The sequence below is a fragment of the Alistipes finegoldii DSM 17242 genome, assembly GCF_000265365.1.
Taxonomy (GTDB): Bacteria; Bacteroidota; Bacteroidia; order Bacteroidales; family Rikenellaceae; genus Alistipes; species Alistipes finegoldii.
The window spans coordinates 804957-1035642 of sequence record NC_018011.1; the positions used below are offsets into that span (position 1 = coordinate 804957).

Annotated in this window: 220 protein-coding genes, 6 tRNA genes and 3 pseudogenes (2 of these 229 only partly in view); 60 read left to right on the plus strand and 169 right to left on the minus strand. The window is 54.1% G+C overall.

Translation table 11 applies throughout. The features are described from left to right. The 7 genes from ALFI_RS03545 to ALFI_RS03575 form a co-directional block, all read right to left on the minus strand. On the minus strand, positions 1–187 hold the 5' portion of the coding sequence (locus ALFI_RS03545) for a hypothetical protein (protein ID WP_009596284.1). Its footprint begins 179 nt before the window's first position; 187 of the gene's 366 nt are visible here — the first part of the coding sequence; it begins with the start codon at positions 185–187; its stop codon lies beyond the left edge, outside the window. A gap of 195 nt (positions 188–382) precedes the next feature. Continuing rightward, positions 383–925: a hypothetical protein gene (locus ALFI_RS03550; RefSeq protein ID WP_014774788.1), complete on the minus strand. Its 543-nt coding sequence runs from the start codon at positions 923–925 to the stop codon at positions 383–385. A gap of 69 nt (positions 926–994) precedes the next feature. After that, on the minus strand, positions 995–2038 hold the full coding sequence (locus ALFI_RS03555) for a hypothetical protein (protein WP_244265001.1): 1044 nt from the start codon (positions 2036–2038) through the stop codon (positions 995–997). Between the two features lie 17 nt (positions 2039–2055). Further along, positions 2056–2886 (minus strand): DUF4121 family protein, encoded by an 831-nt coding sequence (locus tag ALFI_RS03560; RefSeq protein ID WP_014774790.1) that lies wholly within the window; start codon positions 2884–2886, stop codon positions 2056–2058. Between the two features lie 68 nt (positions 2887–2954). After that, positions 2955–3944: an ArdC family protein gene (locus ALFI_RS03565; RefSeq protein ID WP_014774791.1), complete on the minus strand. Its 990-nt coding sequence runs from the start codon at positions 3942–3944 to the stop codon at positions 2955–2957. Positions 3945–3960: 16 nt separating this feature from the next. Beyond that, entirely contained in the window at positions 3961–4392 is a 432-nt protein-coding gene (locus ALFI_RS03570; RefSeq protein ID WP_015545965.1) for a hypothetical protein, read from the minus strand. A 71-nt stretch (positions 4393–4463) separates the two neighbouring features. Beyond that, a complete protein-coding gene (locus ALFI_RS03575; protein WP_014774793.1) occupies positions 4464–6536 on the minus strand; it encodes a ParB/RepB/Spo0J family partition protein in 2073 nt (690 codons plus the stop codon). A gap of 423 nt (positions 6537–6959) precedes the next feature. Between ALFI_RS03575 and ALFI_RS03580 the strand changes: the two genes are divergently transcribed. Together ALFI_RS03580 and ALFI_RS03585 are read left to right on the plus strand one after the other, a co-directional pair. Continuing rightward, positions 6960–8063 carry an AAA family ATPase gene (locus ALFI_RS03580; protein ID WP_014774794.1) on the plus strand — a complete coding sequence of 368 codons (1104 nt, stop codon included), beginning with the start codon at positions 6960–6962 and terminating at the stop codon, positions 8061–8063. After that, a complete protein-coding gene (locus ALFI_RS03585) occupies positions 8060–8821 on the plus strand; it encodes a hypothetical protein (RefSeq protein WP_014774795.1) in 762 nt (253 codons plus the stop codon). Before ALFI_RS03580 ends, ALFI_RS03585 begins: the two co-directional genes overlap by 4 nt. A gap of 119 nt (positions 8822–8940) precedes the next feature. On the opposite strand, the gene ALFI_RS17330 is transcribed toward ALFI_RS03585, so the two are convergent. From ALFI_RS17330 to ALFI_RS16855, 15 genes are all read right to left on the minus strand, one after another. Beyond that, positions 8941–9642, minus strand: coding sequence for a hypothetical protein (locus ALFI_RS17330; RefSeq protein ID WP_014774796.1), 702 nt, complete (start codon positions 9640–9642; stop codon positions 8941–8943). A gap of 12 nt (positions 9643–9654) precedes the next feature. Continuing rightward, positions 9655–9957 (minus strand): hypothetical protein, encoded by a 303-nt coding sequence (locus tag ALFI_RS17335; RefSeq protein WP_014774797.1) that lies wholly within the window; start codon positions 9955–9957, stop codon positions 9655–9657. A gap of 13 nt (positions 9958–9970) precedes the next feature. Further along, the gene (locus ALFI_RS03600; RefSeq protein WP_014774798.1) at positions 9971–10267 is read right to left on the minus strand and encodes a hypothetical protein; all 297 of its coding nucleotides are present in this window, start codon (positions 10265–10267) and stop codon (positions 9971–9973) included. A gap of 117 nt (positions 10268–10384) precedes the next feature. Next, entirely contained in the window at positions 10385–10786 is a 402-nt protein-coding gene (locus ALFI_RS03605) for a hypothetical protein (protein ID WP_014774799.1), read from the minus strand. 17 nt (positions 10787–10803) lie between these two features. Next, positions 10804–10953: a hypothetical protein gene (locus ALFI_RS03610; protein ID WP_014774800.1), complete on the minus strand. Its 150-nt coding sequence runs from the start codon at positions 10951–10953 to the stop codon at positions 10804–10806. A 64-nt stretch (positions 10954–11017) separates the two neighbouring features. Next, positions 11018–11341 carry an LPD28 domain-containing protein gene (locus tag ALFI_RS03615; protein ID WP_014774801.1) on the minus strand — a complete coding sequence of 108 codons (324 nt, stop codon included), beginning with the start codon at positions 11339–11341 and terminating at the stop codon, positions 11018–11020. A 48-nt stretch (positions 11342–11389) separates the two neighbouring features. Beyond that, a complete protein-coding gene (locus ALFI_RS03620; RefSeq protein ID WP_014774802.1) occupies positions 11390–11689 on the minus strand; it encodes a hypothetical protein in 300 nt (99 codons plus the stop codon). Between the two features lie 12 nt (positions 11690–11701). Continuing rightward, positions 11702–11914 (minus strand): hypothetical protein, encoded by a 213-nt coding sequence (locus tag ALFI_RS03625; protein WP_014774803.1) that lies wholly within the window; start codon positions 11912–11914, stop codon positions 11702–11704. A gap of 6 nt (positions 11915–11920) precedes the next feature. Further along, on the minus strand, positions 11921–12574 hold the full coding sequence (locus tag ALFI_RS03630; RefSeq protein ID WP_014774804.1) for a hypothetical protein: 654 nt from the start codon (positions 12572–12574) through the stop codon (positions 11921–11923). After that, a complete protein-coding gene (locus ALFI_RS03635) occupies positions 12571–12771 on the minus strand; it encodes a hypothetical protein (protein ID WP_014774805.1) in 201 nt (66 codons plus the stop codon). Before ALFI_RS03635 ends, ALFI_RS03630 begins: the two co-directional genes overlap by 4 nt. A gap of 290 nt (positions 12772–13061) precedes the next feature. Next, positions 13062–13391, minus strand: a complete 330-nt coding sequence (locus tag ALFI_RS03640) for a hypothetical protein (RefSeq protein WP_014774806.1) — start codon at positions 13389–13391, stop codon at positions 13062–13064. An 11-nt stretch (positions 13392–13402) separates the two neighbouring features. Further along, entirely contained in the window at positions 13403–13702 is a 300-nt protein-coding gene (locus tag ALFI_RS03645; RefSeq protein WP_014774807.1) for a helix-turn-helix domain-containing protein, read from the minus strand. A 100-nt stretch (positions 13703–13802) separates the two neighbouring features. Further along, positions 13803–15026, minus strand: coding sequence for a site-specific integrase (locus ALFI_RS03650; RefSeq protein WP_014774808.1), 1224 nt, complete (start codon positions 15024–15026; stop codon positions 13803–13805). An 879-nt stretch (positions 15027–15905) separates the two neighbouring features. Next, positions 15906–16346 (minus strand): hypothetical protein, encoded by a 441-nt coding sequence (locus tag ALFI_RS03655; RefSeq protein WP_042493213.1) that lies wholly within the window; start codon positions 16344–16346, stop codon positions 15906–15908. A gap of 647 nt (positions 16347–16993) precedes the next feature. After that, entirely contained in the window at positions 16994–18565 is a 1572-nt protein-coding gene (locus ALFI_RS16855) for a hypothetical protein (RefSeq protein WP_014774811.1), read from the minus strand. 419 nt (positions 18566–18984) lie between these two features. On the opposite strand from ALFI_RS16855, the gene ALFI_RS03680 reads away from it, so the two are divergent. The 3 genes from ALFI_RS03680 (at position 18985) to ALFI_RS03690 (ending at position 20469) form a co-directional block, all read left to right on the plus strand. Continuing rightward, positions 18985–19608, plus strand: coding sequence for a hypothetical protein (locus ALFI_RS03680; protein ID WP_244265002.1), 624 nt, complete (start codon positions 18985–18987; stop codon positions 19606–19608). A 368-nt stretch (positions 19609–19976) separates the two neighbouring features. Continuing rightward, entirely contained in the window at positions 19977–20180 is a 204-nt protein-coding gene (locus ALFI_RS03685; protein WP_042493219.1) for a hypothetical protein, read from the plus strand. Beyond that, positions 20173–20469 (plus strand): hypothetical protein, encoded by a 297-nt coding sequence (locus tag ALFI_RS03690; RefSeq protein WP_014774814.1) that lies wholly within the window; start codon positions 20173–20175, stop codon positions 20467–20469. The genes ALFI_RS03685 and ALFI_RS03690 overlap by 8 nt, the downstream gene beginning before the upstream one ends. 104 nt (positions 20470–20573) lie before the next feature. Here ALFI_RS03690 and ALFI_RS03695 read toward each other — a convergent pair whose 3' ends face one another. From ALFI_RS03695 to ALFI_RS03835, 27 genes are all read right to left on the minus strand, one after another. Further along, positions 20574–22511, minus strand: a complete 1938-nt coding sequence (locus ALFI_RS03695) for a DUF4906 domain-containing protein (RefSeq protein ID WP_014774815.1) — start codon at positions 22509–22511, stop codon at positions 20574–20576. A gap of 48 nt (positions 22512–22559) precedes the next feature. After that, positions 22560–23147, minus strand: coding sequence for an ORF6N domain-containing protein (locus ALFI_RS03700; protein WP_014774816.1), 588 nt, complete (start codon positions 23145–23147; stop codon positions 22560–22562). A gap of 13 nt (positions 23148–23160) precedes the next feature. Beyond that, positions 23161–23817 carry a DUF4238 domain-containing protein gene (locus ALFI_RS03705; protein ID WP_042493221.1) on the minus strand — a complete coding sequence of 219 codons (657 nt, stop codon included), beginning with the start codon at positions 23815–23817 and terminating at the stop codon, positions 23161–23163. A gap of 198 nt (positions 23818–24015) precedes the next feature. Then, a complete protein-coding gene (locus ALFI_RS03710) occupies positions 24016–24774 on the minus strand; it encodes a Mom family adenine methylcarbamoylation protein (protein WP_014774818.1) in 759 nt (252 codons plus the stop codon). A 164-nt stretch (positions 24775–24938) separates the two neighbouring features. Beyond that, positions 24939–25394, minus strand: a complete 456-nt coding sequence (locus tag ALFI_RS17740) for a gp53-like domain-containing protein (RefSeq protein WP_416987727.1) — start codon at positions 25392–25394, stop codon at positions 24939–24941. Positions 25395–25524: 130 nt separating this feature from the next. Beyond that, positions 25525–25854, minus strand: coding sequence for a hypothetical protein (locus ALFI_RS03725; protein WP_014774820.1), 330 nt, complete (start codon positions 25852–25854; stop codon positions 25525–25527). Between the two features lie 14 nt (positions 25855–25868). Further along, positions 25869–26780 carry a gp53-like domain-containing protein gene (locus tag ALFI_RS03730; protein WP_014774821.1) on the minus strand — a complete coding sequence of 304 codons (912 nt, stop codon included), beginning with the start codon at positions 26778–26780 and terminating at the stop codon, positions 25869–25871. Positions 26781–26795: 15 nt separating this feature from the next. Continuing rightward, positions 26796–27722 carry a hypothetical protein gene (locus tag ALFI_RS17340; protein ID WP_014774822.1) on the minus strand — a complete coding sequence of 309 codons (927 nt, stop codon included), beginning with the start codon at positions 27720–27722 and terminating at the stop codon, positions 26796–26798. A gap of 12 nt (positions 27723–27734) precedes the next feature. Continuing rightward, positions 27735–28109: a hypothetical protein gene (locus ALFI_RS03740; protein WP_014774823.1), complete on the minus strand. Its 375-nt coding sequence runs from the start codon at positions 28107–28109 to the stop codon at positions 27735–27737. Positions 28110–28120: 11 nt separating this feature from the next. Next, the gene (locus ALFI_RS03745) at positions 28121–29044 is read right to left on the minus strand and encodes a tail fiber protein (RefSeq protein WP_014774824.1); all 924 of its coding nucleotides are present in this window, start codon (positions 29042–29044) and stop codon (positions 28121–28123) included. A gap of 1 nt (position 29045) precedes the next feature. Beyond that, positions 29046–29537, minus strand: a complete 492-nt coding sequence (locus tag ALFI_RS03750) for a hypothetical protein (RefSeq protein WP_014774825.1) — start codon at positions 29535–29537, stop codon at positions 29046–29048. Continuing rightward, entirely contained in the window at positions 29530–30369 is an 840-nt protein-coding gene (locus ALFI_RS03755) for a hypothetical protein (RefSeq protein WP_014774826.1), read from the minus strand. Before ALFI_RS03755 ends, ALFI_RS03750 begins: the two co-directional genes overlap by 8 nt. Then, positions 30366–30659: a hypothetical protein gene (locus ALFI_RS03760; RefSeq protein ID WP_014774827.1), complete on the minus strand. Its 294-nt coding sequence runs from the start codon at positions 30657–30659 to the stop codon at positions 30366–30368. Before ALFI_RS03760 ends, ALFI_RS03755 begins: the two co-directional genes overlap by 4 nt. After that, complete coding sequence (locus tag ALFI_RS03765; protein WP_014774828.1) at positions 30634–30936, minus strand: hypothetical protein; 303 nt, start codon at positions 30934–30936, stop codon at positions 30634–30636. The genes ALFI_RS03760 and ALFI_RS03765 overlap by 26 nt, the downstream gene beginning before the upstream one ends. Before the next feature lie 5 nt (positions 30937–30941). Further along, positions 30942–31490: a hypothetical protein gene (locus ALFI_RS03770; RefSeq protein WP_014774829.1), complete on the minus strand. Its 549-nt coding sequence runs from the start codon at positions 31488–31490 to the stop codon at positions 30942–30944. Further along, positions 31487–32446: a hypothetical protein gene (locus ALFI_RS03775; RefSeq protein WP_014774830.1), complete on the minus strand. Its 960-nt coding sequence runs from the start codon at positions 32444–32446 to the stop codon at positions 31487–31489. Before ALFI_RS03775 ends, ALFI_RS03770 begins: the two co-directional genes overlap by 4 nt. A gap of 25 nt (positions 32447–32471) precedes the next feature. Continuing rightward, complete coding sequence (locus tag ALFI_RS03780; RefSeq protein WP_014774831.1) at positions 32472–33086, minus strand: DUF6046 domain-containing protein; 615 nt, start codon at positions 33084–33086, stop codon at positions 32472–32474. Continuing rightward, positions 33086–35218 (minus strand): phage tail tape measure protein, encoded by a 2133-nt coding sequence (locus tag ALFI_RS03785; protein ID WP_014774832.1) that lies wholly within the window; start codon positions 35216–35218, stop codon positions 33086–33088. Before ALFI_RS03785 ends, ALFI_RS03780 begins: the two co-directional genes overlap by 1 nt. A gap of 212 nt (positions 35219–35430) precedes the next feature. Beyond that, on the minus strand, positions 35431–35814 hold the full coding sequence (locus ALFI_RS03790) for a hypothetical protein (protein ID WP_014774833.1): 384 nt from the start codon (positions 35812–35814) through the stop codon (positions 35431–35433). An 18-nt stretch (positions 35815–35832) separates the two neighbouring features. Further along, positions 35833–36276 (minus strand): hypothetical protein, encoded by a 444-nt coding sequence (locus tag ALFI_RS03795; protein ID WP_014774834.1) that lies wholly within the window; start codon positions 36274–36276, stop codon positions 35833–35835. Positions 36277–36294: 18 nt separating this feature from the next. After that, positions 36295–37461, minus strand: coding sequence for a DUF2586 family protein (locus tag ALFI_RS03800; RefSeq protein ID WP_014774835.1), 1167 nt, complete (start codon positions 37459–37461; stop codon positions 36295–36297). After that, positions 37461–37931, minus strand: coding sequence for a hypothetical protein (locus ALFI_RS03805; RefSeq protein WP_014774836.1), 471 nt, complete (start codon positions 37929–37931; stop codon positions 37461–37463). The genes ALFI_RS03800 and ALFI_RS03805 overlap by 1 nt, the downstream gene beginning before the upstream one ends. Positions 37932–37941: 10 nt before the next feature. Beyond that, the gene (locus tag ALFI_RS03810) at positions 37942–38544 is read right to left on the minus strand and encodes a hypothetical protein (protein ID WP_208854101.1); all 603 of its coding nucleotides are present in this window, start codon (positions 38542–38544) and stop codon (positions 37942–37944) included. Positions 38545–38769: 225 nt separating this feature from the next. After that, positions 38770–39252, minus strand: a complete 483-nt coding sequence (locus ALFI_RS03820) for an N-acetylmuramoyl-L-alanine amidase (RefSeq protein ID WP_014774838.1) — start codon at positions 39250–39252, stop codon at positions 38770–38772. Positions 39253–39256: 4 nt separating this feature from the next. Continuing rightward, positions 39257–40348: a hypothetical protein gene (locus ALFI_RS03825; protein ID WP_042493225.1), complete on the minus strand. Its 1092-nt coding sequence runs from the start codon at positions 40346–40348 to the stop codon at positions 39257–39259. A 29-nt stretch (positions 40349–40377) separates the two neighbouring features. Continuing rightward, complete coding sequence (locus tag ALFI_RS03830; RefSeq protein ID WP_014774840.1) at positions 40378–41310, minus strand: HK97 family phage prohead protease; 933 nt, start codon at positions 41308–41310, stop codon at positions 40378–40380. A 76-nt stretch (positions 41311–41386) separates the two neighbouring features. Next, positions 41387–41459: transfer RNA gene (locus tag ALFI_RS03835), tRNA-Met, on the minus strand. A 141-nt stretch (positions 41460–41600) separates the two neighbouring features. Here ALFI_RS03835 and ALFI_RS03840 point away from each other — a divergent pair. From ALFI_RS03840 to ALFI_RS03865, 6 genes are all read left to right on the plus strand, one after another. Further along, positions 41601–42074, plus strand: a complete 474-nt coding sequence (locus tag ALFI_RS03840) for a terminase gpP N-terminus-related DNA-binding protein (protein WP_042493226.1) — start codon at positions 41601–41603, stop codon at positions 42072–42074. A 2-nt stretch (positions 42075–42076) separates the two neighbouring features. Further along, entirely contained in the window at positions 42077–43609 is a 1533-nt protein-coding gene (locus tag ALFI_RS03845; RefSeq protein ID WP_014774842.1) for a hypothetical protein, read from the plus strand. Further along, the gene (locus tag ALFI_RS03850; protein WP_014774843.1) at positions 43603–43833 is read left to right on the plus strand and encodes a hypothetical protein; all 231 of its coding nucleotides are present in this window, start codon (positions 43603–43605) and stop codon (positions 43831–43833) included. Before ALFI_RS03845 ends, ALFI_RS03850 begins: the two co-directional genes overlap by 7 nt. A 3-nt stretch (positions 43834–43836) precedes the next feature. After that, positions 43837–44256: a phage protein Gp36 family protein gene (locus ALFI_RS03855; RefSeq protein ID WP_014774844.1), complete on the plus strand. Its 420-nt coding sequence runs from the start codon at positions 43837–43839 to the stop codon at positions 44254–44256. Between the two features lie 33 nt (positions 44257–44289). After that, the gene (locus ALFI_RS03860; RefSeq protein WP_014774845.1) at positions 44290–45528 is read left to right on the plus strand and encodes a phage portal protein family protein; all 1239 of its coding nucleotides are present in this window, start codon (positions 44290–44292) and stop codon (positions 45526–45528) included. A 92-nt stretch (positions 45529–45620) separates the two neighbouring features. Then, positions 45621–47108 (plus strand): phage head morphogenesis protein, encoded by a 1488-nt coding sequence (locus ALFI_RS03865; RefSeq protein WP_014774846.1) that lies wholly within the window; start codon positions 45621–45623, stop codon positions 47106–47108. Here ALFI_RS03865 and ALFI_RS03870 read toward each other — a convergent pair. Then, the gene (locus ALFI_RS03870; protein WP_014774847.1) at positions 47098–47364 is read right to left on the minus strand and encodes a hypothetical protein; all 267 of its coding nucleotides are present in this window, start codon (positions 47362–47364) and stop codon (positions 47098–47100) included. The two genes, ALFI_RS03865 and ALFI_RS03870, sit on opposite strands and share 11 nt — an antisense overlap. A gap of 56 nt (positions 47365–47420) precedes the next feature. Here ALFI_RS03870 and ALFI_RS03875 point away from each other — a divergent pair, with 56 nt between their 5' ends. Beyond that, positions 47421–47882 (plus strand): phage virion morphogenesis family protein, encoded by a 462-nt coding sequence (locus tag ALFI_RS03875; protein ID WP_014774848.1) that lies wholly within the window; start codon positions 47421–47423, stop codon positions 47880–47882. Continuing rightward, positions 47879–48439, plus strand: coding sequence for a hypothetical protein (locus ALFI_RS03880; protein WP_014774849.1), 561 nt, complete (start codon positions 47879–47881; stop codon positions 48437–48439). The genes ALFI_RS03875 and ALFI_RS03880 overlap by 4 nt, the downstream gene beginning before the upstream one ends. A 35-nt stretch (positions 48440–48474) precedes the next feature. On the opposite strand, the gene ALFI_RS03885 is transcribed toward ALFI_RS03880, so the two are convergent. The 16 genes from ALFI_RS03885 to ALFI_RS16865 all read right to left on the minus strand — a co-directional run bounded on the left by ALFI_RS03885 (position 48475) and on the right by ALFI_RS16865 (position 57238). Beyond that, on the minus strand, positions 48475–48720 hold the full coding sequence (locus ALFI_RS03885; protein WP_014774850.1) for a hypothetical protein: 246 nt from the start codon (positions 48718–48720) through the stop codon (positions 48475–48477). Positions 48721–49024: 304 nt separating this feature from the next. After that, positions 49025–49543 (minus strand): host-nuclease inhibitor Gam family protein, encoded by a 519-nt coding sequence (locus ALFI_RS03890; protein WP_014774852.1) that lies wholly within the window; start codon positions 49541–49543, stop codon positions 49025–49027. Positions 49544–49603: 60 nt separating this feature from the next. After that, positions 49604–50014, minus strand: coding sequence for a hypothetical protein (locus ALFI_RS17745; RefSeq protein WP_014774853.1), 411 nt, complete (start codon positions 50012–50014; stop codon positions 49604–49606). A 172-nt stretch (positions 50015–50186) separates the two neighbouring features. Then, complete coding sequence (locus ALFI_RS03900; RefSeq protein ID WP_014774854.1) at positions 50187–50864, minus strand: hypothetical protein; 678 nt, start codon at positions 50862–50864, stop codon at positions 50187–50189. 13 nt (positions 50865–50877) lie between these two features. Then, on the minus strand, positions 50878–51078 hold the full coding sequence (locus ALFI_RS16860) for a hypothetical protein (protein ID WP_155835631.1): 201 nt from the start codon (positions 51076–51078) through the stop codon (positions 50878–50880). An 11-nt stretch (positions 51079–51089) separates the two neighbouring features. Beyond that, positions 51090–51416 carry a hypothetical protein gene (locus ALFI_RS03905; RefSeq protein ID WP_014774855.1) on the minus strand — a complete coding sequence of 109 codons (327 nt, stop codon included), beginning with the start codon at positions 51414–51416 and terminating at the stop codon, positions 51090–51092. 1 nt (position 51417) lies between these two features. Continuing rightward, entirely contained in the window at positions 51418–51879 is a 462-nt protein-coding gene (locus tag ALFI_RS03910) for a hypothetical protein (RefSeq protein ID WP_014774856.1), read from the minus strand. A gap of 9 nt (positions 51880–51888) precedes the next feature. Further along, positions 51889–52533 (minus strand): ATP-binding protein, encoded by a 645-nt coding sequence (locus ALFI_RS03915; protein ID WP_014774857.1) that lies wholly within the window; start codon positions 52531–52533, stop codon positions 51889–51891. A gap of 11 nt (positions 52534–52544) precedes the next feature. Next, complete coding sequence (locus tag ALFI_RS03920) at positions 52545–53402, minus strand: AAA family ATPase (RefSeq protein ID WP_014774858.1); 858 nt, start codon at positions 53400–53402, stop codon at positions 52545–52547. 1 nt (position 53403) lies between these two features. Continuing rightward, the gene (locus ALFI_RS03925; RefSeq protein WP_244265003.1) at positions 53404–55257 is read right to left on the minus strand and encodes a hypothetical protein; all 1854 of its coding nucleotides are present in this window, start codon (positions 55255–55257) and stop codon (positions 53404–53406) included. A gap of 179 nt (positions 55258–55436) precedes the next feature. After that, a tRNA-Val gene (locus ALFI_RS03930) sits at positions 55437–55510 on the minus strand. A 95-nt stretch (positions 55511–55605) separates the two neighbouring features. Continuing rightward, positions 55606–56061 (minus strand): hypothetical protein, encoded by a 456-nt coding sequence (locus ALFI_RS03935; protein WP_042493233.1) that lies wholly within the window; start codon positions 56059–56061, stop codon positions 55606–55608. A gap of 6 nt (positions 56062–56067) precedes the next feature. After that, entirely contained in the window at positions 56068–56283 is a 216-nt protein-coding gene (locus tag ALFI_RS03940) for a hypothetical protein (RefSeq protein ID WP_014774860.1), read from the minus strand. Between the two features lie 10 nt (positions 56284–56293). Beyond that, the gene (locus tag ALFI_RS03945) at positions 56294–56524 is read right to left on the minus strand and encodes a hypothetical protein (RefSeq protein ID WP_014774861.1); all 231 of its coding nucleotides are present in this window, start codon (positions 56522–56524) and stop codon (positions 56294–56296) included. A 2-nt stretch (positions 56525–56526) separates the two neighbouring features. After that, the gene (locus ALFI_RS03950) at positions 56527–57066 is read right to left on the minus strand and encodes a hypothetical protein (RefSeq protein ID WP_014774862.1); all 540 of its coding nucleotides are present in this window, start codon (positions 57064–57066) and stop codon (positions 56527–56529) included. 1 nt (position 57067) lies between these two features. Further along, entirely contained in the window at positions 57068–57238 is a 171-nt protein-coding gene (locus tag ALFI_RS16865) for a hypothetical protein (protein WP_014774863.1), read from the minus strand. Positions 57239–57342: 104 nt separating this feature from the next. On the opposite strand from ALFI_RS16865, the gene ALFI_RS03960 reads away from it, so the two are divergent. Next, positions 57343–58035: a S24 family peptidase gene (locus ALFI_RS03960; RefSeq protein WP_014774864.1), complete on the plus strand. Its 693-nt coding sequence runs from the start codon at positions 57343–57345 to the stop codon at positions 58033–58035. Positions 58036–58569: 534 nt separating this feature from the next. Here ALFI_RS03960 and ALFI_RS03970 read toward each other — a convergent pair. The 45 genes from ALFI_RS03970 to ALFI_RS17755 all read right to left on the minus strand — a co-directional run bounded on the left by ALFI_RS03970 (position 58570) and on the right by ALFI_RS17755 (position 105148). Continuing rightward, positions 58570–59043, minus strand: a complete 474-nt coding sequence (locus ALFI_RS03970) for a DUF4238 domain-containing protein (protein WP_042493238.1) — start codon at positions 59041–59043, stop codon at positions 58570–58572. Positions 59044–59264: 221 nt separating this feature from the next. Beyond that, on the minus strand, positions 59265–59621 hold the full coding sequence (locus ALFI_RS03975; protein WP_014774865.1) for a hypothetical protein: 357 nt from the start codon (positions 59619–59621) through the stop codon (positions 59265–59267). Positions 59622–59664: 43 nt separating this feature from the next. Continuing rightward, on the minus strand, positions 59665–59988 hold the full coding sequence (locus ALFI_RS03980; RefSeq protein ID WP_014774866.1) for a hypothetical protein: 324 nt from the start codon (positions 59986–59988) through the stop codon (positions 59665–59667). Further along, complete coding sequence (locus tag ALFI_RS03985) at positions 59978–60181, minus strand: hypothetical protein (protein WP_042493943.1); 204 nt, start codon at positions 60179–60181, stop codon at positions 59978–59980. Before ALFI_RS03985 ends, ALFI_RS03980 begins: the two co-directional genes overlap by 11 nt. Before the next feature lie 113 nt (positions 60182–60294). Continuing rightward, complete coding sequence (locus ALFI_RS03990; protein ID WP_014774868.1) at positions 60295–60828, minus strand: hypothetical protein; 534 nt, start codon at positions 60826–60828, stop codon at positions 60295–60297. Positions 60829–60981: 153 nt separating this feature from the next. Next, positions 60982–61842, minus strand: coding sequence for a DUF4138 domain-containing protein (locus ALFI_RS03995; RefSeq protein ID WP_014774869.1), 861 nt, complete (start codon positions 61840–61842; stop codon positions 60982–60984). Then, positions 61839–62861 carry a conjugative transposon protein TraM gene (gene traM, locus ALFI_RS04000; RefSeq protein WP_014774870.1) on the minus strand — a complete coding sequence of 341 codons (1023 nt, stop codon included), beginning with the start codon at positions 62859–62861 and terminating at the stop codon, positions 61839–61841. Before traM ends, ALFI_RS03995 begins: the two co-directional genes overlap by 4 nt. Continuing rightward, complete coding sequence (locus ALFI_RS04005; RefSeq protein WP_014774871.1) at positions 62842–63474, minus strand: hypothetical protein; 633 nt, start codon at positions 63472–63474, stop codon at positions 62842–62844. Before ALFI_RS04005 ends, traM begins: the two co-directional genes overlap by 20 nt. A gap of 2 nt (positions 63475–63476) precedes the next feature. Next, positions 63477–64232 carry a hypothetical protein gene (locus tag ALFI_RS04010; RefSeq protein WP_014774872.1) on the minus strand — a complete coding sequence of 252 codons (756 nt, stop codon included), beginning with the start codon at positions 64230–64232 and terminating at the stop codon, positions 63477–63479. 5 nt (positions 64233–64237) lie between these two features. Beyond that, the gene (locus ALFI_RS04015) at positions 64238–64792 is read right to left on the minus strand and encodes a hypothetical protein (protein ID WP_014774873.1); all 555 of its coding nucleotides are present in this window, start codon (positions 64790–64792) and stop codon (positions 64238–64240) included. Between the two features lie 20 nt (positions 64793–64812). Then, positions 64813–67311 (minus strand): TraG/VirB4 family ATPase, encoded by a 2499-nt coding sequence (locus tag ALFI_RS04020; protein WP_014774874.1) that lies wholly within the window; start codon positions 67309–67311, stop codon positions 64813–64815. Between the two features lie 246 nt (positions 67312–67557). Next, positions 67558–67845, minus strand: a complete 288-nt coding sequence (locus ALFI_RS04030; protein ID WP_014774876.1) for a hypothetical protein — start codon at positions 67843–67845, stop codon at positions 67558–67560. 21 nt (positions 67846–67866) lie between these two features. Then, a complete protein-coding gene (locus ALFI_RS04035) occupies positions 67867–69129 on the minus strand; it encodes a type IV secretory system conjugative DNA transfer family protein (RefSeq protein WP_014774877.1) in 1263 nt (420 codons plus the stop codon). A 69-nt stretch (positions 69130–69198) separates the two neighbouring features. Then, positions 69199–69495: a hypothetical protein gene (locus tag ALFI_RS04040; protein WP_014774878.1), complete on the minus strand. Its 297-nt coding sequence runs from the start codon at positions 69493–69495 to the stop codon at positions 69199–69201. Continuing rightward, positions 69492–69746, minus strand: coding sequence for a hypothetical protein (locus tag ALFI_RS04045; RefSeq protein WP_014774879.1), 255 nt, complete (start codon positions 69744–69746; stop codon positions 69492–69494). Before ALFI_RS04045 ends, ALFI_RS04040 begins: the two co-directional genes overlap by 4 nt. 41 nt (positions 69747–69787) lie before the next feature. After that, on the minus strand, positions 69788–72598 hold the full coding sequence (mobB, locus tag ALFI_RS04050; protein WP_014774880.1) for a MobB family relaxase: 2811 nt from the start codon (positions 72596–72598) through the stop codon (positions 69788–69790). Continuing rightward, positions 72577–73107, minus strand: a complete 531-nt coding sequence (locus ALFI_RS04055; protein WP_014774881.1) for a hypothetical protein — start codon at positions 73105–73107, stop codon at positions 72577–72579. The genes mobB and ALFI_RS04055 overlap by 22 nt, the downstream gene beginning before the upstream one ends. Before the next feature lie 1261 nt (positions 73108–74368). Further along, the gene (locus ALFI_RS04065) at positions 74369–75256 is read right to left on the minus strand and encodes an IS3 family transposase (protein ID WP_117615371.1); all 888 of its coding nucleotides are present in this window, start codon (positions 75254–75256) and stop codon (positions 74369–74371) included. Continuing rightward, positions 75187–75711 carry a helix-turn-helix domain-containing protein gene (locus tag ALFI_RS04070; protein ID WP_032558195.1) on the minus strand — a complete coding sequence of 175 codons (525 nt, stop codon included), beginning with the start codon at positions 75709–75711 and terminating at the stop codon, positions 75187–75189. Before ALFI_RS04070 ends, ALFI_RS04065 begins: the two co-directional genes overlap by 70 nt. 675 nt (positions 75712–76386) lie before the next feature. Continuing rightward, positions 76387–78135, minus strand: coding sequence for a DNA cytosine methyltransferase (locus ALFI_RS04075; protein WP_014774884.1), 1749 nt, complete (start codon positions 78133–78135; stop codon positions 76387–76389). Between the two features lie 94 nt (positions 78136–78229). Then, complete coding sequence (locus tag ALFI_RS04080) at positions 78230–78517, minus strand: hypothetical protein (RefSeq protein ID WP_229100573.1); 288 nt, start codon at positions 78515–78517, stop codon at positions 78230–78232. Then, positions 78495–78716 (minus strand): hypothetical protein, encoded by a 222-nt coding sequence (locus ALFI_RS04085; protein ID WP_009597012.1) that lies wholly within the window; start codon positions 78714–78716, stop codon positions 78495–78497. The genes ALFI_RS04080 and ALFI_RS04085 overlap by 23 nt, the downstream gene beginning before the upstream one ends. Further along, complete coding sequence (locus ALFI_RS04090; RefSeq protein ID WP_014774885.1) at positions 78703–79230, minus strand: hypothetical protein; 528 nt, start codon at positions 79228–79230, stop codon at positions 78703–78705. Before ALFI_RS04090 ends, ALFI_RS04085 begins: the two co-directional genes overlap by 14 nt. 16 nt (positions 79231–79246) lie before the next feature. After that, positions 79247–79744, minus strand: a complete 498-nt coding sequence (locus ALFI_RS04095; protein ID WP_244265004.1) for a hypothetical protein — start codon at positions 79742–79744, stop codon at positions 79247–79249. A 127-nt stretch (positions 79745–79871) separates the two neighbouring features. Continuing rightward, entirely contained in the window at positions 79872–80417 is a 546-nt protein-coding gene (locus ALFI_RS04100; RefSeq protein WP_014774407.1) for an LPD29 domain-containing protein, read from the minus strand. Between the two features lie 37 nt (positions 80418–80454). Continuing rightward, positions 80455–80787, minus strand: a complete 333-nt coding sequence (locus tag ALFI_RS04105) for a hypothetical protein (RefSeq protein ID WP_014774406.1) — start codon at positions 80785–80787, stop codon at positions 80455–80457. 786 nt (positions 80788–81573) lie between these two features. Next, positions 81574–82563: an ArdC family protein gene (locus ALFI_RS04115; RefSeq protein WP_014774887.1), complete on the minus strand. Its 990-nt coding sequence runs from the start codon at positions 82561–82563 to the stop codon at positions 81574–81576. Between the two features lie 499 nt (positions 82564–83062). Continuing rightward, positions 83063–83491 (minus strand): hypothetical protein, encoded by a 429-nt coding sequence (locus tag ALFI_RS04125; protein ID WP_052312777.1) that lies wholly within the window; start codon positions 83489–83491, stop codon positions 83063–83065. Between the two features lie 687 nt (positions 83492–84178). Continuing rightward, positions 84179–84379 (minus strand): DUF6722 family protein, encoded by a 201-nt coding sequence (locus ALFI_RS04130; RefSeq protein ID WP_014774889.1) that lies wholly within the window; start codon positions 84377–84379, stop codon positions 84179–84181. Between the two features lie 83 nt (positions 84380–84462). Then, positions 84463–84792, minus strand: coding sequence for a single-stranded DNA-binding protein (locus ALFI_RS04135; RefSeq protein ID WP_081488078.1), 330 nt, complete (start codon positions 84790–84792; stop codon positions 84463–84465). Positions 84793–84865: 73 nt separating this feature from the next. Next, positions 84866–85312: a hypothetical protein gene (locus ALFI_RS04140; protein ID WP_014774890.1), complete on the minus strand. Its 447-nt coding sequence runs from the start codon at positions 85310–85312 to the stop codon at positions 84866–84868. Positions 85313–85556: 244 nt separating this feature from the next. Beyond that, a complete protein-coding gene (locus ALFI_RS04145; RefSeq protein ID WP_130066107.1) occupies positions 85557–85757 on the minus strand; it encodes a hypothetical protein in 201 nt (66 codons plus the stop codon). Positions 85758–86112: 355 nt separating this feature from the next. Next, entirely contained in the window at positions 86113–86541 is a 429-nt protein-coding gene (locus ALFI_RS04150; protein WP_130063065.1) for a hypothetical protein, read from the minus strand. 511 nt (positions 86542–87052) lie between these two features. Then, positions 87053–87418 carry an SH3 beta-barrel fold-containing protein gene (locus ALFI_RS04155; RefSeq protein WP_014774893.1) on the minus strand — a complete coding sequence of 122 codons (366 nt, stop codon included), beginning with the start codon at positions 87416–87418 and terminating at the stop codon, positions 87053–87055. 1559 nt (positions 87419–88977) lie between these two features. After that, positions 88978–90369: a tyrosine-type recombinase/integrase gene (locus ALFI_RS04165; protein WP_014774895.1), complete on the minus strand. Its 1392-nt coding sequence runs from the start codon at positions 90367–90369 to the stop codon at positions 88978–88980. 148 nt (positions 90370–90517) lie between these two features. Then, a tRNA-Val gene (locus tag ALFI_RS04170) sits at positions 90518–90592 on the minus strand. Positions 90593–91549: 957 nt separating this feature from the next. Beyond that, on the minus strand, positions 91550–94651 hold the full coding sequence (locus ALFI_RS16425; protein WP_081488079.1) for a PL29 family lyase N-terminal domain-containing protein: 3102 nt from the start codon (positions 94649–94651) through the stop codon (positions 91550–91552). Between the two features lie 39 nt (positions 94652–94690). Further along, positions 94691–96667, minus strand: a complete 1977-nt coding sequence (locus ALFI_RS16430) for a leucine-rich repeat protein (protein ID WP_014774898.1) — start codon at positions 96665–96667, stop codon at positions 94691–94693. Between the two features lie 17 nt (positions 96668–96684). Then, positions 96685–96906: a hypothetical protein gene (locus ALFI_RS16870; protein ID WP_155835632.1), complete on the minus strand. Its 222-nt coding sequence runs from the start codon at positions 96904–96906 to the stop codon at positions 96685–96687. Between the two features lie 771 nt (positions 96907–97677). Then, on the minus strand, positions 97678–99300 hold the full coding sequence (locus ALFI_RS16435) for a DUF262 domain-containing protein (RefSeq protein WP_014774899.1): 1623 nt from the start codon (positions 99298–99300) through the stop codon (positions 97678–97680). Positions 99301–99382: 82 nt separating this feature from the next. Continuing rightward, positions 99383–100456, minus strand: a complete 1074-nt coding sequence (locus ALFI_RS04190) for a DUF3871 family protein (protein WP_014774900.1) — start codon at positions 100454–100456, stop codon at positions 99383–99385. Further along, positions 100434–101162: an AAA family ATPase gene (locus tag ALFI_RS04195; protein WP_014774901.1), complete on the minus strand. Its 729-nt coding sequence runs from the start codon at positions 101160–101162 to the stop codon at positions 100434–100436. The genes ALFI_RS04190 and ALFI_RS04195 overlap by 23 nt, the downstream gene beginning before the upstream one ends. 217 nt (positions 101163–101379) lie before the next feature. Beyond that, a complete protein-coding gene (locus tag ALFI_RS04200) occupies positions 101380–104262 on the minus strand; it encodes a TrlF family AAA-like ATPase (RefSeq protein WP_014774902.1) in 2883 nt (960 codons plus the stop codon). Positions 104263–104389: 127 nt separating this feature from the next. After that, positions 104390–104812 (minus strand): hypothetical protein, encoded by a 423-nt coding sequence (locus tag ALFI_RS17750; RefSeq protein WP_368028336.1) that lies wholly within the window; start codon positions 104810–104812, stop codon positions 104390–104392. Positions 104813–104824: 12 nt separating this feature from the next. Further along, positions 104825–105148, minus strand: coding sequence for a hypothetical protein (locus tag ALFI_RS17755; protein WP_417189962.1), 324 nt, complete (start codon positions 105146–105148; stop codon positions 104825–104827). A 645-nt stretch (positions 105149–105793) separates the two neighbouring features. On the opposite strand from ALFI_RS17755, the gene ALFI_RS04215 reads away from it, so the two are divergent. Then, entirely contained in the window at positions 105794–106246 is a 453-nt protein-coding gene (locus ALFI_RS04215; protein WP_042493281.1) for a hypothetical protein, read from the plus strand. A gap of 42 nt (positions 106247–106288) precedes the next feature. Here the strand turns inward: ALFI_RS04215 and ALFI_RS04220 are convergent, their stop codons facing one another. The 3 genes from ALFI_RS04220 to ALFI_RS04230 all read right to left on the minus strand — a co-directional run bounded on the left by ALFI_RS04220 (position 106289) and on the right by ALFI_RS04230 (position 107910). Beyond that, positions 106289–107506 carry a site-specific integrase gene (locus ALFI_RS04220; RefSeq protein ID WP_014774904.1) on the minus strand — a complete coding sequence of 406 codons (1218 nt, stop codon included), beginning with the start codon at positions 107504–107506 and terminating at the stop codon, positions 106289–106291. 119 nt (positions 107507–107625) lie between these two features. Then, positions 107626–107700, minus strand: a tRNA-Val gene (locus ALFI_RS04225). Between the two features lie 136 nt (positions 107701–107836). Continuing rightward, positions 107837–107910: transfer RNA gene (locus tag ALFI_RS04230), tRNA-Asn, on the minus strand. Between the two features lie 124 nt (positions 107911–108034). Between ALFI_RS04230 and ALFI_RS04235 the strand changes: the two genes are divergently transcribed. The 5 genes from ALFI_RS04235 to ALFI_RS04255 all read left to right on the plus strand — a co-directional run bounded on the left by ALFI_RS04235 (position 108035) and on the right by ALFI_RS04255 (position 113069). Further along, positions 108035–109111 carry a DUF1573 domain-containing protein gene (locus tag ALFI_RS04235; RefSeq protein ID WP_014774905.1) on the plus strand — a complete coding sequence of 359 codons (1077 nt, stop codon included), beginning with the start codon at positions 108035–108037 and terminating at the stop codon, positions 109109–109111. 58 nt (positions 109112–109169) lie between these two features. Continuing rightward, positions 109170–110054 carry a sulfide/dihydroorotate dehydrogenase-like FAD/NAD-binding protein gene (locus ALFI_RS04240; RefSeq protein ID WP_009599061.1) on the plus strand — a complete coding sequence of 295 codons (885 nt, stop codon included), beginning with the start codon at positions 109170–109172 and terminating at the stop codon, positions 110052–110054. Between the two features lie 57 nt (positions 110055–110111). Beyond that, positions 110112–111497, plus strand: coding sequence for an NADPH-dependent glutamate synthase (gene gltA / locus ALFI_RS04245; protein WP_009599034.1), 1386 nt, complete (start codon positions 110112–110114; stop codon positions 111495–111497). Between the two features lie 20 nt (positions 111498–111517). Beyond that, entirely contained in the window at positions 111518–112084 is a 567-nt protein-coding gene (locus tag ALFI_RS04250) for a lipocalin family protein (RefSeq protein WP_014774906.1), read from the plus strand. A gap of 136 nt (positions 112085–112220) precedes the next feature. Next, positions 112221–113069 carry a phosphodiester glycosidase family protein gene (locus ALFI_RS04255; RefSeq protein WP_014774907.1) on the plus strand — a complete coding sequence of 283 codons (849 nt, stop codon included), beginning with the start codon at positions 112221–112223 and terminating at the stop codon, positions 113067–113069. Positions 113070–113415: 346 nt separating this feature from the next. Here ALFI_RS04255 and ALFI_RS04260 read toward each other — a convergent pair whose 3' ends face one another. Next, positions 113416–114441, minus strand: coding sequence for a glycosyltransferase family 9 protein (locus ALFI_RS04260; protein ID WP_009599065.1), 1026 nt, complete (start codon positions 114439–114441; stop codon positions 113416–113418). Beyond that, entirely contained in the window at positions 114425–115030 is a 606-nt protein-coding gene (locus tag ALFI_RS04265; protein ID WP_009599048.1) for a DUF4254 domain-containing protein, read from the minus strand. Before ALFI_RS04265 ends, ALFI_RS04260 begins: the two co-directional genes overlap by 17 nt. 75 nt (positions 115031–115105) lie before the next feature. Here ALFI_RS04265 and ALFI_RS04270 point away from each other — a divergent pair, with 75 nt between their 5' ends. The 4 genes from ALFI_RS04270 to ALFI_RS04285 are packed head-to-tail and all read left to right on the plus strand — an operon-like array spanning position 115106 to position 119473. Then, positions 115106–116113 carry a glucosaminidase domain-containing protein gene (locus ALFI_RS04270; protein ID WP_014774908.1) on the plus strand — a complete coding sequence of 336 codons (1008 nt, stop codon included), beginning with the start codon at positions 115106–115108 and terminating at the stop codon, positions 116111–116113. 15 nt (positions 116114–116128) lie between these two features. Beyond that, positions 116129–116815 (plus strand): hypothetical protein, encoded by a 687-nt coding sequence (locus ALFI_RS04275; protein WP_009599067.1) that lies wholly within the window; start codon positions 116129–116131, stop codon positions 116813–116815. 13 nt (positions 116816–116828) lie between these two features. Further along, on the plus strand, positions 116829–118964 hold the full coding sequence (locus ALFI_RS04280) for a S9 family peptidase (protein WP_014774909.1): 2136 nt from the start codon (positions 116829–116831) through the stop codon (positions 118962–118964). A gap of 11 nt (positions 118965–118975) precedes the next feature. After that, positions 118976–119473 (plus strand): methylated-DNA--[protein]-cysteine S-methyltransferase, encoded by a 498-nt coding sequence (locus ALFI_RS04285; protein ID WP_014774910.1) that lies wholly within the window; start codon positions 118976–118978, stop codon positions 119471–119473. 176 nt (positions 119474–119649) lie between these two features. Here ALFI_RS04285 and ALFI_RS04290 read toward each other — a convergent pair whose 3' ends face one another. The 21 genes from ALFI_RS04290 to rd form a co-directional block, all read right to left on the minus strand. Beyond that, entirely contained in the window at positions 119650–121077 is a 1428-nt protein-coding gene (locus ALFI_RS04290; RefSeq protein ID WP_014774911.1) for an NADH-quinone oxidoreductase subunit N, read from the minus strand. A 6-nt stretch (positions 121078–121083) separates the two neighbouring features. Next, positions 121084–122568: a complex I subunit 4 family protein gene (locus tag ALFI_RS04295; protein WP_014774912.1), complete on the minus strand. Its 1485-nt coding sequence runs from the start codon at positions 122566–122568 to the stop codon at positions 121084–121086. 12 nt (positions 122569–122580) lie between these two features. Then, complete coding sequence (nuoL, locus tag ALFI_RS04300) at positions 122581–124473, minus strand: NADH-quinone oxidoreductase subunit L (protein ID WP_014774913.1); 1893 nt, start codon at positions 124471–124473, stop codon at positions 122581–122583. A 22-nt stretch (positions 124474–124495) separates the two neighbouring features. Next, positions 124496–124804, minus strand: coding sequence for an NADH-quinone oxidoreductase subunit NuoK (gene nuoK / locus ALFI_RS04305; protein ID WP_009599068.1), 309 nt, complete (start codon positions 124802–124804; stop codon positions 124496–124498). 12 nt (positions 124805–124816) lie between these two features. Further along, entirely contained in the window at positions 124817–125326 is a 510-nt protein-coding gene (locus ALFI_RS04310) for an NADH-quinone oxidoreductase subunit J family protein (RefSeq protein ID WP_014774914.1), read from the minus strand. Positions 125327–125329: 3 nt separating this feature from the next. Beyond that, positions 125330–125770, minus strand: coding sequence for a NuoI/complex I 23 kDa subunit family protein (locus tag ALFI_RS04315; protein WP_014774915.1), 441 nt, complete (start codon positions 125768–125770; stop codon positions 125330–125332). 2 nt (positions 125771–125772) lie between these two features. Beyond that, positions 125773–126849 carry an NADH-quinone oxidoreductase subunit NuoH gene (gene nuoH / locus ALFI_RS04320; RefSeq protein WP_009599064.1) on the minus strand — a complete coding sequence of 359 codons (1077 nt, stop codon included), beginning with the start codon at positions 126847–126849 and terminating at the stop codon, positions 125773–125775. Positions 126850–127028: 179 nt separating this feature from the next. Continuing rightward, a complete protein-coding gene (locus ALFI_RS04325; RefSeq protein ID WP_193559103.1) occupies positions 127029–128576 on the minus strand; it encodes an NADH-quinone oxidoreductase subunit D-related protein in 1548 nt (515 codons plus the stop codon). A gap of 68 nt (positions 128577–128644) precedes the next feature. After that, a complete protein-coding gene (locus tag ALFI_RS04330; RefSeq protein WP_009599052.1) occupies positions 128645–129301 on the minus strand; it encodes an NADH-quinone oxidoreductase subunit B in 657 nt (218 codons plus the stop codon). Continuing rightward, a complete protein-coding gene (locus tag ALFI_RS04335; RefSeq protein ID WP_009599057.1) occupies positions 129292–129642 on the minus strand; it encodes an NADH-quinone oxidoreductase subunit A in 351 nt (116 codons plus the stop codon). The genes ALFI_RS04330 and ALFI_RS04335 overlap by 10 nt, the downstream gene beginning before the upstream one ends. 110 nt (positions 129643–129752) lie before the next feature. Next, positions 129753–130118 carry a hypothetical protein gene (locus ALFI_RS04340; protein ID WP_014774917.1) on the minus strand — a complete coding sequence of 122 codons (366 nt, stop codon included), beginning with the start codon at positions 130116–130118 and terminating at the stop codon, positions 129753–129755. A 218-nt stretch (positions 130119–130336) separates the two neighbouring features. Further along, the gene (locus ALFI_RS04345; RefSeq protein WP_014774918.1) at positions 130337–131698 is read right to left on the minus strand and encodes a DUF4989 domain-containing protein; all 1362 of its coding nucleotides are present in this window, start codon (positions 131696–131698) and stop codon (positions 130337–130339) included. Between the two features lie 67 nt (positions 131699–131765). Continuing rightward, positions 131766–133283 (minus strand): BT_3987 domain-containing protein, encoded by a 1518-nt coding sequence (locus ALFI_RS04350; protein WP_014774919.1) that lies wholly within the window; start codon positions 133281–133283, stop codon positions 131766–131768. A gap of 19 nt (positions 133284–133302) precedes the next feature. Continuing rightward, positions 133303–134478: a DUF1735 and LamG domain-containing protein gene (locus ALFI_RS04355; RefSeq protein WP_014774920.1), complete on the minus strand. Its 1176-nt coding sequence runs from the start codon at positions 134476–134478 to the stop codon at positions 133303–133305. Positions 134479–134490: 12 nt separating this feature from the next. Continuing rightward, positions 134491–135540, minus strand: coding sequence for a glycoside hydrolase family 18 (locus ALFI_RS04360; protein ID WP_014774921.1), 1050 nt, complete (start codon positions 135538–135540; stop codon positions 134491–134493). A gap of 19 nt (positions 135541–135559) precedes the next feature. After that, complete coding sequence (locus ALFI_RS04365) at positions 135560–137149, minus strand: SusD/RagB family nutrient-binding outer membrane lipoprotein (RefSeq protein WP_009599076.1); 1590 nt, start codon at positions 137147–137149, stop codon at positions 135560–135562. A 15-nt stretch (positions 137150–137164) separates the two neighbouring features. Further along, entirely contained in the window at positions 137165–140572 is a 3408-nt protein-coding gene (locus ALFI_RS04370) for a SusC/RagA family TonB-linked outer membrane protein (protein WP_009599043.1), read from the minus strand. 164 nt (positions 140573–140736) lie between these two features. Continuing rightward, entirely contained in the window at positions 140737–141678 is a 942-nt protein-coding gene (locus tag ALFI_RS04375; protein WP_014774922.1) for a FecR family protein, read from the minus strand. 102 nt (positions 141679–141780) lie between these two features. After that, complete coding sequence (locus tag ALFI_RS04380; RefSeq protein ID WP_155835633.1) at positions 141781–142317, minus strand: RNA polymerase sigma-70 factor; 537 nt, start codon at positions 142315–142317, stop codon at positions 141781–141783. 270 nt (positions 142318–142587) lie between these two features. Next, positions 142588–143235: a superoxide dismutase gene (locus tag ALFI_RS04385; RefSeq protein ID WP_014774924.1), complete on the minus strand. Its 648-nt coding sequence runs from the start codon at positions 143233–143235 to the stop codon at positions 142588–142590. A 15-nt stretch (positions 143236–143250) separates the two neighbouring features. Further along, positions 143251–143418: a rubredoxin gene (gene rd / locus ALFI_RS04390; protein ID WP_009598686.1), complete on the minus strand. Its 168-nt coding sequence runs from the start codon at positions 143416–143418 to the stop codon at positions 143251–143253. Positions 143419–143542: 124 nt separating this feature from the next. On the opposite strand from rd, the gene ALFI_RS04395 reads away from it, so the two are divergent. Beyond that, positions 143543–144919, plus strand: coding sequence for a tryptophanase TnaA (locus ALFI_RS04395; RefSeq protein ID WP_009598671.1), 1377 nt, complete (start codon positions 143543–143545; stop codon positions 144917–144919). Positions 144920–145469: 550 nt separating this feature from the next. Continuing rightward, complete coding sequence (locus ALFI_RS04400) at positions 145470–146369, plus strand: dihydrodipicolinate synthase family protein (RefSeq protein ID WP_014774925.1); 900 nt, start codon at positions 145470–145472, stop codon at positions 146367–146369. Positions 146370–146906: 537 nt separating this feature from the next. On the opposite strand, the gene ALFI_RS04405 is transcribed toward ALFI_RS04400, so the two are convergent. The 8 genes from ALFI_RS04405 to ALFI_RS04440 form a co-directional block, all read right to left on the minus strand. After that, the gene (locus tag ALFI_RS04405; RefSeq protein WP_014774926.1) at positions 146907–147416 is read right to left on the minus strand and encodes a hypothetical protein; all 510 of its coding nucleotides are present in this window, start codon (positions 147414–147416) and stop codon (positions 146907–146909) included. A gap of 284 nt (positions 147417–147700) precedes the next feature. Next, positions 147701–148684 (minus strand): glycoside hydrolase family 18 protein, encoded by a 984-nt coding sequence (locus tag ALFI_RS04410; RefSeq protein ID WP_042493287.1) that lies wholly within the window; start codon positions 148682–148684, stop codon positions 147701–147703. A gap of 96 nt (positions 148685–148780) precedes the next feature. Next, complete coding sequence (locus ALFI_RS04415) at positions 148781–150403, minus strand: glycoside hydrolase family 18 protein (RefSeq protein ID WP_014774928.1); 1623 nt, start codon at positions 150401–150403, stop codon at positions 148781–148783. Between the two features lie 3 nt (positions 150404–150406). Continuing rightward, entirely contained in the window at positions 150407–151762 is a 1356-nt protein-coding gene (locus ALFI_RS04420; protein WP_014774929.1) for a BT_3987 domain-containing protein, read from the minus strand. Between the two features lie 8 nt (positions 151763–151770). Beyond that, the gene (locus tag ALFI_RS04425) at positions 151771–152700 is read right to left on the minus strand and encodes a glycoside hydrolase family 18 (RefSeq protein ID WP_042493291.1); all 930 of its coding nucleotides are present in this window, start codon (positions 152698–152700) and stop codon (positions 151771–151773) included. A gap of 5 nt (positions 152701–152705) precedes the next feature. Then, positions 152706–154295: a SusD/RagB family nutrient-binding outer membrane lipoprotein gene (locus tag ALFI_RS04430; protein WP_014774931.1), complete on the minus strand. Its 1590-nt coding sequence runs from the start codon at positions 154293–154295 to the stop codon at positions 152706–152708. A 12-nt stretch (positions 154296–154307) separates the two neighbouring features. Further along, on the minus strand, positions 154308–157640 hold the full coding sequence (locus ALFI_RS04435) for a TonB-dependent receptor (protein WP_014774932.1): 3333 nt from the start codon (positions 157638–157640) through the stop codon (positions 154308–154310). Between the two features lie 186 nt (positions 157641–157826). Continuing rightward, positions 157827–158783 carry a FecR family protein gene (locus ALFI_RS04440; RefSeq protein WP_014774933.1) on the minus strand — a complete coding sequence of 319 codons (957 nt, stop codon included), beginning with the start codon at positions 158781–158783 and terminating at the stop codon, positions 157827–157829. A 520-nt stretch (positions 158784–159303) separates the two neighbouring features. Here ALFI_RS04440 and ALFI_RS04445 point away from each other — a divergent pair. Beyond that, positions 159304–159888 carry an RNA polymerase sigma-70 factor gene (locus ALFI_RS04445; protein ID WP_009598665.1) on the plus strand — a complete coding sequence of 195 codons (585 nt, stop codon included), beginning with the start codon at positions 159304–159306 and terminating at the stop codon, positions 159886–159888. A 185-nt stretch (positions 159889–160073) separates the two neighbouring features. Here the strand turns inward: ALFI_RS04445 and ALFI_RS04450 are convergent, their stop codons facing one another. The 4 genes from ALFI_RS04450 to ALFI_RS04465 all read right to left on the minus strand — a co-directional run bounded on the left by ALFI_RS04450 (position 160074) and on the right by ALFI_RS04465 (position 166962). Then, positions 160074–161066 carry an aspartate-semialdehyde dehydrogenase gene (locus ALFI_RS04450; RefSeq protein ID WP_009598670.1) on the minus strand — a complete coding sequence of 331 codons (993 nt, stop codon included), beginning with the start codon at positions 161064–161066 and terminating at the stop codon, positions 160074–160076. A 129-nt stretch (positions 161067–161195) separates the two neighbouring features. Next, positions 161196–163601 carry a transglycosylase domain-containing protein gene (locus ALFI_RS04455; protein ID WP_014774934.1) on the minus strand — a complete coding sequence of 802 codons (2406 nt, stop codon included), beginning with the start codon at positions 163599–163601 and terminating at the stop codon, positions 161196–161198. Between the two features lie 40 nt (positions 163602–163641). Continuing rightward, the gene (locus ALFI_RS04460) at positions 163642–166614 is read right to left on the minus strand and encodes a BamA/TamA family outer membrane protein (RefSeq protein WP_014774935.1); all 2973 of its coding nucleotides are present in this window, start codon (positions 166612–166614) and stop codon (positions 163642–163644) included. After that, the gene (locus ALFI_RS04465) at positions 166615–166962 is read right to left on the minus strand and encodes a translation initiation factor (RefSeq protein WP_014774936.1); all 348 of its coding nucleotides are present in this window, start codon (positions 166960–166962) and stop codon (positions 166615–166617) included. It lies immediately after the preceding gene. A 405-nt stretch (positions 166963–167367) separates the two neighbouring features. On the opposite strand from ALFI_RS04465, the gene ALFI_RS04470 reads away from it, so the two are divergent. After that, positions 167368–168459 (plus strand): DUF4435 domain-containing protein, encoded by a 1092-nt coding sequence (locus ALFI_RS04470; protein ID WP_009598685.1) that lies wholly within the window; start codon positions 167368–167370, stop codon positions 168457–168459. A 185-nt stretch (positions 168460–168644) separates the two neighbouring features. Here the strand turns inward: ALFI_RS04470 and ALFI_RS04475 are convergent, their stop codons facing one another. Both ALFI_RS04475 and ALFI_RS04480 read right to left on the minus strand, forming a co-directional pair. Beyond that, positions 168645–169898: an aspartate kinase gene (locus ALFI_RS04475; RefSeq protein ID WP_009598666.1), complete on the minus strand. Its 1254-nt coding sequence runs from the start codon at positions 169896–169898 to the stop codon at positions 168645–168647. 151 nt (positions 169899–170049) lie between these two features. Beyond that, positions 170050–172191 (minus strand): prolyl oligopeptidase family serine peptidase, encoded by a 2142-nt coding sequence (locus ALFI_RS04480; protein ID WP_014774938.1) that lies wholly within the window; start codon positions 172189–172191, stop codon positions 170050–170052. A 111-nt stretch (positions 172192–172302) separates the two neighbouring features. Between ALFI_RS04480 and ALFI_RS04485 the strand changes: the two genes are divergently transcribed. Genes ALFI_RS04485 through ALFI_RS04495 form a run of 3 tightly spaced genes read left to right on the plus strand, consistent with a single transcriptional unit; the run spans position 172303 to position 175177 of the window. Beyond that, the gene (locus tag ALFI_RS04485) at positions 172303–173130 is read left to right on the plus strand and encodes a 2,3,4,5-tetrahydropyridine-2,6-dicarboxylate N-succinyltransferase (RefSeq protein WP_014774939.1); all 828 of its coding nucleotides are present in this window, start codon (positions 172303–172305) and stop codon (positions 173128–173130) included. Positions 173131–173177: 47 nt separating this feature from the next. Continuing rightward, the gene (locus ALFI_RS04490; RefSeq protein WP_014774940.1) at positions 173178–173930 is read left to right on the plus strand and encodes a biotin--[acetyl-CoA-carboxylase] ligase; all 753 of its coding nucleotides are present in this window, start codon (positions 173178–173180) and stop codon (positions 173928–173930) included. 38 nt (positions 173931–173968) lie between these two features. Continuing rightward, positions 173969–175177: a glycosyltransferase gene (locus ALFI_RS04495; RefSeq protein WP_014774941.1), complete on the plus strand. Its 1209-nt coding sequence runs from the start codon at positions 173969–173971 to the stop codon at positions 175175–175177. Between the two features lie 115 nt (positions 175178–175292). Here the strand turns inward: ALFI_RS04495 and ALFI_RS04500 are convergent, their stop codons facing one another. The 3 genes and pseudogenes from ALFI_RS04500 to ALFI_RS04510 all read right to left on the minus strand — a co-directional run. Further along, positions 175293–176807 (minus strand): oligosaccharide flippase family protein, encoded by a 1515-nt coding sequence (locus tag ALFI_RS04500; RefSeq protein ID WP_014774942.1) that lies wholly within the window; start codon positions 176805–176807, stop codon positions 175293–175295. A 30-nt stretch (positions 176808–176837) separates the two neighbouring features. Further along, complete coding sequence (locus tag ALFI_RS04505) at positions 176838–178103, minus strand: nucleotide sugar dehydrogenase (protein ID WP_014774943.1); 1266 nt, start codon at positions 178101–178103, stop codon at positions 176838–176840. Next, positions 178084–178562: pseudogene (locus ALFI_RS04510) on the minus strand (acyltransferase); the annotation flags it as partial. The pseudogene ALFI_RS04510 and the gene ALFI_RS04505, both read right to left, overlap by 20 nt. 263 nt (positions 178563–178825) lie before the next feature. On the opposite strand from ALFI_RS04510, the gene ALFI_RS04515 reads away from it, so the two are divergent. Together ALFI_RS04515 and ALFI_RS04520 are read left to right on the plus strand one after the other, a co-directional pair. After that, on the plus strand, positions 178826–180055 hold the full coding sequence (locus ALFI_RS04515; RefSeq protein WP_014774944.1) for a site-specific integrase: 1230 nt from the start codon (positions 178826–178828) through the stop codon (positions 180053–180055). A gap of 380 nt (positions 180056–180435) precedes the next feature. After that, positions 180436–181443, plus strand: a complete 1008-nt coding sequence (locus ALFI_RS04520; RefSeq protein WP_014774945.1) for an IS110 family RNA-guided transposase — start codon at positions 180436–180438, stop codon at positions 181441–181443. A gap of 404 nt (positions 181444–181847) precedes the next feature. Here ALFI_RS04520 and ALFI_RS04525 read toward each other — a convergent pair whose 3' ends face one another. Beyond that, entirely contained in the window at positions 181848–182345 is a 498-nt protein-coding gene (locus ALFI_RS04525) for a DUF3408 domain-containing protein (RefSeq protein WP_014774946.1), read from the minus strand. Positions 182346–182801: 456 nt separating this feature from the next. Here ALFI_RS04525 and ALFI_RS17345 point away from each other — a divergent pair. The 12 genes and pseudogenes from ALFI_RS17345 to ALFI_RS04585 form a co-directional block, all read left to right on the plus strand. Next, positions 182802–182996: pseudogene (locus ALFI_RS17345) on the plus strand (plasmid mobilization protein); the annotation flags it as partial. Positions 182997–183395: 399 nt separating this feature from the next. Then, positions 183396–183944, plus strand: a complete 549-nt coding sequence (locus ALFI_RS16440) for a transposase (protein ID WP_227042898.1) — start codon at positions 183396–183398, stop codon at positions 183942–183944. Between the two features lie 204 nt (positions 183945–184148). Then, on the plus strand, positions 184149–188396 hold the full coding sequence (locus tag ALFI_RS04540) for a hybrid sensor histidine kinase/response regulator transcription factor (RefSeq protein WP_208854103.1): 4248 nt from the start codon (positions 184149–184151) through the stop codon (positions 188394–188396). Positions 188397–188774: 378 nt separating this feature from the next. Then, positions 188775–190049 (plus strand): PKD domain-containing protein, encoded by a 1275-nt coding sequence (locus ALFI_RS04545; protein ID WP_014774949.1) that lies wholly within the window; start codon positions 188775–188777, stop codon positions 190047–190049. A gap of 19 nt (positions 190050–190068) precedes the next feature. Further along, entirely contained in the window at positions 190069–193200 is a 3132-nt protein-coding gene (locus tag ALFI_RS04550) for a SusC/RagA family TonB-linked outer membrane protein (protein WP_009598391.1), read from the plus strand. A 13-nt stretch (positions 193201–193213) separates the two neighbouring features. After that, a complete protein-coding gene (locus tag ALFI_RS04555) occupies positions 193214–194797 on the plus strand; it encodes a RagB/SusD family nutrient uptake outer membrane protein (RefSeq protein WP_009598411.1) in 1584 nt (527 codons plus the stop codon). Positions 194798–194827: 30 nt separating this feature from the next. After that, complete coding sequence (locus ALFI_RS04560) at positions 194828–195973, plus strand: hypothetical protein (RefSeq protein WP_014774950.1); 1146 nt, start codon at positions 194828–194830, stop codon at positions 195971–195973. Between the two features lie 8 nt (positions 195974–195981). After that, positions 195982–197838: an alpha-1,3-galactosidase-related protein gene (locus ALFI_RS04565; RefSeq protein WP_039940530.1), complete on the plus strand. Its 1857-nt coding sequence runs from the start codon at positions 195982–195984 to the stop codon at positions 197836–197838. Further along, complete coding sequence (locus tag ALFI_RS04570) at positions 197828–199651, plus strand: glycoside hydrolase family protein (RefSeq protein WP_014774952.1); 1824 nt, start codon at positions 197828–197830, stop codon at positions 199649–199651. Before ALFI_RS04565 ends, ALFI_RS04570 begins: the two co-directional genes overlap by 11 nt. Continuing rightward, on the plus strand, positions 199635–200600 hold the full coding sequence (locus ALFI_RS04575) for an alpha/beta hydrolase (protein ID WP_009598405.1): 966 nt from the start codon (positions 199635–199637) through the stop codon (positions 200598–200600). Before ALFI_RS04570 ends, ALFI_RS04575 begins: the two co-directional genes overlap by 17 nt. Positions 200601–200607: 7 nt before the next feature. Next, entirely contained in the window at positions 200608–202656 is a 2049-nt protein-coding gene (locus tag ALFI_RS04580; protein WP_014774953.1) for a glucosidase family protein, read from the plus strand. Between the two features lie 14 nt (positions 202657–202670). Beyond that, positions 202671–204422: an alpha-1,3-galactosidase-related protein gene (locus tag ALFI_RS04585; RefSeq protein WP_009598410.1), complete on the plus strand. Its 1752-nt coding sequence runs from the start codon at positions 202671–202673 to the stop codon at positions 204420–204422. 1371 nt (positions 204423–205793) lie between these two features. Here the strand turns inward: ALFI_RS04585 and ALFI_RS04595 are convergent. Together ALFI_RS04595 and ALFI_RS17350 are read right to left on the minus strand one after the other, a co-directional pair. Further along, positions 205794–206936, minus strand: coding sequence for a DegT/DnrJ/EryC1/StrS family aminotransferase (locus ALFI_RS04595; RefSeq protein WP_014774954.1), 1143 nt, complete (start codon positions 206934–206936; stop codon positions 205794–205796). A 21-nt stretch (positions 206937–206957) separates the two neighbouring features. Further along, positions 206958–207179 carry a hypothetical protein gene (locus ALFI_RS17350; RefSeq protein WP_244265005.1) on the minus strand — a complete coding sequence of 74 codons (222 nt, stop codon included), beginning with the start codon at positions 207177–207179 and terminating at the stop codon, positions 206958–206960. Between ALFI_RS17350 and ALFI_RS17670 the strand changes: the two genes are divergently transcribed. Further along, positions 207178–207432, plus strand: a complete 255-nt coding sequence (locus ALFI_RS17670; RefSeq protein WP_338141099.1) for a hypothetical protein — start codon at positions 207178–207180, stop codon at positions 207430–207432. The two genes, ALFI_RS17350 and ALFI_RS17670, sit on opposite strands and share 2 nt — an antisense overlap. Here ALFI_RS17670 and ALFI_RS17675 read toward each other — a convergent pair. Both ALFI_RS17675 and ALFI_RS17360 read right to left on the minus strand, forming a co-directional pair. Then, positions 207339–207530, minus strand: a pseudogene (locus tag ALFI_RS17675) (hypothetical protein); the annotation flags it as partial. The gene ALFI_RS17670 and the pseudogene ALFI_RS17675 overlap by 94 nt on opposite strands. Next, complete coding sequence (locus tag ALFI_RS17360; protein ID WP_244265006.1) at positions 207440–207826, minus strand: Gfo/Idh/MocA family protein; 387 nt, start codon at positions 207824–207826, stop codon at positions 207440–207442. The gene ALFI_RS17360 and the pseudogene ALFI_RS17675, both read right to left, overlap by 91 nt. 277 nt (positions 207827–208103) lie before the next feature. On the opposite strand from ALFI_RS17360, the gene gcvH reads away from it, so the two are divergent. Together gcvH and mdh are read left to right on the plus strand one after the other, a co-directional pair. Then, a complete protein-coding gene (gene gcvH, locus ALFI_RS04605; RefSeq protein WP_009598413.1) occupies positions 208104–208481 on the plus strand; it encodes a glycine cleavage system protein GcvH in 378 nt (125 codons plus the stop codon). A gap of 113 nt (positions 208482–208594) precedes the next feature. Further along, positions 208595–209536, plus strand: a complete 942-nt coding sequence (gene mdh / locus ALFI_RS04610) for a malate dehydrogenase (RefSeq protein WP_014774955.1) — start codon at positions 208595–208597, stop codon at positions 209534–209536. Positions 209537–209821: 285 nt separating this feature from the next. Here mdh and ALFI_RS04615 read toward each other — a convergent pair whose 3' ends face one another. The 3 genes from ALFI_RS04615 to greA form a co-directional block, all read right to left on the minus strand. Beyond that, positions 209822–212125 (minus strand): TonB-dependent receptor, encoded by a 2304-nt coding sequence (locus ALFI_RS04615; protein WP_014774956.1) that lies wholly within the window; start codon positions 212123–212125, stop codon positions 209822–209824. A gap of 84 nt (positions 212126–212209) precedes the next feature. Then, positions 212210–212542 (minus strand): hypothetical protein, encoded by a 333-nt coding sequence (locus tag ALFI_RS04620; RefSeq protein WP_009598378.1) that lies wholly within the window; start codon positions 212540–212542, stop codon positions 212210–212212. 141 nt (positions 212543–212683) lie between these two features. Then, positions 212684–213160, minus strand: coding sequence for a transcription elongation factor GreA (gene greA / locus ALFI_RS04625; RefSeq protein ID WP_039940532.1), 477 nt, complete (start codon positions 213158–213160; stop codon positions 212684–212686). A 295-nt stretch (positions 213161–213455) separates the two neighbouring features. On the opposite strand from greA, the gene cls reads away from it, so the two are divergent. The 8 genes from cls to ALFI_RS04660 all read left to right on the plus strand — a co-directional run bounded on the left by cls (position 213456) and on the right by ALFI_RS04660 (position 220265). Further along, the gene (cls, locus tag ALFI_RS04630) at positions 213456–214790 is read left to right on the plus strand and encodes a cardiolipin synthase (RefSeq protein ID WP_014774957.1); all 1335 of its coding nucleotides are present in this window, start codon (positions 213456–213458) and stop codon (positions 214788–214790) included. Positions 214791–214949: 159 nt separating this feature from the next. Further along, positions 214950–215225 (plus strand): hypothetical protein, encoded by a 276-nt coding sequence (locus ALFI_RS17365; protein WP_244265007.1) that lies wholly within the window; start codon positions 214950–214952, stop codon positions 215223–215225. A gap of 2 nt (positions 215226–215227) precedes the next feature. Then, positions 215228–215419 carry a hypothetical protein gene (locus ALFI_RS17370; RefSeq protein ID WP_244265008.1) on the plus strand — a complete coding sequence of 64 codons (192 nt, stop codon included), beginning with the start codon at positions 215228–215230 and terminating at the stop codon, positions 215417–215419. A 110-nt stretch (positions 215420–215529) separates the two neighbouring features. After that, entirely contained in the window at positions 215530–216351 is an 822-nt protein-coding gene (locus ALFI_RS04640) for an outer membrane protein assembly factor BamD (protein ID WP_009598389.1), read from the plus strand. 2 nt (positions 216352–216353) lie between these two features. Next, a complete protein-coding gene (locus tag ALFI_RS04645) occupies positions 216354–216680 on the plus strand; it encodes a DNA-directed RNA polymerase subunit omega (RefSeq protein ID WP_014774959.1) in 327 nt (108 codons plus the stop codon). 12 nt (positions 216681–216692) lie between these two features. Further along, a complete protein-coding gene (coaBC, locus tag ALFI_RS04650; protein ID WP_014774960.1) occupies positions 216693–217952 on the plus strand; it encodes a bifunctional phosphopantothenoylcysteine decarboxylase/phosphopantothenate--cysteine ligase CoaBC in 1260 nt (419 codons plus the stop codon). A 6-nt stretch (positions 217953–217958) separates the two neighbouring features. Then, positions 217959–219602 (plus strand): DNA repair protein RecN, encoded by a 1644-nt coding sequence (gene recN / locus ALFI_RS04655; RefSeq protein ID WP_009598384.1) that lies wholly within the window; start codon positions 217959–217961, stop codon positions 219600–219602. A 75-nt stretch (positions 219603–219677) separates the two neighbouring features. After that, complete coding sequence (locus ALFI_RS04660) at positions 219678–220265, plus strand: histidine phosphatase family protein (protein WP_014774961.1); 588 nt, start codon at positions 219678–219680, stop codon at positions 220263–220265. Between the two features lie 115 nt (positions 220266–220380). Here ALFI_RS04660 and groL read toward each other — a convergent pair whose 3' ends face one another. Together groL and ALFI_RS04670 are read right to left on the minus strand one after the other, a co-directional pair. After that, positions 220381–222012: a chaperonin GroEL gene (gene groL / locus ALFI_RS04665; RefSeq protein ID WP_014774962.1), complete on the minus strand. Its 1632-nt coding sequence runs from the start codon at positions 222010–222012 to the stop codon at positions 220381–220383. Between the two features lie 15 nt (positions 222013–222027). Further along, positions 222028–222297, minus strand: a complete 270-nt coding sequence (locus ALFI_RS04670) for a co-chaperone GroES (RefSeq protein ID WP_009598415.1) — start codon at positions 222295–222297, stop codon at positions 222028–222030. Positions 222298–222517: 220 nt separating this feature from the next. Here ALFI_RS04670 and ALFI_RS04675 point away from each other — a divergent pair. The 4 genes from ALFI_RS04675 (at position 222518) to ALFI_RS04685 (ending at position 224773) form a co-directional block, all read left to right on the plus strand. Continuing rightward, positions 222518–222593: transfer RNA gene (locus tag ALFI_RS04675), tRNA-His, on the plus strand. A gap of 249 nt (positions 222594–222842) precedes the next feature. Beyond that, complete coding sequence (locus ALFI_RS04680; protein ID WP_014774963.1) at positions 222843–224060, plus strand: site-specific integrase; 1218 nt, start codon at positions 222843–222845, stop codon at positions 224058–224060. 127 nt (positions 224061–224187) lie between these two features. Next, on the plus strand, positions 224188–224472 hold the full coding sequence (locus ALFI_RS16450) for a helix-turn-helix domain-containing protein (RefSeq protein ID WP_014774964.1): 285 nt from the start codon (positions 224188–224190) through the stop codon (positions 224470–224472). Positions 224473–224476: 4 nt separating this feature from the next. Continuing rightward, positions 224477–224773, plus strand: coding sequence for a helix-turn-helix domain-containing protein (locus tag ALFI_RS04685; protein WP_014774965.1), 297 nt, complete (start codon positions 224477–224479; stop codon positions 224771–224773). A 198-nt stretch (positions 224774–224971) separates the two neighbouring features. Here the strand turns inward: ALFI_RS04685 and ALFI_RS04690 are convergent, their stop codons facing one another. The 5 genes from ALFI_RS04690 to ALFI_RS04710 all read right to left on the minus strand — a co-directional run. After that, complete coding sequence (locus ALFI_RS04690; RefSeq protein ID WP_014774966.1) at positions 224972–226126, minus strand: AAA family ATPase; 1155 nt, start codon at positions 226124–226126, stop codon at positions 224972–224974. A gap of 264 nt (positions 226127–226390) precedes the next feature. Next, positions 226391–226669 carry a hypothetical protein gene (locus ALFI_RS16455; RefSeq protein ID WP_014774968.1) on the minus strand — a complete coding sequence of 93 codons (279 nt, stop codon included), beginning with the start codon at positions 226667–226669 and terminating at the stop codon, positions 226391–226393. 4 nt (positions 226670–226673) lie between these two features. Then, positions 226674–228332 carry an OmpA family protein gene (locus tag ALFI_RS04700; RefSeq protein ID WP_014774969.1) on the minus strand — a complete coding sequence of 553 codons (1659 nt, stop codon included), beginning with the start codon at positions 228330–228332 and terminating at the stop codon, positions 226674–226676. 2 nt (positions 228333–228334) lie between these two features. Further along, positions 228335–228889 (minus strand): DUF3575 domain-containing protein, encoded by a 555-nt coding sequence (locus ALFI_RS04705; RefSeq protein WP_014774970.1) that lies wholly within the window; start codon positions 228887–228889, stop codon positions 228335–228337. Between the two features lie 14 nt (positions 228890–228903). Next, positions 228904–230686, minus strand: partial view of a DUF4906 domain-containing protein gene (locus ALFI_RS04710; protein ID WP_042493299.1) — the 3' portion only. The gene runs 776 nt beyond the window's last position; only the last 1783 of its 2559 coding nucleotides appear in the window; the start codon falls outside the window, past its right edge; the stop codon is at positions 228904–228906.

The window sequence follows — 230686 nt, forward strand, 5'->3', positions numbered from 1 at the left end:
GCCGCAGGTCTACCGCGCTGCCGCGGATCGCTATGACCTGATAGAAGTCGATATTGGTCTGCTCCCAGCCCCACGACGAGTAGAGGATGTCGCCGACGCGCAGCGAACGTCGGAACTCCTCACTCGACCGCGCTACGGCTTCGTCATGGCGCCGGAAGCGCTCGGCCTCCTGCCGGATACGCTCCATAGCCTTATCGTATTCTTCCGGGGTGTGGGCCTTGTAGACATACCGGGGGGGGGCGCTTCATCCCCGGTGTCCATGCCGCGATACAGCGGCCGTTACGGCCCTGAAACCGGACAAGCGAGATGTTATAGATCAATTCGGGAGCGAAGCCCGTCCCCTGCGCGAGACGCGCGGCGTTCTTGTTGATGCGATAGGTTTTCATTGTATTTCGGATTTAGGGTTCGTTTCTTCTTCGACGATTTGGAACTTGTCGGGATTCCAGCCCTTTGCGAACAGCGCGGCCTGCGCGTCGAGGACGCTCGGAAAGATGCGGCGCCTCTGCCGCGAAAAAGAGATGTATCCGACATAAATACGCCGCACAGGGCTTCTTTGATATTCGAGGTGGCAGCGGCACGGAACGGGCCGATAGTGCAGGAAGCCCCGCATGCGCAGCAGCAGGCCACGTTCGTACTCCTTGTCCTCGCGGCAGCGTTCCCACGCCTCGTATTTGTCGATGCCGTCGGTCAGCAGCGTGTAACCGACAGCCCGGTCATAGCGGGTTCGGCCCTGCCAAAGGCCCTTGAAAAAAAGCGACAGCAGTTCCAGTTCGAGCGTCGGACGGCCTTTCGTGCGCAGCGTTTCTGTCAGGGATACGACCTCGTCGTAACGGAAGTCGAGCGGGCGGATGTTGTTCGCCGCCATGCGCACCATCACCCGCAGGTCGGGGGTAATAGTGATACGTGTTATAATCTGATAGCTCATAATGATATGCAATTAAAAGACCGCAGCTTTAGGGCTGCGGCCTGATTTGACAATACGTGAAATGTCGTGTTATTTCGGATTGGTCGTGTCCCGGAGCTTCAATCCGAAATCGCCGCAGGCCGTACGCAGATCTTCGCTGAACTTGCTGCTCTCGCAATAATAATCACCCATCCGTCCGGCCAACTCCTGCAGATCGCCGTCCGTAATCGTCGCAGTATCGTATCCGTGTCTTTCGAGTGCCGCACGGTTCAGAAAGGCGATGTCGAACTCCGCATTCGGATCGTCCTTACTCGGAATGCTTCGCAGCTTCTCGGCGGTGAACCGGTAAATCTCGTCGGGGTACTCCTTCTCCGTCCGGTCCGTATCCCCGTGCTGCCGGGAGAACTCGTCGCCCCAGGCAATGAGCGTCGCGGCCGTATCGCGGGAGTTGTCCGAGGGCCGGAACTTCCTGCGCCCGGCTTCATAGGCGATATCGACCAGCACCTCGGCATAGTCGCGCAGGGACACATTGCCCGGAAGCGCTGCGGGCTGCCTTTTCATAAAGGCGGTGATGGCCTCGGCATAGATCCGGAGTTGCAGACGGTCGCGCTCCTCTGCGGCTTCGTCGCGATCCAGCCCGAATTCCGGGGATTCATGTCCGTCGAGGAAGTTCTGCAACTCGCCCAGCCGGAAAACGTCGTAGCGCGTAGGATATTCCGGCAGGCAGCGTTCCACGAAATCTTCCGTAAGATCGCTTGTCGTCTGCGGCGCAGCTTCGGCGGACGGGATGAAATCGTATTCTTCCAGCCATTCGACGATGCCTTGCAGGGTATCGCAGGAGAGATTTTCAAGCGGAAGCGGGAAACCATCCCCGCCGTCCATCAGGCAGACGGGAGTCAGCCCGTCCTCACAAAATTCGAGGGAGATTACATTGCGATAAAGACCGTCGTATCTGATTGTAAGGGGCGACTCGTAATACTCCTCGTAGGCGAGGCCGTCCGTATCTGCCAGCCGCTCGCGGTCTGTCGCATCGGCCAGATAGGTTCCCAGGCGCCCTTGCCGGCTGGCGATGACCGAACGGATGACACCGATCTGATAAGTACGCAGTTTTTCGAGTGTTTCTTTGTTTTTCATAGTCATAGAGAATCAAGTTATTTATAAGAAAATTCCGGTCTGACGAAATAGCAGACCGCAGTATGCCGCCCGTGGTCCTTGACGAGTTTCACGGGTTGGAGCGTGTTGTAGATGCGCCGCTCTGTAACGGGAACGTCGAGCGCCTTCCACTCCGTCCGGGGCAGGGCGACCTGCTCGTCCCGGTAGCCCCAGACGATGACCGACTTCGGATTGGGAGCCGCGAATACCGTTCCTTCGCAATCGGAGAGAAACCGTCGGAACTCCTCCTCCGTCCGGAACGAAATACAGTCGCCGCGGTAAAGGTTACCATGCAGGTTCTCCGTATCTTTGTAAAGGCTGATCTTGCGCCATTTCTCGGTGGAGAAATCACCGTAGAGCGGATCGCCTTCCCGGAATTCCCACAGCGGCACCTCGGCGCAGAACCGGACGACTCCGTTGCCGCAGGCGCCGCAATGGCCCCAAGCACAGAAATCCCCCGGCATAGCACCGGAAGGCTTCAGTTCTTGCGGCATCACGGCTGTAAAAGGCCCTCCGCTGACCGAGCAGCCGATACCGTCGGCTGTCGCCCACACGAAAGGCACGTAAGGGCACAGGCAGATCGAGCGCATTCCGTCTTCACGGACCGCCTCGATCAAGGCGTTGCCATGGAAGTCGCCGTGGCGCGTGGTATAGCGCACCCGGTCGCCGACCTGCGGGACAAGCGGGTTGCGGGTACGTTCGATATGACGCACCAAAGCATTGGCGGCATCTACGTCCTCTTGCGTCAGGCAATGTTCATGGTCGTAAAGCGTATTCATCGGCAGCAGTGTTTCGCGGCTGTACCGATCTTCGGTTTTATCTTGTTGCATATTGCTGATAATAAAAACGCCGCGACCTTTCGGCCGCAGCGCAGATTAAACGATTTGTTTATCAAGGTTTAGGCAGCTTCGGACGGAATCGCATCCGGGGTTTCCGGCTCCTGCTCTACAGCCAGCCGTTCGGAAATCATGCGTGCCGACCGGTTCACGTCCGTGAGGATGTCGAACAGGTAGGTCGGCTCTTTATGGAACTCCGCCAGCCAGTCCTTGATATAGGCAGCGCTCTCCTCGCGGGGCGTCGTGGCGAAGCCCAGCATCGCGCCGCACAGGGCCGCCGTAAGTTCGGCGACCAGTTCCTCCCGGATATAATCGGCATCGCCATAGCAAGCGCCAAAAGAACGGTTCAGACGCTCCGCATGCCCCGTGCTGTGCGTGACTTCGTGGAGAAGTGTCGTGTAGAATGCCGCGCCCTCCGGAAACTGCCGTTTTTCGGGACAGACGATCCGGTCGAGCGTCGGTGAATAAGAAGCCCTGTCACCGGATTTGAGCAGGATGGGACAGAGCCACGACTGCTCCATCAGCATCCGGTCCAGCGGCTCGCAAGCCAAACCGTCCGAGTAGTCTTTCGGCCCGGTCGGTGTCGTAAGCGAGGAATATCGCTCCGGATGCCGCTCCTGCATATCCGTCTGGTCGATGTTGAAGACCGGGTAATAGCGCATCACGGGCAGCACGTCGTATTGCCGCCGCTGCTCCTGCGGCAGGCGGTAGTATTCCGCCAGTTCGATCTTTTTGCGGGTCTCCTTATGGCGGATGTACAGTTTCCAGAAGAAGACCGGAAACGACCCGGAGCCTTTGAGGATATTCAACCCCTCTTCCTTGGCTTGTTTGAAGGTCATAAAGAGCGGCGTACGATAGCCAGCGATCTCCGAGAGGAACAGCAGCATCAGGATATTCCCGCCCCGGTAGGGCGTGCCGCGCAGATTGCGCGGAAGACCGTGCGCAAGGTCGGCGATCCACGGCTTGCGCCACTCCTCGGTGAGCGTCTCCATTTTCTTTATCATCAGCTCCGTCAACTGCGGAGCGATCTTTTCAATCAGATTCTTATTCATGGCTCTTATCTTTACGTTATTCTTCCTCCGGAGCGGTAGCTTGCCGCCAAAGACGGATCTTTTCGTCGTTCGTCCTGCCGTTCCACCACATGTCGCAGGCGTCGCGGAAAGCCTTGCGATCATCCTTCGGGCTGAAATTTTCCGGATTCAGTCCGGTGATAATTTCCCGGTCTTCTTCTGTCGTTCCGTCATTCCACCACGGCTCGACCGTATCGGACATCAATTCGCTCTCGCGTACCTGACGGGTGTGTTCTGCACAGTCGTCGCACCATAAGTCATCTTTGTCTTCCGCCATAGACTGTACTTCGTACGTGTTGCTGTCCACCCAGACTTGGCAGGATACCCGCAGCGAACCGCACGCCCCGCAGCGCCACGGATCGGCGGGCATCTCTACTGTCGGTTTTTCTGCAATAGGTGTCTGTTCCGGAATCTCTGAAATCTTATTCATAACAGTAGTAATGCAAAGACGGAGCAGGCATAACCTGCTCCGTCGGTTTGGACATTTAGTTCATGTTGTTACTATGCCGCCGTTTTCATCTCCTCAGGCATCCGGATATCGGGTTCGATATCCGGGTCCATAGGAATAATCAGCGGCTCCGGGGTGGGTTCTATAGCGGGCGTCTCGTCCGGCAGCAGCTCGGGCATCTCCGGTTCGGCATCCGGTGCCTCCTGCATCGAAACCGCCATCTCCTCGGCCTCGGCTTTTGCCTGCAAGGCGTCGATCTGTTCCTGAAGACGGGCTTTGCGACGCTCGTAGACTTTCAGATACTCCTGCTGCACCTTCTGGCTCTGCTCCGAGAAGTTCATATCCGCGAAGCGGCACATCATTCCCGTCAGAAGCGTTTCGTCCGTACAGCGGTACTCCGGAGCCGCCGAGCGGAAGTAGTCCACCAGATAAGCGCGAACCAGCGCCGCCTGTTGCTTGGCCGTGATACGACCCGCCGCAGCGAACTGCTCCCGGTCGGTCAGGCAAGAGCCCTCCTTAGGCCGGAAACCGCACTGGCGGAGTTTCGAGTCGCTCATTACGCGCTGCATCACGGCGTAGTAGAACATCTGCTGCTCCTCTTTCTGCAAGGGCTTGTTCGCAACTTTCACATCGAGGAAGACACGCTTCATATCGGTCGTGATATGCTCGTAGCAGATTTCCCGGTAACGACGCTCCTGTTGCAACAGCCCCTCCAGCGGCGAAGGCGGAACGACGGTGACGAAGACCTTATGCTCATCGTCCTGCCCCTCGTTTACCGTCATTTCCCGCTCCTCATCCTCGATCTCTTCGTAGCGGAACTCGATATCGAGGTTACCGATGACGGCGTACTTGCGCACGCGCCCTTCCGAGATGTCGAACTCCAACTGCTGTGTCTCTTCGGCGAATGCCGCCATTTCGGCTTCGTACTCCTCCTGAGCCTCGGAGAACTCCTCTTCCGATTCGAACTCTTCGGCCTGCGGAGCGTCGGGCATCTGAGGGCCTTTATCGTAGTGATAAACGCTGTATTCCAGCTCTTCGACGTGATAGCCCTCTTTCTCAAGAGCTTCGAGTACTGCGGCAGGCGTTTCGCCGTCCGTAGCCAGCGTCGTACGCGGATCGTCTTTGAGGAGTTTCACAGCCTTCTGTACCAAAAACTCGTTGTTCTTGCGGATCATGCACTCGCGGTTTTGACAGCCCGCGCAGCCACCCGCGCATTCGTCCTTGAACAACACCTGATTGGCCGTGTTGTGCTGGCAGGAAAGGCACTCCGTCTTATCGAAGTTGTAGCTTTCCAGCTTGGTCATATAACGCTCGTAGAGCCGCCGGGCGATCTCCTTGATCCGCGCGGTCTTCCACGAGCTGTAACACCCCTCGGCGAAATGATCGTCGTAGACCTCCTGCTGGATGTCGGCGGGATATTTGGCGATCTCCGTAGCGACGCCCACCGAAATCTCCTCCTTGTCGAGCATCCCGGCCAGGGCATCGATCAGCTCGCAGAGTTTCAGTCGCGAGCGGATGTAGGCTTCCGACTTGCCGAACTTGCCCACGAGACTCTCGATCGTATGCCGCCCCGACTGCAAGGCCCGCTTGTAGGCAGCGGCCTCCTCGCGCGGCCGTACGTCCTCGCGTTGCAGGTTCTCCGTGATGGCGGCATCCTCGGCCTCGGCGTCCGACAACTCCCGGATAAGGGCCGGGATGAATTTCAGGCCCGCCATTGCAGCCGCCCAATAGCGGCGCTCGCCGTAGACGATCTCGAAGCCCTCGTCCCTCGGACGCACGCAGATAGGTTGAAGAACGCCCGACTGTTTGATGCTCTCGGCAAGTTCCAGCAGCGTATCCTCGCGGAAATTCTTGCGGGGATTGTAGGTCGAATTGACGATCTTGTTCAGATCCAGCAGCCGGACATCCGTCTCGGGATGGGCTGCCGGTTGTTCGGCAGGACTGGTTTCTGCGACAGGATTCACAGCTCCGATATCCGTTGCCTGCGGTTCGGCGGGTTTCATGTCGGGACTCCCGGCTGCAACCGGGTCTTGCGCTTGCGCCGCAACGGCCTCGGAAACGGCCGGCGTCCGAACTGCGGTCTTGCCGCCCTTCTTCGATTTCGAATTTGCTTTTGCAGTCTGCATAACATGTAACAGTTTTTACCGTGTGTCTCACGTGTTTATCCGCTCGCACGAATTTTATTGTTTTTATCGCGCAAGCAATGAATAATATGTTATGAGGCTTTATATCCCGAACGGATCGGTTGCCTCGGGAAGATTCATAAGCCCGCGGCGCAGGTGCAGGGGCGGAAAAATACCGCAGCCCCGGCGAGGATGATTTTTCCGCCCCGGAGCCGGAGAGGGAGGCCCGGCCGACCGGCCCGGGATTATCTTTCCCGGGGCAACCGACAAGGAGATAATTTTTATGATTTCTCGGTATATATTCCGGGATATTAATAGCGTATCTGATTGAATAATGGCTTGATTAATGTAGAGTTTGCAATATAACCGTAAAAAAATTACGGCATAACAAAAATAATATATTATATTTGCAAAAATTCACCTATCATGATGCTTGCAAAGTTTTCAGTCAAAAACTATCGCGGTTTTTCCGAACGTATAGAGTGGGATTTAGCCACACCTAACAATTATGAATTCAACACCGAAGTTATCAAGGACGGCATCATTAAAAATGGGATCATCTATGGCCCTAATGGTTCTGGTAAAACAAACTTTGGGTTAGCACTCTTTGATATTGTAAACCATCTTGGTCAGAAATGGAGAAAATTGGATTACTACGCCAATTTTGTATATGTAGGAAAACTAAATGTCCCGGTGGAATTTGAATATGTATTCAAGGATGCTGACAGAATAATCAATTATTGCTACTCAAAAAATAATATCGGGCAGCTTTTGACGGAAAAACTATCCGTCGATAATATATTAGTATTCGAACGAACCGCTCGTACATTCAACATAGATACCAATGAATTTCCGATGGAGAATACGACCAAACGAAATTTGAAAGATAATGCCAACAACGTATCCATTATCAACTTTTTACTCACATCATATCCGTTGGCAAAAAATCATTACCTGCTAACAGTGTTGCAATTCGTTGATTCAATGCTATGGTTCCGGTGTCTCGACACACGAGAATTTATCGGATTGGATCTTGCACCAACCAATCTTGATGAATATATCATCCAGAATAATTTAGTAAAAGATTTCAGCGAGTTTTTACACCAAGTCAGTGACCAAAAGTATCAATTCGCGAATCCTCGACCTAATGACAAACTGCTCGTTTGTAAAATAGGCGGCAGAGATGTTATCTTTGATAAGATTATCTCAACAGGCACGAATGCACTGATGCTTCTGTATTTCTGGATACAAAAAATGAGAAGCGCATCATTTGTTTTCATAGACGAGTTCGATGCCTTTTACCATTTTAAATTGGCATTCGAGGTGTGCAAGAGGTTGTTTGCTCTGGACTGTCAGGTTTTCACCTCTTCGCATAATACTTATCTGATGACGAACGACCTGCTACGGCCGGATTGCAACTTCATCGTAAACAACAATAAAATCAAGCCTCTTAGCGCATGTACTCAAAAGGAACTTCGGTTTGGGCATAATATCGAAAAGTTATTCAGAGGTAATGCCTTTCAATTATGATTTTGTTTGTTTTTGAAGGAGCCCGAAGAGAGCCGATGCTTTTTGAGAGCATAAAATATCTGTTTTTTGAAAAGGAAACGGATACGATAGTTTATTCTTTTGGAAACAACATTTATAATCTTTACAAGCAGATTATGGAGTTGGGAACTGGAGACATTGTATCCTTATTACGGGAAATACACCGAGGCAATGAAGAAAACCCGTTCAAAGATATTGCCAGTTCCTCGGATTTCGCCGAAATTTACCTATTTTTCGACTATGACCTTCAACATAAATTCCTTTCTCTGGAAGAGATTAATAGTAGATTGAAGGATATGTTGGAATTATTCGACGACGAGACTTCAAACGGAAAACTTTACATAAACTATCCGATGATCGAATCGATCCGATATACGAAAGAACTTCCTGATAGAAACTATTATCAGTATACAGTCAAATGTGCCGAATGTCATGATTTTAAGCGATTATCTTGTGAATTTAGCCATTATGACAATTTGGATTATATCTTGATAGATCGCCATCGGACGCCTAAAATATGTTTGAATGCAAAAGATTGCTGGGAGCATCTGAAAACCATGAATGTATCGAAGGCTAATTATATATGTACAGGAGAAAATGTCATGCCTGCTGTAAAAAACGCCATAGCTCAAGATAAAATTTTTGAAGCACAACTTCAAAATTATATCAATAAGCCAGTGCCAAGCGTTGCAATATTAAATGCCTTTCCTTTATTTATATATGATTATTTCAAGGTATAATCGAGGGTGGGGCGGAAGCCAAAGAAATGCAAAACATTTCCGATAAGACATAATACGTTCAGATTTACGACCATTTTATAAAGAAAGGCGATAGATTATATTATCGTCTTTCTTTATTTCTACGCCCGTTCCACTACGACGATCTCCGCACGGCAATTCGTACGTGCGAACGGCTCCTGCATGGGTGTCCGGTGGCGGACGATAAAGTGCCGCATCGTCTCCTGCACGGATTTCGGACACGGCTTGTCGATAAAGCCGTACGGCAGAAGCAGCACGGCCCGATCGCCCGAGTGTTGCGTGCAGGAGAGCCATTGCAGGAAGGAGACACACTCCGCAATCTCGAACGGCGGATTTGCGATGACGTTCTCGCAGCGGAAATCGATCTCTCGAAACTGCATCCGCAGTGCGGCAGCTTCGGAATAAAAACGTGCATAAAGATCAACCAGTTCCGCATCGGTATCAAAGCCGAGGATCGCCGACGGGTGCACGCCTTCGAGGATCAGGGCGCGTGTAAGCTGCCCCGTGCCGCAGCAGGCGTCCACGACACGGCTATCATTGTCGAAATAACGCACGGCCAGCGCCGCCATCTGGCGGGCCGTACGGTCGGGTGTCAGGTATTGCGAGGCATAGACACCCTTGCGGCGCTGTCGTTCGCACATCGCGTCATAGGGCCAGTTATCGCCGCCGTAGAGGAACGGCAGTTCATTGTGTTGCTGCCAGTAGTCGAGCACCTCCGGCAGCGTGTCCGGCCAGTAAAAGCTACGCCGCAGGTAGTAGTTCAGAAGTGCCGGGCGTTTTGTGATTCTTTCAAAGATTTTCATACGATCAGGTTTTTACTCTTTATTCTTTCGCTGCGCCGCAATCCAATCGGGATCGCCGCGGCGGTAAGCGAGGAGCTGGGCGGCGTAATCGTGGGCTTCACGGGCATTCTGCGCCCGGTAGTGGAACATCCATTTTTGCCCGCATCGGGGACATTCCCAGACGACCATCGTGCCGGCAGGGGTTTCGGCAAGACCCAGCATACAGGGCACTACGTTGTAGTGCGGCGGTTCGAAACCACATTCATAACAGGTGTAGATACCGCGGTTATAGCGTCCCTGCGGCGGAACGCGCAGGGACAAAGGAATATCGATCATATAAGTATATGGTTTAGGTGTTCGTATCTTCGGGCGAAGCCGCGACTCCGTCGTCTTGGCAATAGTCGAATTTCATCAGCTTGGCGACACGGGCGTACTCCTCGTCGTAGTACGTGTCGTATTCTTTCTGAAACTCCTCCTTGTAATGGGTTCCGCCGTCGGGATCGTCGGGGTCATCGGCTTCGACGAATGTTTCGAAAGGTGCATCGTGTGCGCTCAGCAGCCGTCCGACGGCCAGATCGCAGGCAATTTCCATAATCGACGTGTTGATCGCCTCCTTATGGCTACGGTAATATTCGTGTAAATTCATGTTTTTGTATTTTAGCGTGTTTTTAGTTCGAAGAGCTGTATTCCTGCCGAGATTCCGCAGGGATATTTCGGAGGTGTTCGCAGATATTTATGTCCGCATAACCACCGTCCGGTAGAATTATTCCGGGCCACAGCCTGTTTCATGCGTCATATTCTTTCCAGAGTCGGATTTGTTCTTCCTCGGATTGTCCGTTCCACCACGCCTCGCAGGCGTCGGCAAGCACTTGGCACTTCGCTTCGGAAGGTTGTCCGTGATACAGGCTCCGTCTGCCGCCGAGTAAATCATAACCGTAGGATCTCCGTTATTGTTTTCTATATCCAGCGGATATTCCGTTCCGGGAATCTGATAGGCTGCATCTTCTTGGTAGGTCGGATCGTTCGACAGTTCGTCGAGTTGGCCGTCAGCACACAGCTCCTTGACCTTCCGGGCTGCCGTTTCGAGACTCGCGGTTTCAATACTGAAATACCGGCAATCTATGACAGTTATTTTTTGATTCCGATAAAATTCATAGCGTTTCATTACACGATTATTTGAGGTTAATACTTCGATACTTCCAGTCCCTTTTTCGTCATGCTCATCGAAAAGCCCGCCTCGTGGAGCTGTTTCAGTACCGAAGCATTGCTTTCGTGGATAAGAATCGGATAGACGTGGGAGTAGTTGTCGGCAATCGGTGTGTTGAACGACACCGTGATCCGGTTGTTCCGTGGAAGGTATAACAGACCTTCAGTTTGAATTTTCGTCGCATAGTGTTTAAGAGTTAGCGTTGTCGTTTTCAGACCATTCGTCGACTGTCGTCGCATCGTAGATGCCGTACCGGCGTATTTCGGCGTATGCCTGTCCTTCCCGGAGCAGGGGCTGCCGGGAGACGAACGTTCCGGAGAAGTTTGCCAAAGCCAGCGGAACGAGCCACTGGAAATCGCTGCCCCGACCGCCCATGACCTCGCACGAATGAAAATCGGCGGGAAGGGTTTCGGAATCGAGGCGACACATAGTGAAAAGAGCAGAGATGCCGTTGATCTCGGCCTCGCGGAAATCCCTGATATCCGCGAAAGGAATGGATGATTCGTATGCCATGATATGGAAATGACGCCGCCCGCTCGTTGCGGAGCAGGCGGCAGGTTATTAAAGAAAGATTCGGTGCCACGCTCCGCGCAGATAGACGTTACCTTCCACATAGAGCGTATATAAGTCCGCAGAGACAATCCGCAGGAACAGAGTCCTGTCGCCGCGCAGTTTCCCGATCTGACGCCGGAGCGCTTCGGCGGGAAAGGGTTTGCGCGAGATGAACCGTCCGCGGATCTCTGCCTCCGAGGGGATGTATTCGTACAAGCGGTAGTTGAGCGCCAGCCAGCGAAGGATTTTACGGCGGGTTTTCGCATCGTCCGTCCGCAGTGTGAAACGGTTGAAACAAAGATTGTTCATCGTAAATCGGAGTTAGTTCAGTGACAAGGCCTGACAGAAATAGTCCGTATAATCGAAGTCCAGTCCCAGCCCAGAACAGGCCGTTTCAAGATCGCCGTAGCACAGAGCCCCGGCATCCCGCAGTTCCCGCAGATTGCGAAGTTCCGCAGCCAGATATTCTTCGGCACGACGTTCGCCGCAGCGGCACGCAGTGCAGATATTTTCGATAATAATGTTTCGTTCCATAGTCGTTTAAGGTTTAGGTGTGAATTTATTGTCGGAGAGTGCAAGGAAATCGTCGAGCGTGCGGCACCGATAGTCCAAAGAGATCTTTTCGCTGTAATCCGTCTGCCGGATATCGAAAGTATAGGTCAGGCCGTTACGAATGATCTGGCCGTGACTTTTGTCATGAACCCAAACCACATCGGACAGAGCCTCCAACCGGTTGCGGTACCCGATTATTTTGCGTTCGTTCTCCGCATTGATCCGTTCGAGGTTCCGGAAACCCTGCGTGAGGTATTCCACCCAATCGTCAATCTTCTTTTTGGTGAAGACCCCGATACGATTCGGTTCGGATTGCTTGTCGAAGGCCTTGCCGTAGGAGTAGTTGTCCGCATACCGGAGGAACGTCCAATCGAATCGGAAGTCGTAATAAGGTTTCGGATAGAAGTATTGGCGGACGAGAAACAGGATGCCGTTTCTCCAGAAGCCGGTGCAGGCTTCCTCGAAATAGTTCTTCAGGCTGTCTGCGGCGTGTGTAACACGGTAGAACAAGGCTGCCTCCGGAACGAACTCCTGCACCGCTTCCAATACGGCCGATGCGCTTCGAATAGCCCGCTCTATGTTATCCTCGGCATTGGCGAGCAGCAGCTCGTCGAAGGTCGACTGATCGATCCACTTTCTCATCGCTGAGCAACCTGCCTGCGGCAGGATTCCGTTTCCCGCAGGTAATCGTTCAACGCAGGCACAAGGATCGTACACTCGGCATCGGGCTTTCCGAGAAAACATTTCACCTTTACCGATGCCTCCACGCCGTCCCGGGCGTAGGTCTTGAAGCGGTAGTCGTAACCCGCCACCGCAATCTCGAATTTTTGATGTTTCATCTTCGAAATGGATTTTGATTTGACATACGGCCGGCAGATCCCCGCTATGAAAGTGAGAAGCCGGCTTCGGGGCGGGATTATCAGCGACGGCACGGACAAGGCAAATTTTTGAGGGGCGATACGACCCGAAGGGTGGAGATCGTGCGAAAAAGCCGAAAAGGGCGTAAGCCCCTGACGCTATCTTGCCCCGCAGACGGCGTTCACAAAGGGATTTTTAATTATTATTCGTGCTGTCTCAAAACAAAAAGAGACTGCTGCGGATGCAGTCAGTCCCTTTCAGCACGAACGGATCAGCGCACCTCGAACTGCGGTATCCGGGAGAGGGTCTTCCGCAGCTTCCGGCGGTAGAAAAGTTCAGTAAGCGCAAGCAACTCGTAGGCATCGTACAGCATCTGTCCGTTGACGGTACGGGCGCGGATCATCCGCTTTTTGCGGCATTGTTCGAGCTGGTGACGGTCCAGACCCAGCACCTCGCAGACCTTGCGGGCCGAGAGGAACATCGGGCGGTCGCTGTGGCTCAACAGGTGTTCGAAAAGCAGTGTGGATTGTGTCAGCATGAAATGCGTGCGGAGCAGTTTCTCCAAAGCTCCGGACTCCACCAAATAATACTTGTCAGGCATAGGGTTATGAATTAAAGGTTCCTGATCCGGTTTTTAAGTTCTTTTCGCTGCCGGCACTCCGTGTCGATCCGCTCGACAAAACGGTTTATCTCGGCAGCGGAGAACATAAGACGGCGCCCGAAGTGGAAGCCGGTGAGCTGACCGCTGACGCAGTAACGGCGCAACTGACGGTCGCTGATCTTCAGCAGGTCGCAGACCTCGCTCACTTCAAGGACCGGGGTGCCGCAAAGCATATTCCGGTGCCGTTTCATATAGGCGATATCCTCGCGGATCTCGCGGACGATTTCCAAAATCTCATCGGATCGTTCCATAGTCGGATTGCAGTGGGTTTGCGCTGCAAAGATGCGACGTCCGAATGATGAATTCACATAAGGCAGATAAATACCTAATATGTTATTTTATTGCCGGGATTTATGCCTCTGCGGAGAATTTCGCGGCCAGTTTGTCCCGCAGCATCGTAACCTCACGGTCGATCATCGGCGGGGTGACTTTCGCATAGATTTGAGTGGTGGTGATATTTTTATGTCCCAGCATCTTCGAAAGCGTCTCCAGACTCACGCCGTTCGACAGGCAGATCGTCGTGGCGTACGTATGCCGGGCAAGGTGGAACGAGAGTTGTTTGTCAATGCCGCACTCCCGGGCGATGTTTTTCAGGCTGTCGTCGATCGAATCGAGTGTAGACATGGCAAAAACACGTCCGTCGCCGGTCAGACCCCGGTACTTGTTCAGGATGAACAACGCATACGGCAGAAGTTTGACAACGTATCTGGTTTCGGTCTTCTGGCGGTTGCCGCTGATCCACCACTCGCCCTGCGCATCCTGCTCGATCCGGTCATAGGTCAGCGAGGCCATATCCGCATAGCAGATGCCCGTAAAGCAGGAGAACAGGAACATATCGCGGTTATAGTCCTGACGCTTATACCGCAGCTCGGTAGTCATCATACGCCGGAGTTCATCTTCCGTTAAAAAACTACGTTCCGGATTCGGAGCCGTATATTGATAGAGGGAAAAGGGGTTGCGAGGCATCCAGCCGTTGTTGAACGCGATTTTGACAACGTATTTCAGGCATTTGAGATAACCGCTGACGGTCGTAGGCTTGAGCCCCAGATCGGATTTAAGGTAGACGTGGTATTGCTCGATGAACGACTGCTCCAATTCTGCCAAGGGCATATCGCTCACGTTATACTCCTTACGCATGAAAGTCCGCAGATGGTCGATGGATTTATAGTAGCGGTTCCATGTACCGTGGCAGCGGTCGATGCCGACACGTTTCTTGAGGTCGCCGGTGAATTTCTCGAACGCTTCGAGAAGCAGCCGGTATTTCTCGCCGAAGCCGAGATAGGCATTCTTGACCTTTTCGGCCGTAACGTATGACTCCCGGTCGCAGATATCCTGATAGTGCTTGCCGATCTGGGTGCGGATGTTGTCCAGATGACGGTTGATGCGATCCGCTTCGAGACTGCGGCCTTTGGCGCGGCCGCCGCTGACCTCCCAAAGCATCTCCGGAACGGAGAGCTTCGCGCTGAACTGCGCGATGCTGCCGTTGACCGTGATGCGACCCATGACAGGGACGACTTTCTGATCTTTGTCTTTGTTCCTTTTAAGGTAGAACAGAACCTTGAACGTGCTGCGCATAAACTCTGCTTTTTAGGGTTGCAAAAATAATTTCAGCAGAGTCGTATGTCAAGATGAATAACGATGCAAGAAACTGAAAATCACGTTTCTATGAATAATAGAGCGAAAGAAACGAGGTAACGATTTGGAAACCGAAACCTCGTTTAACATTACCTTATTCTACTTTTTCTCTAAAACAAAGGCACTGAAGAAAAGTGTATAATTATTTGATTATCTTTTGCTTTACACTTTTTTATACCTCTGTTTTTTATCCCCGGAAATTCTCTGGAATATCAAGGATTTTCCATCAGTCGGGGTGACTGGATTCGAACCAGCGACCACACGCCCCCCAGACAAGCATTCGCTATCGCTACGACCGACTCAACATATATCGACGGGTTTGTCTCGACTAAAAAATAATTCTCGGTTCATTTTTTTACCTCTTTATTTGCTTTTTAATACAGTTCGTTATATTTGCACAGAGACGTTTAATATTAGACCGTTATAACATACATAACCATCAAAATCGACGAGGTGACGCCTGAGATTCAGAAGACATTGGATTATCTGACGTCTTTGTCCGGCGTGACGATTTCCTCGACTCCGGGTACTTCGAGAAACTGTCAAATTGTTAGCGATTAATCATTTGACAGCTTTATTTTATCTGCCATGTCCGCAATTTGTCCGCGTTTTCCGCAATACTGTTTTTATATTCCGAAAGCGGTATTGAGGCGAATTCGAGAACTACACAAGAAACCCTTTGACAGAGGCTAAAAGTACAAGAAAGAACGGTAGCATCTTTCATGCTACCGCTTGATTTGTTCTCAGATAATTAAATCTGTTATTTTATCAGGCAATGATAAATCACTATGTTCATCCACATATTGCCTTATTTTATTGTTATATTTTTGTTTTATCTGCATGCTTTTTGGCATATTCGTAGTCTTCGTCCGTAAATACGAAGATATATTCCACACTCCTTTTTCCCTGCATTTTTTTTTCGAAAGCTGTTGCGGAACAGAAATTATGGTAGGTATCGCCATCCTCCGAGTGGTGAGTTATTGTGGTTCCATCGTCGAATTTAATCTGTGCATCAACTGGATTCGGTAAACCATATCCACCATCGATACTGTGCTTTGTTGTGAAAGTTGTGCCGCTTTTTAGCGCAACCGAGCCGGTTAAAAATTCGCTACTCGGTTTCTCTACAATTATTTCGATATCGTGCTGGCTGGCATTCTCAATGCGGATCTCCGTATTATATAGATAATCTGTGTCACAACTGAAAAGCATAGAGAAGAAGCCAAGCAGTAGCAAGGTAAAAATCGTTCTGTTAGTTTTCATAGACAGCGAATAATTGGTTGATTGTTTCCGGGGTTAAGTTATACAATTGCGCAGCATACTTATTTTTCGCTGCATAATCCAGCAGCAGTCGCTTGACATCAGCAAATGTCTTCGATCGGAAAACGATATCCTCTCCATTTGGCACTTTCCATAAGTACTCTGTTATTGGTATAATAAGCAGCATTTAAGGCTGCCGCCTTTTATCCGGCAGCAGCCTCGCAATGATAAATCACTTTATCAGGTCGGCAAGATTGTCGTCGGTGAAAACGTAAGTAAACCGGAAATAGTTTGTAGCCAATTTCTCTACCTGATAATTGCTCCTATTCCGAATCGCCTTATTCGGTTCTAATAGAATCGTTTTGGAATCATCTATTGTCATACGACACTCGATCTGCGGAAGATATTCGAAAGGAAACCCGATCGCATCCGGTGTAATGTCTTTCACTCCGTCCGACCAAAAATCAATGCAATAAGTTTGGGTCGGAGCCATTATAAACGTAGTAGTTTCAAGTATCGTCCAGGATATAATAGCTCCTTTTATTTCGATCTTGTGAGAAGATTCATTTCGATAGACCCATTCTCCATGATGCACATATTCGGTGTGAGAAGTATCGCAACCCGATAACAGCCAGCAAAACATTACAATGCTACCAAGACGCAAAGAGTTCATCCACATATTGCTTTGTATTATTGTTATACTTCCGTTTAATATTATCTCGCCATTTATTCCATGTATCGCAGCCTATGAGAGCGCTCTCGATTTGTGACATTGTATAACCTTCGACTTTGTCACCTTGCGCATAGGTCTTACCGTTATTTTGCCAGTCATCAATTTGTGAATCTACAAGATCAATGACTACATTTGTATAATTAGGCGTCCCTTGCGGTCGTCCTCTGTATTTGGAATAGACCATTCTTGTTAAATACCATTGTACTCCTGTTGCCCAACTCTCGACCATCTTATCTTCAGCATCATGATAATCCCGATAACGATTCGTGCCAGGCTCCTTAACAATCATTCTCCAGTGAGCAGCATGTGCTAACTCATGTATTGTAGTTGCATAAATAGCATCCGTTGTGTTTTGTGGATTATATAATTTGATTGCACTACCCAAACCTAAAAATCGTCTGGCGGACTTAAAATTACCATTGCTGCTGTTATTTTGTTGATTGATGGCTTTTAATCTCATTTTAGTTCGCCAGAAACTATTTTGAGGCGGTCTGCGTAAACCGCCAATATCTTTGTAATAATAATGGTAGGCTGCACGAAAAACTGTTGCTCCAAAAAATTCTGATTGTGATTTTGAGCGTGCAAAATGATAATCCCAATTTCCCTTCCTTTTAGGCCCATCATAGAAAACACGAACTCCGTCGCCATTTACTTGAAATTCATACCGATCAAGTCCGAAAGAGTAATTTGCAGGCCGCTTAAAACGTCCATTACAACTATAATATCCGTCTGCATTGACAAAGCCTGTATGGGTTGTAAACCATCTACGGGCTTTGACTTTTACTCCTTCAACACCTATCGTTTTCCCAAGTACTTCATCATAATAGCTAATTCTGCCCGCCGGCCTCCATTTACTGCGGCCTCGTGTTTGCGGCCCGGATTCATAGTCTTCGTTATCGTTTCCTGTCAAACGCAAAGATTCTTCGACCAGCGCATCAGCCAATGCTTCATTCCATTTTGTACCGGAACGGGTCATAATCCCGTCATCGTCTTCATCCTTGTCTTCATCGGGAATAAACAAGTCGGAAAGAATTTCATAATCAACGCCTATGGTACTCACCGCAGGCCATTTTGCGACTTCGATGGAGGCGTATTGATAAGTGGGCAAGCTATCCGGAATTGTAGGATCATGGTAATAGCTGCCATATTCCTCGATTTCATAATCCAGTGGAATATCATACCAGATAATCGTAGAATCCTGCAGGATTAAATCCAATTCCTCGGATGAGCGGGGATGAAACTTCACGTAATAATGCGTAGGCTGAATATCCATGTCTGTAATTCCGGCTCTGGTTTTCGGTGAGAGGTTTGCCAGAGCTTTACGCATATTCCCCACTGAATAGGGATTTTCAAGTTGCTGCCCCAGTACAGTCATTCCATCAGTAATAATTTGAGATGAAGTCGGGGGTAACTCAGACGGCAAACTAACAAAATCTTTCTGGCAGCTAAACAGAAGCCCACAACACAAAAAAAGTAAGGTCTGTTTCATAAAGCTTAAATTTAGTTAATAATATATTTTATCCACTTATTATGGTAATTTCCTAAGAGCGAATATATATAAAAAAACGACATTCGAGAATATATTAGAGACATATTGAACATAAAAATATTTGCATTTTACGCATTTTAATTCTAAAACATCTTGAATTCTCCAAATCAGAGTGTCCGATTTTATTACGCATCATCATAAAATTGACCTAGGAATTTTAATTCATATCAGATACTAATTAAATATGACATTTTGAACAACAACGCACTCTATTGTAATACTTCATACTCATTAAAAGCATGAAATGGAGTCATAAACACAAACTCAAGTAAGAATTACAATACTACTTTTCAATATAAGCCGGTCGGATTTGAGGTTTTATATGCTCAAATCTGACTGACTTATACATATTTTGCTGATTGAAGAATATCGTCGTGACAAGCAGCGTCGAAGGGTGTTTCACCATCGACGGGGCCGGGGAACACAACGTCGAGGACGAAACCGTAACGCTCGCACTCGTAAACGAAGATCTCTTCAACTTCGAGGTCGCAGGATGGTACGACACCTCCGGGCAGCTTTTGTCCGGCGAGGCGACCTATGCGCTCACACTCGCGCGCGACTGCATCACCGGCATCGAGGTCAGGCTCAAGCCCCGGACTGTGACCATAACCCGGCAGGGAATCGCCCGGATAGAATTTCAGTATCTCGTCATGGAAGGCGGACGTCCCGTACCGAAGGTAGCCTACGATTACCGCACGCAGTATTCGGCCGACTACAAGGCTTCCGAGCCGATAAAGTTCTATTATGAGGAATACCGACTCGATAGGTCGAAGATCCCGCCCGTCGGACAGCGATCGACAGCAATGCCGACGATCACCAAAGGAGCGAGAAACTCGACCTACCTCTGGCGCTGCGACGAAAAATTCTCCGTCTCGATACACCCCGGCGACAATCCGGGTTTCAAATTCCACTATAACGACAGATACATAGAGTCGCAAACGACGAAATACTACCTGCCTTCAGACATAACAATGACCAGATAACCACAGATCGGCGTAGTTCAAAAAAAACAGAACGACGCATTCAGTCCATGACAGGGACGTGACTATGGGATTGTGCGGAACGGATGCGCAATGCGGGTGAAAGGCTCGCCGCCGATTAATTTATAACAGCAACACTATGGAACATTTTGCAAATATCGTCTTAACCTCGCTCCTGCTAACAGAATACAAGCAATATTTAGACATTGCACAAATGTTATTTATATAACATTTTAAAGGTAGCGGGCTGTTTTTTGCGGCTCCACACAAGAAATAAGTTGAAGGCTTACCTAAAACTATTTTTACACGAGAATACTTTCGCGGCAAGAATTTCGTTATATTTGCAAAAGACAATTTAATCTACAACAACTATGACGCACATTATGATCGAGGATAGTAGCCCTGAAGCGAAAAAACTGCTGGCTTACGTTCGCACATTGCCGTATGTAACGGTCATAGATGCAAAGAAAAAGGGATTCGCCGAAGAGGCTGCGGCTTGTAATGCCGTTCCGGTAAGTGTTTTCACGCAAAAATTACACAGCCAAATTGACGAATACTTCGACAAGAATGCGTAAGGTTGCAATTTCGGAAACGGTTTTGGATAAAGTTTCTGAGCTAAGAGCATTTCTCACCGACGAGTTAAAATTGTCGCGCGAGGCAGCACATAGCCGGACTGCAAGGATCGACGCTTTTCTCGTGTCTTTAGCCGGAGCAGCCAATTATCCCTTGTGCCGCTTCAAAAAATGGCACCGGCTCGGATATCGGTGTGCAGTATTCGAGAAAGATTGGGTTTTCGCCTACGAAGTATTTGACGAAGGCATCATCATTCAGGACATGTGTCATACCGCCTTCCTGAAAGAATAAATCATCGACAAAACGCAGAACCAGCTCAACAAAATAAAACGGTAGTCCCCGGAAACAGTACGCTTCCGGGGACTACCGTTTTATTTAAATACTTGTAAATATTCCTATTGGACTTTTGCACAGCGAACCTGACATGCCCAACTCCTCTTTGTATCAATATTCCATATAGTTTCGGTTCGATCTGTCAATTCCCATCGTTCCCCCATTCCTTGAGTAGCTCCGGGATGGCTTACCCAAAGAGGACTATTTGTTGCATATCTTCTTATCTCACCAGACCACCAGATAGCACGAGCACCTTGAGTATACCAAGCCCCAACAGTATCACCTTCGTATTTCGGACAATGCCAACCATATATCCAACTGCCAATTACCAACAAATCGTGCAATGAATTAGGCTTAATAAAACCAGTCCAAGTTTTATTATTCGGAACCCGATAACCTTCGGGACAAGGATCATATACGCTCTTTTCGCCAGACCAACCATAAGTTGTCAACTCTCTACCGTTGGGATCTCCCCATAGAGCATCATCATTACCAAACCAATCGTCCGCTTCAATAAATTGTGTGGGATTTTTTATCGCATCTTCGAAAGTGACGGCATCTTTCTGCATTCCCCTGAATGTACTGAAGAAAAGGCCAGTTTTCCCATCACCATACCTGTAGTCGTTGTTTGGCCACAAGGGGTCTTTACGGCCCCATTGGTATATCGCGCCACCATATCCCACAGATGCCGCGTTATCACTTCTAGCACCTAAATTGCAGTGCATAATCTGGAATTTTTCACCTGAAGCATTTGTATATTCTTCATCCTTGATAGTACTTTGAGGATGCCAGATATGCCAACTCCAAAGAATTTCACCACTAACATCCACAATGGCCACCCCAATATTTCCCCCGGTGTTAGGATACCATTCATCAACCCTTACGGTCAATTTATTATTATCGAGTGTCAATACAGGGTCAGATTTTGCATCAGAATAAAGAAGCTTTGCCGATATGCCTTTATACTCGTCCCCGGCATAAATCCCTGTATAGGCATAATTTAATTCTTTAGATGTTCTATAAGGGGTGACGTCAAATGTCACCGGAGTATCAATATATACGATACAATTTGCTGTCCCATAATACAATCCGTCATACACCCTGACCCGATTGTCAATTTCATTTTCCCCTTTGATAACAAGGTTCATCGTATGCTTCGTATTTCTCCGCACATCGAAGTTCGAAGTACTGTTTTCACCGAGATAGACAGTATACTCCAATACCTTATCCGCACCTTCAGCCACAATACGCATATACGTCGCACACACGGGAGCATTCTCTGGCGATTTGTCTCTGGGATCTGTTATACTCTCCACCTCACCCTGACAATTCTCAAGCATATAAAACACCTCGGAATATGTCTTATCATTGTCGATATTGACTACATCGGCGTCGTAGTATTCCCCCTTATCAGTCGAAGAGGGATTCGCTCCGAACAACACTGTTGAACGCGGCACATTACAGAATTGAACTGAACGCAACTTAATATTTTCCGACACTGCGGCATCGACGGAGATCGTGTAGGCGATCTTTGCCGCGGCCCGAGTCACCTCCAGCGTTGGAAGCGTCATGGCCCCAAGAATACTGACATTCATACTTGCCGTCATGGGAATATCATCGACCATGCCGTCAACAGAATATTTATATCGTATAAGTTCTGATTCTGTCATTCCTCCCATATCCTTGTGAACATTCGTCACAACGCAAAGGGTATAGGTTCCGGGGAGGATTTCGAATACGAACGACGGGGCGTATTCCGGATAGTAAAAGTGGTAATTGATATTATTGCCGAAAAAATAGATATTAATGTCATTAATCGCATCTTCATCGATGGCACGGGTATCCATTTGTTCAGATTTAAGTTTCAGCTCTACCTGAACAGGAGTGTCTTCCGTTGCAGGCGGTGTGGGGGAAGCCGGAAGATCTCCCTCGGTACATGATGCAAGCATCACGGCTGCACTTACAGAGGCCGTAAGCATCAGTTTCAGCATCTTTTTCATAATAGTGGAAATGAGTTTTTACGCAAGTTTTTATTTGGTTAACAACAATTAATCTTCTTTATTGCCGGTTACAAAGCCAATCGGCTGACGCGACTTCTTGGCTTCCGGTAGTTTCACAGACAAGGCCCCAATGGCCTCATAAATCGCATCGATGTCTTTTCGCATGTCCTCACTCAGATCATTCACAGCCTCCAGATTCTCCCGGCAGTCATGCTCCACCAGCTGCAACCGGCTACGCAACTCCAGCAACTCGGCCGAAACTTGGGTAGATTGCAAAATATAGTTGCGCATTGCTACAAAAGCTCGCATAATGGTAATGCTCGTTTGGATTGCAACTGAACTCCTTAATACGGCCGATAACATGGATACACCTTGCTCTGTAAACGCAAAAGGCATATACCGAATACCACCCTTGTTTGAGGTCACAGATTGTGACCTCAAACTGATTTTTAATACGTTATACTCGGATTCTGTAATTTCAAACATAAAATCCGAAGGGAATCTTTCGCTGTTGCGGCGTACAGCTTGTTTCAATACTTTTGTCGGAACTTGGTAAAGTTCCGCTAAGTCGAAATCCAGCATTACCCTCTGGCCGCGAATCTCGTAAATTTTATTCTGTATGATCTGAATATCCATTTTCATTAATATTTCACCAATTTCCCTGATTGGTATATTTTACCAATATTTTTGCATCTGAAGCTATCAGAATATCACTTGAATTTTTTATCATATTATTATACTCGTGGGCTTTATTACTATCAATAGTAACCTTGATAATGCCTTTTCTCCGCCTTTCTTCCTTTTTTAAGAGTATAGCGTATTTTGCTGTAATAGGATAATATAAATTGTAAGCCCCTTGTTTATTTGGTCTGGCATCTACTATGGGTTGTATTCCTGTTATGAATGGAACATCAGAATCATTTATCAATAATGTAATGTGGTAATCGTCTGGCTTGGTTACCATATCATCGACTATCTGCATCGACATAATCATCATCAAAGGATAAATCACATTTTCAGACAAGCCGACGTTTTTAGGAGAGGTTAGTTGGTTGGCTTTTTTCAATATACCCGGAGTTCGAAAATATTGAGTTCCAAAAAACAACAAAAAATTGACTTTTGATCGTTCTGCCTCCCACCAATCAATTTCCCCAGAACCTATTTTTCGTAAAATATCCGCAGCAGTAGCTTCTATCTCTGCATACAATTCTTCTATTAAATTGTTCGCAAGCGTATCTACTATTTTATACGGGGTCTCGGCATCTCCAGATGTTTGCGGCCATGTATAGTCTGATACTATTTGCATCAGACTATAATCGCGCAAACGAATTGTACACTTTTCACAAACGAAACGTACAAAAAAACTTTTTTTCGGAGCATTTAAAAAGCGTTTAAGTGGTTTTTAAACATAACTTAAACGCTTGATTTTTATACGAAAAAACCCTGCTTTTTTCTTTGTATTTCAGAATATTATTTGTATATCGAAATATGTTGAATAAAAGTGTCATGCTGCGACCTTGTCGAGCAGTTCAACGATATTCTGTTTTATCTTCATTGTGTCGCGCTTCCATTCGGTCAGAGTAAAACCTTTCTCGTATTGCGGATATGGTTTTTCTTTTCCACAATACCGGAAATGCTTGCAGAGAGGATAAATATAGCGATACGTCTTTACGACCAGCACTTCAAAATCACCCAGCAGATAGGCCATGTTTGCACGTAAATATGCCGATGCCGATGTTGTGTTCGTCAATATCTGCTCATGCGTAATCTCTCCCGTCCTGCGGTTCCGCAGGAACTTCGTGTAATGAAATCCGAAATATCGGAAGTTTGCGGCTTTGTAGATCGTTCCGCACCCTAATCGACCATCGGCGAACGATTGAATCGCCACGACATCGGAGTCAATCTTGCGCAGCAGTTTGATAGATGCGGCAATAAGCACGCTTTCGGCGTTGTGTCCAAGCGTGTCGTCAATCCACATTCGGTTAAGTTCGCACATCCAAGCCCGCGGATTCGGATGCGTGAATATCTTCGCTCGCGGGTTTTTCATATACCCGTAAACAGCGACGCCCAAACATTTATCCGGTTCTTCGGCCCGAAATATCCCGAAGTTATATTTGCCGAACCCGCCCTCGTTCCACTTATGGGAGTAGTGGTTCTTCACAATCAGGTCCTTTGCTTCGGCCTTCGGCACTAATTTGATAATCAAACTTCCCAACGCGGAAGTATTTTTGAGGACTTGCAGCTCCTCGGTGTTGCTATTCATTCAACGATTTTATACCTTTGTGACCTCACCACGTACTAAAAACGCCGTAGCACATCCGAAGGCTTTAGCCCTCGGTGGATGTGTTACGGCGCATTCGTTCTGCTGTACGTGGTGAGATACTACAACAGACCGGGGGCTTTTTCATGCCCCTATTTTTCATGTTTCTATTTCCATCGGCCTATTGCGAACCAGTATATGGGTTCTCCTGCCGGATGTGCTCCTGCGCTCTCGGCATAACTTTTTCGGGCTATGAAATATGATGCGGTTTTGCTGTTTACGGAAGCGGATGCAACGCCCGTTTTTGCACCGAAAGCCACCGTCGTGATTACACAATAAGGCACTGCGTAAAAGGTTATCGGGAAATAAACGGTTATGGTTCCCGTTGAGTCGCCCCCGGTGTTATACCCCCATTGCAGCAGTATCCCGTCGGGTGCTTTGTAATAACCATTGGTTGAAAACGACTTTTCCAGCGAAACGTTCGCAAGGTCCTTCGCAGCCTTATTATTCCACATTGATTTTTCGGTGTCGGACACGAATAGGTGCCCGCCGTCCTGCTCTACTCGTTCGGCGGGAATATTGCCCTCAAAATCCCCCCCCCGGCATACGGGAGGGCATTCCATGCCTTCACGCCGTCCCCGATCTTATGACGGCTTGTATCGGACTCGTAGACGACTTCTCCGGCGAATAGTACAGGATTCGTCGCAGCCAGCGCGGCTGCCGTGTACATCGGGTGTTGTATACGTCCTTTCATTATCCTATCAGTTTTTTCACCTGCAATTTGCATTGCTCGGCGTATTCAAAATATGCAGCGAACTCGTCCGGCTTCGTGTCCCGCTGGCGAAGTATCGCCAGCTCGTCGGCGATTGAGTACCGCTCCCAGATCAGCGATTGCACCTGCTGTTCGTAAGTCGGTGCCGGAGTATCATCGACGCACTCCGTCAGGATGGGGACCCCCTGCTCATTCTCGGTAATCATCATGCCCGCGGCCTGCCCGTCGAGTAGTTCATGCCACCGTTCCTCGGTGATCTCCACGGCCCCGTCGATGGGGGCGTCATAAAATCCTTGCTTCCAGTATTTCATAATCTTTCGTGTTTCTATTTCCAGCGGCCGATTGCCAAATATTGAAAGGTACAACCCGAATTACCATATTCGGCTTGGCCATTCGATAGCCGTTTGATGTACCTCGGTCGCATTGTAAAATAGGATGCCGATACCGGGTCGGCCGCAGCTACTTCAACGGCTGCGTCTCCGAAGGCAGTAGGCGTGGTAATGATAGCGTAGGGTCTCGCGTAAAACGATGCCGGAAAATACACGGTAATAGAGGTTGTCTGATTGCAGCGGGTTCCCCATGCAAACATCATCCCGTCAGGAGCTTTATAATAGCCTTCTGCATTGAGTGATTTTAACAGACTGACATTATCCAGATTGCTGTTCGCCTTTGCGTTCCACGTCGTCTTTTCGCTATAACTCGCAAACTGATATAACGTATTGGTGGAAATATACGAAGCCGGAATCGCCGTTAAACTTATAAAGCTGCAGGCGTATGAAACAACCGCGGCAATCTCCTCATCTGTACTTTCGAATATTCCGGCCGGAAACTCCGAATCATCCACCGAGCCGAAAGCGATGGCATTATTTTCTGCTACAAACCCGAAAACCCCAACGGTCGTGGTGCCCTCTATGTACCACACCATACATTGCAGCCCTCCGAAGCGCACCATGCGGACCTTGCCGATAGCCGTTGCCGCAATGACCTTTTGAAGCACATCGTTAATCGGGGCACTCGTTCCTAAGAAATCTGCCACAGAATCAGCCCCGGCAACGGGAGTCATTTTCGGCAGATCACCGCCCGCATCGTATGCGAGATCATTCCATTTACTTATCCCGTCGCCGACCTTGCGCTTTCGAGTGTCGGATTCGTACACAACCTCACCTTTGAGCAGGAGAGGATTTGCGGCGGCCAACGCCGCCGCGGTGTACATCGGGAGTTGCAATCTTCCTTTCATCGTGGTTGTTTACGGTTAGGACATTCCGGGAATGGTGCATTGAATAACGAGCGTGCTGGCCTTGAATTCGTCCAGCGCGGATTTCGCGGCGGCGGTTCCGGCCCCCTTCGCATCGTAAACAGCGTCAAAGTCGGTTTTCAGCCGATTTTTCAGCGCGTCGTATTTGAGCTGAATGACATTCGACGCCGACACCTCGATATAAGTGCCGTCGCCCTTGTAGACATCCACGAGGTCCTGCACGGGCAGATATTGCGGGGTGTTGTTGTTTTGGAACAGGAACTCGACGTACTTGTCGCCGACCTTCGCCCCGGTATAGGGTGTGTTCGCCGTCGTAACGGTCTTGATCGACGAACCGCGCAGCACTTGATCGAGCGGGATGTTAATCGACACGCCGACCTTGTTCCCGCCCTTCTTCAAATGATAGGTCGATGCGAAACCGCTCTCGGTGGCCACCTTCTCGATGGTGTATTCGAGGTTCCACTTGGCCTTTTCCGCGTCCGTTGCGAAACGGTGCGTGGCATCCTCGGCAATCATCGAAGCTGCATGGGTTGCCGGATGCTGGTAGTTGTTCGCACCTGCGGCGATGCCATCGAGCTTTGTCTTGTCGGCCGCCGACATCAGACCGTCGGCCGCATGCGTGGCGGGCGTTTTCTCGGCTTTGTTGTTCCAGCCCGCGATTTGGGTATCCGTGACAAGGCGGTGTGTGGCGTCGGCCGCGAGCTGCGCAAGCGTGGTCGGCTGTCCCCAACTGAGCGCCGACCAAGTTTTCGTGCCGTCGCCGACCTTGAATTTCACGGGGGACGTGCCCTCCACAAATCCGACTTCACCTTTGAGAAGAACGGGGTTCGCCGTGGTCCATTCGGCCTCGGTTCCGGTTGTGTGTGCGATGCGAGCCGCCAGCAGAACTTGCTCCAACGCCGCCAATGCTTGATTGTCTTCCATTGTATTTTGTATTTATTTGTTGCCTATCAAATCCGCCGGGGACCCTCCTTGAAGGGTTACGCGGGTAGTTCGCTGCACGCAGTCGTTCTCAACGACCGACCGCAGGTTATCCAGTTGTTCGCGGAGTTGATCGATGGCCTCGTCCGACTCCTTTTTGTGTTGCGCGAGGTCGCTCGCGGTCTGTTCGACGGTTTCTTTGAGTTTCTGACCATCGGCCGCGGATAATTTGCTGTTGAGTTGATCGGCAAGGCCATCGACGCCATTAATGGCGATCTTGTCCTCGTTCTTGTGCCAAAAGCTATCCCAAGCGTCCGAGAACTGTGCGGCCGTGGGATATTTCCCTTTTCCGAACCATTTGCGGAGTTGTGCCCGTGTGATAATTGCCATTGCTCCTTGTGTTATTTCGTTCGCATGATGTACGCCAGCGCATAATACGGCGGGCGGTTCTCGTGGGGCTTGTTCCCGCCCGTCATATAAGTGCGGCCGTCGCCCTCGTTGAGCGCATTCGCCGAGCCGCCGCCCGTGAAACGTTTTCCCGCGTGTTGCAGGAACAGCCCGTGATCGTGCGCGGGGAGTTCCTCCACGGTGAGCTGGTGGGTTTTCTTGCCGCCGACCGCACCGAGGGTTTTGTAGTCCTCGTCGCTGCCGTAATGGCCGACCACAAAGCGCCCCCGGAGATCAGGTAGACGAAAGAAGCCCGCCGAGGTCGTGAGCTGGCGGCCGTTGCAGTCGTAGCCGTTGTTGAACGCCGCACCGATGGCGGCGAACAGTTCCGGGTACTCCGTCTGCCGGAGCTGCTGCCCCTCGCAGAGCAGATACCCGTCGGGAACCCCGCGCCCGGCCCACATTTCGACCATGCCCAGCGGCGACGGCTTCATGTCGGCGAGAGCCTTGCGCAGGGCGGCCAGCTCCGCGTCGAGCGCGGGCAGCGATTGGGCCTCGCGGAAATCTTCCCAGCGGTAGTTTTCCTCGCCGACGCCGGGCGCGAGCGACCGCCTCACGTATGCCTGCGGATAGTCGTAGCCCTGCGCCTGCACGGAGATCACCTCCTGCTTGAGGTACATGCCGCTGCCGATTGCGCCGCCTTCCCAATACAGCACCTCCCCTTCGGGGTGCTCTCGCGTGTGCAGGAATACGTAACCTTCGGCCCGGCGGGCTCCGTTATCCATTGGGTCGCATCCGAGCAGCACGGCCTTGTTTCCGGCGATGTTGCCGATAATCGACACGACGTGCGCGTTGGTTTGCAGGTAGTCGAGCATTTCGCAGTCGGCGGGAAAGTCCTTGTTCGGCTGCAAGAGGTATCTTCCGTGTATCTGTTTCATTTCAAATGAAGTTTATCGAAAATCGTTTTGATGCCAATTTGTAGGTGTTCACAACCCCCGTCACTTGGGCGAGGTCTACTTTGCCGTACAACGCGACGGGCAGGTTCACCCAGAAGTCGTAGCCGTTCACGCCGCCATAACCTCGGCGGTTCAGTATCACGGCCCGGCCGGAACCGCGGGCCGGAAGCCGAACGCTTTGGTCGGTGTCCCGGTGGTGCAGGATGATATATCCGACGTTCTCGGCATTGTCCGTGATCGTGATACGGCGGTCGATGGGGTCGAACATATCGTTCAGCACAGCCCGCAGATGACACACCTGACCGTTTTCCTGAACCCGGTACTCGGCATCGTGTTTCCACAACACGAATTGCGTGTGCAGCCATTGCAGGGGCGACACCGCGGCATAGGCCAGCGCCGCGAATCCCGGCTTGCGCCAAAAGGTCGGCAGCAGGAGCAGAGCCAGCCGTTTCACGTTGATGTCGTACTTACCCATTGTAGACCTTCATGTTCAGTTTGATATCGCCCATCTCGAAATATCCCGCCGCCGGAACACACCGGGCGTCAATCGCAGTAACCACGCTTTCACCTGCGGCAACGGTGGTTGCACTCCGGAGTTCGGGTATTCTCACGCCGTCGATCTTCTGCAACTGATCCACGAGTGCCATGTTGGTATATTCGCCGTTGAAGGGCAGGTTTTCGATGTAGTTCTGTATCGCCTCGCGGCAGGTACTCTCGACCGCCGAGGCGAGCAGTATCGGGTCGAAATAAATGTCCAGCTCGCAGTTGAAGCGGTCGGGGGCGATGTTTACCAGCGCCGTCCGCACCCCGGCGTCCTTGATCTCGGCGATGTAGGCTTTGAGTTGGCTCTCGGTCTCCGCGTCGAGCGGACAACGGCGGCCGCCCTTTTCGCCCGCAACCTTAATCGTCAACAGCGAGGCGTCGTCGCTCTCGTCGGCGACGGCATGCTTGACGACCCGCGCGGCCGTGATCTCCTCGTCGGTCATGTCCGCCGTGTCGTACTCGTCCGTGTCGGGGATCAGCGTCCGGTCCTTCATATAGGCCAGCACCATATCCCGGTACCACTTCGGGCGGTGCGGTTTCATTTTGTCGATACTGGCGTTCACCTCGCTGCGGAACGCTTCGAATATGTTCTCCAACGTCCACGCTGCGACTGCAAAGAGGTAGAACAGCACGCTCTCGACGGAGAGTTTCCCGAAGAAGGCCGCGAAGCTGTCCCCGGCCGTAAAGCCGTATAGTTTCGCCGCCGTTTCGTTGCGCATGAAGTCCGCCTCGATGGACTCCTTTATTTCCGCTATTGTTCTCATCGCACCATAAAATCAACTTCAATTCCCATGTAACCGATGCCGCCGAAGGGAGCGGCTTCGATTTCTTCGTCCGACAATTCCGTCGCCGGGCGTATCTGCCGGGCCGTATATCTTTCCAGCACCATCTTGTCGGCCACGGGTGCAGTTTCGAGCTGCGCTCCTGCTTCCAGCGGTTCCGAGACACTCACGTCGTTTGCCGCCGCGAGGTCGAAGGCCGCCTCGACGCCGCCGCTGGTCTGTACCGCGATGTCCAAGAGGCTCTGCCTATCCGATGGTGCTATTTTCGCCATTGTACTCAATCGTTATCTGTCCGTCCTTCATTTCGACGCGCGACACGGACAATCCGCACGCCTGTAACATGGTCTTTGCATCCGCTTTCCACATCGGATTCGGGGACCCGCCGAGCATCTTCAATATTTCGGCCCCGATAAGCGGGTGCTCTTTGAACTCCCCGCGCACGGCCCGCAGAACGCACTCGGCCGTTTGGGCCGTCGTGTCGCCGACGGCCAGCCGCCCGGCGGTCACCTGCACATCGCCCGTTTCGGGGTCTATCAATATTCCGCGCATCAGTCCTAATGTTTCACGCTGTCGTTTTCCAGCTCCGCAGCGACGGTTTGTGTCAGTTGTCGGCTCGCCCATGCCGTGGCCGCAGTTTTGAGAGCCGCGCCGCCGTCTGTTCCCGCGGGAACCCATGCCGAGAATACCGCTTTCAACTCGTTTATGTCGTTCTCTAAAGCGTTGAGCCTTCCGGCGGTCTTTCCCGATATAACCAAACCGCCCAGACGCCCGCCGTTCAGCGTAATGCCTTCGTCCGTCACCGTCGCCGATGTCCGGCCGATGTCGAGTTGCACCTTGTCGATCTGGTCGCACAGCACGACCACGGCCACGGCCGGGTCGATGAAGGCCACCACAACGTAACTGCCTGCGGCCGGGAACTGCACAACCCCGACCGAGCCGTCTTGCGACGCTTGCAGGTTCACGCCCACGAGCGGGGCGCTCTCGTCGATGGGCGTACAGTCCACCGTCCGGGCCTGCTCGTCCACGGCGTCCACCGTGCATATCTTACAGTACAACTCGGCCCCCGACATGGCGAGAACCCGTATAGCCTCTTTGAGTGTCATTCCGCTACCCTTAATCCGATTGTTATCTCCTGCCGGAACCCGCCCGTCCCGTATTTTATCACGTTCTTATCCGTCTGATATATGCCCCGGCACACACCGTCGATCTTGATTCCGATGTTGTCGAGCTTGTCGATCAGCACGGCCCCGAAGGTGGTGAAGGACCCGGCCAGCCCGTCGCGTTTCAGTCGTTTGAGTTCCTGCTCGGCCCATGCCTTCAACTCCTTTTCATCCTTATTGTAGGTGTGCAGCGTGCGGCGCTGGCCGTCGGCATCCCCGACATCGACGCGAATCCGTTTGTTATTCGGCCGCAGGGATATTGCCCGTATCTTGATCTTCACGTCGGCGGCGTTCTGCACGTCGAGTTGTGCATCGTCGATCAGGTTCACCCCGGTTGCAAACACCTGCTTACACTTCGTGTCCCGCTCGAACAGCACCCCGCAATACAACACGGGTTCACCGTCCTCGATGCGAAAGAACGACCGGATGCCGCCCTGATCTTTCAACTGTCCGAGCAACTCGGTGACGGTGTTCGCCGTGACGCGGAACTGGCCGATGTGCTGTTCGCCGAACACCTTATACTTCACGCCGAGATTCTGATCGCGCAAAACCTGCTCGATGGTGGCCGTTTTGTAGGCGATCTTCTTCGCATCCCGCGATTTGAACAGAAACATGTAATCCTCGCAATGTATCTCGGTGGGATTTTTCAGCCCTATCGTCGTGATAAAACCCCGGAAAGCGAATTGCAGCTCGCCGTCATACCCCAGCCACACCGATACCTCGTCGCCCCGCTTGATGGGCATGGAATTCTCGCCCAGCCAGCGGACTTTTTTCGGCAGCGTCACGACGCACGTATCGGTGAGCGTGTCGATGTCGCGGGTGATCTCCACCCCGGCGACCTTGTCGAACCGCCACGTCTTCGCACTTTTGATCTCAATTTTCGCAGTCAGCCGAAACATTGTTTAAAGGCCCTTTAAACGGTGTTTAATAGTCGGTGTTTTTGATTACGTAGTCCTCGTCGGACAACGCCTTCACGTCGATAGTCTGACGGTTCGAGTGCGTGTCTTGGTTCAGCGCGAATCGCGTCACCACGATACGGCTGATGTCGAACAGCTCGAAGAACACACTCGACACTTCGATGGCCTTGTTCTCGTCGAGGAACTCTCGGACTTCACGGATGCCCTCCTCCGGGTATTCGTCCACGATCACGCCGTCGCGCACGGCCACAATCCCCACCGTTATACTGATGTCATAGTCGCCGTTGGAGATGTACTCCTTGATCGTACCACTCAGCCCGACGAGCGTCGTGCGGACCATGTGCTTCTCGCGTGAGATATTCACGACTGCGTCGTTCACAACGAGCGTGCGGCCATCCTCGCGGCGCAGCGTCAGTTCGGTAAGCACGTAACGGCTCTCCCAATAGCTGCGGTCGGTGATCGGCACAGACAGGTCGTGCCCCGCGATGTCTCCGCCGTGGCCTTCCCATGACGGGGCTTTGGCGTTTTGCTGCGAGGGTTGAAAGCGGCAGAGGGCAAAGCGTGCCTGCTGTGCGACGCCCGCGGCCACAAACCCGAAACTTATCACTCCTAAATTCCCCATCACATTGCAAGGTTTACGTCGTTCACCGCGCTTAAAACGGCCTCGGCGACCAATTCCTTCACCCGGCTCATATCTTCGCGCATATTGGTCGTGTTTACCTCGAAGCGGTCGATCAGCCTCTCGATATTCACGGTGATGTTACGGACCTTGTCGGCCTTTGCGCTTGTGGTCCCGATGCTTTGCAGTCCTCCGGCCAGCGGGTCGGGGTTGGGGGTCGGGGTTGGGTTCGTAGTTTCGACACCTGACGAGGCTTGCTCTTTGGCTGCGGCGTCCGCTTTCGACTTGGCGATCTCCGCGTCGTAAGCCTTCGTGAAGGCTCCGCCGACCTCGGCCCCGAAGTCCGAGAACCCGCCCTTCATTTTCTGAATGGCGGCCCGGATGCCCTTGCCGTCGAACTTGAACGCTGCGACGATCAGGTCGCCCAAACCGCCGAACACGGTTTTTGCCATGTTCCAAATACCCGTAAACACGGCTTTGAACGAGGCCCAAAGCCCTTTCAACGTGGCCCGGAACTTTACGGACGTATTCCAGAAGTAGACGCCCACGGCAACCAGCGCAGCGATGGCGGCCGCAATCCATCCGATGATCGGGATGTTCATAATAGCGACACCCACGGCCCGGCACGCAGTCACGGCCGCCGTCTTGAACGCCGCGAAGCCCGCCGAGGCGATACCCGCGAACGTGACGGACGCGGCACCGCCCGTCACCAGCGAGAGAACATAGGCCCCTATCGCTTTGATGCCGGACCATATCCCGACTGTTGCAAAGCGCAGCGTGGCGACGGTCGCCTGCATGATGTTGCGCATGAATCCCAGCGCTTGCACCTTACCGATGCTCAAATAGCCGTTATACATTTGCAGCGACAAGATGGCCCGGCCCATCACGCCGATCACCCCGTGCCACATCCCGGCGAAATTCAAAGAACGGATGAAGACGATGCCTTTTCCGATGCCCAGCAACAGCGGTGTCATCTGCGCCAGCGGCACAAGCGAACCTACCACGACCTCGACCCAAATCCCCCAGTCGCCCGATGCGTTGAACAGCGAGATTTTCAGATCGTCGAACTTGGCCCGCACGCGGGAGAGTCGTTCGTTGTAGCTTCCCATGATGATCCCCGCCTGCTCGACGGCCGTGTTCGTGCCGGTGATCACCGACTCGTAACGGGTCACTTCGTCGATGCCCTGCACGAGGGCCATTGCCGCGTTGCTGTTTTCCCGGCCGAACAACTTCGTGAACAGCGCCGTGTCGTTGAGTACCTTTTTCAGCGGGGTTAGACGGTCCGTGAGGGACTTCGATTTGTCGGTGAGCGCGTTGATGTTCACGCCCGCCGCCGTCAGTTCCTCCTTCACGTCTTTGGGCAGGAAGCGCCCGGTCGAAAGTATCGCCATGACGTTACGCAGCGCGACACCGCCTTCGGCTCCTTTCTTACCCGCCTTGTCGAGAACCTGAATAGCCGCGTTCGTCTCCTCGAACGACACGCCCGCCGCCTTGGCCGCCATACCGCATTGCTCCAGCGCGACCTTGATCGTCGGCAACTCGGCGGACCCCGCCTGTCCGGCGGCGGCCATGACGTTCATCATCTTCGCCATCTGACGGCTCGCCTCCATCGGGTCGGCCAGCGACACCCCATATTGGTTCATGGCCGTCGTCAGCACCTCGGCCGCAGCCGTGGCGTTGCCGCCCATCGTCTTGCTCAGAACGGCGATATTGTCGCCCATCGCTTTGAGCGCCGAGGGGTACTTCGCCAGTTCGGGCGAGAGCTGCGACAGCAGGAGTTTGTACGACTCGACGGATTGTGCCGCCGAGCCGCCGAACGCCTTCGCCGTATCGCGGGCGTAGCCTTCAATCGTCCGCAGGCTTTCGCCCGTTTCGCCCGATATGGCCGAGAGGTCGGCCAGCGAAGCGTTGAGCGCAGCACCCGGCTGCAGGGTTTCCTGCATCGTGCGGCCCACGCCCTCGATGTACTGCGTGAACTGATTTAGTGCGAGCAGCTTGCCCTCGAAGCTATCCCACAGCCCGACGGACTTGTGGATTTTGTCGTTCAGGTCCTTCACGCCCTGCGTGATGCCCTGCACGACAACATCGCAGTTGCCCGTGATATTGAAGGAATAGTTAAATGCGTAGCTGCTCATTCACTACTTTTTTGGTTCTTCCGCAAAAAGTTTCTCTAACAGTTTTCCGAGCGCGAGGAGGCGCGTTCGTTCCAGCCATACAGCCTGTTCATACAGTCCCGCCCACTCGTCATAGGTCAGCGTGCCGGGGTCGATGTGAAAGTTCGCCCGGATCAGGGCGCACCCCTTCGTAATCGTCTGCTCGTCCTCGATGTCCGAAAGGGTGTGCGCCCCTACAAGTTTTTTATTTCCGTGTGGCAGGTGGCGAACAAACTGCCCAGCGCACCGAGGGCCGACGTTTTGAGAATCGCATCGCTCTGAACGAGCGGGCTGCCGCCGAGCCAGCAGTTCTTAAACATCGTGTCCGCACCTTTCAGTTCGTCCTGCTTGCTCACGGCGTTAACGGCCGACATTACATCCATCGTTGGACGACGGAAATAAGCGACATGGTGTTCCTCGGCCATGTCGTCAAAAACATCTACCGTAACGACGCGGCCGTTGGCCTGTTTCCACGACTGGCGCATTTCGTCCGTGACACCGCCGTCGAGGACGGGATACTTGGCACGTTTGGCAGCCAGTTCCTTGGCTTTCTGTTCCTGTTCCTGTTTATTTTCCATAGTTGATTGATGATTGGGTTATACCTTCGGCTGGCCCCACTCGATGTGCGAGGGGATCAGCGGAAGCTCGACCTGCTGGTTCAGATCGCCTTCCTTCCAGTCTACCTTGTTCTCGTCGAACTGGCAGTTTCGAATCTTGTCGGTCGTGATGATACCGCTTTCGGGCAGGTAGGAGACCGTAATGTCGAAGGGGGCGATGTCCTGCAGGCGGCCGTTCGGGGCCTGCCGCTGCAAAGCCACGATCTCGCTTTTGTAGAGGGTAATCGACGCCGACGGTGTGATGCGTCCCTTCGAACGGGACACGGGATGCCGTCCGGCTCCGTAGTTGTTCTGCACATCCTGCTTGTCACCGTATTTGATTGCGGTGATCCCGACGAACGGCACGCCGTTCGCTGCGGCGACGATGTCGCCCCAAGCAGGTTCCACTCCGTTAATCAGCGGCACTCCGTTTCTGATGTTCATTCTGTGTTGGATTTGAGGTTAGACACTCTCGGCAAAGCCGATTTTCACCTTGAAGCGACGCACGACACCGACGCCGACAGGCCGGATTACGAACTCGATTTCGGACGTAGAAAGCACGTTCTGATCGGGGTCGATTTCGACCACGTAGCCGCTCAGCTCGCCCGCCTTCTCCATATCTTCAAGGGCCTTCTGGGCCGTGGTCTGCAAGAACTCCACGCTGTGAGTCTGCAACTGCCCCGTAGTCTTGTCGATGTAGACATTGCCGCCGAGCTTCGGCAGCAGGTAGGTGCGGATGCCGCGCACGGCCTTGTCCATCGTGCGGACGTTCTCGATGTAGGCGTAGTCGCTCGTCGGGGCGTCCATCGTGTGCGAGTCGTTCATGTACGACCCGGACAGTCCGGAGTAGGTCACGAAGAACAGGTAACGCGATTTGTCGAGCGCCTCGACGACGGCGCGGTCCAGCGTTTTCAGCAGCGTGCCGTCACCGAAGGCCGGGACATCGACGCCCGTCGGGAATTTCTCGATCCACGCGATAGACTCGTGAACAGCGGCCAGCGACACGATGCCGAGGACCACGCCAAGACCCGAAACGGAGGCTTTCTCCGTGTTTTCTGCATCGACATATAACGCTGCGCCCGTTGAACTTCCGGCTTGCCCGATCACCGTCCATACGCGCTCCTTGTCACCCGCGAGATTGCTCGGCAGCGATGCCACGGCCGAGACCTTCGGAGCGTAGATGATGCCCAGCGGCATATCCTGCTCTTCGAGCGTCGCAGCGACCCCTTGCAGGGCCGTGAGGTTGTCGGCCGCGAGGGGTGTGCGTCCGTCCCATACGCCGAGCTGCCGGAGTCGGCCGTCGGCGAAGTTCTGCATCTTCTTGACCTCGGCATAGGTGTTGGCTCCTTCGGGGTTGGTGAAAATGCCGACGTACAGGCTGATGCCCGGATTGACGCGGAAGATTTCGGAAAGCTGGTAGTGCAGGACCCGGATGTCCCAGTTGTCAGCGTCCGCCGTGATACCCAACGCCTCGGCCGTTTCGATGGTCGAAACGGCTTTGATGCGCTCGCTCTCGGAGAAGCCCGAAGGCAGCGCGGCCGAATAGATCACCAGTCCGGAGATATGATCTTCTCCTGCCAGTTTCTTGGGGATGTTCCCGTTGGTGCGGATGAATTTCAAAGACTGCATTAGGCTTTGTAGTTTTCGTTGGTAACTGCGACGACGAGCTTGTCGTCGAGGGTGTGGCCGTGGTTGTCGGCGTCGCACTTCACGAAGAAGGGCGTGCCGTCCGAGGTCACATAGACCGTCTGTTTGTCGGGGTGGCTCCGGAACACCTGCTTTGCCACGGCCTGCGCTGCGGTGTCGCGGATGGTCTTCTTTGCGGCAGACGCCTTGCCCGAACTGCGTGCGGCACTCTTTGCCGGAGCTTCTTTCTCGGACCGGGCCGACGGTTCGGCCGGAACCTGCTCGGAGGCGGGGGCTGTGTCGGGCTGCTCAGTCGAAGCGGAAGCCAGTTCTGGAGCCTCGCTGCCGTCCGGTTCCGGGTCGGCCTGCGGCTGATCGGGTACGATGTCCGCAGGCTGTTCGGCCGGGACCTGTTCGGGGTTCTGTTTCGCTGCGGCCTTGCGGGACGCGGCTTTCGTATTCTTGTTTGCCATTGTGGATGGGTTACTTGTTCTTGAAAAAGCGGTAAAAAATGTATATCAGCGACAGCAGGCCCACGAAACAAAGGGCCTTTTGCCACCATGTAAGACCGCGGCGGCTCTTGGTCGTGGTCGCGGTGTCGGTCGCCGTCTGCTGGTCCGACTCCCTGCGGAGTTGTAGCTGGTCCTGTTCCTGCGTCATGCTCCCGGTCGCCGTGCGGGTGTCGCGTGCCTGCGTCTGCCGCAGGCGGCTCGAATCCTGCACCGAGTCGGAGCGGAGGCGTCGCTGGGTCGTTTCCCGCAGCAGGGGCGGCTTGCCGGTCAGCGTGTCGGCCGGGCGGCTTGTGTCGTACTCCCGTGTGACGGTTTCGACATCCTCGACCGTGGTCCGGTTGCGGGTCCGCTCGATGGCGAGCTGCTCGCGCAGGGCCTCGCACAACTCCCGAAAGAAGATGCTGTCTCGCGTGATCTCCCGATCGGCGGCGAACTGCTCATGCGTGTTATTTGTCCGCTGTTCCTGCGTCTTGGCAAGCCGTTTCTGCGGACTGCAATTCGAGAATAACAGGACACTCAGCAGCGTGAGGGCAGGTAGATACCTTGCCGATAGCCTTTTCCAGTCGTGAAACATTCGTGTTGAGTCGTTTTACTTGGCCTTCGAGCGGTCGCACGATATTCTGCATGATGATCTCGTTCCCCAGCCGGGCGTTTTCCAGTTCCTTGCGGTTGGCGTCGGCCTTCGCCGAGGCAACCTCCGCCCGCAGCTTCGCAATTTCGGTGTCGTACTTCTGCCGGGTAAGCCGGGACGAGAGCCACGCAGCCACAGGGGTCGCGGCTATGCCGATAAGGGCGAGGATTATTTCTGCGGGCATTCGATTCCAATAGATTTAAGCCATGCCGCAACGTCGAACGACGGGCAGGCTTTACGGACGCCCGGCAGGTCGCGGTGGCCGACGATTTTCACATTCGGGTGTTTCTCGTGGAAGTAGATAACGTAGCATTCGAGCGCCTTCCTCTGCGCGTGTGTTCGGGTGTCCTTCGGCGTCTTGCCGTCGGCGGCACAGCCGCCAGCGTAAACAATATGCCGCGCCACACCGTTGTAACCAGCCGCGCCGTTTGTTATTTCCCACGGGTCCACGAATGCGTCCTCGTTGTTCCCGACCAACCGCTCCACCGTGCCGTCCAAGTGGAAAAGGTCTGTATATCCGACCTGACGCCAGCCCCGGCCGCCCTCTGACACGGGGGCCGTGTGCCACCGCCGAATATCGGCGGCGGACACTTCCCGGCCTTCGGGGGTTGCGGTACAATGAATGACCAGATATTGCAGAGCCTTTTTCATTGTATTATGCCGCAGGGGTTTCCGATGCTGCTTTTGCGCTCACGATGGCGCCGAAGCCCTCGTTACGCAGCGGCAGACAGATCGTGTACGTGCGCATCGAGAAGATGTTCTGCTGGTTCTCCGGGTCGAGATCGGCGGGGCGCAGGTAGGACTTCGTCGAGCCGTCGGCACGCATCGCCCGCTTGGTCGTGAAAGCTACCGAACACTGACGGTCGTTGTCGCCGATAACCGCGCCGAACGCCTTCTTTTTGAGCGTCGTGGTGTCGTAGTAGGGACACTCGTCGTACTCGTACACATCGAAGCCGTACATCTTGGCGATCTTGCCCGTGGTGTAGTCGTACATCTGTTTCTCGAAGCGCTGGTCCGTCTCCAGCAGGTCGGCGACATGGTCGGCACACAGTACGAGGATGCGGCCTTCTTTGGGGATTCGCAGTTTGTCGAACTTGTTTTTCAGCGACACGATGTCCGCGCGGATCAGTTTTTTACGACCGTCGGGTGTTACGTCACCCGTGGTTGTGATAACCGGGGTCTTGGCCGTGTTCTCCGCGGGAGCCAGCGAATGGATGGCCCGCGAGTACTTCTTCTCGAAGAACATGTCCTTGTGTTTCTCGATCACGAGGGCCATCTTGTCGTAACCGATGGCATGCAGTTCATCGTCGGTAATAGGAGTCGGGCGCGACTGGAATTTATCGAGCTGCACGGACTTGTCACCGTCGGGGAGTTCCTGTACGGTCAGCGGGTAGGTCGTATTGTTTACCAAAATTTCAGGGTCCGCACCGACATCGACGAAGTGGATGGCGTCGGCTTTCACATACGAGTCGTAGGCGCGAATGGCATTGTACCAGCCGATGCTTTCCGCGGCTGTCCGGAAGGCTTTGATAAGTTCGCCCGTCCATGCTTCGGGATAGATACCCGCGGCCAGCACGCCCGAAGGCATGAAGCCGCCGCACAGCGCAGAGGCCGCCGACATGCCGTTCACGGCCGCGATGCCCGCAATGGGGTTAAAGTCGAATACGCAGGCAATGGTGGCTCCGACTGCGGAATTGACACCGAGCGCTGCGAGCATGCCCAAAAGGGCAAGAAGGAATTTTCTCATTCAGAAAAAGGGAATGTTTAGAGGTGAATCTACTTGAGGGAGTTGGTGAAGTTGGGCGCGAAGCCGTAGTGAGCCTTGTACAGCCGGATGTACTCCGAGCGGTTCTGCTCGCGCAGCTCGATCTTCTGCTCGTCGGACATCTTGTCCCACGAGAGCGTCATGTTGCCGCCCTGCGGTTTGCCGCCGTCGATGAAGTCCATCGGCTTGGATGCGGGCGTCATCATCGCCAGCGTGTCGCGCAGCGTGTCGATGCCGGCCTTCTTGCCCAGTTCGATCATCTTCGGCATCTGCGCCTCGGTGATCTGACGATTGTCCTTCGCCGCCGTCACGGCATCGGTGATGCGGGCCAGCGTGAGTGTCTCGTTCTCGGTTTTCAGCGCCCGGATTGCGGTTGCTGCGTCTGCTTCGGTCGCCGTAGTCGGAAGGCCGAGCAACATCAAAATTTCATTCATCTGAAAAATCTTGTTTTGGGGTTTGTCGTCGTTGTCGGGTTTGAGAAGCGGCAGCAGGTCGTTGTCTTCGCCCTGCGCGAGTGTGAGCAGCTTGCCGCCGCTGTACAGGCGAACCTGTAAGGCGTCGTCGTTCGCGCCCACGTCCACGATTGACACCTCGACGAGTTTCGAGCGCGTGACCGTCGGCCGGGTCTGTCCCTGCACCACATTCTGCGGGTCGTCCGACCATTCGAGGATTTCGATACCTGCGGACAGCATGCGCAGCGTGCCGCGCTCCCATTTGGCTGCGATTACCTTCTCCTCGTCGGTGTCGCCGTCGATCTGCGGCGTGCCGAACAGTCGGTCGTTCTCGACGCGCAGGTCGTTCATCGTGCCGATGGGAATACCTCGCTTGTGCATATACAGCACGATGGGGTTCTTCTCATACTGCGAAATGTCGAGACCTTCGGTCAGGACTCGCGTGCCGTAGGCGTTCACGCTGTTGCTGGTAATGACTGCTTCTCTTGCCATTCAGTTTTTTTTCGGCCTCGGACACCGCCGACAGAACGTCGGCGGGTCGGTCGGCCTCGGATGCAAAAAAGGTTTGTAGCGGGAGCGGGACTCGAACCCGCGGCCTTGAGGGAATGAACCTCACGAGCTGCCAACTGCTCCACCCCGCGATTCGGATGCAAAGATGCAGGGCTAAATCCGGCGTAACAATCGGAGTGTAAAAACCTTACACTTCATTTTACATACTTCTGTTTATGGCGCAACTTTGCCCCGTCGAACGCCCTCGCAGGGCATCATTTTTTTTCGTATGAATGGGTAGGAAAATCGCCGGAGAATTGAAGGAGTTCGCCGAACTTCTGTATATGCAGGGCACGCCGCAGAACATCATCGCCGAGAAGATCGGCGTGTCGAAGAACACCATCGGCGCGTGGGTCGCGGCTGGATGCTGGGCCGAAAAAAAAGTAGCGCAATCGCTGACACGGAAACAAGTCGTGAACAACGTACTGCGCTCTATAAACAAAGTCGCCGAGAACCTCGGCAATTCTTCCGACCCCACGGCGGTCGGGAGTAGCAGCGACCAACTGGCGAAGATGGCCGCCACCATAAAAACCCTCGACAAAGACGTGTCCGTCGTCGATTACATGGAGTGCTTCATGTCCTTCGGGCGCTGGCTCGAACAACGCGCGGAGTTCGACCCCGATGTCACGGCCGAGTTCCGCAAAGTCGTAAACGATCTGCAAAACAAATTCGTCGTCGAGCAGCTCAGTATAGGTAAAGTACAATAACGATGGGCAACAATGTTGTAAAAACCTATGCCGAGTGGCGGCAATGGTGTATTTTCGTAAAAGAGCGGACGACCGTTCGCCCGGAGTCGCCAGCCGAGAAGCAGGCCCGCATCAGGCGTGCCCGGACCGACTACAACTTCTTCGTAAACCATTACTTCCCGCACTACACCGACGACCCGGCGACGGGAAAACATACCGAGTGCGCCCCGTTTCACATCGAGGCCGCGAACCGCGTCCGCAAGGACCCGAACTATAAAGGAGTCGAAAAGTGGGCACGCGGTCACGCCAAGAGTACGCACTTCGACATCTTCATGCCCCTGTGGCTGAAAATACAGGAGCCGCGCGAGATCAACGTAATGGTCCTCGTTGGCAAGTCCGAGGAGAACGCCAAAACGCTGCTCGGAGACCTGCAGGCGGAGCTGCAATACAACCAGCAATATATCGCCGACTTCGGCGTGCAGTATAACGCAGGCGATTGGCAGGACGGCAAGTTTGTGACGGCCGACGGCTGCGCCTTCTTCGCCCGCGGCCGCGGGCAGTCCCCGCGCGGCCTGCGCTACCGAAGCCGCCGCCCCGACTATATCGTCATCGACGACCTCGACGACGACGAACTGTGCGGGAACGAGGCACGTGTGAAGCGGCTCGTGAATTGGGTGAAGGAAGCCCTGTTCGGAACGCTCGACGGCGGCCGCGGACGCTTCATCATGGTCGGCAACCTTATCAGCAAGAACTCTGTGCTGGCAGCGATGGCGAAGGCCAAAGGTATACACGTCTCGCAGGTGAATATCCTCGACAAGAAGGGTAACGTGTCATGGGCCGCGAAGTGGTCGCGCGAGGAGGTGCAGAAGATGGCCGATTTCATGGGCTACCGCTCCTTCCAAAAGGAGTACATGAACAACCCGATCACCGAGGGCGTGGTGTTCCGGCAGGAGTGGGTCCGGTGGAAGAACCCGCTGCCGCTTGACAAGTACGACTATCTCGTGGCCTATTGCGACCCGTCGTTCAAAAGTTCTTCCAAGAACGACTACAAGGCCATCAAACTGTGGGGCAAGGCCGGAACCGAGCTGCATTGCCTCGCGGCGTTCGTCCGGCAATGTTCCGTCTCCGAAATGGTGCGCTGGTGGTACGACCTGCACGAACGGATGCCCGAAAAAGCCGTAGCCGAATACTACATCGAAGCCAACTTTTTGCAGGACATCATCCTCGACGAGTTCACCCGCGAGGGAAACATCCGCGGCTATCAGTTGCCCATCCGGGCCGACCGCCGCAAGAAACCCGACAAGTTCCAGCGCATCGAGGCGATCTCGCCCCTGTGGGAGCGCGGCTTCGTGTACTACAACGCCAAGCAACGGAACGACCCCGATATGCTGGCCGGACTCGATCAGACCTTATGCTTCGAGAAAGGCATGTCGGGCCATGACGACGCCCCCGACGCCGACGAAGGGGCCATTTACAAACTGCAACAGCACACCCGACAACAGGCGTTCACGCCGTCGGTCGGGTACAGGCATATATCAGCTAAAAATTTATGGTAAAATTATTCAGGGCGCTGGTATTCCAGCACCGACTCAAAAAACAGATCCGCATCGCCGACGAACGGAAACGCCGGACCGGAAAGAAACAGTTTGTAATCACCCTCGGCGGCCGTCCGCTGTGTGTGTCCAAAAAGCGCATCCGCACGCTGATCTCCGAGCAGGTCTACCGCCGTGGCGTGAAGGTCGCCGACATCGCGGCCATTGCCATCTATAAAACCAAGTAGCGAATGTTTCTCGAAGATCGGGATTACAAGGTCGTCTGCAACGACGACACCCTCGACATCATCACGCAGAGCGACGAGCAGACCCGCCGCGACGCCGAACGGAGCGCGCAGGAAGAAGTGGAAGGCTATCTGCGCGCCCGTTACGACACGGCGAAGGCTTTTGCACAAACGGGCGACAAGCGAAATGCGATGCTCGTGCGCGTCACGGTGAGTATCGCCCTGTTCTACCTCGGACAGTCGCTACCGCAGTTCATGGGCAACGAGCAACGCGAGACCATGTACAACAATGCGATTGCATGGCTCAAAGACGTACAGAGCGGCAAGGCCATGCCGGACTTGCCGCTGTATGAATCCGAGGACGGCGAGGACCCGCAGAACCCGGTGCGCTTCGGCTCCCTGCCCGCCCGTAAATACACCTATTAAAAACCTTTCAAACACCGTTTAAACACCGATTGAATGGGTAAGAACAAGGCCGCTCGAAAAGCGGCTCCCGATTTCGAATCACGCACATACGAGTCCCTGATGGCTGCCGCCCGCGCGGCCAAAACCATCGAGCAGAAGCGAGGCGTCCTCATCCAGCTCAACGAGGTTGCGGCACGTCTCTCGCAGAAAGATATTGCGACATGGCGGCAGGCATGGCAGATGGCGCTCAATGTCGAGAACCCCAAGCGCGGCCGACTTTACGACTGCTACACCGACGCGCTGATCGACCTGCACCTCACGGGCTGCATCGGCCAGCGGGACGGCAAGACCCTGCAAAAGAAATTCGTGCTGAAAACCGAGGACGGGAAAGAGGACGATACGGCAATGAAGATTTTCGAGCGCCAATGGTTCGCGGACTTCGTGAGCTATGTGCTTGAGTCCCGTTATTGGGGGCACTCGCTCATTCAGTTGGGCGACGTTACGACCGTGAACGGCGTGCGCACCTTCACCGACGTATCGCTTGTGCCGCGCAAGCACGTTATACAGGAGTACGGCGTCATCGTGAAGGATGCGGGCGACGATCCCCAGCAGGGCGTGAGCTACCGCACGGGTGGACTTGAAAAGTGGTGCGTCGAGGTCGGCAAACCCCGTGATCTCGGCCTGCTGCTCAAATGTGTGCCGCAGGCATTCTCGAAGAAGAACATGCTGGCCTACTGGGATGTGTTCGGTGAAATTTTCGGCATGCCCATCCGCATCGCTAAGACCGCCGCGCAGACCGGGTCCGAGCGCAGCCGCATCGAGTCGATGCTGGCGAACATGGGCGCGGCTGCATGGGGACTGTTCCCCGACGGAACCGACATCGACATCAAAGAGTCGAGCCGGGGCGATGCCTTCAATGTTTACGACAAGCGAATCGACCGGGCGAACTCCGAAATGTCGAAGGGCGTACTGAACCAAACGATGACCATCGACAGCGGCTCGTCACTCTCGCAGAGCGAAGTGCATCTCGAAGTGTTCGGCAACGTCTGTGCAGCCGACGCAACGATGGTGAAGAATATCGTAAACGACAAGCTCATTCCCCTGATGATCGAACACGGATTTCCGTTGCAGGGGTTGATTTTCGACTGGGACGAGGCGGCCTCGTTCACGCCGTCCGAGCGCCGGGAAATGGAGCGCGTCGTTTTGCAGTATTACGACGTGGACCCGCAGTATTTCATCGACCGCTACAAGATACCCATTACCGCCAAACGTGCGGACGGTTTTTTCGAGTAGGGACTGACCCCGACGGCGGCAAGGACAGTCCCGAAACGAAAACCGCCACGCATGCCGCGAAATCGGCGCATTATGCTCTCTTGCGCCAGGCGATGGCGGACTTGTACGCTCCGGGAGAACTGACGCTAAAAGCGGTCCAAAAGCCCGATTTCGATCATGGCCGATTCGACACGGCGGCGCGTTATGTTTACAACAGCGGCGGCTTCACCCCGGAGATGCTCGAAAGTAAGCCCGTGCGTGCGCTGATCGACGAGACGAACCGTGTTCTCGGTTCGACGATCACCGTGTCGCACGAAACACCGCCCGAACTGACGGCGGCGCTGCGGAACAACGTGTTCATCTTCTCCGGGCTGAAAACCTATCACTCGCTTTCCGAGGTCGGGCTGTCACTCACCAACAAGGATGGCAGCACCAAATCGTGGCCCGATTTCTACAACGAGGTGAAGGCCATCGACGGACAGTATAACGGCAATTACCTTTATGCCGAATACAATCACGCCGTCCACTCCGCACAGATGGCCGTGAAATGGCACGAGTGGGAAAAGGACGGCGACCAGTACGATCTGCAATACCGCACGGCTGGCGACGAACGTGTCCGCGAGGCGCACCGCCAGCTCGACGGCGTGACCCTGCCGCCGAGCGACAAGTTTTGGGAGCGCTACCTGCCGCCCAACGGCTGGAACTGCCGTTGTAATGTCGTGCAGGTCTTGCGCGACGACTATCCGCGCTCCGACAGCGACAAGGCCACGGCCATAGGCGACGAGTACACCCGGACCCCGAAGGCGCAGATGTTCCGGTTCAACGCGGGCAAGACCCTCGAAATATTCCCCGCGAAGCACCCATACCGAAAAGCCCCGGCGAAGGTGAAGAAGGCCGTCGAGCAGATGGCCGTCGAGCTGCGGACCCCGCAGGAAGTCGTCGATTTCCTGAACGCCTCCGAGGTGCGCCGGGCATGGTTCGAGCGCGGATTCAATTCGTTAATATCGACGACCGAGCGCGGCGTGAACGGATACACGGATATGCGGGGATTGATCGCCATGACGAAGGCACGGCTCGACAACGTGCTGGCCGGACTCACCAAGCTGCGGCAGGGGAAGGAGATCACCTTCGACGAGGCCGATGCGCTGGCGACCTTTTGGCACGAGATCACCCACAACCGGAACAAGCCGGGAAACATGCGCATGACATCTTTACAGACTCAATATATGGAGTTAGCAAACGAGTTCGTAGCGCGCAAGACCCTGCCGGAGTTCTACGAAGGAGTAGGCGGAAAGATGCAACATCCCGAATTTATGGCCGACCGCCAATCGACGGGATATAATAGGTGGGTGCGTAATTATTGTAAAGTCATTGAATTGACGGGGGCGGATGCCGAGGAGGTTCTTTCTGCTGTCCGGGAACATCTGTTCAGCCAACCATACGCCGAGCAGGATGCGGGATTGGTGAATGCGCTGATGCAAAGCGGCGCACTCAAAGCAGACGGGACGAAACTGAAAAGGTCAGAGGTGAAACGGATTGTAAAAGGCTGCTTGATGTTCGGCGAGGATATGTTACAGAAATACGTGGAGTCTATTCGTTGAAGACAGCCCGGTATTCATCGCCGAACTCGGCCTCGATGGCGGCCGCAAGTTGCCTGTCCTCGCAAAATTCAGCGAAAGCCATGAATGTAATGGCCCGATTCTGCTCGGACATAGGAGCGTTATCCGGACTTAACGACTGCATAAAGTCCTCCTTGTCGGCCTTGCTATGCCCGCCGAGAATCTCGTCGAGGACAGCAGGGTCGGTAGTAAAGTCGAGGAACGACTTGCTCCGGAGCTGTAAATTACCGTAGTCCATTGGATAAATGATGCGTTTTCGCAAAAGTAATGGTTTTCAATGTGAAAACAAAATAAATGCCGAGAAATATTGATCTCATGCCCCGCGTGTTGAGCGACATGCGGGTAAAGCTGGCGGAAATGTTCGATCAGAACTTCCGCGAGCAGGGATTCTTCGGGGCCAAATGGCGGCCGAAGAAGGTCTACTCGAAGGGCGGAAGTCCCACGATCTTGATCGTGACCGGGGCGATGCGGCGCGGCATCCGGGCGCAGGTGCGCGGCCGCAGCGTCGTGTTCACCTCCGACAAACCCTATACTGCCCTGCATAACGAAGGCGGCGTGTTCCGGCAGAACGTCCCGGCCCATTACCGCAACGTGCGCGGACGTCGCTCCATCGTGCGGGCGCACTCCCGGATGATGCGCATGCCGCAACGACAGTTCATCGGCGACCACGCGAAGGTGCAGCGGGCCATCGCCGACATTATGACCCGACACCTCGAACGCATCAGCCGCGACCTTACCAAAATCACCAAGATATGAGAAAGACCCTTTATTTGGCCCTCGAAGAAAGGCTAAAACAGATTGTTTTCGTGGATGGCGAGCCGACCTTCGAGCCGGATGCCGATAAACGCAAAGGCAAGCGCCCCGTGTTCCAGCACTTCGACATGTGGAACGAGAACATCCTGCAACTTGTCAAACAGCGACCGTTCGCAACACCTGCGCTGCTGGTCGAATACGACCCCATCCGCTGGAATTACGGCGGGCATAAAGTGCGAGAGGCCGATATTCTGATGCGGTTGCATGTCGTTACCGCGACGGCGGCCACGGCCGAGGCGGGCGGACGTTATCAGGACAAAGCCCTCGAACGCTTCGACATCATCAACGGCGTGACGCAGGCCCTACTCTCGTTCAGTTTCGACGACGGCGTCCGGCAGGCCGGGACGTTCCGGCAGGCCGAATCTGCAACCGACCACAACCACGAACAGGTTTGCGATGACATCGAAAGCTGGGTCGCCTTCTGCCGGGATGCGTCGGGGTGCAAGATTCCCGGAACCGCATCGTCGGTGCAGCGTTTCGAGCTGCGGCCGGGCCAGTAACGAACAACCCCCGGCCGTATGGCTGGGGGTTGTTGTTAAAATAGCGAGAGTTGCCGCTGGCGTTCGGCTTCTTCGGCCTCGTTCAACTCTTTGGGCGGGGTGGAAATGTAATTGAGGAACGTGCGGTAACACATCGGGTACACCGGGTAGACATGCTCCCGCCATACTGCCTTGTAGCACTTTTTCAATACACCAGCTTCGTAATGTTCGTTCACGATGTCGCAAACCAGTTTGATACGTCGCAGCGTGTTGATATTCCTTTTTACACCTTTTTTGCCCATTCTCCGAAAATATCGCTATCTTTGTCAAAACTTCCACCTTTTGACTCGTTGGCTGATATTTCGGTCGGCGAGTTTTTTTATTCCTGCTGTCTGTCTTGGCCCGTGAACGGCTCGATGCGAACCGTTCCTTCGTTCACTTTCCAGACACGGCCGAAGCCCTTGCAAATCGGACAACAGACGGACGAGACTCCTGCGGGGCCGGATGCGGTATATAATACATCATCACTAACTTGCCCCCGGCCGCCACAGTTTCGGCACAGTTCGACGGTTGCCTTGCGGTACTCTCGCGTTTTACACATTCGGCTTAATCCTCCTTCTCTTTTTTGGGTTCGACATAAAATGTTTCGGCTTGGCCTACGATGATGCCACACTTCTCCATCAGCGGAGCGATCTCCTCGTTTTCACGGTCAGCAAGGAGTTTGTCTTTCGCAATCGCTTCTTCGGTGCGGATGTACGACGGCAGGAACTCCCGGACCAGTTCCAGCGCGGCCGCCCATGTGAAGCCCCGGCGGGGTTTGAGTTGCGGGTTGCCTGTGCGGAAGCCGATAACGCCGTGCGTCGTTTCCATGCTCCGGCGCTTCGAGAACAGCACCTCGCGCTGTTCCGTGGCGAATACCTGCATGACCTCGAACGACTCGGCTTTCTGCTGCTCCAGCTCCGCGAGCCGTTCGGCGTTCCGCTCCCGAATGGCGACGAACTCCTTGTCCATTTCCGCGTTGATACTCTGCACATCGGCGTCCGCTGTCGCGTAACGGCCGAAAGCTTCCTCCATCTGTTCGCGCGTGATGCCCGACACGATGATCTTCTTTGCTCTTTTTGCCATAAAATTCGTTGTTTTAATTGTTCGATTGCCTTTTTTGTCCGGGGCCGATTTGACCGTTGGTTATTTCGCTTCCAAAATTGGAAGGTTCGCCTCCGTGGGAATGTATATAACCTTGCTGGGGACGTTGTTCTGCTGGCGTACCCACAGGTATTGAATGTAGGTCGGTGTAATTGACCCGTTCTCGATGCGGATAGCCTCGGCAGCACCTTTCGCCCGCTCGATTTCCGCCTGCGCGTTGAGTTTCTCGGCTTCCAGATTGGCTTTCGCTTCTTCAATCCGGATGCGGCGATTTTGCTCCGCCTTGGCAAACTCGGCTTTTCCGGCCATTTCCTGCTGCCAAACATTGTAGGAGGGACAGCCGACCAAAAGAGCTGCAACCAAACAACAGATGACCAATACAATGGCAATCCACCCGGTTGCGTAATATGTCGTTTTACCGTCGTAGCCGTTCGATGATGCAAATAATTTCATAATGTTTCCTTTTTTGTGGATTAATTTTTCAGTTGTTTGCTATGTCATACTATGGCCAGAATCAATGCTTCTGTGCATATTATCTGCCCCCCGCAAATCGTTTGCTAATTGCTTATCGCTTACAAGAGGCAGCAGGGCCTTCATAATCATCAACTGATTTTTCAAGATAGCGCTATCCATAAAGTTCATTGATTAAATTCCGGCTTACCCTTTGGTAAAGGGCCTTCCGCCGCGCTTTGTCGAGAACGTTAATGACCTTGTCGTTCCGACCTTTCATACCTGCGGCGACAAGACTATCCACGACGTTTTTTTCAGCGCCGCAGATGAACGATACTCCGGTGTGTGCTTTCCCATCGGTGGCTTTGCGCATTGCGAAAATGCCGAGGCCACAATCCTTTTCGAAGTCCGGGTCTGCATCGATCATCGCTTCCAATTCATTGATGATCTCCTTCATCCGCTGGATGAAGTCCGTTGATTTGCCGGGTTTCTTTTCCTTGGCAATGTCAATCGTCGCCACCGGAAGGGGGCGATTCCCGACGAGGATTTCAATGTCGCCCCATTTGTACTCCTTGGGCGGACGGATAAGGTTTGCGGGTGCATACTCAACCGCATAGGTCAGCCCTGTAACCGAGTCGAGGACGTTTACGGCCATCTCCGTATGCAGAACTTTCTTTTTTTCGCCGAATAGCGACAGCGGCACAGGTTCAAGTTCTACAAATTCCCGTTCGTAGGGGTCGGCGATGATTTTGTACTCCACGTCGCCGAGACGGGTTGTGCTGTTCGTTTTAAGGCACACGGCCTTTGCGAAGTTCGGCTTGTAGCCGAAACCGATGATTGATTTGTCGTTCATAGTGGTATGAAATTTAATTTACAGTGGGTTTTTCGTCTTTCAGTCGTATTTCACAGCGGCATAATTTCACTTCACGTCCGCTTTTCAGCATATCTGACCGTATTTTCGTGGTTAAAAAATCTGCCATTATCTTGCGCAATTCTTCTGTTGCAATAAGTTCATCGTCAAAGTCATCTTCAACAATCAATGATTGGGTTATTATCACTCTTGCCATAGTTCTGCGGATTATAGTTGTTTGATGATGATGTCGGCAAAACCTTCCGTTGTATTTCTGACGAGTTGAGCGAGAATTTCATCCGGGCCTCCTTTGTAGTCCATCAGCAACCCGACGGTCACATCATACGGAAGCAAAATAGAGCCGATACGGATTTGAACCTTGACAACTGGCCATGACTTGGGAAGCCACGATACATGCACGTTGCAGTCCATGCCCTCGGATATGGTTATGCGCTTTTCCAGTACAACGGCGCGGCGGAAGTTTACACGTATAAACCCCTTATCGACGAGCCGCAGGGCGAATTGTTCGAGAAATCGTTCTTGTGTGATTGTCATGTCAGTTAGGTATTTGTCGTTGTTCACTCTGCGAGTAGATCGCCATGCTTACCAGCTCGTCGATCATGCGGGAATCTTTCTGCTTATTGAGAAAGGCGTTGTAGACATTGCGCAGCCGTTCGGGAGGAATGCGGTTGAAGTTGTCGGACTTCGTGGCCCGACACGCAATCGCTTTGATGTCGGCGATGTTCTCCGGCTTGCCCTGCATCCGCAGCCAGCCGCCGATGGCCGCGATCACCTGCTTACGCAGGCGGTCGAGTTTCACAGCGTTGCTGTCAAGCCGCTTTTCGAGTGCGCGGCAGATGTTCATCAGATCGTCGTTGTTGATGTCCGCAGAACTCTCGACGCCGTAGCCTTCGATGATCGCGGCCTTCTCCTCGGCAGACAGGCGCAGCCTGCTGCAAAGGGTGTGAAACTGCCGAAGCAGCCACTTCTGTTGTTTTTCCATTACACTTGTTGCCATATTATTCAGTTATTCAATGTTTGCCAAATATTCCGCTGCGCCTTCCTCCCATATCACGAAGTCCTCGCCGCCTTCGCCCTTTTCCCGGTCCTCGAACCGCGTCGTCGTGAAAACCTTGTACCCCTCGACGTGCATCTTGATGTCGGACAACTTGCGGATTTTCTCGGCGATGGCGGGCGACGGTTTGCCCTTGTCGTCCTCGTGCGCGAGGAACACGAACAGCTTGTTCGGGAAATCGTTCACCAGCTTTTGATAATCCGACATCCGAAGCCCGATCAGACACATCACCGAGTCGATGATTACCACGTTCGGGCTCTTGCGCTTCGCCAGCCGCGCCCGCAGTTCCGGGATGCCTTCCTTGTCGAGCAGGATCACCTTCGCCCCGACGGCTTCCATGCCGACCCGGTTCCATGCCTTTTGCAGCGAGAGCGACAACCCCTGTTCGAGGGAGTCGAAGGCCACCTTATCGACGAAGTTCGTGAGGTACTTGGCGAGTTGCAGGGCAAACGTCGTTTTACCTACACCGGAATTGCCGAAAATCAACCACGACCCCTTTAATTCGGGACGGCCGAGGGCCGCCTTGAACGCGCCCTCGAACGGGGCCGGGTTGAATTTCGCATCCGCGACGTTCTTGTTGCTGATCGCCTTTGCCATTTAAAGAGCGTTTAATTGCCGTTTAAAGCCTCTTTTTTCGCTGCGTGAACACGCCGTTTCACGCGCCGCAGATCGCACTCACAGTCGTCGATGATCTCCTCGATGGTCGCCCGGTCCGTGACGCCGTTGGCAATGCACACAGCGGCGACATCTTCGTTGTTCACGACGGGCATCGGGATAAACTTTCGCCCCACACGCGAGTAGATTTCCTTGTAGCCTTTTCGGTTTGCCTTCACGCCGCGCGTGATGCGCTTCTTGAGGTAGTCGGTCGCGCAAATGACGATGCCGCACTGATCTTCGAGTTTGTTGTACAGGCTGATGAAAAAGTACAGAACTTGATCGCTCAACTTGTCGGCCTCGTCCATGACGATAATCGGCGTAGCCTTGCGTTTGAGGTTGTAGACGGCCTCGGAAACCATTTCGGCAACCGTGCTGCCCGTAGCCTCGACGCCCATCACCTGCAACAACTCGGCGAAGAACTGTTTGCGGTTCCAATACTCTGAGCAAGACAGCACGAACACGTCGCGGTGCTGGCGGGCGTATGTCTGTATCGCCTGCGACTTGCCGCACCCGGCATCACCCGTCACGGCCAGCACCAGCGCGTTCTCTTGCGCATCTTGGAGCAGGTCATACATGCGGGTATAACCTTGAGTCTGTATAACTACCCATTTGCGCGGGTCGTAACCGATCTGCGCCGCGATATTACGCCACATCTCCTCGGTGATTAACTCCCAGTTCCCGTTGAAGATTTGCGAGATTGTAGCGGCGCTTACGGCGTTGAGCGATGCGGCGGCCTTGTTTTGGCTGCCCTTCAAATCGCAGTACGCTTTCAGCAGGTCCGCGATGGCTTGTTTTTCGGTGTCTTTCATATCAGTAGAGATTAAATATTGATTCTTTCTTTATGGGTTTCGGGGCGATCTCCTCGACGGTCTTAACCTCGATCTCCTTCACATTCACGGCCGCGAGCCGCCGGGCGTTGCGCTGGTCCTTGTGCTGGCCTCGTGAGTCGCAGAGTACCGCACGGGCAAGGGGGTTGTCGAGTTGCGGGTTGTGGGCGAACAGTTGCTCGACTCGTTTGTCCGCTGTGGCAATGAACCCTTTGGCGTAGTCCTCTAAATGCGTATTGTATTGCTTCACCCGCGCGAGCTCCGCGGCGTCGCCCTCGGTCCGCTCCACCAGCGCCATCGGCTGCACGTATTTGCTTTCGAGCATGAACCGCAGCGCACCGTCGTCGCTCACGGCCAGCACTTGGTCGAGATTGTCCGGGTCGTACTTCACGTTCCAGCGAATGTGTGCGTACTGCCGGAAACGCAGGTCGAAGCAGTCGTAAGACCTGCGGGCGCCGAGCAGTTTCACATTCAGTCCCGAACCTTCGAGGGCGTTCTTGTAGCCCGTTTCCGCGCCGAAGTTGAGCAGGTATTGCTCCGTCGATAGCGGCAGACGGCGGTTTTCGGGAACCTCGGCCCACAGTTTCAGATAGTCGGCACGCTTAGCGGCGCGTTCCGCCTCGATGATATTTTCGATCTGCATCCGGCAGCCCGCCTCGTCGGGGAACTCCTTGCGGTAGGCGTTCAGCGCATCGGCGTTCGGCTGTTTTTTCTTGTCCGAGGTGATACCGAAGCCCGACCAGTTGCGGCACAGTTGGCAGTAGCCCTCGTTTAACGAACGGAAGTAACGCTCGACGGGTTTCGACTTGGCGTTCTTCACGCGGGCGGGCGTCACCTTGTCGCCAGCGACCGCATAGATCGGGAACATGGCCTTCATTGCGTAGTGGTCGCTCTGTATTTGGTTGGCCCGGTAGCGCTGGCCGAACAGCTCGGCTGTATGGTTCACGGCGTTGCGAACAGCCTCTTTTATCAGCGCCGAGTTCTCCTGCTCGCCGATGGCGTAGCCTATCGGGTAGTTCGTACAAGGGTCGAGGACCACAACCACGGTGAGACGGTTCGAGTAGGTCGTGACGGTATAGCCGTTCTTGTCGGTGGCCGTCCGCTGGAAATACAACTCCACATCCCAGCCGTCGAGGCTCCACATGTAGAGCGGCAACGCCGGGCGGCGGCGTTTCACCTGCATCGAGCGGTTATTGTAGAACTCCGAAGCGCCCAAGCGTCCGGCAGCCGTTTCCAGCCCGTATTTTTTGCGCATTTCCTGCACGGGGCGTTCCGTGATCGTCTTCCATCCAAGTTGTTCGGCAACGGCATTGTAGATCATCACGACCTGCTTGTCGTTCAGGTTGCGGGGGTCGGAAATCAATTTGAGTATCGTGGCCTTCTGATCGTCGCTCTCGACTTTCGCGGCGTTCGCATTTTGGAACTTGCCGGAGATCAGCACCTCATAGTTCGCTTTACCGCCCCGGAAGAACTCGTTAAATTTCTCCTGCAAACGGCGCGGATTTTCGGGCAGCGAGTGCGGGAATCGGTCGGCGATACGGGGCAGCGCCTTTGCCGCCTTCGCCCAAAATTCGGACTTCTTGACGCGCGGTTTGCTGACGCGCATGCGCTGCGAGTTGGCCCGGTCGAGCCGTGAGTGGAACGCTTCGAGTATCGCGGCGTTATAGGCGTATTCCTGCTGCTTGGTGAAGTCCAAGCCGCGGGTGCCGTCGATTTTATACTCCGCGTAGAAGTTCATCGCAACACCATCCGGAACGATCTCGTCGATAAACTCCTTGCTCGCGGCCTGCGCTTGCAGATCGGGGTAGCGGCGGTAAACCTCGTTTTTGTATTTCACAGGCAGGCTATCCACGGCGAACAGAGCCTCCGTCCCATTGCAGGCACGGCGGACTTGCTCGATTCTACCACGCTGTACCGACTTTTGTATCGCATCATAACTGATGATTCCGGCAAAGTCGTCATACGTTGCGCATAGCCTATTGTTGTAAACTTCCATTGTTTAACCTTTTGTTGTTGCTCCCGTGACCGGATTCGAACCGGCAACCGTCATCGCCTTGTAATGTGCCGCTCCACCATTGAGCTACACGGGAGTCGCGGTTTCCCGCTGAAATCGCTATATTTGTGCGTTCAACTACAAACTTTGCGATTATGGATAAGAAGATTGCGCCGTGGCGACTAAATTATGTCATAAACTACAATGATATAGGCGCTCTACACGCTTATCGAGAGACAATCCTTGCAATTCTAAAAAACGTCGCACGCCTTCGAGGAATCGAGTGCGCGATACAATCGCCAGCGACATCGCACGATGACGTTTGTTTACCGAATTCTCAATTTCAAGAAGATAGTCTATTTGACCTTGTATATTTCCGGCACGGACAGCCGACAACAATTTCTCGTAGTGAGTTCCGGAAAATGCTTGATCACATATTTGAGCCCTATAAATGCAAGTGTTTTGATCGCGTCGAGGTTTGTGCGCAACTTTTGAGCGCTTTGCCGAAATTCCCTTTCCCGGAACATATACCGGAGCCGCCTTCTGCGCTATCTCGATTTGTTGTGAAAACTTCGAAACTGCCGAGTTAGCAGCCATTTCGATAATTCGCTCCAATTCGTCGCGGGAGATTCTGTAATACTTTTCCATAGAAGTTTATTTTACACATTCAATTTTCCGGAGTGCTACGCAGCTTGCAACGAAATTCCCGACGGTCAGCAGGTGCGACCACAGGGGGTTCGTGTCGGCCCAGCCGCATACAAGCACCAGCGCCAGACACCACCACAGCCCGACCAGCTTGCACGTTTTAGGCAGTGCGACAAACTCACGGCCCAGCAGCCGGATAGTCCAATATTTCAGAAAGCGTTTCATAAGGGTTCGGTTATTCTGTTGCCGAGGTTAGGTTCTCGATGACATCACCCGCGGCCGTCATCGCTTCGTCGAGGTACTCAATCACCGTCTGGGCGCGGTCGCCTTTATCGCCGTCTTGGAAGGCTTCGGGCATGTTGTTGTAATACTCCTCCTCTTCGGTTCTGATCTCTTCGATCTCCGACTTGATACCCTCCGTCTTCTCGATAAGGTCCCGGAGGTGTTTTCTGCGTGTGTTGTTCATAATCAAAATAAGGCTAATTGAGTGAATGTAAGTTCGCGCCGCTTATCATCTATCTGCTTAATCATATTGCGGATGTACGGTGCAATCGCGCTCGGTTTGACAACATCGGAATTGTCGCCGGAATCATAATCACGCTCTTTGATACAGTATGGTAATTCTTGTTCAAAATGGCGGCGGGCTTCTTCCAATGCAGCTAATATTGCCTCGTTCTCCGTCGCATAGCCACCATTTGGCATGTCTATGAAACCTGCTGCACAATGGCTGCCCGATTTACTTGTCGAATAGTCTTTGCCGTAATCCCAGCGTCCATTGGGAGATTGAGCAGTACGGATTTTGACATAGCAATAGCGGTTTGATAAGTACACGGGAGTGTTCGGTGTGACACACACATCAGTGACATTGAAGTTGAAGCCGTGATATTGCAGCACAGATTCTTTTCCGGTATCAATTCCGGCGACCCGCTTTGCGTCCAGATATGAGCACCACTCCTCAAAAGTGAACTGCTGTCCGGTACATCGGCAGATGTGATGGATTTTTTTCATATCATTTATTATTCTTTACTACTCCGCCGCGGTCGATTGCCACTTTGCGGATTTTCTTTGCGAGGTCGGTATTGGTCTGACCACTCAATGCCTCGCTGACGGTTTTTCGGGCTATACCGAACAGCCGCGCCAGTTTTGCGACCTCGCCATGCTCCACGAGTACTTTTGCCATAGATTCAATTATTTTCGTATATTTGTCGCCAAGGTTACATTTGAAACCTCGATGCAAATATAGATAATTATCTTTACTTGGCAAGATAAAAATCATCATTTTTTATGAATGAAAAGGACAAAATAAAACAATACCTTGAATATAAGGGAATTAGCAAAAATAGATTTTACAACCAAACAGGGCTGTCGGTAGGCTTTTTGGATAGTGGGAAATCGCTGGGAGTAGACAAGGCAAAGATAATTATCAACAAATTCCCTGATTTAAGCCTTGAATGGCTGGTTATGGATAAAGGCAATATGCTCAATACTGAGGATACACAATTATCTGGGGTGAATATTGCCGAGCAGTTTCCTTTACGAACGGACCGGACATTGGATTTACAGAGCGTGCCTCTTTACGAACTTGACGCTGCGGCTGGACTGGTGGCGCTCTTTGCTGATACAACACGCCCGACCCCTATCAGTCATTTGCAAATACCTAATCTGCCGCCCTGCGATGGGGCTATATATGTTCGAGGGGATTCCATGTACCCGCTTCTTAAAAGCGGCGATATTGTTCTATACAAGGAGATCAACAACACAAACGGCTGTTTGCTGTGGGGCGAAATGTATCTTTTATCTTTCACGCTTGACGGCGAAGACTACATCACTATCAAATACGTACAGAAGTCAGAGGTTGAAGGATTTGTGCGGCTGGTAAGCCACAATCCCCACCATGCCCCGCAAGAAATTCCGAGGGATTCAATTCGTGCGGTCGCGTTGGTAAAAGCCAGCGTCAGATTCAACACAATGGGGTGAAAAATATTTTTTTTGTGCCATTTTTACCGAAATATCGGCATAAAGAACTGAAAACAAGACTTATAAATAGCAAAAAGCACCGTGATTTACCGGTGTTTTTTTGGTATTATAGGGGGTCGAATCGCTGAAAAATGCCCGTTTTTTGATTGAAATATGGTATTATAGGGGGTTGAATCGGCTTAATTTGTCCATCCAACTGTCCGCCCAACTGTCCGTCCAACTCCGAAAATGCCCGTTTTTTCGACAAAACGAAATGTACAATTTTCGGGGAAAGGTCGAAATATGGCCCGGTTTTCAAAGGCTGTTTAAGGAGCGATTAAACACCGGGCTGCTTTGCCCTTTTTTCGCCGATTTCGCGCCGTCAGGTGGTTCTCGTTAGGAAACGGGCACAAAAAAAGCGTGCAATCCCAATACACGCCTGTAAAATCGAATCTAAATCCAAGTACCGGAGCCGTCCGAGGCCGTCAAATCACGGTATAATCCCAATAAATCACATTTCGTTTTTCGAGCCAAAATTTGACGCTCTGCTGTAAGTTATTGGTTTTCTGTATGCTGTACTGCTTTTCCTGCTATCCTCTTTGTACTTTTCGTTTGTCTGCCCATAAGACCTCCAGTAAGTTCATATATCTTTATAAAATCTATTAAAAAATTAGATATATCAGGACTTTTTACAGTTTTCACGAGCCACAGCAAGAAATCTCTGTCTTTCTCTGTGATCGGTTGAACCCTATAAAAATCTTTGCTTTGGGCAACTTTTTTCAAGTCGCCTCTAACTGGGATTGGCTCGCCACCTTTTATAGACTGATAAAGCGTTTTTTCCGAATTATGCCATAATTCCAAATAGCAACGAGGGACATAATGCTGATTTCGCTTTTTCTCGATAAATTTCGGAGATAAGTTAACGCCGTTTTCTGCGGCCCATTTCTCAATTATCGCATGTGCTTTTTTAGTAGTCTCTACAATTTCATTATATTCCGACTCATCTTGTATTTTGGTATCAACAGCCATGTTTTTTGTGATATTTTGTTAAATATTCATGCCGCCCAATACTCATAAAATTGAGATAGGACTCATGGTAGCGCCTCCACAGATCTTGTGGCAGCACATGCGAATGTGCTTTGATCTCATCATGAGTTAGCGTGTCCGGCAACTCTACTCCTGTAACAACGAAATAAGCTCGTCGCCCGGCCTCTGTACGTGTATATTCTCCCTTCGGCATAAATTTTCAGTTATTTTTTAGGTTCTGGCAGTACGTCATCAGCAATCTCGTCCAGAAGCATTGCACATATCGCCTCCTTCTCTTCATGTTTCAAGGCATAGCTGTTCAGTAATGCCTTCAGATACGGGATCGCCCGCCGGACAAATTCCGTATCGGCTTCCGGCTTTATCATTATGCGACCACCGCCAAACAACCAGCCGAACATCTGGTTGGCTTTCGTATGCCCCATGTAGAACCCGCGGCGCTTCGCCTCCTCAAGCAATGCCGCATCTGCCTTCAGCGTGGAGAATACCTCTTCGACACGTTTGATCTCGGGAAACGGATAGGCCATCAGGCTCAATCTCAATTTATCTTCAGTCTCCGGCATATTTCATCCAATTTGTTGAGTCGTGAAGGGAAGAAATTGTCTGTTATTCATCTACTTGTTCGGTATCGACTTTCCGCAGCCTCCATGCAACAGCATATCCGGTTTCGATATAAGGATAAACCCAGTTACATACATGGTCGCCCACGATCTTCCGGATCGTCCCGTCTGAAAAAAGGACATCAACAAGGCCGGTCGTCGGAACTGACTTCGTTGTAGGCTCCCAGCCAGCCAATAACTGATGCCGTTCATCAGACCGGGCACGGTCAATAGCCAGATAAGCCGTAGACACATCGACCATGTTATCCCCGTTATTCATTTTGATAGCATCGTTGTCGATAATTTGGTATGCCCAATCCTTATTTTCCATCTTTTTCCCATTGTTCTTCTTGGGTCTGCTCCCAGCCGGCTGTTTTCAAATAGTGCCTCATACGCTCTTCAGGAATAGACCTGCCGGCTAAGAACAGGCGTTTGTCCCGCACAGCCTGCTGTCTGATATATTCGCTGTTTTTGTACCAAAGAGGCTGCGTTATCAATAAAGAGAATGCTTCTTTCAGTGTCATAAGATATATCTTTGGCACAAAGATAGTAAGCATTTCGTCAAGAAACAATTTCGTTTCCAATATTTTTCACTCAAAACCCATTTATACCATCGTATAGACTTTATGGACGATGATTAAAAATAGTACTTCAGCCCGATATTGGCCATCATCTTAACATTATCGAACTGAGTCTTTATCAGGTAGGTCATACGGGGCTCCAGAGCAATAGCCCAATGCCGGCCGAGGACATACTCGACGTCACACTGCAACATGAGGCCGTAAACAAACTGGTTACCGTAAGGCAGAATGTTCCCTTGGCGGGATCGCTGATCGCACTGCTCCCCGCCCAGAAGTACGCCGCCTGTCGGCGACACGATAAACCGTCCCAGCGGGATCGCATACCGGTAGTGCAATACCCCAAGCCACTGCGACGTATGGAACGAGTCGCCCTGCGTCGCGTCATAACGGGTTCGGTCAAGGATAATCCCGGCCCCCAAGATCGAACGTTCTGAAAGATAGCTGTCGATCCGCACGGTGCTGACGAACCCTCCGACATTGCTTATTCCACCGCTGACTCCAAGAGCCACCTGCCCCTTATACCCGATCTGCGCCCGAGCGCTCATGGCCGCAAGCAACATGACAGCCACCACCAATGCCTTTTTTATCATTTCTTCTATTTTTAAAGTTATTATACTTGCCGCGAGCGAAAATGCCGACCTCTTCGATCAGCGTTCCGAGTAGCGATAAAATCGCTTTCCCCGTCATATTGCCGAGCTCCGCCCCCGAAGAGAGATACCCCGACAACCCCATCCGAAAAAACCTCATAGCTTGCGGGCTTCGATAATGAACGTTTCTGGGATTCGCAGCCCGATATTTCGATCCCCGCCCTGTTCGAGCACTTCAGCCAGCAGCACCTTATCCTTACCTATGGTAAACTTCTCAAAGCAATAGATCACCTCGGTTATACTCTTCGCCCCTATCGTATGGACATCGACATCGGCCCCGACAGGCAGGATCTGCAACCGCTCCTGAGAAGATGTTTTCCGGGTCTTCCTCGCCGTAACCGAAAAGGCGATATAGTCTACATCAAAAGGCACGTTGCTATTGTTCTGAATGCTGAATTTGAAAAATATATGCGTCCTATCGACATACACGCCCTTGAGCACGAAAATCAGTTTTTGCAGTTTCGCAACATTGTTGGTCACAAGGTATGCCCCTTGTTCGCTCACCTTTGAAAACAGGGATGCGGAATCAGGCAGCACTGCTTCGGCTGCCGCGACCGCATCGACGTCCGGCACGCCCGGTTCCGCCACAGCCGGGGCATCCTGCCTCCCGGCTTCGTCCTGATAAAATGCCATTGCCGGCCGAATAATGTAGTTCACGCATTTCGCGGCATCGTTATACACCAGATTAAAGGCATAGTAGTAACCATCGCTGGTCACGACATTGAGGTTCGTTTCATCCAGCGGCATAACCGGCTGGATGTAGAGCACCTTGCCGTCACTCTGTGTCAAAGCGTCGAAATTATCCGAGGGCCCGGCGATGTAACCAGTCCTGAATTTGACAATATCCGCAGGAAAGATCATTTGCGTCACCTTGTCTTTACGCCACTCGATCGTATTCTGGCCGTACGATGTAGTTGCCAGACACCCGGCCAGCATCAAGAATAATAATCTCTTCATTTTTCTACGATTTTAAGTATTACGGTCTGATTATCTATCAGCTTCACCTCGGTGCTTTTTGCAGAGCGCACCTGATTGCCCACACCGGACACGACAGACCCGACGACACGGCCGATCGTACCTCCATAGGCTGACATCGCCGTGCTCGCCTCCTGCAACATCGACGAGGACGATTCCGAGTTGGTTATTTTCCCCACCTCGTCATAGTCCAGCGGAATGCCGGCGATCCCATCCGATCCATACACTTCCAACGGCAATGCGAAAACGCCGTTGCCGAGGCGTACGGAATTTATATTTATCGTCAGACGGTTCTCGGAGATCTGCGTATATCCGGCCAGAAGCGTATTCTCCGGGATCGTGACAGCACCATAGCGGATCGGCTCCTTTGTCCGGAACAAAGCGGTCTGGCCACTGCGTACTATCTGCGTTCCGTGTATCACGGCCCGGAACATCGCAGGCCGTGCGGAATCGCTCCGGGCAGCCTCGGAAGGGCTGCCCATACCCCAGTTCTGGCGCATGGCCCGCCGACGTCGTTCTTCGGGCGTCTCGGCCGGAGCCGGCGGCACGTCCGCAGCGGGTGTCTGCTGCGTCGCAACTTCCGGCTGCTCCCGTGCCACCGTCCGTGTATCGTCAGGCGCTTCCTCGTATATGCTCCGGACATTCCGGGAGATCTCTTCGTACGCCTGCTCGAACCGGATCTCCTGCGCCTTATTCTCTACGGCCGGAGCTGCGGAAGCCGCGGCCGCAGCCTTTTCAGCCTCGGGTTTCTTACTTACGGCGGGCGGAGGTGCGAAGCTCGCGGCTGAACGCCGGTAGAATTCATCCTTTTCATTGGCGTAGGCCATATACGCTTCTGATTTTGTCGTGAAGGTCTTATCCGCAATCGCTTCGCCGATCGTCTCCACGGAATTCCTCTTGCCGGGCCTATCCTGATCCTTCTTCATCAGATAAAGCGCCAGAACCAGCAGAACCAAGGCTCCAATGACTATCACGCTGATTTTAATTAACTGCTTGTTCATCTTCCTTGACTTGAATTATTTTCCGTTCCAAAAACGGCTCGATCCACAGGCCGTGCGGGTTGTTGGGCCAGCTGCGCTCGATCACCCGGATACTTCCGTCGGCGAACACTCGCCAGAGCCGGGCGTAGCCGGTGCCCTTTTCATGAAGATCCACCGCCATTTCGAACGCAAAGGTGCCATCCTCGTTCGGCGTGATCCGAAGTTCCGCGATCTTGGCCTCATAGCGGATGTTACCCTGGATAAAGCGATTGAAAAAACCGGCTTCCCTGCGCGCGATATACATATCCCGGATACTGTTGCCGCCGAGCCACCCGGCGGCTTCGGCCTTCGCCTCCCATGTATCCTGCGTCAAGGCATACCAATCATCGACGAACATGGCCAGGTGATGGCGAATCTCGATCTCGATATTATCCCTGCGCTGGGCATACCGTGCCGGAATAACTTCTCCGTCCGTAGCCACGTAGTAGGAGAACTCCAGCTGCTTGCCGAGCGTTTCCCGACGTTCGAGATAGTTGAGTATAAACGACACCAGCACCAGTAGCAGGCACAGGACGGTAATCAGGTTGTTACGCTCCAGTATTTTTCGAAACGACTGTATTTTTTCAGGGATCATAGCTACATTCTGAATAATTTATAACTCAATTCCATGACGCTTTGGTAGGCTTTGAATCGGGCCATGGCGATCATAAAGAAGCCGAGGATGGGCGAACTTGCGTCCGAAGCGTAAATTCTGAAACATTCCTCGCAGAAGGAATCCGCGACATACAACATGGGGCTGCAGGCCAGCAGGGCGATATAGATCATAAACCACTGCTTCCAAAGCGACCGGAAAGGCGACATGGCCCCCAGCACCAAAATCAACGGGGCGCTCCAGTAGATAACCTTCAGCCCTACGGCACGTATCGTCAGAAACGTCGGGAAGCACAGGTAATTCACCAGGTCGGCAAAAGGTTTCAGGACTCCCTGGGCGATTAGATAACCCGCTGCATTCTGACCTGTCCCGCTCTTGAGAAACGCATTCATAAGTATATTCCCGAATGACGTGGAGGAATCAGGCGGCGGAACAGACCCGTCGCCGAGATTCGACTCCTTCATAAATTCCGCGATGGCGCTATCGGCATGGAGCTCGATAGGCATTAGGGCATTGACCAATGTCTCCATGAATCGTATCAGCTCCGGAAACAAATACACGAACAATCCGCCCAGGAATACCCAGGAGAGATCTTCCCAAATATCCTTCGCGGGATTATTCTTCTTCTGGAGATAGATCATACCGCCCTGCAACAGCACGAAGAACCCCGCAAGACGACTTACTTCAGGCGGGATCTCAACCTGCATGTTGGATAGGTCTGTGAGAAAATCGAAGCCCATATCGCTCAGAAATAGGTGTTTAACATTTCGCTGTTGTACTTGATCGCTTTAGCCTGGACGTCGATATAGCTGACCTGCGAGTTCAGCCGGTCGAGATCGTCGAGGACTTTACGGGTCTCGGCAAGGCGCTCCGCATCGCTCATCACCAGAAACCTGTCCGAAAAGACCTGGGCCCCGTAAGCCGTCACGTCGATACATTCGCGCGTCACCTGGTTGCACAAATCAACCAAACTCGTGGTGTACTGCACATCGAGCCGAAGGTTGCCGATCATTTCATAGACCTGCTTGATACGCCCCACGCACGCGGCCGACCGGGTCGCTATCTCCTGCACGTCCCGGATCGTGGCCAGTTTATTATTCACCTTTTCAACCGCGTCGATGCCCTTGTTGATACCGTCTTTGACGTTGACCATCGTTTGATAGGTCTGCACCATCTGTTGCAGTTGCTCGGCATGGTTCATCGCCTCCTGCAACTCCAAGCTCGGAGCCACGACGGCCACCTGAGCCTGTGCGACACCCCATCCCAGTATAAATAATCCTGCTAATAATATCCGTTTCATAGTCTGTAAATATTAAATTATTAATGTTCTTTCTCATAGAGTTCGATCGCCGCGGCCATCGACTGCGTTTCTTCATACAACTTGCCCAACTCATTGCATATCTTACCTTCGGTCTGGAACGCCAGATACGTCCTCGGGCTGACGCAAAGCGTCATTATCGTAGATTTCTTCTGGCGGAAAATGTAGAACGACGAGTATCTGGGATCATCCGTATAGTTGTTCTCAAGGGCAAGGACACAGTTGCGGTCATGCTCCGAGAACCGCTTGGCATACTTCTCGAAGCCTGTCGGATCTGCCCCGGCGAGAAATATCGTCGTGGCGATATTTTTCATCAGCGCACCCGCAGCTCCGCCTTCTTTCTTGTAGCGATCCCCGGCATTCAAGGCCAGCTGGTCGAGGTTCTGCAGAACGATACATGCCGAGCCGTCCTTCTTGCGAATCGCCTGCATCTGATATAACACGGCCGAAAAAATCATGTCCATCTGCATCAGCTCCGCGAACTCCTCGTAAATAATGAATCCTCGTTTGCCGGGCTGTTCCCAGACAAGGGTGCGGATCGCAATACCGATCAGGTGGACTACGATACTCAGCAACTGGGGCTTGGCCTTGATATTCTCCAATTCGAAGATCAGCAGCCGCTTACCCTTGAGCCGTGCCGTAGGATTGTCGCTTTGGGCCAGCACATTCTCATAGACACCCCCACAGCACCACTCGCTGCCGTTATGTATGAACTGGTTTATATTGAAATACTCCGGCCGGATCTGGCATCCATCCAGAATTTCAGCGTAATTATTGCTCAACCACGCATAGAACCCGCGCCACGACGACTCTAAAGGCAAGTGCAAATACATCATAACGATTTTGCGCAGCGAGACCCTCTCCTCGGCCGACGGCACCGCATCAGGCTTGATGATAAGCCACAATGTCTCGCAAATATCGTCGACCCGCTCCTCTTCGGACGAAGAGCCGAAAGCGAACGGATCGAGTCCCAATGCCTCACTGGGGCTATATCTGAAAGTGAACACTTCTTCCGGATCGTACAAACGCGCGGCCTTGTCGTAAGAGCCGCCGCAATCCACAATGATATTGATGTATTCGGCTGTCTTATCATGGTGGTAGGCATCCACGACCTTCTCCAAGGTCACGGTTTTACCGCCTCCCGTCATACCGACCACGGCGATATTCCTCGAATCCGCATACTTCTTATTCGCATCGTAAAGATCATAGCGAAGCGGCATATGATCCACAGGATCGCTGAAGAACACACCCTCGGCATCCGACTCGTATCCCCCGACATTCTGGAACAACGCGATAGCCTGTGTTATATCCGCGATATAATAGGCATCGCTGTCCATGCACGCCACGGTCGCAGGATTGGAGCAGTAGACGACATTTCGCAATTCCACACCCGTCGGCACCACAGGCTCGAAATGCCGCTGCTGCTTGAGGAAATTCGTGACGATCGTCCGGTATTCCTTGACCTGTTGTTCGCTTTCGCCCCAGTAGATGATATTCGTATGCCCCCGGACAAGCATCGCCTCCATGTTGTCACCGATATTATGGCGGGTCGTTTCCATTCTATTGCGCTGATCCTCGGCATCGTCCGAAAAACCACGGTTTTTTCGCAGCATTTTCAACGTCGCCTCGATCATGGCATACTCCGTATCATGCCCGGTAATCGTAATGATCTGGTTGCAGATGTGCGGAAAAGGCAAGCCGATACCCAAATCTTCGAGCGTGCCGATCGGAACTTTCACCCCACGGCCCGGATAGGGCGTGCGCAGCACTTCGGGGAACTGGCGTTCATGCTCGATGCTCACAGCTCCGACATAGTTATCGCCGGCACGGACATAGCGTTTCGTAGCGTAAACATCCGTCAGGAAATCGCTTTGATAACCGTTGAAATAGTAGTGCATATATTCCCGGATCTCCGGCTCGGACAAAGGCCGAATATCCAGCAGTCCCGATCCCTGCAACTGCAAATACATCGAATCCAGCGTATTCAGGAAATGAGAATAGGCGCCATCCTCTTCCTTGAATTCCTTATGCGAAAGGGTGACAAAAGGGTTCTGTGATTTGGGATTGCGCGTCTCTCGGAAACCCGTATAGACGATGAACAGGTACGACGTTCCGTTGGTTTTCAGGCGCGACCGGGCATATGCCTTTTCCTCGCGCTGGATATAGGACATCTCCGGCATACACGACGCATCGAAGTACGACCGGTCATAACGGTCGCTGCGCATGATGATCGTACCCCGCGGCAGATCCTTCAATGCCACGCGCCAGATCTCTACGATCTGGTCGTATGCCTCCGCAGTATAGGAATAGGCCGGCGGTAACAGAAGACGGTAACAGAATACGACGTCCCCCTGCTGCGTTATCATCCTGTTGTTCGCGTACTCCTCGACCAGGGACGAGGCATCGTACTGCTCGCTCCTTGCGCGTGAATACGACTGCACGACAAGATAAAGCACCAGCCCGACGATCCCTATGAACAGTATGAATACAGCTACGAGCATATCAACGGTTTTTTAAGTGAGAGGGGAACTGTTTCCCATAAGTCAGGTTCCGGGACAGGCGGTCTATATTGCGGAATATCCAAAAAACGACAACTCCCCACGGAATCCAGAACAGGACAAAAAGCGGATTGAAAATGACTATGAGGATCGGTATGCAGGCAATACCCACACATGCCATGAATCGCTCCGCAGGCATGCCTGCGACCATTACGCGGTCGCGTAAGCGTCGGTTGATATAGGACTCCATTATCGCAACAGAACATTCATACCGGCATAGATCAGACCCGTAATTATCGCAATGACGATCACGGCATAAAGAGCGTTCGAGAGGATCTTCTTATAATTTTCCCCGTTATCCATCAGGTTGTTTACCATCCAGTAGACCAGCGCTACGAGTGCCCCCAAACCAAATAATACGGGAATGAGGGTCTTCACATCGCTTTTTACAGAGGAAAGGCTCCATTGCGATGCCTGCTGCGCGAACAGCGAGGTCGCATAAATAGTCGCTACGATCGTAAAAAACAGTTTTTTCATAACACCTTATATAATTTATTGTTAATTAAATGATTGCATAAATTCATTCGCCTCCCGGCGTATTCTGACGGCAATTTCGTGCAGCGCCGCACGATCCATACTGCGGATTTTCGGTGGTAGTTCTTTCTTCCCGCTGATGTGTTTGAAGCGGAAGCGTTTGACATCCCCGTAGAAGTACACGAACTCCCCTTTTTTCAAGAGGTAGAAATCGCTGGCTATATAGCGGGGCTGCTTGACGCCGCGGCTCGTAACCGTCGTTCCGTTCGAGGACGAAGAGTAGGATTTCTCGGTTTTCACGATCCGGGGCATCAGCCCCTCGTAATATTTCGCGGTCTGCTCCGTGCGGGTGCGGCCGAAGAATTGGTGCGCAAGGTTCGACAGGACTGTACGCTGGTTGAACTCCTTGCCTCCTTGGGTACGTTGAATCTGGCTCAAATCCTGAGTCGTGTACACCACACAGACATGAAGGCTCCGAAGATACGCCATATAGTTCTGGACGCGGGGACTGGGAAGCTCCGCGGCTTCATCCAGCAGCGCGACCGCATAATCGTTATCCTGATCGCCCATCATCAGCAGGCCCGCATCGGCGATCATGGCCAGGATCGGAGCGTTCGAGGATGAATTCTTGGGTTCATTGACCAAAGCCAGCGCTTCGCAGTTCCCCGGACGGTTGATCCGCAGGTCGATGTCATTGCCGCTCAGCAGGAAGAACCCCGCATCCGTATTGATCGTATTGAGGGCCAGAATGACTGTTTGCAGGATATTACTCGTCGTTTCAGGATTATCCGCCCCCTGGAAGAACACCGACGCCATAGAGGAAACCTGCGGATCGCGGCCCAACATCTTCTTCAGCCTTCCGAACGGGATCACCTTTTTGCCTTCTTTCAAATGAAGGTTATCCGGATCGTTTATTATCGACATCAGAAAAGGAAGGTGGCAGCACTCCGGTTTGTAGAGCTTCAGATACCACGTTATGCTTTCAAGCAGCGAGGCTGCCGTATTTTTGAAGAAGCCGCCCGTCGATGTCGAATCTCTCGCGTCACCGCCCTGCGCAGCTATCAGGAAAGAGTCGATTCTCGACTTAAGCGACTGCTCGTCTTCGATGTACATGGGGTCGATCGGATTTATGCGCACACAGCGCTCATAGTCGAACAACGCGAATACATGGTAGGGAATCCCGGCCTCCGCAAAGAGCGGATAGACTGCCTGCGTAAGCTCGTATTTCTTCAGGTCGTGCAGCAGCATGGACATCCTGAACCTGACGGCATGCCGCACAAACGCCATGTTGCAGCTCTCCGTTTTTCCGCTACCCGATCCCCCGTTGATGTAGGTCTGGTCGTCGATACGCTTGATTTAGTGCACATGGCCCCGGCTGTCCTCGACCTCCATTGTCAGTTTCGACCACCCGTTAACGCACCGGGAAACGCGAATATACACCCACCGATACGTCGGTATCAACACAATAAGCCCTGCGGCAAGGGGCAGCGCCCACGACCAAAGGTAAGTCACGATCTCCAGCCCGGCCCAGACGTAGATATAGCCGGGAACCATGAACGCCAAAAGTATAGCACAGACACCCAGCGGCTTGCACCAGATATAAAGTACCGGAAGCAGGGCTGCCGCTATCGCCAAATATTCGAGCAGGTTCATAACGTCGATTGATTTCCAAGGATCAATACTATAATTATCAACAACATGGCAGCGACAGCGATAATGATATTCGAACGCTCCACAAGCCTCGGCACAGGCTCGGAACCATGAGCTTGTCCGGCCTTCTCGTTTTCTTCCCGGTACTTCTTATCCAGCATCGCCTGCTTACGCATCATATACCATACGACCGCCAGCAAGATCCCGCCCAGCAGCTTCATGGCAGAAAGCCATGTAAATTCATATCCATTCATCTGTATCAAATATTTAAATCCGTGTTCCGTCGGTTTACAACTCAATATCCTTTCGTGAGTACATTCAAAAGTTTGAAAGCGCCTTTCAGCAACACCTGCTGCGGCGTCAGGGGTATGACCTTCACCAGATTGGCTTTCGCCATCGCTTGTACCGCAACTTTGTGACGCGCAGCATGTCCGAAAATCTTATATTCCGGGGTCGGGAGTACGGAACGTTTACAGGCTGCCGCAACCCTGCGCTGCACCTCTTCCTTGTAGGTCTTAGCCACAGCAGGAGAAAACCGCTTATTGATGTAACGGTTGATATAGTTTTGCTGATTACGTACCTTTGCGAGTTCCTTCGAGGGAATCTTCGTCGAGACATACTCCTGGATCAGCTCCCGGCGCTTCTCTTCGATCAGGGGATAGATCTTCTCCTGCAAAACCTTTTTATAGTATTGCGCCTGCTCCGCAGAAAACGCCTTATCCACGTAGGCTGCGAATTCGTACTCGTTTTTCAATCGGACGTCCGGGCCGAACTGCTGCATCCCATATCGCTCGAACAGCCTTTCAGAATGAGGCGACAACTGCCGCATCAACTCGTTATTCGCGTCGAGCAGCCGCTCGGCATATTTATCCTGATCGGGGGTCAGTTCGCGTAACAACTGCTCCAACTGGCTCTGTTTTTCGACCACGACATGATAATCGGGAAGTTCCGACGCGAGAAATCCCTCTATCGCCTTCGCCAACTCTGCCTGACGCTCGATCTGGACTTTCTCCAGCCCTTCGAATATTTCCCCCAGTTCTTTGCGCAGAGCGCCGTATTTCATGTCGGGGTGTTCCTCTTCCAATATGTTTACGACACCCCGGCGCAGATCGCGGATCGCCTTATCCAGTTCTTTATCCTCCAGGGCCAAGCGTAATAGGGTTTCCTCTTTCGCATGGACGGTCAGTCCCCTATCCGCGAGAATCTCCTGCAAGCGCACCACCGGCTGTCCCCGCTCTGCGACATACGAATCCAGTTTCGCGGTCAGGGTTTTTACACGCTCCGGTTCCAGTCCGAGGATCTGGTTCTTCAGCGATGCGAAATCCTGCGGCCGCTCGCAGCGTTGCGCAACTTCCGAGACCCTCTTCCGGGCTTCTTCCGGCAGCAACCGTTCACGCGCCATCTCCTCGAAGCCGCGCAGATCCCGGATCCCGGCAGCGTCTTTACCGAAGAGCGCGAAGGCTTGACGGTTCACGAGCTCCGGCTCCCTTTCAGCCCAATATTCCCGGATAAAATCCGCGACTAAACGCCGCTCCTGATCCGCCATGTAACGACAGGCGTTGTCCAGGATTACCGACCGCCCGAGCCTCTCCTCCAAAAATTCCGTTTTTACAAGGAAGCAGTCCGTATCCCGACGCAATTTGATACTGTCGAAAAGATAATTTTCACGGCACCATGTGTCGGAGTATATCTCGACCCACTTATCGAAAACTTCGCGCCGGCGGTCGATGGCACGACGCATCACGATACCGCGCCTCAGTAATTTATGGGTCGTATATATCGGACTGTATCCTTGGAATCCCGCGGACTGAATCGTTTTATCTCCGACATTCGCAGCGACGCCTTCCGCCCAGGCAGGCATTGCCACGCCTTGCATGGTGTCCAGCCGGGCCAATTCCAGCTGGAGATCGTGCAAGCCGCACTCCATCAGTTCATCGGCATTCGCATCCGGACTCAGGGCTTTGATCTGCCGTACCAACTGCCCCTTGATCTGGTACAACTGCCGGGCATCGAGGGATTCGCATTGCAGCAAATTTTCATAGTATTCCCCATAGCTGCCGACTTTCAGCCGGCGGAACTCCAGGGCCTCCTGCCGCCGGACGGCGCGATCTTTCATAAGCTGCCGTTCGTACGCATAGGAAGACTGTTTGCGCAGATGCTTGGACTGCTCATAGCTTTCGGTAATGAGCCGGCTATGTACAAAGGTCTTATCGAAAATTCGCTCGCACGCGACTTTATAGGCTTCGCGGTTAAACCCTATCCTCACTTTCCGACCATTCAGGACATGCTTCTTACTGCCTCGGCCATTGGCATTGGGACTCAGGTTGAAGGAATTCGTAATATCACGCCGGCTGACAGCGATATGCACGTGCCAGTTATCGCCGGTCTTGGCCATCATCGGATGAAGGATCTCCTGGCTCCCGCCCGGACGAACCTTGTTTTCACGGATAAGTTTCCGCTCCAGCGTTGCAATCTTACGAGTGATCTCCTTCTCGTTATCCTCAGTAATACGCTGCCGCAGTTTCTCGATCTCCTTATAAATTTGCATATTCTTGCGGACTTCGGGATCGCTCTTTTTCCAGTAGCGGTCTTTCTCGACCATGCCGAACCACAACAGATCGTTGTTATCCTTAACCTCAGGGTGTCCGAAATTGCGGGCATAGGCATCCATACATTTCACCGCATATTCCTTGAGATAGGTGCGCATAAGAGTATCTTCGAGATCCGCAGGGACGACTTCACCGGCATCGGAGAGCGCTTGCCGCGTGTCGGCAATGGTACGGCGCAGATGCGCGATTTCCTCGCCGGAAGGAGAAAGCGAGAAGGTATAATAACGGGCCTCCTTCTTTTTCAGACCTTTGACATTGGCGTCGATCGCCTTCGTAACATCTTCACAATCGAAGGTACTGCCACGCCCGTTGAAAAAATATTCGCGACCCTCGACACGAACCGAATCGTTTTGTTTATCCAGATATGCAGACAACTGCCGGGAAGTAGCGTTCCCCAGCTGCTCCTGAACAAGACTTTCCTTCTCAAGATACCCGGCAAAATCCATCACAGAACTCTGACCGTATTTGGTGTTATCTACATAGTCTGTGATATACATAATTTTTCGTATTGGCTCTTGTAACGCACATAATCCTCTTTCGACAGACGGATTTGCATAATCGGGTTGCCCCGGAAATCAAAGGCGTCGGTCGCAGTTGTGAAGAATTTTTCCAAAAGCGACAGCGCTTCCGAGAGTCGGCTATCCTCTGTTTGGACGGCTGAATCATCATCGAGATCCGGAGCACCGGGCTCAGCATATTCCGAAAGCACTGGACGATCATCACGACGCAGCAGGGACTTGATAAAATCTTCTGTCCGCGATACCGAACCCGCAACTTTCACAAGCGTGACCTGATGGCCGACTTGGTTTTGGAGAATAGCTTTCAGGGCGTCACCTGCCGAGACCTCATAATCCAAATTATTCGTCGCATAATGCAGAATAATTCGTGAGGCAGCAATCCCCAAAGTCGTACATTTTCGCTCGGCAATAACACATAACTTTTCCTTAGCTTCTTGTGTTAATCGTACCGCAGAAAGGCTCTGTTTCCCCGTAACCTTTTTTGCCATTTTTTATGAGATATTTGATTAAATCGCCCAAAACAAGCGAAAAAACACACTTTATTTCACACCGCAAATATAATTGTTATTTAGTTATTTAAAGTATTTTTATGTTTTTATTGTGTATTTTGTATATTACGCTCATAACATAAATATATTTTATTTAATTGTATTCTAATAATTTACAATGTTTTTACAAAGCGAAATGATTCTTCCATCAGACAACAAACGAAAAGGCTCAGTTACGTTACTTGCAACAATTATTTTTCTACAAATCAATACATTACAACAAACATGTAACGTAATATGCAACAAAATCGAGGAAAAATTGCATCCGGCCATCCCACATAAACAACTACATATCAACACATTAGCAATAAAATCATAAAAACAGAATCACGCTTCAGCGTGATTCCCGCTTGTTCACAGAAAAATGTTACAGGATCAGCCGGAATTCGGCGGACGTAAAGGCGACCCGAAGAGGGGCAAGGCGTAATGCCCCTCTTCGGGTCAGATTGCGCTTGCGTAATCGCGCCTTCGTCCGTTGAAATCCGGATGTCCGTAAGGCATCGGGCGGGCACCGGGCTATGGAAAATTTCCAGAATTTTCCGAAGCCCGTTGTCCGTAAAATTCGCCCCGGCAGAGCCGGGGCATCGGGCGGGAATAACCGCCCGGAATTTTAGATGCCGGTAACATTTTTTTACCGATCTCCGGCGTAGCCGGGTGGGCGGCAAATAGCCGCCCGCGGACAAAATCGGCCCCCGTCGATTTTGTCCGCCCTTTGCTTCTTTCTTCACGAAAGAAGGAATCCCCCATTCGGGGGAGAAAGGGGGGCTTTGTCAGCCGCCAAAGCGAGGCTCCGGCGGAGCGCATGGCGGCGTACAGACAAATACCTATAATTTGCGCCGAGCTTGTCGAAGGCGCAAATCGCGGCACCGAAAATCTCCGCAAAGCGGAGTTTTCCGGTGCCCGCCCCGCCGAGGCGGGGTGTTGAATAGTGAAGGGAAGAAAGATAAAACCGAAGCTATTCACCGAATCCGGGTTGCGAAACACGCCTCGGCTGCGTCCGCAGACACGCGGCGAAGCCTTGGGCCGGAAGGCCGCGCCGGCTTTGCGCCGAGGACTTGGGCACGTAGCGGGCATTGCCGCTACCTGCCCAAGAAACGGGGTGAGTGACTTTTCTTGGGTTCCGGTTTCTTTGTGTCTTCAAGACAAAGAAAGCGGACGCGGTTTGAAGTGCACCCCAAATATTGGACGGATTAGTATTTGTTTAGATGGCATGAGTTCGGTATTGTACCGGGCTCATGTTGTTTAAGTATTTCTTTATCCGCTTGTTATTGTAGTAGTCGATATATTCTTCCAATTCTTTTCGGAAATGGTCTATGGATGAGAATTTTTGCAAATATAATAATTCGGACTTCAATAATCCAAAGAAACTTTCCATAGCAGCGTTATCCAGACAGTTACCCTTGCGCGACATGCTCTGTGTAATACCTTTCTGTCTTAAACGGAGCTGATACTGCTTCATCTGATACTGCCAGCCCTGGTCGGAATGCAAGACAATACCCGGAGAATCCGGTATTCTGGCAAACGCATCGTCCAGCATCTTCATGATCTGCATAAAGTTAGGGCGTTCAGCTATTTTATAGCTAATAATCTCCCGGTTATATAAGTCCATAATCGGCGATAGATATAACTTTACGCCGCAAACCGAAAATTCCGTAAGGTCAGTAACCCACTTCTGATTCGGTTTTTCGGCTGCAAAGTCGCGTTGCAGAAGATTGGGCGCTATCCGTCCGATCTGTCCTTTGTATGAACAGTATTTACGGAGCCTGACCTGACTTTTTATCCCGCAAATATTCATCAGCTTAAGTACGGTTTTGTGATTTATCGCATATCCGATCTTATTCATTTCAACGGTAATGCGCCGATAACCATAACGCCCCTTATGTTCGTGATATAACCTTATAATACTCTCTTTTTCGCGAGCATATTTATCGGGTTGTTTTGATTTTCTGAAGTGATAATAAAATGTGCTTCGCGCCATCCCTGCGGCTTTGAGCAATACTGAAAGCCGGCACTGCGGCCTTAGTCCTTCGATGGCTTGGGCTCTTTCCCGCTCTCGCGGACAATGCGCTCCTCGACTAAGGCCTGCAATTTTTTTAAGTAAGCATTCTCGGCACGAAGATACTCCAGTTCCTTAAGCAACTCTTCGTGCGGAGTCGTTTTGAGTTTGACTTTTTTAGTCTTCGATTTACTCATGGCCGGCCTCCTTCTTTGCGGTTTACGCCGCAGGCCTTCAGCACCTTGGTTTTGATAGAGCCGCTCCCATTGACGAATAACAAAAGGGCCCGGAATGCCGAAATGCACTGCTGTCTCCAGCAAAGATAGATGATTTTGGTGCATATGCTTCAAAACTGACAACTTAAATTCTGCACTGTAGCTACCGTGGCGCAGCTTAAGGCCGGCAAGGCCATGGCGCTCGAATAATGTTACCCACAAGTGAACTTGCGAGCGGCCACAGCCCAAGTGACATCCGGCTTCCCTAACCGAAAGTCCGCCTTCGAGTACCAGTTTTACGGCCTTTAAACGAATCTCATAATTATATTTCATAAAAAACACCCCAAAAGTGTCCAACTTTTGGGGTGCAGTACACTTTTGCTCCTTTTATCGCGCTGGCAGGATAAAAGGAGGTCTCCCCTGCGGGGGACGGAAGGGGGTAGCGAGGAGTGAACCGAACCTTTTGAGCCCTTCCACGGAGCTCGAAAGGAGAGGCGCGACGAGCGGGTCGCGCTTCGAAGGGCACGAAGTCATCGGGTTCGTGCCCGCAGCCGGAGGCTTCCGCTCTCTGCGCCGATCGGCGCAGGTAGGGGCACGTCCCGGCGCAGCACGGCCGCATTGTGGCCGTGCTGCGCCGAGGGCGACCCGGAGATTTCTTTGCCCCGCTTTCTTTGGCTCCCGTAGGCAAAGAAAGCGGGCGGGCTTTTGCTCCTTTTGGCCCGGTTCCAAAAGGAGACGCATGCGGACAACACAAAAATGCCCCGGCATGCGCAAGCTGCCGGGGCATAATGTCGAGCAAAACCGCTCTAAGCGACCATCGCGCATGCGAGCGTAGCGAGTCGTCGGGCATACCTGACCCGACGCGATGGCCGCGCAGTCTATAACGATCCAACCCGGCCACCTGTCGGCTCAGATATACCGACAAAAACAACACCCCTCTTAATAAATCCCGGCCGGGCCATGAGGCTCCGGCCGGGATGTTGATATGTGAAGGGAAGAAAACAAATTTTACGCCGCAAACCGCTGCGGCACGATGTTCAACTCGTAAAGTTTCGCCACCAGCGCCTCGCAGAGAACCCGCGCCATGTTCACTTCGACGGCGTTGCCGATAAATTTTTTCTGCTCTTCCTGCGTGCCGATCAGTACGTAGTTCTCCGGGAAGCCCATGATCCGCATCAGCTCCGGGATGCGCAGCATCCGCATCCGGATGTCCACCAGTCCGTACAGCGCCATGAATTCCTTTATCCGCACCAGCATCGGCGTATCTTCCGGGTAAATCTCGTAAACCAACGTTTCGTCCTCCAGCCTGATGAACGAGGGCAGCTCCTTGCCGTCCGCTACGGCCGTCACCAGCCGCGGAGGCCGCTTATCCATGCGGGCGATCAGCGTGAAACACGGCCGATCGGTAGCGGTACCCGCCGAGGCGAACTGCGGGTTCATCAGGTATTGCCATTTGCGGTTGGCAGTCACGGTCTGGGCCGGAGCATCGAGCGAACTGCCGACGTTGCTGAAGTTGGTGTTCATGATCCACGGCGTGACGAGCCGCTGCTTCGGGTTCGTCATGACGGCCGGAGCCGGGCCATCCGTTCCTGACGTCTGGCCGCCGCCGGAATAGTAGTTGGCGAAGAACGGACGCACCAACTGAAAGCGATCCTTTGTCGTAACCGTCGGTGACGGCCGCTCGATCGACGAGTTGAACCCGTTGCCGTAGTAGGCCGAGACGAAGGCGTGGTGATCGCGGCAGGTGATCGCGCCCGCGGGCGCATCGACGGCTGTGCATTTCCCCTCCGGAGATCCGCCGAAGTGCTTGCAGAGGTAGTACACCTTGGCTACGCCGAGACGGTTCTGCGTCGCCACGGTCGGGCACGGTTCGTCGATGCCGGGTGCGACATACTTCCCGGACTGGTTCATCGAGTTGTATTTGACGAGGAACGCTTCGCGCCCGCCGGCGACGAACTTCACCAGCCCCGCGTGGATGCGGGCAAGCGATGCCTCCACGAGCGACCGCTTCCGGTCGAAGATCGACTCGCCCTCGTCCTCAAGGTCGAGGACTTCCCGCACTGGCCGCCACTTGCGAAGCTGCTGGCCGAACAGGTCGCCCTGTGCCGGGTTCTTGGTGTGAGTCGGTTTCGGAAAGACGATCGGAAGGCCGCGGCGGGCGAAGATCCCGAAGAACCGCCGGCGGGAAGTGTACGCCCCGAAGTCGGCGGCGTTCAGGATGCGGTGGCCGAAGTCGTACCCGTAGCCCCGCACGTTGTCGATCCATTTCCGGTACAGTCGCCCGGCATCCCTGCTGACGGGCTTGCCCCTCTCGTCCAGATCGCCCCACGACATAAACTCCTCCACGTTCTCGATTTGGATGTAGTCGGGGTTCAGCGCCTCGATGTAGCGGAACAGGTGTTCGGCCAGCGTGCGGCTGTCGGCGTCGCGCGGAAGGCCGCCTTTGGCCCGCGAGAAGTTCGTACACTCCAGCGAGGCCCAGAGGACGACGAAGGCATCCGGGTACTGGCGGCGCATCCGCGCGAGGTGTTCGAACAGCGGCGACAGCTCCAGCGTACGGATGTCCTCCGTGTAGTGCAGCGCATCGGGGTGGTTGGCAGCGTGCGAAGCGATGGCGTTGGCGTCGTGGTTCACGCAGGCGATCACCTTGGCGCAAGGATCTCCGCCGTGCCGCGCAAGGTGTACCCCGGTCGAGGTGCCGCCCGCACCGCAGAAAAGGTCGATGTACAAAAGTCGGATTTTATCGTTTGAATTCATTGGGATAGCTTTTTTTAAACAGGAGAAATCGGCAGCCCGGCCGTGATGGCCGGGCTGCCGTGTTGAATAGTGAAGGGAAGAAAAACAAAAATCGTTACCGTCCGGACTCCTTGATTTTGATTTCATAGTTGACAAACTCCCCGACCCGGCTATGGCCATACATGAGTTCCAGAAAATGCTCCACACTTTCAAAGGTGACTTTAATTCCATGCATGTCGCAATAATAACGGCCTTGCGTACTCTCATACAATTTCCATCGGGCAAAATTCCAATCTTCGATCGTATACCAAAATCCGTCGTGTGTTATAACAATCGTTCGCATAGTAAAAAATAGCGGCTGACCTGTACGCCGCAAGGTGTCAGTAGTTGATGATTTCGCCATTGCCGATCGTGATTTCCCGAAGGACGCAATCGACGGTGATCCGCCGCCCGTCGATGTCGATCTGCCAGCCTTCGCAGAGGTTCCGAGCCCAGACCAGACGGGTCGTATCCATTTGCAGGCCGTAGTAGATCCGGCGGCCTTCGCGGAACGTGAAGTTATGCCGCCGGATCTTCGTCGTGATGGTCTTAACGATGTCCATACCGGTAGTTTTGTGCGACGTAGCGCAAGGTGAAACTCTTGACCGCCCTATACCACGACTGCGGCGTCTCGATCGAGCGGTTCATATACTCCTTACAGCTATACTTGCCGTTGGCCGAAAGCGCCATGTACTCCTTGAGCTCACCCGTGATCCGCGTCCGAAACAGGTAGAACCACTCCCATTCGCAACACAGGGCGAGCTTGTCGGCATAGCACAACCGCGAGGGCCGAGCATCGTCCCGTCGGGAGTGGAACCGGGAATGATGCCGCGTGAACTCTTCCCAGCGTCGGCCGAAGATCCGCATGATCCGGGCCCCCAGCTCGACATGCGTTTCGCCTTCCGGGCCGTCCATGTTCGGCTTGCCCAGATAGCCCCAGTCATGGACGATAAACGCAACCCAGAGCCGGGGATCAGCCGGGAATCCGTACAACCGCCCCCAAGCGATGAAAACCAGAAAAGGATGGATAAAGATGTTATGTGCTCCGAACAGGAGGCTTTTCGTACCTACTTTCATAATTTGCAGAATTTAATTACAACGACATGACGGCCGCCAGTTGGGCCTGACGGTATTTCGGGAAGATCCAGCCGGCGACCTTGCGGCCCTGATAAGTCAGACTGGAGTTGCGCTTGGCCTTGATACGCTCCAGAACCGACACATCGGAAGGTTCGTCGGTAAAGATGGCCAGGGCCTTCGCTGAATAGTCTACGACAAGAGCCCCGCGATGCAGACGCCGCTGGGCGATAGCTGCTTCCTCGCGGCGCTGCTTCTCGGCGGCCGCCGCACGGGAAATGACCTCTTCGACCTGTTCGGCCGCCAAGAAGGTCGGGTAAGCGAGATCCGCGAAGAATCCGCTGGCCGACTCGTGTTCATCGAAGATGAAACGCGTGCGGAAGTTCCGGAGCGACTTGAGCCCGATCAGCGTGTAGGTATAGCCGGCATGCTCGTCGAACATGATTTCGGTGACGATGCACTTCTCACAAAGAGAGTCCCCAAGCATGAAGCGTTCGACCACCTGGTGCAACGTCACGACCTGTCTGGACGTGTCGTAAACGATGCCTTTCGTTAATAATGCTACCTGTGCCATAATCCTTTGATTTAGGGAGCGGGACGTCGCCCGCTCCGGTTTTCGAATCGTAAAATAATCTCTGCCTTACCTACGCAAAACTCATTTTGTTGAATAAATTACGGGCTATCGAATCGGCTGAAACCCAGCACAACCCGCGAGTAGCCTCAAATAATTCGACACTGGCACACATTTCGCCAGGACTAAAAAGCTCTTCGCGCCGTACGTTTCTACCGTCGGCCAGATCCGGAGCGATCTCTACCGCTTTGCAACACAGATCGGCACGTACACGATCGCTCATATCTCGGCGAATCAGCACAAACTTTGCACCGCCAAAAATTCGGGTGAATTCCGTTGGACGGTAATCGTAATAATCGGTCATAGCATCGCATTGACTCGAATCATAGGCGTATTTATTAGCGATCGCCTCGACCTCTTCAACCTTTGGCCCGTCTTCATATGATACTGTTATCTCATCACCTCCGGAAAAAGATTTATAACGAACCGAGAATGTAATTTGCGGAAATACGGCCCGCAATTCGCGGCGCAGATTCTCCGCGGCACTCTTCGGGTACGGTTTCAGGTCAGGATACCGGGCAATCATTTGTTTTGCTGCATTGTTAGAATCGTTTTTCATAGCTGTAATTTTTTAAGAATTTGAATTATGCGGCATATTACCAGGATATTATACCATATCTTTTTTTCAGCAACCTACGGGCTGCTTGTGTTCCTTCGTTATCCGGGTGTCCTCTGGCCACACTCAAGAGGGCTTCCAATTTCGTTTCATGCGGCGGGATTATCTCGCCCGATTTCACCAAATTGTTATATTCGTCTATGGCGGCTTTGCGTAGCTTGCTGTATTCAATAATTGCAGCCTCCGCCTCTTTCTCGAATCTTTTTTGCCCCCGAGCCGTTAAGCGCATGTTTCGCCATTTGTCATCCATGTACCCACTTATCGGAGACCTCAGCCCTCGTTGCCCTAAATAATCATCCAGTGATATTTCCATAGCATTAAAATTTTAAAATGTTTGTATTTGCGCTCCGCTGGGGCTTCGCTCCCCGCCATCCGCCGACCACATCGAGCGGAGCTGGTTAATACGTCAAAGAACTTGTTGTCGAAAACTCGCTAACATCCTCGTCACGCCCTTTATCCTTTCTATCGAACTATCATTTTCTCGAAGGTTTGCCGGGCTGTGATTTCCCTGCCGACGGATGTTTTCAAGATTTCAAAGAACGAGGGTCATCCCCTTACACGTTGCCTTCAGAGCCTTTCTGATACTCGTATGGGACGCTGACATTTTGTAATGAACATGGAGCGGCCGCCCGCTCCTCTGGAATGGGCATAGGCGGCCGCTCTCTACCGCTGAACCGGCGCAAGGGTTCCGGGAAATATTTTTGAAAAAATTTCTTCAGAGTGCCCCGGCCTGCCGGGGTAAATTTTTTCATCATAAACATAGTTCCCGAAGGGACTTCTAAGAAAATATTTCCCGGGTTCATTGCCCGGCAAAATGCAGGGTCACTACTTTGTATCAGAATGGCCTGAAGGCAACGCGTATGGGGTGACCCTTCAGGTCGCAGAAAACTTGAATTCTGACAGAGGCCGGGTAAAAACGCAGCCCGGTCAGACCCAGAGAGAAAATACCGCTCTCCCTCGCAACGCGAGGGGTGCACTGCCGCGACGTGGAGAAAAGCGCGACTTGCAACGCCCTGCAAGTCGTGCTTTTTAGGAGCGATCAAGGCGCCGGCGAACGCCGGCGCCGAAAGAAAGCCCGCGACAAAAGGGGCCGAAGCCCCTATGCCCCATTCTCGGCCGGAGCCGTGTCGAAAAGCCTCATGCACAGCTCTTCTTCGAAGAAGCGAACGACCTGCTGCACGTCGCTCAATACCGAGAAGATAAAGACCGGTTTCTCGCGCAGCTCCCTCAGCCAAGCCTTCAGGTAAGCTACGTTCTCGGCCCGGATGCCGCTCGACACGCCCAGGCCGAGGCCGACCAGGGCCGCCGAGAACTCTGCGACCAACTCCTCGCGGCCGTAAGCCGCCGTCGACGGCTCGCCCAAATGGCGGTCGAGACGGCCCGCCGAGCCGGTCGAGTGGCTCATTTCGTGCAGCATGGTCGAGTAGAAGGCTTCCAGGTCGTGAAACTGCTCTTGGCGCGGCAGGACGATCCTATCGTCACAGGGAGAGTAGAAGGCTGCATCTCCCGACTTCTGGAGAATCGGGCAGACCCACGACTGCGCGGCAAGCAGCCGCTCAAGTACGGGGTGCACGCTCCCCGACGGACGTGGCGTCATCGACTGACGCTCCAGGAGCTTCTGCCACTGTTCCGGGAAGCGCTCCTCGAAATCCGTCTGATCGAGGTTCAGAACCGGATAATAGCGTAAACTGAAGCGCAGTACATACTCGGCGCGGGCGCTTTCGGGCAAGGCGTTGTATTCCTCGACCGTAAGATACCGGCGCTGACCGTCGGTCGGATTATTCGCCTGGTAAAAAGGTTTCCAGAATACCACCGGGAACTGTTTGGAGCCCTTCCTGACCGTCAGGCCGCGTTCTTTGGCCTGACGAAAGGTCAGGAATACCGGAGTCCGGTAACCCTTGACTTCCGTAAGCATGAGCAGCGTCAAAAGGTTCGTGCCGGCATACCTCTTACCCGTGATGTTGCAGGGAAGGAGGCCCTGGCCGTAGAACCACGGCTTTTGCCACGTTTGAGTCATGGATTCGATTTTCAAGACCAGCAGCTCGGCGATGTGCGTCGAGACCTTTTCGAGAACCTGTGAATGTCCCATTGATTTGTTGCAGACTTTATACTCCTGCGCCGGAGCTTTACACTGCCGAAACACTCGGAACAGCGATGCGGCTACCAGCCGGTCGCGGAGACTGCACCATAGGCAAGGACACGCAAGGAAATATTTACCGACGGCGCAGCCGGAGGGCGCTGCGCGCGGATCAATATTTCCGCAGCGTGCACGCGGGCGGCCTCGGCATGATGCCGAGGCCGATCCTTGCCGCTGTCGCCGCGACTTCGGCTAACTTTGCGTCGTGTTGTGAGTGAGGCGACCGCTCTCCCCCGGCCGCCGAGTTCGCTTGTCGAGCGACGGCGGACGCGAGCGGGCCGGGCGGCATCGTCGCCCGGCCGCGCGAGTTCAGGGGGCTGCGGCCGGGTCGCCCCGACGGCAGGCGAAGGCTGCCGGGCGGCCGGCTGCCATAGCGGCGTAGGGACTCTTTGTGATGAATCACAAAGAATAAGACACGAACAAAAAAAGTGGGGAAAATTCCCCACCTCGATCAGTCGATGATAATAATGTCCCCGCCAATACCGAGCTCCTGAAGCTCGCAAACCAGTTTACCGAGATCCTTGGCTGCCTGTTTATCCGGATCGGATTCAGGTGTATTCTTCCAGACCTCGATGTCTGCATCATAGTTGTCGGTGCGCTCGACCAATTCGTCGATTTTATCGACAAGTTCTGTAAAGCAAACATCTTCGACACGGGTTTTGGCATGCCCCATGTCGTCCTGCAGCTCGACCTCGAAATAGTCGGAGCCCGGATTATACAGCACGGCGACATATCCTGTATGCTTGAAACCTTGCACCCGGAAACGCAACCCCTCCATGCCGTCCTCTTTATAGACGGAAGGCTGATGGTATCCCCAAGACATGATGATCTGAGGAGCGGATTTCAAAATCGACGTGATGTACTGTGCCATTTCTTCCATGACTTTAATGCAGACTTTATCCTCCTGCGCCGGAGTTCTACGCTGCCGAAACGCTCGGAACAGCGATGCGGCGATCAGCCGGTCACGGAGACTGCACCATAGGCAAGAACACGCAAGGAAATATTTACCGACGGCGCAGCCGGAGGGCGCTGCGCGCGGATCAATATTTCCGCAGCGTGCACGCGGGCGGCCGAGGCATCATGCCGAGGCCGATCCTTGCCGCTGTCGACGTGACTTCGGCTAACTTTGCGTCGTGTTGTGAGTGAGGCGACCGCTCTCCCCCGGACGCCGATTTCGCTTGTCGAGCGACGGCGGACGCGAGCGGGCCGAGCGGCATCGTCGCCCGGAGGCGCGAGTTCAGGGGGCGCATGGCCGCGCATGGGGATCACAGATCCGCGCGGCGACATAGCCGGGGATCCGGCAGTCGGCTATGGCCGGTTCCGCTTCCACCCGAATATTATTCCCCGTATAATAATATCAGCATCCGCAAACTCCGTGAGAACCGCGCCCCAAGGCGCGGCGCGAAAAACAAGCGGCCCGGCTGGTTAGAACCAGCCGGGCCGCGATGTTGATGGGTGAAGGGAAGAAATTACAAGAGCCATTTCTTTCCCTTATCTGTCTTGCTCCAAATTAATATTGCCACTGCAAAAGCAATAATAAAAATAAAAATCCAAAATGCCGCCATACTTATTCCTCCTGTGTTTTATTTGTTTCTTTCTGCCGAAGTAACCCCAAGCCAATAAACAAGCAACTCAATGTCGCCCCGATCCCTCCGACATAAACAAGCCATCGCGAATTCTCTATATCACTAATTAAGGCCCCAACGACAACTGCCGTTAGAAGATATTTGGCAATATCCATGAACCATTTACCCAATTCCTTTCTCATAGGTGCAAATATAGCAAATTTTTCACCGAAATAGATAGACTTTGAAAACATCGACGGCGCAATGGCCGTCGATGTTCGTAAGGTCAGACCTGAAAATTCGTGACCCGATAAATCACACGGGCACGGGGCTTGTTCTCTTTATCCAGCCACGCTTCGACCTTATCATAGGCTTCCACGTAGATAAAACGGCCTTTCTTCAGCAGATTGACGATTCCCTCGGCTGAGTTCTCCGGCTTGACATAGATTTCGCAATCCGCCCACTGGGCTTCCTTGATCGGGTTGCCCTGTTCGTCTTTGGCATCCGTATCCCGTTCTGCATACGCCACGCTGAACGATACGAATTTGTGACCGCCCTGCCCCTCGCGGCATTCGGCATCCTTACCGAGATTACCGGTAATCGTGATTCTCTTCATAGAAATTTGAACGATTGACCTATACATCGTGAGGTTCTGCGAGGCACTGCACCTCTAATTTACATAAAATATTTTAGTTATTAATGACAATTCCGGTCGTTTTGTCTATCAATTGATAATTTGTGAAAGCCGCATTATCGCTGCTTTCAAATTTCAGATAAACCCAATCAACCCATATTATCGCATGGTTGTAGCACTCACACTTCTCAGTCAAGACGATCGTTTTATTTTGCGCCGGGTATTTTTTCGTGAGCGTTACGCGCGCCTGTATCTCGTGTGGTGCGTCGGAAGCGAAATAATCGAAATATAGGAGCTGGGTGCCGTTCTCGTCATCCAGCGAAAACCAAGACACATAACACAAGCCTTTGATCCCTGCGACATAATTGTAGCGCTCAAGCGCTTTATTCAGCCAAGCATGGGCGGCTTTCTCGTCGGGGAACTCCTTTTGTAATAACACTTGGTTACACATCTTGTCGGTGTAGGTTTTCGTAAGACAGACTGTTGCTAAATAAGTTTTCATAATTGTAAAATTTTAAAAGGTTAAATAGTGTGCTCCGCTGGGGCTTCGCTCCCCGCCATCCGCCGATCACATCGAGCGGAGCTGGTTAATACGTCAAAGAACTTTATTGCTGAAATCTCGCTAACATCCTCGTCACGCCCTTTATCCTTTCAATCAAACATATCATTTTCTCGAAGGTTTACCGGGCTGTGGTTTCCCAGCCGACGGATGTTTTCAAGATTTCAAAGAACGAGGGGTCATCCCCTTACACGTTGCCTTCAGAGCCTTTCTGATACTCGTATCGAACACTGACATTTTGAAATAAAAATGGAGCGGCCGCCCGTTCCTCTGGAATGGGCATAGGCGGTCGCTCTCTACCGCTAAACCGGCGCAAGGGTTCCGGGAAATATTTTTGAAAAAATTTCTTCAGCGTGCCCCGGCCTGCCGGGGTAAATTTTTTCATCATAAACATAGTTCCCGAAAGGACTCCTAAGAAAATATTTCGCGGGTTCATTGCCCGGCAAAATGCAGTGTTCGTACTTTGTATCAGAATGGTCTGAAGGCAACGTGTAAGGGATGAGACCCGTCAGGTCGCAGAAATCTTGAATTCAGCCGGAGTGCGAAACCACAGCCCGGTCAGACCCAGAGAGAAAATACCGCTCTCCCTCGCAACGCGAGGGGTGCTCTGCCGCGACGTGGAGAAACGAACGACTTGCAGGGCGTTGCAAGTCGTTCGTTTTAGGAGCGACCAATGCCCCGCCTGCGGGGCATGGTATGAAATTACGAGCAAAAAAAGAGAGCCGGCGAACCGGCCCTCTACATTACCTTTTGGAAAATAATGTCTTCAACTTGATCTCGGCGGCCACTTCCGGACACACTTTTGCCATACGTCCAATTTTTTGAATCTGATTTTCGTTAGGCGTACATTTACGCAACCAACGTACGATGTCATCGGAATAGTTTTCCGTCACTTCAACCAGCTGGTCGATTATTTCTGACAATTTGCAGGCAGAAATATATTCGACCGATTCGACAACTTCACCACTCTCATCGATAAGTTCAATGTCGAAATAACCATCCAAAGAATTGGGGAAAATCACAACGGCTCCCTGATGTTTGAACCCACTGACCTTGAGTATAAAAGCCTTCCGACCAGCAAGGGTGCCACCAGCACCGCAGGTCACATTCCAACTCATGAGATTCAACGGTTTTTCAGCGAGAATCGACATAATTAAATCTGATGTAGACATAGCTTTTTGCAGACTTTATCCTCCTGCGCCGGAGTTCTACACTGCCGAAACACTCGGAACAGCGATGCGGCCCCAGCCGATCACGGCGACTGCCCGAAGGCAAGGACACGCAAGGAAATATTTACCGACGGCTCGGCCGGAGGGCGCAACGCGCGGATCAATATTTCCGCACCGGGCCCACGGGCGGCCGGCCTGAACAGGACGGGCGATCCTTGCCGCTGTCGCCGCGATGTCGGCTACCTTTGCGTCGTGTTGTGAGTGAGAGTACCGCTCCCCCCGGCCGCCGAGTTCGCTTGTCGAGCGACGGCGGACGCGAGCGTGACGGGCGGCATGGTCGCCCGGCCGCGCGAGTTCAGGGGGCTGCGGCCGGGTCGCCGCGAACGGCAGGCGAAGTCTGCCGGGCGACCGGCTGCCCAACCGGCAAAGGAATTCTTTGTGATGAATCACAAACTTTCCCCTTGCAGGTGAACGGAACAGACCCCCCCCGGAGTTTCTACTCCGGGGCAACAAGTTACGGAAGCTCGTGAATTGTGATGAAATTCTCAGGGCAGAAGCAACGCCAGGCATTCCGCTCAAGGTCGAAATAATGCACACAGTCGTTTGTCGAACGGCTGCGGGATTTACTTCCGGCCCGGTACTCTTCCAGCAAGCAGGGCTTCAGTGTCCCGAAAGCCTCCCGGAGTGTCCCGTCCTGTTTGCGGCAACTGAATCTCACGGCCCGGTTACGCAACTGGATCAGGAGATTATCCAGTTCGTCCGTTTGCTGTAACGCTTCGTTGACTGCGTTTTCGACATCCAACCGCAAGGGCCAGTGCGGTAAATTGTACTTGCCCCGCAGTTTCTTCGTGAGAATCCGAATTAAACGCTCGTTATCCATAACTTTTTTGCAGACTTTATCCTCCTGCGCCGGAGTTCTAATACTGCCGAAACACTCGGAACAGCGATGCGGCTCAAGCCGATCACGGCGACTGCCCGAAGGCAAGGACACAGAAGGAAATATTTACCGACGGCGCGGCCGGAGGGCGAAGCGGATCAATATTTCCGCACTGGGCCCACGGGCGGCCGGCCTGAACAGGACGGGCGATCCTTGCCGCTGTCGACGCGATGTCGGCTAACTTTGCATCAATGTTGTGAGTGAGAATACCGCTCTCCCCCGGCCGCCGAGTTCGCTTGTCGAGCGACGGCGGACGCGAGCCGTGACGGGCGGCACCGTCGCCCGGAGGCGCGAGTTCAGGGGGCGCATGGCCGCGCATGGGGATCACAGATCCGCGCGGCGACATAGCCGGGGATCCGGCAGCCGGCTATGGCCGGTTCCGCTTCCGCCCGAATATTATTCCCGTATAATAATATCAGCATCCGCAAACTCCGTGAGAACCGCGCCCCCAAGGCGCGGCGCGAAAAACAAGCGGCCCGGCTGGTTCTAACCAGCCGGGCCGCGATGTTGATGGGTGAAGGGAAGAAAGCAGCTTTAGTTCTTCACTATATATGCCCAATAATGGAGTTTGTGTAGTTCATTATCCATTTGAATATTATTGTAATATAATAATATTCGATGGTAAGTACGAAAAAAGGCACCTCGAATATTATCCAAAGCACCTTTACAAAACGGAAGAACCACAGTTCCTACTTGTCTCCAGCACAAACACTGTTAATCTACTGCTGTCTCCCTTACCGCAAATATAATCATTATCGAACGAATCATACCGAAGAGGTAGCATATACCGTAATATTATTATAATACCGATATTATAGTAATACTCGTAATATTATAATATCCGGCACATAGGTTGTACGCGACGGGAACGAGAGTGCAAATATTATTGTAATATTTATATTAGAATAATATTCAAAAACAATACAGAGCTGATTATCTGCGCAATACAACAGATATTATTATATTATAATACTATCTGTATTACAATATTATCCTCTAAAAAAATAATCAGCGGATTATTTGCAGAATAGAAAACACAAAGCTACTTTTGCAATGAAGGGAAGAAAAAACGCACCGTTTATCTGGGGCTTTTTCTTCAAAATATAGTAAGCGTCGGAGACTTCGGAAACGAGTCTCCGATTTTTTTGCAAAAATGTTACCTATTCGAGGAACACGAATCTATTTTCTTCCCTTCACGATTCAACATCTTTTCCCAGCCATTTTGTCAATATATCGAGCAAAAAAACCTTATTCGGCCTCGCGCGCGCGTATTACGGTAACTTACCGTAGTAATGTTTTTGTTGTATAACAAGTTGAATAAAATGTTTACCAATGTTGAATAGTGAATTTATCAAAGATAAATTCTTTGATAAATATATATATATAAAGTAGAATTTGCAGAAATGTTACGTATTGTCCCCGGAAATTTGCAAGAATGTTACCTGTTTTTTTGCAGAAATATTACCTATTATTCCGCCCAAAAATAGTTTTTTGCAAAAATGTTACATATTCCCAACGCCATACATAGGCATCGGCATGGCCATATACGATTCGTTCAAACTGGCATATTTTTTACTGAATGACAGGTTTCTATACATTTGGGCTGCCTTGATCTCAAAAATTTCATCTTCAGACAAATTACTGGCCACAAAATCGAGAACCATGCGATTTGCAATATCTACTTTCTTCATATTAAATGAGATATAGCTTTTTGTCACGTTTTTTTTACCGTGACCAAGAGCAGCAGCGATCGTATCTTCCGGAACATCGAGAACCGAGGCCAACGTCGCCCACGTGTCGCGCGCATAATACGATCGCAGAAAAGGGTAGAGGCCGGTTTTCGTTTTTTTCCCCCAACGTGCTTTATCAACTTCAACCCTGCCAAACTCCTTCAGATGCTTGTTCATCATCTTCAGGAACGATCTGTAATCAGCACGTTCGTCCATGAAGCAAAGCAAATATTTCTTTCCCCTCCAGCGGTTGATGATCTCTTGGGCTTCGGGTTCAACCTTGATCGAATAGCGTTTCTTCGTTTTCTGACGACTGAACTCTATTCGACCGCCCACCATATCAGTCGGACGTAACAGAAGCAGATCGCCGATATTAATTCCAATCAGGTAAAAAGAGAGCATAAACACATCCAAATACCGCTGGCAGAATTCCTCAGCGGGAAAATCCCGGATAATTCGCAGATCCTTTACCGGCAGCGCCAGTTTCACAGGCTCTTCCGATGGCATTTCGAATTTTTTGAAGGGATACCAGTTCGCTTCCGCCACACCATAGGTCACTGCATCATTAAACAGGGTTCGCAGGTTTCGCAAATGAAGGTTTACACCATTGGGAGTCAGTCTTCGCACACCAGGTATAGCCCGCCCCTTGGCATCGAGGTGCTGCGAGAAGAGGAAACGCTCAAAGCCCAGCAGCCAAGCCTTATCGACATCTCTGAAAGACAACTTTCCTTTATCGTATGCCAAGATTTTCTTCAGCGTATGTTCGTGTGTGCCCCGCGTCGATGCGTTTGCGATGCGGTCGATATATTGCTCGTAATAGTCGATCAGGTCACCCCGCGCCGAGCAGGACACCGTTTGCGATGCAACAAGATATTGCTTCACCTCGCGGGTCGACATATTGGCGAGTTGGCCTGAAACCTCCAGCACGGTCAGTTTTTTCTCAAGAGACAACAACTGCTCCTGAAGGGCCATGTTAAATAGCCTTTTCGATTTGTGTTTGACGATTCGGCACGTCTGGGAATTCCAGTTCTCCGGAGCAAGGTAGATTTTCACAGGGATCTGGAATACGATCGAGCGTGTCGCCGAAACTGAAATTTTTAACGGATACAATTCGTCTTTTTTGCGCTGAACCCTAAGATCCAGAAATGGTTTTAATGTAGCCATAAATTTTTTAGCAAAACCAGTAGCAAAACCATTTGCACAAAATAGCACACTTTTGCACACTTTTCTCCTCTTACAGAACGCAGGGATAAAAAAGAGAAAAGCGGCTAAAAATACGTTCTACACGCATCTCTGACCGCTTTTTGATTAGTGGGAGCTGAGGGATTCGAACCCCCGACCCTCTGCTTGTAAGGCAGACGCTCTGAACCAACTGAGCTAAGCTCCCCTTTTGCTGAATTGCGAGTGCAAATGTATGATAAATAAATCATTCCTGCAAGACCTCGCTTCATTTTGGGAAATCTTTTTTCGCTGGCTGTTCGTTCGGTTTACACGCTGGTTTACACATTTGCATAAAGCCAATGCTGGTTAAACAATAGTGAATTAGTTGATAATCTTATATTTGAATAAGAGAGGATAAACTTTACAAAGGGGCCTATAAATATACCCCTTTGCAAAGTCTGTCCTCGTATCTGTTGAGAAAACGCGTGGGAAAATTTTCCCCTGCTCTCTCCTTTTAAGAGAGTGTTTGTTGCTTTTGTATCTATATGAACTGCTCTAAATATTTCTCGTTGAAACCCGTGAGTGGAAATTTGAAATCTTTCTGTGTACCGTCTATTGCCGTATAGCTGAATACGACCGTATCGCTCTTAATATGGGCTTCAAAAAGATTGAGCATACAGTTGGACTTGGGAATATCTACCATGTTAGGTAATATAATGGCGAGACAACCCTCCTCTACGGCTTTTGGATTTAGCAGATAGGAGAATCCTGCCATATAATGACCCCGTCTCTGAAAACAGATGGTCATATCTTTCGTAGGGTCGATGTCGAGTTCAAAGATATAGTGAAATTCTCGTGGCGTAGGATCATCAGTTCTACGTCCTACGAACAGACAGACGCCGTAAATATTATCATAAGATACGCCTTTGGCGATATACGATACTTGAACATCGTCGATAGTTTCTGTGCCTGTTTTTCAATCAATACTTGGTGTTTTTCTTTTCATTTTAGCTAAAATTTATGTTGTGATTAAATCTTTGATTATGATGTAAATATAGTAAAAATTTATGAAATATGCAAGTAATATAAAAAGGACAAGCTAATAATTAGATTTTTTAGTTTTTAATTATTAGCTTGTCCTTCCTATCAATTTTGCAACGAGTTTATATAGGAAACATATGAATCAAAATTCGCAAACAGCTCTTGTGTTTTCACTGTGTCCCGCCGCGCTAATATGTCGCACATAACCAGAATCAAATGAAACTGAAAAAGCATAATGATATGTTATATCCGTGCTATCTGCTGCTGCCCAATATGATCCAGATAATAAAGGATAACCAACTTTTTGTAAACTTTGATTTAATATATTCTTGTTATAATATACTTGTAATAGCTCTTCTTTTGATGGCAATTTCCATGCTGCACCTAATTGTTCACACCATTCTTCTACACCATCTACCCATTCCATCCGCCCTGATTCATTAATCGATATTGCTTTACCATGATGATTCTCTGCTAATTCGTAAATAATACCATTATTTCCATCTATATTGATGCAGTATCCAATTTTGAGAATCCCATTTACAGATGTTATCGGCATTGTTGTGTTGGAACAGTAAAAGTAGTCCAGATTAATATTTTTAGATATGTTAATTTCTGTTATTGAATTTCCTCGGCAATCCAAATATGTTAATTTTTGATTATTGATTACCTCTAATTCATTCAATTGATTGTCGTAACATTTTAAACTTTTCAATTCCGAACAATTAGATATAAGCAATGTTGGTAATTGATTGCTATGACAGTCTAAATCATTTAGAGATAAACAATTATTGACGTCAAGGTTCTTTAATTGATTTTCATAGCAATTTATCGTTTGCAATGCAACATTATTGCTTAAATCAAGTGCAGTCAGATTATTTGCAAAACAATCCAATGTTTGCAATGCTCTATTGGTCGATAAATCCAATGCAGAAAGAATATTTGAGCTGCAATCAACGTATTTAATCGCATAACATTTATTAGTGTTTAGCGATGTTAATTGCGCATTATCCGTGCAATTAAGTGTTATCAGTGTTGGCAGTTCACTCAAATCAACTGCTTTCAAATATGCATTACTTGAAATATCTGCTTTCGTCCATTTAGCATATCCACCGAGAACCAATGATTGCAAAGAGGAATTTTTTACACTAATAGTCGATTGCGATACGCAATTAGATGAACTGCTTATCAAGTAAAGGGCTGTTAAATTACCACAATTCTTAATATTCAACGAGGTCAATAATCGGCATGAATGACAATAGAGTTTTTCGAGTTTTGTATTATTGCTAACATCCAACGCCTTTATAACATTTGATGCACAATTATAATAGGTCAAGGCGGGATTCGTATTTGTGTCTATTGCTGTCAAACTATTCGTGTTGCAGTCCAAATAAGATAGATTTTCCAATCCGCCTATTTTTAAATCCACAAGACTGTTTGAGAAGCATTTAATCTCTGTAAGTTGCGTATTTTGTGTCAAATCCAATTCGACCACACTATTATTTGAGCAGTCCAACGTTTTAAGATTGGCAAAATATTCTACGCCTTTTAACGAATAAATGGATTTACCATTACATTTGATAAATGTTATTTTAAGGGCCTCTTTTGTGTCTATTTCTTTGTCGCCGTTAGTATCAAAATTGGCTGTTAAATAGGCTTTGAATAGCGGGTCTTCAAATGTAAGCACATCGGCAACATCACCTTTTTGCACAATAGTTATTGTTTGGGAAACATTCTTATCCGCATTTTGAATCGTGATATACCCAGTACGGGATTGAGAGCCATCGTTTGATGCTATATTGAAATTCAATGTCCGCTCAGTCATTGCACGGGTGCTGACATGAGTAATCCATGTGTCGGTTTCTGGAATTGTGACAAGTAAATCCGTATTGCTTTGTAAAACCACTTGTAAGGTCTGCTGTTCATAGGTCAATTCATAATCCGATTCAGACAGAATAATTGCATCCTTTTGTAGTTGTGTAATCGTTACTTTGCATGAGGTCGTACCATCTACACCAGCCAATGTAATATCGGCAGAACGACCATCATAAGATTCATTTTCAGCAACAGAAAAACGAATATTCTCTCCCTGCGATTGAATGCTCAACCACGTTTTTGCATCTTGTGGAATCTGAATAGTATAATCTATATTGGCTGTAACGGCAACATCCAACAAGCCTCCTGCGGCATTGACTGTATAGGTGTCTTGCACGGTGGTTATGGTATTTCCTACCCCTTTTAACGTAATTGTTTTCATGTAGGAATTATTCTGGGCATCTGTCAGAATAATCAGAATCTTTCCATCACGAATAGGATTAGGTGCGGTAATAGCGATTGTTCCAGTCAATTTTGTTTGCTCCGTAATCTCGACTTTCCAACCTGCCTGCTCAAAGGTTTCGATAGTTACCGTTTCCGAGGAAGAGGTTATCGTATAATTCAGCGTTTTCGTTTCTCCTGCTGAAATATTGATAAGATCGGAAGAATCGAAACGTATAGACAATGCTACACTTTTAGGGATTGTAATAATCGTATCATCGGCTAATGTAAAATAAACATTTTCATCATCTTCTGTTACGCTTTTGAAAATGCTACTGCCATCTTTGCCGTCTGTTCCATCCTTTCCATCTTCTCCTGTAGCCTTGCCTAATTGCGTCCAGTTCGTTCCGTTGTCATAGGAAATCCACCAATAACCCTCTCGGATTTCGAGTTTAGGAGTAACGCCGTCTTTGCCATTCGTTCCATCTTCTCCACCCGAACCGTCTGCACCATCTTTACCGTCCGTGCCCTCTGCTTTAATTTTATTTCCTTTATCATCTTTCAGCCAGTCACCGTTGAGCGTCCAATAATAAACGCCATCCGTGTCTTGTTTTACACCGATGGTAGGTGTTACGCCATCTTTCCCATTAGTTCCATCCTCACCATTAACACCATCTTCTCCGTCTTTACCATCTGTACCATTATAAATCGTAATAGAATTGCTTTTTGCAAAAGTTATCGTATAGCCAATAATTTCACCATCATTAGTTATTGGCGTAACACTCGTTATATAATCGTTATTCTGTAATGCTGTTATGATGGTCTGCAACGATGAAATATTCGTATTCATTTGCTTGCAACGTTCTTCCAATATTGTAAGCCGATTTTCGAGGTCATTCAAATCATTACGCAATGCACTATCATCATACTTGTCGCTACAACCCAATAACAACAAGCCACACATGAGTAAGGATAATGTTTTTTTCATACAATTCGATTTTTAGATACAAGAATCTGATTATAAATCTTAGAACCCCATTATGCTACTAAACGTTTTCCAGCCGTCAGCTGTCTTATATGCCGAAAGACTTTCGGAGGGGACTTTAAGGACACAATTAGGATTCATTTCTCCAAAGGCTTGTTCAGTACATTTTGGAGGTATTACCGCGCCTATTATTATTGATGTCAAATTAGGATTGTTGCTAAAAGTTTTCTTGCCAATTGATTCTAACTGTGTACAAGCAGAGGCATCAAATGTTGTCAACTTATAAAGTTGTGCAAAAGCACTGGATATATCGCTTGATATATATTGTAATTTAGATCCTTTTTCGAAAGATATTGTTGTTAAATTAGAGCATCCCGAAAACATCGGATTATGAAGTCTCTCTATACTTGCAGGAATCTCTATTGTCGTTAAGGATATACATTTGGCAAATGTCCCGTAACTATGCCCCATTGCAAAGCTGTTGGCTCCGCCTTCATTGAGCGAGTTAAGCATTGACGGTTTTTCAAAAGTAATTTGTTGCAAATTTGAACAGCCATAAAATGCAGCAACACCTATTGTTGTTACAGTTGATGGAATTTCAATAGCAGACAATGCAATACAATTACTGAATGCACCATGAGGTTCCCAAGAACATGCCCCGCCAATCTCTTTAAGTTTAGAATTTGATTCAAAAGAAACAACTTGTAGTTGAGTGCAATTAAAGAATGCTGAGACCCCAATAATTTCGACAGATGCGGGAATCTCGATTGATTTTAATGCGGTGCAATCTGTAAATGCGCCATAATTTATGTGTTCATAATGAGTATCATAACCACCTTTGATTATTTTGAGATTAGAATTTCTCCCAAAAGTAACGCTTGTCAGATTTGTGCAACCTTTAAATGCGGCCGCTTCTATTGTTTCCACATTTGCAGGAATTTCCACAGATGTTAATGCAGAGCAATTAGCAAAAACTCCATAACAATTAATATTATATGAAGTGTATCCGCCTTTTATTATCGTGAGTTTTGAACCTTGTTCAAATTTGAGTTCCGCTAATCTTGAACAATCTTGAAAAGCCGATTGGTCAATTGTTTCAACATTTGCAGGAATCAGAATCGAGGTTAAAAGGCTATTATAAAACGCTTTTTCTCCAATCGTTATAAGACCTTTCGGCAATATGCATTTTTCTATTTTTGAATTTATAAAGGCTTGAGATGGAATTTCATTAATATTGGAAGCTGAAATATCGAGGTTTCGCAATTGGGGGAGTCGGTTTCGAATTAAATAAAAATCGAGTTCTCCTAATTCGCCTGTAATTGTCAATGATTCTATTTTGGCATAATCATAGTCCACAAGAACTGTTTCCAACATTCCTTTTTGGGAAACATCCACTGTAATATTTAGAAGCTCTTCACCAGCCTGATAAATGATAGCTGTTTCCTTGAATTCTCCATAGTAAAATGTGATTTGTCCCTCTCGCTGTTCTCTGCTTTCATTTTGTGCAACAGTAAATGTCGCTGTACCACCGTAGGTGTCTTTGAACATAACCCATTCTTTACAACTGTCATCAATCCGATATTCAAAGTTAAAAGTTGTTTTAACTTCAATATGAGCTTCACCACCTGTTGCATCCATCTCTATTTTAGATGGAGAAATAATAAGCTCACCATGGCGTTGTGTTATTGTAAGGGTTTCATTTGCAGTCCCGCAAGAAAACAAGAATGTCGTGCTCCGTTCTTTCTTTTCATTATTTTCCATTACCATAAAGGTTACCTCGTCCCAGTCTTTACCATCAGATTGGGAGGGCGTACACCACGGGGCGCCACCTGTCAACGTCCAATCACGGCTGCTATAAACATAAATGGATTGCTTTTCTCTGCTAATATCAAAAGATAATTTGTTTTGACTAAGTTCGATGGTATCTTCTTTTGGATTTTGTTTGTCGATTTCATTTCCACCCTCAGAGCAACCACAAATCATCAGTACAACCAGCGTAAATAAGGCTATTTTTTTCATAATCGTTATTCGAAATGCTAATATTTGCCAATTTGAATATCCACGAAATCCGACCAACCACCATTCATACTTATTTCGGTTACAGGCAGTCCGAATATGTTGCGCGATTTTGAAATCGTGGTATAATGTTCTTTTAAACGATTTCCATAGATAGCAACCGACCCTATATCTCCTGCTCCATCAGGACAAAACATAAACAGATTTACGGGCTGGCCTTGATTGGATATTTCTATGGCCATACATCCCGAACTCAATAGTTCCGATTTGAGGTTCACCGTTAAATGTTGAAATGCAGGACTTGCCTTAATGTTACGATGCAAATTCGTAACGATAGCTTGACTTCGCTCATTGAGCCGACAGGGTGGGAACATAATTCATCATTTATATACATCCAACCCCCAGATGTGATTAGTAAAAAAAAGAAAGCGCAGGGCTGCTGACTTATTTTAGTGCGACAGGTCGTAGGAAACCCAATAGATAAAATAAGCAACAACCCCACGCCTGTATCGTGAAGATACGACGGGAGGGCAATGCCACTTATTCTCTCTATTGTGCTTGGAATTTCCTACGTTCGTCACACGAGAATAAAGTTACACTTCCGTAATTCAATATGTCTCCCACAAAAGTAGAAAACAATCGTCGGAAATGCAACGGCTTTGCACCTCTTTTTTCGAGGTTGTTGCAGATACAAATTTCGCCAAAACAAAATTGCAATCCAACGGCGATACGACTGGAAAGTAAACTTTGTTCTTTGCTTATTGGGATAGTAGGCTTTGTTCTCGGCTTTAAGCCTGCATAAGCCCTCAAAATGTACGTTATATCAGTCAAATACAAACGATTATTGAGTTCCTGTCTGCATAAAGTTCATATTTCTACAAGAGTGATGACATTACAGAACACAATAGTCGTTATTCCAGACACTTATCGAACTTATTAAGTATCTATCCGCTTTGTTCTTCCGTAAAAGAGAATACCCCTGCTGTTGTGAAACAGCAAGGGTATTTCATAATTTATTCCTGATTAATAATAACATTATCTGTTGTACATATACGCTTTTTAAGTTCTTTGTGGAATACAGTAATACGAGCTTTAAAAAATGCAAAATAATCGTTTGTCCATATTCCAAATTTATCTAAATTAACTATTAGATGAGTTTTCATTGTTTCACTCAAACATTCATTATGCTTTGCAAAAGTTCTCATATATTGACTTGGAGCTTTTGCTCCAATAACTCTTTTATTTAAGTAATCATCTACAATTGTAATATTAGCAATATGATTTGCATAAAAATCTTCGACACCATGCTTAGATAGATACGCCTTAGGAAAAAAATGGTGATAGTTTTTGCTATTAGCTTGTTTTAACCAATCATTGCTAATTCTTACAATTGAGTTATCATTAAATGATTTTGGTTGATGATATGCAAGGATACATAATAATGATTTTATATAACTCCGACTTACACTAAACCATCCTTGGCTTTCAATATATTGAGTACTAATGTCTATAACCCAGTCGTATGTTGGTAGCTGATTGTTAATTATTAAATCGATTTTCTTTATATCTTGAGCTAATTTTGTTTCCACTGATGATGAAAATCGACCAGATAATGCACATCTCCAAAAATAATCTTGCAAATATTGTTGCATATTTCCAATTGGCTTTTCAGGGTGCTGATAAAAGAAATAGGCAAAGGGAACTATTAACGCATTGTATGGAAGTAAATGACTAACTGGAATTCGGTATGAATTTCGAAAATACTCTATTGCTCGTTCAATAGCATCAATTCCCTTATCCCAACAGGCAATAAATTTATTTTTATCTAATTTTAATATTTGCTTCCGTGTACATTCTTTAGACAATAATATAGATATGGTTTGCAAAACCGTAATATCTGGTATCGTATCATAATTTAGAGGTCGAATAGAATCTATAAAATTGTTAAATTTCTCTGATAGGTCAAAATCTTTTTCTGCATCAAAAGTTTTAGCTACCATAATTTCGAATAAGGATAAAGGTTGTCCGCTAACATTTATTCGAGTAAAAACTTCAGTTGCAACATCTAGAGATGCATCTTTTAGTGTAATTATTGAAAACAAGTAGCTTCCTATTCTGTTTTTATATTCATCTAATTTTGTATGATATTTTAAATCATATTGTGAAAGATGAGCAAGTCCACCATATATTAAATCAGTAAGTTTAATATATTGCCCTTCCGTTAGGTTCTGAACATCGCATACAACAATTTGCTCGTCGTCTAAAGCCTCTAGATTAATGAATATATTTGAATAATCAACTGTCAAATGTTCTTGGTTTATTTGCGCACCTCTTAAACTAGCAAATAAACTTGTTAACCGTTGTTGGCCATCTAACACAAAATTGACGAAATCACCATTCTCTGGGTTTGGAAGAACAATGCCTCCAATATTCCGAATAGAGCGTAAACGCTCTTTCGTTTTCCAAAAAATAAAAGTACCTATTGGATATCCTTTTATGATACTATCTATTAAATTGGCAGATTTTTCTATATCCCATACAAAATCTCTTTGGAATTGGGGAATTTTTATTAATCCTTTTTCAATATCTCCTATTAGCCCAGAAAAAGTCACGGTCAGAGGTTCAGGTAGTGTCATAATACGAATAATTTAAAATGGTTTATTACAAATATACAAAAACCCCGTCATACGACTAATGCAATGACGGGGTTTTATCAAATTATTCCACAAACCACCTGTACTCGGCATCCCCCTCGATGACTCTGCCGATACCCGTGATAAGTTCGGTAGCGTTCAGCGAACGGTCGAGGAACGTGTCGATGTAACTCGACTTGTTGGCTCCCGTAAAGAGGTTGTAAACCCTCCAAAGGTCAATCTCTGGATTGTCCCCTCGCGAGAAGTTCTCGTCAGCGTAATACGCCTTTGCGACTGCGTTGATATGGCAGTCCGTAAACTCCATAGCAGGCAATGCCTTTCGCTCGGCTGTGGGCAGGTATTGATACAACCGTGTCTTGCCGATAAGCTGGGCGAACTGGTGTTCGGTAAGGTGTCGTTCCTGCATTGCGGCCATCCGCTTTACATGGCGTTCGGCATCGTATTCTCGGAACAAGCGCAAGGTGGCATCGAACAAGTCCTGCACGCCCATCACCCGCAGTTCGCTTTTGAATCCGTCCGTCGATACGCAGAGGTTACAGCACACGAGGTTCTTGAACCCGATGAAGACCTTGAATTTCTCCACAGTCTTCTTGGAATAGAGGTTCTCGTGGTTGTAGGCTCTTACTCCTCCAATCGAAAGGTTCAGTCTGTTCCCTGCCACATCCTCGTAAATCGTGGGTATCTCGAAACAGAAAGCCATCCGCTCGTAGTAGATGGTCTTGTCGGTTTCGAGAAGCTGGTTCACGGGCTTGTGGATAGCCTCTGGAATCCGTCCCTTGATGATATGGGACACGACTATATCGGGAGCGTCGATTACCTCCTGCGGGAACATACGGTGTGCAGCACCCAGCACCGTTTCGATAAAACTCTGGTGGGAAATGGTCACCTCGTTGTCCTTGCTGAATACGGGAACGACGCAATCCTCTCTCAAATGGGCTATATCGACTGGCTTGGTGTTGGCCTCGATAAAATGGCGGTTATGCCGTACACCCAAAGGAACGACAACACCTGTCGTTGCAGGTTGGGCAGGTTGTTCCTCTACGGTCGTTGCCACCTCTGTGGCAGGGTTATCGAGGAAAGGACTGTCGGAGTTCAGACCGACGGCAAATTCGGGATTAGGCTGAAACGCTGGGTACATGGTGGTAGGGAGTTTGAGGTTGAACACTCGGTTGTGCAGGCTGTGCCATATTGCACCATTTGAGGATGGCTTGCCCCACAGCAGGCGTGATGAGGAATTCGGGACGGCCTGTGAACAGTCCCGTGCGGTCTTTGGATGTGGTGGCCTTGTGGTTCATCGCTATATCCAAAACCGCGGTGAACTCGTAATCCACGTTGTCGCGCTGTACGGCTTTCAAGCCCACCTTCTCTGGAACCATCTTACCGTTCTTGTCCGAAAGCACATAATCCTGCTTGCTGCGCATGGTGCAGATCACATGAGCGGAGGATGTCAGAATCCGCTGGATAAAGGCGTTCTGACGGGGCGTGACCTTGGCCCAGTTGGCAAAGGAGTTGCCTTGCAGGTTGGCGTGGAAATCCAGCAGATAATCCCAGCAATGGGAGATGCTGTCGATGATGATTACCTCGGCTCCTGCCTGCTCACAGATGCCGATGGCCTCAATGTAAGTTTCGGGAGCATAGTTTTCGAGGGTGAGGACTTGATAACCGCCCAGATGGGCATAAAGGTCTGCCGAACAGTTCTCGGAATCAATGACAGCGATTTTAGACCAGTCGCCTGTCATTCCGTAAGCGATAAGGAGCGACGAATAGGTCTTGCCGCTGCCTGAAGCTCCCGCCAGCGCAAGCCGCATCTTGGCTGCACGACGCATGGATTGTCTCAATTGCATAACTCTACAAATTAGATGATTAGTAAATGATTAAACTAATCATAATCGTTGCGGCTTTTGTATTCGTTCTGCAATTTTTCTCGATAATCTACCATAAAAAATCCCTCCCCGAATTTCGTTTTCCAAACCAAATAGGGGGGAGGGGGTTTTACGGAGTATTTGCAAGCGGGCAGGATATTAGAAAATAAATCTGAACCTCTGGTCGAGTCTGTTCTGTTTAGAATCCATATTTCTCTTCTCTTTTTTTGAAGGCTTCACGTCCTCCTTCAAGGATTTCAGTAATATGCTCTCTTATTCCCATACTAAACAGAACACCTTTGGCTGTTTCTTGTTTAGAAAATGTATGCTCTAAGGCTCCGTTAACATACTCAAATCGACAAGATTCATTATTCCTATTTTCATCTTGTCCTCTTTGATTTGCAACAATAATATTCTCACTATCAGCACCAACAACAATATTGGGATTATGGGTAACAATGATTAACTGCCTATTCTCCTTTCTCTTTCTAATAAACTGCACTAAGTCATTATAAATAGATCGGTTGTCCAAATTATCTTCTGGTTGATCTATTAAGATAGGGCAATTCGCTTCGCTAAGTTCAATAAGAAGTTTTAGAACTGCAAGATTAGCTTTACCTGGCGACATTTTAGCCATCTCGTCACCACCAATGCTTAATTCCCAATAATCAAAGAATTCATCTCTAAATAATGTCTTTATGCTATCTTTAGGTTCTTTATACTTACGATAGGTGGCATTCCCTTGAATAATTAAATCAAAAATAAGTTTAATCTCATTAAAGTGATTTGTAAAATCAACATCAGGTAAACTATTATTATCCCGTTCAGATAATAGATCAAATTGACTGAAATCAGTTGACCTTTGATTGAAAAATTCTAAAAAATTATTTCTAAATCGATTATAATAAAATTTAATAGATCCTGTTAGGCAAATATCTGCTATGGATGCCGCTTTTGCATTTAACACTTCAATAATTCGTCTATATTCAGAATAAGCATCTTCATATCCTTTTAAGAATTTGCTTTTCTCGTTATCTCTTAATTCCTCTAAGGTCTTAATTTGATCTTCAATGTTACTTATGCGCAATAGTTTGGTTCTTTCGCGTTTAATCTCCTCTTCAATAGAAATTATTTGCTCCCGATTTTGGAGTTTTGCCTTAATGGGGGACAGTTGTGCCTCAATCTCTTTATTTATTTCATCAATCCTAGAGCTAAATTTACTTTTTCTCTGTTCTCCAACTGTTTTAAGAGATTCGATTTCTTGTTGAAATCCAATTATTTTAGAACTGATTGCCGAAAATATATTATTAAAATATTGAGTTTTGGATATTTCTGTCGCTACTTTTAATCGAGAATTTATGTTCGCTATTAAAGAGTCAAGCCCTGTAAAAACACTATCTAAACTTGCATATTCATTAGTTATATTAGCTTGTATAGCCTGTGTTTTATCACTCCTTTTAGTTAACGTATTATACTTTATCAATTCTGCATCTACCACAGAATTCCCCTTCAGAACCTCAATAGACGTATTTAAATGGGCAATTTGATTGTTAATACCTAAAACATCCCCAATATCTTTTTTCTGTTGTTTTAATACATCAATCTGATCTTGAATCTTAAAATATTCATCAATAGCATTGTCTCTGACATTATCAAGCTCTTTAACTTTTTGTATAAACTCATCATAATGTAGCTTGCTTTCATTGTCCTGTAGAAGAATATCTCGAATAAATTTGCCTAATTCTTTTCTGGAATTACTTTGTATATTAGAGGTCAAATTAATAATATATGATTGTGGGATATATACAAATTGTCGGCTTCTCGCCGTGGTATTATCGTTATATTTATATTGCACATTATCCTCCCATTCTACGATAAAATCGAAGCTTTCCGTCCCTCTAAAATTATAGCTATCAACTACCGTTTGAGAAATCTCCTTTTGTTCTTGTTTGCAGGCATATTTATAATCTATTGCATTTGCTATATAATGGAGTAATAAAGATTTTCCTGATGATTTTCCACCAATGATAGTATTTAAATCTGGATTTAAATATATCTTTTGGGGAGTAAAATCAGAGTGCCCTGTGAATTGTACGGATTTAATAACCCTATCTAGCCTTTTATTATTGGGGTTATCTCGTTGAATTTTTCGTCTCAATTCTGGTTCAAAGATTACCTGCCTAAGCCCTTCAAACGTAGAGCTTGCTTTCAACCAAGTAAAACAATGCCCTAATTCTTTCGGTGTAGTATTAATTTTATTGGCAGCAAATCGATGTGCATCACTGCAATGTAATAATCTACTATTTACACCTTGCGCTTTTAATGAGGCTATTCCTTTATTGGCCTCTTCCGCAGAGGGAGAGGCACTAAAAATAAAATGAACATCGTTAATAATCGTCTTTTTATCAGCAATTGATCCATCCCATCTAAATTGTTCCCATTCAGTTTTGCCTATTGCCTTAAAATATTTTCCATCTAGATAAGTATTAGGCTCAGCTCCTTCTCCTAACAACTCTTTAATTTTAGAAATTTCAAAATTTATGTTATTAAATCCGATTTCGAGCGGATTACAACTTCCTCGTTTCTCTATTGGAGTTGAATCATAGATGTGTTTCCCGAAATCTAATAATGATTCTTTTGTAACAACCCCACCCCAAGAATAACCGTCAGTATATTCGGAATTAAGATTTGCTTTCCCTCGTAATCCAGCAAGAAAATGGCATTCTATAACTTCAACAGGTAATTGAGAGATGTCCGCAAAAATAATATGATAATTAATACGATTAAGTTTATCATTCCCTACAAATTCTTTAATCCGAACCTCAATGACAGGCAGAATCAATTCAATATTTTGCAGTCTTCCTTCTTTTTTATATTCTAGAACCTTTTTGTAGCCATCTAGAAATAAATAGTCATTAATTCCTATAACTTTTATTTCTTGGGGTAAATTCTCTAGTTCTGATAGGAATTTACTCCAAACCTCGTCTGTATCGCCACCGTAATCAGAACACAATGATGATGGGGTATGTATATGAAGATCCCATTTTTTCCATTCAGAACCTCTAAGTCTATAAGTTTCCATAAACGTGAAATAAAACTCTATTACACAAATATATGGATTTTTTTAAGACAAAAAAGACTAATAGTATATTTAATTGCAATAAATGGTAAGATGTATTTTATTGATTGGCTACGTAAGGGGCGTGTATCTAAAACTCAAAACCGCTGAAATTCTCTTTGTCCTGTTCTATTACCTCCCGATACTGGCCTTGCATATCGAGCACCTTTATAAAATAAGGCAACGATACCTTTTCGGGCAGGTTCTTGCATCGTTTATCGAGTTGGTAGGTTATGCTTATTGGCTCTGTTCTCGATAAGCCTATTGCATTATACTTGGTAAGCAGTACAGACATAGCCCGTTTATCCCAGTTAGGAATGGCAACACCTTTCGCCTTGCAGAAATCGCATAGCTCCTTATAAATCCCTGCATTGGTCTTTTTAACAGAGGAATTGATAAAACAGCCTGCTGTCAATTCATAGCCGTTAGAAATAGGCTTTATAAGCCCTAATTGCAGACACTCTTTAATGAGAGCTGTTATCGTGTTTCTCGATAAACCGATACTCTTTGCAATCTGGCTGTTACTTCATTGAATGGTATCCGTATTATTAAGGCAGATTGCCTTTAATAAGAGCAGAAACCCTGCAATCTTGGCGGGATAGTTTCTCTTAAAGTAACTGCTATCCAAAAAGAAATAGTCTTTAATAGCTGGCTTTATAAAGTAGGAATTTCGCTTTATAAATCCTCTGTCTGCATCTTCTTTAACGGTAGTCTGCACGGTCATATAACCTGCATCTTTCAGCCGTTTGATGCTCCGTCGTATGGTTCGTTCATCCAATCCCGTCAGTAAGGATAGCTTTTCTTCTGTTACATGGGAAATGTTCGTCTTGTGATTGGAGCAACATTTAATGGTTGCTCACACGTAAATATCGACGGGTTTACTGTTGCCCGTCTGAAAGTTCACGATTGATTTGGGGATTACGGTATAATTCATCGTTAGCAATGGAATTTTGATTGTTTGTAAATATAATCTCTTTTAAGTGCAGTAGTTTTCGGAAGCAGGCTACGCCGTAATGTTCTTTGGCCTGTTTACGGTTATCGAATCACTTGCGGTCTTTGATATGGTAGTACATGGTCGGGACGACTTTAATAGGTAGTGTATAAGTAGGTAATGTATATATAGGACACTTTTGAGCAGTTTGCATAGGACAGATTTGAGCAACTGTCTATTCTGTCATTCAAAAACCTACTATCTCTTTAATTGGAATCTTCCACATTTTCTGATTCTGAAATACATTCTTTATAGGAAATCTTCATTTCACACTCAAAAAATGTGGTAACACAACGCAAAGAAAAGGCAGACGAATCTGCCTTAACAAGAATGAACACAATTTGTATCGAGTGGAAGATAGTATCTCGGAATTGCCCTGCAAATATACTAAATATTTAATCAAAAGTCAAGTGATTTGATAAATATTTTTGAGAAATATTATGCTGGAAATTTTGTACCTTAGAGTTGAAGAGCACGTTGCTTTTCATCTAAAACAAACTAACTATGAAAGAGATTGTAAAAAATGAAAAAATTCAAAGTTGGAGCATTCCGCAAGAGGATTTCAACGAGGACATGATTATTAAGGGACTCGTATCTGCCCTATCAACTAAAATTTTTCCTAATGAACAGGGATTAGAAGACTGGCGTTACTTTGCGATAGCGTCAGATGGAGAGGATTTACGTAGTGGTTGGGAAGATTATATAGTTACATTGGCAGATGGTGTTGATGTAATTCTTGGCGAAGATGTCGTTAATGAGGATGTTGAACTTAGGAGTATATTGAGTTATGACATTATTGACGATGAGTATGCAGATGAATATGCCGTGTTGGTAGATGGAGAACGAGTAATATATGATTATTTAAAGCCATCTATTAAATCCACTCCAATAGAAATTGATGGGAAGCCTTTTATTAAAATTGAAGCAACTTTTCTTGAATATTCTTTTAAAAAGTAGTAATAAAGGGGCTACGGAACAATCCGTAACCCCTGTTTTCATTCATAACAAGTGTTGCATCGCCGCGTCGATTTGGCTATTCTCGAATGAATCCAAGTAAATCTGTGTCGTGGATAGGTCTGAATGTCCCAGCGATTCGGAAATGATGGCAATATTCACTCCCGAACGCTTCAAAACCGTTGCGAACGTATGCCGAGCGACATAGGTAGTCAGATGTTCGATGCCGACCCGTTGTCCGATTTTGCGTAACCAGCGATTCGTATTCGTCAGCACCTTATGCGTTCGGTCATATCTCTGCTGTTCCGTCCTATGCACACGACGGTCGAGTATCGGAAAAATATAATCTTCATCCGTCTGTCCTTGTTGCTGGTATTTGACAATGATATTCCGCATTTCTTCCGTCAGCAGAAAATTGATAGGCTTGCCCGTTTTCTTCCGAACGTATTGCACCCGTCCGTCCCGTACATTCCCGTATTTCAGCAGGGCGATGTCTGCAAAGTTAATCCCCGCACCGAAATAGCTGAACACGAAAATATCACGCGCCAATCGTTCGGAGGGATAGCCTTGCGACAAATCGAGTGCAATAACCTTGCGCACGTCCTCTTTCGTGATGGCCCGTTTCTTCGTCCGCGTATCGAATTTGCTGACTTTATAGGCATCGAACGGGTAATAATCCCGTTTCACCAACTGCAATTCTACCGCCTTGTTGAACACGCTACGCAACGTTCGAAAGAGTTGGCTAATGGTCGTATCACCGCAATCGCTCGTCCGTAACCAATTCTCATAACGACGCAACCACACGGTGTCAATATCGCTGAACGGGATTTGCAACCGCTGCCCCGTGAATTTCAGCAACGATGTACGGGAGTATTTGTAAACACCTGCATTGCCGAGTTTACCGCCGCGTTTCATGTCGTCAATCAGTTTATCGTACAATTCGACCACCGTAGCGCAACGGACTTGGTTATGAAAATGGGACACGAGCGTTTCCACCGTGTATTCACGTTGCTGGGAGGTCATTTCGACAATCAAATCGTTGTATTCCGCCGTTTTTGCGGCTATCAGCCGTTCGATTTGCTCCTTGTTGGGACAATTCCGTTTGGGCTTGCCTTTCTCGAAATCCCAAAACTTTTCGTGCAGGGAAAGGCCGAGCGAAACGTATTTGCGTTTGCGGTCTTTCGTAACTCGGAGCATTAAAGGAAATGTGCCGTCTTTGAGCGGCTTGGACTTGTAACAAACAACCTCTACGGTAGCTTTCATCGCGTAAATCTCGGTTTACACACTGGTTTACACAAACGGGCAAAAAACGTGTAAACCGACCACGGAGGCACACAAAAGAAAAACGACCTACATTGCTGTAAGTCGTTGATTTTCAGTTGTGGGAGCTGAGGGATTCGAACCCCCGACCCTCTGCTTGTAAGGCAGACGCTCTGAACCAGCTGAGCTAAGCTCCCGTTAAAAATGGCTTGGGACTGCAAAGGTAATTCAATTTTCAGGAACTCCAAATTTTTCAGCAAAATTTTTCATTCTCTTTTCATCACCTCTTTGCAGGCGTTTTTGAAAGAACCTTACGCAACCCTCGCGCATCTGCGCCTGAACAAGGACTTGAACCTAGGACCCCATGATTAACAGTCATGTGCTCTAACCAACTGAGCTATTCAGGCATTCGAAACTCGTTGTTTAACCGTTTCGGAGTGCAAATATATAGCAAAATTTCATTCCCGCAAAATTATTACACGATTTTTTCACAAAAAATGTACCTTTGCAAAACCGACATCCATACGCACCATGACGATACGACGACATATCTCACTCATAATCTTGGCCCTTTGCGCCTTGACGGCGCCGGCGCACGCCCAGTTGATTTTCACCCCCGATTCATGGGACTTCGGCACGATTCCCGAAACCGAGGGCCGCGTAAGCCACACGTTCACGGGCGAGAACCGCTCCGACAAACCCGTCGTGATCCTCGACGTGGTGACCACCTGCGGCTGCACGGTGCCCGAATTCACCAAACGGCCAATCCGTCCGGGCGAGAAAACGACAATCAAAGTAACGTTCGACCCGACCAACCGCCCCGGCGCCTTCACCAAAGAGCTGGGCGTCTACTCCTCCGAGCGGCGCAAGATCGCAACGCTCACCGTGCACGGCTCCGTCACTCCGCGCACCAAAACCACCGAAGAGCTCTATCCGGTCGATGCGGGCGGCGGTCTGCGGCTTGCTTCGACGCTCTGCACCTTCTCCTATATCCGCGAGGGACAGCAGGTCCAGTCTGCCATCGGCTGCATCAACACGTCGAACCGCCCGGTCCGTCTGGAACTGCATCCCAAGGAGTCGAGCGGCCTGCTCGCCGCCGACTACCCGCGCGAACTCGCCCCCGGCCAGACCGCCGAAATCAACCTCATGTACCTCAACCCGGAGGGCGCCCCCCGCTACGGTTCGCTGCGCGACGCGCTGGAGGTGCGGGCCGACGGCCGCGGCAACGGAACGCTGATCGTGGCCCACGGCATCGGCATCGACAAGTCCCCGGCCGACGCCCGACGGACGCCGAAAGTGCAGATAACCGAAAATATTATTAAATTTGGCCCGGTAAAACACAACGCGCCCCAACAGCAGCGCACCTTCACGCTCACCAACACGGGCGACGGCGAGCTGATCGTCCGCGCCGTGGAGACGGGCGGCAAGGTCGCGACGACGCTCACGCCGGGACAGCGCATCCCTGCCGGCAGTTCGTTCACGGCCAAGGCGACGCTCGACCCCGGCAGGCAGGAATACGGCGTGGTGACCGATTTCGTGACGATCATAACCAACGACCTCACGCGCCCGATGCGGCGGCTGCGGGCGACGGCGATCGTCGAAGACTAAAGATACGACAATGCGGCTTTACCGCGCAGGCGGATAAAAGCCGGAAACCCATTTATAAATGTACCCGATACTTGAAAAAAGACTCCTCGCAGAGGGCATCTGGCTGATGAAAGTCCTCGCACCGCGCGTCGCACGCTCGGCCCGGCCGGGACAGTTCATCATCGTCCGCGCCGATGAACACGGCGAACGCATTCCGCTCACGATCTCCGACTTCGACGCCGAAGAGGGCAGCGTCACCATCGTAACGCAGGCCATCGGCGCTTCGACGCGCAAAATCTGTTCGCTCGAAGCGGGCGAAGCGTTCGCCGACTTCGCAGGCCCGCTCGGCCACCCCTCCGAATTCGTCGAAATGCCGCTCGACGAACTCCGCAAGCGGCATTACCTCTTCGTCGCAGGCGGCGTGGGCACCGCCCCGGTCTATCCTCAGGTCAAATGGCTCAAGGAACACGGCGTCAAGGCCGACGTGATCATCGGCGCCAAGACCCGCGACATGCTCATTTACACCGACGCGATGCGCGCCGTGGCCGAAAACCTCCATATCGCCACCGACGACGGCTCCGAAGGCTTCAAAGGGCTTGTTACGCAGGTGATCGACGAACTGATCGGAAAGCAGGGCAGGCATTACGACGAATGCGTGGCCATCGGTCCGATGATCATGATGAAGTTCGTGGCCCTCACGACGAAGAAATACGCGCTGAAAACGACCGTCTCGCTCAATGCACTGATGGTCGATGGAACGGGCATGTGCGGGGCCTGCCGCGTGACGGTGGCAGGCAGGACGCGCTTCACATGCGTCGAAGGCCCCGAATTCGACGGCCACGAAGTCGATTTCGACGAAGCGATGCGCCGTCAGGGCATGTACCGCACGCAGGAACAGCGCGCCGCGGCCATCGAAGCCGAGCGTCAAGCCGGACACCAATGTAAAATAGGACTGGACAAATAAACGCACGGCGGAGCCGGCACGCCGCTCCGCCTACACACCCAAAAGCATACGACTACAATGGCAAACAAGATACCGCGCGTCCCCGTGCGCGAACAAGACCCGAAAGTACGTGCGACCAACTTCGAGGAGGTCTGCTACGGCTACGACCTCGAAGAGGCGACGCTCGAAGCGTCGCGCTGCCTGCAATGCAAGAATCCCCGCTGCGTAGCGGCCTGCCCGGTCAATATCCGCATCCCGGACTTTATCGGAGCCTTGCACCGGGGCGAGTTGCAGCAAGCGGCCGACATCATCGCCGAAGACAGTTCGCTGCCTTCGATCTGCGGCCGCGTCTGCCCGCAGGAATCGCAGTGCGAAGGCTCCTGCATTCTGGGCATCAAGAGCGAACCGGTCGCCATCGGCAAACTCGAACGTTTCGTAGGCGACTGGAAACTCGAACACGGCGCCGCGGCGCACCGCACCGCACCGCGCAACGGCCGCAGGGTCGCCGTCATCGGCAGCGGCCCGGCGGGACTGGCCTGCGCCAGCGACCTTGCGAAAATGGGTTACGGAGTCAAGATATTCGAAGCCCTGCACAAGGTGGGAGGCGTACTGGTCTACGGCATTCCCGAATTCCGTCTGCCCAAACAGCGCATCGTGGCGCGCGAGATCGCCGAAGTCGAGCGGCTCGGCGTGGAGATCGAAACCGATGTCATCGTGGGCCGCACCGTCACCGTCGATTCGCTGCTCGGCGAGGAGGGGTACGACGCCGTATTCATCGGCTCCGGCGCGGGACTTCCCCGCTTCATGGGCATTCCGGGCGAGAACCTCAACGGCGTGGTTTCGGCCAACGAATTCCTGACGCGCGCCAACCTGATGCGCGCCTACGACGACACGTACGACACCCCGATCTACGTCGGCAAGCGTGTGGTCGTGGTCGGCGGCGGCAACGTGGCGATGGATGCCGTGCGCACGGCCAAACGGCTGGGCGCCGAGGCGACGATCGTCTACCGCCGCAGCGAAAAGGAGCTTCCGGCACGTGTCGAGGAGGTCCATCACGCCAAGCAGGAGGGCATCTGCTTCCGCATGCTCACCAACCCCGCGGAGGTCCTCGGCGACGAGCGCGGCTGGGTCACCGGCATCCGGTGCGTGGAGATGGAGCTGGGCGAACCCGACCAGAGCGGCCGCCGCTCGCCCGTAGTGAAGCCCGGCTCAGAATTCGACATCGCCTGCGACGTGGTCATCATGGCGCTGGGCACCTCGCCCAATCCCCTGCTGGCCGCCACGACCGCAGGACTGGAGACCGACCGCCGCGGCTGCATCACGGCCGACGGGCAGGGCGCCACGTCGCGCGAAGGGGTCTTCGCGGGCGGCGACGCCGTAACCGGCGCCGCGACCGTCATCCTCGCCATGGGCGCAGGCCGCACAGCGGCACGGGCCATCGACGAATACCTCAGAAAGCGTTAAACATAAATATCTCACAAGCAATGAAAAGCATCAAGATCATGGCCGCCGCCATCGCTTTGTGCGGCATGACTGCCTGCGGCGACAACACGCCCAAAACCTTTACCGGCTTCATCACCGATGCGTCGATGAACACCGTAACCGTCGAGAACGCCGAAGGGACCTTCACCTTCTCGACTATGGACGCCGACAAGAGCGAAGCCAACGGCCTGCTGCTCGGCGCCCCGGTCGTCGTGGACTACAAAGGCAAGCTGGAGGACGGCGCCGCAGCCGCTAAAGTCGCCACCGACCCGACCTATGCCGAAGCCGTCGGCAAATGGACCATGCCCGACCCCATCAACCCCGAAGGCGTAATGGGCATCGACATCCTGATCGAAGGTCAGGCCCAGTCGATCAACATGGCCACGCTGCGCTACACCTCGTGGGAGCTGCAGGGCGAAGCCGGCAAAATCCTGCTCAAAGGCCAAAGCGTCGGCAACGGCCAGACCATCGACTTCACCGAGACGGGTATCATCGCCAAGGACGCCGACGGCGTATACACGCTGACCATCGAGGGCAACAAGACGGTTTACACCAAAGCGACCAAATAGCAAGGCCGCTTTACGCAGCCAAAGCATATCCCCGGCCCCGAAAAGGCCGGGGATTTTTCACGCATCCCGACGACGGCCGCAATTTGGCGAACCGATTTAAATTCTTAAATTTGTATCCGCCAATTCTACCTAAGCCATGACTAAATTACTTGCGGGAGCCTTCCTGCTCCTCTTTTCTTTTGCGGCCGCGGCCCAGACACCCGAAGACTCGGTCGCTTTCGCCGGCGCCCGCTGGCAGATCACGCCCCTCGCGGCGGGCGCCGAATGCCGCCGCGCCCAGATCGACATGTTCGATTCGCGGCAGACCGTCTCGGTGGTCGCCTACCCCGCCCGTAATTTCACGACGGAAATCATACAGCTCGACGGCAAAGCATCCCCCACGAGCGAGCTGGGCAAAGCCGCCGGAGCCGACGCCGCCCTGAACGGCAGCTACTTCAACATGAAGACGCTCGCCCCCGTAACCTTCGTACTGATCGACAAGCAGATTCTGGGCCGGACGACTCCCGGTGAGACGATGCGCACCAACGGCGTCATCGCTTTGCGCGACAAACGCGGCCGCAAAATGGACATTCTCCGCTGCGACACGACCCAATACTCCCGCATCGCCCGCCGTTACCGCTCGGCGCTGGCCGCAGGTCCGATGCTGGTCCGCGACGGCCGGAGCGTCGAATACGACTCCGAAGACAGCTTCTACGCCCGCCGCCATCCCCGCACGCTGATCGGCAAACGGGCCGACGGCACGGTCGTCATGGCCGTCATCGACGGCCGCTTCAAGGGCGAAGCCGACGGCGCAACCATCGCCGAAACAGCCTACATCGCCCGTCAGCTGGGGCTCGTCGATGCGCTGAACCTCGACGGCGGCGGTTCCTCGACGCTCTGGACAGCGCAGGAAGGCATCCTCAACCACCCCTACGACAACAAACGTTTCGACCACGAAGGCGAGCGCGGCGTTCCCAACTGCATCGTGATCCGCCGCAACAAATAGCGCCGGGAAACCACCGCCCCTCCGGCGGGAAACGCAGCGCCGGGGAACAAAAAGCCGGGAAAGCGCCGATTATTATCGGCCGGAAACACAATACCGGGAATATAAAGCCGGAAAGGCACCGCCCCTCCGGCGGGAAACGCAGTGCCGGAAACACAAACCGGACAAAGCCGGTAAAAAGACCCGAACCGGTCCAAACAGCCGGTCTCAAAAGCCGGAAAAACAGCCGGTCCAAACAGCCGATAAAAAACGTGTCCACGCGACAAAGCCCGCCGGCTCCGCCGCGGCACACGCCCGGATACGAAAAAAGCCCCGGAATTTCCGGGGCTTTTCATATTCAGTCCTATTGTCATTTGCCGACGATCTCCTCAACCCGCTCCACGATCATGGCGGGCGTCACGGCATGCAGACAACGGTAATCTCCGTAACGGCACGGTTTATTTCCGAAGACCGAGCACGGGCGGCACTCCATATCGGCCTGCACGATGCCGCGCGGATCGCAGCCGTACCCGAAGAATCCCAGACCGGGATGCGTCGCACCCCATACCGACACCACGGGCGTCGCCACGAGTGAAGCCAAATGCATGACCAGCGAATCCATCGACACCACGCAATCCAGATTGGCGATCAGGTCGATCTCGCCCGCCATCTTAACCCGTCCGAACAGCGCCGTGACATTAGGATGAAGGCGCTCCATCTCCTGCGCGAATTCCGCCTCGGCACCCCCGCCGCTATGGATGAAAACCCGGTCATAACGCCCGGCAAGCAGGCGCACCGTCTCGCGGGCCAGCGGTTCGGGATAGGTCTTGCCCTGCTGCGCCGAGAAAGGGGCGAAACCGATCCACGTCCCCGTCTTTTCACCCATCGGACTGGGATGCTCGCGCCGCACGGCCGGCTTCGGATCGTCGAACACGAATCCCAGTTTCCGGAATACGTCGCAATAGCGGACGACTGTATGTTTCGCAGGTTTGACACCCCGGCCGCCGCGCCGGATAAATTCACCCTTCTCGTCCCGGCCCTTCCCGATGGCCGCGAAGGGAATACCGTGCAGCCGCAAAGCCGTGCGGAACGTCACCGAACGCAGCACGCCGTGCACGTCGGCCACGGCATCCGCCCCCAGCCGCCGCGCTTGGGCGGCCAGCCGCCATATGCCGCACAGCGAATGGTGGGCGCCCTTGACATCGACGTCCAGAAAACCGACGTCGAGGTCCGTGAAAAAGGCCCGGAACAGCGGTCGCGTGGCAACCGTGACCTGCAGATCGGGATATGCCCGCTTCAAGGCCCGCAGCGCATGCGCGAGCATCGCCACGTCCCCCATCGCCGAGGTCCGGTACACGATCAGATGACGCGGAAGCTTCTTACTTTTTCTGACCATAAAGAACCGGGTTCAACGCCGGATCATTATACATTTTCATCTGTTTGTAGGTCTTCATGTACTTGCGGCCCGCCTCGATGTCCTCGATCAGCTCTTCGATCGCTTTCGAAAGATCCGCCTGCTGCGCCAGCAGCACGTCGAGCTTCTTCCGGCACGCCGCGCGGTGGGCGTCATCCACATCGGTACGCTCCGTCTCGCAGGCCATGTGGTAAATCTTGAGCGCCAGAATCGACAGCCGGTCGATGGCCCACGCCGGGGTCTCGGTATTGAGCCGAGCGCCGGGCAGGGGTTCTATCTCCCTGTATTTGTCGAGCAGGTACGAATCGACGTACTCCACCATGTCCGTACGCTCCTGATTGGACTTGTCGATGCGCCGTTTGATGGCCAGCGCGGCCACAGGGTCGATCTGCGGATCACGGATGATATCCTCAAGATGCCACTGCACGGTGTCGATCCAGTTCTTGTGATAGAGCAGGTGATCGATCGTTCCCGGCTCATAGGGATTCTCGACGGGGCGGTCCACATCGTCCCAGCGGTGATACTCTTCGATAACCCGGTTGAAAATGCGGTTTGCGTTTTCGGTAAACATAGTTCAGCAATATATTTTAATTGTAATTTTCGTGGGAAAATTATACCTTTGTCCGTATAAGATTAAACAAAGATAATGAATTTTTCCAAAAATGCAATACTGCTCGCTGGAATCCTCCTGACGGCATTCGGAAGCCTGCGGGCGCAGGTCCGCCAGACCCGCGAGGAGTATATCGACCGTTACAAATCCATCGCCGTGGCCCACATGGAGCGTTACGGCATCCCGGCCAGCATCACCATGGCGCAGGGCATCCTCGAATCCGACTGCGGCAACAGCCGTCTCTCGATAATGTCCAACAACCACTTCGGCATCAAGTGCAAACGCAACTGGACGGGCGAAAAAGTCTACCACGACGACGACGCCAAAGGCGAGTGCTTCCGCAGCTATCCCACGGTCGAAGCCTCGTACCAAGACCATGCCGAATTCCTCGACACGCAGCCCCGCTACGACTCGCTGTTCGCCTACTCCCCGACCGACTACAAAAGCTGGGCGCGGGGACTGAAGGCCGCCGGCTACGCCACGGCGCCCGACTATGCGCAGCGGCTCTGCCGCATCATCGAGGAGGCCCAGCTCTTCCTGCTGGACCAGCCCGACGGCGAGCGGCTCTACGCTTCGCGTTCGGGCCGCAAGATCACCGATCCCGAAGGCTGGTTCACCGACCAGACCAGCATGGAGCGCCCGGCCGACGCATCGTCGGCCGTCGATCCGGACAACTACCGCGTGACAATCAACGCCCACAACGGCTACAACGTCTATGCGACCAACGGCGTGCACTACGTGCTGGCCAAGGAGGGCGACACGTTCGAGAACATCGGGAAGAAATTCCGCATTTCGGCACGCAATCTGCGCAAGTTCAACGATCTGAAGGACAAGAAGGCCCAGCCGATGCCCCACGAGGTGGTCTACATCGAGCGCAAGAAAAAACGCTGGGAGGGCAACGCCCACACCCACACCTGCCGTCAGGGCGAAACGGCCTACGCCGTGGGGCAGTCGTACGCCATCCGCACCCGCTCGATCGAGAAGCTCAACAAGCTCAGGCCGGGCGACACGCTCGAACAGGGCCGCCAGATACGCATAAAGTAAAACACACGATACCGTATGGAAACCACACCGCTAAGAAGCAAGATCCTCGATACGATCATCCGCAAATCGACGCTCAAGCAACGGATTTTCGACAACACCTTCTCGGCCTTCAACGAGCTGAAGGAGACGCTGCTCGAAATGGCCTCGGAGCTGGACGACGAGCTGGACGGCAAACTCGACCGCCGCGTGCGGCTCGAATACCGCGACCGCGGCAAGTTCGAAGCCCAGCTGCAGGTGGCCAACGACATCCTGATATTCCAGATGCACACCGACATCTTCGAATTCGCCGCCGACCACCCGATCTGGCAGAATCCCTATGTGCAGGGCGACCGCGAAAACTCCTACTGCGGCCTGATCAACATCTACAACTTCCTCTCCGACTCGTTCAAGTTCAACCGCAACGCCGACGAAGGCTACCTCATCGGCCGCATCTTCATCAACCGCGAACGCCGCTACTTCGTCGAGGGCAAACAGCAGACCTCGATGCGGGCCGCGGAGTTCGGCAAAAGCGAAATCGGCCATGACGCGCTCATCGCCATCCTCGAAGAGGCGATCTGGTTCGCCCTGAACTTCGACCTGCTGATGCCGCCTTACGAGGACAACAAGCGCGTGACGGTCGATCAGTTCAACACCAAGATGGACAACTCGAAATTCGTCACGGGCAAGCGGCTCGGCTACGATTTCGAAGTGGAGGACATTTAAAACGGAATTTACATTGAAAGCATCGTTAATTACGCTCCTTGCGGCCGCACTGCTCGGAGCGGGCATCGTACAGGCCCAGAACGAATACGCCGAAATCGCCCGACTGCGGGGCATGAACCAGACCGTCCGCGGCATCCGCTCGATGGCCGACGGCGAGCACTACACCACGCTCGAAGGCAGCAACATCATCCGCCACAGCTACGCCGCGGCGGGACCGGGCGAGCGGATGCTCCCTTCGTCCGCGGCCAACCTGACGATCACCGACTACTCCTTCTCGCCCGACGAGCGGCAGATACTGATCGCTTCGGGGTCGAAGCCGATCTACCGCCACTCCTATACGACCAGCTATTTTCTGGCTGCGGGCAACAGCCTGACGCCCGTACTCCGGGAGGCCGAAGCCCCGCGCGACGCTTCGTTCTCGCCCGACAGCAGACTGATCGCCTATTCGGACCGCAACGACCTTTACGTTTACGACACCGCCGCCCGGCAGACGCGCCGCATCACCGACGACGGTGCGTGGAATTCGGTCATCAACGGCACGACCGACTGGGTTTACGAGGAGGAGTTCGGCTTCACGAAAGCCTATGCCTTTTCGCCCGACAGCCGCCGCATCGCCTACCTGCGCTTCGACGAATCTCAGGTGCCACTGATGGAGATGATGCGCTTCGACGGCAAGCTCTACAATCAGGCCTACTCGTTCAAATACCCCAAGGCCGGCGAACGCAATTCGACGGTCGAAGTGTGGGTCTGCGACCTCGCGACCGGCGCCAAAGAGCGCATCGACACGGGCCGCGAAACCGACCAGTACATCCCCCGCATCGGCTGGACCCCCGACGGGCGGCTCTACTTCTTCCGGCTCAACCGCCGCCAGAACACCTTCGAGGTGATTCTCTGCGAGCCTAACGGCGCCCAGCGGACGATCTACGACGAACGTTCGCAGCAGTACGTCGAGCGCGTGGACGACTCCTCGCTCACGTTCGTGGACAAAGACCGCTTCCTCGTACGGCAGGAGAGCCACACGGGATACATGCACCTCTACCTCTACAGCATCCGCCGGGGTTTCCTCGCGCAGGTGACCAAGGGCGACTGGGAGGTGACCGACGTCGCGGGCACCGACGGCAAGCGCGTGTGGTACCTCTCGACTGAGACCTCCCCCCTGCGCCGCAACCTCTACAGCGTGCGGCTCGACGGCACGCAGAAACGCCGCCTGACCACGGGCGAAGGCTTCTATACGATCGCGCCGAGCGCCGACATGAAATACTACATATCGACCTTCTCCAACGCCGCGACCCCCAACCGGGTCGAGATCTGCGACGGCGAGGGCAACCCGGTCCGCCTGCTGGCCGACAGCAAGGCCCTGCGCGATGAGCTGGCCGCCGCGAACCGCCCGCAAAAGGAGTTCTTCACCTTCGCCACCGAGCGCGGCGACACGCTCAACGCCTACATCGTCAAGCCCCGCGGCTTCGACCCTTCGCAACGCTACCCCGTCCTGCTGACGCAGTATTCGGGTCCCGGTTCGCAGTCGGTGCGCGACCGCTGGTCGCTCGACTGGGAGGACGCGCGGGCCGACAAGGGCTATATCGTGGTCTGCGCCGACGGACGCGGCACGGGTTTCCGGGGCGAGAAATTCAAGAAACAGACCTACGGACGGCTGGGCGCGCTCGAAGTCGAGGATCAGCTCTCGCTGGCCCGCTACATGGCGGCGCAGCCCTATGCCGACCCGGCGCGCATCGGCATCTACGGCTGGTCCTACGGCGGATTCATGGCCCTGAGCTGCGCGCTCAAAGGGCACGGACTGTTCAAAATGGCAATCGCCGTGGCGCCCGTCACTTCGTGGCGCTACTACGACTCGATCTACACCGAAATCTACAACAACCTGCCGCAGTACAACGCTTCGGGTTACGACGACAACTCGCCGCTCAACTTCGCCCGGATGCTCGACGACACCAAGACCCGCCTGCTGATCATCCACGGCACGGCCGACGACAACGTCCACTTCCAGAACACCGTCGAGATGACCCGCGCCCTGAACCGCTGCGGCAAGCAGTACGACATGATGGTCTACCCCGACCAGAACCACTCGATGCAGCCCCACGACACGGCGAACGTACGGCAGAAAATGATCCGCTACACGCTGGACAACCTTTAAAACGAGACGATATGGAACGGATGCTCTTCATCGAAACACCCGTCGGAAAACTCGGCATCACGGCTTCGGACGAAGCCGTCACCCGCATCTTCTTCGGCCGCGAATACCGCAACCGGCGCAGACCGCGCAACGCCCCGGAGACGTGTACGCCGGAGACGGCCGGTCCCCTGCTCCTGCAGGCGGCGGCCGAGCTGGCCGAATACTTCGCAGGAACGCGCCGCGAGTTCACCCTCCCGCTGGCGCCCGCCGGCACTCCATTCCAGCAAGCCGTGTGGGAGGCCCTGAGGACGATCCCTTATGGCGAGACCCGCACCTACGGCCAGATCGCGGCGCAGATCGGCCGCCCGACGGCCTGCCGCGCGGTAGGCATGGCCAACAACCGCAACCCGATCGCCATCGTCGTCCCCTGCCACCGCGTGGTCGGCAGCACGGGCGCACTGGTCGGCTATGCCGGAGGTCTGGGCGTGAAAACCCACCTGCTGAATCTCGAAAAAGCCCACGAAGACTGACGGCGCGACGGCCCCGGACAACGGCAGGCGACCGGCCTCAAGAAGCACACAAGACGGCCTCGGCCGGACAACTGAAACGGCGGCAGGCCCGCCGGCATTGCGCTGGCAAAAACTCATCCGCACGAAAAGAGGGCGGCATCCGCAGAAGATGCCGCCCTCTTTTTCCATTCACCCCGTCAAAGCCCGAACGCGAAAGCGTTTATACCGTCGTATACGGCGCTGACGACTCCCAGCAGCAGGACGCCCGCCATGCAGAGCGCAAGACTGATGCGGGTATAGCGGTCGCTGCGGAACGGCGCGACGGGCGCATCGTTCGGAGTGATATACATCGCCTTGACCACCAGCAGGTAGTAATAGAGCGAGATGACCGTATTGATCAGCGCGATGAACACCAGCAGGTGGAAGCCGCCTTTGAACGCCGCGGCGAAGACGAAGAACTTCGAGAAGAACCCGGCAAAGGGCGGAATGCCCGCCAGCGAGAAGAGCGCGAGGGTCATCATCAGCGCCAGCTTGGGATTGGTGCGGTACAGCCCGTTGTAATCTTCGATCCCGACCTTGCCGCCGCTATGCTGCTCGACCGTCGAAACGACACCGAAAACCGCGAGGTTCGCGGCCATGTAAACCAGCACGTAGAAGACCAGCGAAGTCATGCCGAAGGCGCTCCCGCCGATCACGGCCAGCATGATGTAACCGGCCTGCGAGATGGACGAGAAGGCGAGGAAGCGTTTCAGGTCCTTCTGCCGGATGGCGAAGAGGTTCGCCACCGTGATCGACAGCACCGTCACGGCATAGAGCAGCGTCTGCCACTGCCCGATCATCGGCCCGAAGACCTTCATCAGCACGGTCATCAGCACGAACGCCGCCGAGCCTTTCGACACCACCGACAGGTAGGAGGTCACCGTCGTCGGCGCGCCCTGATAGGTGTCGGCGGTCCAGAGGTGGAACGGGACCAGCGAAATCTTGAACCCCAGCCCCGCGAAGAAGAAGACCATGGCCATGATCTGCAGCGGCGAACCCGTAATGCGCGCCGCCATATCGTCGAAATAGAGCGTCCCGGTCGTCCCGTAGAAGAACGAGATTCCATAGAGCATCAGCCCGCTGGCGAAGAGGGCGCAGAGGATGTACTTCGCACCCGCCTCGGCCGAATAACGCTTGTACTTGTCGAACGCCACCAGACAGGCCATCGGCACCGAAGCCAGCTCCATGCCGATAAAGAAAAGCAGGAAGTTGCCCGCGCCGACCATCAGATACATGCCCAGCAGCGTCGAGAGGGTCAGGATGTAGAACTCGCCCTGCTTGTGGGCCGTATCCCCGCGGCGCAGCCACGCATCGGCCTGCAGGAAGACGATCAGCGTCCCGACGGTCAGCACGCTCTTGACGATGGAGTGCATCGGCACGTACTGGAACATGCCCCCGAACACTTCGCCCGGAGTCCCCGGAACGACATTGACCGCGACCTGCAGCGCGAGCAGTCCGCAGGCGACGGCCGAAAACCGGCGGCGTCCCCGCTCCCCCGCGATCAGGTCATAGAGAAACAGCAGGACGATCACCGCGATGAGCGTCACTTCGGCCTGCATAGAGGTAAATATGTTGCTGTAATCCATAATCGCTTAACTCATTAATTGTGCAATGATGCCCGTCACGCTCTCCCGGATCATGTCACTCACCCACAGCGGCGCGAGACCCATGCCGGCGATGGCGGCGACGAGACAGACGACCGACAGCCGCTCGTCCCACGTGGCGTCCGTCAGTTTGAGGTGGTGTTCGTCGGTGCAGGTGCCGTAAATAATTTTCCCCACCACCCGCAGGATGTAAACCGCCGTAATCACGATGCTCGTGCAGGCGATGATCGTCACGACGCGGTGGAACGTGTCGTCGTTCATGAACGCGCCGTTGAAGATGGTCATCTCGGCCACGAAGCCGCTCAGCCCCGGCAGTCCGAGGTTCGCAAGACCCGCGATGACGTACCCCACCGCAAGGAAGGGCATGACCTTCATCAGGCCGCTCAGCTCGCGGATGTCGCGCGTATGCGTACGGCCGTAAATCATGCCGATCAGGGCGAAGAAGAGAGCCGTCATCAGGCCGTGGCTCAGCATCTGCAGAATCGCTCCCGTTCCGGCCGTGGTGTTCATCATCAGAATGGCGAAGAGCACCAGCCCGCAGTGCGACACCGACGAATAGGCGTTGATGTATTTGAGGTCGGTCTGCACGCAGGCCGCCAAAGCCCCGTAGACGACCGAGATCGTCGTCAGGACGATGAATATCCAGCTCAGTTCGTGCGCCGCCTCAGGCATCAGGTACATCGCCACGCGGAAACAGCCGTAACCGCCCAGCTTCATCAGCACCCCGGCATGGAGCATCGAGACCGCCGTCGGAGCCGAGGCATGGCCGTCGGGACTCCACGTATGGAACGGGAACAGCGCGCCCAGCACGCCGAACCCGACGAAGACCAGCGGAAACCAGACATACTGCTGCGCGAGCGGAATGCTGTGCAACTGCGCGATTTCCAGAATATTCATCGTCGTCGCCCCGGCGCCGAAATAGATGCCCAGAATGCCGATCAGCAGCAGCGCCGAACCGCCCATGAGCATCAGCGTCAGCTTCATGGCGGCATACTCCTTGCGGCCGCTGCCCCAGACGCCTATCAGCAGGTACATCGGGATCAGCGCCACCTCGTAGAACATGAACATCGTGAAGAGGTCCACCGAGATAAAGAACCCGAAAACGCCGACGCTCAGCAGGCAGAACCAGAGGAAGTACTCCTTGATCTGCGTTTGCATCCGCCACGAAGCGAACGTACCCGTAAATACGATGACGGCCGACAGCAGCAGCATGGCGACCGAGATGCCGTCCACGCCCACCGCATAGTGGATATCGAGCGGAGCGTACCACACATGGCTCGCGGTAAAGAGCATGGCGGCCGTCTCGCCCGCTTCGCGCAGGCCGAGGTAGCGCACCACCAGCACCGCCGCCAGCAACAGCAGCAGCGAAGAGCCCGCCACCATCACGGCACGGATCTGCCGCGTCGATTTCGACAGCCAAAGTCCCAGCATCATCAGCAGCGGAATGGCGGGAAACAAGGATAACATATTCATAATAACTTCAAATTAACGGATTAACAGCAGGATGATCGTAAAGCCCAGCGCCCCGCCGAGGAACCAGATGCAGTAACGCTGCACGCTGCCGCTCTGCATGTCGCGGATCGCGTACGCCGCGCCGCCGGCCGCCCTTGCTAGCAGATTCATAAAGCCGTCCACGACGTGGCGGTCGAACCACGCGATCGGGGTCGAAACAAAGCGGAAGATCACCTTGTGGGTGACGAACTGATAAACGTCGTCGATATAGAACCGGTTATAGGCCGCCCTGTGCAGGCCGCGGAACCGCAGGGCCAGCCGGTCGGCAACGGGCTGCCGCTCGCGCAGGTACATCCACGTGGCCAGCGCAATGCCCGCGGCAGCCACGCAAAGGCTCACGCCCGCCACACGCCAGTCGATATGGATGGTGTAGGGCATGCCGTCGCTGCTGACGAACTTTCCGAACGGGATCGCGCCCCCGACGAGCGTCACCGCCGCCAGAAACACCAGCGGCAGGGTCATCGTCAGCGGAGCCTCATGCGGCCTGTGCGCGGCATGCAGCTCCCGGTTCTCGCGCCCCCAGAAGATATTGTAGTACAGGCGGAACATGTAGAACGCCGTCAGTCCGGCGACGGCGGTCATCAGCCACCCCATCGCGGGGCTGAATGCGAAGCAGGCCGTCAGAATCTCGTCCTTCGAGAAGAAACCGCTCAGGGGCCAGATGCCGGCAATGGCGAGACAGGCGACGAGGAACGTGGCGTGCGTCACGGGCATATACCTGCGCAGGCCGCCCATGGCCGACATTTCGTTGGAGTGGACGGCGTGGATGATACATCCGGCGCCGAGGAACAGCAGGGCCTTGAACATGGCGTGCGTGAAGAGGTGGAACATCGAAGCCATGTACCCCAGCCCGCCCGCATGCGGATCGGCCGAGGTGCAGACGCCCAGCGCCACGATCATAAAACCGATCTGCGAAATGGTGCTGAACGCCAGCACGCGCTTGATATCGCTTTGGACGCAGGCCACCACGGCGGCGTACAGCGCCGTAAAGGCACCGATGTAGGCCGTCCAGTGGAGCACTTCGGGCGCATAGCCGATAAAGAGCGGGAACATGCGCGCCACGAGGTAGACGCCCGCCACGACCATCGTCGCGGCGTGGATCAGCGCCGACACGGGCGTCGGGCCTTCCATGGCGTCGGGCAGCCAGATGTGGAGCGGGAACATGGCGCTCTTGCCCGCGCCGCCGATGAACATCAGCCCCAGCGCCAGCGGGATCATCGTCCCGGCGGCGGCCAGCAGCCGCACCTCCGGCGTAAAGGAGAACGTCCCGGCGTAATAGCCGTAGAAGAGGATTCCGACGAGGAATCCCAGATCGGCGAAGCGCGTCACGATAAAGGCCTTCTTCGACGCGGCGACGGCCTCCTTCTTCGTATAGTAGAAGCCGATCAGCAGATAAGAGCTGACGCCCACCAGCTCCCAGAACAGGTACATCTGGAAAATATTGGTCGCCACCACAAGTCCCATCATACTCATCGTAAACAGCGACAGGAACGCATAGTAACGCTGGAAACCCCGTTCACCCTTCATGTAGCCCAGCGAGTAGACATGCACCATCAGCGAGACGGTCGAGATCACCACGAGCATCATCACCGAAATCGGGTCCAGCAGGATGCCCATGTCGATATGCAGCGTACGGCTGATCGGCAGCCAGACCGTATTCCACGGAATCAGCGTCGGGAACGCCCCGGCGGCATCGCGCCCGGCCATGAAGTATTCGAACGCCGTGCAGCAGCTCAGCAGCATCACCACCCCCAGCACCGCCGTGCCGACGAGGCCCGCCGCCACGGGCTTGAGCTTCATGCCGGCCAAGCCTAAGAAGAGGAAGCTCAGCAGGGGCAGCAGCAGAATCAGAATCGTATATTCCATAAGAGTCGTTTTTCGTTTTCGGCTACCACTTCATCTCCCGCAGGCTCTTGACCTCGATATTGCGGATGTTGCGGTAAATATTGATGATAATGGCGATGGCGACGGCCGTCTCCGCGGCGCTGATCCCGATGGCGAACAGCGTAAAGAAGAACCCTTCCAGTTGTTCCGGGAAGAGGAACCGGTTGAAGACGACGAAGTTGATATCGACCGAATTGAGGATCAGCTCGACGGAAATCAGCATCGCCAGCAGGTTGCGGCGCGTGACAAATCCGTAAATTCCCACGAACATCATGATCGTGGAGAGGACGAGATAATATTCCATGTGTATCATAGCCGTACTTTTTTAGCGTTTGCGTGCGATGAGGATTCCGCCGACTATGCAGGCCAGCAGCAGGATGCTGATGACCTCGAACGGCAGCACGTAGCCGTATTTGCCGCTGCTCATCAGCGCATGGCCGATGGTCTGCACGTGCAGTTCGCCGTGAACGAAATGCGAAGGCCTGAAATCGTGTCCGAGCGTCACATAAAGGCAGACGCCGAGACTCAGCAGCGTCGCGGCCAGCCCCACGAAGAGTTTATATCCCCGCAGGTCCTCCGACTTGTCGCCCTGACTCGACGTCAAAAGAATCGAAAAGACGTACAGCACCGTGATGCCGCCGGCATAGATCAGCAGCTGCACCGCGCCGAGGAACGAATAGTTGAGCTGGAAATAGATGCCCGCCGTACCGAACAGCACGAACAGCAGGTAGGTCGCCGCGCGCAGGATGCGCTTGGTCGTCACAGCCAGCAGAGCGCTCACGGCCGTGAAGACCGCCAGCACCGTAAAGACGATTAATTCGAGTGTTATCTCCATGGCTTACTGTTTATTCAGGGTTTTGACCAGCTTTTCGCGCGTGTAGACCGCATGTTCGAAGTCGGTCGAGAAACGGATCGCCCCGGTCGGGCAGGCATTGACGCACAGACGGCAGAACATGCACGCCCCCAGATCGTACTCGTAGAGCACCAGCCGCTTGCGGCTCTTGCCCGTTTCGGGATCGGCGACCACTTCGGTCGTGATGCGGATGGTGCCGTTGGGACACGCCGACTGACACAGGCCGCAGGCGATACACTTGTTCCGGCCCTCGGCGTCGTGCGGCATGGTCAGTTCGCCGCAGAAGCGGTCGAACATCCTGAGCGTGGCGCGGTTCTCCGGATACTGCTCGGTGACCTTGGGCGTGAAAAACTCACGGCCCGTCACCTTGAGTCCCGTCAACAGGGACCCCAGTCCGTGAAAGAATCCTTTGATATAGCTTTTCATGGCTAAAAATGCAGTTTAAATACGACGACAACGACCATCAGCAGCAGGTTGGCCAGTCCGATCGGCACCAGATACTTCCATTCGAGCGTCAGTATCTGGTCGATACGCAGGCGCGGGAATGTCCACTTGATCCACATCAGCAGCCACACCACGAAGAACGCCTTGCCGAAGAACCAGACGAAGCCCGGAATGTAGTCCATCGCGGCGTTGAAGCCCTCCCAGCCAGAGATATGCAGCGGCATCCACCCTCCGAGGAAGATCGTGGCGGCCACGCCCGCGACGATGAACAGATTGACGAATTCGGCGACGTAGAAGAGTCCGAAGTGCATGCCCGAATATTCGGTGTGATACCCCGCCGTCAGCTCCGACTCGGCTTCCGGCAGGTCGAACGGGCCGCGGTTCACCTCGGCGTTGCCCGCGATCAGGTAGATCACGAAGGCGATCAGCGCCGGAATATGGCCCTTGAAGATAAACCAGCCGTCGGCCTGCCGGGCCACGATTTCGGAGAACTGCATGGTGTCGGTCAGCACGATGATCGTCAGGATCGAAAGGCCGATCGAAAGCTCGTACGAAATCATCTGCGCGCCGCTCCGCATGGCGCCGATGAGCGAATACTTGTTGTTGGAACTCCATCCCGCCAGCAGGATGCCGACCACGCCGATCGACGACGCGGCCATCATGAAGAAGACGCCCACGTTGAAGTCCAGCACCTCCAGCCCCTTGTTCACGGGCAGGCAGGCGAACGCCAGCACCGACGCCAGAATGACGATGTAGGGCGCGAGGTTGTAGAGGAACTTGTCCGAACGGCGGATGGTGATAATCTCCTTGGTGAGCATTTTGAATACGTCGCAGATGACCTGCAACGTGCCCCACGGCCCCACGCGCACCGGCCCCAGACGGCACTGGAAGGCCGCGCAGACCTTGCGCTCCATGAAGATCATCAGGATGGCGATCACCGTATACATCAGCAGCAGGCATACGCCGACGATCACGCACTCCAGAAAGACCGCCAGTCCGAGGGGCATCAGCGACGTGAGCAGCCCGTGAATCCAGCTCGTTACTATACTAAAATCAAACATATCTGTAAGTTTTTCCTTTTTCAATCCGTTTTCCGCTCTCCCCGGCTGCAATTCACGGTCTCTGGCCGTGCTTACAAGTCTGCCCCTCTCCTAAATCCCCTCATCGAAGGGGACTTATCCGCCTGCGGCGGAAAAAACATCGGGAAAAGCCGGCGCCGACCGGCGAAGCTTTCAACCGCTCACCGGTCTATATCGGGTACGACGTAATCGAGCGTGCCTCCGATGGCGATCAGGTCGGCGATCTTCGTCCCCTTCGCTATGGTTTCGAGACACGACACCAGCGGCAGTCCCGTCGAACGGAACTTCATGCGGTAAGGCGACTTGTCGCCCCGGCTCTCGATAAACACGCCGAATTCGCCGCGGCTCCCCTCGACGGCGGCGTAGTAGCTGCCTTCGGGAATGCGGATCACCGGCTTCATCTTCAACTGGTATTCCCCTTCGGGAATATTGTCGATCAGCTGTTCGACGATGTTCATGCTCTGCTCGATCTCGCGCATGCGGACCATGTAGCGGGCGAAGCAGTCGCCCTCGGTGAAGAGCACCTCCTCGAAACCGACCTTGCCGTACATGGCGTAGGGATGCCGCTTGCGCACGTCGCAGGCCCAGCCGGCGGCGCGTCCCGTGCCGCCCGTGGCGCCGAACGAGATCGCATCCTCACGGGTCAGCACGCCCGTTCCCTTCAGGCGTTCCTGCGCGATGACGTTGCCCGTGAATATTTCGTGGTATTCGCGCAGCAGCGGACGCATATAGGCGATGAACTCCTTGACCTTACGCACGAATTCGGGATGGATGTCGGCCTGCACGCCGCCGATGGTGTTGTAGGTCTGTATCAGGCGGCCTCCCGTGGTCTGCTCCAGAATGTCGAGCACCTTCTCACGGTCGCGGAACCCGTAGAAGAACGCCGTCAAAGCCCCCATGTCCATACAGAGACACGCGAAGAACAGCAGGTGCGAATCGATGCGCTGCAGCTCGTCCATGATCGTGCGGATATACTGCACCCGCTCCGACACCTCGACGCCCAGCCCCTTCTCGATGCACATACAGAGCGCATGGCGGTTCTGCGCGGCCCCCAGATAATCCAGCCGGTCCGTAAGGGCCAGCGTCTGGGGATAGGTCAGCCCCTCGCACAACTTCTCGATGCCGCGGTGGATATAACCGCAGTGCACGTCGAGCTTCTTGATGATCTCGCCCTCCAGCGACACTCGGAAGCGCAGCACGCCGTGCGTCGCAGGGTGCTGGGGACCGACGTTGATGACGTATTCGTCCTCTTCGAAGAGCACGTTGCGCTTGCGGATGAAACTGCCGTCGGAGGTCAGCTCGAAACTCGGAGCGCTGTCCATCGACACCTCGTTGGTCATGCGCAGCGGATTGAGCGCCGGATCGTAATCCTTGCGCAGGGGATACCCCACCCAGTCGTCGCGCAGGAACAGCCGCCGCATGTCGGGATGGTTCAGAAACCCGATGCCGAAATAGTCGAACACCTCGCGTTCGTTCAGCTCGGCGGCCTTCCACAAATCGCAGACCGAGGGCAGGCCGCATTTCTCGCGGCTCGGCGTCAGCGTCCGCAGGACGACGTTTTCGCCCGTGGCAGAGGCTTCGAGGTGATAGACGGCTCCGAAGCCCTCTTCGCCCCAGTCCATGCCCGTCAGACTGCGCAGGAAATCGAATCCCTCGGCCCTGAGCCGGGCGGCCAGATCGTGAAACTTCTCCGCGGGCACGGTCCACATGCCGTCGCCCGCCTCGGACCATACGGCCTGAGGTTCCCATGCCGTTATCTTGTCTTTCAGCGTCATACTCATTGCTTTTCTCCTCCTTCCACATTCAAATCGTTCCGCTCCGAAGTCAGGTCGCGGCGCAGCAGCTCTTCATACTCTTCGCGGCCGATCTGCTTGTTCACCCCGCCGAAGAAACGCTGCAACTTCACTTTGCGCTGCAGCTGCATCAGTCCGTAAAGCATCGCTTCGGGCCGCGGCGGACAGCCGGGTATATAGACATCGACGGGCAGAATCCTGTCCACGCCGTTCAGCACATGATACGACTTCTTGAAAGGCCCGCCGCTGATGGCGCAGCCGCCCACGGCGATCACATACTTCGGATCGGCCATCTGGTCGTAAAGGCGCCTGAGCACCGGGGCCATTTTGTGGGTGATGGTGCCGGCGACCATGATGAAGTCGGCCTGACGCGGCGAGGCGCGGGCCACTTCGAACCCGAACCGGGCGAAATCGTAACGCGCCGCGCCCACGGCCATGAACTCGATGCCGCAGCAGCTCGTGGCGAAGGTCAGCGGCCACAGGCTGTTGCTGCGGCCCCACTCGATCAGCTCGTCCAGACAGCCCACGATCACGTTCGTATTGTTGTCGCGCAGTTCGGCGACCATCTTTTCGAGGTATTCGTTGTCGTTGAAATCTTCGTATTTCATCGACTTGATCTTCGGTTCTCTCTTTATTTCCATTCCAAAGCTCCTTTCCGCCATGCGTAGGCAAGGCCCAAAATCAGGACGACCAAAAAGAAGAGGATGCTCACCAGTCCGTATACGCCCAGCTCCTGCACGACGACGGCCCACGAAAAGAGGAACACCGTCTCGACGTCGAACATCAGGAACAGGATCGCAAAGAGGTAGTAACCCACCTTGAACTGCATCCACGACCGGCCCCGCGTCGGGATGCCGCACTCATATGCTTCGCCCTTCTGGGGGTTGTACGAACGCGGCGACACGGCGCGGGCGATACCCAGCGCGACTGCGACCAGCGCAATGGCCGTCAGGATGACGACCACCAATAGCGTGAAATACATAACCTGTTATTTTACGAATTTATATTCCGGAACACGAAAAACGGGCATGCCCCGGCGGACGGAACGTCCCGACCGGAAAACATGCGGCTCGCAGCGAAGGGGAACCGGGGCTAAATCAGAATCCGCCCCAGAGAAAAGATGTAGTAATCGACCGGCTTGGAATAGCGCGCGCCGCGGTCCGAGAGCGCCGAGTTTTGCTGCGCAACGGCTTCCGCCGCAGCCGAACGGGCATAGAAACGATGCCGCACGATGGCCTTATGCTCCGAAGAGTGGGCCGGAATCTCGATCGAAGCGTCGCCCGAAAGCATCACGGCGGCCGTGAAATAATTCTGCGCCGTAACGGGTGCGTGGAGTGCGGCCTGCGGACTCAATCCGGGCTGTACCCGGCATGCGCCGCCCTGCGACGTCGCACCGTCGAGACTCCCCGCCAGCACGAAGAGCAGCACGAACAGCACATATTGAATTCTCTCCAGCATTATCGACAAAATGATTTCAGCGCAGCGAATATACGCCCTTTCCCGCTGAAAAGCTACCTTTCGGACGAAAAAATGCACAAAATGAAAAATTTTAGCTACAAAAGTGTCAACGACCTGATTGCCGGACGACGGGTCTCCGCCGGCAAAAGTCAAGACCGAAAAAAAAGCTTCCCGCATCTCTGCGGGAAGCCTCCGTCAACATTCAAACCGGATTCCGGTTATTCGTTCCGGCCGTAGATATACATCTCCGTGATATCGGGTCCATAAGCGCTGCCCTTCGTGCCGACCCACTTGATATAGCGGGCATTGCAGGGCTTGAGCAGCTGAACGTAGTTGGTTGCGCCGTAGCCTCTGTTGGGAGCCTCGGCCTGCCGGAGCTCTCCGTGCGGCGTCCAGTTCTCCCCGTCTTCCGACGTCGAAAGCTCGAAGTACTCGCCCATGTAGCCGATACTTCCGTAAGCCTGAATATCAAAACCGGCGACCCACTGCGAGGTCTTCATATCGATTGTAATCTCAAGCGGATTAGCGCCATAGACATCGGTACTCGTACTGCCATCCCAAAGTGCGGCATCTCCGCCCCATACAGAGCCGTTGGTATCAAAGGTCCATCCGCTCGTCGGGTACTTCATCCACGACGCATCGGCCGCGGACAGGAAAGCCAGAAGATCGGACTTCTTCACGATCGAAATCGCAACGCCGGCATCCTCCGGATCGACAACGGCCCCAGCGGTATCGCCGACCAGCTCGGCCGTGAGCTGTACCGGGAAAGTGCCGAGTTCTTCGTTCGCTTCGAGAAAGTCGTCCGTCACCGACCACGTCGTCGCGTCCGACTCTTTCGCCCCGGCCGGAATCGTCACTTCGGCAGCGGGCGTAAAATGCTCGTCGCCGGCAAATCCTTCGGGAATGCCCGCCGATTTCACGACGAACTTCGTATCCTCCAGTACGGGACGGTCCACCACGACCTTCACGTCATATGTTATCGGATCTTCGTTGACGATCGCACCGTCGATGAAGTTGCGCTTGAAAGTCACGGCATTGCCCCCGACGCCCACGAGCGACGCGACAGCGACATAGGCAGCCTTTTCGATCACCATCTTCGCCTCGCCGTCCACAACGGGAACCTGCGAACCGCGCGCCTCGACCACACGCACGCCCAATTCATAGGTCATCGGGTCGAACACATTCTCCATGAAGCCGTAGTTCTCCTCCATGATCTTCACCTCAACCGTGGCCGTAGTGCTGCCGGCGGGAATCACCAGCTCGCGCGCGCTGATCTCGACCAGTTCGGCAGGTACATTGGTGATAATAGGTTCTACGCGAACGACCGTCTCTTCGGGGCTTGCCTGCGCAAGGGCAATGGTATATTCGCCCGAAAGCGAACCGGCGAGATTCAGCACGCCATCATTATCGTAGGTTCCCTCGAAAGTCGCTACCCGGTCCGAGGTCCCGGAGATCGTTGCGCCGACCGGCGTTTCGGGGTAACCCGCCAGATCGACCTCCTCGTCGGCGCGGCAGCCGGTGAAGAGCGCTGCGCCGCCCGCGAGGGCGAAAACCAGCGCATATTTAAACATGTTTTTCATCGTTTACTGTTTTTCGGTTAATTCCGCCTTGCAGGCGGGGTCGCCCCGCCTGCAAGGCGGAATCGAATCAATAGTTTGGCCACTCAGGCTGTGCCGGACGCGAATAGGTATCCGGCAGGTCCTCAGGATAATTATAGCGCGTGGTGTCGGCGAACTTGTAGAAGTGCTCCGGCTCCTTGAGCGGCGAACCGTAGAGAGTTTCGGGACCCTTGTTCAGCCGGTTGACGAAAATATTGCGCCAAGCATTCTTGTCCACCCTGCCGTTGGTATTCTTCAGCGGATCGGGTGCGAAGCCCATGAACCAGCCCTTGCCGGTGGTCGGGTTGAGCATACCCTCGGCAACGCCGCTGGTGAAGTTGCCGCCCGTACCGCGGTTGAACTCCATCGAGATGGCCGAGCACTGCTTCTGGGTCATGTTGCCCTTGGGCGAGGTGGACTGACCGTAATCGCCCACGGCGATGTCGACCCACTCCGCAATGTCCTGCCCTTCGATCTCGGTCGGCCAACTGCTGATATGGAACGAAGAGTAGCAGTAGGCTACGACCAGTTTGTCGGGCATCGCCTTCTTCGATTCGTAGGCAAGACGGGCCGCACGCGCCGAACTGCGCGAAGCATAGTAGGGATTCGAAAGATCGGGACTGTTCGAATACTCGTCGTCGAAGCATACGCCGTCGATATTGTATGCTTCGCAGAACGTGGCGAGTTCCTTGGCGAACATCTGGCATCCGTAGTCGGAAAGCTGGGCTACACCCGACTGGTCGTGGTTGCCCAGTACGCACATGATGACCTTGATGCCGCGTTTGCGCAGCGGCTGAATGAAGACCTCGTTGTTATCCATCCAGTACTGGGTCTGCGGATTGAGGCTCAGGAACGGAGCGTTGCGGTCCGCATGGTGGTTGATGTTGCCCGAAAAGAGACAGACCACATCCCACAGCAGGCGTCCGTCTTCGAGTTCGAACGTCAGGGCGTTGAGCGGATTGACGTCGTTGACCTCGAAGAACAGGAAGCCCTTCGGCAGGTCGTCGCCCTTATAGCAGGTAGGCATCGAGGTCATATCCTTCACCACGTAGAAACAATGGCTCTCCTTGAGGATCACGCCATCGGCTTCGAGGGCTACGGGGATCAGATATCCCCGGCCTGCTACGAGTCCTTCGGCAGCATGGACGGTCATCCCGACCGTAAGTTCGACATTGCGGCCTGCGGCGGCAAAGAGGCCGTCGTTGGCAAAAGTCACCTTGTCGGCCGGATAAAGCGTATAGTTCGTGCCGTTGGCCTTGTTGTACTGTCCGACGTCATAGGAGTCATCGACCTTGGCGCGGGCCGTAAATCCCTCGGAAGGGGTTTTGGTCAGCACCAGACGCAGGTCGGCAGTGTAGGTCTCCTTCCACAATTCGACGGTGGTGTTCGACTTCCCGGAATTGAGGTCCTGCAGCATGGCGCCCGTTTCATTGAGGCCCGTTTCGATCGAGCCGGCGCCATCCCATTCGCCGACCGTGACGTCGTCCGTGCAGGATACGAGCGCAGCGGAACACAGCAGGGCCGCGGCTGCGGCAAGAATACCGGATTTGAAATATCTCGTTTTCATGCGTAATAGCTGTTATTGGTTATTTTATTTCAGGAAGAGTTACGGGAATCCAAGTCGGCGTGCCGCCCACGGCAGAGAGATTCGTGCCGTTCGCATGGTCGATGATCGTCGAACCGGAACCCTCGTTGAATTTCCAGTAGGCTACCAGCCCTTCGCTTTCGGGGCTGACACCGTACATGTTGCCGGCGATCTGCTCCGGCGTGCGGGCAACGCTCCAAACGCGCAGCTCGGAAATCTCTCCGGGGATGTAACGCTCCTCGTTGTACGACTTGCCGACATAACAGTTGCCGGTCAGCGTAACCGATCCGCTCATCTTCTGATTGGAGTAGGCCACCTGTTTGCCGTTCTGGTAGTAGATGCGCTCGCCGTTTACGGCGTCCCAAACCACGGCGATATGCACCCACTCGTTGACCGGAAGCCCCGGAGCGGCATTGGCTGCGGGCCAGTTGCCGCCGTTGGCCGATCCCGTGGCCAGCTGGAGCTGGTCGCGCGGACGGTCGGCATCGCCGATACGCACGAGGAAGTTGCCTTCGATACCGAATACCGAGCTGAGGGCGTCACCGCGGCCGTCGGTCCAGTCGGCGCTGCGCAGCAGGGCCTCGATAGTGACCTGCTTCATGCCGCTGACGAGCGGTTTGGCGTCGGCCGACCAGCTGACCGGGAAGTTCATCCACGCGATGTTGGCCACCACGTTGATCATCGCACCCTGACGGGCCACGAAGTAGACCGTACTGCGACTGTCGAGCAGATCCACGCCATTGCACGAAGTTACCGTCACGGGCAGCACGTAACGACGGCTGCCGTCGAGGGTGTTGATATCCTTGAACACGATCTCTATCGCGTCGCCGCTCACCTGACCGGCCGCAATGTCGATCCGGTTGGAAGAGAGTTCGTAGCATTCGGCGGGAAGCGCCACGGCATTGTCGCCGTAGATCATGTTGTAGGCGGCGACCTGCGACGGATCGGCCTCGATCGTCACGGCGACCTGCTGTCCGGCAGGCTTGGCCAGACGCGATTCGATCGTCTTGGTATAACCCGGCGTATCGCTCTTGATCAGCAGATCGTCGGAGAGGATGGCCGAAGTGATATAGAACTTGTTGTCGAAACGATGCTTCTCGACATCCTCGTTCTTACAGCCGGTGAAAACGACTGCGGCGAGTGCCGAGAGAACCAATAAGCATTTATTGTATTTCATGGCTGTCAGTTTTTAGATGGAGGGGTTCATAATGCCGATCGCCTCGCGGGTCTTGGCCCACACCTTGGCGGGGTTGTAATAGTCGTACTGGACATCCTCGATCAGCAGCCCCGCACGGGTATGGCCCGGCGAGGGGAGCGTCACCCATCCGGCCCAAGCCTCGATCGCCTCGACCGTATCGCCGAAGGCATCGACCATGCCGGTATAACCGAACTCCTTCTTGTCGTCGCCGGGACGGGTGGTCTGGGCCGTCACGATCAGACGGTCGGCCGGCACGCCGGCAACGCTGACTGCGGTAAGAGCCGAGAACGACATTTCGTCGAGCGTCTTCACGTCATTGGTCGGCAGGATGATGTAGGCGCACTCGTCCAGCAACGGCATATTCGCCTCCGTAACGGCTCCGGTGAAGCCGCGGAAGACGAGCGCATGCGAGGGATGAGCCTCGTGCCAAGCGCGGATCGGCGCGAAGAGCGCTTCCTGACGGGCCGTATAGACAGCCAGCGCCTCGTCCTGCATGCTGCCTACGGCCTTGCCCGTATAGGTGAAGATGAAGCCGTCGTAGCCCCAGCGGTCGACCAGTGCGATCTGCTCGCCGACACGGCCGCCGAGATAAGCCAGCGCATCGTCCTCGCTGAGCGTGGGGTCCTCCTTCAGCACCTGCGTCCAGTCGTTTTCGAATGTCTGCAGGTCGATATTGAAGAGGATGCGGGTTCCCTTCTCATGCACTTTCCGGATTTCATCGACAAGCGTCTGGCAAAGGACGGACGGAACCGGATTCACGACGATGAAATCGACGCTGTCGGGCATTGCCGTGAAGTGCTGCGTACGATGGGTCGTCGCGGCGCCGTTTTCGGGAACGGTCATCGTAACGAACACCGCCTTGTGCGAACCGGCCTTGTACTCCCGGAGCGCCTGCATGTACCGGGCATACAATTCGGGATTCGTCTCCTCGAATGACGAATAGTTCACGTCGATCGCCTCAGGCTCGACGGCCTCGTGGCAGCCGACCATGAAAAGCACGGCTGCAAGAGGCAGAAAATATCTTTTGATGTTGATTTTCATAGTTTGACGGTTTTATAGGTTAGCGAATCCGGGGATTGCAATCCCACCACAGACGGGTGGACATTTTGTCCTGACCGCCCAGCCACTGATCCACGGCGGCCCGGATCGTTTCGCCGTTCGCCTCGTACTCCTCCAGCGGATAGGTCATACGGCGGGCGCCCAGCTGCAGATTCGTGATGTCGGGATTGTTATTGACCACCACCGGGAACAGACGCGGATAGCCTGTACGGCGGTAATCGGCCCACGCTTCGGTACCCAGCGGGAAATTGGCGATCCACTTCTGGGTGATGATGCGTTCGAGGTTCTCTTCGAAAGCCGCCCCGTCGTTCCAAGGGATCGTGACCGTCGACTGGTTCGAACAGCTGTAACCGAATGCCGGGTCGTCATAGCCGCCGGGAAGCGCCGTCGAAGCCATATAGGCAGTCAACTGATCCGCGACGCCACAACGCTCGAACGAGAGCCGGATACCCTCCTCGTAGAAGGTCCGGGCGTTGCCGCCCATCGCCCAGCCGCGCAAAGCGCCCTCGGCGCGCAGGAAGGCCACCTCCGAAGCGTTCATCCACATCAGCGACGTCGATGCCGTCACGTTATACCGCGAGAAGTTGTTGATACGATCATCGTCGGGAATCTGGATGCCGTTGCGAAGACCGTCATAGCCGCCTCCGCTGAAAGCCGACTCGTTGAAATAGCTCGCACGACGGGGATCGTCGTAACCGTTCATGAACGACGCGATATCGGCGGCGACGCGGTGGTCGCCCGCACCCGACTTATAGCTGAAGAAGCAGACGTAGAAAGGATTGCCGTCCTTGCCGAAGCCCGTATACATGGCATTGCCGGAGTTGTCCTCGATCACGCCCAGCTCCGAGCTGACGGCCTCCTCGGCCAGCTGCTGCGGAGTACGACCGTCATCGGTGGTGAAATCCGTATAGACGATACGCATCGCAAGACGCAACTTGAGCGAGTTGGCCAGACGGCCCCAGCGCTCCAGACTGCCGCCGTAAAGCCGGTCGGCATCGGTGGTGATCATGCCTGCACGGTTGCGCGTAAGCACCTCGACGGCAGCATCCAGATCAGCGAACATGGCCTTGAAGACCTCTTTCTCCGAGTCCAGCGGCACCGGATCGGCGCCCGTACCCACCTGCGTATAGGGAATCGGTCCGTAGGTGTCGGCGACGCGGTGTACGCCGGCGACCTTCACCACCTTCGCCACGGCGATGGCATTCTCGTCTTCGGTCACCTTGCACAACTCCGTGAAGTTCGACATTTCATTGGTGTAGATAACCCGGTAAAATACCGGCGACCAGTTCGACTGCGGGTCGTAGGTCGAGAATTTTCCGGTGTTGAATCCGCTGTTCGCATCGGCGATATAACCGCCGTAAGGCCCGCCCAGCAGCAGATCGGTGAACTGGCACTGATTGACGTCGGCCGGAATGACCCAGCTCTGCATGGTGGTCATGAACGACCGCATGGCGTAACCGTCCCGCTCCATATCCTCTGCGGTAACCTCATAGGGATTCCGGTTGATATCTTCGTAGTTGGCCGTGCAGGATGCCGCGCCGAGCGCTGCCGCCGCAAGGGCCACCGTCATATTCGATATATTGAATTTCATGGCGTTTTAGCTTGATTAGAATTTGACACGCACGTTGAAGCCGATGCTGCGCAACGAAGGCATCATGAAATAGTCGATGCCCTGATAGTAGTTGCTGGTGGTAGCGACCGCCTCTGGATCAAAGGGCGCCTTGTTGTAGAGCATCCACAAGTTGCGGCCTACGATCGAGAGGGTGATGTCGCAAACGTCTCCCAGCTTCTTGCGCGGAATCGTGTAGCCGATCGAAGCCTCCTGCAACCGCACATTCGTAGCCGAATAGGTGTAGTACTGCGGAGTCGTATCGCCGTTGGCGACGGTCTGGTACCATTTCTGCGCATCGATCAGGTCGTTGCCGTTGATGACGATGCCGCCCGCATCGCGCGCATCGGCCGACGAGGCCGATACGCCGTAGTAATCCATTACGGCCTGCGTGCGCGAGTAGACTACGCCGCCCAGACGGGCCGTGAGCAGGAACCCGAAATTGAAGTTGCGCCAGCGGAAGTCGTTGCGCCATGCCAGATTGGCGTCGGGGAATACGGAACCCAGCTTGATGAAATCCTTGGTCTGCGTCTTGTTGTCCACGAAGATGTTGCCGTCCATATCCTGATAGATATCGCCGTTCGAGTCGCGGCGCAGGTCGGCGCGCGAATAGATGTCGCCCAGCGAGCCGCCCTCGCGCAGAATGAAGCGGACGTTACCCATGCCTCCCACGTTCAGGTCGCCGATCGGAGTGACCTTGCCCGTGTTGGGGTCGATCACCTCTTTGCCCAGCTTCATGATCTTGTTGCGGTTGACGCTGGCCGTGAAGTTGCTGTCCCATGAGAAGCGGTTCCACGTATTCTTGTAGCCCAGCGACATTTCGAAACCGCGGTTGCGCACGTCGCCGTCCTGCTTGTAGACCTTGCTGTACATCGAACTTGCGGGGATGCCCGTGTTGAACGTCTGGTTGATCGTACGGGTGTTATAGTACGAAATGTCGAAATTGAAATGTCTGAGGAAGCGCATCGTAAGACCGACTTCGAACGATTTGGTGCGTTCGGGCTTCAGGTCGTAGAGCGGACTTTGGGACGAGAGGTTCCAGCTGTTGGTCGAAGAGTTCCACGAGCGGGTCGGATTGGCGTAGAAACGCGAGAAAGCCAGACCCACCGATGCGTACGACGCACGCAGCTTGACGTAGGAGAGGTTCTTGGGCATGTTCGGGATGATCTCCGAGAGCACGACCGAAGCGCCGACCGACGGATAGAAGAACGAGGAGTTCACCGAGTTGGGACCCGCCAGCTGCGAAGGCCAGTCGTTGCGGCCCGTCACGGTCAGGTAATACGCCCCCTTGAAGCCCACCTCGGCCGAGAAGAAGACCGACTGCGACTGCTCGCGCCAGCCGATCTGCTCGCGGACGGTCTTCGAATTGGAGAGGTTGTAGACGTTGAACACGTTGGGGATGTTATTCGGCTCGTAGATGGCGTTGCCGTCCTTGTCGTAACCGGTCTGCTCTCCGTAGGCGATCGGGCCGCGGACTTTCGAGGCGTCGGAACGCATGTCCGAGATCGAAGCGCCGACGTTGGCCTGCAGACTCCAGTTCTCGCCGAAGGTCTTGTTGATATTGACCATCACGTCGCCGTAGGTCTGACGGTCGTTGGTCTTGGTGATGCCGTAGAGACCGTTGGGCGATCCCTCGGTGCGCAGGTTGTTGGTCGATGCGTAGAGCTTCTCGGTATAGTCGCTGTTCGAGTTGTCCACCCGGATGCGGCCCGAAACCGAGAGCCAGTCGAGGATGTCGTAGGTCAGCGAGGCGTTGATCATGTAGCGGTCCTTGCGGTTCTCGCGCAGGTTGCGGTAGCTGATCCAGTAGGGGTTCTGCATCTGATAGGTATCGGCTCCCATCGTCGGCCAGTACTGCTCGTAGATGCCGCGCGAGGGGTTGTAGCGTTCGTACATCTCCACATCCGCCCAGTCGTCGCCGCGCGGGAAGAGGTAAGCCGACACCAGCGGGTTGGAGTAGACGCCCTGATTGACCATGTTGCGGTCTTTCTGGATAATGTAGCTGGCACCCAGATCGAGGTGCATCTTGTCCTTGAGGAACGACGAGGTATTGCGGAAAGTGAAGTTGTAACGGTCGTAACCGTTGTTGGGAATAATACCGCGCGAATTGACGGCGCCGGCCGAAGCATAGGTCTGGCTGCGCTCGTTGCCCGTCGAGAACGAAACCGTCTCGGTGCCCACGACGCCCGTCTGGAAATAGTCGTCGGCAGGGTCGTAGCCCCTGTAATTGAACGCATTCAGACGTTCGCCCCACGAGTAGATGCCGTTGGCGGCTCCCGCCAGCTTGTCGCCCGTGCCGTAACGGGTCTGGAACATCGGCATCACGAAAGGCGCGAGCACTTCGGTGTTGCTCGTCACCGTCACGGTCGTCTGACCGGCCTTGCCGCGCTTGGTCGTGATCAGAATGGCGCCGTTGGCGGCATCCGAACCATAGAGTGCCGCGGCGGCTGCGCCCGACAGGACGGTCATCGACTCGATATCCTCAGGGTTGAGGTCGGCGATGGCCTCCGAAGAGCCCTGCGAATCGAACTCCTCGCTGCCGTCGCTGCGGAAGTTGCACATCGGAATGCCGTCGATCACATAGAGGGCGTTCGACGACTGCTCGATGGATTTCGAACCGCGCATCACGACCTTCGACGAACCGCCGACACCCGACGACGAGGCGTTGATATTCAGACCGGCCACCTTGCCGTTGAGCGAATTGACGAAATTGACGTCTTTCACGGCCACGATGTCCTCGGCGTTGATCTGCTGGGCATTATACGAGAGCGCCTTCTCCGAGCGCTTGATGCCGAGGGCCGTCACGACGACCGATTCGATCTCCGATGCGGCCTCGCGCAGCGTAATGTCGAACGAAGTGCGGTTGCCGACGGCAACCGCCTGCGGCTCATAGCCCAGATAGCTCACTTCGAGCCATGCCGTCGAAGGTGCGGGCACCGAAAGGGTGAAACGGCCGTCGGCGTCGGTCGTCGTACCGGTCGAGGTGTCGCGGACGATGATCGTGGCGCCGATGACCGGCTGGCCGCTCCCGTCGCGGACATAACCTGCGACGGCCGCAGGCTGCTCGGCTTTCTTTACGGAGAGGATGATGCTCAGCGAACGGATGTCGTAGGTCAGGTCCGCACCCGCCACCATCCGGTTCAGGGCTTCCGTAAGCGGCACCGCCGTAACATCGAGGCTTGTGATACGGTCGGTCTTGACATCCGAACCCGTAACGAACAGATATTTGGTCTGCCGTTCGATCTCGGACATGATCTGTGACATCGGGACACGGTCCATCCGGATCGTAACTTGGGGCAGGCTGCGGTTCTGGGCCGCCGCCCGCGGAGACCAGATAGCGCAAAGACCAAGCATGAATAAAAAAGTAAATGACCTTTTCGCTTGTCTGATAAATGTTTTATTCATAAATTTGTACTTTAGGTTTGAGTAGGAAGTTTGCTTGACCTCCGGCCTGTGCGATGTGCTACCATCCGCACGGGCCATTTTTTGAGGGTCCGACAATCATAATATCTGATTTCTCATAAACTTGGGTTACTTCATAGGCCGGTCGTTTTAAGGTTGGACTGAGTTTATCGAATGGTTATCGTATTGTTCTGTTCGTCTTTCTCGTACTCGAAATCGGCAAACCGCTGCAGCACCTGAAGCGCATTGTCGATACCTACCGACTGCCGTATCTTACCCTGTCCGATACGGATCGACGGTTCGCGCTCGATACGGATTGTGACGCCGAAGGTCTTTTCGAAGCGGTGCATCAGCTCGGAGAACGACTGATCGGTCAGGCTGATGATTCCGTTCGTCCACAAATATTCCTCATCGTTGTCGATCTGCGCGAGACAGAGATGCTTCCCTTCGAGCGTCACCATCTCGTCGGGTTCCAGCACCAGTCGTTCGCCGGGGACGAGCCGGCTGGAAACGGCGACGCGGCCTTCGAACAGAGCCGTCGAGAAGAGCCCGTTCTCCTCCTCGGCCACGACATTGAATTTCGTGCCCAGCACCTCGACGTCGCAGGCGTATGTCCGGACGATGAAGGGATGTTTCGCATCGTGCACCACTTCGAACCGGGCTTCGCCTTCGATCTCCACGCGGCGCTCACGCCCCGTAAAGAGCGCCGGATAGCGAAGCGTCGTTCCAGCGTTGAGCCATACCGAGGTACCGTCCTGCAACGTCAGGCTGACGCGCTGTCCGTGCGGCACGGAGACCGACAGCAGCCGCTCGCCCTGCCGTGAGAAATCGCGTGCGGCGTGAAAATAATAACCGCCGAAGGCGAGCAGTACGACTGCCGCTGCTGCCGCGCTCCACCGGCGCAGGACGGAGCCGAAACGGCGCCTGCGGTCCTTGGCGTAAAGTTCGTTGATGACCGGGGCGCTCAAAGCCACCAGATCGTGCTGCCGCTGCACCTTTGCGAGTTCCGATTCATGTGCAGGATCGGCCTCCAGCCACGTCAGCACGGCCGTTTCCTCCTCAGGCGATGCTTGGCACGCCACATAGCGATATAATGTTTCCTTTTCCATAAGTTGCTATATTGACGCACGACAATGCGGGATTTGCGAAAAAAATCGCAAAATCCCGCAAATAAATATTTTTAATAATTCCGGGGGGGGGCTATCCGGCCGTCAGAGGCCGTTCAGCAAGAGTCCTATCAGCGGGAGATAATCTTTGAGCGCCGCTTTGAGCGCCTCCTTCGCCGCCCGCAGTTCGTAGGTCACCTGCCCTTCGGACAATTCGTAAACGGCGGCTATTTCCCGGTAGGACATCTCTTCGTAACGGTGGGCGATGAAAATCCGCCGCCGCTGTTCAGGCATCCGCCGCAGTTCGCGTTCGATGATGGCAAGCGCCTCGGACATCATCAGATTCTGGGGATCGTTGGCTTCGAGCCGCGCGATACGCTCTCCGACCACGCGCGCACTGGTCTGGTGCATGTTCTGTTGGATTCTGAGATGAATGGCTTGGTCGCGCAGATAGTCCAGACACTTGCGCTTGAGCGCGGTAAGCAGATAGGCGGGCAGGTTCCGGGGCGTCGTCTCCGTACGGCTCTCCCAGATTTTCAAAAAGGTATCGGACACCAAATCCTCGGCCACCATCCTGTCACGGACATACGACACGGCGATCCGGACGAAATACGTCCTGTACTCCGCATAGACCTCCTCCAAACCATGGGGGGGGGAAATTTCGATAGAGCGATTCATGGCAGAATAAACGTCCGGTAAAAGAATAAAGGTAATACTTTTTGCCATTTCCACCAATTTTTTCCCGCCAGAATTTTCTGCGGCGAACGACGGAAATATATAATATTTCCGATCCTGTATATCCGGCGGAATATAGTCCGCCGCCCCCGGAAACCCTCCGCCGCATGAAATCCGGGCACGAAAAAACGCCGTTCCCGAAACCGGGAAACGGCGTCCTTTCCTAAGCGGAACCCGCTATTTCTTGGCGTAGCGCTCTTCGACGACCTTCCAGTCGATGCGGTCCCAGAGGGCTGCGACAGCATCGGCGCGGCGGTTGCGGTAGTCGATATAGTAAGCATGCTCCCAAACGTCGAAGCACATCAGGGGCTTCATGCCGTAGCGCAGCGGATTGCCGGCGTTCTGCTCGCTGACGATCGCCAGCTTGCCCGACTTGTCCTCCGCGAGCCATACCCAGCCCGAACCGAACAACCCTGCGGCGGCTTTCTCCATCTGGACCTTCAGCTGGTCGAACGATCCGAAATTATCGTCGATGGCCTTCAGCAGCGCGCCCGTGGGACGGGTCTGCGCCTTGGGCGAAAGTTCGTCGAAGAAGAATTCGTGGTTCCACATCTGCGCGGCGTTGTTGAAGATCGCGCCGTCGGCCGAAACGACGATATCCTCCAGCGGCTGCTCGGCATAGGGGGTATCGACAATCAGTTCGTTGAGTTTATTCACGTATCCCACGTAATGCTTGTCGTGGTGGAAGCGCAGCGTCTCTTCGGAGACCTGCGGTGCGAGCGCGTCATAAGCGTAAGGCAGGTCCTTCGGAGTGAAGCGCACCTGTTTTGCTGTGTCTGTTGCCATAAGCGGTAAAATTAATAGTGAAACAATGAGGTTTAACATAGTCTTCGTCGTTTTTTATTGTTCTTCGAGAGGTTCGAAGGCCCATTTGCCTTCGCCGCAGACCGGGCATATCCAACCGTCGGGCAGATCGTCGAATGCCGTGCCGGGAGCGATGCCGTTTTCGGGATCACCCAGCGCCGGGTCGTAAATATACTCGCAGACGGTGCAACGATACTTTTTCATAGCGCGAAAGAATTAAAAATTCACACCGGCTTTCACAAATATAATACCGATATCAAAGATCTCAAAATATTTTCGTAATTTTGAGTATACGAACAACAAATTACAACCTAAAACGCTCTTTTGTATGACACTTCCGTATGCAGAACCCTACAAGATCAAAATGACCGAGGCCATCCGCACCTCCACGCGCGCCGAACGCGAGACATGGATCCGCGAAGCCAGCTACAACCTCTTCAAACTGCGCAGCGATCAGGTCACGATCGACCTGCTGACCGATTCGGGAACGGGTTCGATGAGCGACCGCCAGTGGGCGGCCATGATGACCGGCGACGAAAGCTACGCCGGCGCATCGTCCTATTTCCGGCTCAGGGAGACCATTTCCCGGCTCTTCGGCATGCCTTTCTTCCTGCCCACGCATCAGGGGCGCGCCGCTGAGAACGTCATCTTTTCGGCTCTGCTCAAAGAGGGCGACATCGTGCCGGGCAACTCCCATTTCGACACCACGAAGGGACACATCGAGTTCCGCCGCTGCCACGCCGTGGACTGCACCATCGACGACGCGGCCGACACCCAGAAGGAGCTGCCGTTCAAAGGCGAAATGGACATCGCCAAGCTCGAAAAGCTCCTGCGCGAGAACCCGCGCGAGAAAGTTCCGTGCGTGGTGCTGACCATCACCAACAACACGGCGGGCGGACAGCCCGTGTCGATGCGCAACATCCGCGAGACGGCCGAAGTATGCCGCCGTTACGGAGTGCCCCTGCTGCTCGACTCGGCCCGTTTCGCCGAAAACGCCTACTTCATCAAGACCCGCGAAGCCGGTTACGCGGACAAGACGATCAAGGAGATCGTCCGAGAAATCTACACCTATGCCGACATCATGACCATCTCGGCCAAGAAGGACGGCGTGGTGAACATGGGCGGCTTCGTGGCCATGCGCTCCGAGGAGCTTTACAAACGGGCCATGACCTTCAGCATCATGTTCGAGGGCTACGTGACTTACGGCGGCATGTCGGGCCGCGACATGGACGCGCTGGCCGTGGGACTGGACGAGAACACCGAATTCGAGCAGCTCGACGCCCGCATCCGTCAGGTGAAACTGCTGGGCGACCTGCTCGACGAATACGGCGTCCCCTACCAGCGTCCGGCAGGCGGACACGCCATCTTCGTCGATGCGAAAAAGGTGCTGCCCAACCTCCCGAAGGAGCAGTTCATCGCCCAGACGCTCGCCGTGGAGCTTTACCTCGAAGCGGGCATCCGCGGCGTGGAGATCGGCTCGATCCTCGCCGACCGCGACCCCGACACGCACGAGAACCGCTATCCGCGGCTCGAACTGCTGCGTCTGGCCATCCCGCGCCGGGTCTATTCGGACAACCACATCCGCGTGATCGCCGCCGCCTGCCGCAACATCTACGAACGCCGCGCCGAAATCACCACCGGCTACCGCATCACGTTCGAGGCGCCGATCCTGCGGCACTTCACCGTGGAGCTGGACAAAATCTGACGCCCGGAATCCGGCGGTCAGACGGCCGCCGAATCGCCGGCTCTTCCGTAAAGAAGCCCCGGCGCAAAACACGCCTTACACCGCAAACGACGCTGCAACACTCCGGTTGCAGCGTCGTTTCTGCCGTAAAAACCATATGGCTTCCACCTCCGAGCAGGCTTCCGCCAGCCAAGCCCCGCACCGTCTCCGTTCCGGCTGTCCGGCTCCGTCTCACTCGTCCTCGCTCCATGCCACTCTGCATTCCATTCCGCTCCACCCTATCCCTTCCCGCCTCATCCTGCACCTCCGGTCCATTCCCTCCTGCGCACCTTTCCGCCCCCTCTCCCTGTTCCTTCCCGCATCCCCCTATTTCGTCCCGTCCCTCCCCATTCCCCTCCGTTCCGTCATTCACCCGGCTCCGCCCACCGAAATTATTCATCGAAAAAGCAGAAAAATGCGCCGTTTTTTTTGTTTTTTCATTTCCTTGCCCCGTATTTGTCCTACAAATAAGATTATTCCATTCAATACCTACCCATTCATTACCGACAGGACTAACTAATACCCAATAATTATGTTCAAACTATCCGGACTCATTCCCGCCGTCTTCACGCCGTTCGACAAAACGGGCGCAATCAATTTTTCGCAAATCCAGCCCTACGCCGACAAACTCATCGCCGAAGGGGCCTACGGCGTCTTCGTCTGCGGCTCGACGGGCGAATGCACCTCGATGACCGTCGCCGAGCGCAAGAGCGTGCTCGAAGCGTGGACCAAAGCCGTAGCAGGCCGCATCCTCATCATCGCCCACGTGGGCGGCACCTGTCAGGCCGACTGCATCGAACTGGCCCGCCATGCCGCCGGACTGGGGGTAGATGCCGTAGGCACCGTCGCCCCGTTCTACCTCAAACCCGGCTCGGTCGAAGAACTGGTGGCCTTCTACAAACCCATCGCCGCTGCATGCGCACCGCTGCCCTTCTACGCCTACCACATTCCCTCGATGACGGGCATCAACCTGCCGATGATCGACTTCCTGAAGAATGGCTCGAAAGAGATTCCCAACCTGAACGGCATCAAGTTCACGTCGAACAACTTCATGGAGATGATCGAATGCATCCGTTTCGACGGCGGCCGCTTCGACATCCTCAACGGGTTCGACGAAATGCTGCTCTGCGGCATGGCCGTCGGCGCGCGCGGCGGCGTGGGCAGCACCTACAACTACTCGCTCCGCACCTACCAAAACATCTACGACGCCTTCATGGCCGGCGACCTCGAACAGGCCCGCGCGGCGCAGCAGGAGTCGGTGGACATCGTGCACGTGATCATCAACCACGGCGGCGGCATCCGCGGCGGCAAAGCCAGCATGAAACTCGTCGGCATCGACTGCGGCGACTGCCGTCTGCCCCTCGCCCCCTACACCGAGGCCGAAATAGCCCGGCTGGACGAAGAACTCCGGGCGATCGGTTTCAAAAAGTAGCCCGCATACAAAGCTGACAATCAACACGCACGGCTCTCTGGCAGATTCCGTTCCGGCGGTCGGTCCTTCCGGCCGGTCCGGAACGGAATAAAATAAGCAACAGTCCCACGCTCTATATCCGAAAACGGACAGAACGTGAAGAAATGCCGGCCTATTCTCTCCTTCGTAATAATTTGCAAGATTTACCACTCGAGAATAAACTTACACTTTCCGTGTTAGTCAATATGTTACTACAAATGGAGGAAACATATTCGGAAAATACAACACCGACACTTCTTTTTTGGGACTGTTGTGAGTACAATTTACGACAAAACATTCAAAACGGCAATATTGATTCTAAAATATCTTATTTCATATTGCGGGAACAGCGTCTTCCGGGAAAGGGTGCGCACAGCCGTCCGATTTGCAACGGCACGCAGACGGCGGCATACGCCCCCGGACTTCACGGCCGAACTTCACAGCCGCCGGAACCGCCGGCGCGGGACGCAAAAAACCGGACCGCAAATCCGGCCCGGCACGCATATCCGACAACGGTTTTTACATTCCGAAGAGCGCCAGTGCGGCCATCGGCACGACGGCCCACCAAAGCGCGCGCCGTTTTGCCGCAGGCATCAGCCGTGCAAGGGTCTGCGAGCGTTCCAGCCAGCAAAGAAATCCGAACCACAGGCCGCCCCGGACCAGATTCAGCACCTCGGTACGCACCAGCCCGGCATAACCGCCCGACACCTCCGGATCATAACCTGCAACCAACGGGGCGATCACGGCCACACCGTGCACCAGCACCCGCAAACCGGCATACCAGCGGACCAGAGGCAGCCCATAGGATTTGCGCAGCGCCAGCGAGCAGAGGAGCGCAACCGGCAGCAATGCCCCGGCAAGTCCCAGCAGCTGCATTCCGGCGGTCAAGCCGTCGAGCCGCAGGTTCCCGTTCACGCACTGCATCAGCAGCGCGAAAGACCATTCGCCCAGCCGGGTCATGCCGTAAGCGCCGAACAGCCACACCGGCCCCGGCAGTTCATCGAGATTTTGCAGGAAAGGGGATTTCATAAGACGGAAACGATAAATGTTCAGCGACAAAGGTAATAATTTTCGCGGATTGTCCTTTACGCCGCTTCCGCCGGCCCGTTGCAACCGGCCGTGAATTTTGCGGATTCGGTAATTTTCGGACATGGCATATCAGACTCAGCGTTTCGGACCGGTCATTTCGTCCGACAGCCGGAAAAGTGCATTTCGCATCCCCGGAAAAAGACCGCGCACCCTCCCGAAAGAGGATGCGCGGAACAACAGATCAGACAAGATCAAACTGCCGGGCGCAATCGCCCTCAGTCAATCTACTGCACTTCATCCATATTGATTTCATAACCGGCCGGAACGAAGGTCCAGTCCTGCGCACGGTTGCCGTTGGCGTTGGTGACAGTCAGACCGTTGTACAGGCCGCTGGCCGTAGCGCTGAACATATTCAGCGGATTGACCTGAGAACTGCGGCGCAGATTGAAGAACATGAACGCACCGTAGCCCTGGCTTCTTGTACGTGTTGCAAGTGAATTGAGGGTAGAAGGATTGGTAGCTCCACCGAGATTGGTCGATACAGGCGACCAACGTGTTTTGTCTACGAGACTGGCACCGACGAAAGAGGTGCCGAAATAACCGTGATAAGCGTAGTCGATGCAAGCTCTTGCTTCAGTACTGATAGAGCTGGTATAGCCCCAATCGAATACCGTGATAAGCTTATCGGCGGGCATCAGCGCATGCAGTTTGAGGATGATCTCGCTATACGACGTGGAATTGGTGGAGCCTCCATCATCGGCGTACTCATCATCGAATCCGATGCCGTCGAGTCCGTATTTTGCCACGGCATGGGCCAGAATCTGGGCGAACTGCGTGGTCTGCGTGCTGTTCATGCTGGCGACGCCGATGCCCTGATGGTCACCGAGTACGGTAAGCAGGACTTTGATGCCCTTGTCCTGCAGCGGTTTCACATAAGTCAGATAACCGTTGTTTTCCAACAGATTGGTCATCTTGTCATTGAGGTAGAGGGTCGGCTCGACCACACCGTTGACCGTACGTTTACGGACGTTCGATGCGAAGAGTTCCACGATACCGGCAAACGGCTTGCCGTTCGACATCGTGTAGTCACCCGCGTTAAGCGGGTTGGTGTCATTGGTTTCGACATAGATCGCCACGACCGGCGTATCGCCGAATGCGCGGGTTTCGGGAGCCTGTCCCTGATCCATAGTCGGTTCTTCGGCCTGCTGGCAGGAGAACATTGCGGCTCCGATAAAGAGAGCCATCGATAATTTAAATAAGTTTTTCATGACGCAAAAATTTAAGTTAGTAATTGATTTTCCCCCTTTGGCGGGAGCGTTGATAATTCTGCCGGAACTTTTCCGGCATTTTTCTGACTTCATTCATTACCAATCTTTTGTCCATTTATTATATCCGCGCCTACCATCCGCTAACTCTCCCAGCTTAATAGCATCGAACATATACTCATTTTCCGAGAAGTAATTCTTACCCCAAGGGCTTTCGTCGATAAGGTAGACTCCGTCGTCAGCAAAGAATTTATATCCATCCGTGATACTGCTGGTCCATGTACTTTCGTATTTGTCCTGAAGAACCGTGCGCATCTCTTCGAAAACCAGAATATTGCTCTGTTTATAGCCGGCATCGCGCCAGAGAAAGACAGGTGCGATTCGCTCAGTCGGGGTTGTTTCCGCCTCTCCCGTATACCACGGAATATTGACGCATCCGTATTTGGCGGGAGCGAGTCCTGCGATCGGCTTGCGGGGCCATTCCGCCGAAACAAACGCGGCGCCCTGATGCCACGGATCGACGATCTGCATGTCTTTGGAGTTATCCAGATAGCCGGACCACGCATAGTCGAGGTATTTGCCGACCTCGATGCCGCCCATAGCCGCAGTATCCCAGAAATATTCGGTAGGCTCCATATGGTCGGTAAGCGTTACGAGCAGTCCGTCGCCCAGCGCTTCGCGCACGGCTTTGATCAGTTTGGGGTACGACGTCGTATTCATCGCCGGCATGCCCTCTTTGCCGTAACCGGAATTCCGGTCCCAGAAATTCACGCCATCAAGTCCGTATTCGGTAACGACCGCCTTCACCTGCGCCGTGAAATCGGCGATCTGCGCATCGGTGAGGTTGCAGAATCCCAATCCCTTGCCGCCGCCTTCGATGCTGATGCAGACCTTGCGGCCCTTATCCTGCAACGGACGGATATACTTGGTCGCATGGCCGAGGACATAGCGCATGTCGGCACCCAGATTCAGTAAAGCCCGCGACGTTGCAGCGTCGTAATCGAGTACGACCGTACGCAGATTTACAATATCGCCGATGGTTCTCGTACCGTCGGGTCGTTCCGGCCATGCATTTTCCCAATTTTCGTCCAGTTTGGACATCAGGTATTCATCTACGAGCAAGGGTTGATACAGAGCGGTATTGAGGTAAAATACCGTGAACACCTGTTCCTGATTGAGTTTGTACTCACCCATCTGGAGACCGCGGACCGTAAGCAGGTAATTGACAGTCTGCCGTTCGGCATCCGCAGCGTCCGCAGCGTCCGCAGCGACCGTCAGGGGCAGGTAATACTCGCCCGGAGCAAGATTCTCGGCAAAAAAACGGATACGTTTGAGCGCCGAATGCTGGGCATCGCCTGCAATGTCCAGCTTCTTGCCGTCGGGAAAGTCGTAATTGGCTTCGGGCAGCAGAGTGCGTTCCGTCTCGCCCTCCCCGGCTTTCACGGCCGCTTCGAGGGACAGCGCCGATCCGAGCGGCTTGGTGAGTTGATAATAGAAGTTATCGGTCACGAATCCGTTGCCTTCGGTCAGAAATACGCGCACCTCGTCCCGGACGCTCCGGGTACTGCGCAGCATGCCGTAGGTATTCTCAAGCCCGTCCTTGTCGGGCAGTTTGCCTCCTTCGCGTTCCACGGGGTCGGCGTCGCAGGCCGTAAGGCCCGCGAGCGCCGCCGCGCAGAAAAGCGTCACTACTAATAAATTCTGTATCTTTTGCGTCTTCATAATTTATTCCTCCACTTCATTAATTTTCGGAATCTCGATGCCGTCGGGCCACTTCAGGTCGTATTTCGCCTGACCGTCGTTGCCGTAGCGCGAGTAATCCTTCACCGTATTGCCCTTGCCGTCGTTGAATTTCCAGTAACCGAGCAGCGTCGGGTCGTCCTTCGGGTTCTCGACGTTGTACATGTTCTCCCAGATCTGTTCGGGAGTGCGGGCGACGGACCAGACGCGCGCCTCGGCGATCTTGCCGTTCAGCGGACGGTAGTCGTTGTACGAATAACTGATAAAGAACTGGCGGGCTTCGCTATACGTATCGTAGCCGAGCGTCTTGTACTGATCCTTCTTGCCCGGATCGGTCTCGTTGTCCCACAGGTCGTACAGCGCACGGCGGGCCAGATGGATGAAGTTCTTGTCGTCCAGTGCGGCCGGCCCCATCTCGGTCGCCTCGCTCTGTATCCTGCCGTTGACATAGACACGCACGACGCGGGTGTTCTGGTCGTAAGTGCAGGCGACATGATACCAGTAACCCTTCTGGAGGACCTTCGTGTTGTCGCGTCCGGGGAATTTGCCGAATCCGACGCCCGAACCGTCGAACTGCAGCTGTTCGCGTTCGAAATTCGTGTCGCCGATACGCAGCAGCGCATAGTCCTCCTCGCCCATCACGGTCGAAATGCTCACCGGATTGCCCTGAATGTCGGTCAGCGCGAAATCGTCGATGTAGATCAGCGCTTCGTAGGTCATGGCCCGGAGTTTATTCCACGGCATGCTGTTGTCGCCGTACTTGTCGAGCGACGGGAATTCGATCCAGTTGTCCGTAAGCTGCGCCGCGACGGTGATGGCCGAAGAGCGTTTGACGACATAATAGGCGGCCTCGGAGCCTTTCAGCACCGACATCGACGAATGGGAGATGCGCACCGGCAGCAGGTAGGTCTCGTCGATGGGCAGCGCGCCGGTCTGCTGTTCGCCTTCGCCCATCAGCCCTTTCAGGCGGAGCGTCACCACCTCCGACGCGGTCTTGCCGGCATGGATGGTCACGTTGTCGGACGACAGCTCGTAATACTTCGCGTCGAGCATTTTCCAGTCCGAACCGTAGCGGGCGTTGTAGGTCGCCACGAGCGACGGGTCCACCGTGAGCGACACCGCGACGTCCTGCCCTTCGGGATAGGCCAGCGTCGCCTGAATCGGCTTTTCGACCGTGGGCGTATTGTTGCTGAAGGTGGCCGGCTGCACCTCGTCGGTCTTCGACACGTCGAGGTACACGACATTGTCGAACTTGTGGTCATCGGCATCATAGTTATCGCAGGCCGTAAAGGCCCCCGCTGCCGCAACGCCCAGTATGAGATATTTATGTATTAATTTCATAGCGTCGGTTATTTAGAAGGATTAAGCGTCTGGATGGCCTGACGGATCATTTTGTAGTTCATGTCCGCATTGTAGTAGTCGTTGCCGATGTTGTAGGCCCCCAGTCCGCGCAACGGACCGTAGGCTATCACGCGGCGCGACATCTCCTCGACAGCGGCATACTCCACGCGGTCTTCGTCCTTGAGGGGCGCTCCGGCCTCGGCCGCCAGCAGGAGTTTCGAAGCCGGAACGGCCGCGTAACCCGTGGCGTTGAGTATCTGCAGCTTCACGTCGCCGACATCTTCGGTTTTCTCGGTGTCGAGGATGAAATAATCCACCTTCGCACGGTCCGCTTCGGCGACGAAGAGCGGATTGCCCTCGAAGACGAGCAGCTTGCTCTCGTCGGCCGAGAGTTTCGAGACGATCAGCGCTGCGGCCTGCACCGCTGCCGGATCGCCGGCGTTGGGAATCCCAGTGAACGAATAGCCGTCCATGCCGTTGGCGGCGACGGACGACACGATCCGGTCGAGCCATGCGCCCAGTTTCGCGGCGTCGGCGAATTCGGCGGCACGTCCGGCATAGTCCACCTGCCAGAGCACTTTCGTGCCTTTCTCGCGCATGACGGCCATATCCTCGGCATCGTAACGCGAGAAATTGTCGGCATTGGTCAGCGCCACGATATCGAGCGAATCGGGCAGGCAGCGCATGAAGTCCTTCTCGCTGGCCGCCGGTTCGGGCGAGTTGTGCAGGCGGGCGTAGACGATGAAATGCTCGCTCTTTTTATAGTCCCGCAGAGCGGCCGTATATTCCGCCCACAAGGCCGGGTCCTGCTCCCACGGTTTCTTCACGTTGTTGTCCACGGCCTCCATCTCGGTCCAGTCATTGCAGGCGGCAAGGCCGAAGAGTACGCCGAGGAGCAGGAACAAACCGGAGAAACGTATTATTCTGTGCTGTTTCATAGCGTTTAGTTGTTATAAGGTTTCACGTCCCACCATACGCGGGTTCCCATGCCGTCGCCCTTGCGGCTGCCCTGCGACTCGCTGTTAAGCATCTGTACGGCTTCCTGAAGATTGGCGTTGTTCTTGTCGTATTCCTCGACGGGATAAGGCAGACGGCGGGCGCCCTGAGCCAGATCCACCGTACCGCCCGACTTGTCCTCGACGGCGGGCAGCAGGCGCGGATACCCCGTGCGACGGTGCTCGGACCACGCCTCGACGCCCAGCGGGAAGATGGCGATCCATTTCTGGGTGATGATACGCTCCAGATTGCGCTCTTTGATGGCCGCCTTGTCGGCGCCTTCGGCGGAATCGTCCTCCCATGCGATGGTGATCGAACTCAGGGCGGTCGCGCTGTAATTGCCCAGCGGATCGTTATAGGCCGCAGGTTTTCTGGTCTTGTCGGCGATATAGGCATCGGCATCCTTGGCGCCCTTGTCCTCGAACGAGAGGCGGATCGCCTGCTCGTAGAGCGCCTTGGCGGCATCCTTCGTTCCCCAGCGCAGCTCGTATTCGGCCTTGAGGAAAGCCACCTCCGCCGCGTTGATCCACAGGTAAGGCGTCGAACTGGTAACGATCATGTTCGAATACTTGGCCTGCGCCTGCGATTTGCTCGTGACGTCGATGCCGATGCGGATGCCCACGTAATCGCCCTTGTCGTTGGGCAGGAACATCTTTTCGAGACGCGGGTCTTCGTAACCGGTCATGTAGCAGAGAATGTCGGCGCCGACGCGGTGGTCGCCCCAGTCGTTGTAGATCAGCGTCGTGCGGTTCTCGGCGGCGTGCATGGCCGCGTTGTCGGCATTGGCCGTGATGACGCCTGCGGCGATGGCTTCGGCAGCCTTCGTCCGGGCGACGTCGGGCTTCACTTCGCTAAGGCGCATCGCCATGCGCAGCTTGAGCGAATTGGCATATTTGAGCCACTGGGCGATATTGCCGCCGTAGACCCGGTCGTAGCGGCTGAAAGCCTCGGCCGGAAGCGTCGTATTGGCGGCGAAGGCGGCGATCGCCTCGTCCAGCTCCCCGAACATCTTCATATAGACCTCCTCCTGCTTGTCGTACTTCACCGTAATCGACTCGTTGGTTTCGAGGTTCGAATAGGGAATAGGCCCGTAGGAGTCGGTGACGCGGTGCATGATCGCCACGCGCAACAGTTTGGCGAAAGCGACGGCCACCTCATCGTCCGTACCGGTGACGATGCCGCGCCACGGCGTGTAAGTCTCGGTAATCACGTTGGCGAACGGCCATTTGCGCCAGTCGGCCGAAGGATTGAAGGTCTCGAACTTCGTGAGCCAGCTGTCTACCGTCGCTCCGATATAGCCGCCGAACGGACCGCCCGACAGGCTTTCGTTGAACTGGTACATATGCTCCTGCACGGGAACCACGAGTCCCTGCAGCGACTGGAATTTCGTGCCGATCTTGTAGTTCAGGGCATCCATCTGCCCGTCGGTCACCTCGTTCGGATTGCGATTCATGTTCTCGAAATCGCCCGTACACGAAATGCTGAGCAGCACTACCGAAAGCAGCAGTAGCTGCATGTATGCATTTATCTTTTTCATGCTGTTCATGGTTTAGAATTCAAATTTCACGTTGAAACCCAGACTGCGCAGCGACGGCATCATGAAGTAGTCGATGCCCTGATAGCTCAGCCCCGTCGAAGCCACGGCTTCGGGGTCGAAAGGAGCCTTGCAGTAGATCATCCACAGGTTGCGGCCCACGAACGAGACGGTGAGTACCATCTTGTTGCGGAACCATTTGCGCGGCAGCGTGTAGCCCAGCGACAGCTCCTGCAGGCGGAAGTTCGTGGCCGAATAGGTGTAGTACTGCGGAAGTCCCGACTGCGAACCGATAGCCTGATACCATTTCTGGGCATCGACCATCTCACGGCCGTTGATCAGCACGCCGCCCGCATCGCGCGCGGCTGCCGAAACTTCCGAGACGCCGTACAGGTCCATGTTGGCCTGCGTAGCCGAGTAGCAGATGCCGCCGATGCGTCCCGTGAACAGCAGGCCGAGGTTGATCCCCTTGTAGCGGAAGTCGTTGCGCCATGCGAGGTTCTCGCTCGGAAAAACGGAGCCGAGATAGATTTGCTCGCCCTCGTCGGTGAGAAGCAGGTTGCCCGCCTTATCGACCTCGACATAACCGTTGTCGTTGAATTTCAGGTCCGAAGTGGTATAGAGGTCGCCCAGCGTGCCGCCCTGCTTGAGGATGTATTTGGCCTTGCCCAGCCCCTTGATGTCGAGTTCCGAAAGATTCAGCGGCTGGCCCGTAACGGGATTCAACGCACCGGAAGCCAAGTCGATGATCTCGTTCTTGTTCCACGAGAAGGTAAAGTTCGACGACCAGCCGAAATCGCGCCACTGGTTCGAATAGCCGAGCGACAGCTCGACGCCGGTATTGCGGACATGCCCCGTCTGGAGGTAGATGGTCGTATAGGACGACGACGGCGGAAGCGCCGGGTCGAACGTCTGGTTCTTCGTATCGGCGGAATACCACGACGCCGAAAGGCTGATGTTCTTCCACAGACGGGCGTCGATACCCACCTCATAGGTGATGGTCCGTTCGGGTTTCAGGTCGCCGATCGGATAGTGCGTCTTATCCTTCCATATCTTGCCGGTAGCATCGTACTCGTAGGTCGGCGTGGTCAGGAAACGCGGGAACGGCAGGCCGACCGAGGCGATCGAACCGCGGAGCTTGAGGTAGGAGAAGGCGTTGCCCAAATCCCATGTCGAGGAGGGAACCCACGAAAGGCCGACCGAAGGGTAGAAAAACGACTTGGAGGGCGACCCGGCGATCTGCGAAGCCCAGTCGTTGCGGCCCGTCGCGGTCAGGTAGAGCATCTGTTTCCACCCCACTTCGACCGATGCGAAGACCGACTGCGTCTGGTCGTGCCAGCCGACCTTCTCGGCGCGCTTCTTCGTGTCGTCGAGGTCGAATACGTTGAAGATATTGGGAAGGCCGTTCTCCTGAATCGGACCGCGGTACGAAAGTTCGTCGGTCTTGATGTTGTTGAGCGAAGCGCCGACGTTGGCCGTGAGCGACCAATCGTCGCCGAAAGTCTTGTTGATGTTCAGCATCACGTCGGCATAGGTCTGCGTATCGTAGGCACGGGCTTCGGTATAGTGGCCGTTCTTGCCGCCGTCGGTGATGGTCGTGTTGGACGAGGCGTAAAGTTTCTGCGTATAGAGCGAATTGGAGTTGTCGAGACGCACGCGTCCCGAAACGCTCAGCCACGGCAGGATGTCGTAGCTGGCCGAGAACGACAGCATGTAGCGCTTCTTGTCGGTATTGCGCAGGTTGCGGTAGGCGATCCAGTAGGGATTCTGCATGCGCAGGTCGCCGCCCTCCATGTCCGCCGACCAGAACTGCTCCATGAGTTTGGTGCCGGGATTATAGCGTTCGAATTTCTTGTAAATCGCGAAATTCTCGCCGCGCGGGAAGAGATAGGCCGGGACCAGCGGGTTCGAATATACGCCCTGATTGGTCATGTTCTGGTCTTTCTGATAGATATAGCTGGCGCTGGCGTCGAGCCGCAGTTTATCTTTCAGGAAGTAAGAGGTGTTGCGGAAAGTAAAGTTGTAGCGATCGTATTCGTTGTTGGGAATGATGCCGTCGGAATTGACCGATGCGGCGGAAAAATAGGTCTGGTTCTTGTCCGTACCGCCGGAAACGGTCACGGCGTTGGTGTACACGTGTCCCGTTTCGAAGAAGTCGGCGGGCGTATAGCCGTAGCGGGCCGCGGGCAGGAGCTTCTGGCCCCAGCTGTAAATGCCCGAACCGCTCCTCACGCCGTTCGAACCCGTGCCGTAACGGTTCTGAAACTCCGGCTGCACGAAAGGATCGAGGAATTCGGTATTGCTCGAAAGCGTCACTTTGAGCGCGCCGGCCTTGCCCTTTTTCGTCGTGATCATGATGGCGCCGTTGGCGGCGTTCGAACCGTAAAGGGCCGCAGCGGCGGCACCCGTGAGCACCGACATCGACTCGATATCCTCCGGGTTGATGTCCGCGATGGATTCCGAGGCGCCGCGCGAATCGAACTCCGTACCTCCGCCTCCGCCGAAGTTATACATCGGGATTCCGTCGATGACATAGAGCGCATTGGACGACTGGCTGATGGACTTGTTGCCGCGGAGAATCACCTTCGACGCGCCGCCGACGCCCGAAGAGGAGGCGTTGATCGTAACGCCCGCGACCTTGCCCGTCAGCGAATTGATGAAGTTGGCGTCCTTGACCGTGGTGATGTCCTCGGCCTTGACCTGCTGGACGTTATAACTCAGGGCCTTCTCCTGACGCTTGATGCCGAGGGCGGTGACAACGACGCCCTCGATTTCGGAAGCCGCTTCGTGAAGCGTGACGTCGAAGGAAGTCCGGTTGCCGACGGAAACCATGACGGGTTCGTACCCCAGAAAATTAACCTCCAGCTGGGCCGTAGCCGCGGGGGGGGGTACCTGAAGCGAGAAAGTTCCGTCCATGTCCGTACTCGTGCCGACGGTCGTGCCTTTGACCACGACGGACGCCCCGATGACGGGAACGCCGTTGACGTCGCTGACCTTTCCCGTCACGGCGACGGGTTTTTCCGCGGCTTTCTCGGCAAGAATGATGTACGTGCCGTCGATCTTATACGTAATATCCGTATTTTTGAGCACGTAGTCCAATACTTCCTGAATCGTTTTCTGCGTCAGATTGACTGAGAGCTTTTTACCGGTGTCGACACCTTTGTTGATAAAAAGATAGCGAGTTTGTTTTTCAATCTCTTTCATAACCTGCGACATGGGCACGTCGGACAGATTCAGGGTTATGCGCGCATTCTGTGCCTGAGCGGTTAAGACACTCGCGCTCAGAGAGATTGCCAATACGAACCCAAACAGTCTTCGAAAGGTTTTGAAGAATACTGTTTTATTCATACTTTTGTAAAGTTTAAGATAATAGGTTAATGGGTGCAAGAATCATTTAATCTGTTATCTTCGCCTGCGGAGGTCCAGTCCGCAGGCTTTTTTTATCGGTCAAATGATTCGGATCGTCAAGTCGTCAGTTGTTTTTCATGCGCATATCTTACCGGGGTTTTAGGTTAAACAATAACAGGCGGAGGATCAGCGGATCGTCACCACATTGGTCTCCTCATCCTTCTCGAAGGAAAAATCGGCGGCGTACTGCAAGATGTGGAGGGCATTCTCGATGCCGTCGTTCACACGAATCTTACCGCTGATTTTTCCGATGTCGGGAATCGAATTCCGCGCGATGACGATCTTGACGTCGAACACCTGCTCGAACTTGGCCATCAGTTCATCGAACGGAAGTCCGCTGATGCGCACCAGACCTTCGGTCCAGCAGAGCGCCTCCGGATCCCTGATCGTCTCGACGAACAGACGGCCGTTCGAAAGATTCACAATATCATCGGGTTTCATAACGATCTCCTGCCTGCGCGGATCGAGCAGGTTGGTAACTTTGATCCGGCCCTGCAGCAATGCCGCCGAAAACCGGTCGTAGGTCTCGTCCGCTATTACGTTGAATTTCGTTCCGAGCACGTTGATCTTGGTCGCAAAGGTCTCGACCTCGAAGGGGCATTCGGCGTCGTGACGCACGTCGAACAGCGCCTCGCCCGAAAGTTTCACGCTGCGGAGATTCTTTTTGAATACGACCGGATATTCGATCCGGGCGCCCGAATTCAGCCAGACGCGGGAACCGTCGGGCAGGGTGATTTCGATGCGCTGGCCGTTGGGAACGTGCACCGCAGTCAGCCGGTCGGAAATGGCTTCGTACGTACGCTGGTGGGCGACATACCCGCCCGCAAAGACGAGCAGCAGCACGGCGGCCGCACGCATGGCAAAGATCCACACCTTGCGCCACGGAATGACTATTCCGCGCGGCCGGAGCGCTCCGCCCCTCGCGTCGTTTCCGTACAACTCCATCCCCTCGAATACGAAGCGGACGATGTCCAGTTCCTTCTGGTTGGCAACCGGATCGGCTTCCAGCCACTCCGCGACCTGCAAGTCCTCCTGCGGCGTGGTATCGCCTTTAAGATACCTGTATAAAATTTCCTGATTCACGTTATTTTCTGTTTCCGTCTCTATAGTATAAAACAGTCGGGCGCGACGACTTTACAGGCATTTTTGCGATTTTTCAACAAATAAATTTATTTATTAAATTCGGTAAAATATTTATTAAATCATATCACTGAAAATCAACCGGATAGCCACAACGAACAAATCCCGTCCGCTGACTCTCCGGAAAGAAATTATTCCGGACACATCCGCCGCGGCATTCCGCAAAAAATCCGCACCGGAATCGGCATTCCCGAAAAATTGCCTATATTTGCAGACACAATATCACACGAGTCCGGCTCCGCAGCCGGAGGTCCGGACTCCGGGTTTCATACAGGCTGTAACGAAAAAGGCGCCCCGCCGGCACCTTTCATGATTTATTGCAGGAACTCGAAATGAAACCGACAGACCCGACACCCCCTCCGCGACAAAGTGCATCACTCATCAGACGAATATGACCATCGCGCGATAGTTGCGCTTTTTCCGAAAAATGCTAACTTTGACCTCAACCTACCCGGCATAAAAGATGGATAGACAAACACCCGTACTGACTTCGGACGAATTCGGAAAGTTCTTTTCCGAATACAAAAACCGTTTTGTCAGCATCGCATACGGGTACGTACACGATACGGATATCGCGAAGGATATCGTAACGGACAGTTTCATGTATCTTTGGGAACACCGGGAGCAGGTGAATATGGCCGAAAACATCAAGGGATACATCTACTTTTGCGTGAGGACCCGATGCGCCAACCACATCAAAGAGCAGGAGGTGCTCCGCAGGGCCAAAAACGAGATCACCAAAGACGCCTACTGGAAGCTGCAATCCAGCCTGAACTCCCTGAGCAGCGACGAGCTTTCCAAAAAACTCTTCCAGTCGGAAATCATCGAACTGTTCAGCCGGGAACTCGCCAAAATGCCGGAGCTGACACGGGCCGTCTATCAGGCCAGCCGTCAGGAGGGACTCACCTATCAGCAGATAGCCGAACGATACAACATCTCGACCCGACAGGTGGCATCCGAGATGCAGCGGGCCTATGCGCAGCTCCGCGTTCCCCTGAAAGACTATCTGCCCGTAATCGGACTCCTGTTCGCCATGCTCTCGAAATAGCCGGAGCGCATCCGAATTTCAGGGCAGCCTTCGCCGGGCAGGCAGTCCGGGCGGCGTATTCGGGCAGACTGTCAGGGCGGCGATCCGGACTGCCCGCATGAAAATTCCCCGACGCCACCCCATGAAACGGCAAAAAAAGGAGACCCGACGAGTCTCCCTTTCAATCAGCTGCCGCTGCGACGCGCTCAGATCAGCGTTTCGAGAATCTGCACGGCATTGAGCGCCGCGCCCTTCTTGATCTGGTCGCTGACGCACCAGAACGTCAGGCCGTTTTCGCAGGTCAGGTCGCGGCGGATGCGGCCCACGTAGACGGGGTCCTTGCCCGCGATGAAGAGCGGCATCGGATAGACTTTGTCCGCAGGCTGGTCCATCAGCACGACGCCCTTTGCCTTGGCAAAGGCCTCACGGGCCTCGGCGACCGACACGGGACGCTCCGTTTCGAGCCAGATGCTCTCCGAATGGGCGCGCATCACCGGCACACGCACGCAGGTCGCCGACACGGCGATATCCGAGTGCATGATCTTGCGCGTCTCGTGGAACATCTTCATCTCCTCCTTCGTATAGTCGTTGTCCGTAAAGACGTCGATATGGGGAATCACGTTGTAAGCCAACTGAAAGGCGAATTTATTGACGGTCGGCTCCTTGCCCGCGCCCAGCTCGGCGTACTGCTCCACCAGTTCGTCCATCGCCGCGGCTCCGGCGCCGCTGGCGGACTGGTAGGTCGAGACATGCACGCGGCGGATGTGCGACACCTGCTCGATCGCCTTCAGCGCCACGACCATCTGGATCGTCGTGCAGTTGGGGTTGGCGATAATGCGACGCGGAGCGTTCTTCGCATCTTCGGGATTGACCTCCGGCACCACCAGCGGCACCTCGGCGTCCATGCGGAAGGCGCTCGAATTGTCGATCATGACCGCGCCGTGTCTGGTGATCGTCTCCGCGAATTCGCGCGAAGTTCCGGCTCCGGCCGAAGTGAGGGCGAAATCCACCCCCTTGAAGTCGTCGTTATGCTGCAACAGTTTGACAGTTATATCCTTTCCGCGGAATTTATAGACACGGCCCGCGCTGCGCTGCGAACCGAACAGCAGCAATTCGCCGATCGGCAGGTCGCGCTGCTCCAAAATCCTCAGAAATTCTTGGCCCACAGCACCGCTGGCGCCCACAATCGCAATCTTCATCTCGATAAAGTTAAAAAATGATCATCGTTTCCGCTCGGACGGACCGTACACGGAAGCTTCGGGACAAATATAGCGATTTCGGCGCGAACGACAAAAAAATCGGCCGGCACAGCGGCCGGCCGACTCTGTTCAGTCGAAGAAATTGTCGTCGTCCGCATCCGGGACACGCCCCTCAGGATCGGTCTCCTCGTCGCAGTCGTAGCGCGGCATCATCGCCGGGCGGATAAACTGGTCGTTGCGGCTCAGGCCGAGACGGCCGTCGTCGTAGACCCGTTTCATGAAGTCGCCCACGATCGGCAACGCCATCACGCTGCCCTCGCCGCCCGATACGAAATGCACCGACTGATCCTCGCCGCCGACCCATGCGCCCGCCACGAGTTTCGGGGCCACGCACATGAACCATGCGTCGCGGTTCTTGTTCGAGGTGCCGGTCTTGCCGCCGATCTCCACGCCCGAAAAGCCGTAATCGCGGTTCAGGCGGCCGGCCGTACCCGACGTCACCACGCCCTGCAGCATCGTCAGCATCGTATAGGCCGTGCGCTCGCTGACGGCGTCCTGCGACTGGGGTATGAAGTTGGCGATCACGTTGCCCTGCCGGTCCTCGATGCGCGTCACGAAAATGGCGTCGTTATGCACGCCCTCGTTAGCGAAGGTCGAGAAGGCGCTCACCAGCTCGAAAACGTTCGATTCCGACGAGCCGAGCGCCAGCGCCGGCACGGGGTCGATATAGCTGCGGATACCCATGTTGTGAATGAAGTCGGCGACCGCCGCAGGCTGTTTGGCCTGCTTCATGATCCACGCCGAATAGTTGTTGCGGCTGCGGGCAAGACCCCAGCTCAGGGGGTGCATCACGCCGTCGTACTCGACCTTGCCCGCCTCCTTGGGCGACCACGCCGTGCCGTTGGCCGTCTCGATCGTAACGGGCAGGTTGGGCACCATCGTGCAGGGCGTCAGCCCCAGATGGTCGATGGCGAAGGTGTAGACGAAGGGTTTGATCGTCGAACCGATCTGACGTTTGCCCTGCTTGGCCATGTCGTATTTGAAGTAGCGGAAATTGGGTCCGCCGACGTACGCCTTGACATATCCCGTACGGGGATCGAGCGCCACGAACGACGCCCGCATGATACGCTTGTGGTGCAGGATCGAGTCGCGCGGAGTCATCAGCGTATCGCGTTCGCCCTTGTAGGTGAAGACCTTCATCGAGCAGGGTTTGTCGAACGAAGCGTTGATCTCCTTCTCGCTCGCGCCGGCGTTCCTCATCTCGCGGTAGCGGTCCGAATAGCGGACGGCGTGACGCATGATGCGCTCGCGCTCCGCCTTGTCGGCGTCGATAAAGAGCGTCTTGGTGCGCCGGTACTGGGCGTCCATGCGGGGCTGGATGACCGATTCCATCTGTTTCTGGACGGCCTGCTCGGCATAGGTCTGCATCGTCGAATTGATCGTGGTATAGATCTTCAGGCCGTCGCGGTAGATGTTGTAGGGCGTGCCGTCGGCCTTGCGGTTCTTGCGGCACCAGCCGTAGAGCGGATTCTCCTCGTACTCCTTCACCGCCTGATCGTAGTCCCACTCGTTGTAGAACTGATTGCGTTTGGGACGTTCGGCGTTCATCACAAGACGCAGCATCTCGCGGAAGTAGGTCGCCGTACCTTCGTTGTGCGACACGGGACGGTAATTGAGGACGATGGGAAGCGCGCTGAGCGAATCGCGCTGCTTGCGCGTAATGGCCCCGGCGTCCTCCATGCGCGAAATGACGAGGTTGCGGCGCGCGAGGGCGTTGTCGTAATTCCGCACCGGCGAATAACGCGACGGGGCATTCACCACGCCCACCAGCACGGCGGCCTCCTGCACGTTCAGCTCGTGAGGCTCCTTGTTGAAGAAGGTAAGGGCCGCGGACTTGATGCCGTAGGCGTTGGAGCCGTACTCCACCGTATTGAGGTACATGGCGGCGATCTCCTCCTTGGTATAGTTGTATTCGAGCTTGAGGGCCGTGATCCACTCCTTGAGCTTCGACGTGACGAGCTTGGCGTTGCGGACCAGCCGCCCGCGGTTGCGCACCGTGTCGCGCGGAAAGAGGTTCTTGGCCAGCTGCTGCGTGATGGTCGAGCCGCCGCCCTGCGAGGTGTTCTGCAACAGCACGGTCTTCACTGCCACACGGGCCAGCGAGGGGATGTCGATGCCCGAATGGGTTCTGAAACGGGCGTCCTCGGTGGCGATCAGCGCCGCGACGATCGGCGGCACCTCGTGTCCTCCGAGCCGGATATGGAGCGTCGAATCGTCCGGGAAAAGATCGGCGTACTGAACGTAGGAACGGTTCTGCACGAAGAAGGTGCCGATGACCTTGCCGTCCTCGGAATAGATCTCCGTGGCAAGGTTGCTGCGGGGATTCTCCAGCTCCTCGAACGAAGGCATGCGGCCGAACAGCCCGAAGGCGGTCAGCAGCAGCATGAAGAAGAGCAGAGCGAACGGCGCGAAGGCCAGACACCAGATCCATTTTATCGTTTTCGGACTCACGTCCGTCTTTTTCTTCTTTGGCATAGGACTTAATTTTGCGCTAAAGATACGAAATTTATTGCAATCAGAACGGAAGACCCACGGCGGCGGCCCACCACACGCCGCCGTTTGCGGGATGATAGACCGACAGCTTGAAGGTCGAAGTCGCCGATGCGGGCTGGCGGAACGCATTGATATCGAATACGATGTCGCCGCCCACGGACCAGATACGCCGCCACTTCATCCCTCCGCGGCCCACGTCGCGGAACTGGGCGTAATCGCCGCCGACGTTGAGCCGGATGCGCTTGAAATAGAGCACCGATCCGATGCCCCCTTCGGGATACCACACCGGCAGCTGGTAGTCGGCCGAGACGGCCGTATAGTTGTTCGAAATAATATCCGACGAGGTATATCCGCGCGGAATAAGGCGCGTCGAGCGATAGCTCAGCGGCGCGTATCCCGACGGGAACTTGTAACCGCCGATCGAGGTCTGGTAAGTAGCGGCGACCTTCAGCGAGTTGTGGGCCGCGAATCCGGGCAGGTATGCCTGTCCGTAAAACGAAATCAGGTCGCTGAAATGGGTGTTGGCCGGGTTGAAGGTATAGGCGGTGCTCAGCATATAGCCCCAGCGCGGCGCGAAGTCGCGGTGCGCCATGCGCACCTGATCCGAGTACCCCAGTCCGAACGAGAGCTTGTGCAGTCCCTTGCGGAAACCGATGCGCTGGATATTGGAGATCTGTCCGGCGTTCCATTCGATTTTACCCAGATTGGCTACCATGCCGTTGGAGTAGTTCCAGCCGGAGGTGACGGAGAGCTGGCGCGTGTGATAGCCCCGCTGGAAATAGAGCGGAAGCGTGGCGGAGAGTCCCACGGAGTAGTACTTGTCGGGGCTGGGACGCTGCTGGTACTCGTATTTTCCCGTCTGCTCGTCGTACTGTCCCACCGAATAGAAAACCTGATTGCCGCCGTACGAAGCGTCGAGGTCGAGACGGACGCCCAGCCCGAAATAGCGCACGCCCAGATTGAAAATCGCCCCTTCGTTGCGGTTCCAGCCGTACGAAGCGAAGGCTTCGGTATTCGACAGCAGATTCTGCGAAAGCAGGGTGACGCCCAGATTGAGGTTGATATTGTGTTCGTCCACGGCCTCGAAGGGATTGAAGGCCACGGGGGTCCAGCTATGGACATTCACCAGATTGGGCACCTTGCGGTATCGCTTCGCGCGGTACACCCCCTCCTGACGCAGCGAATCGACTGCCGAGAAACGCACCGTATCGAGGTTCACGACGTCCCACCGCTTGCGGTCGGGATTCACGACGTTGAGCGGCAGTTTCGAAGGCGCGACCGGGATCAGCGCGTCGGCATCGGCGTCCTGCGCCGCCACATGGTAACCGCGCCTGTCGTAGGCGGTCAGCAGCACCCGTTCCCGCCCCTCGCCGTCGCGCCACGGCACCGGCATGAACGATCCGTAAGCCGACGTCGTGATGCGGTATTCGCGGCGGGTCTTCAGGTCGAAACAGTGGGCTTCGTCCCGGCCCGAAGCGATCGAGCCGAAATAGAGCCTGCCGCCGCCCGCGCGGAGGTTGCTCAGCGTAATGTAGGCGCCTTCGGTAACGGGATGCACGCCGTCGCCGTCGATGCGGCCGAACCACATGCCCGAATCGTCGGTGACGATAACGTAATAGCCCCGCGTGGCATCGTCCCACGCCAGTCCGTGAATCTCGGACCGGTCGGGCGTCGCAAAGCGTTTCTCCGCGCCCTCCTTTCCCTGCACGACGACCGTATAGCGGCCGTCGGGATTGTATTCGACCCACGCGACGGCATCCTCCGACGGCGTGGGATAGAGCGCGTTGCGGCGTCCGACGACCATCCGGGGCGTACCGTCGGCGAGGTCCATGTAGCACAACTGCGAATTGACCCGCTGTTCGAAGAGTTTCGAACGGCGATATTCGGTCCACCACACGCGGCCGCCGGCCATGGCGGGGCGCGTCGAAACCGCCCCCGTATAGCAGATCACCTCCTCTTCGCCCGTGCGGGTGTCGAGCCGCACGAAACGCGACGGCCGGTCGTAGTCGGTCTTGAGCGCCAGCGCCGACGCGGCGTCGAGCGGCAGGGGCCACTGGTAGGTCGTGTAATTGCCGGCGGGCATCGGCGTCAGCGGCTCGGCGCTGTCTTCGACCTGCGGCAGCGACTCCCAGTGCCGCTCCAGCACGTCGAACGTCTCGCGGAAAAGCCGGCTGACATTGGTGTCGTAATATTTTTCGAGCGCGACGCGCGTCGTGGCCAGCACATAGGGGTTACGCGAGCCGTAGCGCGCCACCTTGTCCCAGACCACCTCGCCGTAGCGATCGTAGGCGTAGGAACAGATCTGATAGCCCAGCTCGTAATGGTCGGGAATGTAGTCGCGGTAGGAGCCGCAGAACCATTTGTCGATGTTGCGGCGGTCGCGCGTGTCCTTCCGGTCGCGGCCTACGCGGCCCATGGCGCGGTAACCCAGCGAGAACGAGGGCTGAAGTCCCCGGCCGAACGACGACATGGCCGTTTCGGACATCACGGCGTCGCCCTCCATGGCCCAGATCGGCATGCAGAGCAGGCCGATGGTCGAACCCTGCTGCCCCAGAATATAGCTCAGGGCGCGGATAACGCCCCGGTCAAGGTTGTTGTACTGCACGGCATGGCGGTACTCGTGGGCCACGAGCTGTTTGTACCACGGCATCGAATAGCCGTCGATCGCGGGCGAGGTGAGGAACTCCACACGTTTCGGGAGGTACATCACCAGTCCGTTCGACTGGAAATTTTCGGGGTGCATGACGAAGGGAATACGCATCGGACCGTGACGGAATCCGAACGCAATGTCGGGCCGGACGGTACGGATGTAGAACAGCGTACGCCGCGCCACGGCCGAAACCGTATCGGGATAGATCATCCGCACGTCGGGCGTACGGATCGTGCTCCATTTCAGCCCCGCGGGGTCCGACCCCCACGTATAGTACTGGGCCGAAGCCTCGTGCGCGAAACCGAGGGCGCACAACAAGAGGAGGATATGCAGCAGCCGCTTCACCTACGAACCGGCTTTTTTGCAGCGGTAGCCGCTCTTGGTGAGTATCTCGACCACACGGTCGCGATGGTCGCCCTGAATGATGATCTCCCCCTCCTTGGCCGCGCCGCCGACGCCGCATTTGGTTTTCAGCAGACGCGCCAGTTCCTGCAAATCCGCATCCCGCCCCACGAAGCCTTTGACCAGCGTCACCACCTTGCCCGCGCGCTGCTTGCGGTCGAGCCACACGCGCAGCTCCTGCCGCGCCGGGGGAAGCGTCTCCGCCTCCGGTGTTTCGGTCGTTTCATAGTTGAAGTCGGGATTGGTCGAATAGACCATTCCGAGCCTCGCTTTCCAATCGTTGTCCGCCATATTGTTCGAAATAGTAGAGATCAAACGTCCTTTCGGAACCTCTTATTTTGTGCAAAAATAATAAAATATTACGGTTGTGCACGCCCGACGGCCGAGATCGGCGAAAAAGAGCGCATTCCGCCCTCAAACGGCGGCGCACGCCCACACGTAGATGGAAGCGGGAAGGCGGAGCCGGAGAAAAAGCGACAGCGACGCAAAGAAGAAGCGGCGCAAAGAAGAGACAGCGCAGAGGACGGCAGCGCAGAAGAACGACGGCAACACAGAAGAACCGCGACAGTACAGAGGACCGGAACCAGCGCAAAAGACGGGATCCGGCGCAGAGGACCGGAACCGGCCGCCCCGCCGCTGCAAAAAATCCCGGCCTTGGGAAGAAATTCCGGCCGAAATCACTATCTTTGTTTCCGTATGGCTAAAAAGTTCGGCGACAAACTGCGCAGATTCAATCCCTTCACGCGCCCGGCGACTCTCGAAGAGCTGCCCAAACCGCTGCCGGCCAATCCCGACCAGCGGCTGGTGAAGGTCTACGTAGAAGGCTACGAAGACGTGGCCTTCTGGCGCGGCATCTTCGACCACTTCCAGAACCCCTACCTGCGCTTCGAAATCTCGGTGCCCAACCGCGCCGACCTTCCCAAGGGGAAGAAGGTGCTGATGGGGATGATCCCCCGCTCGTCGGAGGAGCTGATCCTGTGCGTCGATTCGGACTTCGACTTCCTGTTCGCCGACCGCACGGAGCAGTCGCGCGAGGTGAACGCCGCCCGCTACATGTTCCACACCTACGCCTACGCCACCGAGAACTTCCTCTGCTACGCCCCCTCGCTGCACAACGTATGCGTCAAGGCGACCAAGAACGACACGCGCATCTTCGATTTCGTGCATTTCATGCACGAATACTCCTGCACGATCTACCCGCTTTTCCTCTGGTACGCCTACTCGGCGCAGCTGGCCACGGAGAACGTATTCCCGCTGATCGACTTCAAGTCGGCGGTGCGCATCGGCTATCTCGACCTCGAAAACAACGGCGAGAAAACGCTGGCGTGGCTGCAGAAAAACGTCGCCAAACGCGAGGAGATGCTGCGCAGGCGCAACCCGAAGATGATCGACCCAATGCTCGAATTCGAACAGCAGCTCAAGAGCCGGGGCCTGACGCCCGAAAACGCTTACCTGTTCATGCACGGCCACACGCTGATGGACAACGTGGTGATGATCCTGCTCAACTCCGTATGCGAGAAACTGCGGCAGATGTCGATCGCCAAGATCACCGCGTCGAAAAAGCAGGGCGTGGCACTCAAGAACGAGATGTCGAACTACACCAATTCGCTGCGGTCGATCCGCGACGTGCTGCTCGACAACGAGAACTACACCAAATGTCCGCTTTACAAGCGGCTCCAGCGCGACATCGAGAAATACATTGCCCGCACGATCTGGAACATGAAGCGCAGCGGCGAAATCCGCGACGACTCGACATGGACCATCCTGCGCAACATGCGGCAGGGATAGGTAAGAGCAAACGATACGAGAGCGGCCTTCGCAATGAAGGCCGCTCTCGTATCGTAATTTCGGGACCGCGGGCGAAAACTCCACAGCCGGATTCCGCCCGAAGCTCCGGAGAGCCGGAGAACCGGAGAACCGGAAAGCCGGAGAGCCGACGGGGCGGAAGCGCCCCGGACAGCAGCCGTCCGCCACTACTTCTTGCGAACCACGCGCACGGTGGACTGCGTGGCCTGCCGCACGAAGACCTGCGGGCCGCGGGCGTACTTGCGCCACAACTCGTCGGTATAGCCGCGCACGGTCAGCAACTCCATATTCTCGGCCTTCATCACGTCGAAGCCCGCTTCGCGCAGCGCCTCGATCGCTTCGTCGATGTGCCACGAGTTATCGACGCACAGGCTCAGGTTCACGGCCGAGTTGTGGATCAGATTGGTCTTGATGCGGAAACGCTCCAGCAGCGAGAAGATCGTGGCGAACTTCTCCTCCAGCACGAACGAGAAGTCGCGCGAACGGATCGTCAGCAGCACCTGATCCTTCTTGAGAATCAAGATCGGCACCTCGACCGGCGCCGACATGCCGCGAATCACGGTGCCCGGTTTGCGCTTGTCGCCGAAAGGCCGCACGTAAAGCGGAATATTCTTGTTCTGCAGCGGTTTGATCGTCTTGGGATGGATGATCTGCGCGCCGCTGTAGGCCAGCTCGATCGTATCGAGGTAGTTCAGTTCGGCGATCTGCACGGCGTCGGGGAAAATCTTCGGATCGGCGTTCAGCACGCCGTCCACGTCCTTCCACACGGCCATCGACTCGGCGTCGAGGATATTGGCCACCACGGCCGCTGAGTAGTCCGAGCCTTCGCGCCCCAGCGTGGTGGTCGTGCCGTCGGGCGCACCGCCGATAAAGCCCTGTCCGACAAAGATATTCTCGACGCACTCGGCCAGCGCGCCCTTCAGCAGCGGCGCCGAAGCTTCGATATCGACCCCGGCGTCCTTGTGACGCTGCTCGGTGAGGAAACAGCGGCGCATGTCGATCCAGCGGTTCGACACTCCGGCATAGTTGAGATACTCCGAGATGATCGTCGTCGAGACCAACTCGCCGAAGGCCACGATCGTATCGTACCACAATTCGGCGTCGGAGGGTTTGTAAACCGTTTCCACGGCCACGCGCTCCAGCTCGTCGAAGAGCGCATCGACCCGTTCGAGCTGTTTATGGCCGCGCCACAAATCGTCGATGATGCCCGCATGGTACTCCCTCAGCGCGGCGACATGCTCCATGGAGAGCTGTTTGTCGCCCTTCTGAAGTCCTTCGAACACCTTTTCGAGCGCGTTGGTCGTCTTGCCCATGGCCGAAACGATGATGAAGAGATTCTGCTCGTCGTCGATAATCTTGCGCAGGTTGCGCACTCCGTCGGCATTACGCACCGACGCACCGCCAAATTTGTAAACCTTCATGTTATCTCTCTTTTTAACCTAACCTACCTTCTTTACCGTCCGAAGGCGACCGGCCGCCGGACTCCCGCGGCGGAACGCCGCGTCGAACGACCGCACCCCAACGCCTCACGCAGGAGGCGTTTGCCGCGGCGCGACAGGGCTTCCGCCCGGATCATTTCTGTTTTTTCACCTCTTTGTAAGGCACTCCGATATTCTGGAACAGGAACGAATAGGTGTCCGCCTCCTCGGCGATACGTTTGGAGGTGGGTTTGCCCGCCCCGTGGCCCGCATTCGACTCGATGCGGATCAGCACCGGCGCATCGCCGGCCTGACAGTGCTGCATCTGGGCGGCGAACTTGAACGAGTGCGCCGGCACGACGCGGTCGTCGTGGTCGGCCGTCGTCACGAGCGTCGCGGGGTATTTCACACCCTCGCGGATGTTGTGCAGCGGCGAATATTTATAAATGTAGTCGAACTGCTCCTCGTTTTCGCTCGATCCGTACTCCACGGCCCAGCCCCAGCCGATCGTGAATTTGTGGTAGCGGAGCATGTCCATCACGCCCACGGCGGGCAGGCAGACGGCATAGAGGTCGGGACGCTGCACCTCGCAGGCGCCGACCAGCAGGCCGCCGTTCGAACCGCCCGCAATGGCGAGCTTGTCCGACGAAGTGTATTTTTCGGCGATCAGGTACTCGGCCGCGGCGATGAAGTCGTCGAAAACGTTCTGCTTGTTTTCGAGCATGCCCGCCTTGTGCCACGCTTCGCCGTACTCCGAGCCGCCGCGCAGGTTGGCCACGCAGTAGATGCCGCCCTGCTCGACGAACATCATGGCCGAGGGCCTGAACGCGGGCGTCTGGTTGATCTGGAAGCCGCCGTAGGCATAGAGGTAGCAGGGATTCCCGCCGTCGAGTTTCATATCCTTGCGGCGGGTGATGAACATCGGCACCTTCGTGCCGTCCTTCGAGGTGTAGAACACCTGTTCGGTCGTGAACAGCGAGGGATCGAAATTCACCGCGGGGGCTTTATAGAGCGTCGATGCGCCGCCGGCGATGTCGTATTTGTAGATCGTGGCGGGCGCGATGTAGTTGGTCAGCGAATAGTAAAGCTCCGTATCGTCCTTCTCGCCGTCGAAACCGCTCACCGTGCCGATGGCCGGAAGTTCGACCTCGCGTACTAGTTTTCCGTCGAAACCGTACTGGCAGACCTTGCTCTGCGCATGTTCGAGGTAGGTGGCGAAAAGATACCCTCCGGCCGAGCCGACGCCCTCCAGCAGTTTCCCGCCGCTTTCGGGAATCACGGTCGAAACCTTCGACGGGTCGTTCAGGTCCACCTTCATCAGCGCGTAGTTCGACGCGTCGCGGTTGGTCACGTAATAGAGCTGGCCGTCCCGGCACTCGACGGGCGCATAGTCGGCGTCGAAGCCCGGCAGCAAGGTGCGGAATTTCGGTTCGGAGACCTTTTTATAGAGCACTTCCGTACCCGACGTACCCTCCGAAGCCACGATGAAGAGCCACTGCCCGTCCTTGCTGGGCCACGGGCTGAAATAACGCAACGGATGCTCCGCGTCGGCATAGACCAGCCTGTCGGCCGACTGCGGCGTACCGAGACGGTGGTAGTAGACCTTCTGAAACTGGTTCTGCGACGAGAAAACGCCCTTCTGAGGAGCGTCGTACGCACTGTAATAGAATCCTTTGGAATCGGGCGCCCACTCGGCTCCCGAAAACTTCACCCAGTTGATCCGGTCCGAAGTCAGCGTACGGTCGGCAGTGTTCATCACACGGATTTCGACCCAGTCCGAACCCGATGCGGCGACCGAGTAGGCGCAGTATTTGCCGTCCTTGGAGAAGGTCACGCCCGAAAGGGCCACCGTACCGTCTTCCGAGAGCGTATTGGGGTCGATGAACACTTCGCCCTCCCCGCCCGGCTGCACGGTGTGGTAGAGCACCGACTGGTTCCGCAGTCCGTCGTTGTAGAAATAATACCATGCGTCGCCGTGTTTGGCCGGAATACCCTCTTTGGGATAGTTCCACAATTCGGTCAGCCGTTCGCGGATCGCGCCGCGGAACGGAATCTGCGACAGGTAATCCTGCGTCACAACGTTCTGGGCCTTCACCCACGCCGCCGTCGCCTCGGAATTGTCGTCTTCGAGCCAGCGGTAGGGATCGGGAACCTCCGTACCGAAATAATTATCGGTCACGTCGGTGCGCTCCGTCCGGGGATAGGGCATGTGTTTTATCTGTTTCATATCGTTGCAGCCTGTCAGTATCGCCGCGGCGCCCGCGAGGGCCGCCGCCATGCGCGGTAATCTCATCATAACTATACGGTTTGGGTATATATCGGGGCAAAGTTAGGAAAAAATAAGATAGTTCGGCCTGCGGATCGAAGTTTTTGCGTAACTTTGGCTTGCAAAAACACTCGGAAAATTATGTACAGCGAACTGAAAGAGATAATCGGGCAGGCTTGGGAAAACCGCGAGCTGCTCAAGGAGGAGTCCGTGCGGCAGGCCGTGCGGCAAACCGTCGAACTGGTGGACAAGGGGGAGCTGCGCACGGCGCAGCCCGTAGATCCGGAGAAAAGCCAGTGGCAGGTGAACGAATGGGTCAAGAAGGCCATCATCCTCTATTTCCCGATCCAGCCCATGCGCAAAATGGAAGCGGGCGAGCTGGAGTGGTACGACAAGATGGAGCTCAAGCACGGCTACGAACAGCTGGGCGTGCGCGCCGTGCCCCACGCCGTGGCCCGTTACGGCGCCTACATCGCTCCCGGAGCGATCCTCATGCCCTCGTACGTCAATATCGGCGCCTACGTGGACACGGGCACGATGGTCGATACGTGGGCCACGGTCGGCTCCTGCGCGCAGATCGGCAGACACGTCCACCTTTCGGGCGGCGTGGGCATCGGCGGAGTGCTGGAACCCGTACAGGCCGCACCCGTAATCATCGAGGACAACTGCTTCATCGGTTCGCGTTCGATCGTGGTCGAAGGCGCGCACGTCTGCCGCGAGGCGGTGCTCGGCTCGAACACCGTCATCACGGGTTCGACCCACATCATCGACGTCACCGGACCGGAGCCCGTCACCTACAAAGGCTACGTTCCGCCGCGCTCGGTGGTCGTTCCCGGCAGTTACCGCAAACAGTTCCCGGCAGGCGAATACAGCATCACCTGCGTCCTGATCATCGGCCAGCGCAAGGAATCGACCGACAAGAAGACCTCGCTGAACGACGCCCTGCGCGACTTCGGCGTGTCCGTCTGATCGCGTCGCCCTCCCGAAAATCCCACCCACGACAAAATGAATAATTCATGATCTACCGTATCGACGAAACCACCTCGACCAACGACGAGGCCCGCGACGCGAAATACCGCCACGGCGACATCGTCTGGGCCGAACGGCAGACCGCCGGACGCGGCCAGCGGGGACATACGTGGACCAGCCCCGAAGGTGAAAACCTCACCTTCTCGATGGTGCTCGAACCCCGGTTCCTTCCCGTCGGGGAGCAGTTCCTGCTCTCCGAAGCCGTGACGCTGGCCCTCACGGACACCTTCGCCGCCTACGGCATCGACACCCGCATCAAGTGGACCAACGACATCTACGTCGGAGACAGGAAACTGGTCGGCATCCTGATCGAACACAACCATGCGGGAGCCTCCCTCTCCCGCACGATCGCCGGCATCGGCATCAACGTCAACCAGACGGCGTTCGACCCCGCGCTGCCCAACCCCGTCTCCCTCGCGCAGGCCGGGGGCCGCAAGTTCAACCGCAGCCGGCTGCTCGAAACCTTTCTGGTCCGCTGCCTGCGGCGTTACGCCCAGCTCGAACGGGGCGAAAAGGAGACCCTCCAGCACGCCTACCGCGAACGAATGTACCGGCTGGGCGAACAGCACCCCTACCGGCTGCCCGACGGCACGCTGTTTCAGGCCGCGATCGAAGGCGTGCTTCCCTCCGGCGAACTGATCCTGCGCCATGCCGACGGCACGCGGCACGAATACCTGTTCCGCGAAATCGAATTCGTGATCGCCGGAAAACAAGAGAACGCCGGCCCCGCAGAGAAATGAATTTCCGCCCCGCCGACGGAATATGTTTTTAATTGAAGATGAATATACTGATCGTTTGCAATCACTTCTATCCCCACAACCGCATCGCCGCATTCAGGCTCAACGCCTTCGCCCGGTATTTCCGGGAGGCGGGACATTCGGTGACCGTCATAACCGAAGGGGACCGCGATGAAACGGTGATGTGGAACGGCTGCGAGGTCCACTATGTAAAAGACCCGGTGATAACCTCGTCGAAACAGGAATCCCTCCTGCAGCGCAGAAAGAAATGGGCTTTCAGACGCATATTGTCGGCCCTGCAGTTCCGGCTGTTCCTCGATTACAAACGGATATGGCAGTTCAAAGCCAGCAAGAAGGCGCGAAAACTCGCAAAAAGCCGGCGGTTCGATGTCGTATTAAGTTCATACGGTCATCTCTCTTCGCACCGGATCGCATACAGGCTGCACAGAAAAACGCCGTTTTACTGGATCGCCGACATGCGCGACGAGATGTCGAAGTGGCCTTGGCTCCTGCCGATAAACAGCCGGCGGCTCCTCTTCTACGAGCGCAGAATACTCAAGGATGCGGACCTGATCCTGTCGGTATCCGCACCCCTTGTCGAAGATTTCAAACAAATCGGCGGAGGGATCGACAAGGTTATCGAGATAACGAACGGGTACGATTACGAAGAGGTGCACGACGTCTCTTTTCAGCCCGTCTACACCATGGCGTTCATCGGCCATTTTTACAATTCGATCACTCCGGACAAATGGTTCGGAGCCTTCTCCGAACTGGTTGCCGAGGGAGCGCTTCCCTCCGACAGCCGCATCCTCATCATAGGAAACACCTCGCCGCTGGCCGTTCCCGAAAACATCAGGCAGAACGTATTCCAGATCCGGCAGGTCGATCACGACGAAGCCATCAGGAAATCGCTGGAGACCGACACGCTGGTCGTCGTGCATCCCAAAGGACGGAAAGGCGTCTACACGGGCAAGCTGTTCGACTACCCCGCCACCAACAAACCGATCCTCGCCATCTGCGATCCCGACGACGTCATCGCCGACCTGCTGGAGGAGACGCGCGCGGGTTTCACCGCGGACGAAACGGACAACGAGCAGGTCAAGCGGATGATCCTGCGCTGCTATTCCATCTGGAAGAACAAGGAGGTGCTGCCCCGCGACTGGGACAAGATACGGCAGTACAGCCGGAAGAATCAGGTCGGCCGGCTGCTCGAATATCTGGCAGGGCAGGAAGCCCTGAAACAGCACTGACGCCGATGCCGGGCCGGCCCGGCATCGGAATCTCCGCCCCTAACCGAAATCCGGCGCTCCGCTCCGGCAGTCGAAAACGCGAGACGGCGGCCGAAAACGGGAAGCCGCGAAGCCCTTACGTCCGGTTCGGCCGCAATTTCGCGAGCACCGGTCCGAGCAACTCCATATAGCGGATTCCGGCCCGCTGCGCAAACGGCAGGTACAACGACAGATAGACGGCAAAGCCCACCGAAACGACGACAAGATGATGCGTCATCCCGGTCAGCAAGACAGCCAGCCTGGCCGCCGTGCAGGCCGCGGCCGATACGAGCAGCACGATCGTCAGCATCCTCCACGGCATTAGCCCCGCAAGCGAAGTGCCCAGCACGCGGGCGGTGGTCGTCATCAGCAGGAACAGACAGAAAAACGTACAGCCCGTGGCAATGGCCGCAATAGCCCAAAGGGACGGAAACACCATGACGCACCAGAGTTCGAGACCGACGATGAGCAGAGCGGTGACAAGGTGCGCACGGGCAAAGGCTTTTCCCCGCCCCAGTGCAAACAGGACGGGGGCGTAGGGCATGATACGCGCCAGATTGACGAGGGTGACGATCCGGAACAGGCCGGCCGCTTCCCGATACCCCTCCCCATACAGCAGACAGATGATCTCAGGAGCGAAAACGCAGCAGAATACGGACAACGGATAAATGATCGCCGAGGACTTGAGGACAGCCGCCTGCCACAACCGGACAAACTGCCCGCCGTCGGCCCCTTCCACCGACATCCTCGAAAATTCCGGCAGCAGCACACCGGCCGCAGCACCGATAATCATTCCGGCCAGCGGAAGTTCGCGGTATCCGTTGGCGAACAGGGCGAAATCCTCGACGCCCAAATAGCGGCTTACGAGGAACTGGCTCGCCGAACCGATCACGAATCCGTACATACTCGAAGCAAACACCGGCATCGAAAACCGGAGCAGCTCCCGGACCGTCAGCCGGCTCTTCACCGGAGATACATTGCGGAACGGCACGGACGACAACTTCAGCCCGGCAACGCATGTGACCAGCGACGCGAGGACGAAACCGGCGACCGTTCCCGACACCCCCGCGTCAAAAACCACGACCGGAAGCACGACGCATGCAATCATGAAGGCACGGCTTATCAGCACATAGCCGGCCACGAGGTGCGCCTTGCCGTAGACGACCAGAATATTCTCCCCCCCCAAGACCGGCATCAGCAGCATGGGCGCCGCGGCAAACAGCCTCAACGGCTCGGCCAGCAGCGGATTGCCGAGCACTCCGGCTATGGCGGCGGCCTGCCAAAGCAAAATGCACGAAAAAACGGACGCAAGAAGCAGAAACAGCCCGTTCAGTTTGCGGACGATATCCCTCCCCTCCTCCGGCGACACGCGGGCGAGGTAATAGGAGTACGCTTTGGGAAGTCCCAGCGAAAAGACGACCAGCAGGGTGTTATAGACGTACAGCACCTGACTGTAAGTACCGTACTCCGACGTGGTCATGTAACGGCAGAGCACCGCCTGCATGACCAGCGTCACGCTCAGCGACAACAGATTGGCCAGCGCCAGCCACAAGGCCTGCAGCGTGCGGCTTCTGCCAGCATTTCCGATCAGAGGGGTGGAGTTCTGTTTCATGCCTCGTACCGTATGGCCCGGCGGCCCGTTTTACAGGCTCCAGTATCCGAGCGATTTGATCCGGCCCTTATAGAGTCCGCGAATGTCGCCCAACAGGGCCGCCCCGCGGGAGATGGAGCGGAAATAAGCGTCGTCGAGTCCGCGGTACTCGTCGTGCGCCACGGCCACGACAATCAGGTCGTAAGGCGGCCGGAGGGCCGGCACCGGCCGAATTCCGTACATGGCATAAACCTTATCGGGATCGGCATGGGGATCGGTCACATCCACACTCATCCCCTCACGCTCCAGCAGTCCGACCATCTCGGCGATCCGGGAGTTGCGTATGTCGTCGATGTTTTCCTTGTAGGTGACGCCCATCAGCAAAGCCCTTGCGCCGCGGCCGTCGCTTCCCATGGCCCCAAGCAGCGACCGCACCACGTACGCCGCCATGCCGTCGTTCACGGCGCAGCCCGAACTCGTGACGGGCATCTCGACCCCCAGCTTTGAAGCGGCCGATACAAGATAGAGCGGATCGACCGGAATGCAATGTCCGCCGCCCAGTCCCGGTCTGTACTTTACGAAATTCCATTTGGACGAAGCCATATCGATGACCTCGCCCATATCTATTCCCATGCGCGAGAACAGCCGCTGCAATTCGTTCATCAGGGCGATGTTGACACTGCGCTGCACGTTCTCCGTCATCTTGGCCGCTTCGGCCACCCGGATGCCCGACGCCCGGCAGAGATCGGCCGCCACGACCTCCGCGTATACGCGCGCGACCTCGTCCAGCGCCTGCCCGTCGTTCGCCGACACGATTTTGGCGGTGTTCGAGAAGGTATGCTCCGAATCGTTGGGATTGATGCGTTCGGGCGAGTAGCCCACCTTGAAATCCGCACCGAGTTTCAGCCCGGAGCCTTTTTCGAGCAGCGGCACGCACACCTCCTCGGTGCATCCGGGGTAGACCGTGGATTCATACACGACATAATCGCCCCGCTTCAGATAGCGCGCTACGGTGCGCGTGGCCTCGACAAGACAGGTCAGATCGGGATTCTTGCGCTCATCGACCGGGGTGAGCACCGTGACGATATAAAATGCGGCCCGCGACAACTCCTCTTCCAAAGAGGTGAAACGGATGCTCCCGCAGCCGGCGCCGTACTTTTCACGCAGTTTTTCGATACGGCGGGCATCCATATCGTACCCCACCACATCGAAACACCGGGCAAACCTCAGCGCTACGGGCACGCCTACATATCCCAGCCCGATCACGGCCAGCGACGTTTCCCGACCGGTCAGCCGATCATATATCATCTTCTTCATAGACACATTCATTGACCTTGCGATAACTGCGTCCCGACTCCGGGCACACGGCCCTGCCGGCTTCGTCGAATTCCAGCCTGTGCCCCAAGCGGCTCATCCATCCGACCACGCGTGCGGGCACCCCCTCAACGAGGGCATGATCGGGGACCGAATGCGTAACGACCGCCCCGCGCCCACGAAGGCGTACCGGCCGATCTCGACCCCGCATACGACGGTGGCATTGGCCCCGACGGTGGCGCCCCGGCGCACGCGGGTGGTTTTATACTGCTCCCTGCGCGAGATCTCGCTTCGGGGATTCTTGACGTTGGTGAATACGCACGAAGGGCCCAGAAAAACATAATCCTCGCAGATCACGCCCGAATAGATCGACACGTTGTTCTGCACCTTTACCTGACGGCCCAGTATCACGTCCGCGGCGACCATGACATTCTGTCCGATATTGCACGCCGGTCCCAGCACGGTTCGGTATTTGTAGGTAACGGAATATGCAGGAAAGAGTAAATATCATGTTTACAGGTATTTAATTCCCTGTTCTGCATCTGTTCCGAGCAATAAAATTGCAGAATCGGGCAGGATTAACGGTGAGTTGTGTTACTTATCCGTTACCTGCCCGAAATGCTTTTGTTTGCATTAAGGCGTTTGTTTTCAGTTTGTTGCATCGGATTTCCGCATAACAAATAACTTGACTTAACGTTTAACCCATCCACAAAGTTCAAGTTATTATGCAACGCAGCACTTTCAAAGTCCTTTTCTATGTAAAAAGGCAGTCGGAAAAACACGGTCAGGTTCCCGTTATGGGCCGTATCACCATCAATGGCACGATGTCGCAGTTCAGCAGCAAACTCTCCGTTCGTTCCAGCCTTTGGGATGCCAAAGCCAACAAAGCCTCCGGCAGAAGTCTTGAAGCCCAGCGTCTCAATGAAAAGTTGGAGAACATCAAGACCAATATCGGCAAGCAGTACCAACGTCTCTGCGACCGTGATTCATACGTTACGGCCGAAAAGGTCCGCAACGCTTTCCTCGGTATGGGTGACGACTGCCGCCTGCTGTTGCAGACCTTCGACGAATATCTTGCAGATTTCCGCAAGCGCGTGGGCAAAGACCGCGCTTATTCCAGTTATGAGGACTACTGCAAACGCCGCCGGCGTCTGGCCTCCTTCCTCGAATACGAGTACCGCGTCAAGGACATTGCGTTCAAAGAGCTGAAGCGGGATTTCATCGAAAAGTTTGTGGTCTACCTCTCCTCGGTACAAGGGATGCGCTCCGGGACGATCCATTCTACGCTCAAGAAATTGAAGCTGATGACCTACACGGCGTATAAGAACGGCTGGATTGCCGCCGATCCTTTCGCAGGGTTCTATGTCAAAGCGGAATACGCTGAACGACGTTATCTATCCGCTTCGGAATTGCAGGCCGTGATGGATGTCAGGCTCCCCAACTACCGAACGGGCATCAACCGTGACGCCTTCGTCTTCTGCGCCTTTACGGGTTTGAGCCATGCGGACGTAGTGAAACTCACCCACGCGGACATCCATACGGACGATAACGGGGAGCGCTGGATTATCGACAGGCGTCAGAAAACAGGTACGCAGTTCCGTGTCAAACTGCTTCCCGTTGCCGAAATGCTTTACGAGCGTTATAAGGATATGCATCTCTCAGGCGACCGGGTCTTTCCGCTCAAAGGCACTTATAATACGCTGAACATGTCCTTGCGGCATGTTGCCAGACATGCCGGTCTGTCGTTCAACCCGACGATTCATATGGCGCGTCATACCTTTGCCACGACGGTCACGCTTACGCAAGGCGTGCCTCTGGAAACGGTCAGCAAGATGCTGGGGCACAAACGGATCACCACGACCCAAATCTATGCTAAGATCACCAATGATAAAATCGGACAGGATATGGCGGCATTAAGCGAGAAACTCAGCAGCGTCTTCAAGGTCGCACGGTAATGGCCTCCTATCTTACAGCTAATTCGATTCCCGATCTTACTTCGTCAATAGCAGGGTAATTTTCGATGTAAGTTTTCCCGCCGGCAGGGAATTTATCGTCAGAGATGGAAATATGCAAGGCCATGCGAATCGCCCGAGGGGCGAGCCTTGCATATTTCCATCCCCGGCGTTTTGCTGGTCGCATGTAGATTTGCAGCGTGATGTAATCACAGGTAATTTCGATATGGAGTCGCAGTGAACCGGGGCTTGTCGTAAGCTTTGAGGCTTGGCGGTAGATTTGGACTGCGACTCCATTAACCAGAGAGAATGGCTGTTTAGAATTGTAGGTTTGAAGACCTGGTACATGTGATAGCATACGACTCTCACAAAACTAACAAGTTATGCACTATTTGTATTATGTGGGTCTGGATGTGTCGAAAGAGACTTTCGATGCGTCTTTGGTCGCCTTCGAGGATGCAAACGAGATGGCTCACCGCAAATTCGCCAACTCCCGAAAAGGGATCTGCTCGTGTCTGCACTGGGTTGAGAAGCGGCATGGTATTCGGCTCGACGATGTGATTTTCTGCGCCGAGGATATGGGGAGCTACATATCCGAGATGGCGGTTTGTGCTTCCGACAGGACGCTGAATTTCAATTTTTCACTGATCTCGCCGTTGGTAATCAAGTATTCGATGGGTATTGCCCGTGGCAAAACAGACAGAGTGGATGCCCGGCGTATCGCCGAGTATGCGATCACTCACTATCGGAAGATAGCCCTTTATCTGCCGGCAGAGAAGGAACTGTGTCAGTTGCGCACATGGCTGATCTTAAGGGCTCATCTGGCAAAACAACGTGTAGCGAAACTGGTGTTGCTCGAAAAATTAGACTACAAAGAGAAATTCGCGGATGTATCTATTCAACGTTCCATGCTCCAGGAGGAGATCGCGTATGCAGAAACTCATATGAAAACCATCGAACGGGAAATGAAGGAACTGATAGCCGCCGACAGCAACATTTGCCGGAACTACAAGCTGCTGACCAGCATCAAAGGTGTAGGGCCGATCACGGCCATTGTGATGCTCTGTTCGACGCTTAATTTCACCAAAATCACAGACCACCGCAAGTTTGCCTGCTATTGCGGGCTGGCTCCGTTCGAACATAGCTCCGGCACAAGCGTTCGCGGGGGATGCCACACATCGAGCATGGCGAATCGAGACATTAAAGTACAACTGAACCGCAGTGCACTGATTGCCATCAGGTGTGATCCGCAACTAAAGGCATATTACGAACGCAAAGTGGCTGAAGGTAAACATAAATTCAGCGTCCTGAATGCTGTGAGGGCCAAAATCGCCGCCAGATGCTTTGCCGTCGTAAGGCGTGGAACACCATATGTAGCGTTGCAGATATAATCCGGCATACATATCTGCCATTCGATAAGATTTTGAGATCATTCAAAATCTCAAAATCTTATTGTCGGAACAGTCCGTCTAATTGGGAGCCGAACCTACTCATAATTAATGTATTGTCATTTCCGTACTCCGCAAATTAACGATTCTGACTATGGGATGCAAGGCTATACAAGCGCTTCGCGGCCTTGCATCCCATAACCAGAATCATTTTGCTAAACGCTACGACAAAAAATGACAATTTCCGGGCATGAAACTTTTTGCAGCTTTTATTTGGTTTTATCTTAGAATTCTACCGTCGGAAAAGGCGACATTCTGCGGCTCCTGACGATCCGGTTCTGATGTTCAGCCGCGATCGGCGGATTTCATCCCGTCCTGTGATCTGCCGTCGAAATTCCTCTGCTTTTTCAAAACGGCCGTCTTTTATTTTTCTTTTCATGGAGATAATTCAGCTCGTCGCTATAAATGTCCATGACAAAGCGCAGCATATTGTCGACCAAAGCCGTAAGCCTTGTGCTTTCATTCCCCAACAGGTGGAGGATTTCCGACACTTTGCGCTTGGTTTGCGCACTGACATAAATCGCCGAGCGGTTACGGCAATCTACCGGAGCGAAGAAGGTGCGTTCGAAATCCGGCAGTATGATCTTTTTCCGTCGGAATCCAGCAGGCTCCTTTACAGTAGTCGTTTGGGTGTCGACATTTGTTTTTTCAGCAGTTGGTGCCGATGTGTTTCCCTCGGGAGCGTCCGTATTTTCCTCTTCCGGCTCGGGAATCCTACGGACGACTTTCGAGTCCAAAGGAGCTTGTCCGGCGATCATCTGACGCATCAACTCCTCATCGACTTCGATACGGGGATGCTTCGGAAGGTTTGTTGCAGGTTTGTCAGTTTCTTTTAATGAATCCATGGTACAATGTTTTTGAGATTGAATATTCGTTATACGGTCATAAAGCTCGTGTGTTTGGTTTTATGTTTTAAACCATTCAAAATACCGTTTTCTGTTTAATACAGTTTATATCGGGATAATGAACGGAATAAGAAAACTTGCCTTTCATGCTGCAAGATACAACCGACAGAAATACCTCGATTCCGATGTCCGCTCACGACCGCTCCAGTCCGTTCGGCGGGCTTTTTTTTCGTACCGGACGGTTGTAATATTGCACCGGGAAAGACCTTGCCTCGGAAGCCGTAGCGGAGGAGTTTTCAAACTTTCGATAGCAGTTCTCCGGCGCGGCTTTTTCCCATCGCCAGATGGGAGCGAGCTGTACCTTTGTATGCCGAAAAACTTTTCGGCATACAAAAGGTGCTCGCTCTGCGAGGTTGGGTGGCGTTCCCGAGTCACGCCACTTAAACTACCAGATTGATGACAACCACGAAAAAGAGGATCGGACGCCCGACAACGACAGATCCCAGAGTCCACAGGTATAATTTCAAACTCACGACGGAAGAGAATATCCGCTTTAAGCAGATGCTTTGTAAGGCTGGACTGGAGCATAATCGGAGCCAATTTATCGTCAAAAGAATCTTCAACGAGGAGTTCGTCGTTATCAAACGCGACCGAAGATATAGTTCAAATTATTCAATTTCCCTGTTTTGAGTTCTTCAATCTTTGGTCATACATTGTTAAACAATTGAATTGATTTTGGAGTATCAAGCATGAAGTAAGACAGAGCTTTTATTGGTTTTAGAAACCGTTTATGACGTTCCGTCCCCATGCATTGCATCTTAAAGCTGAACTGTTCGTGAAGTCGAGTAGAGTCCATGTCCGCGACGATGGTTTTACAAGATGTAATTTTCACTTAAAGTTTTTTATTATGGTTTCCAGAGGTATCGATATCAGCAAGAGCAGTTTCGTAGCGGCTTATCCATCAACGAACGGCAACCCTACTAAGACTTTCCCTAACACAACCGCGAGAATGCGTGAGCTCATCGGTACGCTTGCTGTCGCTGAGCATCATTGCGTTATGGAAGCTACCAGCAATTACGGCTGCTGCTGTACCTGCTACATCAGAACGGTATTGCCGTCAGTTTTGCCCCCCCCAAAAAGCAGATCAAGCATTTTTCCCGAATGATGATGCCCGTTACCAAAACCGACGAAAAAGACGCCTACATGATCGCCATGTACGGGGAGAAGATGAATCCTCCCATCTACAAAATGCCCTCGCAGGCTACAATACGGATCCTTACCACCGAAGGGTTTACCTACTTTGACAATGCAAAGCAACTATCCCGCTTCATCGGAATATGTCCAACCTATCAACAATCAAGAACATCCGTAAATATCAGAGAACATATCAACCGGAATGACGATGAACGTCTGCGATCTTTACTCTATATTGCCTTTTGGACTGCCTTGCGTTACAATAGTCGGGAGTGTTATATCCGATTAAAGGCAAATGAAAAACCATTCAAAGTAGCTCTGATTGCTGTGACTAACAAACTCGTCAGGCCTGTTCTTACCATTACTACAATCAACTCAATATATCGATGGATTTGTCCCGGCTAAAAAATAATCTTCGGTTCTTTTTTTATCTTTTTACTTAATTATTTGCTTTTTAATACATTTCCTCATAAATATTCGTTGGCTTTGCCTGCTTCCACTTGGAAAATACGAATTTTGAAGAATTGAAGATTTATCTTAACTTTCGAAAAAATTTCATGCGACGTGCGATTTATTCCCTCCATCCTCCGGTCGTTTCCGTTCAATGTCATGTTGTACTTCGTCGGATTCTTATCTCCGCCGCTCCCCGCCGCTGCCGCCTCCTATGACCGAATCCAGACCCTCTCGATGGACGAAGGACTCCCGCACAGCGACGTAAATGCGATTACGCAAGATCGTGACGGCTATCTTTGGTTCGCGACATTCAGCGGGCTGAGTAAATACGACGGATACAGACTCCAAACCTTTCGGACCGACAATTCCGACCTCACCAGCGACCGGATACTCTGCCTATTCGTCGCCCGGGATTCGTCCCTTTATATCGGAACCGAATCCGGAGGGCTGAACCGTTACGATCCGGTGTCCGAAACGATATTTCCGGTCGCCGAAGAGCCGACAACCTCTGCAGACCAGGTGATCAACAACATTTTCGAAGATCGAAAAGGTACCGTATGGGTCTGTCGAAACGACGGATTGGGATACCTCACACTCCGAGGAGCAACCACTTATCTGCATGTCAAGAACCGATGGAGAGGATTCTACATACAGTGCGGAACCGCCTTGGATTCTTGCAGACTGCTACTGTCAACCGATGCCGGCCCCGTCATCTATAACCCCGAAACCGAGGAGATACAAAATATCCTCCGGGATGAAATCAAAACCCGCTGTTTCTCGATGCAGTCTTTCGCAGACGGCAAAATCGCGCTTTCCGGAGGATGGGGCGTTCGGATCTATGATCCGAAAACCGACGACCTACAGAGAATCTGCGACTTCTCATCCCGGGTCACGACGCAGGACAATCACGGAAACATCTGGGTCGGAAGTTTCAACCGGGGACTGTACAAATACGACCGGAATGGTATTAAGATTGTTCACTACCACCCCAAACTCCCCATTCCTCATGCCGTCAACTCCTTTGAGATCAGCGCACTGTTCGAGGATCGTTCCGGGGTGCTTTGGATCGGAACGATCGGCGGCGGCTTGAGTAGGCTCAATGTCGTCGAAAAACATATCGAATGCTATACCGAAGCGCAGGGCTTGTGTGAAAATCGGATCATCACGTTCCTCGAAGCCCGCGACGGAATACTTTGGGTCAGCACACATGGCGGCATCAATCTGTTTAATCGAAGTTCCGCAACTTTCCGGGAGCTGCGCATAAATGGATTGCCGAGCATCCAATTTGCAACCGTATCAGCCTTCTTTATGGCCGAAAACGGCGACATCTGGCTCGGAACGTGGGACAAAGGATTGTGGGTCATCGACAGCCGGGATATCGACCGGGCGATACAGACCGGTCAGGTCCGGGCCCGACAACTCAAACATCCGGTCATCGACGGGGAATTGTCCGTGTTCCGAATCGTTGAAGATCGCGACAGACACCTGTGGATCAGCTCGAACCGGGGATGTTTCGAATACATTCCATCCCACGGGGATTTCAAAACCGGGCAGTGGATCAACTATACCCACAACGGAGATGATCCCAATTCGTTATGCTCCAATTTCACGACGGACATCTACCCCGATACCGTCACCGACAATAAGACCATCTGGATCGGAACCCGCTCGGGGCTGAACCGAATCGTATTCGATGCCGACGGCAAGGCGAACTGCCAGCGAATCGAACTCGCCGCTACGAACGCCCGTGAACGGAAGGTGTGTAGTTCCGATGCCTTCATCTCGACGATTCACTGTGACCGGAAAGAGGGGGGGGGTCTTTGGATCGCAACGATCGGCGAAGGTCTCTTCCTTATGACCGAAGGTCGTTGCGGCGGGAAAACGCCCCGTTTCAGCTGTTTCGACACATCCAACTCCCGGTTCTTCAATAACGAACTGGAGAGCCTGCAGGAGGACGACCACGGAGCCTTCTGGATCGGCGGCTACGGAATCACCCGCTTCGATCCCCGGGATCACTCGATCCGGCATTTTACGGTAAAGGACCAATTGCAGAGCAACTCCTTCAAAATCTGGGCATCGTACAGACTCCGCAACGGCGAGATGGTTTTCGGAGGCGTAAAGGGGTTCAACATTTTCCATCCGGACAGCATCACCGACAACGACATCCGCCCGCGCACGGCCATCTCCCGGCTTAAGATTCGGAATCAGACCGTCTCGGCCGGAGATTCCGTTTGCGGACGCGTCGTCCTGCCGCGCGCCATCAACCGGCTCAACAAACTCGACCTCTCCTACAACTGCAACAACCTCACCTTCGAATTTTCGGCCTTCGCCTACGTCGATCCCAAGTACAATACCTATAAATATAGAATGGAGAATTTCGACACCGACTGGAACTACACCAGCGGACTGTCGCCTCAAGCCGTCTATACCAACTTGCGCCCGGGCAGCTACCGGCTGGTCGTATATGCCTCGAACGAAGACGGATACTGGTCTCAGGCCCCTGCGGTGCTCGAAATCACGATACGTCCGCCCGTCTATGCCACACGCTTGGCCTGGCTTTGCTACATTGCGCTAACCATCCTTTTTCTCTACAGATGGCACCGCCGTTCACTGCGAAAACTACAGGAGCGCCACCAGATAGAGCTCGAACGCAACAAATACTATGAAGAGCAGAAGAGCAGCGCCAACATGCTACAGTTCTATACCGATATCGCCCACGAGCTCAAGACGCCGCTCTCGCTGATTACAGCCCCGGTCGAAGAGCTGCTCTTGAATCCGCATATCGGGAAAACGACGCGCAACAGACTGGAACTCGTCAACCGCAATGCGGGGGCATTGAAGACCCTGCTGGAACAAATCCTCGACTTGCGCAAATACGAAAGCCACAAAATGGAACTCGCGGCTGTGCAAACCGATGCGTCGGAATTCCTCCGCGGTATAGCCGAACTGTTCAAGCCGTTGGCCGACCAACTTCAGATACAGTTCTCGCAGGAGATTCCGAACGATCCGCTCATACTCTGGATCGATCGTCGGAAAATGGAGATCGTTATCGCTAATTTGCTCTACAACGCATTCAAATACAGTCGGAAAAGTTCAGGGAAAGTGAATCTCGTCTGTGAAGAGCAACAGCTGTCGGTAACCATTTCGGTGGAAGATAATGGAATCGGAATAGCCCGGGATGAACAGTCCCGGATCTTCGAACGTTTTTACCAGGCTCGAAACAACAACTCGCCGCAAAAAAGCATCGGCATCGGACTCTCCCTGGTCAAGCATATCGTTACTCTGCATCATGGAGAAATTGAAGTCGCATCCGAATTGAACGTCGGTTCGCTCTTCCGGGTCCGGATCCCGAAGGGATGTGCGCACCTCGCTCCCGAACAGATCAAAGATTCCGACAAGGTCCCGGGTCGGCCATTTCAGAATCTCCCGATAGGGATGGATTCCGCGCTGTCGGACTTCGGTGACGATCAATTCGAATCGGAGATGGCGGCGGAAACCGCAATCGGGAACGATCGTGGAATGCAGTGCGGGCTCCTGGAAGAAAATACGCGCCACGGAGCAGCTGCATCTGATGGAAAAAGAGTTTCGATTCTCGTGGCCGAGGACAATACCGCCTTGCGGGATTATCTTCGAAGCGCGCTGGAGAACCGATACAACGTCTCGACGGCACGAAATGGAGAGGAGGCTTATTGTCAGGCAATCAATGAACAGCCCGATCTGGTGCTTACAGACATCGTCATGCCGGGAATGTCGGGAATCGAACTTTGCCGCAAAATCAAGGAGAATTCCCGGACTTCGGCAATCGGGGTCATTCTACTTACGGCCCACAATCTGCAGAACTACGAAGTATCCGGATACCGTGTCGGAGCCGACGCTTATGTAGCAAAACCGTTCTCCCTTGAAGTGCTCTTCTCCCGTATCGACAACCTTGTTGCCCGACAGAATAAAATCCACAAAAACAGTCAACCTATAAAGGAGATTCCCATTTCAGAAGTCGCTGTGGAGAAATCCGAAGATCTCTTCCTTGTCAAATGTACCGAAACCATCGAGACCGAAATAGCCGATCCGCGATTTGACGTCCTACAGCTTTGCCGCAAAATCGGCGTGTCACGATCGCAGCTCTACCGGCGTATTCTTGCCCTCACGGGGTTGACGCCCATACAATTCATTCGCAGCATCCGGCTAAAGCACGCTGCATCATTCCTTGCCCAAGACGGAACACTTCCTGTCAATGAGGTAATGTATCGCGTAGGGTACACCAATCTCAGCCACTTCGCCAAAATCTTCCATGAGGAATTCGGACTCTACCCCAAGGAGTTCGCCCTCCGGAACCGGAGCAAAACGGGAAAAGTGGACTCCGCGTCGGAAATCTTCTCCAAAAACGAGCCCGAGACGCAGAAATGACCCCGGACGATTTTCTCAAATAAATTAAAAAATACTTTTCCCGTCATCCGTGTATTTTGAGACATTTGCGTTGATTTTTTAGGTTTTTAATAGTTTCCTTTGCATCAGCTGCACCAAATGCGGCAATTTGAAAACCTAAACTAAATCAACGCAAATGAATCATTTTCTCTCTCCATGCTCTATCCGCCGGGGTCGGATCATCCGATCCGCCTCCTTTGGGCCCGGAAGTCTCACCGGGCAGCATCCGAATATTCCGAGGAATACATATCTTGAGAATATGATTCCATGATTCGGACAGGGATGCCGGAATTCTTCATGCAAGAAAGCACTCCGGATTCCCTGACCGAAAAAATACCTACATTCCAAAAACTGCGAACCATGAAACAGCTATTCTTTCATCTCGTGCCGGTTCTTGCCTTTGGGTTGGTACTGGCTGCTTGTGACAACGATTCGGACGAGTGGACACAACCTTACGAATTCGCTTGGAGCTACGGCGCGGAATCACAATTCAGCGTCGGGAAACCCGCTACATTTACGGACCTTTCGCTCGGGGTCGAAACCCGCGAGTGGAGTTTCGAAGACGCAACACCTGCGACCTCCACGGATCCCGAACCGAGCGTCGTATTCAATTCGAAAGGCATAAAGACGGTAACCCTTACAATCCATTTTCTCAACGGTCAGGTGCAGTCCGAATCGTTCGACATTGAGGTATTTTACCCGCTTTCGGCTCGGATCAAAGCCTTGGAACTTACACCGAAAGGCTGTATTCGGCTCGATACCCCCGTCTCGTTCGGCCTTACCGAAGTCGAGGGTAATCCGACATCCTACCAATGGACATTCGAAGGCGGTACGCCTTCCTCGTCGACTGATCCCGCCCCAGTGGTCACCTGGACTTCGGCCAACAAAAACGGAGCCCGAATCTCCTGCAGACTCACTCGGGCCGACGACGGAATGACAACTACCGTCGAACAGACTTTTATTGTCGGAAACTATCCAATGCTGCACCCCATTCCCGAGAAGGATTATGATCCCTGGCGGTTCGAACTTTCGTCCATTGGAAAATGGACGCTCTGGAACACGACCACTTCCGCGGATGATCTGACGACTAACACCTCCATCGTCAGCGGCGGGGCCGATGGCTCGAAGCAGGCCCTCAAGGTAACGCTCAAACCGGGAGTCATCTATCAGTTGTTCACGCGAGACAACTGGGTTTGCAACGCCCAACTCGTTGCCGGACAAAAATATGAAGTCTCCTTCTGGCAGAAAACGGATGCCGCGGAGGGTTCGCTTATCGTCTTGACGGGCATCTATAACAATCTGCCCTCCTGGTCTTGGAATGAATACCTCCAGGTACTTGCGAGTGACCACTGGAGCATCTACTTCCCCGATATTCCTTTCGAGGAACAGGTGGAAGAGATGTTCGGAATTTGGAGTAATATCGAATATCCGCTTACCGAAACGATCACACTCCCGGCATCTCCGGAGCTGATGCCTTCCGCAGAGTGGAAACAGGTCCGGTTCGAATTCACGGCCACTAGCGCCAAATACGAATCGTTGCTGAACACCTATCCCCAATTCGCTCTTCTGTCAGCCGGCTCCGCTGATGTAAACTGGTATTTGGACGACATACAAATCAATCTTATCGAAGAATAACCCGAATAAACTATTCGCTATGAAACGATTCGTTTTCTTACTGGCCGGCTTGCTGCTCATTGCTTCGAGTCTCCGGGCCCAGACCTCCGTCAGCGGTACGATTACCTCCCCGGACGGAAAGCCTGTCGCCGGCGCGTCGATAATCATCGAAGGCAGCACCGTCGGTGCCACGTCCGATGCCAAGGGTTTCTATCGGATCAAAGTCCGTTCATCCAAAGATATTCTCGTCTTCAACTTCCTCGGGTACCGGGAGGTTCGCGAATCCGTCGGGCAGCGATCCCTGATCGATGTCGTACTCTCACCCTCCGACCTTCAGATAGACGACGTCGTTGTAGTCGGTTACGGTGCCCTACGGAAAAAGGACATGACCGGAGCTGTTGCCTCGATCAAGGCCGATGCCTTCGAAAACCGGGTACTTTTCTCCGTTGACGACGCTTTAGCCGGCGGAGTGGCCGGTCTGATGGTCAACTCCTCATCCGGAAAACCCGGCTCGGAGTCGAGCATGCTTATCCGCGGTGCAAACTCCCTGACCGGCTCCACTGCCCCGCTGATTGTCCTTGACGGATTCCCGCTCTTCGATGTCAGCACCTCCACCGGGGGTGGCATAGACGGATATGACACCGGCATGTCCTCGCTCTCGATGATAAACCCCGACGATATCGCTTCGATCGAAGTGCTAAAAGACGCCTCGGCAACGGCAATATATGGTAACCGCGGAGCCAACGGAGTCATTCTCATTACCACCAAACGAGGCCGGGGCGACAGCGGAAAGATCCAATACAACACCTACTTCGGATTTCAACAGATGAATAAGCGGTATGACATGATGGATTTTCGCCAGTACGCCGCCTATCAGGTTGATCGAAACTCCTCGAACAACCACCTGTTCACGGACCCTATCACCATGCAACCCCGCACAATCGGAGACGTACAGTCGCGGGACTGGCAGGATGAAATCTTTCGTACCGGATTTATTCAAAACCATTCGCTATCTATTTCACACTCTACTGAAAAAACGAGTATGTTCGTCTCCGGTTCCTACATGCAGAACAAATCGGTCCTCATCGCCACGAATTGGCAGAAACTCACGGCTAAAGCTACGATCGACCACCGATTCACGGATTTTATACGCACGGGTGTCGATATCGGCTATAACCGAATCGTCGACGACGGAGTGCCGACCGGCGGCGAAGGCACGTCCCAGGTTGCAGGCGTCATCACTTCGGCCCTGACGGCTCTTCCTTTCGAATTCGACGAAACGACTCAGGCCTATTTCCGCCGTGCAGGCGTCTCGCAGTCCTCGCTCGACTCTTATATCGACAACTATCACGGGAATCCGGTCAACATCGCCAATGAGACCGAACTCACCAAACGCATCAACCGAATGATGCTCAATGCCTATGTCGAGGCCGACATCCTTAAGAATCTGACCTTGCGCATCACGGCAGGATATGACAGTTATTCGCTCAAAGACCGCCAGTTCTATCCCACCTCGACGCCCCGCGGCTACTTTTACAAGGGGCAGGGTATCATCGGCAGTTCTGAATCCGGAAGTTGGATCAACGAAAACACGCTCACCTGGAAGCCCGTATTCGGGAAACACCGTCTCAATGTCCTCGTCGGCATGACTGAACAAGGATACACGAACTTCTACGATCGCAGCGAAACCACTCAATACGAATACGAGGATCTCGGATCGAATAATGCCCAGATGGCTAAAGTTTTCAACGTCTACTCCAGCAAGGAGCAGGTCCGGTATGTCTCGCTCATCGGTCGAATTAACTACTCATACGACAACCGTTACATTGCCACTTTCACCCTCCGCCGCGATGCTACCTCGCGCTTCATCAACGACAAGTGGGGTACGTTTCTCTCCGGTGCATTAGCCTGGAACATCGACAGCGAAAGATTCATGCAGAATCAAAATACCGTCAGCGCCCTCAAACTGCGTCTGAGTCTGGGCGAGGTTGGCAACTCAAATGTCCCCACCTCGGGCTCCTACTCGCAGCTCTACGGAACGAACTACTCCTTCGGAACCATTGAGACCATCGGGCAGTCTTCTTTGTCTATTGCTAATGAAAACCTCTCCTGGGAGACCACTCGCGAAGTGAACGCAGGATTGGAGGTCGGGTTATGGAACGACCGGCTGAAATTCACGGCAGACTTCTATGACAAGGTTACCCGGGACCTGTTGCTTGAGGCTCCCGTTGTTAACATCGTCGGATTCGACAAGGCATGGCAGAATATCGGCAAAATGCGCAACCGCGGTATCGAGTTGAGCCTGAACGCCCAGTTGATCAACCACAAGAATTTCAAATGGAATTTCTTCGCCAACTTCGCCCGCAACAAGACCAAAATTCTTGAACTCGGCCAGGGCGGAGCCCCGATCCTGCTGGGTGTCACTTGTCTGAGCGGTCAGAATGCCGTCATCCTGCAAGAGGGCGGAGAGATCGGAGACATATACGGATACGTCACCAAAGGTGTCTATGGACTAAATGATTTCGAAATCGACGGAATAACGCCGAAGCCTGATGTCGCCGTCGAAACCGGAGCCGAAAAACCCGGGGCCATGCGCTTCGCCGACCTGTACAAGGACGAAAAGATTACATCCGACGACCGGACCGTAATCGGAAACTCGACACCCGATTTCTTCGGAGCCTTCGGCACGAACTTCACCTGGAAGAACCTCGACCTCAACCTCTCGTTCCAATATTCATACGGAGGCAACGTCTACAACGCAAACTACAATCAGCTCGCAGCGTTCACCGGAACCACGAACAACCAAATGGCATTCTTCGAGGAGCGTTGGTCGCCCCGGAACCTTGCAAGCACGCAATACTCCACGATGACGAACGGAGCGGTCTGCTCGGCATTCGTCGAAGATGCCTCGTTTCTGCGGCTCCGCTCTGCACGGATCAGCTACACCTGTCCGCGCAAATGGTTCGGCCCTAACAGCCACATCGGCTCGATCAAGTTCTATATCGCCGGAGAAAACCTCTTCGTCCTCACTCGATACTCGGGCTACGACCCCGAGGTGTACTCCAACCAAGGTTCCAGCAGCATGAGCAATATCCTCACGTCGGGCTTCGACTACGGCTGCTTCCCCCGCCCGCGCACCTTCACCGCAGGTATTAACATTCTGTTCCAGTAAAACGATCTCCATCATGAAAAAGTTCATCACCTCCGCATACTCGCGACTCGGCCGCTTTGTCGTTATCGCGGTTGCAGGCTGTATCTTCTCGGCGTGCAGCGACTTCCTCGATGTCCCCCTCGAAAGTACCGTGGCGACCTCCAACTTTTACAAGACTGCCGAAGAGTTCGACATGGGACTCACGGGCGTTTATAACATGCTGCTCTCGGCCGAATGGGCCAATGGCGACCGATACGGGTCCTATTTTCAGGGTTTCCTCATCCTTGGGCGCGTCGGAACCGATGAGATGATCATTCCGACCAACATCGACGGAAACGAGACAGAACTCTGCAACTACACCTACACCCCTTCGCATCGCTACATCTCCCGAACATGGTATGTCCAGTATCGCGGGATACAACGCGCCTGCGTTATCATAGACCGTCTGACTGACACCGATATCGGCAATGAAAGCGAGAAGAAACGGATTCTCGGCGAAGCCTATTTCCTGCGGGCCTTCTACTACTTCCATCTGGTAAGGCTTTTCGGTGAGGTGCCGATCATCAACCACGAAGTTACCGATCTCACAATGGTGCAGACTGAAAAGTCTTCCGTGGCCCAAGTCTACGAACAAATCGTCAGTGATCTGAAACTAGCCATCGGGAACCTTCCGGTGTCGAATGCGAACGGCCGGGCTCACTACTACGCAGCCAAAGCCCTGCTCGGCAAGGTCTATTTGCAAATGGCCGGCGAACCTTTGGAAGACTCCGAAGCTGCGGCTTTAGCCGAAGTCGAACTCAACGAGGTTATCCAGAGCGGTCGTTTTGAGCTCGTGAAGGATTATTTCAGTCTGTTCGATGCGTCGAACGAATACAGTTCCGAATACCTATTCGATGTCGAGTTTGCCAACAACGGTACAACCACCTACGGAGGCCAGGTCGGAACTATCGATGGTGTTCAGACCCCCAATAACCTCTACTGGTCTGCGGTATGGAGTACCCAGGAGTTCTATGAAACGTACGATCCCGCCGACCTGCGCCGCGACAACATCGCTCGCTTCAAATATGTTTACGACGACAATCAGAATCTCGTCAAGGAGGATCTCAGTTCCGAACCGATCTACTACGCCTACAAGTTCCGCCATGCCCTGACTGAGGAGGGACGGGGGCCGGGATGGGCAAACTGGGCAAATCCGATCAACTTTCCGATCATCCGTTATGCCGACGTGTTGCTGATGTATGCCGAAGCCGTTTGGCGGGCTCACGAAGTTCCTTCGCCCGAAGCGCTCGAATATGTCAACCAGGTGCGACGCCGTGGTTTCGGAGTCGATATCAAGACTCCGAATGAAGCGGTTGATCTGAAGATGATGGACGGCGACAAGTTCGCCGAGGCCCTGCTCGCCGAGCGTAGTTTCGAACTCTGCTTCGAGGGACAGCGCTGGTACGATCTGGTCCGCTTCGGAAAACTTGAGGAAGGCGTGAAGAAACTGGCCAAGTATTCGAGCGTGGCGACCTCCCAGGCGCAGAACTTCCAACCCAAACACGTAATCTTCCCCATTCCGCAGGATGTTATCGACGCCTCGAATGGGAAGATCGAACAGAATCCGCTTTGGAAATAAAACCCGATCCTCCATTCAAATTACGAAACCATGAAAACACATGCATTATACGTCGCTGGTGCCGCTCTGATGATCGCACTGTCGTCCTGTGACCGCGATCTTGACCTCGCGCATGCCTACAACAACGGTTCCAGTTCGAAACCCTACGAATTCGATGCGGATTTCAATCCGGATGATTACACCGATTTTGGAACGTTCGTCGTCGGTGACCGCAACATCTGTTGGCAGGATCCCCACATTCCCCGGTATATGCTCTGGCTTGACGGAAAGATCTCCGTCGGGAAATACGATGATTCGGGACTGTTTACGACCTACTGGTCTGCGGACAATTCCCTGCGACAGGTATCCGCCAGTCCCTGGCTCGATGAGAACGTCAATGCCTTGACCTCCGATATGGAGGTCTTTGGCAAGTGCATCGAACCCGTATCCGGATTTTACGACGGCGGCGCATGGTTCATCGGCGTGCATAAACTCATGGACGGTCGGTTGGCCGGATTCTTCCATGCCGAGAGCCATTGGCCCGGAGTCTCCGCCGCCTATAAGTCCATTGGCGTCACCTATTCCTCGGACAACGGACTGACCTGGGAAACGGGCAGACGGATCCTTTCCGGAACCGACCCCAAACCCGAAAATCCCGCCGGGCAGGGTGAGTCCTACGGCTTGGGAGACGGGTGCGTAGTTTGGAACGACGCGCGCAAAGTCTGGATATGCTACTACTCGGGCTATTGCGATGACCCCGGAAACTACATGATCACGATGGCCTGTTCGGAGGATCCGGCCGGAGCTGCCGGAACCTGGAAAAAATGGGATGGCAAAGCATTCACCGTCGAAGGCTGCAACGGGCAGACACAACTCGGCGGCGCAAACATCAAGATCGCCAATCTCGATACCTATGCCGGCGGAAATCCGTCGGTCATGTGGAACCACTACATAGGCAAATGGGTGATGGTCTATCATTCGTGGAGCCGACGCATTTGTCTTTCGACGAGTGCCGACGGTATTGCGTGGGAGGCCCCTATATCCCTCAATCTGGGTGAGGAGGAGGCCATGTATCCCAACCTGATCAGTGAAGAGGGAGATCAAACCGGGGGACAGGCTGTCCGCATGTATTATGCTGCAGACATGAATGATCTCGGACAACGCAGTCTCGCATGGAGAAAGGTCGTATTTTATTGATGTTTGGAATGTCGATCCGAAAATTCATCATTCTTTCCGCGCTGATCGTTTCCGGATGCGAAATGCATCCGGAAACGATTGCCATCGACTTCGATTCCGGAACGGAGGACTATACGCCTCTTGTACGCAAGATCCTTGCGGAGCATCCAGCCGGTGAGGTCACAATCCGATTCGGAGCGGGGACGTTCGACTTCTATCCCGAACAGGCGGCCGGCAGCTATCTCTGCGTTTCGAACAACGACAACGGCTATAAACGCTGCGCTTTTCTGCTCGAGGAGATGCGACGTGTACGGATCGAAGGGGCTGGAGAAAAAACCCAGTTGAGATTTCACGGCGCAATCGTTCCGTTCCGCGTCGCTCGATGCGAACAGATCGTTTTCGAGGCTTTCACGATCGATTGCGACGCATCGTTCATCTTCGAAGGCCTCGTCGTTGGTAACGATCCTCGTACGCACAGCATCACGCTCCGTCCGCTCGATCCGGAACGTTTCGAGATCCGGAGCGGGGAACCCTGGTTTACGGGCTACGACTGGGCGAGTCCGTTCGGTGAAAATATTTTGTTCGATCCCGGAACCCGTTCGCCCTACTATCAGGCCGAACAGTACGAACACGATCAAAAAAAAACGCTGCAGGCCGAATGGATCGGCGATTCGCTTGTCCGTCTGAGCGGCTACTCGTCTCGGGAGCTGCCTCCTGTGGGAAGCGTCTATACGGATAAAGGCCCCCATTCGACTAACCGCCGCTATCCGGGATTCTCGTTTTACAAGTCGGCCGGTGTTGAAGTCCGGAACGTCACGCTTCACGATTCGGGCGGCATGGCGCTGATCGCCGAGAACTGTCGCGACGTCGTCTGCTCGCAATACCGGGTTGAAGTCCCGCCTCAAAGCGGCCGGATGGTCTCTGCATCGGCCGATGCCACTCATTTCGTCGGATGTTCGGGAAAAATAGTGCTCCGGGCCTGCCGGTTCGAAAGCATGCTCGACGATGCCACGAACATTCACGGTGTTTACATGACGGTTGTGGATCGGTTTTCCGGGAACCGGTTTGGGGCCAGTTTTGGGCACTTTCAGCAGGAGGGTTTCGATTTTGCCGAACAAGGTGATTCGCTCGTCTTCATCGATCGTGCCGATCTGGGGGTACTCGGCTGCGGACGAGTCGAGGAGGTGAACCACGTGAATGAAAACTATTACATCATTCGAACCGGATTCGACCTGAGTGCAATTCCGGACTCGGTGCACATTGCCGTCGGGAACCGCGCGGCCGATGCCGATGTCGAAATATCGGAATGCACGGTTCGTTATAATCGCGCCCGGAGTTTTCTGCTTTCGACTCCGGGCGACGTATGCGTCGAAAACAGTGATCTTTCTTCAATGATGGCCGGAATACGCATTTGCGGTGACGCCAACTACTGGTTCGAATCGGGACGTACGCGCAACGTCGTGATCCGTAACAACCGATTCGGCACGATGGCTACCGGCGGCCGGTCTCCCCAGGCCGTTCTGCAGATCGACCCCGTTATTTCGCATGATGCCCGGAGCGGGGGGACTCCGTATCACGGATGTATCCGTTTCGAAGGAAACCTCGTGGAGTCGTTCGACAACCAGTTGATTTATGCTCTCTCGGTCGATTCGCTCGTCATCAGCAGGAACCGGTTCGTCGATTCCCGCCGGTTTGAGCCCCGGTTCGCCGGTCTCTCGGTCATCGATGCCCAGCACTGCCGCAGCGTCACAGTCCGGAACAATGACTTCTCCGGGTGGAAGGAAAATTCGACAATCAGTCTGGTCGACTGTTCCGAGCATTGTTTGGAGGGTGAAGAGATGCCTCGAATGGTTGAGAATCCTAATCCGTACTTCTATGAAAATTAGTCGATACATCCTCCCGATTCTCGCGACCGCATGGATCGGAAGCGTTTCATCCCGGCCGTTCGGAGATACGCTTCGGATGCGAGATTTCGGTGCGTTGCCCGATTCGGGAGAGGATGCTTCCGAAGCCTTGCGAAAAGCCGTCGCTACCATCGGAAAGCGGGAAATCCCCACCGTATTGTGTTTCGAGTCGGGGCGGTACGATTTCCATGCCCCTGAGGGGCAGGACGACCGGGTGAACATCGTGGCAAGACTCCGCGGCATTCGGGATTTAATAATCGACGGCGGTGGCGCTGAATTCATCGCACACGGGCGTTTGATGCTTTTCTTGGCTGAGGAGTGCGAAAGACTGACGATTCGCAATTTCTCGCTCGACTGGGAACGCCCCTATATCACACAGGCTTCGATCGTTGCTCTTGGGGACGGCCATGTTGACCTGGCTATCGATCGGAAACGTTATCCCTACCACATCGAAAAGGGGCGGATCCGCTTTACGGATGAGACTTGGGAGCGTGAAATCGATCCCGAAAGTTATTCTACGGCTTACGATCCGCAAAGCGGTGCGGTGCTTTACGGTACCCGGGACTGTCCTCTCTCGGACCGCAATGCAGTCTTCCGCGGCGAAGCCCGTGAAATCGCTCCGGACACGGTCCGCTTCTTCGGGACGGTCGACCGTCCCCTGCCGATCGGTACGGAACTCGCTCTTTACCATGGGCGGTATTTGTCCAACGCTATGACGGTGGTGAACTGCAGGAATGTCTGCTTCGAAAAAATCGACCTGCGCCATTCTCCCGGAATGGGCGTTTACGGACTCCGCAGCGAGAACATCCTGCTCAAGGCGGTTTGTACGGTCGTCAATCGTTCCGAAAAGCGTCGGTTCAGCTGTGCTGCCGATGCGTTCCACTTTACCAACTGCCGCGGATTGATCGAACTTGACGGCTGCAACTGCAACGGACAGGGTGACGATGCCTTGAACATACACGGCATCTATGCCCGGATAGTCGCTGTTTCGAAAGACCGGAAACAGATTGAGTTGTTCGGAGTCCGGTTCCCGGCAGAACGGGTGTTCAAAGCCGATGATGAGATCTGGCCGATTGTACGAACGACCGGATCTCGGGGGGCCCGGAACCGCATTGAACGCATTGTCAGGAAAAGCAGCAAGCGGCTTGTTGTCGCCTTGCGTGAGCCGCTCGATAAAACATTCAGGGAAGACGATTTTATCGAAAACGCCTCGTGGTATGCCAACGTATCGATTCACGATTGCTACTTCGGGCGAGCCAACCGCGCCCGCGGCATCTTGCTCACCACTCCCGGAAAGGTTGTCGTACATAACAACCGCTTCATGACGGCCGGAACGGCAATTCTCATCGAAGGAGATACCGACTACTGGTTCGAATCGGGCGCCGTGTGCGACATGGATATCCATGACAACCTTTTCGAGAACTGCGGCACTTCGGCTTCGAACAACGGCGGATCCGGCTGGGGCGAAGCCCTCATCAGCATCACTCCCTCTTTCCGTCCGGCAGACGAAAGCAGCCCGGTCTATCATCGCAATATCCGGATCCGCAACAACCGCATTCTCACTTATGACCGTCCGCTGCTCCACGCCCGATCGGTTGAGGGACTGCAGTTCGTGGCAAACTGTGTCGAACAAACATACGATTTCCCCGCCACAGCCGCACAACGCCAATCATTCTGCCTTGAGGGGTGTCGAAATGTGCGCATCGCCGAGAACCGGTTTATCGGCTACGGCAAACCCGATTTCGAACTGATCCATATGAACCCAAATAATATCTGTCATGAAAAAGCGAAATAAGAAAATCATTGCTGCACTGAGCGCAATCTTCGGGCTGCTTGTCATCGGGGCATTGTGCTGGAGTTTCGTACTCTGTTACAGGACACTCCATCCGCCCCGCCTGACCGATCTCAGCTGGCTCACCCGGCAATATCCTCATACCACAGAATGGCTCGACAGCATCCGCAGCAACGGATTGCTGCATGATATCGTACGGTTGAATGCCGACGGAGAGCGACTCCATGCCCGGTGGCTATGGGCTCCGGAGCCTACCGAAAAGACCGCCGTGCTCTTTCATGGCTATCAGGGTTCGGCGGAAACCATGCTCATGATCGGCTATCTCTTCAACCATGATTTCGGATTCAATGTTCTGATTCCCGATCTGCGCGGTCATGGGCAAAGCGAACCTTCGGCCATCAGCATGGGGTGGACTGAACGAACGGAAGTGGTGGACTGGATCCGAACGGCAGATTCGCTTTTCGGCGGCAATACGCAGATCGTCCTGTACGGCGTTTCGATGGGTGCCGCCACTACGATGATCGCCGCTGCCGAAGAGTCGCTGCCCGCATGTGTCCGCTGTGCCGTGGAGGATTGTGGCTACACTTCAACCCGGGATATCTTTGCCGATTCTTGGGAGAAGCAGTGCCGACTGCCGCTCTTTCCGCTCTTCCATCTATCGGACCTTTGGTGCCGGATCCTCTACGGATGGAGTTTCGCAAAGGCTTCTCCGCTCGATGCCGTGCACCGATGCAGGTTGCCTATGTTGTTCATTCACGGCGACAAGGACTCGGTCGTCCCTGTGGAAATGGTTCACCGGCTGTACGAAGCGAAAATCGGAGACAAGGAACTCTGGATACTTTCCGGCGTCGATCATGGTGCCGCCTATCTCCACGATCCGCAGATATATGCGCAGCGCGTCCGCACATTCGTGGAGCACTGGTTCGAATGCCCCGCCATCCTTGAACAATGAAATGACAATGAAAAAACTGCTGTTCCTTCTTTTTTGCACCGGGCTCGGACTTCCTGTTGCAGGACAACGCTGGCAGATTGATCCGGACGGAGGCATCGTCTGGAGACCCGGAAACGATACGCCCCACAGGGATCATCTCGAAATGACCGGCGAGCAGATCTCGACGGTTCTCCGCTGGGTTGTGGATGACCGAGGAGCCTTTCGCGTCGAACGTTCGCTGATCTTCCCGCTGTTACGTGTCCGTCCCAATGATACGCATGCCAGTCTGATGTGCCGCGTGGCCACGGATATTCCCTCGCTGTTGGCCGTGAATACCTCCGCCTCGGGTTTCAATGCTTCGGCCCTGCAGTTCGAACGGGTCGAAAAGATCGTCATAGACGGTACGGTCCGGGTCTTTAGTCAATGGAGTTTTAATGCCGTGGGGGCCGGATACGAGGAGGTGGAGCATCCGGCTCCGGTCTTGGCCATGGAGCGCACGATCTTTCCTTCGCCGACACAACCCGCCCTCTGTGAACGGTATCTTATCCGCAATATCGGTTCGCAAACGCTGGAGATTTCCATCCCAGAGTTTTCGCAAATCGTGACGACCCCTTCGGAACGAGGCATTACGGGCGGCTACGTCATTCGGGCCGAATTGCTCGATGCCGGAATCCGCATACTGCAGCCCGGAGATTCGACCGTGGTGGATGCCCTCTTCCGGGCTTGTCGAGTCGGAGAGACACTTCCGCCCGCAGATGTCGGAGCCGAACTCCGCTCTCGTAGGGAGTTCGTTTCTGCAATCTCGGACAAACTGGTCCTGGAGACCCCGGATCCGGTAGTCGACACGGAATTCCGCTTTGCCAAGATCCGGGCTGCCGAAAGCATTATCAAGACCCGCGGCGGCTACATGCATGCTCCGGGCGGCGAATGTTACTACGCGGCTATTTGGGCCAACGATCAGGCCGAATACGTCAACCCTTTTTTCCCAATGCTCGGATACGACATCGGGAATCGATCGGCACTCAACGCATTCCGCCACTTCGCCCGTTTCATGAATGCTGAATACCGGCCTATTCCTAGTTCGATCATCGCCGAGGGCGACGACATCTGGAACGGGGCCGGCGATCGAGGCGATGCCGCGATGATCGCATACGGCGCTGCGCGCTACGCCTTGGCCCGCGGGGAACGGAACGAAGCCGAAGAGCTGTGGCCTTTGGTGGAATGGTGTCTCGAATACTGCCGGCGCAAACTCACTCCCGAAGGGGTCGTCGCTTCCGATACCGATGAATTGGAGGGCCGATTCCCTGCCGGCAAGGCCAATCTCTGTACATCGACACTCTATTATGATGCCTTGCGGTCGGCCGTCTATCTCGGACAGGAGCTCGGATGTCCGCGTAAAACGCTGCGAGTTTACAAACGGCAGACTTCGGAGCTCGCTGAGGCGATTGAATGCCATTTCGGCGCCACGGTTGCCGGATACGAAACTTACCGCTATTTCGATGGCTGTACGAAACTCCGCTCGTGGATATGCATGCCGTTGATCGCCGGGTTGCAAAACCGCAGCGAAGGGACTGTTCGGGCGCTGCTCGGAAAAGAGCTGATGACCGAAAACGGCCTCCTCACCGAACAGGGCAGTTCGACCTTCTGGGACCGTTCGACCCTTTATGCTCTGCGGGGAATCTACATCGCCGGGCAGGCCGACCGTGCAACGGAATTCCTCAGTCATTATGCCCGGCGCAGACTCCTGGGCGATCATGTTCCCTATCCGATCGAAGCATGGCCCGAGGGCTCTCAACGCCACTTGGCCGCCGAAAGCGGGCTTTTCTGCCGCGTTATCACCGAGGGATTGTTCGGGATTCGCCCCACCGGGTTCAGGAGCTTCGATCTTACCCCTTCAATGCCTTCCGGATGGAATCGCATGGCGTTGCGGCACATTCGGGCCTTTGAAAACAACTTCGACCTTGTCATCGAGAAACAGCCGGACGGGTTTCTGCGAGTCACGCTTGCGATTTCGGGATGCAATCCCCGAGCTTTCCGGCTTCGACAGGGAGCGTCCCTGCGTATCAAACTTCCATAATTTACAATATCCTGATGAAAAAACTGCTTCACACCCTGTTGCTGTTTGCTGTCGGGCTCTTTGCAGCCTGTCAGGCCCCGACATCCGGTGGCGATGTCTACTTGAATGATTTCCTTGACGACCTGACTGCACAAACCGACGCAGGACCGGCCATTCGGGCCGCCTTGTCCCATTGTGCCCGGATCCGGGCCGCACGGCTTATTCTTCCGGGTGGAGAACTCCGGATACGACCCGATCTGGCGGTCGAAAAGTACCAGTTCATCAGCAACAACGACGAAGGTTTGAAACGGATTGCCTTTGATTTGGTCGGCCTGCAAGATTTCACCATTGAAGGTGCTGACACGAAACTCCTTTTCACAGGTTTCGTTTCACCGTTCAACCTCGAACGTTGCCGCAACATCACGATCCGCAATCTTTCGATCGACTTTACCCGCACGTTTCACTCCGAAGGTACCGTACGGGCGGCCGGAAACGGATGGCTCGATTTGGAGTTCCCGGACAAATACCGATGCGATCTGACGGACGGATGCTTGCGTTTCCTCGATGACGAAGGTCGTGTCTACCCCTATTCCAGTTTGTTGGAGTTCGATACCCAACGATGCGAACCGGCTTTCCACGTCGACGACTACTGGCTCCCGGCCCATACCATTCCTGCTGAACGGCGTCCTAACGGATGGATTCGGATTTTCCGCAGTGATTTGAAGGCCGCGATCGGGAATACGATGGTCTTCGGGGCCGCCCGACGGCTCAATCCCGGGATCACCGTTTCCGATTCGCAGGGTATTGCAATCCTCGACGTGAAGCTCCATCACTGCGGAGGGATGGGGGTCATCGCACAACGCAGCCGCGACATCGGAATTGAACGGATGGAAGTTGTTCCGGCTCCCGGCAAAAAACGCATGATCAGCATCACGGCCGACGCCACGCATTTCTCCAATTGCGGGGGACAGATCCGTCTAATCGACTGTACGTTCGAAAATCAGAAGGATGATGCCTCCAATATTCATGGACTATATATGCCCGTCGATACGATTTTCGATCGGGAGCGGATTTGGGTTCGCTGGGGACACAGCGGGCAATACGGCACAGATTTCCTCGTCCCGGGGATGGCGGTGGAAATTGTCGACAACCACACGCTTGAAGCCTATGCCCGGCGGATTGTTGCTAAGGTCGAACGGTTCAACAAGGAGTATTCTGCGGTAACCTTCACTGAACCCTTACCCGAGAACATTCGTCCCGGCCATCTGATTGCAGCCGACGAACCCGGTCCCGATGTTCACATCAGCGGTTGCCGGATGTCGGGAAACCGCGCCCGCGGTTTGCTGATTGGTTCCCGCGGACGGGTTATCATCGAAAACAACTATTTCCATATCGCCGGAGCCTCGATCCTCTTTGAGGGCGACGGTAACTTCTGGTTCGAACAATCCGGTGTCCGTGACGTAACAATTCGCAACAACATCTTCGCAAACGGCAATTATGGAAGCCGGGGATGGGGAAGTGCCTGCATTGCTGTCGGCAGCGGAATTTCCCAGCGGCAGACAAGTCGTTATCACCGCAATATTCAGGTCGATGGAAATCTGTTCCGAGTATTCGATCCCCGCATTGTTAATCTGTATTGCGTAGACGGATTCCAATTCTCTGCGAGCAATCGCATCGTGCGAACGTCAGACTATCCTGCGACATTCGATCCGAAGCTCCATTTCGTATTCGACCAATGCGATCACATCGAGATTCCACGACAGATTGAAATGGCTGAACAGCGTTGAAAGAGTCCTTCTAAAAAATCGATATCAGATGGGAGTTGCAACAATAAAAGTTTGCAACTCCTATTTTCCCATACTTTGGAATAAAAGTCCGCAAGACACAGCTAAAGAAGTTGGATACATTATTCTCATGTAGGATTTCATTCCGTCGTGAATAATATAACATAGGCCGTAGCAAAAACAGAGGAGGATACTCATCATATTTCCATGGAGCACTATAAAATCTGAGCGTAGCAGGTTGAAGATAAACTGGTGGTTACATCTTCATTCAACTTTTTTAGGGGGGCTGGCATTTATGTCGAATGCGCACTCTCTAAATTGCCTCATTATCTGGATTTTATTCCATATTGTCACATATCCCAATAACTCCGGCTTAGCACCTGACTGAAATGAAACAATAGAAAAATATTGGGTCATCAACCGGAGTGAATATTATAGACAGCAAGTTTTTCAGGCTGTAGAAAATGATAAGGCGCAATTTGCCTCCGATAATGATACAGCCATTATTCAATATATTGAGTAAATCGGCTAATTGATGTCCAAGTTAATTTCCTGCTTGTGTTACCAATAATACGACGCAGATCTTCCAATTTTATAGCCTCGAAAATATCTTCCGATGTAAAAGTATTTCCATTCCAGACTTTTTATTTCAAACGTTATATCAACTATATTTAGCCGCTGCTCCGATCTGAAAAAATACACTTCATACGTTGGCAAAAGTAAGACGACGTCTGATGAATATCCGAGATGAATCAGTAAAGTGATTCCAGGAATGAAATCGCTACTATGGACTGTCATTGCATTGAGGGAATTCGAGATGAAAATGGTCTGGTTGAAAGTAAACCATCCTGTAGTCATGGACTGCGGAAGAAAATCGCAATTCCGAAATCTCCGATTTATTGGGCAAAGCAATTTACACCTACAGATCTTATGGGAGATAGCAGTTCCGATGCAGGAACTCGGTGCCGGACGATGTCTTGACGGTTCGCAGACTTCTTTGGATCTGTTTGTAGAAGGGTTCACATGGATGATCAACATCTAGATAAATGATTCCGATAAGTATAAGCATGTCGTACTGAACCGCAAACACGCTATTGTTTTTAGCAAATTTGCTCGATCGGAAAATTTTTCGTAGCTTGCAGTAGGTTATTTGAAATGCGGCATTTAGACGCAATAAGCTGAAAATAAATCGTTACCTTCGCGTTACCTATTTTCCTATATAAAAGTTGTAACGACCCGATAAATCGAATCGTTACAGTTTTTTAATCCCGTTCCAAGCGGGCCCCGGCCATTATATGCGAGAAATGCCAGATCCTGCAACCCGGCCCTATGACCGCCCCGTCGTCTACGAACGAAGAGGGGTGGATGAACGTTTCACTCATGGTATCTGCTTTCGTTATCGGCAAAATAGCGGCATACGGCATCCGTCACACGCTCCACCTCGGCGTCGGTCAGTTCGCTGTCCATCGGAAGCGACAGCACCGCCGCCGGCAGCGCTGCGGCATGGCGCATCGCGGGATCGCAGATGCAGGCGTCGCGGTATGCGGGCTGTTCGTACAGGGTTCCGGGATAATAGACCATGGAGGGTATGCCCTCCTTGGCGAGTGCGGCCCGAAGTCCGTCGCGGCAGGCCGGAGGCACCTTGACGGTGTACTGGTGGTAGACGTGGGTGGCGTAGGGCGTCTCGACCGGGGTCACGACCGGCGTCAGACCGCCCAAACGCTCCGTGTAGCGCGCTGCCACGCTCCGGCGGGCGGCGATCCATGTGTCGAGGTGCGGCAGCTTGACCCGCAGTACGGCGGCCTGCAGCGTGTCGAGCCGCGAATTCATTCCGACCAGCCGGCTGTCGTATTTGGGGAACCAACCGTGACTGCCCAGCGCCCGGATGCGGGCCGCCAGCCCGTCGTCGTCGGTGAACACCGCGCCGCCGTCGCCGTAACAGCCCAGTACCTTGGAGGGAAAGAACGACGTGCACCCGATCTCCCCGATCGTACCCGCATAACGGCGCGCGCCGTCGGACATGCGGCATACGGCTCCCAGCGACTGGGCGTTGTCCTCGATCACCTTCAGGCCGTGCTCCTTCGCAACGGCCGTGAGCGCAGCCATATCGCACGGCTGCCCGAACAGATGGACGGGGATGACGACACGGGTACGCTCCGACACCAGCCGGGCGACGCTCGCCGGGTCGATATTGAAAGTGCGGGGATCGACGTCGGCGAAGACCGGAACGCCGCCCAGCAGCAGCACCGTTTCGGCCACGGCCGCGAATGCAAAGGCCGGGACGATGACTTCGTCGCCCCGCTGCAGCCCTACGGCCAGCAGTGACAGCAGAAGCGCGTCCGTACCGTTGCCGCAGGCGATGCAGTGCCGCACTTCGAGCCGCCGGGCCAGCTCCTCTTCGAACAGCCCGACCGCAGGACCCTTGATGAAGGCGGTCTCGGCAATGACATCGCCGATGGCGCGGTCCACTTCATCGCGGATGCCGAGATACTGCCTATGTAGATCCACCATTTTCATCGCTCCCGTTCTTTTTTCGCATCACCCCTGCAAATTCCGCAGCAGCGGATGATAGTCGCCCGTCAGGCCGACCGCCGCACTCTTCCGCAGCATATCGAGCGTATGGACGGCACACGCCGTATCTTCGACCGCAAAACCCCGGCCGGCAAGTATCCGCTCGTAGCTCAACGTGTGGAGGTCCGTAAACCCGTTCGTAAAGTCGAACTCCTCGCCGTTTATAACAAGATGTCTGTACGGAGACATGGGATTATCGTTCGGCGCAGGACGATGGGCGGCGTTGACGCTCAGAAAATACCTGACGCGGGCTCTCTTCAACTGCAAAAAGCCGGCCGAACACTCCGGCGACGAATGGTGCAGCACCACCTTCTCGACCGGACCGAATATCCAGTGCAGCATGTCGATAAAATGGATGCCGATATTGGCCGCCACGCCGCCGCTCTTGCACGGGTCGCCCTTCCACGAAGCGGCATACCAGCTTCCTCTGGGAGTAATGTAGGTAAGGTCTACATCATAAATTGTCGGGGGGGGGCGCAGTCGACCATCCGTTTCAGCCGCTCTATTTCCGGATGAAGGCGCAGCTGCAATATGGGGAATACGCGCCTGCCCGCGGCCCGGCTGCAGGTCTCCATCCTCGACAACTCGTCCGGAGTCAGTGCCAGCGGCTTTTCACAAATCACATCGAGCCCCGCCTCCAATCCCGTTACGGTATGGGTGCAATGGAGGTAATTCGGGGTGCAGACCGTCAGAAATTCCGCACGGCCGGCGACCATGCGCCTTCTGAAATCATCCGGATCGGTGGTGAAATAGGCGCGGGGGAAATACCCGTCGATCATCCCCACGCTGTCGAATACATCGTGCGCCGCCACCAGATCGCACCCAAGCGACCGCATGGCGTTCAAATGTCTCGGAGCTATGTACCCGGCAACGCCTATGATCGCGAATCTCCGGGATTCGGACGTCTCTACCCCTGTCATACCTGTAACGCAAGCTTGATTTTGCCGCAAAAATAATACATACAAATATTTTGCGCAAGCCATTCCGCAAATCGGCAACGATCCGCGGCGCAAAATCGCATTAAAAAATACAGAATCCCCTTGCTGTTACGGAAATAACAGTTATATTTGCATCAGAAAAAGCACATTCCAAATTTAAAACAATAACCAGATTATGAACGTACCTGCAAATCTGAAATACTCGAACGACCATGAGTGGTGCCGTATCGAGGGCGACACGGCCGTTATCGGCATTACCGACTTCGCGCAGAGCCAGCTCGGCGACATCGTTTTCGTAGACGTGCCGACCGTCGGCGAGACGCTCGCCGCAGGCGAGGTGTTCGGCTCGATCGAAGCCGTGAAGACCGTCAGCGACGCTTTCCTGCCCGTCGGCGGTGAAATCGTCGAATTCAACGACGCGGTAGACGCCGACCCCGCAATCGTCAACAAGGACGCTTACGGCGAAGGCTGGATCGTCAAGGTCAAAATGTCCGATCCCGCGGAATACGACGCGCTGCTGAGCGCCGCGGATTACGAAAAGCTGATCGGCTGATCCCCGCCCCGTTCCAAGCCCCTCTTCCGAGAGGGGTTTGCTCCATGACAGGGCCGGCCGCGAACGACGCCCCGCCGGAAAGAAACGCACAACAAACTTAAATATCAACAGTTATGTCAAAAGTTACAGTAGTAGGTGCAGGTGCCGTAGGCGCAACCTGCGCGAATGTAATGGCTTGCCGCGAGGTCGCAAGCGAAGTAGTCCTGATCGACATCAAGGAGGGTCTTTCTGAAGGCAAGATGCTGGACATGTACCAGTGCTCGACGCTGATGGACTTCGACACCAAACTCGTAGGCGTCACCAACGATTACAAGCAGACCGCCAATTCGGACGTCGTCGTCATCACTTCGGGCATTCCCCGCAAGCCGGGCATGACCCGCGAAGAGCTGATCGGCACCAACGCCAACATCATGAAGGGCGTAATCGAAAACGTTGTCAAGTACTCGCCGCGCGCCATCATCATCGTCGTCGCCAACCCGATGGACACGCTGACCTATCTGGCGCTCAAGGCTTCGGGACTTCCGAAGAACCGCATCATCGGCATGGGCGGCGCGCTCGACTCGTCGCGCTTCAAGTGCTATCTGGCCAAAGCCACCGGCGCCAACATCAACAACGTTGACGGCATGGTCATCGGCGGCCACGGCGACACGACGATGATTCCGCTCGTCTCGAAGGCTACCGTAAACGGCGTTCCCGTATCGCAGTTCGCATCGAAGAAGAAGCTCGAAGAGGCCGTAGCCAACACGATGGTGGGCGGCGCCACGCTGACCAAGCTCATCGGCACGTCGGCATGGTACGCTCCGGGAGCCGCTTCGGCAATGATGGTGGAGGCGATCCTCAACGACCAGAAAAAGATGATTCCCTGCTCATGCCTGCTCGAAGGCGAATACGGCCAGTCGGACATCTGCATCGGCGTTCCCGCGATCATCGGCCGCAAGGGCATCGAGAAGATCGTGAAGATCGACCTTTCGAAGGAAGAGGCCGAGAAGTTCGCAGCTTCGGCCGACGCGGTCCGCAAGACCAACAACGTGCTCCACGAGATCAAGGCGATCTAGTTCCGCGCCAAGATATACGGCAAGGCCGCCCCGGAATCCGGGGCGGCTTTTTGTTTCCCGGATGAAATTCTCCGCACCCGGCCGGACATTCCGGCGACTTTGCGCAGGCGTCACAACCGATCCCCCGCAAAACCCGGCACAGGATTCCGGGCCGCGACACGTATCCGAAACAGTCCGCAAAAACCGCCGCCACACGCATCCGAAACGGCCCGCAGAGACCGCCGCCACACGCAAAAGGCTGCCCCCGAAAGGGCAGCCTTTTATGCCGGTCGCAGCAGCGCGGACTCAGAAACTGAACTTCGCGCCGACGAACCAGCTGCGGGGCAGCGACGGACCGTAGATATAGCCCGAATCGCGGTCGGCGCCCTTGCCGAAATCCTTCTGGTAGGCATTGAAGAGGTTCTGCACGCCCCCGTAAAGCTGCAAGGTTATCTCCTTGTAGATACGCAGGTCGTACGACAGGCGGACGTTCATGTCGAAGAACGACGGCGTCAAGACGGCCGCATCCTGCGCGACGCCCGATCCGGCCATGTGCTGCACGAGCATCGAGCCGGTGCAGGTTCCCGTCAGGTCGGCCGTGAAGTTCCGGACCGGCTTGAACGACGCCGTGAAGTAGCCGTAGGCGTCGGGGGTGCGGAACATGCGGCGCACGGGCGGCACGTCGGCGTCCTCGCTCCACTGTTCAGGCTCCTTATAGCGGCTCTGCTGGAGGGTTACGCCCGCCTGCAGTTCGAACCAGCGGGTGAAGATCGCCCGCCCCTCGACGTTGAAGCCGCGCACGGCGGCGCCCGAACCGTTGTAACGCTCCTTGATCTTGCCTCCGTCGTCCGTATCTTCCAGATCGCGCAGTGCGAAGACGTCGTCGAGAATCGTATAGAACCCCTCGACCAGCAGGTTGGTCTGCACCCTGCCGAAGTTGTGATAAAGGTCGGCCGAAAGGCTCACGCTGTGCGAACGCTCCTCCTTGAGGTCGTCGGCGAGCCGGATGCGGACCCGCTTGCCGCCCACCACGGCGATATGCATGTCCTCGTCGAAGGCCTGCGGCGCCCGATAGCCGCCCGCATAGCTCACGCGCAGGTTCACCGCCTCCGAAGGGTTGAAACGAATATTTGCGCGGGGACTGAAAATCACGTGGTCCACCAGATTATGCTTGTCGAAACGTCCGCCGATCAGCAGCGACCATCTCTTCGTTTTCCATTCGTTCTGCAGGTAGCCGCCCACGATATGCACCGTCTGGGCGGTGGTGATGTCGTAGCCGATCGAACGGTCGTTCAGGTCGTCGTAGCTGTATTCGCTGCCGAGCGTCAGTTCGGCGGGCATGAAAAGCAGTTTCCGGAACGCATGGACGTACTGTACGCCCGCCGCGACCGTAAGGTCGTGCGTCGTACCGTATGCGTCGGGGTCCTGCTTGCTGCCGTAGTAGCTCTTGCGGGCCGTATTCTGGAACGACGCATAGGCGTTGAAACGGTTGCGGCGGTCGGCCGACGAGATGTCGAACGAAAGGCTTCCGCCGTCGATCGAGTGGTCGGTCTGCTCGGCCACCATCACCTCGTGGGGCGGCAGGTCCAGCAGGTCGCCGCCGCGGCGGTATTCGTCGATGTGGTGGTACTGCGCCGTGATGCGCGAATAGGCGCCCGTGCGGAAGAACGACCGCATGCCGGCCGACCGGCTGTTGATCAGGGGCAGCTCGGTAAATCCGTCGCCGTCGTGGTCGTACCCCGAACGGTGGCGGTTCTGAGCGAAGACGCAAAGCCCCGCACGGCCGCTCTCGGTCACGAGCGACGCATTGAGCATCGTGTTGTTGTCGTAGGAGTTGCTGCCGCCGAGCGAGGTCAGCGTATGCGCCAATTGCGCCGAATTGCGCGAAGGTTCCTTGGTGATGACGTTGATCGTGCCGCCGATGGCCGACGAGCCGTACAGCGCCGAACCGCCGCCGCGCAGCACCTCGACCCGCTCGATCATGTTGGCCGGAATCTGCTCCAGTCCGTAGACGCCCGTCAGGGCCGAAAAGACCGGATGCGAATCGACGAGAATCTGCGAATAATGGCCGTCGAGTCCGTTGATGCGCACCTGCGCGAAGCCGCAGTTCTGGCAGTCGTCCTCGACCCGCACGCCGGGCTGGAACGAAAGCCCCTGCGCCAGACACGAAGCGTTCGTTTTCTCGAACAGCGCGGCGTCCAGCACGCTCACCAGCGCAGGCGCTTCGCGCCGCAGCGTGGCCGAGCGGCTGGCCGAGACGACCACTTCGTCCATCGAAATGCCGCTCTGCATCACCTCGAAATTCAGTTCGAGGGTCTGTCCCCGTTCGAGCGTCACCTTTTTCTCCAGCACGGCGTACCCCAGCGCACGGACTTCGAGCGTCAGCTCGCCTTCGGGCAGGTTTTTCAGAAAATAGTGTCCCGACGCGTCGGTCGTGGTGCCGAATGCCGTGCCCGTCACGGCGACGGTCGCATAGGGAAGGTGTTCATGGGTTTCACGGTCCACGACGTGGCCGAAAAGATTGGCGTCGGTGCTCCTCTTCGGCGTCTCCGCGGCCGACGCACCGGCATACAGACACATGAAGAGTGCCGGCAACAGATATTTTTTCATTGCTTATCGGATTGTTTGAATGACATACGTAACCCGCCGGACCGCACGGCCCGGCAAAAAACAGGATGGGAAGGGGATTGCGGGTTACGCCGCGGGAGGCGCGCGCAGCGAAACGCCCGGAACCGGCATGCAGCGTCTGCACTGCGTGGCTTCGGGCATCAGAACGCCCAGCATCCCGCAATAGAACGAGTGCGCGGGCTGTACTGCGTCGAGATAGGGGAAGAAATAGAAGTCGTCGACGATACAGCGTTCCACCACGATCTGATGCGCGCCGTTGTCGGGCATCAGATCGCCGCAGAGCGCGGCGAAATGCGCAGGGTCCTCCTTGTAGATGTGGACCTTGTGTCCTGCGTACGCTGCGACCAGAATCAGCAGCAGCAGAGCGGCGTATATCCGTTTGGGTGCTTTGCGTATCATCTTTCTGCTGCCAAAAGTAGCACAAAAAAAGGACCGCACAAAACGGTCCTGCAAAAATACCCACAAACGGGGATGTATGTCGTGTCCTGCACCCGGCCGGGAGCGGACGATGCGGCGCCGCTGCCCTGCGGGAACGGGCGCCTAAATGCTGATGTCGAGGATCTCGAAGTGAATCGTTCCGGCGGGAACCTCCACGTCGACCCGGTCGCCCTTCTTGTGGCCCAGCAGCGCTTTGGCGATCGGCGTGCCGATGGCCAGCTTGCCCTCGCGCAGGTTGGCTTCGTGCTCGGCGACGATGGTGTAGACCATCTCCTTCTTGGTGTTGTGATTCAGCAGCGTCACTTTGCTCAGAATCTGCACCTTGCTCTTGTCGATTTTCGACTCGTCGATCACCCGTGCGTTGGCAAGCGAATCCTCCAGCTTGGCTATACGCATCTCCAGCATACCCTGCGCCTCGCGGGCAGCGTCGTACTCTGCGTTCTCCGAAAGGTCGCCCTTGTCGCGCGCTTCGGCGATCGCCGCCGAAATTGCAGGACGCTCGACGGAACGCATGTGGTCGAGCTCGTCCCTGAGTTTCTTGTACCCCTCCGCTGTCAGATAGATAATCTCTTTTGCCATAATTTTATACGAGTCCGACGTATTCAGTTTCATAACACCGCGAAAGATTTCAAAAGCCGGAACCCGTCGAACTCTCTTTAGGCATCCGAAAACGCCCGCCCCGCATCTAAAACCTTCCTGAATCCCCCTCCGCAGAGGAGGAGTTTCGAATTAAACATCGTAAAAAAATAAGAATCCTGACCGGTGAAGGCCAGAACCCTGATTTTCATTATACAGCAAAGATAGGAAGTATATTCCGAATTTCCAAATCTTTTTTCAACCTGCATGGCACGGAGTATGCCCTCACGCACGGGTTATGTATCTGCTGCTTGCAATTCACATCGCATGGACGCTCGGAGCCGTTCCGCTCGTCACCCGACAGAAACGTCTGCCCGCGTCGGCTGCGGCGTGGCTGGCGCTGATCCTGCTGCTCCCCGTAGCCGGCACGCTGCTCTACGTACTGGCTGGTTACCGGCCGCACCTCCCGGCGGCGGAACGCCGCGCATACCGCGGCGACCGTCTCGGACAGATCATCGCACGGGGCTGCGGCACACGCATCACCCGCCACAACAGCGTCGAACTGCTCCACAACGGCAACAACGCCTTCACGGCGCTGATCGCCTCGCTCCAGCGGGCCGTGCGGTCGATCCACATGGAGTACTACATCATCCGCGACGACCGCATCGGACGCACCATCGCCGAAATCCTGATACGCAAAGCCCGTGCGGGACTCGAAGTGCGCGTCATCTACGACGCCGTCGGCTCGTGGCGGCTCAGCCGCACGATGCTGCGCCGCATGCACGAGGCGGGCGTCGAGACGGCGGCTTTCGAACCGGTGCGTTTCCCGTGGTTCACCACGCGCGTCACCCGCCGCAACCACCGCAAAATAGTCGTTACGGACGGAAAGGTCGCCTACTTGGGTGGCATAAACATTGCGAAATACTACCTCGACGGAGATTACATGGGCAAGTGGCGCGACGAGCACCTTCGCGTCGAGGGCGACGCCGTCGCCGACCTGCAGAAGCTCTTCATCGCCGACTGGGCGCGCGTACGCGGCGAGAGTCTCGACATCCGCCGCCATATCGCGCCGCACGACATCCGGCAGCGGCTGCCGATCCAGCTCGCATGGGCCGAAGAGGGTTCCTCGCGGCTGACCATCGCCGAGGCGTTCGCCGCGGCCATCGTCCGGGCGCAGCGCAGGGTGCGCATATCCTCGCCCTACTTCCTGCCGCCCGCGATGCTGCTCGACGCGCTGCGGCTGGCGGCCCGGAGCGGCGTGAGGGTGCAGGTGATGATCCCGACGTGCAGCGACTCGCCGTTCACGGACCTGATATCGGACTCCTACGTCGGAGACCTGCTCGACGCGGGGATCGAACTCTACCGCTACGCCAACGGCTTCCTGCATGCCAAACTGCTGATCGTGGACGACGACACGGCCTCGGTCGGCACCGCGAACATGGATTACCGCAGTCTGCTGGACAACCTCGAAGTCACGGCCTTCATCCGCGACCGGCAGGTCGTCCGGGAGCTGTCCGCCACCTTCGACGGCGATCTGGCCTCGTGCCGGCGGATCGTGCGGGGCGAATGGCGGCCGGCGGCATGGCGGCGCACGCTGGGCGATGTGCTGCGGCTCGTGTCACCCCTGATGTAACCTCCGCAGCAACCTTAAAACCACCTAATATCGGCATGAAACATCTCTTCCCGCTCCTGCTCTGCGCGCTGCTGCTCACCGGCGCGGCTTCGCCCCAGCGCCGCTTTCAGGTCGGCGTCCGCGGCGGCGTCACCACCACCAGCCACACCTTTTTCCCGCGTGGAAATCGGAGAAAACCGATTCCGGCCCGGTCCCGCCAAGGCGGGCTATCAGGCGGGCTTCGTCCTGCGGTTCAACCTCACCCGCCGCCTGCACCTGCAGTCGGAGCTTAATTTCGCATTCGTCAATTACTCGATCCGCGCCGAAGGCTCCCGCGCCCGCAGCGGTTCGAAATCCCGCTGCTGCTGGGTCTCCAGTTCGGGCCCCTGCGGCTCTTCGGCGGCGCCCAGTTCCGCGTGGCCGACTCCGAGCGGGACAGCGCCCCGAAACTGCTGAAGGTGAATTTCAACGACGACGTCGGCATCATGGGCGGCGTGGGATTCAACATCCGCAAATTCTTTTTCGACTTCCGCCTGTCTGGTTACGCCCGTTCGCACGTCTGGAACACCTTCGTCTCCGACGGCGTGTCGCAGCGGGTCAGGATCCCGCGCAACCTCGTTTACGGAGGTTCGGTCGGGTTCTTCTTCTGAACAAAAAACAAGGGTGCGGAGACGCACTCTTTTTTTGCACAATAAATAATTTTGCAAATCGTTAATTTATGCGTAACTTTGCGCGATAAAGCGCCGTAAAAGATTTATCGATGAAGCAGACTTTTTTATACGCCGTGTGCGGAGTGATCCTGATCACTGCATTTAGCGGATGCGCAGGAATCAACGCCCTGCTCAAAAGCGGACAACCCGACCTGATTTACAGCAAGGCGCTGGAGTACTACCAGAAGGAGAAGTGGTCGCGGGCCTCGACGCTCTTCGAAGGCGTCCAGCACTACTACTCCGGCACGCCCCGCGAAGACAGCATCTCGTTCTTCAACGCCCGCTGCAAATACAAGAACCGCGATTACGACACGGCGGCGACGCTTCTCGACGATTTCCGCCGCAAGTTCGGCCGCAGCGCCTTCATCGAGGACGCCGAAGGCATGTACGCACTCTGCTTCTACTATCTTTCGCCCGGCCCTTCGCGCGACCAGACGATGACCGGACAGGCGCTGATCGCCATCAACGAATTCATGTCGCGTTATCCGCACAGCGAGCAGATCGAGAATTTCAAGACCATCAACACCGAGCTGACGCAGCGCCTGCACGACAAGGCCTACCTCAACGCATACACTTATTATAAGATAGGCCGCTACAAGTCGGCCATCGTATCGCTCAAGAACGCGCTCAAGCAATACCCCGAAAGTTCGCACCGCGAGGAGATCATGTACCTGATCGTGGACGCCAGCTACCGCTTCGCCAGCAACTCGGTCGCCGAGAAGCAGACCGACCGCTATCTGGCGATGCTCGACTCGTACCTCTCGTTCAAAGAGGAGTTCCCCGAATCGAAACATATCAAGGAGGTGGACCGCATGGCCCAGCACGCCCGCGATTATCTGGACCGCAACAAGCAAGAAGACAACAACATATAGCAATGGAAATCAAGAAGAACATTCCCAACAACACCATTACGCGTAAACTGGTCGATCTGGACCGGGAGACCGGCAATGTCTACGAGTCGATAAATATCATCGCCCGCCGCGCCAACCAGATCGCAACCGAGCTGAAGACCGAGCTGAACCGCAAGCTCGCCGACTTCTCATCGCCCACGGACACCATGGAGGAGACCTTCGAGAACCGCGAGCAGATCGAGATTTCGCGCTATTACGAGCGTCTTCCCAAGCCCGCGATCATCGCCACCGAGGAGTTCCTCGACGACGAGCTTTTCTTCAAGGAGAACAAAGAGGTCAAGGAGGCGTAACGCCCCGCCGGCATGGACTCGCAGGGACACGACATACAAAGCCCCGGCGCCGGCCGCACGGTCGAAGGACTCGCGGGACGGCGCATACTGCTGGGCATTACGGGAAGCATAGCGGCCTACAAGGCGGCTGTGCTCTGTCGTTTATTGAAGTGCGCGGGCGCCGAAGTGCGCGTCGTCATGACGCCGCTGGCCAAGCAGTTCATCACGCCCCTGACGATGGCCACCCTCTCGAAAAACCCGATTCTCGTGGAATTCTTCGACCCGGAAAACGGAGCGTGGAATTCGCACGTCTCGCTCGGCGAGTGGGCCGACTGTTACCTGATAGCCCCCGCCACGGCCAATACGCTGGCCAAAATGGCCTGCGGCATCGCCGACAACCTGCTGCTGACGACCTATCTCTCGGCCCGCTGCCCGGTCGTCGTGTCGCCGGCCATGGACCTCGACATGTACGCCCATCCCGCGACGCAGGAGAACCTGCGCCGTCTGGCCGAACGGGGCGTGCGGATCGTCCAGCCCGCCGAAGGCGAGCTGGCCAGCGGACTGACGGGCAAGGGCCGCATGGCCGAACCTGCCGACATCGCCGCCTTCGTCGGCCAACTGTTCGGCGGAGAAAATCCCGAAAAAAAAAAGAGCCTGCAAGGTAGACGCTTCGTCGTAACGGCAGGCGCCACGATCGAAGCCATCGACCCCGTGCGGTTCATATCGAACCACTCGACGGGCAAGATGGGCTACGCCATTGCGGGCGCACTGGCCGCCCGCGGCGGCGACGTGACGCTCGTCAGCGGCCGTACGGCCCTGCCGACGCCCGCCGGAGTGCAGCGCACGGACGTACTTTCTGCCGCCGAAATGTACGACGCCGCCACCGCGGCTTTCGACCGAGCCGACGGAGCCGTCATGTGCGCGGCCGTCGCGGACTACACGCCCGATACCGTTTCTGAAACGAAAATCAAAAAATGCGGCGGCGAAATGTGCATCACCCTGCGCCGCACGCGCGACATCGCCGCCGAACTGGGCGCACGCAAAGGCAGCCGCCTGCTGGTGGGCTTCGCGCTCGAAACCCACGACGAACAGGCCAACGCCGAAGCCAAGCTCGCCAAGAAGAACTTCGACTTCATCGTCCTCAACTCGCTGCGCGACGCCGGGGCCGGATTCCGCGGCGACACCAACAAAGTCACCTTCATCGACCGCAGCGGCCGGGAGGAACTGCCCCTGATGCCGAAGTCCGAAGTCGCGGAGCGCATCGCCGATAAAATCGAATCACTGTTAAAATAGGCCGCCATGTTACGTCGTCTATCGGTTGAGAATTACGCGCTTATCGAAAAGCTCGAAATGGAGCTGGACCCGCACCTGAACATCATCACGGGTGAGACAGGAGCCGGCAAATCCATCCTGCTCGGTGCTTTGGGCCTGCTGCTCGGAGCCAAGAACGACGGCTCGGCCATGAAAGACGCGGCGCGCAACTGCGTGGTCGAGGGTACTTTCGACCTTTCGGGCCGCGGTATGGAGTCGTTCTTCGACGAGAACGACCTCGACTATGCTCCCGAAACGCACGTTACGCGCATGATAACCCCGGCCGGCAAGAGCCGCGCCTTCATCAACGACATTCCGGTCCAGCTCGCGCAGCTGCGCGAATTCGGCACCCGCCTGATCGACATACACTCCCAGCACCAGAACCTGATTCTCTCCTCGGAGGAGTTCCGCACCTCGGCGCTCGACACCGTGGCCGGAAACGGCGGGCTGCTCGCGCAGTACACGGCGCAGTACGCCCGGCTTTCCGAACTGCGGCGCCAGCTCGCAGCCCTGCGCGAAGCGGCCGCCGACGGCCGCCGCGACGAGGAGTGGCTGCGTTTCCAGTGCGAAGAGCTGACCGCCGCCAACCTCCGCGAAGGCGAGCAGGCCGCGACCGAAGCGGAACTTGCCGTACTGGAAAACGCCGACCGCATCGGCGAAGTCCTCACCACGCTCCGCAACGCATTCGACGCCGACGAAACGGGGATTCTCACCCTGCTCAAAAACTCGGAAAACGACCTCGTACGCATCCGCGAACACTACCCCGCCGCCGGGGAGTACGCCGAGCGCATACACTCGGTGCTCGAAGAGCTGAAAGACATCGACAACGCCGCGGCCGCCGACTGCGAACGGATCGACGCCGACCCCGAACGGCTGGCGAAGCTCTCGGCGCGTCTCGACACCCTCTATGCGCTCCAGCAGAAGCACCGCGTCGCCTCCGAAGCCGAACTGATCGCCGCACGCGACGGTTACGCCGCCCGGCTGGCGGCCATCGTCCACGGCGACGAGGAGATCGCCGCGACCGAAAAAGCGCTGCACGAAACCGAGCAGAAAGCGGCCGCATTGGCCGACCGCCTGCACAAAGCCCGCGAAAAAGCCGCCGCAGGCTTCGCGAAACAGATCCTTGCCACGCTGACGCAACTGGGCATGCCCGACACGGTGTTCGAAGTGGCGCTGACGCCGCTCGCCGAACTGGGCCGCACGGGCCGCGACAATGTGGTTTTCCTCTTCACGGCCAACCGCAGCGCAACGCCCCAGCCCGTCGAGCGGATCGCTTCGGGCGGCGAGCTTTCCCGCGTCATGCTGGCCCTCAAAGCCCTGCTGGCCCGGTGCATGCAGCTGCCGACGGTCATCTTCGACGAAATAGACACGGGCGTTTCGGGCCGCATCGCCGACGCCATGGGAGAGATCATCGAGTCGCTCTCGGCGACGATGCAGGTCGTGGACATCACCCACCTGCCGCAGGTCGCCTCGAAAGGCTCGGCCCACTTCGTGGTCTACAAGCAGGACGGACGCACCGGCATCCGGCGTCTGACGGCCGAAGAACGCATCACCGAGATCGCCAAAATGCTCTCCGGCAGCCGGATAACCGACGCTGCAGTCGCGCAGGCCCGCATCCTGCTCGGCAAATAACACCCCGACAAACCGCAAGCCTGCCGGAACGAATTCGCTCCGGCAAGCCCTTTTAACCCTTCATAGCATCGCACAATGGACAAACTCAGCACCCTCGCCGCCGCGAACCAGCAGCGCGCCCAAGAGGTCATCCGCGACAGCGGCATCGAAAGCATCTGGCGTTCCGTGGGCGCCGAACCGCATTTGGTCGGCTCGCTCCGCACGGGACTGCTGATAACGCACCGCGACATCGACTTCCACATCTACTCATCGCCCCTGCGCGTAGCGGACAGCTTCGCCGCCATGGCCCGGCTGGCCGAAAACAGCCGCATCCGCCGCATCGAATACGGCAACCTGCTCGACACGAGCGAGGAGTGCCTCGAATGGCACGCATGGTATGCCGACGCCGACGACCAGCTTTGGCAGATCGACATGATCCACATGCCGAAAGGCTCGGCCTACGACGGCTATTTCGAACGGGTTGCCGACCGGATCGCCGCCGTGCTGACCGACCAAACGCGCGAAACCATCCTCCGGCTCAAATACGAAACTCCGGAGACCGAGAAAATCATGGGTATCGAATACTATCAGGCCGTGCTGCGCGACGGAGTCCGCACCTACGCCGAATTTGAGGCATGGCGCGCCGCAAACCCCGTCACCGGCGTGCTGGAGTGGATGCCGTGAGCCGCCCCTCCCGGTCACGGGACCGGCAGGCGGTAACAGCCGAAGACGGCTCCCGACAACAAAAAAAACCGGAGACCTTGTCGGAGGTCTCCGGTTTTCATATGGCAACCGATGATTACATCATGCCGCCCATACCGCCTGCGGGCATTGCCGGCATGGCGGGAGCGTCGGACTTCTTCTCGGCCAGCACGCACTCGGTCGTCAGGAACATCGAAGCGATCGAAGCGGCATTCTCCAGCGCGACACGCGACACCTTGGTCGGGTCGATGATACCGGCCTTCAGCAGGTCCTCGTACTTGTCGTCGCGGGCGTTGTAACCGAAGGCGTCCTTGCCCTCCTTCACCTTGCTGACGACAACCGAGCCTTCGCCGCCGGCATTGGCGACGATCTGACGCAGCGGCTCCTCGATCGCACGTTTCACGATCTGAATACCCGTCGTCTGGTCCTCGTTATCGCCCTTCATGCCTTCGAGAGCCGCCGTAGCGCGGATGTATGCCACACCGCCGCCTGGAACGATACCCTCTTCGACTGCGGCGCGGGTTGCGGCCAGCGCATCGTCCACACGGTCTTTCTTCTCTTTCATCTCCACCTCGGTAGCGGCGCCCACATACAGCACGGCGACACCTCCGGCGAGCTTGGCAAGACGCTCCTGCAGCTTCTCCTTGTCGTAGTCCGACGTGGCTTTCTCGATCGAAGCGCGGATCTGAGCCACACGGGCCGCGATCTCCTCCTTCTTGCCGGCGCCGTCCACGATCGTGGTGTTCTCCTTGTTGAGCGTCACCTTGTCGGCCGTTCCGAGCATCGAAAGGTCGGCATCCTCGATCTTCATACCCTTATCGGTCGAGATCACGGTAGCGCCCGTCAGGATGGCGATGTCTTCGAGCATCTCCTTGCGGCGGTCGCCGAAGCCCGGAGCCTTGCAGGCCGCGATTTTCAGCGTGCCGCGCAGCTTGTTGACAACGAGCGCCGAAAGAGCCTCGCCGTCCACGTCCTCGGCGATGATCAGCAGCGAACGGCCGCTCTGAGCCACCGGTTCCAGCACGCCCATCAGCTCCTTCATCGTCGAAACCTTCTTGTCGGTAATCAGGATGTAAGGCTTTTCAAGCTGCGCCTCCATCTTTTCGGGATCGGTCATAAAGTAAGCCGAGATATAACCGCGGTCGAACTGCATGCCCTCGACCACCTCCACGTGGGTCTCGGTGCCTTTGGCCTCCTCGACGGTGATGACGCCCTCCTTGTTCACCTTGCCCATCGCCTCGGCGATCAGCTTGCCGATCGTCTCGTCGTTGTTGGCCGAAATGGTGGCGACCTGCTCGATCTTGGCGAAGTCCGTGCCGACCTCCTGACTCTGCTTGCGCAGCGACTCCACGACCTTCAGCACCGCCTTGTCGATACCGCGCTTCAGGTCCATCGGGTTGGCACCCGCCGTCACGTTCTTCAGACCTACGCCGATGATCGACTGGGCCAGCACCGTCGCGGTGGTCGTACCGTCACCCGCGTCATCGTTGGTCTTCGAAGCTACCTCCTTGACCATCTGGGCGCCCATGTTGGCGAAAGCGTCTTCCAGCTCCACCTCCTTGGCTACCGTCACACCGTCCTTGGTGATCTGCGGCGCACCGAATTTCTTGTCGATAATCACGTTGCGGCCTTTGGGACCGAGCGTGACCTTTACGGCGTTCGACAGCGCATCGACACCCTCCTTGAGCAGCTCGCGCGCCTCAACATTGTATTTGATATCCTTTGCCATGATGTTTTTCCTTTATTAGATGATCGCTAAAATATCACTCTGTTTCATGATCAGGTAATCGACGCCGTCGATCTGAATCTCCTGACCTGCATACTTGCCGTAAAGCACCTGATCGCCGGCCTTGACCTCCATCTTGACCTCCGAGGTGCCGGGGCCAGCTGCGACAACTTTACCTGCCAGCGGTTTCTCCTTCGCCGTGTCGGGGATGATCAATCCGCCCGCCGTCTTCTCCTCCGCAGGATTCGGCAGAATCAGCACACGGTCCGATAATGGTTTTACATTCATAGCTTTTGTTGTTTTTGGTTTATAATGATGTATTAGTTAGCATTTGCAACCTCCTTCCCATCAATTGATGTGCCAACCGGTTTTTGGCAGATGCAGGGTGACAAAGGTACATACCGGACTGTCATTTTGTCACGCGGCGCAATTTTTCGGGCGATTTTTTTGCACGGACCGAAAAAGTATATTACATTTGCATCCCGATACGACCGGACAACGGTCACACGGTGGATGTAGCTCAGTCGGTTAGAGCGTCGGATTGTGGTTCCGAAGGTCGTGGGTTCGAGCCCCATCTTCCACCCTTAGAAGCAGTTGAAAATCACTGCAATAAAGAGTAAAAACCTTGTATATCAACGATATATAAGGTTTTTTCGTTTTTGAAACAATCGCGTAAAATGTATTCTGAAGCAGGTTTTTATGACCCAATTCGTGACCTATTTTATTTCGGTCAAAAATTGGTCACGAATTACACATAACGCACTGTATTGCACCGTTTTACGCCACAATATCCCTATGCTGCACACGTTTAACTATTTCAAACCCATGCAGCTATGTACCAACGCACAACATTCAACGTAGTCTTTTTCTGCAAAAAGACCAAAATCTCTAAAAAAGGAAAGGCTCCTATTTATGCCCGTATCACCACATCCGGCCAAACAACAGAGATCTATACCCAATGTCAAATCGAACCGGAACGATGGAACCAGCGCCTCGAACGCTCCCTTTACAAAGGCGAAGTGGATCAGCAAATTAACAGCATCGTCGCCAGTTATCGGGCGAATATCCTTGCGGCCTACGACCTGCTTCTCAAAGAGAATAAAACTCCGGACTGCTTTTCCATCAAACAACGACTGAGCAATGCATCCGGTTCAAGAATGTTCCTCGTCGAGTTTTCGAAATACTGCGATAAACGGCAACAGGAGGTCGGGACACGTATCACACAGGTAACTTGTAACAAATACCATCGTTTACTACGATACATGACCGAATATACCAAACAGCAATACCGGAAAGATGACCTGCCGCTGGATATGGTTTCCTATGAATATATAGACGGCCTAAATACCTTCATGCAAACAGCCCACCAATGCAGAAACAATGGTGCCGTAAATTTACTTTGCTGTCTCAAAAATTTCATCTTATTCGCGATACGGAACGAATGGATTGAAAAAAATCCGTTTCAGTATTACAAGATGAAAATAGACAAAACAAACGTCAAGGTTCCATTGACAAAAGAAGAGCTGGACATATTGATAAGCAAGGAAATGCCTAATGAACGGCTGGAATGTATCCGAGACGTATTTTGCTTCTGTGCATTAACGGGACTGGCCTTTACGGACGCAGACAACTTACAAAAACGACACATTACAACGGATGACAGCGGAACAACGTGGATACATAAACCACGCGAAAAGACCTCTGTAATAAGTCGTGTGCCACTTCTACCCTACCCGCTCAAAATATTACAAAAATATGAACATAATCCTGAATTACAACTCAAAGGAAAGTTATTACCTATCCCCAGCAACCAAAAAATGAACTCGTATCTCAAGGAAATCGGAACAATATGCAACATCCATAAAAATCTGACGACGCATACAGCTCGCCACACTTTCGCCACATTGGCTATCGAATATGGCATGCCAATCGACATCATTGCCAAAATCCTCGGGCATACAAATACGAATATGACTCGGCACTATGCAAAAATTTCAGAAGCCAATATTAGCCGGGAAATGCAAAGAATAGGAAAGGTTCTGACAGCATAGACTCTTAGGGCACAGGCTCAAAAGTCCACCGAGCGGACTGGAGCGGTCAGGGACGGACATCGATATCGGAAAATTCCATGTGATATTAACTTGCGGCTTTCATAATCACCCGCTTAAATATATCATTATGGATTGCATGCTTATTGAAACGAGCGCTTATAACGATCTTCAAGCGCATATACAACGGCTATTGGAACGTATCTCCAATTTGCACGCGCTGTCTGAAAAATCACAAAACACCCGCTGGCTGACGACAGACGATGTTTGCAAGGCTTTAAGCATAACTAAACGAGCCCTGCAATATTATCGCACCTGCGGCATAATACCCTACACTGCCATCGGCAACAAAGTAGTATTCCGGGAAGAAGATATCCGTCGTTTGCTGGAAAAAAACCTGATAAAAACTGAATAGAGCCATGCATGAAGACATCATCACACGTGACAGCAACGTATTCAAAGAACTGCGCCACAACATCGTTCGGGCTATTCAAGCCGTAGATATATTGATCGACACACACCGCCCGTCCATCGGGAAGGAGGTCTATCTCACCAGCGAGGAGGTTCGCAGTATCTTCGGTTTAAGCAAGCGATCTTTGCAAAACTACCGCGACAACCGCCAGATACCCTACACTTCCATCGGCGGCAAAATCCTATATCCCCAGTCGGCAATTTATAAATTGTTGGAGAGCCGCTACGTCAGAGCTCTGAGATGATGCAACGGGCAGGAGGAACAACCTCCTGCCCTATATTTTAAATACAGAAATTGGTTTTTGCCATATGAACACACCCACCATTACAAAATATGGCATGTTTGCAATTATGATTCCTACCCTATTTAGGTTCTGTGGCGAATAAATATTGATGGGTATGGTTCCGGCTGATGTCGCTGTATTGACAACAAGGATTGATAATCAACTCAAATAATCATTATTCCCATACAATCGGTTCATCCACATGGCAAACAACTTGTCCGTCACGGAAAAGACCTTATTGATTTCCGTAATAATGTCTTTTTCGAGCAGTTTTTTCATTGCCGACTGAACGGAACTCGCCGATGTCAGACTATGCCGTTTGATGAATGCCGCCGAGGTTATTCGCTCCGCTTCGCCGTCTTTGGCGATGGCATAGAGCAACTCTTTCTGTTTTTCGGGTATGTTCGACAGTATTTCGCGAAAAATAGTATCGTTCGAGGCAACCATGTTGTCGATTGCCGCTCGAAGAGTTTCGAGCGTACACACCTCGCCTTCGGGAGTGTCGGCGAATGCCTCGTTGAACGTCTTCTGAACGTAATAGGTATGACCTTTGAACAGATTGTAAATTCGCTCTGCATCGTCGGAAGCAATTCGTCGGTTACGTTTCTCGAAATGGCCGACGATGAACGGAATATAAATTTCCGGAACAATCGCTTTCAATTCCAGCATATCCGCGCTATGGTAGAACGGACGTGCCGCCGACGTGAACATCTCCTGCATCATGTGGCGCTCGCTTCCGGCGAAGATGAAGTTGCAGTTACGCAGCTTTTGAATGTGCGTTCGCAGCTGTGCCTCGATATTTTTCTCCGGGTACTTGGCGATTTGCTGAAACTCGTCAATCGCCACGATGCATGGTTTATCTGCATGACCTAAATACTGGAAAATTTCATCCAGCGTATATTCCGGCCGGTCGATATCGCCCAATTCCACGTTGAAGGTCGGCATGCCCGTAATAGGGTCGAAGCCGAATTTTCCGCTGATGGATTTGATAGTCTGAATAAACAGGTCGGCCATCTTGCGACTGCGGGGCAAAAGGGTTTCGTATATCTCGCGCCCTAACAGGTAGGTGAACTCCCGTAAGCTCGACGTATGGAGAATATCGATGAAAAACGTATAATATTCGGCAGCTATTTCGGGTTTGTCGTAGCAGAATTGAATCAATCCCGTTTTACCCATGCGACGCGGTGAAATAATCACCAGATTGTTACCATTGGTAACGGATTTGATGAGCCGTGCTGATTCCGTCACACGATCACAAAAATACTCCGGTTCTATCTTACCCGTCACGATAAACGGGTTTATTACTTTTGCCATATGACGATCAATTTCCACAAAAATAATTATTCAATATGAATTATGCAAATAGAATAATTAAAAATGTCAACTATCAGGCCATTCAAACCGTCTTCCATTTTATTCATGGATGTCGATACATTACCCAGCCGTTGCCTCTCGCCGCCCGAATATCGCACGGAAAGTCACTTGCACCGGCAATACGAGAGGATGTGATGCGTCGGAAACTACCCGAAAAAGAACGGCTGCGATTTTTAATCACAGCCGTTCTTTCAATGGTTCAGGTTACAGCAATCCTCCGGATCGGGATTGAACCGTTCGCGCAGCCCAAGCCGTAAAAGCCGGACCGTGTGAATAAATTCGCTGTCCATAACGATAGGATTCGGAATACTTATCCCAGTCGGGAATTTTTATGGTGTCGGTTTTGATTTCGGGACAGCGGATAATTTCTATCTCCTCTTTTTCGTATAAGTTGCAGCCGACGAACAGGGATGCTATGAGTACACCCCAGATCGTTGCGAGGATGCAATACAGGAGTATGTTTGCTATTTTTCGTTTTTTCATCTTGTTATTGTTTTAGGAGTTCAGCAATCTCCGGATCGAGATTGCCCCGATATTCCATACGTCCGTCCAAGCGGCAGGCTTCGAGGAAATGGCGGCGGCCCTCCTCCTTACGCCCAAGCCGCGAGCAGGCAATGGCCCGTAGGTATTCCGTCACGGCATCCTTCGGCATCGCAGCCAACAGCTCCAACGCCCGTTCGTTGTGATCCATCGAGAGGTGCGCCACAACCGTGTTGCGGTCGTTGTAGTCGTTGAGAATGTACAAGGCTTTGGCGTATTTGCGTTTTTGCAATAGCTCCACCCCGCGGGCATAGGCCGTATCCAGTTCCGTGGTGTGAATCGTGTCCTTGACCATTCCTTTGCGGCGCAGATTGTAGCGGAAATTCACGGCCCGCAGCTGCGGATAGATCACCGAGCGGATATAGGCATACTCTTGGGGGAACCGCTGCCGGATGGTCTGTTCCCGTCGGTCGGGATTCTTCTCTTCGGCGATCAGCTCCAGGATGGCATCGCGGCTTCCGATCTCCCGGTCTGTTCGGATGCAGTTCGTCAATTCCGTCCAGTCTTCAGCTACCCACCGCACGGTGAGCATCGTGTCGATGCTTCTGCCGTATCGGCGGACAAGGTAGCGTTTCAATGCCTGCGCCCGTCCTTGGGAAAGACGGTCGTTGAAAGCATAATCGCCCTCCGGAGACGATGCCGCCGTCAGCGTAATGGTATCGACGTAAAACTCCTGCTGCTCGACGATCTGCCGCATCAGGCCGGTGATCTTGTCCAACTGCCGCCGATTGTCGCCCAGCGTATCGACCACGCGGGTATCGCCCACAAAGAACTGAATGTAATTGCGATCCTCGACCGTCACGAACTTGTCGATAACCTTGATGCGGTAACGCGGCAAGGTATCGACGAAGGAGATCATCGAGGAGACGACGTAACTCAACGTATCGGACGGCGGCAGGCGGTAGGCACTGTCGTCCACTGCCAAGACCTGCCCCTGAAGCGTTACCAGCATCTTTTTCGAGGTCTCGTCGGTCTTCACCGCTTGGGAATAGTAATACGTGACGGTGCTTCGGCCTTCGACCAGCGAGTCGAGCCGGACGTCCTCCGGATAGGGAAACTTCACGAAGCGGTTGAAGGCCGCCTCGCGCCCCACGGTGTCGGGGCGGAAGCGTTCGACATAGGTTTCATACTGCCAGTAGTCGCGCTGTTGCAGGAGCGAAAACCGCCCGCCGCGGATCACCAGATCTTCGAGCGGCACGGATTCGTCGGGTTTGTGAAGTATCGGCGTGATTACGACGCTGCGGCTGCGCCCCAACAACTGCTTGGGCAGCGTCACGATGAAATCCAGGACGACGCGCCCGTTGCGTTCGGGAATAGACCGCATCTTCGCCACGACCGTCACCTGCTCGATCTGAAGGGCCATGACACGTTCGCCGTCGGCAAGCGTATCGACCGGGGTGAGATAGAACGTATTGCTGTCACGCTGCAACTTCACGACCTGCGGGCGGTAGTCCTGCTGCCACTGCTGCCGTTCGGCGCGGGTAAGTTGCGCCAAACCTGCCGTCGCCTGCTGCCGCTGAAGCCGTCCAGCTACCGAGCAGCCGAACATCATCCATAGGCAGCAGCCGAGAATTGCTCCGGCAGTTATGATTTTTCTTTTTTCCATCCTTAAAACAGATAGCTGAATGAAACTTCCAGTTTTGTCGGGGCCAGCGTCCAACGTCGGTAACGGTAGATGTATTCATCCTCCCAGTCCGAGACGGTCGGATCGCGGCGGGTATCCTTCGTGCGGTAAAGTCCGAGACCGGCTTCTAAGGCCACGTTCCAGCGTTTAGTGAGCATCCACGCATATCCGTAGCTGACGCCAAGACCGTAGGCATGACCTTTATAGCGTTTTGTGCGGCTTCCGAGATCGTAGCCGACATAGGTAAGGTGCTGTCCGAGAAAATGTCCGACGAAGGATTCGTAGAACCAATAGCGGCCGCCGAGCTGCACGGCGTGAAAGTTCATCGAGAGGGATGCGGTATTCACCGGATTCCAGTAGCCGGACAGCTCCAGCGACCAGTTGTCCGTCAGGGCCGCTTCGGCGCCGACGTTCAGCGTCGCGCTGCACACCGCAAGAGCGTTGGCCCTTACGGCGAAGATCTGCGCCGCAGCCTTGTAGGGTGCTCCCCACAAAGCCGCGGTCAGCAGCACGACCAGAATGATTTTTGGCTTTTTCATTGGAACACGATTCGTTATTCTTTGATACATCGCACGGGATTGGCCTGACAGCGCAGTTCGCTCGTCGTGCGGCGTGTTCCTGCCAGATAGATCGAGGTGCAGGATACGCCGTCGAAGTACGACGCTCCGTAGTCGAAGTTCCAGAAGTAAGGCGTATTGGTATAGACCTGCCCGTACGTCCCGGCGCCGGAGTAGCTGTCGCCGTCGAACGTCCCGCCCGCGGGATAGCGCACTGTTTTCGTCCCGCCGTATACGATATTCACGCAGTACGGAAGCTGTGTTTGCGACATGGCGATCCCTTCGAAGTCGCAGGCGTCGGGAACCCTCCATCCGGGAGGGCAGGGATCGTAGATCGTCTTACGGCAGACCTTGCTCACGTCGTATCCCTGTTCAGTAGTGTTTCCCCAAAGGTTGTGATGACTCCGGAAGAGCCAGTCCAAAACATCCTCTTCGGGCTCGTCGACTTCGTAGTCGGCCTTATGGATAAAGGTCGTGGGATGCAGCGTCGCCCATTCCACGCTCATCACCTCCCGTGCGTCATAATCTTCGGGACGGATCGTTCCGTATGCGTAGCTGTCGTGATAGATGAATGAGGCGGGTCTGGCATTGTTCGTAAACGAGGCCGGATACGGGAACGGGTCCTTGCGGCCCCACTGGTAGTAGAGTCCGCAGGCCGTGACTTTCGTATAGTCGGTTCCGACAGCACCCAGATTCCGGTCCATGAAGATGTCTCCGGAGCTGTATTTCTGCGATGACGACTCCGGATCGTAGTTTGCAACCCAGATGTGCCACGACCAAACGCACTCGCCCCCGGCGTTGAACAGGCCGATAAGGGCGTTTCCCTGCTGCGTCCCGGTACGAAAGCAGATGCGGCTGCCGTCATAGCCCAGCGAGGAGATCACGCTGTTGGCCTGCGTCCCGGTCTCCCAAACCAATCGTGCATAAGCTCCCGAAAGCCGCTGCGGCGTGATATTGAGCGTCGCGCAGCCGTTGCCCTGCACCGTGGCATCGAACGAATAGTCGCGTAAAGGCTCCGGCGCGATGTAACAGTTGGCGGTATTAAGCGCGTCGAGTTGTATTTCGCCGGGCATGAATACGGGGTAGATATGCCGAAGCGGCCCGGCAGGCACGAACTCAAAGGTTTCTTCGTTCGAGAGCAGATGATCGTACCCCGCATCGAAGTACCAGCCATCGAACGTATAGCCTGCGTCGGGAACGGCCGTGAGCGTGCAGTTTTCCATGCAGAGCGCCACGGTTCGTTCTCCCGAACCTTCGGATTCGGTTTCGACATGAAGCGCACCCTCGACCCGGACGCTTCCTCCGTCGTCGGTATGAATGATGGCGGCGTTGGCCATGCGGTGCGAAAAGTCGTAGCTCTGGGTGAAGCCGAGGGCGTCGGTCAGTGTGATACGGTAAGAGAGGAGCGAATTGTCGGCCGTGTAAACCGGCGTGTAATACTCCATTTCGTAGGCATTCTCGCCGGCGGAATCATACAGATCGAAATCATGGACGGCGCCCTTGTCTCCGTAATTGAACGTAAAGCATTTCAGATCGCCCGAAAGGACTTCCAGCCGTCCGCGCGTCGGGGCCGTGCCGTCGGGGCTGTCCACGTCGATATAGAGATAGCGCGTGCCGTCTAAAAGGCAGTAGCCGCCGTAGTTATAGTCATCGAAATCATCCCGGACATGCAGCGTATAGGACGAAATGCGGGTATCGACCTCGCTGTCGCCCAAAATCGAAATGTTGAACCAGTAGTGTACGTTCGCCCGGACATTGAAATCCGAGGTGTTGTTTCCG

What these genes read in the sequence shown, in the direction of transcription:
- ALFI_RS03945 (WP_014774861.1), bottom strand. Translation starts at nt 56,524, where the DNA reads ATGAACAACACACGCAGAAAACACCTCCGGGACCTTATCGAGAAGACG.
- ALFI_RS16425 (WP_081488079.1), bottom strand. Translation starts at nt 94,651, where the DNA reads ATGAAAAAAACATTATCCTTACTCATGTGTGGCTTGTTGTTATTGGGT.
- ALFI_RS03640 (WP_014774806.1), bottom strand. Translation starts at nt 13,391, where the DNA reads ATGCCTGACAAGTATTATTTGGTGGAGTCCGGAGCTTTGGAGAAACTG.
- ALFI_RS04125 (WP_052312777.1), bottom strand. Translation starts at nt 83,491, where the DNA reads ATGGAAGAAATGGCACAGTACATCACGTCGATTTTGAAATCCGCTCCT.
- ALFI_RS04010 (WP_014774872.1), bottom strand. Translation starts at nt 64,232, where the DNA reads ATGGGCTTCGATTTTCTCACAGACCTATCCAACATGCAGGTTGAGATC.
- gltA (WP_009599034.1), top strand. Translation starts at nt 110,112, where the DNA reads ATGGCAAACAAGATACCGCGCGTCCCCGTGCGCGAACAAGACCCGAAA.
- ALFI_RS04505 (WP_014774943.1), bottom strand. Translation starts at nt 178,103, where the DNA reads ATGAAGAAGATGATATATGATCGGCTGACCGGTCGGGAAACGTCGCTG.
- ALFI_RS04020 (WP_014774874.1), bottom strand. Translation starts at nt 67,311, where the DNA reads ATGCTCGTAGCTGTATTCATACTGTTCATAGGGATCGTCGGGCTGGTG.
- ALFI_RS03935 (WP_042493233.1), bottom strand. Translation starts at nt 56,061, where the DNA reads ATGGAAAAGTATTACAGAATCTCCCGCGACGAATTGGAGCGAATTATC.
- ALFI_RS04360 (WP_014774921.1), bottom strand. Translation starts at nt 135,540, where the DNA reads ATGAAAATCAACATCAAAAGATATTTTCTGCCTCTTGCAGCCGTGCTT.
- ALFI_RS04035 (WP_014774877.1), bottom strand. Translation starts at nt 69,129, where the DNA reads ATGGCGTTTGTGCGGCATGCCGTCAGGTTCAGGATGTCCATGCTGCTG.
- ALFI_RS03760 (WP_014774827.1), bottom strand. Translation starts at nt 30,659, where the DNA reads ATGGCGAAAATAGCACCATCGGATAGGCAGAGCCTCTTGGACATCGCG.
- mdh (WP_014774955.1), top strand. Translation starts at nt 208,595, where the DNA reads ATGTCAAAAGTTACAGTAGTAGGTGCAGGTGCCGTAGGCGCAACCTGC.
- ALFI_RS04570 (WP_014774952.1), top strand. Translation starts at nt 197,828, where the DNA reads ATGAAAATTAGTCGATACATCCTCCCGATTCTCGCGACCGCATGGATC.
- ALFI_RS04145 (WP_130066107.1), bottom strand. Translation starts at nt 85,757, where the DNA reads ATGATGAAAAAATTTACCCCGGCAGGCCGGGGCACGCTGAAGAAATTT.
- ALFI_RS17670 (WP_338141099.1), top strand. Translation starts at nt 207,178, where the DNA reads ATGGGATTATCGTTCGGCGCAGGACGATGGGCGGCGTTGACGCTCAGA.
- ALFI_RS04275 (WP_009599067.1), top strand. Translation starts at nt 116,129, where the DNA reads ATGGAAACCACACCGCTAAGAAGCAAGATCCTCGATACGATCATCCGC.
- ALFI_RS03655 (WP_042493213.1), bottom strand. Translation starts at nt 16,346, where the DNA reads ATGAAAACTAACAGAACGATTTTTACCTTGCTACTGCTTGGCTTCTTC.
- ALFI_RS04540 (WP_208854103.1), top strand. Translation starts at nt 184,149, where the DNA reads ATGTTGTACTTCGTCGGATTCTTATCTCCGCCGCTCCCCGCCGCTGCC.
- ALFI_RS03585 (WP_014774795.1), top strand. Translation starts at nt 8,060, where the DNA reads ATGATTTTGTTTGTTTTTGAAGGAGCCCGAAGAGAGCCGATGCTTTTT.
- nuoH (WP_009599064.1), bottom strand. Translation starts at nt 126,849, where the DNA reads ATGTTTGATTTTAGTATAGTAACGAGCTGGATTCACGGGCTGCTCACG.
- ALFI_RS03830 (WP_014774840.1), bottom strand. Translation starts at nt 41,310, where the DNA reads ATGGCAAGAGAAGCAGTCATTACCAGCAACAGCGTGAACGCCTACGGC.
- ALFI_RS03905 (WP_014774855.1), bottom strand. Translation starts at nt 51,416, where the DNA reads ATGACAATCACACAAGAACGATTTCTCGAACAATTCGCCCTGCGGCTC.
- ALFI_RS03910 (WP_014774856.1), bottom strand. Translation starts at nt 51,879, where the DNA reads ATGGCAACAAGTGTAATGGAAAAACAACAGAAGTGGCTGCTTCGGCAG.
- ALFI_RS04115 (WP_014774887.1), bottom strand. Translation starts at nt 82,563, where the DNA reads ATGGGACATTCACAGGTTCTCGAAAAGGTCTCGACGCACATCGCCGAG.
- ALFI_RS04260 (WP_009599065.1), bottom strand. Translation starts at nt 114,441, where the DNA reads ATGGTCAGAAAAAGTAAGAAGCTTCCGCGTCATCTGATCGTGTACCGG.
- ALFI_RS04490 (WP_014774940.1), top strand. Translation starts at nt 173,178, where the DNA reads ATGATCTACCGTATCGACGAAACCACCTCGACCAACGACGAGGCCCGC.
- ALFI_RS03885 (WP_014774850.1), bottom strand. Translation starts at nt 48,720, where the DNA reads ATGGGCAAAAAAGGTGTAAAAAGGAATATCAACACGCTGCGACGTATC.
- ALFI_RS03855 (WP_014774844.1), top strand. Translation starts at nt 43,837, where the DNA reads ATGTTTCTCGAAGATCGGGATTACAAGGTCGTCTGCAACGACGACACC.
- ALFI_RS04645 (WP_014774959.1), top strand. Translation starts at nt 216,354, where the DNA reads ATGGAAATCAAGAAGAACATTCCCAACAACACCATTACGCGTAAACTG.
- ALFI_RS04415 (WP_014774928.1), bottom strand. Translation starts at nt 150,403, where the DNA reads ATGAAGACGCAAAAGATACAGAATTTATTAGTAGTGACGCTTTTCTGC.
- ALFI_RS04335 (WP_009599057.1), bottom strand. Translation starts at nt 129,642, where the DNA reads ATGTATTTCACGCTATTGGTGGTCGTCATCCTGACGGCCATTGCGCTG.
- ALFI_RS16860 (WP_155835631.1), bottom strand. Translation starts at nt 51,078, where the DNA reads ATGGCAAGAGTGATAATAACCCAATCATTGATTGTTGAAGATGACTTT.
- ALFI_RS04385 (WP_014774924.1), bottom strand. Translation starts at nt 143,235, where the DNA reads ATGTTAAACCTCATTGTTTCACTATTAATTTTACCGCTTATGGCAACA.
- ALFI_RS04700 (WP_014774969.1), bottom strand. Translation starts at nt 228,332, where the DNA reads ATGGAAAAAAGAAAAATCATAACTGCCGGAGCAATTCTCGGCTGCTGC.
- ALFI_RS04425 (WP_042493291.1), bottom strand. Translation starts at nt 152,700, where the DNA reads ATGAAACAGCACAGAATAATACGTTTCTCCGGTTTGTTCCTGCTCCTC.
- ALFI_RS04475 (WP_009598666.1), bottom strand. Translation starts at nt 169,898, where the DNA reads ATGAAGGTTTACAAATTTGGCGGTGCGTCGGTGCGTAATGCCGACGGA.
- ALFI_RS04190 (WP_014774900.1), bottom strand. Translation starts at nt 100,456, where the DNA reads ATGTACCCAGCGTTTCAGCCTAATCCCGAATTTGCCGTCGGTCTGAAC.
- ALFI_RS04450 (WP_009598670.1), bottom strand. Translation starts at nt 161,066, where the DNA reads ATGAAGATTGCGATTGTGGGCGCCAGCGGTGCTGTGGGCCAAGAATTT.
- ALFI_RS03880 (WP_014774849.1), top strand. Translation starts at nt 47,879, where the DNA reads ATGAGAAAGACCCTTTATTTGGCCCTCGAAGAAAGGCTAAAACAGATT.
- ALFI_RS04130 (WP_014774889.1), bottom strand. Translation starts at nt 84,379, where the DNA reads ATGAGAAAGGAATTGGGTAAATGGTTCATGGATATTGCCAAATATCTT.
- ALFI_RS04680 (WP_014774963.1), top strand. Translation starts at nt 222,843, where the DNA reads ATGTACCAACGCACAACATTCAACGTAGTCTTTTTCTGCAAAAAGACC.
- ALFI_RS03780 (WP_014774831.1), bottom strand. Translation starts at nt 33,086, where the DNA reads ATGGGGAATTTAGGAGTGATAAGTTTCGGGTTTGTGGCCGCGGGCGTC.
- ALFI_RS04215 (WP_042493281.1), top strand. Translation starts at nt 105,794, where the DNA reads ATGAAAGAGATTGTAAAAAATGAAAAAATTCAAAGTTGGAGCATTCCG.
- ALFI_RS04465 (WP_014774936.1), bottom strand. Translation starts at nt 166,962, where the DNA reads ATGGCGGACAACGATTGGAAAGCGAGGCTCGGAATGGTCTATTCGACC.
- ALFI_RS04330 (WP_009599052.1), bottom strand. Translation starts at nt 129,301, where the DNA reads ATGGAAATAAAGAGAGAACCGAAGATCAAGTCGATGAAATACGAAGAT.
- ALFI_RS04595 (WP_014774954.1), bottom strand. Translation starts at nt 206,936, where the DNA reads ATGAAAATGGTGGATCTACATAGGCAGTATCTCGGCATCCGCGATGAA.
- ALFI_RS04620 (WP_009598378.1), bottom strand. Translation starts at nt 212,542, where the DNA reads ATGATACGCAAAGCACCCAAACGGATATACGCCGCTCTGCTGCTGCTG.
- ALFI_RS04290 (WP_014774911.1), bottom strand. Translation starts at nt 121,077, where the DNA reads ATGGATTACAGCAACATATTTACCTCTATGCAGGCCGAAGTGACGCTC.
- ALFI_RS04375 (WP_014774922.1), bottom strand. Translation starts at nt 141,678, where the DNA reads ATGGAAAAGGAAACATTATATCGCTATGTGGCGTGCCAAGCATCGCCT.
- ALFI_RS04150 (WP_130063065.1), bottom strand. Translation starts at nt 86,541, where the DNA reads ATGTCTACATCAGATTTAATTATGTCGATTCTCGCTGAAAAACCGTTG.
- ALFI_RS04660 (WP_014774961.1), top strand. Translation starts at nt 219,678, where the DNA reads ATGGACAAACTCAGCACCCTCGCCGCCGCGAACCAGCAGCGCGCCCAA.
- ALFI_RS03690 (WP_014774814.1), top strand. Translation starts at nt 20,173, where the DNA reads ATGCGTAAGGTTGCAATTTCGGAAACGGTTTTGGATAAAGTTTCTGAG.
- ALFI_RS04315 (WP_014774915.1), bottom strand. Translation starts at nt 125,770, where the DNA reads ATGAAAAGCTATATCAAAGGATTCTTTCACGGACTGGGGTCCCTGTTG.
- ALFI_RS16870 (WP_155835632.1), bottom strand. Translation starts at nt 96,906, where the DNA reads ATGGCCATAGAAATATCCAATCAAGGCCAGCCCGTAAATCTGTTTATG.
- ALFI_RS04015 (WP_014774873.1), bottom strand. Translation starts at nt 64,792, where the DNA reads ATGAAACGGATATTATTAGCAGGATTATTTATACTGGGATGGGGTGTC.
- ALFI_RS03615 (WP_014774801.1), bottom strand. Translation starts at nt 11,341, where the DNA reads ATGGCATACGAATCATCCATTCCTTTCGCGGATATCAGGGATTTCCGC.
- traM (WP_014774870.1), bottom strand. Translation starts at nt 62,861, where the DNA reads ATGAACAAGCAGTTAATTAAAATCAGCGTGATAGTCATTGGAGCCTTG.
- ALFI_RS04100 (WP_014774407.1), bottom strand. Translation starts at nt 80,417, where the DNA reads ATGAAAAACGATTCTAACAATGCAGCAAAACAAATGATTGCCCGGTAT.
- ALFI_RS03990 (WP_014774868.1), bottom strand. Translation starts at nt 60,828, where the DNA reads ATGATAAAAAAGGCATTGGTGGTGGCTGTCATGTTGCTTGCGGCCATG.
- ALFI_RS03685 (WP_042493219.1), top strand. Translation starts at nt 19,977, where the DNA reads ATGACGCACATTATGATCGAGGATAGTAGCCCTGAAGCGAAAAAACTG.
- ALFI_RS03750 (WP_014774825.1), bottom strand. Translation starts at nt 29,537, where the DNA reads ATGGGTAAGTACGACATCAACGTGAAACGGCTGGCTCTGCTCCTGCTG.
- ALFI_RS03550 (WP_014774788.1), bottom strand. Translation starts at nt 925, where the DNA reads ATGAGCTATCAGATTATAACACGTATCACTATTACCCCCGACCTGCGG.
- ALFI_RS03580 (WP_014774794.1), top strand. Translation starts at nt 6,960, where the DNA reads ATGATGCTTGCAAAGTTTTCAGTCAAAAACTATCGCGGTTTTTCCGAA.
- ALFI_RS03865 (WP_014774846.1), top strand. Translation starts at nt 45,621, where the DNA reads ATGGCGGACTTGTACGCTCCGGGAGAACTGACGCTAAAAGCGGTCCAA.
- ALFI_RS04345 (WP_014774918.1), bottom strand. Translation starts at nt 131,698, where the DNA reads ATGAAAAACATGTTTAAATATGCGCTGGTTTTCGCCCTCGCGGGCGGC.
- ALFI_RS04070 (WP_032558195.1), bottom strand. Translation starts at nt 75,711, where the DNA reads ATGAAATATAATTATGAGATTCGTTTAAAGGCCGTAAAACTGGTACTC.
- nuoL (WP_014774913.1), bottom strand. Translation starts at nt 124,473, where the DNA reads ATGGAATATACGATTCTGATTCTGCTGCTGCCCCTGCTGAGCTTCCTC.
- ALFI_RS04685 (WP_014774965.1), top strand. Translation starts at nt 224,477, where the DNA reads ATGCATGAAGACATCATCACACGTGACAGCAACGTATTCAAAGAACTG.
- ALFI_RS03960 (WP_014774864.1), top strand. Translation starts at nt 57,343, where the DNA reads ATGAATGAAAAGGACAAAATAAAACAATACCTTGAATATAAGGGAATT.
- ALFI_RS04350 (WP_014774919.1), bottom strand. Translation starts at nt 133,283, where the DNA reads ATGAAAACGAGATATTTCAAATCCGGTATTCTTGCCGCAGCCGCGGCC.
- ALFI_RS03820 (WP_014774838.1), bottom strand. Translation starts at nt 39,252, where the DNA reads ATGAAAAAGGCTCTGCAATATCTGGTCATTCATTGTACCGCAACCCCC.
- ALFI_RS04580 (WP_014774953.1), top strand. Translation starts at nt 200,608, where the DNA reads ATGAAAAAACTGCTGTTCCTTCTTTTTTGCACCGGGCTCGGACTTCCT.
- ALFI_RS16435 (WP_014774899.1), bottom strand. Translation starts at nt 99,300, where the DNA reads ATGACACTACCTGAACCTCTGACCGTGACTTTTTCTGGGCTAATAGGA.
- ALFI_RS03730 (WP_014774821.1), bottom strand. Translation starts at nt 26,780, where the DNA reads ATGAAAGGAAGATTGCAACTCCCGATGTACACCGCGGCGGCGTTGGCC.
- ALFI_RS03625 (WP_014774803.1), bottom strand. Translation starts at nt 11,914, where the DNA reads ATGGAACGAAACATTATTATCGAAAATATCTGCACTGCGTGCCGCTGC.
- ALFI_RS04575 (WP_009598405.1), top strand. Translation starts at nt 199,635, where the DNA reads ATGAAAAAGCGAAATAAGAAAATCATTGCTGCACTGAGCGCAATCTTC.
- ALFI_RS04240 (WP_009599061.1), top strand. Translation starts at nt 109,170, where the DNA reads ATGTACCCGATACTTGAAAAAAGACTCCTCGCAGAGGGCATCTGGCTG.
- ALFI_RS04220 (WP_014774904.1), bottom strand. Translation starts at nt 107,506, where the DNA reads ATGAAAGCTACCGTAGAGGTTGTTTGTTACAAGTCCAAGCCGCTCAAA.
- ALFI_RS03980 (WP_014774866.1), bottom strand. Translation starts at nt 59,988, where the DNA reads ATGGAAAATAAGGATTGGGCATACCAAATTATCGACAACGATGCTATC.
- ALFI_RS03725 (WP_014774820.1), bottom strand. Translation starts at nt 25,854, where the DNA reads ATGAAATACTGGAAGCAAGGATTTTATGACGCCCCCATCGACGGGGCC.
- ALFI_RS04705 (WP_014774970.1), bottom strand. Translation starts at nt 228,889, where the DNA reads ATGAAAAAGCCAAAAATCATTCTGGTCGTGCTGCTGACCGCGGCTTTG.
- ALFI_RS03900 (WP_014774854.1), bottom strand. Translation starts at nt 50,864, where the DNA reads ATGAACGACAAATCAATCATCGGTTTCGGCTACAAGCCGAACTTCGCA.
- ALFI_RS04285 (WP_014774910.1), top strand. Translation starts at nt 118,976, where the DNA reads ATGGAACGGATGCTCTTCATCGAAACACCCGTCGGAAAACTCGGCATC.
- ALFI_RS03620 (WP_014774802.1), bottom strand. Translation starts at nt 11,689, where the DNA reads ATGAACAATCTTTGTTTCAACCGTTTCACACTGCGGACGGACGATGCG.
- ALFI_RS03850 (WP_014774843.1), top strand. Translation starts at nt 43,603, where the DNA reads ATGGTAAAATTATTCAGGGCGCTGGTATTCCAGCACCGACTCAAAAAA.
- ALFI_RS03650 (WP_014774808.1), bottom strand. Translation starts at nt 15,026, where the DNA reads ATGCGCAGCACGTTCAAGGTTCTGTTCTACCTTAAAAGGAACAAAGAC.
- cls (WP_014774957.1), top strand. Translation starts at nt 213,456, where the DNA reads ATGTATCTGCTGCTTGCAATTCACATCGCATGGACGCTCGGAGCCGTT.
- ALFI_RS17360 (WP_244265006.1), bottom strand. Translation starts at nt 207,826, where the DNA reads ATGCGGTCGCTTGGGTGCGATCTGGTGGCGGCGCACGATGTATTCGAC.
- ALFI_RS16855 (WP_014774811.1), bottom strand. Translation starts at nt 18,565, where the DNA reads ATGAAACAGACCTTACTTTTTTTGTGTTGTGGGCTTCTGTTTAGCTGC.
- ALFI_RS03575 (WP_014774793.1), bottom strand. Translation starts at nt 6,536, where the DNA reads ATGCAGACTGCAAAAGCAAATTCGAAATCGAAGAAGGGCGGCAAGACC.
- ALFI_RS17745 (WP_014774853.1), bottom strand. Translation starts at nt 50,014, where the DNA reads ATGAAATTATTTGCATCATCGAACGGCTACGACGGTAAAACGACATAT.
- ALFI_RS04005 (WP_014774871.1), bottom strand. Translation starts at nt 63,474, where the DNA reads ATGATCCCTGAAAAAATACAGTCGTTTCGAAAAATACTGGAGCGTAAC.
- ALFI_RS03770 (WP_014774829.1), bottom strand. Translation starts at nt 31,490, where the DNA reads ATGACACTCAAAGAGGCTATACGGGTTCTCGCCATGTCGGGGGCCGAG.
- ALFI_RS03875 (WP_014774848.1), top strand. Translation starts at nt 47,421, where the DNA reads ATGCCGAGAAATATTGATCTCATGCCCCGCGTGTTGAGCGACATGCGG.
- ALFI_RS03805 (WP_014774836.1), bottom strand. Translation starts at nt 37,931, where the DNA reads ATGGCAAACAAGAATACGAAAGCCGCGTCCCGCAAGGCCGCAGCGAAA.
- ALFI_RS04495 (WP_014774941.1), top strand. Translation starts at nt 173,969, where the DNA reads ATGAATATACTGATCGTTTGCAATCACTTCTATCCCCACAACCGCATC.
- ALFI_RS04545 (WP_014774949.1), top strand. Translation starts at nt 188,775, where the DNA reads ATGAAACAGCTATTCTTTCATCTCGTGCCGGTTCTTGCCTTTGGGTTG.
- ALFI_RS04550 (WP_009598391.1), top strand. Translation starts at nt 190,069, where the DNA reads ATGAAACGATTCGTTTTCTTACTGGCCGGCTTGCTGCTCATTGCTTCG.
- coaBC (WP_014774960.1), top strand. Translation starts at nt 216,693, where the DNA reads ATGGACTCGCAGGGACACGACATACAAAGCCCCGGCGCCGGCCGCACG.
- ALFI_RS03985 (WP_042493943.1), bottom strand. Translation starts at nt 60,181, where the DNA reads ATGACACTGAAAGAAGCATTCTCTTTATTGATAACGCAGCCTCTTTGG.
- ALFI_RS03755 (WP_014774826.1), bottom strand. Translation starts at nt 30,369, where the DNA reads ATGAGAACAATAGCGGAAATAAAGGAGTCCATCGAGGCGGACTTCATG.
- ALFI_RS16450 (WP_014774964.1), top strand. Translation starts at nt 224,188, where the DNA reads ATGGATTGCATGCTTATTGAAACGAGCGCTTATAACGATCTTCAAGCG.
- ALFI_RS04525 (WP_014774946.1), bottom strand. Translation starts at nt 182,345, where the DNA reads ATGGATTCATTAAAAGAAACTGACAAACCTGCAACAAACCTTCCGAAG.
- ALFI_RS04410 (WP_042493287.1), bottom strand. Translation starts at nt 148,684, where the DNA reads ATGAAAAACTTATTTAAATTATCGATGGCTCTCTTTATCGGAGCCGCA.
- ALFI_RS03795 (WP_014774834.1), bottom strand. Translation starts at nt 36,276, where the DNA reads ATGAACATCAGAAACGGAGTGCCGCTGATTAACGGAGTGGAACCTGCT.
- ALFI_RS04555 (WP_009598411.1), top strand. Translation starts at nt 193,214, where the DNA reads ATGAAAAAGTTCATCACCTCCGCATACTCGCGACTCGGCCGCTTTGTC.
- ALFI_RS03555 (WP_244265001.1), bottom strand. Translation starts at nt 2,038, where the DNA reads ATGAAAAACAAAGAAACACTCGAAAAACTGCGTACTTATCAGATCGGT.
- mobB (WP_014774880.1), bottom strand. Translation starts at nt 72,598, where the DNA reads ATGTATATCACAGACTATGTAGATAACACCAAATACGGTCAGAGTTCT.
- ALFI_RS04480 (WP_014774938.1), bottom strand. Translation starts at nt 172,191, where the DNA reads ATGATGAGATTACCGCGCATGGCGGCGGCCCTCGCGGGCGCCGCGGCG.
- ALFI_RS03975 (WP_014774865.1), bottom strand. Translation starts at nt 59,621, where the DNA reads ATGCCGGAGACTGAAGATAAATTGAGATTGAGCCTGATGGCCTATCCG.
- ALFI_RS04445 (WP_009598665.1), top strand. Translation starts at nt 159,304, where the DNA reads ATGGATAGACAAACACCCGTACTGACTTCGGACGAATTCGGAAAGTTC.
- ALFI_RS04265 (WP_009599048.1), bottom strand. Translation starts at nt 115,030, where the DNA reads ATGTTTACCGAAAACGCAAACCGCATTTTCAACCGGGTTATCGAAGAG.
- ALFI_RS03570 (WP_015545965.1), bottom strand. Translation starts at nt 4,392, where the DNA reads ATGAATAAGATTTCAGAGATTCCGGAACAGACACCTATTGCAGAAAAA.
- ALFI_RS16455 (WP_014774968.1), bottom strand. Translation starts at nt 226,669, where the DNA reads ATGAAAAAACGAAAAATAGCAAACATACTCCTGTATTGCATCCTCGCA.
- ALFI_RS04325 (WP_193559103.1), bottom strand. Translation starts at nt 128,576, where the DNA reads ATGTGGACCGTGCCCGCGGAGAAGTTTCACGATCTGGCCGCCCGGCTC.
- ALFI_RS03565 (WP_014774791.1), bottom strand. Translation starts at nt 3,944, where the DNA reads ATGAATAAGAATCTGATTGAAAAGATCGCTCCGCAGTTGACGGAGCTG.
- ALFI_RS04365 (WP_009599076.1), bottom strand. Translation starts at nt 137,149, where the DNA reads ATGAAATTCAATATATCGAATATGACGGTGGCCCTTGCGGCGGCAGCG.
- ALFI_RS04340 (WP_014774917.1), bottom strand. Translation starts at nt 130,118, where the DNA reads ATGCTGGAGAGAATTCAATATGTGCTGTTCGTGCTGCTCTTCGTGCTG.
- ALFI_RS03560 (WP_014774790.1), bottom strand. Translation starts at nt 2,886, where the DNA reads ATGCAACAAGATAAAACCGAAGATCGGTACAGCCGCGAAACACTGCTG.
- ALFI_RS04235 (WP_014774905.1), top strand. Translation starts at nt 108,035, where the DNA reads ATGACGATACGACGACATATCTCACTCATAATCTTGGCCCTTTGCGCC.
- ALFI_RS04270 (WP_014774908.1), top strand. Translation starts at nt 115,106, where the DNA reads ATGAATTTTTCCAAAAATGCAATACTGCTCGCTGGAATCCTCCTGACG.
- ALFI_RS04500 (WP_014774942.1), bottom strand. Translation starts at nt 176,807, where the DNA reads ATGAAACAGAACTCCACCCCTCTGATCGGAAATGCTGGCAGAAGCCGC.
- ALFI_RS04515 (WP_014774944.1), top strand. Translation starts at nt 178,826, where the DNA reads ATGCAACGCAGCACTTTCAAAGTCCTTTTCTATGTAAAAAGGCAGTCG.
- ALFI_RS03600 (WP_014774798.1), bottom strand. Translation starts at nt 10,267, where the DNA reads ATGAATTTACACGAATATTACCGTAGCCATAAGGAGGCGATCAACACG.
- ALFI_RS04520 (WP_014774945.1), top strand. Translation starts at nt 180,436, where the DNA reads ATGCACTATTTGTATTATGTGGGTCTGGATGTGTCGAAAGAGACTTTC.
- ALFI_RS04080 (WP_229100573.1), bottom strand. Translation starts at nt 78,517, where the DNA reads ATGGCGAAATCATCAACTACTGACACCTTGCGGCGTACAGGTCAGCCG.
- ALFI_RS04565 (WP_039940530.1), top strand. Translation starts at nt 195,982, where the DNA reads ATGTCGATCCGAAAATTCATCATTCTTTCCGCGCTGATCGTTTCCGGA.
- ALFI_RS16430 (WP_014774898.1), bottom strand. Translation starts at nt 96,667, where the DNA reads ATGAAAAAAATAGCCTTATTTACGCTGGTTGTACTGATGATTTGTGGT.
- ALFI_RS03870 (WP_014774847.1), bottom strand. Translation starts at nt 47,364, where the DNA reads ATGGACTACGGTAATTTACAGCTCCGGAGCAAGTCGTTCCTCGACTTT.
- ALFI_RS03970 (WP_042493238.1), bottom strand. Translation starts at nt 59,043, where the DNA reads ATGGCTGTTGATACCAAAATACAAGATGAGTCGGAATATAATGAAATT.
- ALFI_RS04085 (WP_009597012.1), bottom strand. Translation starts at nt 78,716, where the DNA reads ATGGACATCGTTAAGACCATCACGACGAAGATCCGGCGGCATAACTTC.
- ALFI_RS17335 (WP_014774797.1), bottom strand. Translation starts at nt 9,957, where the DNA reads ATGATCGATATTCCTTTGTCCCTGCGCGTTCCGCCGCAGGGACGCTAT.
- ALFI_RS04200 (WP_014774902.1), bottom strand. Translation starts at nt 104,262, where the DNA reads ATGGAAACTTATAGACTTAGAGGTTCTGAATGGAAAAAATGGGATCTT.
- ALFI_RS03810 (WP_208854101.1), bottom strand. Translation starts at nt 38,544, where the DNA reads ATGTTTCACGACTGGAAAAGGCTATCGGCAAGGTATCTACCTGCCCTC.
- ALFI_RS03790 (WP_014774833.1), bottom strand. Translation starts at nt 35,814, where the DNA reads ATGGAAAATAAACAGGAACAGGAACAGAAAGCCAAGGAACTGGCTGCC.
- ALFI_RS04165 (WP_014774895.1), bottom strand. Translation starts at nt 90,369, where the DNA reads ATGGCTACATTAAAACCATTTCTGGATCTTAGGGTTCAGCGCAAAAAA.
- ALFI_RS04310 (WP_014774914.1), bottom strand. Translation starts at nt 125,326, where the DNA reads ATGGAGATAACACTCGAATTAATCGTCTTTACGGTGCTGGCGGTCTTC.
- ALFI_RS03775 (WP_014774830.1), bottom strand. Translation starts at nt 32,446, where the DNA reads ATGTTTCGGCTGACTGCGAAAATTGAGATCAAAAGTGCGAAGACGTGG.
- ALFI_RS03920 (WP_014774858.1), bottom strand. Translation starts at nt 53,402, where the DNA reads ATGAAAGACACCGAAAAACAAGCCATCGCGGACCTGCTGAAAGCGTAC.
- nuoK (WP_009599068.1), bottom strand. Translation starts at nt 124,804, where the DNA reads ATGATACACATGGAATATTATCTCGTCCTCTCCACGATCATGATGTTC.
- ALFI_RS03940 (WP_014774860.1), bottom strand. Translation starts at nt 56,283, where the DNA reads ATGAAACGCTTTCTGAAATATTGGACTATCCGGCTGCTGGGCCGTGAG.
- ALFI_RS04295 (WP_014774912.1), bottom strand. Translation starts at nt 122,568, where the DNA reads ATGAATATGTTATCCTTGTTTCCCGCCATTCCGCTGCTGATGATGCTG.
- rd (WP_009598686.1), bottom strand. Translation starts at nt 143,418, where the DNA reads ATGAAAAAGTATCGTTGCACCGTCTGCGAGTATATTTACGACCCGGCG.
- ALFI_RS17340 (WP_014774822.1), bottom strand. Translation starts at nt 27,722, where the DNA reads ATGGAAGACAATCAAGCATTGGCGGCGTTGGAGCAAGTTCTGCTGGCG.
- ALFI_RS04690 (WP_014774966.1), bottom strand. Translation starts at nt 226,126, where the DNA reads ATGGCAAAAGTAATAAACCCGTTTATCGTGACGGGTAAGATAGAACCG.
- ALFI_RS04140 (WP_014774890.1), bottom strand. Translation starts at nt 85,312, where the DNA reads ATGAAAACTTATTTAGCAACAGTCTGTCTTACGAAAACCTACACCGAC.
- ALFI_RS03635 (WP_014774805.1), bottom strand. Translation starts at nt 12,771, where the DNA reads ATGAAACATCAAAAATTCGAGATTGCGGTGGCGGGTTACGACTACCGC.
- ALFI_RS17330 (WP_014774796.1), bottom strand. Translation starts at nt 9,642, where the DNA reads ATGAAAATCTTTGAAAGAATCACAAAACGCCCGGCACTTCTGAACTAC.
- ALFI_RS03740 (WP_014774823.1), bottom strand. Translation starts at nt 28,109, where the DNA reads ATGGCAATTATCACACGGGCACAACTCCGCAAATGGTTCGGAAAAGGG.
- ALFI_RS03860 (WP_014774845.1), top strand. Translation starts at nt 44,290, where the DNA reads ATGGGTAAGAACAAGGCCGCTCGAAAAGCGGCTCCCGATTTCGAATCA.
- ALFI_RS04370 (WP_009599043.1), bottom strand. Translation starts at nt 140,572, where the DNA reads ATGAATAAAACATTTATCAGACAAGCGAAAAGGTCATTTACTTTTTTA.
- ALFI_RS03765 (WP_014774828.1), bottom strand. Translation starts at nt 30,936, where the DNA reads ATGCGCGGAATATTGATAGACCCCGAAACGGGCGATGTGCAGGTGACC.
- ALFI_RS03630 (WP_014774804.1), bottom strand. Translation starts at nt 12,574, where the DNA reads ATGAGAAAGTGGATCGATCAGTCGACCTTCGACGAGCTGCTGCTCGCC.
- ALFI_RS04040 (WP_014774878.1), bottom strand. Translation starts at nt 69,495, where the DNA reads ATGAACCTGCTCGAATATTTGGCGATAGCGGCAGCCCTGCTTCCGGTA.
- gcvH (WP_009598413.1), top strand. Translation starts at nt 208,104, where the DNA reads ATGAACGTACCTGCAAATCTGAAATACTCGAACGACCATGAGTGGTGC.
- ALFI_RS04420 (WP_014774929.1), bottom strand. Translation starts at nt 151,762, where the DNA reads ATGAAATTAATACATAAATATCTCATACTGGGCGTTGCGGCAGCGGGG.
- ALFI_RS04195 (WP_014774901.1), bottom strand. Translation starts at nt 101,162, where the DNA reads ATGCAATTGAGACAATCCATGCGTCGTGCAGCCAAGATGCGGCTTGCG.
- ALFI_RS04400 (WP_014774925.1), top strand. Translation starts at nt 145,470, where the DNA reads ATGTTCAAACTATCCGGACTCATTCCCGCCGTCTTCACGCCGTTCGAC.
- ALFI_RS04255 (WP_014774907.1), top strand. Translation starts at nt 112,221, where the DNA reads ATGACTAAATTACTTGCGGGAGCCTTCCTGCTCCTCTTTTCTTTTGCG.
- ALFI_RS04155 (WP_014774893.1), bottom strand. Translation starts at nt 87,418, where the DNA reads ATGGATAACGAGCGTTTAATTCGGATTCTCACGAAGAAACTGCGGGGC.
- ALFI_RS16865 (WP_014774863.1), bottom strand. Translation starts at nt 57,238, where the DNA reads ATGGCAAAAGTACTCGTGGAGCATGGCGAGGTCGCAAAACTGGCGCGG.
- ALFI_RS03710 (WP_014774818.1), bottom strand. Translation starts at nt 24,774, where the DNA reads ATGAATAGCAACACCGAGGAGCTGCAAGTCCTCAAAAATACTTCCGCG.
- ALFI_RS03700 (WP_014774816.1), bottom strand. Translation starts at nt 23,147, where the DNA reads ATGGATATTCAGATCATACAGAATAAAATTTACGAGATTCGCGGCCAG.
- ALFI_RS03845 (WP_014774842.1), top strand. Translation starts at nt 42,077, where the DNA reads ATGGGCAACAATGTTGTAAAAACCTATGCCGAGTGGCGGCAATGGTGT.
- ALFI_RS04640 (WP_009598389.1), top strand. Translation starts at nt 215,530, where the DNA reads ATGAAGCAGACTTTTTTATACGCCGTGTGCGGAGTGATCCTGATCACT.
- ALFI_RS04395 (WP_009598671.1), top strand. Translation starts at nt 143,543, where the DNA reads ATGACACTTCCGTATGCAGAACCCTACAAGATCAAAATGACCGAGGCC.
- ALFI_RS03950 (WP_014774862.1), bottom strand. Translation starts at nt 57,066, where the DNA reads ATGAAAAAAATCCATCACATCTGCCGATGTACCGGACAGCAGTTCACT.
- ALFI_RS03695 (WP_014774815.1), bottom strand. Translation starts at nt 22,511, where the DNA reads ATGAAAAAGATGCTGAAACTGATGCTTACGGCCTCTGTAAGTGCAGCC.
- ALFI_RS04045 (WP_014774879.1), bottom strand. Translation starts at nt 69,746, where the DNA reads ATGAATGGATATGAATTTACATGGCTTTCTGCCATGAAGCTGCTGGGC.
- greA (WP_039940532.1), bottom strand. Translation starts at nt 213,160, where the DNA reads ATGGCAAAAGAGATTATCTATCTGACAGCGGAGGGGTACAAGAAACTC.
- ALFI_RS03745 (WP_014774824.1), bottom strand. Translation starts at nt 29,044, where the DNA reads ATGAAACAGATACACGGAAGATACCTCTTGCAGCCGAACAAGGACTTT.
- ALFI_RS03800 (WP_014774835.1), bottom strand. Translation starts at nt 37,461, where the DNA reads ATGCAGTCTTTGAAATTCATCCGCACCAACGGGAACATCCCCAAGAAA.
- ALFI_RS03825 (WP_042493225.1), bottom strand. Translation starts at nt 40,348, where the DNA reads ATGAGAAAATTCCTTCTTGCCCTTTTGGGCATGCTCGCAGCGCTCGGT.
- ALFI_RS04615 (WP_014774956.1), bottom strand. Translation starts at nt 212,125, where the DNA reads ATGAAAAAATATCTGTTGCCGGCACTCTTCATGTGTCTGTATGCCGGT.
- ALFI_RS04670 (WP_009598415.1), bottom strand. Translation starts at nt 222,297, where the DNA reads ATGAATGTAAAACCATTATCGGACCGTGTGCTGATTCTGCCGAATCCT.
- ALFI_RS03705 (WP_042493221.1), bottom strand. Translation starts at nt 23,817, where the DNA reads ATGCAAATAGTATCAGACTATACATGGCCGCAAACATCTGGAGATGCC.
- ALFI_RS03785 (WP_014774832.1), bottom strand. Translation starts at nt 35,218, where the DNA reads ATGAGCAGCTACGCATTTAACTATTCCTTCAATATCACGGGCAACTGC.
- ALFI_RS04585 (WP_009598410.1), top strand. Translation starts at nt 202,671, where the DNA reads ATGAAAAAACTGCTTCACACCCTGTTGCTGTTTGCTGTCGGGCTCTTT.
- ALFI_RS04030 (WP_014774876.1), bottom strand. Translation starts at nt 67,845, where the DNA reads ATGAAAAAACTGTTTTTTACGATCGTAGCGACTATTTATGCGACCTCG.
- ALFI_RS04455 (WP_014774934.1), bottom strand. Translation starts at nt 163,601, where the DNA reads ATGCCAAAGAAGAAAAAGACGGACGTGAGTCCGAAAACGATAAAATGG.
- ALFI_RS04055 (WP_014774881.1), bottom strand. Translation starts at nt 73,107, where the DNA reads ATGGCAAAAAAGGTTACGGGGAAACAGAGCCTTTCTGCGGTACGATTA.
- ALFI_RS04485 (WP_014774939.1), top strand. Translation starts at nt 172,303, where the DNA reads ATGTACAGCGAACTGAAAGAGATAATCGGGCAGGCTTGGGAAAACCGC.
- ALFI_RS04405 (WP_014774926.1), bottom strand. Translation starts at nt 147,416, where the DNA reads ATGAAATCCCCTTTCCTGCAAAATCTCGATGAACTGCCGGGGCCGGTG.
- groL (WP_014774962.1), bottom strand. Translation starts at nt 222,012, where the DNA reads ATGGCAAAGGATATCAAATACAATGTTGAGGCGCGCGAGCTGCTCAAG.
- ALFI_RS03890 (WP_014774852.1), bottom strand. Translation starts at nt 49,543, where the DNA reads ATGGCAAAAAGAGCAAAGAAGATCATCGTGTCGGGCATCACGCGCGAA.
- ALFI_RS04430 (WP_014774931.1), bottom strand. Translation starts at nt 154,295, where the DNA reads ATGAAAAAGATAAATGCATACATGCAGCTACTGCTGCTTTCGGTAGTG.
- ALFI_RS03840 (WP_042493226.1), top strand. Translation starts at nt 41,601, where the DNA reads ATGGGTAGGAAAATCGCCGGAGAATTGAAGGAGTTCGCCGAACTTCTG.
- ALFI_RS04135 (WP_081488078.1), bottom strand. Translation starts at nt 84,792, where the DNA reads ATGAAGAGAATCACGATTACCGGTAATCTCGGTAAGGATGCCGAATGC.
- ALFI_RS17740 (WP_416987727.1), bottom strand. Translation starts at nt 25,394, where the DNA reads ATGGAATGCCCTCCCGTATGCCGGGGGGGGGATTTTGAGGGCAATATT.
- ALFI_RS03645 (WP_014774807.1), bottom strand. Translation starts at nt 13,702, where the DNA reads ATGGAACGATCCGATGAGATTTTGGAAATCGTCCGCGAGATCCGCGAG.
- ALFI_RS17350 (WP_244265005.1), bottom strand. Translation starts at nt 207,179, where the DNA reads ATGTCTCCGTACAGACATCTTGTTATAAACGGCGAGGAGTTCGACTTT.
- ALFI_RS04105 (WP_014774406.1), bottom strand. Translation starts at nt 80,787, where the DNA reads ATGGAAATATCACTGGATGATTATTTAGGGCAACGAGGGCTGAGGTCT.
- ALFI_RS03605 (WP_014774799.1), bottom strand. Translation starts at nt 10,786, where the DNA reads ATGAAACGCTATGAATTTTATCGGAATCAAAAAATAACTGTCATAGAT.
- ALFI_RS03995 (WP_014774869.1), bottom strand. Translation starts at nt 61,842, where the DNA reads ATGAAGAGATTATTATTCTTGATGCTGGCCGGGTGTCTGGCAACTACA.
- ALFI_RS04250 (WP_014774906.1), top strand. Translation starts at nt 111,518, where the DNA reads ATGAAAAGCATCAAGATCATGGCCGCCGCCATCGCTTTGTGCGGCATG.
- ALFI_RS04090 (WP_014774885.1), bottom strand. Translation starts at nt 79,230, where the DNA reads ATGAAAGTAGGTACGAAAAGCCTCCTGTTCGGAGCACATAACATCTTT.
- ALFI_RS04435 (WP_014774932.1), bottom strand. Translation starts at nt 157,640, where the DNA reads ATGAATAAAACAGTATTCTTCAAAACCTTTCGAAGACTGTTTGGGTTC.
- ALFI_RS04470 (WP_009598685.1), top strand. Translation starts at nt 167,368, where the DNA reads ATGGCTAAAAAGTTCGGCGACAAACTGCGCAGATTCAATCCCTTCACG.
- ALFI_RS04560 (WP_014774950.1), top strand. Translation starts at nt 194,828, where the DNA reads ATGAAAACACATGCATTATACGTCGCTGGTGCCGCTCTGATGATCGCA.
- ALFI_RS04355 (WP_014774920.1), bottom strand. Translation starts at nt 134,478, where the DNA reads ATGAAATACAATAAATGCTTATTGGTTCTCTCGGCACTCGCCGCAGTC.
- ALFI_RS04075 (WP_014774884.1), bottom strand. Translation starts at nt 78,135, where the DNA reads ATGAATTCAAACGATAAAATCCGACTTTTGTACATCGACCTTTTCTGC.
- recN (WP_009598384.1), top strand. Translation starts at nt 217,959, where the DNA reads ATGTTACGTCGTCTATCGGTTGAGAATTACGCGCTTATCGAAAAGCTC.
- ALFI_RS03915 (WP_014774857.1), bottom strand. Translation starts at nt 52,533, where the DNA reads ATGGCAAAGGCGATCAGCAACAAGAACGTCGCGGATGCGAAATTCAAC.